This is a genomic window from Clostridia bacterium, from assembly GCA_036654455.1.
Lineage (GTDB): Bacteria > Bacillota > Clostridia > Christensenellales > CAG-314 > JAVVRZ01.
This window is the reverse complement of sequence record JAVVRZ010000002.1, coordinates 173,015-392,725: the sequence shown is the minus strand read 5'-3', so window position 1 is coordinate 392,725 and position 219,711 is coordinate 173,015. Positions and strand designations below refer to the sequence as shown.

General features: G+C 38.2%; 181 protein-coding genes, 7 tRNA genes and 2 riboswitches (1 of these 190 running past the window's edge). Of the genes, 76 read left to right on the top strand and 112 right to left on the bottom strand.

Going from position 1 to position 219,711, the window contains the following annotated elements; all coding sequences use genetic code 11:
* The first annotated feature begins 152 nt into the window (after positions 1-152).
* Positions 153-228, top strand: a tRNA-Ala gene (locus RR062_03845).
* Between the two features lie 277 nt (positions 229-505).
* Here RR062_03845 and RR062_03840 read toward each other — a convergent pair.
* Positions 506-1,336 (bottom strand): DegV family protein, encoded by an 831-nt coding sequence (locus tag RR062_03840; protein MEG2026841.1) that lies wholly within the window; start codon positions 1,334-1,336, stop codon positions 506-508.
* A 570-nt stretch (positions 1,337-1,906) separates the two neighbouring features.
* On the opposite strand from RR062_03840, the gene RR062_03835 reads away from it, so the two are divergent.
* Positions 1,907-2,947: a hypothetical protein gene (locus RR062_03835; protein MEG2026840.1), complete on the top strand. Its 1,041-nt coding sequence runs from the start codon at positions 1,907-1,909 to the stop codon at positions 2,945-2,947.
* Positions 2,948-3,044: 97 nt separating this feature from the next.
* Here RR062_03835 and RR062_03830 read toward each other — a convergent pair whose 3' ends face one another.
* The 7 genes from RR062_03830 to RR062_03800 are packed head-to-tail and all read right to left on the bottom strand — an operon-like array spanning position 3,045 to position 9,896.
* A complete protein-coding gene (locus tag RR062_03830) occupies positions 3,045-4,244 on the bottom strand; it encodes a nitrogenase component 1 (protein MEG2026839.1) in 1,200 nt (399 codons plus the stop codon).
* 12 nt (positions 4,245-4,256) lie between these two features.
* Complete coding sequence (locus tag RR062_03825; GenBank protein ID MEG2026838.1) at positions 4,257-5,342, bottom strand: nitrogenase component 1; 1,086 nt, start codon at positions 5,340-5,342, stop codon at positions 4,257-4,259.
* 1 nt (position 5,343) lies between these two features.
* The gene (locus RR062_03820; GenBank protein MEG2026837.1) at positions 5,344-6,081 is read right to left on the bottom strand and encodes a nitrogenase iron protein NifH; all 738 of its coding nucleotides are present in this window, start codon (positions 6,079-6,081) and stop codon (positions 5,344-5,346) included.
* A gap of 2 nt (positions 6,082-6,083) precedes the next feature.
* Complete coding sequence (locus RR062_03815; protein ID MEG2026836.1) at positions 6,084-6,875, bottom strand: ABC transporter ATP-binding protein; 792 nt, start codon at positions 6,873-6,875, stop codon at positions 6,084-6,086.
* Positions 6,876-6,882: 7 nt separating this feature from the next.
* Positions 6,883-7,899, bottom strand: coding sequence for an iron ABC transporter permease (locus RR062_03810; protein MEG2026835.1), 1,017 nt, complete (start codon positions 7,897-7,899; stop codon positions 6,883-6,885).
* The gene (locus tag RR062_03805) at positions 7,896-8,921 is read right to left on the bottom strand and encodes an iron ABC transporter permease (GenBank protein MEG2026834.1); all 1,026 of its coding nucleotides are present in this window, start codon (positions 8,919-8,921) and stop codon (positions 7,896-7,898) included. Before RR062_03805 ends, RR062_03810 begins: the two co-directional genes overlap by 4 nt.
* Before the next feature lie 36 nt (positions 8,922-8,957).
* The gene (locus tag RR062_03800; GenBank protein ID MEG2026833.1) at positions 8,958-9,896 is read right to left on the bottom strand and encodes an ABC transporter substrate-binding protein; all 939 of its coding nucleotides are present in this window, start codon (positions 9,894-9,896) and stop codon (positions 8,958-8,960) included.
* A gap of 545 nt (positions 9,897-10,441) precedes the next feature.
* Here RR062_03800 and RR062_03795 point away from each other — a divergent pair.
* The 4 genes from RR062_03795 (at position 10,442) to RR062_03780 (ending at position 15,595) form a co-directional block, all read left to right on the top strand.
* Entirely contained in the window at positions 10,442-11,962 is a 1,521-nt protein-coding gene (locus RR062_03795) for a cellulase family glycosylhydrolase (protein ID MEG2026832.1), read from the top strand.
* Positions 11,963-12,182: 220 nt separating this feature from the next.
* Complete coding sequence (locus RR062_03790) at positions 12,183-13,199, top strand: M42 family metallopeptidase (GenBank protein MEG2026831.1); 1,017 nt, start codon at positions 12,183-12,185, stop codon at positions 13,197-13,199.
* 211 nt (positions 13,200-13,410) lie between these two features.
* Positions 13,411-15,153 (top strand): ABC transporter ATP-binding protein, encoded by a 1,743-nt coding sequence (locus tag RR062_03785; GenBank protein MEG2026830.1) that lies wholly within the window; start codon positions 13,411-13,413, stop codon positions 15,151-15,153.
* A 10-nt stretch (positions 15,154-15,163) separates the two neighbouring features.
* The gene (locus RR062_03780; GenBank protein MEG2026829.1) at positions 15,164-15,595 is read left to right on the top strand and encodes a MarR family winged helix-turn-helix transcriptional regulator; all 432 of its coding nucleotides are present in this window, start codon (positions 15,164-15,166) and stop codon (positions 15,593-15,595) included.
* Between the two features lie 111 nt (positions 15,596-15,706).
* Here RR062_03780 and RR062_03775 read toward each other — a convergent pair whose 3' ends face one another.
* The 4 genes from RR062_03775 to RR062_03760 are packed head-to-tail and all read right to left on the bottom strand — an operon-like array spanning position 15,707 to position 19,050.
* On the bottom strand, positions 15,707-16,702 hold the full coding sequence (locus tag RR062_03775; protein ID MEG2026828.1) for an electron transfer flavoprotein subunit alpha/FixB family protein: 996 nt from the start codon (positions 16,700-16,702) through the stop codon (positions 15,707-15,709).
* Positions 16,703-16,710: 8 nt separating this feature from the next.
* Positions 16,711-17,496 carry an electron transfer flavoprotein subunit beta/FixA family protein gene (locus RR062_03770; protein ID MEG2026827.1) on the bottom strand — a complete coding sequence of 262 codons (786 nt, stop codon included), beginning with the start codon at positions 17,494-17,496 and terminating at the stop codon, positions 16,711-16,713.
* 8 nt (positions 17,497-17,504) lie between these two features.
* Positions 17,505-18,635, bottom strand: a complete 1,131-nt coding sequence (locus RR062_03765) for an acyl-CoA dehydrogenase family protein (GenBank protein ID MEG2026826.1) — start codon at positions 18,633-18,635, stop codon at positions 17,505-17,507.
* Between the two features lie 10 nt (positions 18,636-18,645).
* On the bottom strand, positions 18,646-19,050 hold the full coding sequence (locus RR062_03760) for a MaoC family dehydratase (protein ID MEG2026825.1): 405 nt from the start codon (positions 19,048-19,050) through the stop codon (positions 18,646-18,648).
* Positions 19,051-19,239: 189 nt separating this feature from the next.
* Between RR062_03760 and dnaA the strand changes: the two genes are divergently transcribed.
* Positions 19,240-20,601, top strand: coding sequence for a chromosomal replication initiator protein DnaA (gene dnaA / locus RR062_03755; GenBank protein MEG2026824.1), 1,362 nt, complete (start codon positions 19,240-19,242; stop codon positions 20,599-20,601).
* A gap of 168 nt (positions 20,602-20,769) precedes the next feature.
* Here dnaA and RR062_03750 read toward each other — a convergent pair whose 3' ends face one another.
* The 8 genes from RR062_03750 to hutH all read right to left on the bottom strand — a co-directional run bounded on the left by RR062_03750 (position 20,770) and on the right by hutH (position 31,532).
* Positions 20,770-22,146, bottom strand: coding sequence for an MATE family efflux transporter (locus RR062_03750; GenBank protein MEG2026823.1), 1,377 nt, complete (start codon positions 22,144-22,146; stop codon positions 20,770-20,772).
* Between the two features lie 133 nt (positions 22,147-22,279).
* The gene (locus RR062_03745; protein MEG2026822.1) at positions 22,280-23,284 is read right to left on the bottom strand and encodes a VTT domain-containing protein; all 1,005 of its coding nucleotides are present in this window, start codon (positions 23,282-23,284) and stop codon (positions 22,280-22,282) included.
* Positions 23,284-24,567 (bottom strand): hypothetical protein, encoded by a 1,284-nt coding sequence (locus RR062_03740; protein MEG2026821.1) that lies wholly within the window; start codon positions 24,565-24,567, stop codon positions 23,284-23,286. Before RR062_03740 ends, RR062_03745 begins: the two co-directional genes overlap by 1 nt.
* A gap of 191 nt (positions 24,568-24,758) precedes the next feature.
* A complete protein-coding gene (locus RR062_03735) occupies positions 24,759-25,379 on the bottom strand; it encodes a cyclodeaminase/cyclohydrolase family protein (protein ID MEG2026820.1) in 621 nt (206 codons plus the stop codon).
* A gap of 107 nt (positions 25,380-25,486) precedes the next feature.
* Positions 25,487-26,731 (bottom strand): imidazolonepropionase, encoded by a 1,245-nt coding sequence (gene hutI, locus RR062_03730; protein ID MEG2026819.1) that lies wholly within the window; start codon positions 26,729-26,731, stop codon positions 25,487-25,489.
* 2 nt (positions 26,732-26,733) lie between these two features.
* Positions 26,734-27,630: a glutamate formimidoyltransferase gene (gene ftcD, locus RR062_03725; protein ID MEG2026818.1), complete on the bottom strand. Its 897-nt coding sequence runs from the start codon at positions 27,628-27,630 to the stop codon at positions 26,734-26,736.
* Positions 27,631-27,852: 222 nt separating this feature from the next.
* Entirely contained in the window at positions 27,853-29,889 is a 2,037-nt protein-coding gene (locus tag RR062_03720; protein ID MEG2026817.1) for a urocanate hydratase, read from the bottom strand.
* A gap of 116 nt (positions 29,890-30,005) precedes the next feature.
* On the bottom strand, positions 30,006-31,532 hold the full coding sequence (gene hutH, locus RR062_03715; protein MEG2026816.1) for a histidine ammonia-lyase: 1,527 nt from the start codon (positions 31,530-31,532) through the stop codon (positions 30,006-30,008).
* 197 nt (positions 31,533-31,729) lie between these two features.
* Between hutH and RR062_03710 the strand changes: the two genes are divergently transcribed.
* The gene (locus RR062_03710) at positions 31,730-33,394 is read left to right on the top strand and encodes a formate--tetrahydrofolate ligase (protein ID MEG2026815.1); all 1,665 of its coding nucleotides are present in this window, start codon (positions 31,730-31,732) and stop codon (positions 33,392-33,394) included.
* A gap of 149 nt (positions 33,395-33,543) precedes the next feature.
* Positions 33,544-34,386 (top strand): bifunctional 5,10-methylenetetrahydrofolate dehydrogenase/5,10-methenyltetrahydrofolate cyclohydrolase, encoded by an 843-nt coding sequence (locus RR062_03705; protein ID MEG2026814.1) that lies wholly within the window; start codon positions 33,544-33,546, stop codon positions 34,384-34,386.
* Positions 34,387-34,486: 100 nt separating this feature from the next.
* Here the strand turns inward: RR062_03705 and RR062_03700 are convergent, their stop codons facing one another.
* Together RR062_03700 and RR062_03695 are read right to left on the bottom strand one after the other, a co-directional pair.
* Entirely contained in the window at positions 34,487-35,392 is a 906-nt protein-coding gene (locus tag RR062_03700; protein ID MEG2026813.1) for an ATP-binding protein, read from the bottom strand.
* A gap of 1 nt (position 35,393) precedes the next feature.
* Positions 35,394-36,833, bottom strand: coding sequence for a DnaD domain protein (locus RR062_03695; GenBank protein MEG2026812.1), 1,440 nt, complete (start codon positions 36,831-36,833; stop codon positions 35,394-35,396).
* Positions 36,834-37,039: 206 nt separating this feature from the next.
* On the opposite strand from RR062_03695, the gene RR062_03690 reads away from it, so the two are divergent.
* Together RR062_03690 and RR062_03685 are read left to right on the top strand one after the other, a co-directional pair.
* The gene (locus tag RR062_03690; GenBank protein ID MEG2026811.1) at positions 37,040-40,228 is read left to right on the top strand and encodes a hypothetical protein; all 3,189 of its coding nucleotides are present in this window, start codon (positions 37,040-37,042) and stop codon (positions 40,226-40,228) included.
* On the top strand, positions 40,218-40,646 hold the full coding sequence (locus RR062_03685) for a GatB/YqeY domain-containing protein (protein MEG2026810.1): 429 nt from the start codon (positions 40,218-40,220) through the stop codon (positions 40,644-40,646). Before RR062_03690 ends, RR062_03685 begins: the two co-directional genes overlap by 11 nt.
* 157 nt (positions 40,647-40,803) lie before the next feature.
* Here the strand turns inward: RR062_03685 and RR062_03680 are convergent, their stop codons facing one another.
* The 5 genes from RR062_03680 to RR062_03660 form a co-directional block, all read right to left on the bottom strand.
* Complete coding sequence (locus RR062_03680) at positions 40,804-41,718, bottom strand: FAD-dependent oxidoreductase (GenBank protein ID MEG2026809.1); 915 nt, start codon at positions 41,716-41,718, stop codon at positions 40,804-40,806.
* Entirely contained in the window at positions 41,715-44,096 is a 2,382-nt protein-coding gene (locus tag RR062_03675) for a ribonucleoside triphosphate reductase (protein ID MEG2026808.1), read from the bottom strand. The genes RR062_03680 and RR062_03675 overlap by 4 nt, the downstream gene beginning before the upstream one ends.
* A 227-nt stretch (positions 44,097-44,323) precedes the next feature.
* Entirely contained in the window at positions 44,324-45,487 is a 1,164-nt protein-coding gene (locus RR062_03670) for a Ger(x)C family spore germination C-terminal domain-containing protein (protein MEG2026807.1), read from the bottom strand.
* 98 nt (positions 45,488-45,585) lie between these two features.
* Positions 45,586-46,755, bottom strand: a complete 1,170-nt coding sequence (locus tag RR062_03665; GenBank protein ID MEG2026806.1) for a GerAB/ArcD/ProY family transporter — start codon at positions 46,753-46,755, stop codon at positions 45,586-45,588.
* Positions 46,756-46,894: 139 nt separating this feature from the next.
* Complete coding sequence (locus tag RR062_03660) at positions 46,895-48,310, bottom strand: spore germination protein (protein MEG2026805.1); 1,416 nt, start codon at positions 48,308-48,310, stop codon at positions 46,895-46,897.
* 104 nt (positions 48,311-48,414) lie between these two features.
* Between RR062_03660 and RR062_03655 the strand changes: the two genes are divergently transcribed.
* From RR062_03655 to lepB, 6 genes are read left to right on the top strand one after another with little or no spacing between them, the layout of a single operon-like run.
* Complete coding sequence (locus RR062_03655) at positions 48,415-49,176, top strand: MBL fold metallo-hydrolase (GenBank protein MEG2026804.1); 762 nt, start codon at positions 48,415-48,417, stop codon at positions 49,174-49,176.
* Positions 49,170-50,246: a type II CAAX endopeptidase family protein gene (locus tag RR062_03650; GenBank protein ID MEG2026803.1), complete on the top strand. Its 1,077-nt coding sequence runs from the start codon at positions 49,170-49,172 to the stop codon at positions 50,244-50,246. The genes RR062_03655 and RR062_03650 overlap by 7 nt, the downstream gene beginning before the upstream one ends.
* A complete protein-coding gene (locus RR062_03645; GenBank protein MEG2026802.1) occupies positions 50,222-50,698 on the top strand; it encodes a 23S rRNA (pseudouridine(1915)-N(3))-methyltransferase RlmH in 477 nt (158 codons plus the stop codon). Before RR062_03650 ends, RR062_03645 begins: the two co-directional genes overlap by 25 nt.
* A gap of 52 nt (positions 50,699-50,750) precedes the next feature.
* Positions 50,751-52,397 carry a hypothetical protein gene (locus RR062_03640; protein MEG2026801.1) on the top strand — a complete coding sequence of 549 codons (1,647 nt, stop codon included), beginning with the start codon at positions 50,751-50,753 and terminating at the stop codon, positions 52,395-52,397.
* 3 nt (positions 52,398-52,400) lie between these two features.
* Positions 52,401-52,583, top strand: coding sequence for a DUF951 domain-containing protein (locus tag RR062_03635; GenBank protein ID MEG2026800.1), 183 nt, complete (start codon positions 52,401-52,403; stop codon positions 52,581-52,583).
* The gene (gene lepB / locus RR062_03630) at positions 52,567-53,127 is read left to right on the top strand and encodes a signal peptidase I (protein MEG2026799.1); all 561 of its coding nucleotides are present in this window, start codon (positions 52,567-52,569) and stop codon (positions 53,125-53,127) included. The genes RR062_03635 and lepB overlap by 17 nt, the downstream gene beginning before the upstream one ends.
* Before the next feature lie 27 nt (positions 53,128-53,154).
* On the opposite strand, the gene RR062_03625 is transcribed toward lepB, so the two are convergent.
* Positions 53,155-53,769 (bottom strand): PRC-barrel domain-containing protein, encoded by a 615-nt coding sequence (locus tag RR062_03625; GenBank protein ID MEG2026798.1) that lies wholly within the window; start codon positions 53,767-53,769, stop codon positions 53,155-53,157.
* Between the two features lie 150 nt (positions 53,770-53,919).
* On the opposite strand from RR062_03625, the gene RR062_03620 reads away from it, so the two are divergent.
* Both RR062_03620 and RR062_03615 read left to right on the top strand, forming a co-directional pair.
* Positions 53,920-54,954 carry an SPFH domain-containing protein gene (locus RR062_03620; GenBank protein MEG2026797.1) on the top strand — a complete coding sequence of 345 codons (1,035 nt, stop codon included), beginning with the start codon at positions 53,920-53,922 and terminating at the stop codon, positions 54,952-54,954.
* A gap of 19 nt (positions 54,955-54,973) precedes the next feature.
* Positions 54,974-55,165, top strand: a complete 192-nt coding sequence (locus tag RR062_03615) for a DUF1858 domain-containing protein (GenBank protein ID MEG2026796.1) — start codon at positions 54,974-54,976, stop codon at positions 55,163-55,165.
* Between the two features lie 84 nt (positions 55,166-55,249).
* Here the strand turns inward: RR062_03615 and RR062_03610 are convergent, their stop codons facing one another.
* Together RR062_03610 and RR062_03605 are read right to left on the bottom strand one after the other, a co-directional pair.
* On the bottom strand, positions 55,250-55,717 hold the full coding sequence (locus RR062_03610; GenBank protein ID MEG2026795.1) for a deoxyuridine 5'-triphosphate nucleotidohydrolase: 468 nt from the start codon (positions 55,715-55,717) through the stop codon (positions 55,250-55,252).
* On the bottom strand, positions 55,714-57,453 hold the full coding sequence (locus tag RR062_03605; GenBank protein MEG2026794.1) for a phosphoenolpyruvate carboxykinase (GTP): 1,740 nt from the start codon (positions 57,451-57,453) through the stop codon (positions 55,714-55,716). The genes RR062_03610 and RR062_03605 overlap by 4 nt, the downstream gene beginning before the upstream one ends.
* A gap of 186 nt (positions 57,454-57,639) precedes the next feature.
* Between RR062_03605 and RR062_03600 the strand changes: the two genes are divergently transcribed.
* Positions 57,640-58,488, top strand: coding sequence for a M14 family zinc carboxypeptidase (locus RR062_03600; GenBank protein ID MEG2026793.1), 849 nt, complete (start codon positions 57,640-57,642; stop codon positions 58,486-58,488).
* Positions 58,489-58,643: 155 nt separating this feature from the next.
* Here RR062_03600 and RR062_03595 read toward each other — a convergent pair whose 3' ends face one another.
* The 14 genes from RR062_03595 to RR062_03530 all read right to left on the bottom strand — a co-directional run bounded on the left by RR062_03595 (position 58,644) and on the right by RR062_03530 (position 72,405).
* Positions 58,644-60,719: a hypothetical protein gene (locus RR062_03595; GenBank protein ID MEG2026792.1), complete on the bottom strand. Its 2,076-nt coding sequence runs from the start codon at positions 60,717-60,719 to the stop codon at positions 58,644-58,646.
* A 9-nt stretch (positions 60,720-60,728) separates the two neighbouring features.
* Positions 60,729-62,294, bottom strand: a complete 1,566-nt coding sequence (locus tag RR062_03590; protein ID MEG2026791.1) for a hypothetical protein — start codon at positions 62,292-62,294, stop codon at positions 60,729-60,731.
* Positions 62,287-63,039, bottom strand: a complete 753-nt coding sequence (locus RR062_03585) for an ABC transporter ATP-binding protein (protein ID MEG2026790.1) — start codon at positions 63,037-63,039, stop codon at positions 62,287-62,289. Before RR062_03585 ends, RR062_03590 begins: the two co-directional genes overlap by 8 nt.
* 7 nt (positions 63,040-63,046) lie before the next feature.
* On the bottom strand, positions 63,047-64,726 hold the full coding sequence (locus RR062_03580; protein MEG2026789.1) for a GspE/PulE family protein: 1,680 nt from the start codon (positions 64,724-64,726) through the stop codon (positions 63,047-63,049).
* Between the two features lie 190 nt (positions 64,727-64,916).
* Positions 64,917-66,158, bottom strand: a complete 1,242-nt coding sequence (locus tag RR062_03575; protein ID MEG2026788.1) for a type II secretion system F family protein — start codon at positions 66,156-66,158, stop codon at positions 64,917-64,919.
* 57 nt (positions 66,159-66,215) lie between these two features.
* Positions 66,216-66,986 (bottom strand): prepilin peptidase, encoded by a 771-nt coding sequence (locus RR062_03570; protein ID MEG2026787.1) that lies wholly within the window; start codon positions 66,984-66,986, stop codon positions 66,216-66,218.
* 3 nt (positions 66,987-66,989) lie between these two features.
* On the bottom strand, positions 66,990-67,346 hold the full coding sequence (locus RR062_03565) for a hypothetical protein (GenBank protein MEG2026786.1): 357 nt from the start codon (positions 67,344-67,346) through the stop codon (positions 66,990-66,992).
* Positions 67,346-67,777, bottom strand: coding sequence for a type II secretion system protein (locus RR062_03560; protein ID MEG2026785.1), 432 nt, complete (start codon positions 67,775-67,777; stop codon positions 67,346-67,348). Before RR062_03560 ends, RR062_03565 begins: the two co-directional genes overlap by 1 nt.
* Positions 67,777-68,763, bottom strand: a complete 987-nt coding sequence (locus RR062_03555) for a hypothetical protein (GenBank protein ID MEG2026784.1) — start codon at positions 68,761-68,763, stop codon at positions 67,777-67,779. The genes RR062_03560 and RR062_03555 overlap by 1 nt, the downstream gene beginning before the upstream one ends.
* A gap of 17 nt (positions 68,764-68,780) precedes the next feature.
* Complete coding sequence (locus RR062_03550) at positions 68,781-69,221, bottom strand: hypothetical protein (GenBank protein ID MEG2026783.1); 441 nt, start codon at positions 69,219-69,221, stop codon at positions 68,781-68,783.
* A gap of 65 nt (positions 69,222-69,286) precedes the next feature.
* On the bottom strand, positions 69,287-69,751 hold the full coding sequence (locus RR062_03545; GenBank protein ID MEG2026782.1) for a prepilin-type N-terminal cleavage/methylation domain-containing protein: 465 nt from the start codon (positions 69,749-69,751) through the stop codon (positions 69,287-69,289).
* Positions 69,752-69,854: 103 nt separating this feature from the next.
* A complete protein-coding gene (locus RR062_03540; protein ID MEG2026781.1) occupies positions 69,855-70,331 on the bottom strand; it encodes a prepilin-type N-terminal cleavage/methylation domain-containing protein in 477 nt (158 codons plus the stop codon).
* A gap of 258 nt (positions 70,332-70,589) precedes the next feature.
* Complete coding sequence (locus RR062_03535) at positions 70,590-71,063, bottom strand: hypothetical protein (protein ID MEG2026780.1); 474 nt, start codon at positions 71,061-71,063, stop codon at positions 70,590-70,592.
* Between the two features lie 325 nt (positions 71,064-71,388).
* Positions 71,389-72,405 carry a zinc-binding dehydrogenase gene (locus RR062_03530; GenBank protein ID MEG2026779.1) on the bottom strand — a complete coding sequence of 339 codons (1,017 nt, stop codon included), beginning with the start codon at positions 72,403-72,405 and terminating at the stop codon, positions 71,389-71,391.
* 415 nt (positions 72,406-72,820) lie between these two features.
* Between RR062_03530 and RR062_03525 the strand changes: the two genes are divergently transcribed.
* The 4 genes from RR062_03525 (at position 72,821) to RR062_03510 (ending at position 73,193) form a co-directional block, all read left to right on the top strand.
* Positions 72,821-72,895, top strand: a tRNA-Met gene (locus tag RR062_03525).
* Between the two features lie 29 nt (positions 72,896-72,924).
* A tRNA-Met gene (locus RR062_03520) sits at positions 72,925-73,001 on the top strand.
* A 4-nt stretch (positions 73,002-73,005) separates the two neighbouring features.
* Positions 73,006-73,081, top strand: a tRNA-Glu gene (locus RR062_03515).
* A 36-nt stretch (positions 73,082-73,117) separates the two neighbouring features.
* Positions 73,118-73,193, top strand: a tRNA-Val gene (locus RR062_03510).
* A gap of 172 nt (positions 73,194-73,365) precedes the next feature.
* Here the strand turns inward: RR062_03510 and RR062_03505 are convergent.
* From RR062_03505 to murC, 4 genes are read right to left on the bottom strand one after another with little or no spacing between them, the layout of a single operon-like run.
* Entirely contained in the window at positions 73,366-73,980 is a 615-nt protein-coding gene (locus RR062_03505) for a GtrA family protein (protein MEG2026778.1), read from the bottom strand.
* Positions 73,967-74,893, bottom strand: a complete 927-nt coding sequence (locus tag RR062_03500; protein ID MEG2026777.1) for a pseudouridine-5'-phosphate glycosidase — start codon at positions 74,891-74,893, stop codon at positions 73,967-73,969. Before RR062_03500 ends, RR062_03505 begins: the two co-directional genes overlap by 14 nt.
* 56 nt (positions 74,894-74,949) lie before the next feature.
* Positions 74,950-75,852, bottom strand: coding sequence for a carbohydrate kinase family protein (locus RR062_03495; GenBank protein MEG2026776.1), 903 nt, complete (start codon positions 75,850-75,852; stop codon positions 74,950-74,952).
* 50 nt (positions 75,853-75,902) lie between these two features.
* Positions 75,903-77,255 (bottom strand): UDP-N-acetylmuramate--L-alanine ligase, encoded by a 1,353-nt coding sequence (gene murC / locus RR062_03490; protein MEG2026775.1) that lies wholly within the window; start codon positions 77,253-77,255, stop codon positions 75,903-75,905.
* A gap of 182 nt (positions 77,256-77,437) precedes the next feature.
* Between murC and spoVG the strand changes: the two genes are divergently transcribed.
* Complete coding sequence (gene spoVG / locus RR062_03485; GenBank protein ID MEG2026774.1) at positions 77,438-77,701, top strand: septation regulator SpoVG; 264 nt, start codon at positions 77,438-77,440, stop codon at positions 77,699-77,701.
* A 106-nt stretch (positions 77,702-77,807) separates the two neighbouring features.
* Here spoVG and RR062_03480 read toward each other — a convergent pair whose 3' ends face one another.
* From RR062_03480 to RR062_03425, 12 genes are all read right to left on the bottom strand, one after another.
* A complete protein-coding gene (locus tag RR062_03480) occupies positions 77,808-79,301 on the bottom strand; it encodes a carboxypeptidase M32 (GenBank protein MEG2026773.1) in 1,494 nt (497 codons plus the stop codon).
* On the bottom strand, positions 79,288-81,633 hold the full coding sequence (locus RR062_03475) for an HAD-IC family P-type ATPase (protein MEG2026772.1): 2,346 nt from the start codon (positions 81,631-81,633) through the stop codon (positions 79,288-79,290). Before RR062_03475 ends, RR062_03480 begins: the two co-directional genes overlap by 14 nt.
* A 78-nt stretch (positions 81,634-81,711) precedes the next feature.
* On the bottom strand, positions 81,712-82,311 hold the full coding sequence (locus RR062_03470; GenBank protein ID MEG2026771.1) for an ECF transporter S component: 600 nt from the start codon (positions 82,309-82,311) through the stop codon (positions 81,712-81,714).
* Positions 82,312-82,365: 54 nt separating this feature from the next.
* Positions 82,366-83,415 (bottom strand): tRNA (adenosine(37)-N6)-threonylcarbamoyltransferase complex transferase subunit TsaD, encoded by a 1,050-nt coding sequence (gene tsaD, locus RR062_03465; protein ID MEG2026770.1) that lies wholly within the window; start codon positions 83,413-83,415, stop codon positions 82,366-82,368.
* Between the two features lie 33 nt (positions 83,416-83,448).
* A protein-coding gene (gene prfB / locus RR062_03460) for a peptide chain release factor 2 (GenBank protein ID MEG2026769.1) occupies positions 83,449-84,535 on the bottom strand; the annotation gives its coding sequence in 2 pieces (ribosomal slippage) (positions 83,449-84,465 and positions 84,467-84,535; 1,086 coding nt in all).
* Positions 84,536-84,700: 165 nt separating this feature from the next.
* Positions 84,701-87,391 carry a preprotein translocase subunit SecA gene (gene secA / locus RR062_03455; protein MEG2026768.1) on the bottom strand — a complete coding sequence of 897 codons (2,691 nt, stop codon included), beginning with the start codon at positions 87,389-87,391 and terminating at the stop codon, positions 84,701-84,703.
* A gap of 5 nt (positions 87,392-87,396) precedes the next feature.
* Positions 87,397-88,125 (bottom strand): ComF family protein, encoded by a 729-nt coding sequence (locus RR062_03450; protein ID MEG2026767.1) that lies wholly within the window; start codon positions 88,123-88,125, stop codon positions 87,397-87,399.
* Positions 88,109-90,343, bottom strand: coding sequence for an ATP-dependent RecD-like DNA helicase (locus RR062_03445; GenBank protein ID MEG2026766.1), 2,235 nt, complete (start codon positions 90,341-90,343; stop codon positions 88,109-88,111). The genes RR062_03450 and RR062_03445 overlap by 17 nt, the downstream gene beginning before the upstream one ends.
* Positions 90,344-90,346: 3 nt before the next feature.
* Positions 90,347-91,480 (bottom strand): methionine adenosyltransferase, encoded by a 1,134-nt coding sequence (gene metK, locus RR062_03440; GenBank protein ID MEG2026765.1) that lies wholly within the window; start codon positions 91,478-91,480, stop codon positions 90,347-90,349.
* Positions 91,481-91,545: 65 nt separating this feature from the next.
* Positions 91,546-91,646: riboswitch (SAM riboswitch) on the bottom strand.
* 110 nt (positions 91,647-91,756) lie between these two features.
* Positions 91,757-92,296: a hypoxanthine phosphoribosyltransferase gene (hpt, locus tag RR062_03435; GenBank protein ID MEG2026764.1), complete on the bottom strand. Its 540-nt coding sequence runs from the start codon at positions 92,294-92,296 to the stop codon at positions 91,757-91,759.
* A 12-nt stretch (positions 92,297-92,308) separates the two neighbouring features.
* Positions 92,309-93,589, bottom strand: coding sequence for a tRNA lysidine(34) synthetase TilS (gene tilS, locus RR062_03430; protein MEG2026763.1), 1,281 nt, complete (start codon positions 93,587-93,589; stop codon positions 92,309-92,311).
* A gap of 54 nt (positions 93,590-93,643) precedes the next feature.
* A complete protein-coding gene (locus RR062_03425) occupies positions 93,644-93,790 on the bottom strand; it encodes a hypothetical protein (protein ID MEG2026762.1) in 147 nt (48 codons plus the stop codon).
* Positions 93,791-93,931: 141 nt separating this feature from the next.
* On the opposite strand from RR062_03425, the gene RR062_03420 reads away from it, so the two are divergent.
* Positions 93,932-94,927, top strand: coding sequence for a hypothetical protein (locus tag RR062_03420; GenBank protein ID MEG2026761.1), 996 nt, complete (start codon positions 93,932-93,934; stop codon positions 94,925-94,927).
* Positions 94,927-96,057, top strand: a complete 1,131-nt coding sequence (locus RR062_03415; GenBank protein MEG2026760.1) for an InlB B-repeat-containing protein — start codon at positions 94,927-94,929, stop codon at positions 96,055-96,057. Before RR062_03420 ends, RR062_03415 begins: the two co-directional genes overlap by 1 nt.
* A 168-nt stretch (positions 96,058-96,225) precedes the next feature.
* Here the strand turns inward: RR062_03415 and RR062_03410 are convergent, their stop codons facing one another.
* A complete protein-coding gene (locus RR062_03410; protein MEG2026759.1) occupies positions 96,226-96,978 on the bottom strand; it encodes an undecaprenyl-diphosphate phosphatase in 753 nt (250 codons plus the stop codon).
* Positions 96,979-97,081: 103 nt separating this feature from the next.
* Here RR062_03410 and ychF point away from each other — a divergent pair, with 103 nt between their 5' ends.
* Both ychF and RR062_03400 read left to right on the top strand, forming a co-directional pair.
* On the top strand, positions 97,082-98,164 hold the full coding sequence (gene ychF, locus RR062_03405; GenBank protein ID MEG2026758.1) for a redox-regulated ATPase YchF: 1,083 nt from the start codon (positions 97,082-97,084) through the stop codon (positions 98,162-98,164).
* A 217-nt stretch (positions 98,165-98,381) separates the two neighbouring features.
* Positions 98,382-100,046, top strand: a complete 1,665-nt coding sequence (locus RR062_03400; GenBank protein ID MEG2026757.1) for an MFS transporter — start codon at positions 98,382-98,384, stop codon at positions 100,044-100,046.
* A 228-nt stretch (positions 100,047-100,274) separates the two neighbouring features.
* Here RR062_03400 and RR062_03395 read toward each other — a convergent pair whose 3' ends face one another.
* The 7 genes from RR062_03395 to gyrB form a co-directional block, all read right to left on the bottom strand.
* Positions 100,275-102,194 carry an MFS transporter gene (locus tag RR062_03395; protein ID MEG2026756.1) on the bottom strand — a complete coding sequence of 640 codons (1,920 nt, stop codon included), beginning with the start codon at positions 102,192-102,194 and terminating at the stop codon, positions 100,275-100,277.
* An 80-nt stretch (positions 102,195-102,274) separates the two neighbouring features.
* Positions 102,275-103,096 carry a 16S rRNA (adenine(1518)-N(6)/adenine(1519)-N(6))-dimethyltransferase RsmA gene (gene rsmA, locus RR062_03390; protein MEG2026755.1) on the bottom strand — a complete coding sequence of 274 codons (822 nt, stop codon included), beginning with the start codon at positions 103,094-103,096 and terminating at the stop codon, positions 102,275-102,277.
* A 102-nt stretch (positions 103,097-103,198) separates the two neighbouring features.
* Positions 103,199-105,001, bottom strand: a complete 1,803-nt coding sequence (locus tag RR062_03385) for an ABC transporter ATP-binding protein (protein ID MEG2026754.1) — start codon at positions 104,999-105,001, stop codon at positions 103,199-103,201.
* The gene (locus RR062_03380; GenBank protein ID MEG2026753.1) at positions 104,994-106,712 is read right to left on the bottom strand and encodes an ABC transporter ATP-binding protein; all 1,719 of its coding nucleotides are present in this window, start codon (positions 106,710-106,712) and stop codon (positions 104,994-104,996) included. The genes RR062_03385 and RR062_03380 overlap by 8 nt, the downstream gene beginning before the upstream one ends.
* 83 nt (positions 106,713-106,795) lie before the next feature.
* The gene (argS, locus tag RR062_03375; protein ID MEG2026752.1) at positions 106,796-108,487 is read right to left on the bottom strand and encodes an arginine--tRNA ligase; all 1,692 of its coding nucleotides are present in this window, start codon (positions 108,485-108,487) and stop codon (positions 106,796-106,798) included.
* 241 nt (positions 108,488-108,728) lie between these two features.
* On the bottom strand, positions 108,729-111,218 hold the full coding sequence (gyrA, locus tag RR062_03370; protein MEG2026751.1) for a DNA gyrase subunit A: 2,490 nt from the start codon (positions 111,216-111,218) through the stop codon (positions 108,729-108,731).
* Between the two features lie 10 nt (positions 111,219-111,228).
* Entirely contained in the window at positions 111,229-113,127 is a 1,899-nt protein-coding gene (gene gyrB / locus RR062_03365) for a DNA topoisomerase (ATP-hydrolyzing) subunit B (GenBank protein ID MEG2026750.1), read from the bottom strand.
* 472 nt (positions 113,128-113,599) lie between these two features.
* Here gyrB and recF point away from each other — a divergent pair, with 472 nt between their 5' ends.
* Positions 113,600-114,697 (top strand): DNA replication/repair protein RecF, encoded by a 1,098-nt coding sequence (gene recF / locus RR062_03360; protein MEG2026749.1) that lies wholly within the window; start codon positions 113,600-113,602, stop codon positions 114,695-114,697.
* Positions 114,698-114,880: 183 nt separating this feature from the next.
* On the opposite strand, the gene RR062_03355 is transcribed toward recF, so the two are convergent.
* Together RR062_03355 and RR062_03350 are read right to left on the bottom strand one after the other, a co-directional pair.
* The gene (locus RR062_03355) at positions 114,881-115,798 is read right to left on the bottom strand and encodes a transketolase C-terminal domain-containing protein (GenBank protein MEG2026748.1); all 918 of its coding nucleotides are present in this window, start codon (positions 115,796-115,798) and stop codon (positions 114,881-114,883) included.
* Positions 115,799-115,811: 13 nt separating this feature from the next.
* Positions 115,812-116,615: a transketolase gene (locus RR062_03350; GenBank protein ID MEG2026747.1), complete on the bottom strand. Its 804-nt coding sequence runs from the start codon at positions 116,613-116,615 to the stop codon at positions 115,812-115,814.
* Between the two features lie 184 nt (positions 116,616-116,799).
* Between RR062_03350 and RR062_03345 the strand changes: the two genes are divergently transcribed.
* On the top strand, positions 116,800-117,990 hold the full coding sequence (locus RR062_03345; GenBank protein MEG2026746.1) for an FAD-dependent oxidoreductase: 1,191 nt from the start codon (positions 116,800-116,802) through the stop codon (positions 117,988-117,990).
* Positions 117,991-118,110: 120 nt separating this feature from the next.
* Here RR062_03345 and RR062_03340 read toward each other — a convergent pair whose 3' ends face one another.
* The 4 genes from RR062_03340 to RR062_03325 form a co-directional block, all read right to left on the bottom strand.
* Complete coding sequence (locus RR062_03340) at positions 118,111-118,848, bottom strand: hypothetical protein (protein MEG2026745.1); 738 nt, start codon at positions 118,846-118,848, stop codon at positions 118,111-118,113.
* A 158-nt stretch (positions 118,849-119,006) separates the two neighbouring features.
* Entirely contained in the window at positions 119,007-120,077 is a 1,071-nt protein-coding gene (locus tag RR062_03335) for a DUF2804 domain-containing protein (protein MEG2026744.1), read from the bottom strand.
* Positions 120,077-123,853 carry a UvrD-helicase domain-containing protein gene (locus RR062_03330; protein MEG2026743.1) on the bottom strand — a complete coding sequence of 1,259 codons (3,777 nt, stop codon included), beginning with the start codon at positions 123,851-123,853 and terminating at the stop codon, positions 120,077-120,079. Before RR062_03330 ends, RR062_03335 begins: the two co-directional genes overlap by 1 nt.
* A complete protein-coding gene (locus RR062_03325) occupies positions 123,853-127,053 on the bottom strand; it encodes a PD-(D/E)XK nuclease family protein (protein ID MEG2026742.1) in 3,201 nt (1,066 codons plus the stop codon). The genes RR062_03330 and RR062_03325 overlap by 1 nt, the downstream gene beginning before the upstream one ends.
* A 196-nt stretch (positions 127,054-127,249) precedes the next feature.
* Between RR062_03325 and RR062_03320 the strand changes: the two genes are divergently transcribed.
* A complete protein-coding gene (locus tag RR062_03320; GenBank protein ID MEG2026741.1) occupies positions 127,250-128,296 on the top strand; it encodes a hypothetical protein in 1,047 nt (348 codons plus the stop codon).
* 219 nt (positions 128,297-128,515) lie between these two features.
* Here the strand turns inward: RR062_03320 and RR062_03315 are convergent, their stop codons facing one another.
* The 18 genes from RR062_03315 to rpmH all read right to left on the bottom strand — a co-directional run bounded on the left by RR062_03315 (position 128,516) and on the right by rpmH (position 147,267).
* Complete coding sequence (locus RR062_03315; GenBank protein ID MEG2026740.1) at positions 128,516-129,484, bottom strand: EFR1 family ferrodoxin; 969 nt, start codon at positions 129,482-129,484, stop codon at positions 128,516-128,518.
* A 163-nt stretch (positions 129,485-129,647) separates the two neighbouring features.
* On the bottom strand, positions 129,648-130,157 hold the full coding sequence (tadA, locus tag RR062_03310) for a tRNA adenosine(34) deaminase TadA (protein ID MEG2026739.1): 510 nt from the start codon (positions 130,155-130,157) through the stop codon (positions 129,648-129,650).
* A complete protein-coding gene (locus RR062_03305) occupies positions 130,135-131,838 on the bottom strand; it encodes a glycoside hydrolase family 2 TIM barrel-domain containing protein (protein ID MEG2026738.1) in 1,704 nt (567 codons plus the stop codon). The genes tadA and RR062_03305 overlap by 23 nt, the downstream gene beginning before the upstream one ends.
* A gap of 58 nt (positions 131,839-131,896) precedes the next feature.
* Positions 131,897-132,874 (bottom strand): hypothetical protein, encoded by a 978-nt coding sequence (locus RR062_03300; protein ID MEG2026737.1) that lies wholly within the window; start codon positions 132,872-132,874, stop codon positions 131,897-131,899.
* Positions 132,875-133,028: 154 nt separating this feature from the next.
* The gene (ftsH, locus tag RR062_03295; protein MEG2026736.1) at positions 133,029-135,044 is read right to left on the bottom strand and encodes an ATP-dependent zinc metalloprotease FtsH; all 2,016 of its coding nucleotides are present in this window, start codon (positions 135,042-135,044) and stop codon (positions 133,029-133,031) included.
* 115 nt (positions 135,045-135,159) lie between these two features.
* Positions 135,160-135,675, bottom strand: a complete 516-nt coding sequence (gene yyaC / locus RR062_03290) for a spore protease YyaC (protein ID MEG2026735.1) — start codon at positions 135,673-135,675, stop codon at positions 135,160-135,162.
* 1,504 nt (positions 135,676-137,179) lie between these two features.
* Positions 137,180-137,785, bottom strand: a complete 606-nt coding sequence (locus tag RR062_03285) for a CvpA family protein (GenBank protein ID MEG2026734.1) — start codon at positions 137,783-137,785, stop codon at positions 137,180-137,182.
* Between the two features lie 220 nt (positions 137,786-138,005).
* Positions 138,006-138,596: a CvpA family protein gene (locus tag RR062_03280; GenBank protein ID MEG2026733.1), complete on the bottom strand. Its 591-nt coding sequence runs from the start codon at positions 138,594-138,596 to the stop codon at positions 138,006-138,008.
* Positions 138,597-138,682: 86 nt separating this feature from the next.
* A complete protein-coding gene (locus RR062_03275) occupies positions 138,683-139,582 on the bottom strand; it encodes a ParB/RepB/Spo0J family partition protein (protein ID MEG2026732.1) in 900 nt (299 codons plus the stop codon).
* A complete protein-coding gene (locus tag RR062_03270; protein ID MEG2026731.1) occupies positions 139,583-140,350 on the bottom strand; it encodes an AAA family ATPase in 768 nt (255 codons plus the stop codon).
* 251 nt (positions 140,351-140,601) lie between these two features.
* Complete coding sequence (gene rsmG / locus RR062_03265) at positions 140,602-141,261, bottom strand: 16S rRNA (guanine(527)-N(7))-methyltransferase RsmG (GenBank protein ID MEG2026730.1); 660 nt, start codon at positions 141,259-141,261, stop codon at positions 140,602-140,604.
* Positions 141,258-143,135, bottom strand: a complete 1,878-nt coding sequence (gene mnmG / locus RR062_03260) for a tRNA uridine-5-carboxymethylaminomethyl(34) synthesis enzyme MnmG (GenBank protein MEG2026729.1) — start codon at positions 143,133-143,135, stop codon at positions 141,258-141,260. The genes rsmG and mnmG overlap by 4 nt, the downstream gene beginning before the upstream one ends.
* A gap of 132 nt (positions 143,136-143,267) precedes the next feature.
* On the bottom strand, positions 143,268-144,557 hold the full coding sequence (gene mnmE, locus RR062_03255) for a tRNA uridine-5-carboxymethylaminomethyl(34) synthesis GTPase MnmE (GenBank protein ID MEG2026728.1): 1,290 nt from the start codon (positions 144,555-144,557) through the stop codon (positions 143,268-143,270).
* 101 nt (positions 144,558-144,658) lie between these two features.
* Positions 144,659-145,348, bottom strand: coding sequence for an RNA-binding cell elongation regulator Jag/EloR (jag, locus tag RR062_03250; GenBank protein MEG2026727.1), 690 nt, complete (start codon positions 145,346-145,348; stop codon positions 144,659-144,661).
* A gap of 16 nt (positions 145,349-145,364) precedes the next feature.
* The gene (locus tag RR062_03245) at positions 145,365-146,543 is read right to left on the bottom strand and encodes a YidC/Oxa1 family membrane protein insertase (GenBank protein MEG2026726.1); all 1,179 of its coding nucleotides are present in this window, start codon (positions 146,541-146,543) and stop codon (positions 145,365-145,367) included.
* Positions 146,531-146,776: a membrane protein insertion efficiency factor YidD gene (gene yidD, locus RR062_03240; protein ID MEG2026725.1), complete on the bottom strand. Its 246-nt coding sequence runs from the start codon at positions 146,774-146,776 to the stop codon at positions 146,531-146,533. The genes RR062_03245 and yidD overlap by 13 nt, the downstream gene beginning before the upstream one ends.
* On the bottom strand, positions 146,773-147,108 hold the full coding sequence (gene rnpA / locus RR062_03235; GenBank protein MEG2026724.1) for a ribonuclease P protein component: 336 nt from the start codon (positions 147,106-147,108) through the stop codon (positions 146,773-146,775). Before rnpA ends, yidD begins: the two co-directional genes overlap by 4 nt.
* A 24-nt stretch (positions 147,109-147,132) precedes the next feature.
* Positions 147,133-147,267, bottom strand: coding sequence for a 50S ribosomal protein L34 (gene rpmH / locus RR062_03230; GenBank protein MEG2026723.1), 135 nt, complete (start codon positions 147,265-147,267; stop codon positions 147,133-147,135).
* 210 nt (positions 147,268-147,477) lie between these two features.
* Between rpmH and deoD the strand changes: the two genes are divergently transcribed.
* The gene (deoD, locus tag RR062_03225; protein ID MEG2026722.1) at positions 147,478-148,185 is read left to right on the top strand and encodes a purine-nucleoside phosphorylase; all 708 of its coding nucleotides are present in this window, start codon (positions 147,478-147,480) and stop codon (positions 148,183-148,185) included.
* Positions 148,186-148,443: 258 nt separating this feature from the next.
* On the opposite strand, the gene RR062_03220 is transcribed toward deoD, so the two are convergent.
* On the bottom strand, positions 148,444-149,787 hold the full coding sequence (locus RR062_03220) for a Sapep family Mn(2+)-dependent dipeptidase (GenBank protein ID MEG2026721.1): 1,344 nt from the start codon (positions 149,785-149,787) through the stop codon (positions 148,444-148,446).
* Between the two features lie 114 nt (positions 149,788-149,901).
* Between RR062_03220 and gltX the strand changes: the two genes are divergently transcribed.
* Positions 149,902-151,338, top strand: a complete 1,437-nt coding sequence (gltX, locus tag RR062_03215) for a glutamate--tRNA ligase (GenBank protein MEG2026720.1) — start codon at positions 149,902-149,904, stop codon at positions 151,336-151,338.
* 229 nt (positions 151,339-151,567) lie between these two features.
* Here gltX and dnaN read toward each other — a convergent pair whose 3' ends face one another.
* Positions 151,568-152,671, bottom strand: coding sequence for a DNA polymerase III subunit beta (gene dnaN / locus RR062_03210; protein ID MEG2026719.1), 1,104 nt, complete (start codon positions 152,669-152,671; stop codon positions 151,568-151,570).
* 253 nt (positions 152,672-152,924) lie between these two features.
* On the opposite strand from dnaN, the gene uvrC reads away from it, so the two are divergent.
* From uvrC to RR062_03165, 9 genes are all read left to right on the top strand, one after another.
* Positions 152,925-154,727, top strand: coding sequence for an excinuclease ABC subunit UvrC (gene uvrC / locus RR062_03205; protein MEG2026718.1), 1,803 nt, complete (start codon positions 152,925-152,927; stop codon positions 154,725-154,727).
* A 3-nt stretch (positions 154,728-154,730) separates the two neighbouring features.
* A complete protein-coding gene (locus RR062_03200; protein MEG2026717.1) occupies positions 154,731-155,543 on the top strand; it encodes a Cof-type HAD-IIB family hydrolase in 813 nt (270 codons plus the stop codon).
* 82 nt (positions 155,544-155,625) lie between these two features.
* Positions 155,626-155,829 carry a 50S ribosomal protein L31 gene (gene rpmE / locus RR062_03195; protein MEG2026716.1) on the top strand — a complete coding sequence of 68 codons (204 nt, stop codon included), beginning with the start codon at positions 155,626-155,628 and terminating at the stop codon, positions 155,827-155,829.
* Between the two features lie 139 nt (positions 155,830-155,968).
* The gene (prmC, locus tag RR062_03190) at positions 155,969-157,732 is read left to right on the top strand and encodes a peptide chain release factor N(5)-glutamine methyltransferase (protein ID MEG2026715.1); all 1,764 of its coding nucleotides are present in this window, start codon (positions 155,969-155,971) and stop codon (positions 157,730-157,732) included.
* A 77-nt stretch (positions 157,733-157,809) separates the two neighbouring features.
* Positions 157,810-158,877 carry a peptide chain release factor 1 gene (gene prfA / locus RR062_03185; protein ID MEG2026714.1) on the top strand — a complete coding sequence of 356 codons (1,068 nt, stop codon included), beginning with the start codon at positions 157,810-157,812 and terminating at the stop codon, positions 158,875-158,877.
* A gap of 267 nt (positions 158,878-159,144) precedes the next feature.
* The gene (locus RR062_03180) at positions 159,145-159,552 is read left to right on the top strand and encodes a hypothetical protein (GenBank protein ID MEG2026713.1); all 408 of its coding nucleotides are present in this window, start codon (positions 159,145-159,147) and stop codon (positions 159,550-159,552) included.
* 126 nt (positions 159,553-159,678) lie between these two features.
* On the top strand, positions 159,679-160,674 hold the full coding sequence (gene trpS, locus RR062_03175; GenBank protein MEG2026712.1) for a tryptophan--tRNA ligase: 996 nt from the start codon (positions 159,679-159,681) through the stop codon (positions 160,672-160,674).
* A 2-nt stretch (positions 160,675-160,676) separates the two neighbouring features.
* A complete protein-coding gene (locus RR062_03170) occupies positions 160,677-161,585 on the top strand; it encodes a DUF5685 family protein (protein MEG2026711.1) in 909 nt (302 codons plus the stop codon).
* Entirely contained in the window at positions 161,586-162,188 is a 603-nt protein-coding gene (locus RR062_03165; GenBank protein ID MEG2026710.1) for a hypothetical protein, read from the top strand.
* Positions 162,189-162,396: 208 nt separating this feature from the next.
* Here RR062_03165 and RR062_03160 read toward each other — a convergent pair whose 3' ends face one another.
* The 3 genes from RR062_03160 to RR062_03150 all read right to left on the bottom strand — a co-directional run bounded on the left by RR062_03160 (position 162,397) and on the right by RR062_03150 (position 166,333).
* Positions 162,397-162,897, bottom strand: coding sequence for a hypothetical protein (locus tag RR062_03160; protein ID MEG2026709.1), 501 nt, complete (start codon positions 162,895-162,897; stop codon positions 162,397-162,399).
* Between the two features lie 76 nt (positions 162,898-162,973).
* Positions 162,974-165,877, bottom strand: a complete 2,904-nt coding sequence (locus RR062_03155) for an EAL domain-containing protein (protein ID MEG2026708.1) — start codon at positions 165,875-165,877, stop codon at positions 162,974-162,976.
* 132 nt (positions 165,878-166,009) lie between these two features.
* Positions 166,010-166,333 (bottom strand): metalloregulator ArsR/SmtB family transcription factor, encoded by a 324-nt coding sequence (locus RR062_03150; protein MEG2026707.1) that lies wholly within the window; start codon positions 166,331-166,333, stop codon positions 166,010-166,012.
* A 107-nt stretch (positions 166,334-166,440) separates the two neighbouring features.
* On the opposite strand from RR062_03150, the gene RR062_03145 reads away from it, so the two are divergent.
* The 3 genes from RR062_03145 (at position 166,441) to RR062_03135 (ending at position 169,543) form a co-directional block, all read left to right on the top strand.
* Complete coding sequence (locus RR062_03145; protein ID MEG2026706.1) at positions 166,441-166,641, top strand: hypothetical protein; 201 nt, start codon at positions 166,441-166,443, stop codon at positions 166,639-166,641.
* A 108-nt stretch (positions 166,642-166,749) separates the two neighbouring features.
* Positions 166,750-167,016 carry a zinc-ribbon domain containing protein gene (locus RR062_03140; protein ID MEG2026705.1) on the top strand — a complete coding sequence of 89 codons (267 nt, stop codon included), beginning with the start codon at positions 166,750-166,752 and terminating at the stop codon, positions 167,014-167,016.
* Positions 167,017-167,488: 472 nt separating this feature from the next.
* Positions 167,489-169,543: an FAD-dependent oxidoreductase gene (locus RR062_03135; protein ID MEG2026704.1), complete on the top strand. Its 2,055-nt coding sequence runs from the start codon at positions 167,489-167,491 to the stop codon at positions 169,541-169,543.
* A 281-nt stretch (positions 169,544-169,824) separates the two neighbouring features.
* Here RR062_03135 and RR062_03130 read toward each other — a convergent pair whose 3' ends face one another.
* The 5 genes from RR062_03130 to RR062_03110 all read right to left on the bottom strand — a co-directional run bounded on the left by RR062_03130 (position 169,825) and on the right by RR062_03110 (position 174,481).
* Positions 169,825-170,649: a metal ABC transporter permease gene (locus RR062_03130; protein ID MEG2026703.1), complete on the bottom strand. Its 825-nt coding sequence runs from the start codon at positions 170,647-170,649 to the stop codon at positions 169,825-169,827.
* Positions 170,642-171,481, bottom strand: coding sequence for an ABC transporter ATP-binding protein (locus RR062_03125; GenBank protein ID MEG2026702.1), 840 nt, complete (start codon positions 171,479-171,481; stop codon positions 170,642-170,644). The genes RR062_03130 and RR062_03125 overlap by 8 nt, the downstream gene beginning before the upstream one ends.
* Complete coding sequence (locus tag RR062_03120; GenBank protein MEG2026701.1) at positions 171,478-172,314, bottom strand: zinc ABC transporter substrate-binding protein; 837 nt, start codon at positions 172,312-172,314, stop codon at positions 171,478-171,480. The genes RR062_03125 and RR062_03120 overlap by 4 nt, the downstream gene beginning before the upstream one ends.
* A gap of 154 nt (positions 172,315-172,468) precedes the next feature.
* Positions 172,469-173,122, bottom strand: coding sequence for a TrkA family potassium uptake protein (locus RR062_03115; GenBank protein MEG2026700.1), 654 nt, complete (start codon positions 173,120-173,122; stop codon positions 172,469-172,471).
* 15 nt (positions 173,123-173,137) lie between these two features.
* Positions 173,138-174,481 (bottom strand): potassium transporter TrkG, encoded by a 1,344-nt coding sequence (locus tag RR062_03110; protein ID MEG2026699.1) that lies wholly within the window; start codon positions 174,479-174,481, stop codon positions 173,138-173,140.
* 111 nt (positions 174,482-174,592) lie between these two features.
* On the opposite strand from RR062_03110, the gene RR062_03105 reads away from it, so the two are divergent.
* From RR062_03105 to RR062_03095, 3 genes are all read left to right on the top strand, one after another.
* Positions 174,593-174,802: a hypothetical protein gene (locus RR062_03105; protein MEG2026698.1), complete on the top strand. Its 210-nt coding sequence runs from the start codon at positions 174,593-174,595 to the stop codon at positions 174,800-174,802.
* Between the two features lie 121 nt (positions 174,803-174,923).
* The gene (locus tag RR062_03100; GenBank protein MEG2026697.1) at positions 174,924-177,170 is read left to right on the top strand and encodes a SpoIIE family protein phosphatase; all 2,247 of its coding nucleotides are present in this window, start codon (positions 174,924-174,926) and stop codon (positions 177,168-177,170) included.
* A 294-nt stretch (positions 177,171-177,464) separates the two neighbouring features.
* A complete protein-coding gene (locus RR062_03095; GenBank protein MEG2026696.1) occupies positions 177,465-178,070 on the top strand; it encodes a DapH/DapD/GlmU-related protein in 606 nt (201 codons plus the stop codon).
* A gap of 131 nt (positions 178,071-178,201) precedes the next feature.
* Here RR062_03095 and RR062_03090 read toward each other — a convergent pair whose 3' ends face one another.
* Entirely contained in the window at positions 178,202-178,381 is a 180-nt protein-coding gene (locus RR062_03090; protein MEG2026695.1) for a DUF1294 domain-containing protein, read from the bottom strand.
* A gap of 149 nt (positions 178,382-178,530) precedes the next feature.
* On the opposite strand from RR062_03090, the gene leuS reads away from it, so the two are divergent.
* On the top strand, positions 178,531-180,960 hold the full coding sequence (gene leuS, locus RR062_03085) for a leucine--tRNA ligase (protein ID MEG2026694.1): 2,430 nt from the start codon (positions 178,531-178,533) through the stop codon (positions 180,958-180,960).
* Between the two features lie 159 nt (positions 180,961-181,119).
* Here leuS and RR062_03080 read toward each other — a convergent pair whose 3' ends face one another.
* On the bottom strand, positions 181,120-183,807 hold the full coding sequence (locus RR062_03080) for an MMPL family transporter (protein ID MEG2026693.1): 2,688 nt from the start codon (positions 183,805-183,807) through the stop codon (positions 181,120-181,122).
* A 1-nt stretch (position 183,808) separates the two neighbouring features.
* A complete protein-coding gene (locus RR062_03075; GenBank protein ID MEG2026692.1) occupies positions 183,809-184,234 on the bottom strand; it encodes a winged helix DNA-binding protein in 426 nt (141 codons plus the stop codon).
* A 486-nt stretch (positions 184,235-184,720) separates the two neighbouring features.
* Here RR062_03075 and RR062_03070 point away from each other — a divergent pair, with 486 nt between their 5' ends.
* From RR062_03070 to RR062_03055, 4 genes are all read left to right on the top strand, one after another.
* Positions 184,721-185,866 carry a BMP family ABC transporter substrate-binding protein gene (locus RR062_03070; protein ID MEG2026691.1) on the top strand — a complete coding sequence of 382 codons (1,146 nt, stop codon included), beginning with the start codon at positions 184,721-184,723 and terminating at the stop codon, positions 185,864-185,866.
* 137 nt (positions 185,867-186,003) lie between these two features.
* The gene (locus RR062_03065) at positions 186,004-187,542 is read left to right on the top strand and encodes an ABC transporter ATP-binding protein (GenBank protein MEG2026690.1); all 1,539 of its coding nucleotides are present in this window, start codon (positions 186,004-186,006) and stop codon (positions 187,540-187,542) included.
* A complete protein-coding gene (locus tag RR062_03060) occupies positions 187,542-189,032 on the top strand; it encodes an ABC transporter permease (GenBank protein MEG2026689.1) in 1,491 nt (496 codons plus the stop codon). Before RR062_03065 ends, RR062_03060 begins: the two co-directional genes overlap by 1 nt.
* Before the next feature lie 2 nt (positions 189,033-189,034).
* Positions 189,035-190,003 carry an ABC transporter permease gene (locus tag RR062_03055; GenBank protein MEG2026688.1) on the top strand — a complete coding sequence of 323 codons (969 nt, stop codon included), beginning with the start codon at positions 189,035-189,037 and terminating at the stop codon, positions 190,001-190,003.
* 246 nt (positions 190,004-190,249) lie between these two features.
* Here the strand turns inward: RR062_03055 and RR062_03050 are convergent, their stop codons facing one another.
* Complete coding sequence (locus tag RR062_03050; protein MEG2026687.1) at positions 190,250-191,047, bottom strand: AraC family transcriptional regulator; 798 nt, start codon at positions 191,045-191,047, stop codon at positions 190,250-190,252.
* Between the two features lie 247 nt (positions 191,048-191,294).
* Here RR062_03050 and RR062_03045 point away from each other — a divergent pair, with 247 nt between their 5' ends.
* From RR062_03045 to iadA, 9 genes are all read left to right on the top strand, one after another.
* Positions 191,295-192,119 carry a cyanophycinase gene (locus RR062_03045; protein ID MEG2026686.1) on the top strand — a complete coding sequence of 275 codons (825 nt, stop codon included), beginning with the start codon at positions 191,295-191,297 and terminating at the stop codon, positions 192,117-192,119.
* Between the two features lie 149 nt (positions 192,120-192,268).
* Positions 192,269-194,218 (top strand): ABC transporter substrate-binding protein, encoded by a 1,950-nt coding sequence (locus tag RR062_03040; GenBank protein ID MEG2026685.1) that lies wholly within the window; start codon positions 192,269-192,271, stop codon positions 194,216-194,218.
* A gap of 84 nt (positions 194,219-194,302) precedes the next feature.
* The gene (locus RR062_03035; GenBank protein ID MEG2026684.1) at positions 194,303-195,205 is read left to right on the top strand and encodes an ABC transporter permease; all 903 of its coding nucleotides are present in this window, start codon (positions 194,303-194,305) and stop codon (positions 195,203-195,205) included.
* Positions 195,202-196,143, top strand: coding sequence for an ABC transporter permease (locus RR062_03030; GenBank protein MEG2026683.1), 942 nt, complete (start codon positions 195,202-195,204; stop codon positions 196,141-196,143). The genes RR062_03035 and RR062_03030 overlap by 4 nt, the downstream gene beginning before the upstream one ends.
* 12 nt (positions 196,144-196,155) lie before the next feature.
* A complete protein-coding gene (locus RR062_03025) occupies positions 196,156-198,435 on the top strand; it encodes a dipeptide ABC transporter ATP-binding protein (protein MEG2026682.1) in 2,280 nt (759 codons plus the stop codon).
* 63 nt (positions 198,436-198,498) lie between these two features.
* Positions 198,499-200,583: a hypothetical protein gene (locus tag RR062_03020; GenBank protein ID MEG2026681.1), complete on the top strand. Its 2,085-nt coding sequence runs from the start codon at positions 198,499-198,501 to the stop codon at positions 200,581-200,583.
* A 224-nt stretch (positions 200,584-200,807) separates the two neighbouring features.
* Entirely contained in the window at positions 200,808-202,985 is a 2,178-nt protein-coding gene (locus RR062_03015) for a hypothetical protein (GenBank protein ID MEG2026680.1), read from the top strand.
* 25 nt (positions 202,986-203,010) lie between these two features.
* Positions 203,011-203,829: a cyanophycinase gene (locus tag RR062_03010; GenBank protein ID MEG2026679.1), complete on the top strand. Its 819-nt coding sequence runs from the start codon at positions 203,011-203,013 to the stop codon at positions 203,827-203,829.
* Positions 203,823-204,950: a beta-aspartyl-peptidase gene (gene iadA, locus RR062_03005; GenBank protein MEG2026678.1), complete on the top strand. Its 1,128-nt coding sequence runs from the start codon at positions 203,823-203,825 to the stop codon at positions 204,948-204,950. The genes RR062_03010 and iadA overlap by 7 nt, the downstream gene beginning before the upstream one ends.
* A 187-nt stretch (positions 204,951-205,137) precedes the next feature.
* Here the strand turns inward: iadA and RR062_03000 are convergent, their stop codons facing one another.
* A complete protein-coding gene (locus RR062_03000) occupies positions 205,138-205,467 on the bottom strand; it encodes a hypothetical protein (GenBank protein ID MEG2026677.1) in 330 nt (109 codons plus the stop codon).
* A 50-nt stretch (positions 205,468-205,517) separates the two neighbouring features.
* A tRNA-Arg gene (locus RR062_02995) sits at positions 205,518-205,592 on the bottom strand.
* Positions 205,593-205,943: 351 nt separating this feature from the next.
* On the opposite strand from RR062_02995, the gene RR062_02990 reads away from it, so the two are divergent.
* From RR062_02990 to rpsR, 9 genes are all read left to right on the top strand, one after another.
* Positions 205,944-206,033: transfer RNA gene (locus tag RR062_02990), tRNA-Ser, on the top strand.
* Positions 206,034-206,814: 781 nt separating this feature from the next.
* Positions 206,815-207,699 (top strand): PhzF family phenazine biosynthesis protein, encoded by an 885-nt coding sequence (locus RR062_02985; GenBank protein MEG2026676.1) that lies wholly within the window; start codon positions 206,815-206,817, stop codon positions 207,697-207,699.
* Between the two features lie 318 nt (positions 207,700-208,017).
* Positions 208,018-209,025, top strand: a complete 1,008-nt coding sequence (locus RR062_02980; GenBank protein MEG2026675.1) for an asparaginase — start codon at positions 208,018-208,020, stop codon at positions 209,023-209,025.
* Between the two features lie 240 nt (positions 209,026-209,265).
* Positions 209,266-209,676 carry a hypothetical protein gene (locus tag RR062_02975; GenBank protein MEG2026674.1) on the top strand — a complete coding sequence of 137 codons (411 nt, stop codon included), beginning with the start codon at positions 209,266-209,268 and terminating at the stop codon, positions 209,674-209,676.
* 5 nt (positions 209,677-209,681) lie between these two features.
* Positions 209,682-210,338, top strand: a complete 657-nt coding sequence (ung, locus tag RR062_02970; protein ID MEG2026673.1) for a uracil-DNA glycosylase — start codon at positions 209,682-209,684, stop codon at positions 210,336-210,338.
* Positions 210,339-211,085, top strand: a complete 747-nt coding sequence (locus RR062_02965; protein ID MEG2026672.1) for an alpha/beta hydrolase — start codon at positions 210,339-210,341, stop codon at positions 211,083-211,085.
* 131 nt (positions 211,086-211,216) lie between these two features.
* Positions 211,217-211,501: a 30S ribosomal protein S6 gene (gene rpsF / locus RR062_02960; protein MEG2026671.1), complete on the top strand. Its 285-nt coding sequence runs from the start codon at positions 211,217-211,219 to the stop codon at positions 211,499-211,501.
* A gap of 19 nt (positions 211,502-211,520) precedes the next feature.
* Positions 211,521-211,922: a single-stranded DNA-binding protein gene (locus RR062_02955; GenBank protein MEG2026670.1), complete on the top strand. Its 402-nt coding sequence runs from the start codon at positions 211,521-211,523 to the stop codon at positions 211,920-211,922.
* Positions 211,923-211,948: 26 nt separating this feature from the next.
* Positions 211,949-212,197, top strand: coding sequence for a 30S ribosomal protein S18 (rpsR, locus tag RR062_02950; protein MEG2026669.1), 249 nt, complete (start codon positions 211,949-211,951; stop codon positions 212,195-212,197).
* A 150-nt stretch (positions 212,198-212,347) separates the two neighbouring features.
* On the opposite strand, the gene RR062_02945 is transcribed toward rpsR, so the two are convergent.
* Positions 212,348-212,923, bottom strand: a complete 576-nt coding sequence (locus RR062_02945; GenBank protein MEG2026668.1) for a hypothetical protein — start codon at positions 212,921-212,923, stop codon at positions 212,348-212,350.
* A gap of 6 nt (positions 212,924-212,929) precedes the next feature.
* Positions 212,930-213,382: a hypothetical protein gene (locus tag RR062_02940; GenBank protein ID MEG2026667.1), complete on the bottom strand. Its 453-nt coding sequence runs from the start codon at positions 213,380-213,382 to the stop codon at positions 212,930-212,932.
* 111 nt (positions 213,383-213,493) lie between these two features.
* Positions 213,494-213,688, bottom strand: a riboswitch (cobalamin riboswitch).
* 129 nt (positions 213,689-213,817) lie between these two features.
* On the opposite strand from RR062_02940, the gene RR062_02935 reads away from it, so the two are divergent.
* On the top strand, positions 213,818-215,161 hold the full coding sequence (locus RR062_02935) for an MFS transporter (GenBank protein MEG2026666.1): 1,344 nt from the start codon (positions 213,818-213,820) through the stop codon (positions 215,159-215,161).
* Positions 215,162-215,408: 247 nt separating this feature from the next.
* On the opposite strand, the gene RR062_02930 is transcribed toward RR062_02935, so the two are convergent.
* Together RR062_02930 and metG are read right to left on the bottom strand one after the other, a co-directional pair.
* Positions 215,409-216,173 (bottom strand): TatD family hydrolase, encoded by a 765-nt coding sequence (locus RR062_02930; GenBank protein MEG2026665.1) that lies wholly within the window; start codon positions 216,171-216,173, stop codon positions 215,409-215,411.
* A 3-nt stretch (positions 216,174-216,176) separates the two neighbouring features.
* Entirely contained in the window at positions 216,177-217,742 is a 1,566-nt protein-coding gene (metG, locus tag RR062_02925; protein ID MEG2026664.1) for a methionine--tRNA ligase, read from the bottom strand.
* Positions 217,743-217,824: 82 nt separating this feature from the next.
* Here metG and RR062_02920 point away from each other — a divergent pair, with 82 nt between their 5' ends.
* The 3 genes from RR062_02920 to RR062_02910 form a co-directional block, all read left to right on the top strand.
* Complete coding sequence (locus tag RR062_02920; protein ID MEG2026663.1) at positions 217,825-218,505, top strand: nucleoside recognition domain-containing protein; 681 nt, start codon at positions 217,825-217,827, stop codon at positions 218,503-218,505.
* A complete protein-coding gene (locus RR062_02915; protein MEG2026662.1) occupies positions 218,498-219,004 on the top strand; it encodes a spore maturation protein in 507 nt (168 codons plus the stop codon). The genes RR062_02920 and RR062_02915 overlap by 8 nt, the downstream gene beginning before the upstream one ends.
* 220 nt (positions 219,005-219,224) lie before the next feature.
* A protein-coding gene (locus tag RR062_02910) for a pyruvate carboxylase subunit B (protein ID MEG2026661.1) crosses the window boundary here: on the top strand, positions 219,225-219,711 show its 5' end (the start). The gene runs 902 nt beyond the window's last position; only the first 487 of its 1,389 coding nucleotides appear in the window; the start codon lies at positions 219,225-219,227; the stop codon falls past the right edge of the window.

The following is a 219,711-nucleotide window of genomic DNA, read 5'->3' as shown; positions in this document are numbered from 1 at the left end:
GCGACGCGTTAAGACAAATTGCCCTTTGGCAATTTGTTAGCCAAAGCGGGGAGCAATTTGTAATTGCGACCCGGAAGAGCTTGCTCTACCAACGGCAAAGAAAAGATTGCTGGTAGTCAAGTAGCATATTATAAAAAAATTAAATAAATTATGGGGGCGTGGCTCAGTTGGTAGAGCGATGCGTTCGCAACGCATAGGTCAGGGGTTCGACTCCCCTCGTCTCCACCAAAAGCGCATAAACCGAACCTTACTGTTGCAAAGAGATTTGTTGCGTTAGTTATCGGGTTATAAAAATAGAGCAAGGACTTTTGTCCTTGCTCTATTTTTATAAAGTAAAAGTAAATATTATCTTTCTTATTTCTAACTTTCTTATTTCTACCCTACTGCCCTTAAAAAATTATTAGCAAACTGTAAGCTCTATTTAATTGTTATCAGCCTAGGCATAACGCTTAATTTTATTCTTCTAAATGACAAACTCTTTGCGATTTGCTTATGCGCTAGATGGCTATAATGTGTAGTTGTTGAGGTAAATTACGCCGATTGTACCCATGCCGATGTGAGAGCCTAGCACCGGGCTAACAGCGAAAGCTTCTAATTTCTTTAAAGAAAACCGCTCGGTCAATTTTTCAAGTAGTATTGGCAAATTCTCCTTTGAGTGAATATAACAAGCTGTTATGCGTTTAAATGTCTGCGGAACAAGACCAACTGCGCTAGCAATCGCCATTTTGATGCCAATCGCTTTTTTGGGAACGGAAACTTTGCCGTAGTGAAAACAGAATATAGGTTTGATACTTAACACGGTAGCTACAACCGAGGCAAGTAGCCCTACTCGTCCGCCACGCTTTAAATATTCCATTGTCTTTGGAATGAAATATATATAAACATTCTTTAAAATGGTGGGGATAGCCTTGACAGTTTCTTCAAATGTTTTGTCCTTAGAGTAGTTAACAATTTCTTCAAAAGCGACACGGGCGCTAACCGAAGTTGTGCCGGAGTCAAAAATAACAATATCTTTATAATTTTTGCACGCAAGTTTTGCCGAGTTAATAGTACCGCTAAGCGTTTCGGAAATGGTAAGCACCACTATCTTAGAAGTTGGGTCTTCAAGCCTAATAGACTCGATTGCGTTGATGTAGTCTTGTGGGTTAGGCTGACTTGTGGTAGGAAAACTTTTGCTCTTTTCAAATGCCTCAAAAAAAGTATCCCACTCTTGCTCCGTACCTTCCTCATAGACCTTTTCGTCTAGGTTAAGCCTAAGATTTACAATTTTTACGTTGTTTTTTTCAGCGTATATTTTTTCAATTCCAAATGTAGAATCAACAATAAACCAAATCATATTTCTCCTTTTTGTCGCTAAGATTATTTTTGCTCAACTACGGTTAATCTAAACCTAGTTAAGATTAATATAATAAATATATCTAAAAATATTACAAATTAAACATAGGCGATATACAAATTTTCGTGCCTTTTCTAAAAGTAGATATTTTAAAAATTTATGTAAAAATATCATTTCTGTTTATTTAATTAGAATTACAACGTAGTAATTAAATAAAATAGTATAAAAACGCTTAAAAATCGCCTCTATATTATCTTGAAGACATTAAGCATATTGTAGCATTAAAAGATAAAGAATACAAGTCTATTTTTGTGAAATTTTCTTGAAACTATTCACGATTGATATATTTTTAATATTTTGTACAAAATATTATTAGCTTGCATTTAACTTCTACATTATTAAATAACTTGCATATTATTGTTAAAATTTTTTCTAATAAATTGCTTTTTAATCTTCTTTGAGCATTACTGGCGAGCTAAGATAACGTAAAGAATATTGACATCAACAGAATACTAAGATATAATTAAATTAGTTAAACAACTAGTTTCTAGTATTTAAAAAGGGGCGACATTGAACACAGATTACAAAGATAAACAGTATTATGACGACTATTACGCTAAGTTAGACTGCGCCGACAAAAGTCAACAGTTGTATCGGCAAGGAGTAATCGCCTACAAAAATAAGCAAGACGACCTTGCCTATGATTTGTTTGACAAATCTAGCCAACTTGGGCATAGAGGCGCTTGGTTCTATCTAGGTATTATGACGCTTGCTGGTAACGCTTGCAAAAAAGACCTTGCTTGCGGTATAAGCTATATTCGTCATTCGGCTAAACAATTTTTTCCCAACGCTTGTTTAGAAATTGTCAATCTATTTGATAACGGATATGTCGAAATAACTAATCAGGAAGCCGAGCAGTACTGCAAAATTGCCTCGCAAACTACAAGCGACGAAGAAATTGGCGGTCAAGTAGTTCTGCTTGCCGAAAAAAGACTCCTCGACGGCTTTACCTATACGCCTTATCAAATAGCAAAGCAGGAGCTAGAACGTGGTAACATCGACGCGCTATTTACTCTCTACCAACTATATTCTAACGACCAAAAAGAAGATATTGCTTGCGAATATTTTAAAAAAGCCATTGCAAAACAACAAAAAGACGCTATATTGCTACTTGCAAAATTACCCACAAACACTAACGGGCAAACGCAAGTAACTCAAAAAAGACTTAGAAAAGCCGTAAACGACGGTTCTGGCGAAGCCGCCTACATTTTAGGCGAAATAACTTACGAAAAAATTAAGCAAGAGGCAGACTTTTCAAATGATATTTTTGGAAAAGCTAGCAATATGCGATTTAAGTGGAGAATAAAGGCTTCTTGTCTAAACTATACGCCGTCCATTGTTCTAGTTGCCGACGAATATATGCAAAGGGCAAATTTAAGAGAAGAAGACAGGGTTAGTAACCAACAAAAAGCTTTCTACTGGTATCAAAAGGGATATGATAATGGAAATGCGCATTGCTTAGATTGCTTAATCGACTGTTACAAAAATGGCGTAGGCGTAGAAAAAGACCTAAAAAAAGCTCACGAACTAGAAAGCTTAAAAGAAAACTAAGCTAAAACTAAAATTTAATTTTAATATAATTGATAGAAGCGTCCTACAACTTAGTAGGACGCTTCTATCAATAAAAAAGGGAGGTATACCTTTTTAATTAAAATCTATCGCCGATTAGTTCGGCAGAAATAAGTTGGCAAATGTGACAAGCCCCCGAAAAGGATACTAGGGGCAACGAATACGGGCTAAGCATTTTATAAGCGTAGACAGGGTTGTCAACTTGCAAACGCCTATCTTTGCCTAATAATTTTAAGACTTGGTCGTTAGTAAATATTATGCCCGAATAATCTTTGTGAGTAACTATATATTCGTCGTAACTACAATACGCCGTAGTATTCTCTTTGTCGGTCAATTTCTCAACTTTTGCGCAAAGTTCTTCTTCTAAAAATTTAGAAATGCCGTAAGCTATGTCGTACTTAGCGTATACGCTGATTTCCTTGCCCACAAATTTAATAATATTTTTAATTTGTTCATAAATATTAAAATATTTATTTTTTTCTCGCCTTAAAAAGTCGTGATTTATTTGTAAAGAGAACTTTTCCGCTACTTCTTGCAAACTCTTTATGGTATTATCAAAGCCATAAGGCCTAAAATAAATGTAAGGCATATTAAATTTGGTTTGCAAATATTCGGCGGTAGGAATAGCCTCTCTACTTGTTACGATATTAAATTCGGCAGAAGTTATATTTGAAAAGTTTTCAATAGTATTTTCGCCGTTATATACAAAATTTGGTTCAAGAAATAATGCGTTATGTAACAAGTCGACTATTTCCCTTGTATCGGCTTCGTAGTTAAATTCGTTGACAAAACCGCCTAACAAATTGTAATAATTTTTCTTCTTATCACAAGAAGGCTTGGAGAATTGTTCGATTAGTTTTAAACTAGCTACTTGGTTGCCTTGATAATAGTCAAGGCTTAAACCTACGTCAAAGGATATAATAATCTTATTAAATTTAGCCGATAAATCTCTTGCAACGCCTGCAAGGTCAAACCCGATTACGCTTGCAATCGCCGAAGGCATAATAAATATAGCGTCGAAATTATAGTTTTTTGTTAACTCGTCAATAGCGGAATAAAGTTTTTTTGTGCTACCTAAAATAATATCGGTTTCGCTAATATGCGTCATAAACGCTTTAATGCTAGCGCAACTGCTTGTAAGTCTGGGGATATAGCCATAGTTATACAGTCCGTGTCCCATTGTGCTATAATCGACTACGGCGCAGTTGACAAGATTAATTAAGTTTTCATACACCGCCATACGAGCGGTTATTGGTGAAATATATTTTTCAACTGGCATTATTCTCTCCTTTTAAAGCGTTTCTAGCGCAAATTCGCAAAGCGAACTTGTCAATTCGCAACCGTATTTATTGAAAAGTTCTTCTTCGACCTTAGTAAAGTCAAGCTCTGCGTCATATTCGCAATTCTTGATTTGCTCAAATTTAACGCTATAATCTTTTACTATCATAATGTCATTATCGTAACTGCTAATTTTTTCATAATTTGAAACGTTGAAGTCGTCAACAATAAGCAAAGTAGTTTTAATGCCGAAATTTGCAAGATATTTAGCAATTTCTACGCCGTGACGAGCCTTAATAGCTACTTTTTTAGGTTTAAGTTTAATTTGTTCTTCAAGTTGACGAGCCTTTGCGCTAACATCTTTAACGCCTAATTCCTTATAATAGGTTGAGTATACATCGGCGACTTCTAACCCTACAAAATTGTATAAAGGTAAGTTATATTTGTCGCAGTAATCTTTAACCCCTCTTAAATAACGCCTTTCAAAGACTATGTGGCGTTGACATTCCAGTAATTCGCCCAGCCTAGCTATCGTAGTTTGACCAACGATATGTTCTTGTTTAAATTTACATACTATTGATTTGTTTTCGCCCCAAACAGCAACGGCATCTCTGGTACTTGTTCTAACTTGTCTTGATAGCAAAAGACTATACAAGTCAAGTATGCTGTCAAATGGCGAAAAACCCTTGAAATGCGGAGTTGCTAGAATATAAATTCGCTTATCTTGATTAAGCTCCCTAATATAGCCTTCTATGTCAAGGTTGGCTATGTTGGGAATACAAGTTACAAGAATAAGCAAGTCGTTACTGGTATTTGCAAGCATCTCGGTTACGCATTGCTTAATTTGCTTCTCGCAACCAAAAACTAGGTCGTTGTCGGCAAGCCGATAACTCCAATGTTGTTGCCCGTATTCGCTAGTAATTAGCTTAGAATAGAATGCGCATTCGCCTATGCCTACTATTAAAGTATCAAGCATATCAAAATTAAGCGCTTCTTCAAGCACGTAGTCCATAGGACAGTGACACCCTACGTCCATAGCGTTTGAGGACAAAATTGCCTCTTTTTTAAGTTTTTTTGAATTATAAGTAATTATATCCATATTAAATAAGTTTCTTTGCAAGACCTATATATGTATTATACATCTCGCTATCCGGGAAAGCTTCAATTACGGTTTTATGTTGATTCTCGGCGCTTTGCACTGCGCTACTTCTAGGGACGGTGTAAACTATCGTAGTCTCCATCTCGTCGCAAGCCTTCTTGGTAAGCTCATATTCGTCCTCGACATTTTTGCAATTTAAAATTACGCCTTTAAGCATAGCGTAACCATATTTGCCAAAGTTCTTTACTGCGTTTGCAATATTATTTGCTGCGTAAAGCGACATCATTTCGCCCGAAGTTACTATATAAACTTCGTCGGCAAAGCCGTTTCGTATTGGCATTGCAAAACCACCGCAAACTACGTCGCCCAAAACGTCGTATAATATAAAGTCGGGCTTGTAGACTTCGTAAGCGGATAAGGCTTGAAGTTGCTCAAAAGCTGCAATTATACCTCTGCCTGCGCAACCCGTACCGGGAACAGGCCCGCCTGCCTCGACGCAAATTACCCCGTTGTCGGCGACTTTTACAATGTTTTCAAGTAGAACGGTATCGCTATCCCTCATTGCGTCAAGCACAGTAGGGATACGTTGTCCGTTGTTATGGTTGACGGTTGAGTCTGATTTAGGGTCACAACCTATTTGCATTACTCTATAACCTAGTTTGGTTAGAGCAACTGCGATATTTGATACTGTGGTAGATTTACCTATGCCACCTTTTCCATAAAATGCTATCTTTTTCATATTTACTCTCTATCTAATAAATTGTAAGTTACGCAGGTATACTTACCGGTGCTTTTTTCCAACATTATTGTAGCGTCGATGTTAAAACACTCTTTAAGTATTTCATTTGTCATAACTTCTTCGGGCGTGCCGTATTTAACTACGTGACCGCTCTTCATTGCCAATAAATAATTCGAAAATCTTGAAGCTAAGTTAAGGTCGTGCAAAACCATTACGATTGTGCAATTATGTTTAACGTTAAGGTCTACTAAGAGGTCAAGAACTTCAAGTTGGTGAGCAAGGTCAAGGTAAGTAGTTGGTTCGTCTAATAAAATTGTGCCTGTTTGCTGAGCAAGAGCCATAGCAATCCAAACTTTCTGTCTTTGTCCGCCCGAAAGACTGCCTATTTCTCGGTTGGCAAATTCGGTAAGTCTAGTCGCTTGCATTGCCCAATTAATTATCTCTTTATCTTGCGGGCTTAGTTTGCCAAAGCCCTTTTGATAGGGAAATCTTCCGTAAGCCACAAGCTCCTCGCAAGTTAATCCGCTAGGGGCAACCGGCGTTTGAGGAAGTATTGCAAGTAACTTTGCAATTTCCTTAGTTGGCATAGTCTTCATATCGGTGTCGTTGATTAAGACTGTACCCGACTTAGGTTTAAGCAATCTACTAATAGCTTTAAGTACAGTCGACTTGCCACAACCGTTTGGTCCAATAATCGAAGTTATTTTGCCTTTCTCTAATGTTATATCTAACTTAGGTACTATAATTGTATCTTGATAACCTATTTTTAGGTTTTGTGTGCTAATACTATTCATATCTCTCCTATGCTTTACTTAATAAATACAAGAAATAGGGTATGCTAATTACTGTTATTACAATTCCTGCCGGCACGCCGATTAAGAAGCCGATGTTTCTTGCGAGCATATCGCCGACTAAAACAATTAGCGAGGCGACTAACGCTGAGGCAGGCATTAAAATCTTATTGTTACTGCCTATTATTTTTCTCGCTATATGCGGACTAATTAAACCTAGAAAGAAGAAGTTTCCGCCAAAGGCTACCGTTGCGGACGCCGTAGCTACTGCGCATAAGGCAAGTATTATAAATTGCTTGTTAAGATTAACGCCTAGACCGGTTGCAATGTCGTAACCTAAGTTGATGGTGTTAAGCGTTGTTGCCTTATAATACGCCCAGCCAACAAAGATAAGTAACCAAACAGCAAGAATAATTACATACTTCCATTCTGTGCCCCATAAATCGCCGGCTTGCCACTTCTGCACAAAGTCTATCTTGGTTTCTTCTAGCGTAAGCGTTAGGAGTAGTTGCGCAGAGCCATACGCTCCGCTTATTGCAACGCCGGTTAAAATTAATTTTGTTGGGCTAATAGGAACGCCTTTCTTTCGGCTAAACAAGAATATTAACCCGGCCGATGTAATTCCGCCCATAAGCGCAAGCACAGGTAACATAAAGTCGCTGTATTCGTCGCCAAAGAACAAGATTACATAGAGTATCATAAACAAGCCCGAACCCGAGCTAATACCTAGCGTACCCGGACTTGCCATATCATTTCTTAGCAAGCTCTGCATAATTGCGCCCGATACGCCCATACCTATGCCAACAAGTATTGAGAGCATGAGTCTTGGCATACGATAGGTAAACACTATTAAATTCTCTTTTGGCGAACCAAAGCCAAATAACGTAGCTATGATTCTACCAAAGGGTAGACCGGTTGGTCCAAAACACATACTAAGTAAAGTGGTAAGTATTACTGCAATGCCTAAGGCTAATATTACTAAACCGCCCTTTTTAGTACTTGACATTCTTACTAATTCTTTTCTCATTGTCCAAATTCCCTCCTCTGTTTACGGGAAATATAGATAAAGAAAGGCACGCCGATAAGTGATAGCAATATTCCAATGGGCATTTCAAAAGGACTCATAATAATCTTGCCGATGAAGTCCACTATCACTACAAATATTGCGCCCAGCAGAGCCGAAGTCGGTAGCACTAAGCGATAGTCAGTACCGACTAGGTGACGAGCGATGTGCGGTACCATAAGACCGATATAAGATACCGGCCCTATGATAATAACCGCCATTGCGGTAAGCAACAGAACTACAAGAGTATTGATTGTCTTAATTAATTTAACATTAAGACCTAGTCCCGTCGCCACGTCGTCGCCTAAATTCATTACCGTAAGGGAACGCGAGATACACAAGCTGACAGTTACGCCAATAATAAATACTGGGGCGCACAACTGCACGTCGAGCCAGTTGACAGTCGAGGTCGTACCCGCCATATAAAAAGCTAATTCTCTTGTCATATTAAATTTAAGTATTAAAGCGCTACTTAACGAAGAGAATAGCATTGAAATAGACATACCGGAAAGAACAAGCCTTTCGGGCGTCATTCCCTTCCTGCTGGCTGCGGCTATAAAGTAAGTCATGAATGTAGCAAGCGCCGCCCCACAGCAAGAAAGTCCTATCATGCCGAGCTTAGACATACCCGGAAAGAATACTAACATAATAGTCATAGCAAATACTGCGCCACCGCTGATGCCCATAAGACCGCTATCTGCCATAGGGTTTTTTGTACTGCCCTGCATAATAGCGCCAGTCAATGCAAGCGCGCTGCCTACCATAATGTTTGCAATCAATCTAGGTAGTCTAAGCCCGATAATTATGATGTGGTCTGTGTTTGTGTTGTCATAGCTAAAAAAGGCATTCCAGATGTCCATAAAGTTAATGTTCTTTGCGCCAAAGATTACGAAAAGAATGCCAACGATAAGTAGCGCCACAGAACCAACAATCATAATCAATATAAAGTTTTGTAAATTGTTCTTTTTAATATGTAATTGTTGCATATCTCGCTCTTTTTATTTAATAGTAGTAAGCGTTAATTACGCTTTAACTCCAAACGCCGCTTCTAACAAATCAAGTATTACGTCATATTGTTTTTCTACGTAAAGGGCGTCTTTCTGTAAGTAAAGTTCCATATCAAGATATCCTACTGCGCCAGCTTTTACAGGTTTAAGCGCCTTCCAAATAGGTAGCTCGGTTAAATCTGAGGGGAGAGGATCCATAAGCGTAAAGATGTAGTCGCCTATGTAGTCGCCCATAAGTTCGCTAGAAATTGCAAACATTCCGTCGTGTCCAAATATTTCGTCTTCGACTTTTTGAGGAGCGCGCATTTTAAATGTTTTGTAAATAATGCTATTAAACGCAAACATATCGCTTACGATAATTTCTAGTCCGCTAAAATAGTTAAATACGGTAACTGTTTTTCCCTCAACGTTAAGGGTCTTAAATCTTGCGATGGCTTTGCTGATAACAGTGTCAACGTGGCCAATAACTTCAATTGCCTTATCTTGTAGGTTGAACAATTCGCCAATATAGGCTAGTCTTACGCTACAATCAAGACTGTTTGACTTAATTGGAACAACCGGAGCGATTGCTTCGAGCGTAGCTATATTCTCTATCGACATATCTTGATAAACAATAATTAAGTCGGGGGTATAAGACAATATTTCCTCTGCGTCGAAGGGTTGAGTGTTTTTGAGTACGGCTACTCCGCTTGCGGAAAAACCGAGGTTCTCATTGATAAATTGGTTTGCGCCTGCAACTGGGGTAATACCCATAGCTAGTAAATCGCCAACGTTAGTTAAAGCGACTATTCTTTGCGGACTAACGGGTATTTCAATTTGTTTGCCATTTAGCGTAGTAATAGTCTTGGTCTCTCCTATTTCACCTGTTCCGTTACAGCTAGAAAAACCGCATAGCGTGCAAGACAAAGCGATTACCAACACTAATATCAACACTGATAGTTTGTTCTTTCTCATTTTTGTTCCTCCTAATATTAATATGGCAATTTATAAGCATAAAAAAACATACTTATAAATTGAACTTACAAAGATGTCGTGAAGAATACAAGTACATAGAATAAAGTTGGCGAGTCGAATATCAAACTACCAAAATATGTAATTAAAAAGTAAGTAGTAAAAATAAATTAAAAAAAAGAACCCAAACCTAAAATAAATAATGATAGTCAAATATCAAACTACCAAAAATATACTTTTAAAAAATAATGATGAAAGAAATAGTAAACATCGAAGTAGTCAATATCAAACTACCTTGTTTGAATGAAGTGTAACAAAGCAAAAACACTTTGTCAATAGGTTTTTTAAAAAAAAATTACTTAAAAGATGACTAATTATTGTCATTTTATCTTTATAAAACTAAAATGTAGCCGTAATTAACAAAAATTAACACTTAATCTGTTATTATGTCTAGGCTTAAATGCTTTTATATTTTTTATAAGTATTGTATATTTTAATTTATTGTGTTAAAATAAAATTAACTATTTTATTAGCATTGAGGTGACAATATGAAAGAAGAATTGACTGAAAAACAACTTGCTTGCCGAAAAACAACCAAAAAAACTTTTAAGATTATTGGTTTAGTTTGCTTGTGTCTTGTAGGCGTTTTAATTTGTTATTCGTTATTTGCGTTAATTTATCACGTAAGTTACACCGTCAAATTTGAATCGACAATTAATAACGACACCGACTACGTAGTTTCTAGCGGTAAATCTTTGTACGATAAAGACGGCAAAGCCCTATTGCTACGTGGCACAAACGCAGGGAATTGGCTAATTTGGGAAGGCTGGCTTGGCGCAACTTCGCTAGGTTACGAGCAAAAGGACGGCAAAATTGCATACAACGAAACGCCTATGGCATTTGTGCTTGATGCGTTAAATAACAACAAAAATTTAAACGAAAGCGATAAAGACATAATTCTTTTGCGCAGTATATGCAAGTCTAACCCTAGTAAATACTGGTGGTACGAAGAAGATTGTTCTACCGTCGACTTACTACTTGACTGGTATTACTCAAATTGGTGGCAAGACGTAGACTTTGAAAATATCGCAAAGTTAGGACTAAATTGCGTGCGTTTGCCTTTCTATTACCGTACGGTTATGGAGGGCGACAACTATCATTTAACTATGAAGGACGATGCGTTTAAATGGCTTGACTGGTTTATCGAAGGGTGCAAAGATAACGGCCTATATGTAATATTAGACTGTCACGGCGTAGTTGGCTCGCAAAACAAATACGAACATAGCGGCGACAACACCCAAAACAGCTTTTGGGACAATCAAACTTATATTGACCAAACTATCGCTATGTGGAAAGCTATCGCAGACCACTATATAAATATAGAAACCGAACTCGGTAAATCAATCGTTGCCTACGACATTATGAACGAACCAACAGGTTCGGGCGCAAATGGCACGTTTACAGGCAAAAAACAATGGGAAGTATTTGACCAAATAATTAAAGGCATAAGAGAAGTTGACGAATATCACTGCATTTCTGTCGAAGGCTGTTGGGGATATAGCAATTTGCCTAACCCTAGTCAATACGGTTGGACAAACGTACTATATCAATATCACTGGTATAATTGGATACACGATACCGTTCCGTATAGTTTATTCTACTATTATCAAGATTATCTACTACCCTTTAACAATCACGATACGGCGAAATTGCTTGGCGAATTTAACTTCTTTGATAGCAAAGAAGATTGGAATACGGGGCTGAGCCTACTGGAAAAGAGAAATCATAGTTGGACGACGTGGACATACAAAGCTGTCGTAGTAGGATACTGGAACACTTCGTGGAGTTTATACACTTTTAAACTAAATAGCGACGAACAAACCGACTGCAAGGTAAACGTAGCTACGGCAACGGCAGAACAACTTATTACAACTTGGGGCGGTCTATCTACGCAAACTCCGGGTTATAACGCCGAATGGTTTACGGCAAAAGGTATAGAAAAACTTCCATATACGGTAGAAACTAGCAATGTTTATGGTTTTATCAAAGATTTCCTAGCCGGCAAATAAAACAAGGTTTTTAACATTAAAAAGTTAATAGTTATTTTTAAAAAATTAAATTGACATTTTTAAAATAACGTTAATTTTCTTATCACGGTTTTAAAAAAACGCTTCCGCTATAATAACCGCCTAAATTTAGGCGGTTATACTTTTTAAATATCTTATAGCTGTTGATTAAGTCGTCAAGAAATGATATAATTAAGCGGAGAAATAAAGGAGAAAAGAATATATGGATTGCATTACTGAATTTAAAAAACTCACAAGTATTCCTAGCCCTAGCGGTTTTACAAACAAAGTTGCCGAATATACTAAGGGCGAATTTGAAAAATTAGGCTTTTGCGCTACTCTAACCAAAAAAGGTTGCGTATGCGTGGAGCTAGGCGGAGAAGGTAACCCCCTTGTGTTGTCGGCTCATATCGATACGCTTGGCGGTATGGTGTGCGAAATTAAAGGTAACGGCAGACTGCGTATAAGCCGTATCGGCGGACTTCAACCGCAAAATATCGAGGGCGAGAATTGTCAAATATTTACTCGCACAGGCAAAACTTATACGGGTTGTATGCAACTCGACAACGCTTCTTCTCACGTTAACGGCAATTACGCCACAAAAGAACGCACTTTTGACACTATGGAAGTGGTAATCGACCAAAAAACATCAAGCAAGTTACAAACCGAACAACTAGGAATTTCTTGTGGCGACTACGTTTGCTTTGACCCTCGCACAGTTCTTACCGACAGCGGATATTTAAAAAGTCGCTTTATTGACGATAAACTAAGTGTAGCTATACTACTTAATTACGCAAACTATATTGCCGAAAATAATATCGTTCTTCCTCGCAAAGTCTATGTTTATATTACGGTATTTGAAGAAGTCGGGCATGGTTGCGCCTCTTTCCCCTATCCTTACGACGACATACTTTGCGTCGATATGGGTTGCGTAGGCGACGGGCTTACTTGCGACGAACACGCAGTTAGCATTTGCGCAAAAGATAGCTCAGGACCTTATAACTATGACCTTACTACAAAATTAATCGAGTGCGCTAAGGCAAACAACCTAAATTATGCAGTAGACGTTTATCCCCATTACGGCTCGGACGCTTCGGCGGCTCTAAGCGCAGGTTACGACGTAAGACACGCTCTAATCGGTTCGGGCGTCTACGCTTCGCACGGCTACGAAAGAACTCACCTTGACGGAATAGCAAATACCCTGTCGTTAATTAAACACTTTATCTCAAACCAAAAATAATTTGTAGTTTTGCAACTTAAAATTAATAATTTAAATAGCGATAGTAACTATATACTATCGCTATTTGTTTAACAATATTTAGCGTAAATAAAGTTTAAATTAAATAAAAAATTTTTTATTTTTGTATAAAAAGTTGTTGCATACGCAACAAACTTGTGATATTATAATAATGATGTTGCGTACGCAACAACTATTTACTCAGGAGAAAATGATGTTTAAACGTTTTATCGCATACTACAAGCCTCACAAGAAATTATTTGCGTTAGATATGTTCGCTTCGCTATTAGTATCGCTACTTGGACTTGTCTACCCGATTATTACTAGGTCAATGCTTAACGACTTAATTCCCAACAAAAAATATCAATTAATTGTAATCTTTGGCTGTTCCTTACTGGTAATCTATCTAATACGAATGCTTTTAAGATATTTTGTACAATATTATGGACATATAGTAGGCACTAGAATGCAACACGATATGCGTGAAGATATGTTTGCGAAACTACAAATGTTGCCTTACGACTTCTACGACAATCACCAAACAGGCAAAATTATGTCACGAATGACTAACGACCTTAACGACGTATGCGAATTAGCTCATCACGGACCAGAAAATATATTTATATCGGGCATTATGATAATAGGTTCTTTTATTTATCTAATGACAATTAACGTTTATCTAACATTAATAGTATTTGCAAGCGTCCCTGCGCTTGTAATAATAACCCTAGTGTTGCGTAAAAAAATGAATCAAGCGTTTACCGAATCAAGAGTAAAAATGGCGGTAATTAACGCTTCGCTTGAAAGCAGTATATCGGGCATAAGGGTAACAAAAGCCTACACAAACTCGCAAAAAGAAATTGAGAAATTCGAAATCGGTAATGGTCAATTTGTAAAAGCTCGTGGAAAAGCCTTTTTATATATGGCAAAGTTCTTTGCTTCGACCAACTTTGTAACCGATATCTTTAACGTTATTATCTTAATAGCCGGCGGACTATTTCTTTACAACGGACTTATTCTCGTAGGCGACTACCCAACTTTCATAGTATCGGTCAACTTATTTATAGGTCCGGTTACAAGTATAATTAACTTTGTAGAACAGTATCAAGACGGCGTAAGCGGTTTCAAAAGATTTGTTGAAATACTCGACCAGCCCGCAGAACAAGATAGTCCTAGCGCCACCGAATTGACTAACGTAAAGGGCGAGATTTCTTTCGAAAACGTGAGTTTTACCTACAAAGAAGGCAAAGAAGTCTTACATAACATTAGCTTTAAAGTGGTAGCGGGCGAAAAACTCGCTCTTGTAGGCCCTAGCGGAGGCGGAAAAACCACCATTTGTCACCTTTTGCCTGCTTTTTACTCTAATCAAGAAGGAACAATTAGAATAGACGACGTAGATATTAAAACAGTCACCAAGCAATCTTTGCGAAAAAATATCGGCATAGTTCAGCAAGACGTATTTCTTTTTAACGGCTCAATCAAGGAAAATATTCTTTACGGTAGGCTTGACGCAACCGAAGAAGAAGTAATAGAAGCCGCAAAAAAGGCAAATATACACGAATATGTAATGACGCTTGAAAACGGCTATGATACGCAAATCGGCGAAAGAGGCGTAAGGCTATCGGGTGGGCAAAAGCAAAGACTCTCTATTGCAAGAGTGTTTCTTAAAGACCCCTCTATACTTATACTTGACGAAGCTACAAGCTCGCTAGATAATACTACCGAACTAATAATTCAAAAAGAGCTTGACGAACTATGCGTAGGCAGAACAACAATCGTAGTCGCTCACAGATTATCGACAATTCGTAACGCCGACCAAATAATGGTAATAGGTCAAGGCAACGTTATCGAGCAAGGTTCGCACGAAAGTTTACTTGAAACTAACGGCGTATATAAGCAACTATACGAGCTACAATTTAGAAACAGTTCTAATACTTACCTTAGCTTTGAGCTATAAAGGAGATACTATGCAAGACTTACATAGGTGGAATACTGTGCTACATAGATATGCGACAAAGTTTCTTGACAAGGAGCTTGAAACACTTGGGTTAAACTATTCTTACGCTCAATATATTCTACATATCTGCATAATTGAGGGCATAGAACAAGAGAAACTTACCTCTCACCTCAATGTACACCGCAGTAGCGTGACAAGAGCCATAAGCTACTTAATAGAAAATGGCTTTGTGATTAAAAAAAATTGTCTTGCCGACAAGCGTACTAACCAACTCTTTCCCACTAAAAAAGCGCAAGACGCCTACATTTGTATTCAACAAGCCAAAGAAAAATGGAATAATATAATTTCGTCAAACTTTACCCAAGAAGAAATAACTCAGTTTTTTACCTTACTACAAAAGGCTAAAAACAACGCTTACGAATATCTATATCCGTCAAAATAATCTCTAAAAAATTAAAACATTACAATACGTAAATTTATTAAATATTAAAAAAATAAATGCCCAACTTACAAAAGTTGGGCATTTGTGTTGACTAAAAATTAATTAATACTTTTACAGTAAACGCTTTATAGCTTTTCTAACCTTTAATTCGTTCTTAACACAATTAATAATAGCGTTAGCGTCGCCTACTATACTTAGGTGAGCTACGTTAAAGATATTAGCGTCTTTGTCTTTGTTAATTGCTATTATAAATTCGCTGTCGCTCATACCAGCTAAGTGTTGAACTGCGCCTGAAATACCTAACGCTAAGTATAAGTTGGGGCGTACGGTTTTGCCTGTTTGACCAACTTGTCTTGCAACGGGAAGTATTCCTTGGTCGACTACGGCTCTTGAACAAGATAGAGTTGCGCCAAGTAGTTCGGCAAGTTCGGTTGCCGAATCGATTGACTTTTCCATACCTCTGCCAACCGATACAAGAATCTTGGCTTCTTCAATCTTCTCTACTACGCTCGTTTCTTTTTGTTCTTCGTTTAGTGTTACAATAAACTTAGACTTGTCAAAAGGAACGGTTACCTTGATAACTTCGCCTTTGCGAGTCGTATCTTGCTCTATTCTTTGCATAACGCCGGGACGAACAGTCGACATTTGAGGACGAACGTCGGGACAAATAATTGTGGCGAATAGGTTACCGCCAAATGCCGGACGAGTCATAAACAAATTGCCGTCTTGGTCGCATTCTAGCTTGGTGCAGTCGGCAGTAAGACCAGTGCGCAATCTTGCCGAAAGTCTTGGGGCAAGGTCACGACCTATGCTTGTAGCCGGGAAAAGTACTATGTTAGGCGAATATGTCTTGATTATGTGGGTTACCGCTTGGGCGTATTGCTCGGTTAAGTAATAGGCTAACTCGCTAGAAGAAACTACATATACAGCGTCTGCGCCATAAGAAATTAACTTCTCAGCGTTTTTATCTACGTCACTACCTAGTAACATTGCGCAAACTTGTTGATTGCTTACGCTTGCAAGCTCTCTTGCTACTCCTAGCAACTCGTAACTTACATTTTGGATAACTCCATCTCTTTGCTCACAATATACAAATATTTTTTTCATAATGTACCTCAAATTAAGTGCTTATCGCTAAGCTGTTTAATAATAATTGACGCCGCTTCTTCGGGTGTTGTTTCGACAAGCTGTTTGTCATTATTAAACTGTTTTGCAAACGACGTTTTTACCTTAGTGGGACTGCCTGCAAGACCTATGCGTTCAAGCGGACAATCAAGGTCGGCAAATGTCAACAAGTTGATTGTTTGGTCGTCCTGAGCGATAATGTCGGCTACGTTCATATATCTAGGTTTAACTGCTGAGCCGAGTACGGTAAATAAGGCTTTTCCGCTAACTTCTAGCCATTGATACCTATCTTCAAATTGTCTTTTTACTCTAAACTTGTCGTTTGCTTGGTCATAAGAAAAGTCAGCGCAATAAGTAATTTGAGGAATATTTAAGTGTTCAGCCATTTGTGGTCCAACTTGGGCGGTATCTCCGTCGATTGCCTGTCTGCCTGCGATAATATAGTCAAAACCTATCTTTTCGATTGCTTTGGCTATAATCGTAGATGTTGCTAACGTGTCGCTACCTGCAAAAGCTCGGTCGCTGATTAAATAAGCTTGGTCAGCGCCCATTGCAAGTCCTTCTCTTAGGGCAACTTCGGCTTGCGGAGGCCCCATTGATACAAGAACAACGCTTGCGCCCGTTTGGTCTTTAAGACTTAGCGCTACTTCGATAGCCGCTCTGTCGTCGGGGTTGATTATACTTGGAACACCGTCACGATTTAAGGTATTTGTAATCGGGTCTATTGTAATTTCAGTTGTGTTTGGTACTTGTTTTACGCATACTAATATTTTCATAATTTACCTCATTTAAGCAAAGCGCCGGAAATAACCATTCTCTGCACTTCGCTTGTACCTTCGTATATCTCGGTTATCTTTGCGTCTCTCATCATTCTTTCTACGGGATATTCTCTTGTATATCCGTAACCACCGTGGAATTGAACAGCTTTTGTCGTAACTTCCATAGCCATTTCTGCGCAGAATAGTTTAGCCATAGCCGCATCTACCGAAATAGTAGGCGTTTTATCTTGTTTGCTTGCAACCGCGCGAAGCAATAAACCTCTGCCGGCTTCTATCTTAGTCTTTAAATCGGCAAGTACAAATTGTGTATTTTGGAACGCCGAAATACTGCGTTTAAATTGTTTTCTTTCTTTGGTGTAAGTAATAGTTTCTTGCATTGCGCCTTCTGCAATACCAAGAGCTTGCGCAGCAATACCAATACGCCCGCCGTCAAGCGCCTTCATAGCAATCTTAAAGCCTGCGCCAACCTTGCCTAAAACGTTAGAAACGGGAACAGAGCAGTTGTCGAATATTAATTCGCAAGTACTGCTACCACGAATACCCATCTTTAATTCTTTCTTACCAAAAGTAAAGCCGGGTGTGCCTTTTTCTACAATAAACGCAGTTAGCTCTACGCCCTTAGGAGTGCGACCGGTTACGGCTATTACTAAGTAAATACCCGCTACGCCTGCGTTTGTGATAAATATTTTACTGCCGTTTAATACATAGTGGTCGCCTTGAAGAACGGCGGTTGTTGTTTGGTTGTTTGCGTCTGTGCCTGCGTTAGGTTCGGTCAAACCAAAAGCGCCGATACATTTACCGCTAGCAAGTAAAGGCAAATATTTAGCTTTTTGTTCGGGAGTACCATTTTCAAGTATGGGCGCAACGCACAAAGAAGTATGAGCGGAGAGTATAACGCCTGTTGTAGCGCAATACTTGCTTAATTCTTCTACCGCCTTGATATACATAGGATAGTCTCCGCCTGCTCCGCCAAATTCCTTAGGAACAATTATGCCAAACATACCTATTTTTGCCATTTTATCTACCGTAACTTGTGGAAATTCTTCGTGTTCGTCGGTGTAAGCCGCAAGGGGCTTAACTTCGTTTATTGCAAACTCCTCAATGAGTTTGTTAAATAATGTGTATTTATAAATCATTTTTGCCCTCTTAATTAAATTTTACAGTCGCAAAACCGCTAACTACCACTTTGCCATCTTGATTTGTGCAAGTTGTAGCGAGTTTAACTATGTGTTTGTCCTCTCTAAGTTCGCTTACTTCTACTTCGGCTGTTATAGTATCGTTAAGATAAACAGGCGCAGTAAATCTCACCTCTTGTCCTAAGTAAATCGTGCCTGCGCCGGGTAATTTATTAGCAAGCACAGCCGAGATTAGCCCGCATACGCAAATACCGTGTACTATGCGTTTTCCAAAAACGGTTGTTTTAGCAAACTCCTCGTCTAAATGCAACGGGTTTGTGTCAAGACTTACTTCGGCAAACTTTCTCACGTCGGCATCGGTAAAAGTCTTAGTTAGGCTGTCTTTAAGCCCTAGCTTTAAATCTACAAATTTCATTGTCTTCCTCCATATTTTTATTTAGCCATTTCATTATATAGTAAGAAGTAAAATAAGTAAACCGCTTTTAGCTTGGAGAAATGTTAAAACTAGGTGAAGTTACAAATGTGCAAATTAGCTGTAAAATAACTTGTAAAAAAGACAAGTTTAAGTTATAATTTAATGTACCATCAAATTCAAGGAGAAAAAATGATAAGCGTAAAACAAGTTTGGGAGCAAATACTTAAAGAAATTGAGAAGAAGATGTCGGCGTTGCCATTCGACTTATTTATTTCTACGCTAGAACCTATATGTATATACAAAGAAAAGACTTTGGTTTTATTAGTTTCGACAGAGGCTAACCTTAATATTATTCAAAAAAGACACGCAACGGCTATCAAAGAAGCTACAAAAAAAGCCTATCCCTCAATCAATGACGTTCAATATATATTAAACGACGAAGTTTCTATGTATGAAAAATTTCGTGACGCTATGCAAGAAGCGCCAACTTTTTTTGACGAACAAAATCAAGACTGCGTTAATTTCTATCGAGCCTACACCTTTGACAATTATGTAGTCGGCAAAAGCAACGAATACGCCTCTGCGGTAGCAAGAGCGGTTGCCGAAAAACCGGGTAGCAAATATAACCCGTTGTTTATCTATGGCGGAGTAGGTCTTGGCAAAACTCACTTAATGCACGCTATCGGCAATTACTATACTCAAAACAACAAAAATCTTAAAGTCGCCTATGTTTCGGCTGAAAAATTTACTAACGACCTAATCGAAAGTTTTAGAGATAAGTGCGACATAGACGCAAAAAAAGACTTCCGCAATAAATACCGCAATCTTGATTGTTTAATGATTGACGATATTCAATTTATTGCCAAGACAAACAGCACGCAAGAAGAAATTTTTCACACTTTTAACGACTTATACCTTGCAGGCAAACAAATAATAATTAGCTCCGACCGACCGCCAAAAGAAATAGCCTTGCTCGAAGAACGCTTGCGCACAAGATTCGAAAGCGGAGTGCTTGCCGACATAGCTCAACCCGACTTAGAAATGCGTATCGCTATTCTACAAAGAATGTGCGCTACCGAGAATGTAAATATAAATAACGAAGTTCTTCAAATAATAGCCGAAAGAGTGACTAACAACGTAAGAGACCTTAAAGGGCTACTTACCAAAGTACTTAGCTATGCCCCGCTAATCGGTAGAGATTATAACGACACCGAAGTAGTGCTCTCAGCGCTAAAAGATTACTCTAACGACAAAAACGAAGTAATTACGCTAGAAAGAATAATCGAAGAAATATGCAATTATTACGGCGTAAAAGAAGCCGAACTTGTTGGCAAAAAGAAAAATAAAGAGATAGTTATGCCTCGCCAAGTTGCAATTTATCTTGTAACCGAATTTCTTACAATGCCACTTACGGCAATAGGCGAATACTTTGGCGGTAGAGACCACACTACGATAATGTACGCTCGTGACAAAATATCTTCTTCAATTAAAGAAAACGCCTCGATAGAAAAACAAGTTAAAGACGTTAAAGATTTAATATTAAAAAGATAACCATTTAACCTTAAAACAACGCCTAGCTAAAAATATTATATATAGGACGCAATACATATAAATAATCTATTACCCATCTTAAACATAAAAGAACGCCTAAATTTAAGCGTTCTTTTTTAATATAGATTAATATTATAAAATTAACTTTGACCTATCCTGTATATTTTACTAAGTTGTTTTCAACTTTACCCACTTGTCAAATTTTCTTGTGCGTAAAAAGAAAGTTATAACTTTCAATAATTCGGCTAACATAATAAAAATATGCAATATATAGATATTTAGTCCAAATACAAGTCCGCCTACCATTACAAGCGGAACGGCGATTGCCCAAACTATTATTGTTTCGGCAACCATACAGTAAGTAGTATCTCCGCCCGAACGCAAGATACCTACCACGAGCATAAAGCTAAGCGAACGCTGACTTGCCGTAAACGCATAAATCATAAGTAAAATTTTTGCCACTCTTTGAGCTTGCGGAGAAACGTTGATAAAGAACGACGGGGTAAAAAATGCGCTTGCAAAAGTCATTGCTCCTGCGATTAAGCCGATAAAAAAGCCAAATTGCACGCTATACTTAGTATATCTTTGCAATTTTTGTTCGTCTTGCTCGCCGATAGCGTTGCTTATTAACACAGCCGCCGCCGTACCTACGCCAAACACCGCAACCGAAAGTATGCGGTCTACGCACGAAGCTATATTTACGCCTGCAAGCACAACTTGACTGTCGGGAAGCTTGTCATAAACATATAAGAAAACCGTAGTTGAAAGCACCCAAAAAAGTTCGTTACAAACTATTGGGAAGAACATTTTAAAATACTGCTTGTTAAAGACTTTGTCGATATAAAACATCTTTTTTGGCGAAGCAATAACGGGATACTTAAATATCAACAATCCGCCAAAGATTAAGGCAAATTCTATCAGTCGGGAAATAACCGTTCCCCACGCAGCGCCTACGAGTCCTTGTTCGGCGCAACCTAGTTTGCCAAACATCAAAATATAGTTAAAGAATATATTAGATAACACGCCAACAAGCATAGCTATAAGCGGAACATTGAGCCTTTTTATAGACCTTAGCACAAAGCCAAAGGTAATTGACAACCCCATTGGAACAAAACTAAGCGAAACAACCTTCAAAAACTCTGCGGCGTAACCTGCGTAGTTTGCATTGGGATTAAACATCGAAACTACGGTTTGAGGAGCAAAATAACAAAGCAAAGTCATAGCTATGCAAAACCCTAAGTTGATTGATAGAACCACGCCTACCCTGTGCGGTATTAAATCGTCTTTGCCGTTTTGAGTATATTGGGCTAAAAATATGTTTACGGTATTGCATACTGCAAACATAATAATTTGAAACATAAATATAATTTGGTTGACTAAAAGCACGGCGGAAAGACAATAGTCGGCGATTGCCGGGTCAAGCCAACCAACCATTAATTGGTCAAAAATATTTAAAATTGCCGTAAACAAGTTTTGTAACGCTATTGGAATTGACAATGCAAAAATTTGTTTGAGATACACTTTGTCTTTAAAAAAAGTAAACATATAAAAAACCGCCTTAGTGCGTATCATATCACGATATATTTTTTTTGACAACAAAAAAAGATAGCTAAATTCTTAGTTATCTTTATAATCTCGGCGTGACAATCTAAATTGTCGTTTAGTAGCATTTGGCTAATCATTTTTTTGACTTAGCTTTTGCATCCTTTGCAATATTTTTAGCCGTCTTAACTTGGCTAAGAGCGTCTTTGACAGGCTCTTGTTGCGTTACAATCTCGGGTTGAGCTATTTTATCTTGTTCCATTCTATCTTGCTCTATTTGACTAACGTTGACTATTTGTTCTACGTTATCTTGCTCTTGCAAATTTACGCCGACGGCTAGCTCGGTATTACTGTCGGTTAAGGCTTCTATCTGCTGTAAACCATCTTGCCCCTCGCTACCTGCCTCGTTTGGAGTAGCGACAACTTTTTTATGTTTAAATACAAGGTCAAAAATCTTATCTTTAAATATAATTGAAGTGGTAATCAATATTACAAGTCCAACAAGCAAAGCTATGCTTAGCGCAGGCGAAGAAGAGTTTACAACGTTGTTGCCGATAAGCAAGGTAACTATTATATCGGGAATTGGTCCAAAAGTGGTAATTATTGTATATTTCCACCATTTAAGTCCGCTTGCGGCGGCAATAGTAGCTATTAATAAGAAAGGTATTCCGGGCGCAGCGTAAGCAAGAATTAAAACTACAAATATACTGTATTTGCTGTTAGCTATCCGTTCTTCCATATCTAAACGCTTTGCGGTTTGTTTAGGCGTGCTAAATGTCTTGATATTGCGATTAAATAGAAATACTAATTGACAGCCTATGGCTATTGCAGCGCCAACAAGTAAGGTAGCAAAGGGCATACCATACCCGATAATTGCTGCTATTTGAAATGGAATAGAGGTGAAAAAAGGTATAAAAAAACAAAACATAACCAGCAAAAATATTGCTGATATGCCCTTAATACCTAGCCCGACGATAAACTCTTTAACAATTTCAACGCCGTTAAGCATGTGGTCAAAGAGGTCTTTAACCTCTTTCCAAAAAATAAGAGTTAATATCACAACGGTTATTACAATAGATATTGTAACAACAAGTATAGCTATATCGCTCTTTTTAAGTTGTAATTTATGTTTTTGTACCATTATTTATTTAATCTATATGCGTTGTTGCTAGCCTCAGCCCATTTACTATCTATTTTATTGTGCAGTTCTTCGCAACAAAGCATCCACTTAACAACTTGATTTTTGTTTTGCTTAGGTTCAAAACAATAAAAATCATCCTTGTATCTAACGTCAAAGTCAACGCCCGGTCCAAACGGAATGGAAGGCAAACGCTCTATATCAAAGAAAAACTCGACTTCTTTGCCGTTACAAGTGCCTAAATAACTTATCCCTTTTGAGTTGAGTTTGACCTTGCCTTCGCCTACCGCCATTAGAGGGTTGTCGTGTAGAACATACTTGTCCGCAGTTTTAAGAATACAATCGGTCTCTAACATAAAATCGTCTTGCTCTATTTGTTGGCAAACAAGCGCCCTCTGCCACTTATACCAACTGTCAATATTATCGGGCGTTACCGAATCGTTTACGCCCACAAGGTCATAATACTCATTGACAACTATGTCGTTACCGCATTTGTCACATATTATATGTTCGCCAGAAATTTTTAAGTTAAACTCGCTCTTGCATTTGGGGCAACAATATAAAATTTTGTCAATACCGCTTGCGTTAGGAACTTTGCCTATAAATTTAATGCGCTTCTCTTTATTGTACTCAAATTCGTTATAAGAGAATTTCTCTAAAATAACCTTGTAAATATCGTCTTCGGTCATTTGCATAATTTGTTGACTAGAAAGAAGTTCTTCGATTACATAAGTAATTTCGCCTATGCGTGGTTCGGCTGAAAAGCGTGGTCTTGTTAAATATGCGCCATACCCTTTTACAAGTACTATTGGTATACATAATTTTTTAAGAAGTTTTGTCGTCGCCGGATTAATTGGGTGGGTGCTACCGCTTGTAGACTGTATTCCCTCCGGATAGAGGCAAATACTGCGATTTGCTTTTACCGCCCTCATAATACATTTTACGGCTGATAAGTCGGGCTGATAAAGCTGTTTGCCGATTACGTCAAGATACATCATCATTTTAAATCTTGCCTTATGTATTATGTTGTTATATCCGCAAACTAAACAAGGATAGTATTTCTTCAACTCGGCGCAAACAAACATATAGTCAATTAAACTAGTGTGATTACATAAAAACATAATCGGTTTGCCGTTATATTTTTTTAAGTCTACCTTATATACGCTCTTATAATTATATTTTTTAACAAGTTTAGAAAAAACTGCGCCTACGATAGAGCCTATAAATTTTCTTGGTTTGCCTACCTTCTTGCGATATACCTTTTCCTCTAATGATAATTTCTGCATAGTAATCCTTTAATTATAATCTATATAGACTTATTTATCTGTCCGTAAGTAAATAAATTGGTTCATCTTGGTTTGCTAGACACATAGTGTACCTTAAAATGTATAAAATATCAATACCCTACCATTAATAATATAAGTATTTAGTAAAATTTTGTCAATTATACCCAAGACTATCTGCAAAGTAACGTATTTTAAAGATTAACAATTTGCAAAATTTCTTTTTCGCTAGTTACGGCAATTTGTTCTAATCTCTTAACTTCTTCTTCTATTTCGCTCTTATATTGACTTTCGGGTAACCCCGCAAGGTTAATCTTAACATTGTAAAGAGCGCCTAAGGTCGAAGTCCGCAGTAACATTGTTGCGACAGCTATATCGCTTATTGCGTTGCGATTGCCTTGACTAGCCACAAACTTGCAACTAGGAAAAAGCTTTACAATACGTCTTGCGACCGAAAGAGGAACTTCGGTTGCGTACTTAGTGGCTTGCTCGATTTCGCCAGCTCTAAACGCTTGTTCTTCGGGCGTTACTTTGGGTAATTTAAGGGCAAACATTACCTTGTCAAACGCTTGACTGTCTAAGTCAATATCTTGCAAAAATTCTTGCTCGGCTTGTTGCATCTCTTGCCCTATCTTCTCCATCTCTTGCCAAGATTGCTCGTACTTCTTTTTGCCGATTGTAAGCGCAGTCACCATTTGAGCAAGCGCTCCGCCTAAGCTTGCGCATAACGCCGAAACCGAACCTCCGCCGGGAACGGGAGAGTTGCTTGCTGTTTGGGCGATAAAGTCTTTAATATTTAAGTCTTGTAATAACATAGTTGTTCTCCTATTAATAATGTATAGTTAAATTTATATTCTAAATTACCTTTATGCAATTTAAAGTATGTTATATTTGCTTTTAAATGTTTGCGTTGATTATATTTTTAAATTTTTTGCCTTGTGTAGACAACTTTACCTTTCTTAACTACCATTTCGACTTGATTGACGGCAAAATTGTAACTTAAAAATTTAACCGAAGGAACTGAGTGTATAGCTATATCGGCAAATTTACCTACTTCAAGCGTGCCGACGCTAGTTGAGCGACAAATTGCGCAAGCTGCGTTAAGCGTTATGGCGCAAATTGTTTCTTCAATACTCATACCCATATACATTGTAGAAAGGGCTATTAATAACGGCAAACTATTTGTATAACAACTGCCCGGATTGAGGTCGCTTGCTACCGCAACGGCGCAACCGCTGTCAATCATATCTCTTGCAGGGGCATAATTGCCTTTAAGAGAAAATGCCGTTGCCGGCAAAAGAACGCCGACAACTTGGCTGCTTGCAAGTTTGTCTATATTTTGTTTAGATATTTTTAGAAGATGTTCTGCGCTTGTTGCGCCAAGTTCGGTTGCAAGGGCGCTACCGCCTAACTCTACAACTTCTTCGGCGTGAATTTTTAGCTTAAAACCTAATTCTTTGGCTCTACTTAAAATTTTTCTACATTCTTCTACGCTAAAAACGTTGTCCTCGCAAAAACAATCGCAAAATTCGGCAGAAGAATTTTTCTTGATTATTGGTAAAGCCGAATTTATAATATAGTCGACATATTCGCCTTTTGACATCTCCTTAGGCGTTGCGTGCGCCCCCATATAGGTTTGAACTATGTCGATAGGCTGGTCAAGCGCAAGTTGTTCCATTACGTTAAGCTGTTTGAGCTCGCAATCAACGTCAAGCCCGTAACCGCTCTTGCCTTCTAACGTAGTAACGCCGTAAGCAAGATATTGTTTAAGTCTACTAAGCCCTTCGATATAAAGCTCGTCATAACTAGCCTGTCTTGTTGCATTGACGGTGTTGACTATGCCTCCGCCACGTTTCATAATATCCATATAAGAAACGCCTTGAAGTCTATCGCAAAATTCTTGTTCACGATATCCGCCAAAAACAAAATGCGTGTGACAATCGATAAAACCTGCCGTAATGGTTTTTCCGGTACAGTCGATAATTTTACAATTACTTGTGTCAAACTTATCAATGTCGCTTAAAGCAAATACCGACTTGATACGCTCGCCCTCAGTTACAAGACAGCCATTCTTTATTGTAAGCATATCCGCCATTTCTTTGCCGTGTTTTGCCTCGCTACCTACAAAAGTAACAAGTTCACTAGCGTTTATAAAAAGGTAGTTCATATTTACAAATTACTTTCTAGTACTTGGCTAGATTTAAATTCTTCAATTTGAAGATAATATTCGGCGCAATCAATTAACGCTTGCATTGGCACAAGCCCTATTACCTCGCTACCTATTACGTTTACTCCGTAACGCTTAGCTTCAACTTTGACCATTTCGGTTGCCATATAAATTGGCGTTTGGGTATAGTCGGTTAAATTCATAGAAACTTGCGTGATGTGCCTGTCGGCGATTGCAACGCCCATAGCCTTAACATAACGTAGTCCACCGCCGATAAATCTAACTTTTTTGGCAATTTTAGTAGCTATTTCTAAGTTATCGGTATCCAAATTAATATTGTACGCTACAAGAGGCATACGCATACCTACCGCCGTAACGCCTGCTGTCGGGTGGGGTTTGCGTTCGCCAAAGTCTGGCGCCCATTGCGGAAGTTTCATTTTTTCAGTCATACCTTCAAACTGTCCCTTACGGATATTGGCAAGGTTCTCTCTGTCGGGAGAGGTTGCCGACTTTTCATATAAGAATATTGGAATACCATATAATTTGTTTATTTGCTCGGCAACATAAAGGCTTAAATCTTTGGCTTCTTGTTGCGAAACATTTTTAATTGGAATAAAAGGAATTACGTCGGTTGCGCCCATACGAGGGTGTTGACCGCTGTGCTTAGTTAGGTCGATTACGTCTTTGGCTACGCCAACTGCCTTAATAATTGCTTCGGCTAGCTGTTGTGGCTCGCCTATTACGGTAACAACCGTACGATTGTGGTCGGCGTCCGAACTATAATCTAATAGTTTAACGCCCTCTAAACATCTAAAACACTCTATTATGCGGTCGATATTCTCTTTCTGTCTACCTTCGGAAAAGTTTGGAACGCACTCGATAATTTTATCAAAAGCCATAATTTTTCTCCTTAACTATATTGTAATTTTAACCGCATTTGCGGAAGTTGTTGTCTTTGGTTTTAACTTATTTTTTAATATTTGTCTTTAGTTTTGTCAAACCTCGCTATTTTTGTCCTTGTGATAAACGCTGTCTTTTATTTTTCAAAGTTTTTTTGCAAATTTACACTTTTGCGAAAATAAATATTCTTTGATATTTGTAAAAACACTTATATTTACGCTTTATTTACCGCAATATTTATTATATTCTTTGGCTACAAGTTGCTTAACCTTGTCTTCGTCGGCTAAATAAGGTATGGTTAAATGATTGTTTTGTCCGTGAGTTGAGTTGTACTCTACGCTTGTTTCTAATGCGTGAGGATTTCTTGCCCAACTACGCCTTGTAACCCCTGCCATTACGTCCCAAAGTATAGCCGACTTGATAATTTCGTCCTTCTCGTAACTACCGTCAAGCACAAGGGCAAAACCGCCGTTAATGGCTCGACCTATGCCTGTGCCTCCGCCGTTATGAAGGGCGACTAAGCTCATACCCCTTGCGGAGTTGCCTGCATATACAAGCGTTGCCATATCAGCCATAATATTGCTACCGTCTTTAATATTGCTTGTTTCTCTAAATGGAGCGTCCGTTCCGCCTGTGTCGTGGTGGTCTCGACCTAGCATAACCGGCCCTATCTCGCCGTCACGAACCATTTGATTAAATTTAAGCGCAATAGTCATTCTACCGACTGCGTCTTGATAAAGTATTCTTGCCTGAGTGCCAACTACTAATTTGTTTTTTTCTGCGTCCCTTATCCAAACATAGTTGTCGTTATCTTGAAACCTTCTATTGCGGTCGATTGCTTGCATGGCTGCGTTGTCGGTCTTGTGAAGGTCTTCGCTCTTGCCGGACAAACACACCCAGCGGAAAGGTCCGTATCCGTAGTCGAAACAAATTGGCCCTAAAATATCTTCGACATAACTTGGGAAGATAAAACCGTCAAGTTCATTTACGCCGTTAGCGCAAATCTCGGCTACGCCTGCGTCATAGACAGACTTCATAAAGCTGTTGCCATAGTCAAAGAAATACGAGCCTGCTTGGTGTAATTTGACAATAGCGTTAAAGTGGGCTTGTAAAGTCTTGTTGACAAGTTGCCTAAACTTAGGCTCGTCGTCACGAAGCAAACGGGTGCGTTCTTGATAAGTAACGCCTTGCGGACAATAACCGCCGTCGTAGACTGCGTGACAGCTTGTTTGGTCTGACAACAAATCTATATGTTGGTTGGTTGCGATAGCGTATTCTAGTAAATCTACGATATTGCCACAAAAAGCAATCGCTTTGCCTACTTTTTGTTGTTGACATTGTTTGGCAAGCTCAAAGGCTTCTTGCGGAGTATAAGTAATTGCCGAAACCCAACCCTGCGAATATCTTGTATTAATTCTAGAAATATCTACTTCGGCGATAATACCTACGCCGTTTAAAATTTCTACCGCCTTACCCTGAGCGCCCGACATACCGCCTAAACCGCTAGAAACAAATAAGATACCTGATAAGTCTGCTTGGTCGCCGATACCTAATTTAAGCCTTGCCGCATTGAGAATAGTGTTATATGTGCCGTGAACTATGCCTTGCGGGCCTATATACATCCAGCCACCAGCCGTCATTTGACCATAGTTTGCAACGCCAAGCGCTGCGCCTCTATGCCAACTTTCTTGATTGTCAAACATACCTATCATAAGTCCGTTAGTAAGGGTGACCCTTGGACAATGTTTGTCGCTTGCAAATAGACCCATAGGGTGACCGCTTGCGACTACTAAGGTTTGCTCGTCGGTAAGTTGTTCAAGATACTTTTTAAGTAGACAATACTGCATCCAGTTTTGACAAACTTGCCCTGTTTCGCCGTAGGTAACAAGCTCGTAAGGATAAAGAGCTACTTCAAAGTCTAAGTTGTTGTCAATCATTACTTGAAAAGCCTTGCCTTCAATGCAGTTGCCTTTGTATTGGTCGATAGGTTTGCCATAAATTCGACCGCTAGGTCTAAAACGATAACCATAAATTCGCCCCATAGTGTACAATTCTTGCAAAAATTCCTCTGCAAGCTCCTCGTGCCATTCTTCGGGAACATAGCGGAGAGCATTTCTAAGGGCTAGTTCGGTGTCGGCTTGGGAAAGCCTAAATTCTCTTTTTGGAGCACGCCTTATTCCCTCTACAAAATTTTTTTTGCTTGGTAAAACGTCAAGTTTAATTGTCATAGCTTGGCTTATGTCGTAATTTGTAACCATAATTCACCTCTGTTTTGCAGTATAGATTTACCGCAGTTTTTGCGTATTATAATTTATTTTATTTGCTATTTAGTTATAGTTATTATAAATTTTATAGTCTTTATTATATTTAAGTTTTATAGTTCGCCTACGGCTTTTTCTACCGCTTCAAGAAGCTTTCCGCTTGTTATTAGTTCGGCGCATTTTTCAATATCGGTATATATTATTCTATCTTTATTCATAAAAGAAACGACTTCTCTAACCGCTTTATAAGCTACGGAAGTACCTTTGCCTAACGCCTTAGACGCATCGCCAAAGTCAATAGCTTGGCTTGCGGTAAGTAATTCGATTGCAAGCACGTTAGTAACGTTTTCAACTATTACCTTAGTTTTTCTTGCCGCAGTCATACCCATACTTACGTGGTCTTCTTGATTAGCCGAAGACGATATGCTATCTACGCAAGCGGGGTGAGCGTAAATTTTATTCTCGCCGACAAGCGAAGCGGCGACATATTGAGGTATCATAAAACCACTGTTAAGTCCGCCCTTCTTTACCAAAAAAGCAGGCAAGCCCGACAGTTGAGGATTAACTAAGCGTTCAATTCTTCTTTCGGAAACGTTAGCAAGTTCGGCAAGAGAAATGCCTAAAAAGTCTAGCGTCATAGCTAGATACTGACCGTGAAAGTTACCGCCCGAATAAGCTTCGGCTGTTTCGGGGAAAATAATAGGATTGTCGGTTACGGCGTTGACTTCGTTGCCAACTATACGCAAACAGTACTTTAAGGCGTCCTTGCTTGCGCCGTGTATTTGCGGAACGCACCTTAGGGTATAGGCGTCTTGAACTCTAATTTGTCCTTGTCGAGTTGTGCGTTGACTACCTTTTAACAATCGTAGAATATTCTTAGCAGTTTCGATTTGACCGTCTTGGTTGCGTAACTTTTGTATACGACTATCAAATGCGTCGGTAATACCACGCTCGGCTTCGATAGTTAAACTTGCCACAATGTCGGCAATTTTGTTAAGTCGAATTGCTTGATACAAACAAATACAAGAATAGGAACACATAGCTTGCGTGCCGTTAATCAACGCAAGACCTTCTTTCGAAGTCAGCTCAATGGGTTGAAGTTTAGCAAGTTTGAGAGCCTTGCTTGCTAATATTTTTTTGCCTTGATAATACGCATAGCCTTCGCCTAATAATGTCAATGTCATGTGAGCTAGCGGAACTAGGTCGCCAGAAGCCCCTAACGAACCCTTAGACGGCACAAACGGCGTTACCTCACTATTGAGCAGGGCGACAAGAGCGTCTATGGTAGGACGGGATATGCCCGAATTTCCCACAGATAAAGCGTTAATTCTAAGCAACATCATAGCCCTTACATAAGCCTTTTCGATGGGTTCGCCAACACCGCAAGCGTGACTCATAATAAGATTTTTTTGCAATTTCTTACTATCTTGCTCGCTAATACTTACGTCGGAGAACTTGCCAAAACCCGTAGTAATGCCATAGACTACTCGATGATTTTTTACGCAGTCTTCTACGACGGCTCGGCTCTGCGCCATTCTCTCGTAACTGTTAATTGCAAGGCTAACTTCGGCTCTGCCATAAGCAACGTCGACTACGTCGTCAATAGTTAAATCGCTTCCGTTTAATTCAATTTTTCTCATATTCTCATCCTCTAATAGATAGTTTATCTGTCCAAATAACCAATGTATATTGTTACACACTTTGCAAATTTTTTCAACCCCTAAGGCTACAAATTAAATATTTTTTTATAAAATATACAAAGCAAATATGTATTGACAAACAACCTAATATCTTCTAAAATTAACCTTAAAGTATTATTTATAAAAAGGAGTAGCCTATGTATTTAAGCGATATAGAAATTGCGCAAAGCGTAACCCCTCAACCCATACAACAAATAGCCGACAAATTGCATGTAGACAATTCTTTAATAGAACCTTTTGGCAAGTACAAGGCTAAACTTAACTTAACAAGTTACGACCCAAAGGGAAACCTTGTGCTTGTTACCGCCATTAATCCAACTAGCGCAGGCGAAGGAAAAACCACCATTTCTATTGGTCTTGCAGACGGACTGTCGCTACTAGGTAAGTCAACCTGTCTTGCGTTAAGAGAGCCTTCGTTAGGTCCGGTGTTTGGCGTAAAAGGCGGAGCAACCGGCGGTGGAAAAGCCCAAGTAATACCAATGGAAGATATCAACTTACATTTTACCGGCGATTTACACGCTATTACTTCGGCAAATAACTTGCTTTCGGCATTGCTTGATAATAGCTTGCAACAAGGCAACCCTTTAAATATCAACCCTAAAAAAATAGTGTGGAATAGGTGCGTCGACCTCAACGACAGAGCGCTTCGTAGCGTTACGGTAGGACAAGGCGCAGTAGCAGACGGAGTAATGCGTCAAGATAGTTTCAACATCACTGCGGCAAGCGAAATAATGGCAATCTTCTGCCTAAGCAACAGCCTTGCCGAACTTAAACAAAAACTTTCTAAAATTACCCTTGCCTATACTTATGACAATTTACCTATAACAGCGGGCGATTTACACGCCCAAGACGCTCTTACTATTCTACTTAAAGACGCTCTTAAACCTAACCTTGTTCAAACGCTCGAACATACCCCTACGTTAATACACGGCGGACCTTTTGCAAATATAGCCCACGGTTGTAATAGCATAATAGCTACAAAAACAGCCTTGACTTACGCCGATTACTGCGTTACCGAGGCAGGGTTTGGCGCTGACTTAGGCGCTGAAAAATTTCTCGACGTAAAATGTAGACTTGCAAATATTGTTCCTAAATGCGTAGTAATCGTGGCGACTACAAAAGCCTTGAAACTTCACGGAGGAAGTCCTTCAAGCGAGCTTAAACAAGAGAATTTAATTACTCTAAATAAAGGACTTGCTAATTTAGGCAAACACGTAGAAAATATAACCCGTCAATTTAAATTGCCTTCGGTAGTGGCTATTAACCGATTTGTGACCGATACTGCGCAGGAAATTGACTTAATAAAACAATACTGCTTGGGTCTAGGCGTAGAAGCCGTTACGGTAACAGCTTGGGAAGAAGGCGGAAAAGGCGCAATCGAGCTAGCGCAAAAAGTAGTAGACATAATAGAAAATACGACAACACAACAAATCAACTACACTTATAGTCTGGAACAAAAAATTGAACAAAAAATTGAAAATATTGCTAAGCTAATCTATGGAGCAAGCGCAGTAGAATATTCGGCAAAAGCAAAAAAAGATATTCAAACTATTACCGCAAACGGACTAGCTAATTTACCAATAATTATTGCAAAAACGCAGTATTCTTTAACCGACGACGCAAAAAAACTAGGTCGACCGACAAACTTCACGCTTATAGTAAGAGAAGCGCAGTTGCGTTCGGGCGCAGGTTTTATCGTAGCCGTTTGCGGAGACGTTATGCTTATGCCGGGACTACCAAAAATTCCATCGGCAAATAATATGACAATAAGCGACGAAGGCGTAATTCGTGGGCTATTCTAAACTTATTAAAGTTTGGCTGACAAAAAATATAAAGTTATTTGACTTAGAAAAAATAATTGAGATTTTAAAAAATTAATATTCTATTGATAAATAATTCTAGTGTAAAATTTACAAGATAAACCTTATTCTGCAACATTTAGGAGGCAAAAGTGAGCATTATTTTAGACGGAAAAGTAGTCGCAAATTCAATTAAGCAAGACCTAACGACAAGAATTGCAAGGCTTAAAAGTTTGGGAATTATCCCTACGCTTGCAACTATTATGGTGGGAAACGATTATTCTTCAATTAGTTACAACGAAGCAAAACGCAAAGGTTGCGCAAAACTTGGCATAGGATTTAAAGAGATTACCTTAAATGACACCGCTACTACCCAACAATTACTTGACGTTATTCAAGACCTAAATAACGACGACAGCGTGTCGGGAATATTGCTATATCACCCCTTGCCCAGTCAAATTGACGAAAAAAAAGTTACCAACTCAATAAGCGTAAGCAAAGACGTTGACGGAGTTAACACTTCAAGTTTTGGCGCTATGTGTATGCAAATGCCTAGTTTTGCCCCAGCTACGCCAAAAGCCATACTTACAATACTTGACTACTACAATATAGATATACTCGGCAAACACGCCGTAGTAATTGGTAGAAGCGCAATACTTGGCAAACCCGTAGCGATGCTACTGCTTAACCGTTCGGCAACGCTTACAATTTGTCACTCAAAAACAACTAACTTGCCTGAAATTGTTGCTACTGCCGACATACTTGTAGCTTGTATTGGAAAAGCTAAATTAGTAAAACAATCTTGGCTTAAAAAAGACTCGGTGATAATTGACGCAGGCTATAACGATGGTAATGTAGGCGACGTTGACCTAGATAATATCGACGGTAAAGTTTACGCTTATACGCCCGTTCCCGGCGGAGTCGGGGTAGTTACCTCGACAATGGTGCTTCTTCAAACTGTCCAAAGCGCCGAAAACTTAGCTCTAACAAAATAAAAATTGTCAATAAAAATAGAAATTGATAATTGATTAAATATTGATTAAATAAGTAAATTACATCTTACAAATATAAATCGCCTCAACAGTTAGCGTAGGGCTATTTGCTCAATCTCTTATCAGCCCCTACTAACTCGATTAAAAGCGTATTATGTTTATTTGCAAGTCTACTAAACGTTCGTTCGGTATAGCGTGATAAAATGTTAGTAAGCGACAAATTTGTAGAAATTATCGTAGTAAGACGAGCAAAATTGCGTTGATTAATTAAAGCAAAAAAATATTCTAAGGTTACATTTTTAAAAATTTGTTCTGCGCCTAAGTCGTCGATAATCAATACGGGAACGCTCTGTAACGACTCTAACATCTCTAACTTTCTGTCAAGTTCGGCAAGATGAATGGACAAAAATTTATTGTTAAGTTCGTAAGCGGTAAGAAACAATGTTTCTACTTCTTTATCAATAAATTGATTGGCAATAGCGCTACATAAATATGTCTTGCCTACGCCGGACTTACCCATAATAAGCATATTTAGATATTTAGCGCTAGGGTAGCTTAGACAAAATTCTTTACAAGAAGAATAAGCGACAACATTTACTCTATCGCTAGAACTAGCAAATGTAAAATTTTTATTGCCTTGGTTGACATTTTTATATAAAATTTTTCTTATCTCTTGGTCAAGACATTGGCATTTTTTGCCGTCTAAATATCCGTTGTCGTTACAAATTTTGCAAGAATAATTTGGAAAAAGGCAAGTCGGGTTAAGTCCTAAATTTGATACCACATTTAATTGTTTTTGCCTTAACATATTTAATTTATTCTTTTCGACCTTTTCTTTTGCCGTACCAAAACTGCGAGCAACTACAAGAATTTGTTGTTGTATCTCATCGTAATTATCTAAAAACTCTGGTTTGCCTAGCAAATATTGCAAATTTTGTTCGGCGGACGCTTCGGCTGATGCCTTGCGACTTCTTATTGCCGACATAGCCTGTTCTTCAATATTTAACATTTTAGTCCTCTTTAAGCGTGTCAAATAACGCTCGTATTTCTTCTTCGCTGTACTCCCTTTGAGGATAAGTCGCAAACTTAGCGTCGGTTGCGACTACTTTACTTGCTGTATTGCCAAAGTTTGCCTTGCTAAGTTGCTTAGTAGTTAAAATGCCTTGCAAATGGTAGTCGGCAAGAATTTTATTTAAGTAAAGCGTAGGATTATTTGCCGTTTGGCACAACTCGCAAGTAGCTAGAATAAGTTCGTCCTCTATGCCCCACTCGTTAGTCCAGGTCTTGTAAAAATTTCGGTCTGTATTAGAAACGTTGCGCACAAGATTAAGACTATTTAAAATATTCTTTATCTCTATGTCACGAGCAAGTACTTGTTCAATATGTTGATTTATACTTTGACAGGTTAGTAGCCCTAACTTATAAAAGCGTTCGACTACGCTATCCATACCCTGTAAGGTGCGAACATTATTTCTAAAACAATATTTTGCTATAAGTTTAAGCGTTTCTTCGTCATAGCCCTTATTGCTCCACGGAATAATATATTCGGCTACGACGCCGTCAAGCAACTGATAATAAACGCCGATTTGCTTATTAATCTCTATTGCAAGATTAGTGAATTTTTCTTTGCTGATATTGTAATCTTCAATTTCCTTAATTGATAGAAGTTTTTGCTTGTAATATTCTTCGCAAAGGGCGTTTAACTTTACCATACCGCCTTTACAATTTTTTGCAATTTGCATAAGAGTATCCAAGTTAAAGCCATAATCTTTTGTCCAACGTTGGTAATACTCTCGGTCGTAATACTCAATTTTATGAGAAATTTTTAAAGCCTTAAATATTAAAGCTAAATCTTGATTATATTTAGGGTGTTCTTGCAACTTTTCTTCTACCCTTTCACGAGTATTTATTCCGCTTGTAGATAAGTTGCGAGCTACGGTTAAAATATATCCATAAGAAATAGACTTGCCTTTTAAGTCTGCGCAGTAGCGGGTTACCGAGACAAGCGCCGAAGGCTCGAAAAAGGAAGTTTCGAGAAACATAAAATATTCGTTGTATTCGTTAGTGGTAATCATACGTTGGTCAAGCACATTTTGCATTTGCTGGCTAAACTCACGATATTTGCTAGCCTTAATTTTTTTAAGAAGATTTCTATCGGTGCGAATAGGTAAATAGGTAACTTCAATTTCTTCTTCGCCTAAAATATGCACAAGCCCCAATTCTTCCCAATAGGTAAACCCCGCCTTGACGTCTTCTTTGGTCATATTGAGTTTTTCGCACATTGTATCTATTGTATTGTCAACCGTTTGGTTGTTGCAAAGAAACAAACCAAATAAATATAGCTCAACGCAATGCTGCGGAGCGTCGGGCATATACTGCGTGACGAAAATATTGTCTACAACGGTAAAGCCGTTGACTGATAATTCCTTAGAACAAGCGCAAAAAGGCATATCTTCCTCCAAAATTATATTGCTTTCGCGTTTTTTGTAAAAAGCCTTGATATTTTTGCAATTTACCCTTATAATAAAGAGTAGCTAATTTTAGCGATTTTTTGACTGTTTACAAACATTTGCGTGTTAGATAGTTTATCACAATCAATCGTTAATTACAAGAAGTTTAACAAATTAAATCTGTTTTTAGTTTACGGAGGCAAAGTATGAAACTGCTTAAAGTAGTAACCACTAATCCCACCAATAAAGAGGTAATTAATTTTTCTTTCGGCGACGCAACCGCAACCGACAAATTAATCTACACTCGCAACTCTCGACTTGAAAGATTAATCGAGGGCGCTTTTCTTGTCAACAAATTTTTAGAAGAAATTGACATATCAATAGACTTTGCAATCAATCAAACTAAATACAATCTTAAACGCACCGTAAGCGAACAGAAAAATATTCACACTTCACTTAGACTGCTAGGTGACAAAATTAGCGTGGTCGCAAAAGACGGCAAAATTACCGAATATCTTGAAAAAGAATTGGGCGGTAGCCTTAAAGAAGTAATAAGCGATTGTTTCGCTTCGGCTACGGAATTTCGTAATTTTGTGCAAAAGAATGATATTTCTAGCTTCGCCCAAATACAAAAGTTGCTTGACGTATCTAGCGCAATTGAATCAACCTACATAAGCACCAAGCAAAAAGGCGACGTCGCAAGAGAACAAGCCAAAAAACTATATCCGCAATTTAAAGCCGTAGGTCAACAAGAAGTAGAGATGAGCGCTCAACGGCTATTTGACAAACAAAAAACTTTAATCGCATTATTCCAACAGCAAGCTCAACTTAAAGGCAGGCTTAACGACCCCGTTCTTATTAGGGCAAGAGCCGAACTTGATAGTTGTAGGGCAAGTTACGAAACCTTACTCAACGAAAAAGACGCAGTCGAACTTCGCAGACGTCAATTAAGTCAATATAACAGCATTAAACAAATTACCCCAAAACTTAGCCAATACGAACAACTTAACAAAGAAATTAAAGAACATACCGAAAAAAGATTTAGTATTGTTAAAGAAATAGACTGGCACGAAGACCAAGCAAGAGAAATTGAAGAACAACTTTCGCAAAAGCAAAGGCAAGTTGAAAATGCAATATCTTCTCGCACAAAAATTGAACTTGTGCAAGAAGACCTCGAACATATCCGCGCGCTTGAAGACGACAACAACGAATTGACGCAAGCGTTAAGCAAATTGCAAATGCAAGAGGACCGCTATGTTTCTAACCGCCTCGACCACAAAAATTCCTTAGCCAACATCGAAACGGCGATTGAAGAACTTAAAGCCGAAGTTGAAGCTACAAGCCTGCCGGCTCGCCCAATGAGCGAACTTGCCGAATCGCTAAAAATAAGCGTTAAGATTGACGAAATCGAAAATCAAATGGAAAAAATTCGTGGCGAAATCGCAATAAAGCAAGGTATTTCCAACGAACAAGAGCGAGCGCTTACAATACAAACAAAACAACTTAAAAATGTCCTTGCCCTTGACGCAACCGTAGCTCCGCTTAAAGCTCGTGATGTTATCATACAAGTTGTCGACAAAAAAATTAAAAAATTAGATATGATTAATTCTTCGCTTAAACAAAAAGAGATTAACCTTGCAAGAGCGTTAGAAGAAGAAAATTATGACCTATTCCAAATTGAGAATTCTTGCGGAACAATCTCAACCGAAATACATAAATCACGCTACGCAAAGGGCGAAGAATTTAAGCGTGAAGTGTTAATAAACAGCCAAAAACTCTACCAAGACGTCACTTCGGTGTATGCAACCGACGTCAACCTAGAAGACCAAACAATTACGCAACAAGAAGATACTCTTAACAAGCGTATCTACGACAAGGCGGATATTCAATCTACAATAGCTCGAATAGAAGGTAAACTTGAAGAAATTAAACGCTTTATCGACATTAATGACGCCGAAATTGCTAGCCTTAACCAACAAAAAGAAAACATTATCGCAAGATATAATCAATTAATTAGCGAAAATAGTAACGAAAGTGTGTACAACTATCTACGAGCCTTAGAAGCCGATAAAGGCACAAAGTATTTGCTTGACGTTTCGCAAGAAACGGTTAGAGCCGAAACGCAAAATCAAGAACTTAAAAGATATATCGATAGTCTTAAAGCAAAGTTAACCGACTTAGAGGCAAGGCACTCTAACTTGTCTAACACACAAGAGGCATTGCACGGCGAAAGCGCCCTAGACCTATTAATAGGCGCAAACGAACAAACTAAAACCGAGCTAACCGACGCTATAACCCGTCTTAACGCTCTATACGAAAAGCATAAGGCTATTCAACAAAAGATTGACGACGCCGATATTAAATTAATGCAAGTTAAAGAGCTTATGCTTGAAACAACAAAAACAATCAAAATTAATCAAAAAGATATCTCTCAAATAAGAACTAAGGCGCAAGAGCTTGCAGGTGGCGACATCGAAAGCGTTCTAGCCGAAAGCGAATATTTAAAATCTGACCTAGAAGCCGAAGAGAAACTACTTAGCGTAAGTCGAACACAAACTCAAAAAGAATTGTTTGCAAGGCGTGTAGAGATTGTCAAGCTAGAATGGCAAATAGAACAAAAGAAAGTCCAAGCCGAGCAAATTAAAAGCGAGCTTAAAGCAAGTCTAATCGCAAATAGCATTAAACCCGAATTTGCCGAAAGCGTAGTCGCCCTGTCGGGACAAAATATTGACGATATAGCTAAAAGTATTAGCGATTACGACGAAATGCACAAACAACTCAGTTACGCTATCGATAGGTTGAGCAAAATTGTGCTTATCGCTCCTAGCGGAGAAGACGAAAAGCAACTTGCTAAACTTTACGCAACCCAGGAAACACAAATTGAAAGCGTAGCGACAGAAATAACCGAATTACAAAAGCAATACGACATTACCTTGAAAGAATGTTTGGAGTCGGCAAGACAACGCAACGAGTTAGTAACATTAAGCAACCAAATAGGAACTATTTCTTCGCTAGAAAGTTCGCTAGAAAGTTCTAAGGTAATCAATATCATAATTAAAGATAAAATTCGTGGATTTGTTAACGACGCTAATGCTTATCTTGCAGTTATGGACTCAACTCTTTCGCTCAGTTACACAAATCAACTTAGCGTATATGTCAACGAAACCATAACTCAACTTACTAACCTAACGCCTACCCAACAACTATTAGTATTTCTTGCGCTTGAAATTGCCCTACCCACTTCAAGCAACGTAAAGGGCAGTTGGCTGATAGTAGACGAAAAGATTGAATGCGACAAGAACCTATTAAGTCAAGCGTTACTAAAAATTAATAATATCAACTTTGTGTGTGGCTACCAATACAAGAAGCCAAAGGAGAATAAAAATGTTGATTGACGAACTCAAAAAAGCTAATATCGAGGCTTTAAAAAGTCACGACGGCAACGCAAGAGATATACTAAGCGTGCTACTTAATAAAATCAAACTTGCCGAAATCGCAAACCGCTCTACCGATAAAGTTCTAACCGATAACGACGTAGTAGCTATACTGCTCAAAACCGAAAAAGAACTTGCGGAAGAACAAGAAGGTTACGTAAAAGTGGGCAATACCGCTAGAATTGAAATGATTGCCAAGCAAGCCGAAGTAGTTAAACGTTTTCTACCCACCCTACTTACAAGTCAAGAGATAGAAGATATTATTAAAGCCTTACCCGACAAATCAGTGCCTGCGGTTATGAAACACTTTAAAGCTAATTTTTCCGGCAAATGCGATATGAAACTCGTGCAAGAAGCTCTTAAAAAAATAAATATTTAGCCCTTAATATATTTATATTAATGTTATAAAACATAAAAATAGCGTAAGAAATTATTCTTACGCTTTCTTTATATATTTCTAAGACTGTTATAAGTAAATACTTGGTTCTAAATTAAGCTACCTATGCAATAAAAAATTCTATATTCTCTAAGTTAATTTATCTACACTCTAATTCGCCTATGTAACTACTTGCGCCAAGCGCCGAAATAGCCCCGTCTGCGGTTGAAGTAGTAAGCTGTCTAACCGACTTAGTTCTTGTATCCCCAGCTACAAATAACCCCGAAAGACTTGTCTTGCAATCTTCTCCCGCCACAATATAACCTTCTTTATCAAGAGTTACTAAATTTGCAAATATTTTGTTATCGGGAACTTGACCGATTGCCACAAATAGGGCTGGGGTAGACAGAGTATGTTGAACTTTTAGTTTGTCTACGTAGATTACACCGCTAAGTTCTTCTTCGCCGACGTAACCAGTTACGCAAACTTCCTTAACCCAAACAATATTTTGTTTTGCCTTAACTTGCCTAATTAAAGCTTCGTCGCCAAAAAATCTATCAAAGAGGGTAAGTAGCGTTACCTTAGGACAATAGTTAGACAGTAGCAAAGCGTATTGAAGCGCTGTGTTAGCGTCGCCTACAAGAGCGACTTCTTGACCCTTATAGAATGCTCCGTCGCATACTGCGCAGTAAGACACGCCTTGACCGTTAAATTTGTCAGCGTCTTTAATTGGAAGGCGCTTATGTTTTACTCCGTTTGCAATTATAACCGACTTTGCCTCGTAGGTATTATAATTAGTAACTACAATAAAGGTATCGCCAACCTTAGTTAAACTCTTTACGTCTTCTAACTCAAAGTCTGCGCCTTGATCCATTACTTGATTAAATAAGTTGTCGGCAAGTTCTGTGCCGGAAATTTGTTTAATCGAAGGAAAATTCTCTATCTTGGGGGAAGATGCAATTTGCCCGCCAAAATTCTCTTTTTCAAGCAACAGCACGCTTCTACCGCTTCTTAAAGCATATAGGGCTGCCGTTAGCCCGGCTGGACCTGCGCCGATTATTATTATATCCCTCATTTATTTGCCTCGATAAACCCTTTAATCTCGCTTGCGTTAGAATATCTATCATAACCCTCAGCCGAAGGAACAAGTAGCGTAGGCGCTTTCTTCACGCCATAATCTAGCGTAGTTTGTTTATTCTCTTCTGCGTCGATTGCCGTATAAACAATATTTGCCTTGTCTAACATCATTTTAGCCATCTTGCAATTAGGGCAAGTCGCCGAAGTAAATAGTAACAGTTCTTTGCCGACTTGAACATTGTTTTGACAAAAACCTTGACAAGCCGTTTCTTGATAAATTCTACTGCCTACGTCGTGAGTTAATACAGAATTATCTATATCATAAACTTTTCTTTGTCTAAATTCTTCTCTCTTGCCATCATTCCAGTTCTTAACAGGACGATAGTAACCTGTAATTCGGCTGTAAACCTCAGTTTCTCTACCGCAAATTGGGCATTTATATTTTTCACCTTCGATATAACCGTGATCGCAACAAACCGAATAAGTAGGAGAAAGCGTGTAGTAAGGCAACTTATAGTTTTCGGCAATCTTTTTTACTAAGTTAGCGGCAGACTTCCAGTCGCTAAGTTTCTGTCCTAAAAATGCGTGGAAAACCGTACCCGAAGTGTATAGCGTTTGCAATTCGTCTTGAATATCTAACGCAGAAAAAATGTCTTCGGTATAGCCTACGGGTAAATTAGAACTGTTAGTATAGTAAGGGGTATTGCCCTCGCTTGCAGTTACAATGTCGGGGAAATATTTTTTGTCGTGCTTAGCTAGGCGGTAAGAGGTCGACTCGGCGGGAGTTGCTTCAAGATTGAACAAATCGCCGTATTTTTCTTGATAATCGCTTAGTTTTGTACGCATAAACGTCAAGGTCTTTTTGGTAAATTCTTGCGATGCCTTATTAGTTAAATCTTTTTTAATCCAGTTAGCGTTTAAGCAAGCCTCGTTCATACCCAGTAACCCAATAGTTGAGAAGTGGTTTGCAAACGTGCCTAAATAACGTTTGGTGTAAGGGTACAAGCCCTCGTTGAGAAGTTTGGTAATAATTTTTCTCTTAGTGTCAAGCGAACGAGCCGAGATATCCATCATTTTGGTAAGGCGAGCAAAATATTCGTCTTCATTTTTAGATAAATAGGCAATTCTGGGCATATTGATTGTAACTACGCCGACCGAACCCGTGCTTTCGCCACTACCGAAGAAGCCACCGCCCTTCTTTCTTAGTTCTCTTAGGTCAAGGCGAAGTCTGCAACACATACTTCTTACGTCGCTAGGCTCCATATCGCTGTTGATGTAGTTAGAAAAGTACGGCGTACCATATTTTGCCGTCATTTCAAATAACATTTTATTATTCTCAGTTTCAGCCCAGTCAAAGTCCTTAGTAATTGAGTAAGTTGGAATTGGATATTGGAAACCTCTGCCGTTAGTGTCGCCTTCTATCATAATATCTATAAATGCTTTGTTGACCATAGCCATTTCTTTAACGCAATCTTTATATTTAAAATCTACTTCTTTGCCTCCAACAATAGCGTTAAGTTCGGCAAGGTCGCTAGGCACTACCCAGTCGAAAGTTACGTTGGTAAATGGCGCTTGCGTACCCCAACGGCTAGGAGTATTGACGCCGTATATAAAAGATTGAATACACTGTTTAACTTCTTTGTAACTAAGATTGTCGGCCTTGACAAACGGGGCAAGATAGGTGTCGAAAGACGAGAAGGCTTGCGCCCCAGCCCATTCGTTTTGCATAATGCCCAAGAAGTTGACCATTTGATTGCATAATGTGGATAGGTGGCTTGCGGGCGAAGAAGTAATTTTTCCGGGAACTCCGCCTAGCCCTTCTTTGATTAATTGTTTAAGCGACCAACCTGCGCAATAGCCTGTAAGCATTGACAAATCGTGAATATGTATGTCGGCGTTACGGTGAGCTTGCTCGACTTCGTCGTCGTAAATTTCGGACAACCAGTAGTTAGCCGTAATAGCTCCGCTGTTGTTGAGTATAAGTCCGCCTACCGAATACGTTACGGTAGAATTCTCCTTAACTCGCCAGTCGGTTACGTTGACATAACTATTGACGGTATCTTTGTAGTCAAGTATGGTTGACTTAATATTTCTTAATTTTTCTCTTTGCTTTCTGTAAAGAATATATGCCTTTGCAACTGCGTCATAGCCGGCTTGAATTAGCACAACTTCTACGCTGTCTTGAATATCCTCTACGCTAATCTTTTTGTCAACAATCTTTGGTTGAAATTGCGCAGTAACCCTTAGACTTAACATATCAAGAGTATCTTGCGTGTATTCGATTGATTTAGCCTCAAAGGCTTTTTTGATGGCTTGGGTAATTTTGCCGATGTTGAAATCCGCTACCTTACCATCTCTTTTGATTACTTGGTACATTTTACTTTTCCCCTTTTTACTTTCAATTTGCGTTACAATATTAACACGCCATTTGGGCTTTGTCAATACTTTCTTACACAATATATAGTGTATTTTTTTATTTATACCACAATATATTGTGTTTTGCAAAAAAATAAATTTATATTTTTTATTGAATGTATAATTATTTATAACACTATCTTTTTATAAATATTAGTAAATTTTGCCACGACTTTTTCTTTTAAGCCCTACTTTAAATTAATATCGAAATTGATAGTTATTGGCTCATAAACAGCGTTTTTATGCTCGTTGAGAAACTTAGTAGCTAGACTGCCATATTTTTGGTATAAGCTGTTTGCAATTTCTAAGTAGTCGCATTCTAACTTGGCTTGCGCAGAGAAAGCGTCGAGAATTCTTTGTTTAATTTGTTCTTCAACTTGCTTTTTCATCTCGTCGTTTACGTATTGATTATTTAGTGGCATTATGCCAAACAAGCGACCGGTGTTATCGGTTGAAGTTCTGGTTAATTTAATCTTACATTTATAGTCGGCAATAATCTTGTTGTCGATAATAGAATAATCAATTTTTGCTTGTTTTGTGCTTGTGCCAAGTAGGGCCTTATCGGGCAAAAGTTCAAATTCTTTGTCTTTATTCTCGACTAAATAGGTGTTATAGGACTTAGGTTTGTACAACAAATTATAGCCTTCTTGTTGATTTTTTGTTAATATGCCCTTATATAAATAATCTTTAAATACTACGCTACTGGATACCTTTAAATTGCCTTCTTTTTGTTGCCCTAACATATTGCCATTGGGAATAAATTTAATGTAACTTAAAAAATAACTTCTTGAAGGGTTGTTGAATTGCTTGCTCATAAAACGGCTTAACGGGGCGTTTGGGGTAGAGCCGGTGTCGGCTTCGTCTTGAATAATCTCGCTTAATGCAAACCCTACGCTAAGCGTAAGCGGACAAGCGTAGCTAAACAAATCTTTTGCTCGCCCGTCAAAACAAGCTACGCTAGTGCCGTCTTTAAAAGCGTCCGAAAAGACAAAATAATCAAGTATTTGGTTTAGTCGTTTCTTCTCAAACAATTCTTTACCAAACACAATTATACCGCATTGACCTAGCGAAGGCAGTTGCCCGGTAAGCTTGTGAATGTCGTCGATTGCAATCGAAATAGTTTGCCCTACACCGCTAACTACCTTAGTTATTTTTTTAGGCGTCGCTCCCTCGCCCGAGCCTTGTGGAGAAAGAACTTCGCAAGTTACGCAATATTGTTGGTCAATCCAGTCTACGCCTAACCCTATTATTACCGCGCGTTGTGTAATTGGGGTTACGGCGATAGAATTAGATAAAAGCATAAAGACTACGCCTATTGCAAATAACAATGCTATTCTTTTTATAGCGCTCAAATTCTTACTCCTTTTTGCCGTCGATTTAGTTTATCTTATAAATTAAGCGGTAAAAACGGCATTTATCGCCTCTAAATTATTGACTTAGCGCGCTTAGCCTAACTTAAACCTATTATTTTTGTAGTATATTTTCTCTTTTGCAAAGTCGTAGATTTGCTTAAATTACATCTCTTTTGTTTTTTATTGCTAATGTATGTTAACAGAGGCAAAAATAACGGTAGTATATATTGTACAAACCAAAAGAAGTATTTACCTGCGCCTATACAAAATATGGCGTAAACTTCTTCTTTAATATCAATAAATATAGGCGCTATTATTATTGGAATTAAGGTTATTATGGTAGAGAACCAATTAAATTTTAATTCGTTTGCGCCAAAAACAAAGTTTACGCACCTATATGCGCAAAAAATTAGAATGATTGACTTGATATAAATTGATGTTAACCATATTACAAGACCTAACCAGTCAAGTCTACCTAAACTAGAAAGAGGTATGGTAAATTGCGAAACCTTACTCATAGCAAGTCCGTTGTAAGGCGAAAGGGTGTCAAATAAAGCTACAAACAAAATGTCAAGCCCTATGCAAATTACCGCTCCCACAAAAAACGCTAGGTAAAACGGCGCAACTTTAACCTTCTTATCGGGCAAAAAGTCCATAAAGAATAATATAAATATAGCGTCCGAAAACCAAAACGAATAATTAAACGATGTTTTGATAACCTTGCCTAAACCTTGTTCTAACATAGGTTTAAGATTATTTAAATCGGCTTGCTTGAAAGAAAATACAACAATAGCAAGTAGCGCTAGCAATATAAATATAAATAATATTTCAGCTAGCCTTGCAAAAGAATTTACGCCTTTACGCATACAAAATATAATTACTGCGCAAATTGGCAAAATATAGCCTAGCCAGTTAGTTTTTACCGAAAAAGTACTGCTAAACATATCAACGCAGTTGACAAGCAAAACGCTAGTTCGACAAATAAACAATACGGCAAAGATTAAAAATATCGCCTTAGCTACGACCTTTGAAAGCGTTTGACTAAGTATTTGGTAGACATTTAACCTGTTTGTGTTAGCTCTTACGGCTAATAAAATTACGGTGAGTAATACTAAATCTAGTAGAAAAAGAAATATAAAAGCAAAATAACTATCTCTACCTAATTCCCTAGCTACTATTGCCGGTAACGACAAATATTTGCCCCCGGGAATAATTAATATTAACATCAACATTAACTGTCTTGCAGTTACCTTAGAAGTGCTTATCACTTTTTTAACCTCTCGCTTGTAGAATTTTAGTTGTTTTAGTTAGCGTTTTTTATATTTTTTTAATTTTTTACGTACTTAAAAAGTTGTATATTGCCTATATTTTTGTAATTTACATTTTTATAATTTTGCTTTAATTTAGCTATCTTTGTCTTGTCTTGTTCTTAGATTTGAGTACTGCGGGACGATTTTTTAGCCTTGTTATTGGCAGTTTAATTAGTCCGTCTTGCTTATCCCTATCTATGCTTGGAGCGTACGGAGCGGTATAAGGAACGTCAAATGCCGACAAAGATACGATGTGCGCAAGCAGAACTATTGACACGAGTATTATACCCAGTAACCCCATTAAACCGCCCACAACGGTAACTGCCAGCCTTAGAATTGATAATAATAAGGTATTGTCCGGCATAGTGTAAAGTCCTATGCCCGAAAGCGCTCCAATCATAACGCCGGGAGCGCTAAGCAGTCCCGCCCTTACGGCGGCGTCGCCAAGCACGACAGCGCCTATAATCGACAGCGAAAGTCCTGCCATTGAGGGCATACGAGAATTAGCTTCACGTAAAATATCAAACAGCACAAGAATTACTAGCATCTCGCTTAAAGGGTTAAATGGTATTGTGCTTGTAGAATTAATTATAGAAATTAAAAATTTCGCAGGCAAAATTTGATAATTGTAAAGTTGAAGCGAAACGTATAGCGAGGGCAAAATTACGCATACAAACGCCGACACCGCCCTTAAAATACGATTTACGGAGGCAATTTCTGGAACGTCGTAATAGTCCTCAGGACCCTGCAAATCTTCGACAAACATATACGGAACAGTTAGGACTATGGGCGAGCCGTCAACTACTATTGCAATTCTACCTTCTAATAGCTTGCCCGTTACTACGTCGGGTTTTTCTGCGCTACCTACGAGTTTGAACAAAAAACTTTTGCCCGAATCTAAAAATCTTGAAACATAGCTACTATCTATAATACCGTCTATTGAAATCTCTTTTATTCTTTGTTTAATTTTATTTACCGTAATTTTACTGGCTATGTTTTCAATATAGCAAACTGCAATCGCCGTATTTGTGTATTTGCCAACCGACAAGTAATCGCATTTAAATTCTTGGGTTTTTAGTCGCTTTCTCAGCAAGGTGATATTTGCCTTGATGCCTTCGATAAAACCTTCTCTTGGACCTTTGGTTACGTTGTTTGTCGGGGGTTGAGTAATGGCTCTACCTAGTTCGGTACGAGTGTCAAAACATAGACAACGTTCTTCTTCTTGACAAAATAGTAAGGTGTAACCATTGTATAAATTCTCTTTCATTAGGTCTAGATTTGCAAGAATATCACATTTAATCGCAAACACTATCTTTGTTTGCAATTCTTCAAGACTTTTTGCTTTCTTACCTTCTTCAACTATGGCGTTAATTACTTGGTGGCTTACCTTTTGGTCGTCGCTCATACCATCAAGATTAACTACGGTTATTTTGCTAGCTAGGTCTAACGTCCTTTTCCTCAAATCTTGACTATCAATCTCTAATATATTTTGTTTTGCTGTTTTATTTAACATAGACTTAGTTTGTTCGAATATTGGTTATAATATTTAAGAGTTACAAATTTTAATTGATAAAACAACATTTGCAATTTTATTCTTTTTGTTATATAATAAATAGTATGAAAATATGCACGCTTTTTTCGGGTAGTCGTGGTAACGCTACCTTGATACAATGCAACAATACCAACATATTAGTAGACTGTGGAGTTAACTATCGCTATATTTGCAAATCGCTTGAAAAATTAAATTTAAAGCCTGCATCTATTGACGCTATATTTGTCACGCACTCGCATAGCGACCACATAGCAGGCATTTTTCAATTTGTAATGTACAACCCAACGGTAGATATATTTGTCCACGCTAACGGAGCCGAAGAATTTTACGGCAAAACACGATTTCAAGCCCACACTTTTAACGGCAGACTGCAATACAAAAATATTGCCGTAGACATTTATCAATGTATGCACGACGTCACTTGGTGTACGGGTTACAAGTTTACCTATCAAGATAGCGTAGCTTGTATTGTAACCGACACCGGCTCGGTAGACGACCAACTTGTAGACTTTCTAAGAGGTTGCAAAGCTCTTGTAATCGAAAGCAACCACGATATAAATATGCTTAAATGCGGTAACTATCCGCCTTTTCTCAAACAAAGAATAGCTTCTTGCGAGGGACACTTGTCTAACGACCAAACCGCAGGACTACTAGAAAGAATATTAGGTTACGGCACGCAAAACATAATTCTTGCCCATTTATCCGAACAAAACAATACTCCAACGCTTGCAAAAGATAAGGCTATAAGCGTAGCGAGCAAATTACATACTGCGGTCAACATCTACGTTGGCGAGCAAAATCAAATTAGCGAGGTAATCGAATGTTAAAGCGAACTTATTTAACTCCAAACGACTCTTATATATGTTTTGCGGTATCATTATTTGCTTTTTTATCGGTCAGCTTCTTTGGCGGAATTTGCATAATGGTATTTGCGTCGGCTAAAAATTCTATATTGCTTATATTTACTATGCTGTCGACTTTGGCGCTTGCAGTAGCCCCGTCGCTATACTTTAACGTTTATAGGGTTGATATAGTCAAAGCTACCCGCTTAAAAGATAAGCCCAAGCTGTTGCCGACCCTAGCTGGAATTATCACTGTTATAGGACTTGTCGCAGTAATGATGCCAATCGTAATATTCTTTAACAAATTGCTAGTTGGCGCAGGCGCAAGCGAGCCTAGCGTAGAATTGCCCATAAATTTAGACACCATTTGGGGGATATTGCTTGCCGTGCTTGCCGTATGTATATTGCCTGCGATTTGCGAAGAGTTTCTGCTTAGAGGCGTTGTGGCAAGAGGATTATCAAGGTTTGGGATTGTTTGGGCGAGTATAATTTCCGGAGTGTTATTTATGCTTATGCACATGAACGTTGCGCAAACGCTATATCAATTCGCCTTTGGAGCAATACTCGGTTACATTGCGCTTTCGGGCGGAGGCATTTGGTTGTGCGTTATATTGCACTTCTTCAACAACTTTTTAGCCTTGTTACTAGACATATTGATGCCACTAGCCGTTCAAGAAACAGTATTCGTTACTTGCTGGTATATAACTATACCCGTTGGGCTTGTTATTATGGCGCTAGGAATATTATTCTACCTAAAAACTAACGTCTATTCTTTTGACAAAAACGAAGAACTTAACGCCTTGCAATCTAACATAGACAATGTCGAAGCGTTGAAACAAGCTCAAAATACAGCTCAACCTTCTCGACTCATTATTAATACAAAAACCGAAATATATCCCGACTTAATTAACGCCGAGCCACAAAACAATCTAGACAGAACGACTTTTTATCTTCAAAAACCCGAACTATCCAAACCAAGTTTAGGCGCAAAAATATTTTTTGGCTTATCGGTAATTATTTGCGTTGTTATGTGGATAAGCACGCTATTTATTTAATAATGTTAAAGATTAACGTATTAAGCGTAGGCAAAATTAAAGAAGATTATTACAATCAAGCTATTGCCGAATACGCAAAGCGACTTGGGCGATTTTGCAATATTTCTCAAACTATTATCGAAGAATTGCCACAAGGTCAAGATAAACTTAAAAAAGAAAGCCAACTAATATTACCAAAACTCTCAAATTTTACCGTTATACTTGACAAAGAAGGTCAAGCGCTTACCAGTTTGCAACTAGCTAGCAAACTACAACTTTGGCAAAATAGTAATAGCGACATTACGATATTAATTGGTAGTAGCGACGGACTTGACCAGACAATTAAACAAATTGCAAACTATTCGATGTCATTTTCTTGTCTAACGCTACCCCATTCGCTTGCAAAAGTAATTCTTTTTGAACAACTTTACCGAGCCTTTATGATAAATTCAAACGGTAAATATCATAAGTAAAAAGATAATTTTAACGTAGCGATTAATTAAATATAGAATAAATAGGACATTTATGAAACAATTTACTCCGCCAACTTTATTTGAAGACGTAGATTTCGACTACGAGTTTGAGCCAACTATTATTAAGCAACAAACAGTCGACAACACTACTATTCAGCATTTTTACATCAATGGACGCCGTTGTGGCGACGCCATTACTCGCATATACGGAGTTTTGGCTTACCAAACTGCGTCTGCGCCTGTAATTATAGTAGTTGGCGAAGTTGGTAAAGCTATTGATATATCTTTGCTAGAATATTGGGCGACAAATGGGTTTGTAGCTGTTTCTATCGACTACGCCGGCGATATTGGCATAGGGTTTCACACGGTCTATCCTCTGGCTACGCAATACGCTAATCTTAATAAGGCAGGTCGACATCTCAAATACGTAGACACTACCGCCCGTGATACAAGTTGGTACGAATACGATTTCTCGACACGTCGAATTATTCAATATATGTTAAATAATTACTGCCAGAATAATTTGATTGGTATATGTAGTTTGGGCGGAATTGCCGACAAAATAGCTATACATACGTTGGCTACTTGCAAAGAATTACTTTGCGGAGCGATAATATTCGGTAGCCTTTGGGACAAGGTCGAAGAAATATCTCCCGACCTAAATATAGACAAGCTAACTAACACTATCGAGGCGCTTGACCAAAAAGAACGTTGGCTAAGCGGAATTTGTTCCCAAAGTTATCTTCAATATGTTTCTCAACCGATATACCTTCTAACCGGCGTAAACAGCACTAAGACTAATATTCTAGACAACAACCAAGGACTTTACCGCTGTAAAAATATTTGTTCGCAAGCCTTGTATATAAATGGCTTAATCGATATTATTACGCCAAACGTGCTTGAAAATATTAAAAACTGGTTTTTAACAAATTTCTCTAACCAACAATCTACGCTTAAAAAACCAAAAGTTAGCTTTAATACTCGCAAAGGACAACTTTACGCTAAGGTTAGTAATTTTAAAGACGTTACAATTTCTTATACAGTCAGCGATATTTCAGGCTCTGCCCTTAGTTGGCGGAGGGCAAACATAGTACAAGAAGGTAGTAACACCTTAGGCTTTATTGACGTATTCGACATAAATTCTACAATTACCGTACTTGCGACTGTAAATTGTAACGGAGTATTTGTAAGTAGCGACCCGCATACAATTTTGGCTAATAAATATAAAATACGAGTAAAGAACAAATCACGAATATTCTATCAAAACGCAAGCGGACTTGGCAATTTCTTGCCTCTTGTTTATGACCAAAACAGCGCTTACACTTCGTTTGAACCGCTCTCTGTTGGAATTGGGGCTTATGGAATTAGCGGTATTTGCGGTAAACACTTCGGCACGTTTGAAATATTAGAATACGCCTTTAACGAACGAGATAGTTATATAATGTTGGATATTTATTCGGCGATTGCAAGCCAAGTTACGCTGTGTATAATCACTAACTGGGCAAGCGCTAATCAATGCGCATATTCTAAATCACTTCAATTATGTGGCGGACGGCTCTGGCAAAAGACAAAAATTGACTTAACCGACCTTAAAAGTCCGCAAGGCAAACCGTTTGATATTGCCGACATTCATAAAATTTCTCTACTTCTTATAGATGCCGACCAACAAATTATACTAAATAATATTCTTTTTGGGTAAACTATGATTGATGTACAAATAGGCGACAAAGTAATTACAAAAAAACCTCACCCTTGCAAAAATGATTGTTTTGAAGTGTTGCGTACCGGCGCAGACTACAAGTTAAAATGCCTTAAATGCGGTAAAATAGTAATGCTTTCTTACCAAGAATTTAATAAAGCGGTAAAAAATGTTAAGACAACTTAATGACAAATCAAGTAAAATAACCAATGTTATAATGGTAACGGCTGTAATTATTATTATCTTTACAGTCGCCATTAAATCTTTGTTTATAGCTAACTTTGCCACTTCGGGGGCGTCTATGGCGCCGACTTATATAGACAGACAAATAGTATGGGTTAACAAATTAGCCAAATTTTCTCGTGGCGACATCGTTGTTGCCTACAAGGCGGAAAGCGAAATATACATTATCAAACGCATAGTAGGGCTAAGTGGCGACCGTATAAACGCAGTTAGAGATGTCGACGGAAGTTACTACCTTACAATTACTACTCCGGACGGACAAACTTTTAGAGAAAAATATATTAAAGCAATAATACCGAATATATTAAAAGAAAATTTAGACTTACTTGAAAACGAATATGTCGTAAGCGAAGGTTGCGTTTTTCTTATAGGCGATAACCGAAACAATTCGTTAGACAGCCGTGTAAACGGCGAATATAGCCAAGACTGCATCGTCGGCGTAGTATTTGCGCCACGAGCTAATTCTACAAAAATAATCGCATATTAAATTTGTATTTATAATTAATAGGAAATTCTACTTCTTTCTTTCGCATTTTAACGATAATTCTACTAACTTACCGCAAGAACGCACTCGCTTGATTGTCTCACGAGTAACTTTTTGCCCACGAAAAGCTATTATCTCGCCGGACAAATTAAATATATCGCTTGTTAAGACGCTATTTAACAAAAAACTAAAATCTCCGCTATACGTCTTGACCGACTCAATTTCTTGGGTCGCAAGACTGCACACCGCCGTACTAATAGGTTTAATCGGTTGAGTTTTAATTAAAATTACATCGCCGACGTAATAAATTGACCGAGGCGAGAACCTCTTTTCACCGCAAAAGACGTACTTGGTAGCAAATTTATTGCTTATTTCTATGTCGGTACACTGCCCGAGTCGTTCGCCTTTTGTAGTATACATTATTTTTTGTAGAGGATTAAACGCCGACCTTGCGACAAAATTTTCTTTTCTGCAACTAACAACGTCTTTAATAGAATAAACTTGATTTATATCAATTTGCTTTTGTTCAACAGCCAAACTGCTAACCTTACTTAACTGTAAATCAAACATAATTTGTGTAATTTTGCCTAAATTTTCAGCTTCAAGCGTAATTACCTCTTTACCAATAATATCGCAAATATTCATATTGTTTAACTCCCGAACAATTCTACTTTTTACTAATCTATTAGAAATAAAATATATATATGCCCTACGGCGACCATAAATAAAAAGTGTTTGATATATTATAAAATATATGTTATAATAAATAATATTAAATTAGTGAGGATAATCTATATGTCAATTAAAAATCAAATGTGGCAAGTGATTGAGTGGAAAGATAATACCGACGATACTATTGTCTACCGCTATCCGCATCAAGGCAAAGAAATAATCTCGGGTTCGTCGTTGACCGTACGTGAATCACAAACTGCAATCTTTGTGCATTTAGGCAAAATAGCAGATATCTTTTCTCCGGGTAAATATAAGCTTGACACTAAGAATTTACCGATATTGACCGGGCTAGGTAGCCTATTCTATCAAGGTAGAGAGTCTCGCTTTAAAGCCGAAGTTTATTTTATAAACACAAAGCAATTTGTCAATCAAAAGTGGGGTACTTCCCGTCCTCTAATTATCAAAGACGCCGATTTTGGCGTAGTTAGAATTGGCGCTTTTGGAACATATAGTTTTAGAGTAAACGACGCAACTACTTTTATGCGTGAGCTTTTTGGCACAAATAACAGCTATGTTGTCGACGATATAAACGATTATCTTAGAAGTATGCTTGTTTCGACAGTTACCGATACCGTAACCGAATCTAAGGTGTCGGCGCTAGAAATATACGCAAACTTAAACGAATTTGGCGCTATGTGCGCAACTAACGTTCGTGAAAAGTTTATTTCGCTAGGTCTTGATATATCTAACTTTGTAATAGAAAACATTTCTTTCCCCGAGTCGGTCGAAAAGGCAATGGACGAAAGGGCAAGTCTAGGAATACTAAGCGACAAAATGGGTACTTATACTCAAAAGCGTGCCGCCGATGCGCTCGGCGATGCGGCAAGAAATACCGGCACTGTTGGCACTTTTATGGGAATTGGCGTAGGGCAACAAGCAGGCTCGGTAATGAGCAACGCTTTTGCAACTAACGATACTCCTAAGGAAACATCAAACAAAAAAGTCTGCCCGGACTGCAAAAAAGATATCAACGCTTCGGCTAAATTTTGCCCGGACTGCGGACACAAATTTGATGTTTTGGGATTTTGTCCCGAATGTGGCGCAAGCGTAGCCCCGACGCAAAAGTTTTGTCCCGAATGTGGTAAAAAATTAAAATAATATTTAAGGAGTATAAATTATGTTCACCAAAACAATGAAGATTATCGAAGTTTTACAAACTAATCCCCTAACGGCTAACGTATTTGCCGACTTTAATATGGGTTGCGTAGGCTGTCTTGCGGCAAGAGGCGAAACAGTCGAACAGGCCGCTAGCGTACACGGCATTGACGCCGACGAATTGATAAACGCTCTAAACAAAATTTGCGACTAGCTTAAACAAACAAAATGGACGGAAATTCTTCCGTCCATTTTTTTTAAATTAAAAATTATTTAACATTTTTACTTTTAGAATTATTTAGCTCTTTTGAGTGCTACCGAAACCGCCTTTTCGCTTGGTCTTGACGTTACTTTCTTGCGCTTTATAATATCGAACAATTACCCCTTGAACAAAGGCTTGACCCTGTTTAATAGTAAGTTCCTGCTCTCCGTTACACAACGCTACAATAATATGACCTTGGTTGTCGGCGTTAAAATAATCTGCGTCGATTAAACCTACCGTATTAGCAAGTTTTAGGTCAAATTTCGCCCCTAGCCCGCTCTTTGGGAGGAGTAACAACATATAATTAGATTTAAGCTTAACTCTTATACCGCTTGGAACAAAAACTTTTTGATTTTTTCCCAAAACTATGTCGCAGGACGCAAAAAAGTCGTATCCTGCCGAATTAGTAGTAGCTCGACGAGGAATAATTAAATTATCATAATTTTTTCCGCCGTCTTTGCTAAACTGCAAACGGCTAACTAAGCTAAACTTTGCTACGCTCATACTAATAATTTTTTAAGAGTGGTAAGTTCTTCTTGTAACGCTTGTGGCACTCTCTCGCCAATAAATGCGTAGAATTCTTCAATTTGCGATAGCTCTACCGCCCATTTCTCTTTGTCGATTGTAAGTAAATATTCTACGTCTTGTAGCGTTGTATCAATGCCGTTAACGTTGATGTCTTTTGCATAGGGCAACATACCAATAGGCGTTTCTTTTGCGTCGACCTTGTTACAGCAACGGTCTAATATCCAATCAAGCACACGAATATTCTCGCCAAAGCCAGCCCAAACAAATTTGCCGTCACGCTTGCCAAACCAGTTGACGTTAAATATTTGCGGAGGATTAGCAATACTATGTAATATTTTTAACCAATGCGCAAAGTAGTCGCCTACGTGATAGCCAAAGAAGGGTAGCATTGCAAACGGGTCACGACGAAGTACGCCAACCTTGCCGGTTGCCGCCGAAGTAGTTTGACTTGCCATAGTGCTTGCCTTAAACACGCCTTGTTCGATAGACTTAGCTTGACAAACAAGAGGAATGGTGTCGTCACGCCTTCCGCCAAATACAAAGGCGGAAATTTTTACGCCCTTATTAGAGTAATATTCGCTAGATAAACACGGACAGTTGTCAATAGGAGCTGTAAAACGGCTGTTTGGGTGCGCCGCATACGGCATAGTGGCTGGGTCAAAAACATCGCCTTGCCAATCAAGTAAATGTTCGGGTCTTTCGCCTAGCCCTTCCCACCAAACGGTGTTATCGTCAGTATTTAATGCAACGTTAGTAAATAACGCATCTTTTTTGCAAGAATGCAAAGCGTTAGGGTTAGTTTTTATACTTGTGCCGGGCGCAACGCCAAAGAAACCGTGTTCGGGGTTAATCGCATATAAGCAACCGTCTTCGCCCGGTCTAATCCAAGCGATGTCGTCGCCGATTGTTTCAACCTTATAGCCTAATTTTTCATAATATTCGGGCGGAACAAGCATAGCTAAGTTGGTTTTGCCACACGCCGATGGGAAAGCGGCAGCTATATATTTAGTTTCTTCGTTTGGTCTAGTTATGCCTACGATAAGCATGTGTTCGGCGAGCCAGCCTTCGTTTTTAGCCAAATTAGAGGCAATACGAAGCGCAAAACACTTTTTGCCGAGTAATACGTTACCGCCGTAACCGCTGTTTACCGACCAAATTGTGTTGTCTTGTGGGAAGTGACAAATATACCGTTTCTCACTACTAAGTTCTGCCTTAGTGTGCAGTCCTCTTATGAAGTCATCGGTAATCTTGCTTAAAACATCGTTGCCAACTCGTGTCATAATGCTCATAGAAATAACTACATATATACTATCGGTTACTTCGATACCGATTTTTGCAAATGGAGAAGAAACATCGCCCATAGAGTAAGGAATAACGTACATAGTACGCCCTTTCATAGCTCCAAAGGAAATATTCTCTAATATTTTGTAAGCGTCGTCAGGTTTCATCCAGTGGTTAGTAGGTCCTGCGTCAATTTCTCTATCGCAACATATAAATGTGCGACCTTCAACACGAGCAACGTCATTACGGGCGCTACGATGTAAGTAACAATTAGGGTGCTTTTCTTGGTTTAATCTAATAAATTCCCCAGTATTACACGCTTCTTCACGCAAATTGCAGTACTGCTGTTCGTCGCCGGTAATCCATACGACTTCGTCAGGTTGCATAAGCTCAGTACAGTAGTTAACAAACTTTTCTACACTCTTTAACATATCCTCACCTCAAATTTAGTGGTTATATATTTTAACCCTGATATGATTATAGCACAAATAATCACACTTACAAGGGGATAAAGCATATTGTATAGTAATTTTTGTGAAAAAACGGCGGTTTAAGTAAGATTAGCAAATAATCATTAATCAATAGCAATTTATTGAAGAATTGGGAGGCAAATAAAAATGTTTGGATACGAAGATTTACTCAAAGAGGTAGATATATTTAATTCGATTGGGGTAGAAACAGGGGTAGTCGGCGATTCGTATTTAAAAAACCGCATACCCTATATTTATATAGGCAATGATAAAAAAAATTGCATCATCGTACAAGGCGCAATTCACGCAAGAGAACATATTACGGCATTGCTTGTGCTTGATATGGCTAAACATTTGCTTGCCCGCAAAGATTTAATTTTAAACGGCGGTATATATTTTATACCTATGGTAAACGTAGACGGCGTTATGCTTGCGCAACAAGGCGATACGGTAATTAAAGACAAGCAACTGCGTAAAAAATTGCTACAAATTAACGGTCACAGCGACTTTTCACTGTGGAAAGCTAACGCAAGAGGAGTAGATTTAAATGTTAATTTTGACGCAAATTTCGGTTCGGGCGAACAAAATGTCTTTTATCCGTCTAGCCAAAACTATGTGGGTGAATATGCAAACAGCGAACCCGAAACAATGGCTTTAATTAATTTTACAACAGCTTTGCGCCCTAAGGCGACCCTTTCTTATCACACAAAAGGCGAGGTGATATATTGGCGGTTTGGTCAAACCAGAACAAAACTGTGGGAACATTACCGATTAGCTAAGGGAATTGCTCAAAATACCTCTTACGCTCTTGCCGAAAATAGTAGAAGCGCAGGCGGTTATAAAGATTGGTGCATACAAAAATTAGATATTCCCGCATTTACGATTGAAGTTGGAAAAGATAGCTACTCTCACCCCTACCCTTACGCCGACTACGAGAATTTATTGATGATAAACAAAGATATTCCTCGAAAACTTGTAAATACGTTAAATAGATAAAAAGTATATTATTACTTATTTTTTCAACATAAGATACTAAACACATTGTTAGAAAAAACTAAGCAACTCATACTGATTTAAAAAAGCTCTAAACAAAAATATTTAGAGCTTAGTTTGGTATTATTTAAATAATCTATTTGTTTGAGCAATTAGCGTCAACTAACTTGCTTGTATCCTTTTTGAGTAGGTATTGAGTCTATTACTATATCAGTCACGGCGCTGTTATAGATTAAAAATCTAAATTTTTCTCTGCCTGCCGCAGCTATAAAATGCTCGGCGTAATTGCCTAAGCTCTCTTTAATTTCTTCTAGCCCCATTGCTAAGTAGAACATACCGCCCCTTGCGCTATCAACGTTACCTTCAAAAGTTATGGTAGAGTCGTTTCTTCCACCGCCAAAAAATGCAATACCGCCGTGGACATAGTCTTTTCCGTCCTGTACTTTAAAGACATTTTTAGCTTCGACTGGAAACTTACTCTTGAACATTTTAAATATTTCATTAAGCTGAATAGCGTTTTCGCCTGCGCCTGTAATTAATGTGCTACTGTCAAGGCTATCAATAGCTTTCCAATCGAAAAACTTAGTGTCGCCCTTAATAGTCACTATGGTTGGCGAACTTGTAGCGCCTAGACCTATTGCCTCAGGAAATCTTCCGCCCATACCGTCGCAAATATAACTACCGCTAAAATGCGCATCTATTGCTATGCAAAACATACCGGACTTATAAAACTGCGTATCGCAAATTATTACCGAACTGTCGCTAGGGTTACCAGTGGGATACAAATTTGACATAGTCGACCTAACTAGACTGTTGCTACCGACTTTTAATATAAACTCCCTTGCGTATTGAAGTAAACAGTTATCTATTGTAAAATTATCGTTGCTAAAACTTCTTATTACCGTTCTTCCGTTGCTTACGGTCGAATTAGTCAACTTGCAATTATCGCCTATTATTTCTAAAACTGTGCCGACGTAGTCAAGGTGAGTTAAATCGCTAACGTTAGAACAATTCTTTAACGAAACGTTGTCAATTAAAATTCCGTCGCCCTTGACCAAAAAACCGATATTATCTTGTCCGTAAACTTTCATATTAGCAGCGCCAACAAATGCAAGGGGCGACTTAAATAAATCACTACCACTAGGCAAGGGTTTCTTATTAGTGTCTTTACCGCTAGGAAAAGCCAGCTCGTGAGCGTTAAGCGTGAAGCCGTTGCCGTATAAATTTTGTTTAAAAGTAATGCCTACTATTACTTCGGGTTGAGATAAACCTTGATTTTCATAAAATTTCCAATCGTAAGTAGTGGGAAGGTTTGTATGTTCGCAAGTAACAATTTCTCCGTTTGAACTATTTTTTGACAATTCGCCAAATAAAGCGTAATTTTTTAATTCGCTATTATTTACTTCGGCTAAACTGCCTAAATTCTTTCTCAATACGATAGCTTCGCCACTTGCAGACTTATTTGTGCAAAAAAGTAAATCTTGATAATTAAATACGTTAACTGCGTCTAGAATATCTAAGTGATAATCAAAAGTAATATTTTTATCAACTTGGCTTACAATTCTTATCCCAAACTTACCATCTACTTTTACAGTAATTGATAAATTGTCTTTGTCAAAAGTCGCAACCGACTCTTGCTCGCTGATTTCTTCGCCCGCTGAATTAATATAGATAAAGTCAAATTCTTTGGAAGAATTTTTTGGAATTACTCCTAATTTAAAATTACTTTCGACGCTTAATTGTTTTTCGCCATTTATTAAATTATATTTGCCAACTACAAAGTGTTGAGAATTTGCGTCGCTTTTACTTAAAAATATCTTCTGTAAAGTGGTTTCTTTGCCTATGCCAAACATTTCGAAACTTTGCTTAAATCGTCCGCCTGAAAGTTCGACAGAAACACAAACTCGACCAGTAATAAAATTGCCGGAGCTATCTTTATTGAAGACTAGGTAACTATCTTGTCCTTTAACTACAATCTCGGCTATGGTTTCGCCGGTATCTAAGTCGGGACTTACCGACCAAATAAGTTTTGCATTTGCCGCATAGGTCGGGTAAATGTTAGCGTGAAGTTTGTAAGGACTCTCTGCGCCCGTCTCCTCATAAGCGTCGTAATTAGTTGTAAGACTCTCTACTTCGATATTAAAAGGCAAAGAAATAATATTGCCTACGCCATAAGCAAAAAACATAAGTAAGAAGGGCAAAACCATAATTAATAAAATAAAATTCTTCTTCATATATTTCTCCTACAAACCAATCTTTTCAATAAGTCTGTTAGCTTTGTAGCACAATAAGCCATAACTCAAAATGGCGACTAAACCAACTAGACCGATTAACAACAAGTAGACCAGTTTGACCTGCATAAAGGCGGAAAATATCGCAAGCCCTAACACTACTAAACTGCCTAGAAAACTAAGTAACATAACTCCGTTAGACGCAGTGTTTCTTCCGTCTAGGCTCGGCGAAGAAATGTCCTTTTCGACTTGGGCTACCGAAACTATAATGTAATATAATATTACTACGCCAGACTGCGAAATCGCAAGTAAAAAGCTAAAATTATTAAATATCATAAGTCCAAAAGTTGTTATAATAATAGCTATAACATTTGGAATTGCGCTCACTAATAATTTAATGTTAATTTGTTTGATATAGCTTATCGGCATTGTTTTAAGATTTTGTATAGCCTTCTTCTCCCTTGACAAACAACTACCTGCGCTTGAACTTGCAAGCGTAATATAAAGCAAAAATATCGCAAGGGTAAAATATGGCGCAAACAAACTGCCAAACAGCGTGCTAATAATTGTATTGATAACTTTTGCCGTAGAACAAATTAGTATAGGCAAAGAAAAAACATTTATAATATAGCTTGTACTTCCATTTGAGCTAAATATAGCGCCGAGTTCTTTCTTCATTAAAGTTAAAGTTACCGACTTGTTTGCTGGAACGGTAACATTGAGGTTCTCTTTGGTTTGAGCCGTCGTCTGCGTGGTTAAAAGCGTCTTAGAATATATTTTATATACATAGTATCCGCCTAAAAAAGTTAACGCAGGTATGGCTAAAAGCGCAAACAAAGATAAAAGTTTTTGCCCGAGTATAATGTTTACAAGCAAATTAAAGGGAATAAAAAATTTAGACAAGGTTGTAAGAAGTTGTCCATTTTCATAAGTAAACAAATATTTAAGTCCGCTGTCTAGCAAAATATCGTTAAATAAATACAATATTTTGACGTAGACGAAAAATAACGCTCCTAGGCAAATTAAAGTCGAGGCGATATATAATATTCGATGTTTCGCAAAGAAAAGTCTAATCTTAATAAATAATCTAGACAGTAGCATATCTACGCTTAACGTAAACAAAGAAAAAAACACTATAAGTAAAATTATGCCGAAGTAAAACAAGGTATTTGCCGAAGTAATTACGCCGTAACTAATACAAAGCGGTAAAAGAATAACGGTGTTTGCTAAGCATTGATTGACAAATAAAACTATAAATTTGCTAATTACCACTTGTTTATTAGAAATAGGTAGCGCCATACAAATATTGTTGTCTGCGCTTAAAAATAAAACGCTTGAAACTTTTGGAAGTCCTAACGCAATTTGAATTAAACCTATACAAGTAACGCCCACCGTAAGCAGTTGATAGGACAACCCCATTTTTGTAAAACCGCCCACAATACCGCTAAACACATAGGTAAATACGCTTATAATTAACGCAAGGCATAAAAAAGAAATTAGCTTGTCTACAAAACCCGACTTGCCGTCTAATTTGTTAAAATATAATTTAAATTCTTTCTTGATAAGTAGTTTAAGCATTGTCTTCCTCGACACTATTAGCAAACTTTTCTTCTAAAAACAAATAATAATCTTCTAGCGACCTATTACTTGCATTAAATTCTGCAATATCGATTGTTTCTGCTATCTGCCCGTTAATAATTATAATCGCTCTATCGCTAATTCTTTGCACTACGTCCATATTGTGAGAAGAAAAGAATACGCAACTGCCGAGTTGTTTAGCTTCTTGCATTGATTGCTTAATTTCCCTAGTCATTTTAACGTCAAGCCCGGTAAAAGGCTCGTCAAGTATCCATAGTTTTGGACTATGCACAAGGGAGGCTAAAATAGCTATCTTTTGCTGAGTGCCGTGCGAATAAGTGCTAATTTTTCGGTTTAAATACTTGGTCAAACCATAGGCTTGACTAAGATGCTCGATTATGGCTTTCTTGCGCTCGTAGTCAACTTTAAAAACACCGGCGATAAAGTCAAGATACTGCATACCCGTCATAAATTCGTATACGGCTTGATTGTCGGCGACATAACCGACCTCACGCTTGCAGTCTAGCGGAAATTCGTCCATACTCTTGCCGTTAATAAATATTTCGCCGTCTTCGTAAGGAATGATACCGCTAATACATTTGATTGTAGTAGATTTACCTACGCCGTTTGCGCCTACAAAACTGAGTATTTCACCTGCGTAACCTTCAAAAGAGATACTTTTTAGTACAGGCGCTTTGTTATATGATTTGACTAAATTTTTAACTTGTAAAACTGTTTGCTTCATCTTCCACCTATTCGACCGTTAGCGACATTAATTCTTGTATGCTGGTGTTTCCTCTAAGTACTTGCTCTTTGCAAGAATCCCACAAATTGATTAGTCCCTCGCTCTTACAAATGCCTCTAAGCTCTTCAAGCGGAAGTTTGTCGGCAATCGCCGATTTAACACGCTCGCTTGCGTACATTATTTCGTGTATCGCCATTCTGCCACGATACCCTGTGTTATTGCAAAATTGACAACCGTCCGGTCTATAAATTGTGGTTGGTTCGTCAAGCTTCAAAATTTCTGTTTCACGTTGATTGCTTTTTACCTTTTTGCGACAAACCGGACAAAGTTTTTTTACTAGTCTTTGGCTAATTACGCCTACTAGCGCATCGGCAAGCAAATATGGCTCTATCCCCATATCGCTTAATCTAATAGCCGAGCTTGGCGCATCGTTGGTGTGCAAAGTAGAGAAAACTAAGTGACCAGTAATTGCCGCTCTAACGGCAATTTGAGCCGTTTCTTCGTCACGCATTTCACCGACCATTATTACGTTGGGGTCTTGACGCAAAATACTTCTCAGCGCCGTACCAAAAGTTAGGTCGGCTTTTGGGTTGACTTGAACTTGGTTAATACCCGGTAACATATATTCGATAGGGTCTTCGACTGTAATTATATTGACGTTAGGTTTATTAATTTCTTTTAAAAAGGAGTAAACTGTCGTAGATTTACCGCAACCCGTAGGTCCTACGGTTAAAACTATACCATAGGGACGAGATATCATTGCGGTGACTAGCTCATTCTCTTTTTCGGTAAAGTTAAGTAGCTCACGAGAGGTAAACATAAACGAAGATTTGTCTAAAATACGCAAAACGAACTTTTCGCCAAAAACTGTTGGCATTGTAGAAACACGAAAGTCCCATTCTGTGCCGTTTGCCGATAGATTAAACCTGCCGTCTTGCGGAATACGCCGTTCGGCTATATTTATGCCCGACATAATCTTAATTCTTGCGTTGATTGCCGGGTAAGAATCTATATCAAATCTTGCTCTTTCAATTAATTCGCCGTCTATTCTATATCTAACTCGCACAAAAGTTTCAAATGGCTCTAAGTGAATATCCGACGCTCTTAGAGGCAAAGCTTCTTTAATAATTGACTCAACTAGCCTTACCGCAGGCGCATTTACAACTAAGTCGTTGACTTCTTCTTGGTCGTCTTGCCCTTTATTCTCGCTTTTGCGTTGTTGCTCTAAGTCTTGTAGCGCAATTGTAGTTGTCTTGGTGGCAATTTGCGACTCTAAATATTTATCAATTTGCGACTTCAATACTAAGATAAATTCGGGCGGAGCTATGCTAAACAGCATAAGTTGGGAAAGCGCATAACCGTCTACCACATCGCCTATTGCATATAAAACACTGCCACTAGCTAATTTTTTAACGGGAACGATTGAAAACCGCTTTAAAAAAAGATAGGAAACGGAGTTAAATAAATCTTGGTCTATCGTAAGCATTTCTAGGTCAACGCAAGCTAAATTATAAAATTGCGCTTCGACGTTGAGTATTTGCATATCGGTAAGTAATGCCCTAGCTTTTAGTAGCGTTAACAAGGGTTGGTTAGTCTGCTCTGCTTGGTTTAGCGTTTCACGTAGCACAGACTTCCTTAAATATTTCTTCGATGCGATAATAATTGCTCTTTGTTGATTAAATAACATAATTATCCCTTTAATTTCAATTATTTAAGTTTGTATTATTTTCTTAAACAATTTTTGCTTAATTGTTTTTGCTTAATTGTTTTTAATAGCTTTTAATATTAACAATTATTTGTCAATAAATTATTGTAACTTTCTTAATTGCTCTTTAAATTGCTTAGCTTAATTAAACAAGCAATTTATAGTAATCACGCTAGGGCGTAGGTATATCCGGCGTTGTCGTACCGTCTAGCGACTCCATAATACTAAGCATTGGGGTATATACGGCAAGCACTACTATGCAAACGATTACGCCCATAAAAATAAGCATTGCAGGCTCGATTATTGAAGTTATGCGTTGCATTGTTTCGGCAAGGCGTTCGTCAAAGTAGCCGGTTGTGCGTAAAAGTATCTCGTCCATTGCGCCGGTACTTTCGCCGACCGAAATCATCTGTATAAGTATGCCGGGAAATATATTCTTACCTTCTAGCGCAATAGAAATCGGCACGCCTCGCTTGACTTCGAATACTGCCTCGTCGTAAAGTTGTTCGGCGTACTTGTTGCCAAGAAGTTTGCCCATAAGTTCCATTGCGTCTACAATCGACATACCGCTAGACAAGAGTATTCCAAAACCACCTGCAAATTTAGAGGCGATTGAGGCACGTGAAACGGCGCTAAACAAAGGTAATTTCATCTTTAATTTATCAAAGAAAAGTCTGCCTTTTTTTGAAGCGCCGACCATAATCAATAGAGCGACTAAACAAAGTAGAACAATTAGCAAATACATACCGTTATTCTGCAAGAAGTCGTTGATTGCAAATAGCGTTCTTGTAAGCGCAGGCAGTTCGACGCCCATTTTTTCAAGAGATTCCTTAAACATCGGTAAAACAAAGGTAAATAAGATTATAACTACGGCAATAATCATAAAGAACAGCATAGTCGGGTAAGCTGTCGCCGTACGAACCTTATTTCTTATTTTTTCATTATTTTCATAATACGAGGCAAGTTTGTTTAAAATTTGGTCAAGCTTACCGCTAACTTCGCCTACCGAAATCATACTTACAAAAAAGGTCGGGAAAACTTTCTTGTGCTTAGCAAAGGCTTGCGACAAGAGTACGCCCGACAATATATCTTCGTAAACAATATTTAAAACTTTTTTAAATAGAGATGAGTAACTCTGCTCTTTAAGCGTTTCGATACACTTAACAATAGGTACAGCGGAATTTATCATAATTGAGAATTGCCTACTAAAATTTGTAATCTCCGCAGGCTTAACTCTACTTGAAATGGCAAAGAAGTCGCTGGTGGGCGACTTGTTAGATAGTGAAACAGCCTTAACTAAATATAATTTTTGACGAGCCAACTGCTGTTGTAAGTCGTCCTCGTTTTCCGCAAGGAAAAGTCCTCGATATTTCTTTCTATTGACATCAATAGCCAAATATTTAAATTTCTGCAACTTATTCCTCCTTAGTTTCTTAAAAATGATTTAACTAATATTATACGTTATTTGCGGTCAAATTGCAAATAATCCAAAATACCATTTAACTATTATGTCGCCGAAAAACATACAAATGGCAAAGGCTAAGGTCAAAAAGGGCGCAAATCCAAAGGGTTTGTCTATGCTTTGTTTTTTTACTATCTTGATAAATAACAAGTATATTCCGGCAAATACGCTAGCCATAAATATAGCTAGTAGCCCCGCCTTGTAGCCGACAAGAAGTCCGCAAACGGCGACTAACTTAACGTCGCCAAAACCTAAGGCGTCCTTCTTAGCAATCTTGCTTGTCAATAGACCTATTAAAAACAATATCAGTCCGCAACCTGCAAAGCCAACAAGTCTTTCCCACCAAACAACATTGCTAAAAAACATTGAGGCAATACCGCAAACAAGTAGGGCGATTACTAAGCTATCGGGAATAATTTGATGCTCCCAGTCTATAAAAAATATAGCAAGCATAGTCACAAGGGCAAGACAAACTATAATCGTATAGTAATTAATGCCAAACCACATAAGCGCAAGACAAAATAATATTGCCGTTAGCAGCTCGACTATCATATAACGAGGGCTAAACTTAGCCTTGCAATATCGACATCTACCACGCAAAATTATGTAAGAAATTATTGGCAAGTTGTCGTACCAACTAATTGGGTGGTTGCAACTTACGCAGTGCGAATCAGGGCTAACTATCGACATATTGTTAGGCAACCTATATATAAGAACATTAGCAAAGCTACCAAAACAAGCTCCTGTAATGCCCACTAAAATGTAAATTAAAACGTCCATTAGCTACCCCTTGCTGTAAACAGTCAACGTTAATATATTACCTGACACAACATAGTCAAATACCACAATTACTCCGTTTGCTACATAGGTAATCTTTTTTGTACCGATATCTATACCGCCTAACTTACCTTGAACAAAAGTAGTTAAATTTGTGTCGTCTACATAAGTATAATGCTCGCAATCAAACTCAAATTGCATAATCTTGCAATCAGTTGCAACCTTAGCCAGCAAAATTTTCTCTTGCGCTTTATTATAAGTAAAGTAATTGCTAACTACGCCTACAAGAGTCATACAGATTGCAAAACACAAAATCATTACTATAATAGTATAAGCTAAAATAAAACCTTCATTCTTTTTCATTACTTCGCCTCGCTAGAAAGAACAAATAAGACTTGATTGTTAAAGTCTGTTATGGTAATAGTAATAGCGTCTATCTTTAACTGGTTAACATCTACAATTCTTACAACCCTTACCGTATATTTAACTTCTTCGGGCGCTGCATTAGTAATGTTCTGCCAATTAGCGTCAAAATAAATGGTGGATTCTTTCTTTGCAATGTCACTCACGCTAAAAGGATAAACAGAGATTAGAGAAGTTAGAGTGTTGTCGCTTACAAAAACTTCCCAAATATTGTTAGAAACAAGTATACAGTTCTGCTTTACGTCAGTCTTACGACGTAAATTAATAGTCATAATCGAAGTAGACGCTATGGCTACAATTACTATGCCTAGCACAACTGCCGAAATTACAACTTCAACTATGGTAAATCCTCTCTTGCTAAATAATTTCATTATAAATTTATGTTGGCTACAAAAGGCTTAGTCAGCAAAGCGCCGTATAACTCAAAGTGAGTGTCGAAGTTAGGTAGCTCAATTTGCTCGGTATTAAGCGATAAATCTACTTTGAGGTCGTCGAATTCGTTAGCGTAGCCCTTAGGCAAAATAAATTCTATTTGCGTATCTAATCCGTAAACTTCAAGCAGTTTTACCAAATAGCGTGATAAATATCTAAGGTTGTCGGTGTTGACAAATGTCTCGGTAGCCGTGGTTTGTTCGGGCGTTTCTTCAACCTCAATAGCCTTGCCTTTGCGTTCGGCTTCCTTAATTATCGTAAGAGTTTCTGGCGAAGGCGCAAAACAACGCTTAACGCCGATATTTAAGTTGAGATAGCTGACAAATTCGCCAGCCTTACATACGCCTAGTACGCTCTGTCCGTCAAGACACCTAGCAAAGATAAAGGTTTGTTTGGCTAGTTTGGGGCGTTCCTTTAAAATTGCTTGGGCAATATTTACGCAATCAAAATTAATTGACCTAACTTGCAAACCAAAAGAAGTAAATTCTTTGAGCATAGACTCAATTAAGTCCCGCTTGCAAAGTTGAACAATAAATTCCCGAGAAGTCTTGCTGACCGTAGTGTTAGTAACGTTGACTAAAATATCCTTGTAATTGCGATAAGTTTGTTTGAGTTGAACTTTAATTGACTCGTTTGTGCGATTTCGATTGAGAGAAGGCACGACTAATTTGTCTATTGCCATCATTTGACTTGGCAAAGATAAGTTGATGTCGACTTGTTGAGGTCTTAACCCCAGCGACGTAATTTTGGGTATGACAAAGCGTTCGATTAAAGAAAATATGGACAATTTGTCGTTTGACAAAATATTGTCCTCAAATGTAAATTCTTCTACAAGACATTGCTTAATGCTCTTGCCCGTTAGTTCAGGGCATACTAACATAAACAATTTCTTACTTTCAACGTCTAAACTTAATGATATTTGCATATTGATACCCCGCTTATTTAAGGTTGACCGGCTAGTACGGCTATTATTATATTGTATCTTGTATTGTCATTAAATACAAGTAGACAATTCAATCTTTTATCACTTAAAGAAAAATTAATTGATTTAATAGACAAGGAGAGCTGTTTGGTTGTTTGGCCGGGGGTGCCAAGGGTCTTAATATCTAATTTGCCGTTGGCATAAGTAATGCTTGCCGTTACTATACCGTCAGTTTTATTTTTAATTACTATTCCGTTGCTTTGACCTTCTACCACAGTACTAGGAATTATTTCAACAACGTACTCTAAGCTGTCGTACTTATCTACAAAGCTATTAAGTTCGGTCTGTAACACCAGTAGTTGGTCACGCTTGTTGCCTTCGCTAGTAGCCGAACCGCTTAGACCGTTAAGAGTTGCAAAAACGCCAATAATGGCGGCAGCTATTATGCCAGTAAGACACATAGCTACCACCAATTCGGCTAAGGTAAACCCTAATTTTGTTTTTTTGTTCCTATTAAACAATTAAATTAAGCTTTATAAGTTTTAACAACTACAATCGCACCTGTTGATTGGGTGTAAATTGCGGTATAGTCGCCATTTTGATATACAAAACCTAATATTTCTGCCTTAGTTGTGGCTTCGTTTGTAGTAGTTGTAATATATCCACTAGGCATCATTTCATTTGCAACAGTAGGTGCAGTTTTGAAGAACATAAGTTTTGCGTCTGCTGGTAGTTTGTCGCCTGAAAGTTTCTCCATAAGAACTTTATCGTCACCTATTGTAAAAGTAGCCGGGTAAGTTGTTGTGTCCGCCATAAAGACAGAATTAAACATTGTTTTAATATTTGTAGCCTCTTGAAGAACGGTTGACTTGTGCGCTCTGTCGATTACTCCGCTAAATGTAGGAATAAGCACGCCTGCTAGGATTGCAATGATTACAATTACTACGATAAGCTCTACTAGGGTAAAGCCCTTGTTGTTTCTCTTTTTCATTTTTTGTTTTCCCTCCAAAAAAATATGTTATTTAATTATTGTACTTAATTTGATTACTTTTTAATCTACGCCGATATTTAACCGGCATAAGTTAAACTAAATACTAAGTTTTTTGTGTTTTTACTACTAAAAGTATGCCTGTTGATTGGGTGTAAATTGCGGTATAGTCGCCATTTTCATATACAAAACCTAATACTTCTGCCTTAGTTGCAGCTGCGTTTGTGTTAGCATTTGTTGTATAGAATGCTTCAAAAGTGCCAGAAGTGATAACGTCGTTTGCAACGGTAGGAGCAACCTTAAAGAAAGCTATCTTGCCGGCAATAGTATTGCCAAGTTCTTTTTCGATAATTGCCTTATCCTTATCTCCCGAAACATCGGTAGTTGTAGCGTATAACTCGCTTGTAAAGATTGTAGCGAATACTGTCTTAATACTTTCAGCCTCTTGAAGAACGGTTGACTTGTGCGCTCTATCGATTACTCCGCTAAATGTAGGGATAAGCACGCCTGCTAGGATTGCAATGATTACAATTACTACGATAAGCTCTACTAGGGTAAAGCCCTTGTTGTTTCTCTTTTTCATTTTTTGTTTTCCCTCCAAAAAAATATGTTATTTAATTTACTTGCGATATTACCTAGTCTGTAATACTAAGATGGGTTTGTCTTGCTATAACAAGATAAACAGCATAGTAATATACAACTAAATAGCTAAAATAAATAGCTATAAACTCTTTATATATTAGTTTAAGCTAGACTAAAATTTGCGTACAAAATAGTAAGCGTATGTAACGCCAAAAGCAAACTTTTATTTACTTAAAAATGTTTGAAAATGATTAAAGATTTATTGGTTAAAACGACTAAATTGAAGATGAAGTCTTCTTGAATTTACCTTGCGAGAAATAAACTTAACTTTAATAATAGCTATATTTGCTAATAAACGAGTTACTAAAAAATTAAAAAAGTAAAATATCTTAATGCCGTAAACTATAAAGGACATGCTAAGCACAACCATTAGTTGCGAGGTAATAGCGTTAAATACTACGACTGCGCCACCGCCACTAGATATATTGCCTATGATATCTCTAACGAAGATAATTTGTTCTTCGCTAAGTAATGATTTGACAAAACGAGAGATGTCTACGTAATTAATCGACAGCAAAAGAGAACCGACCGCAACCAAACAACACACGCCAAAGAAATTGCCGATTTGTTTGTCGGTAGGTAGTGAAAGATACCGCCTAATTAACCACCAAGCGAGGTCTATGCAAGGAAGAATTAGCAGTAATATTGCTAGTAGAGAAAGGGTAGACGTCATTAAATATTATTATCCTTATTAAGCAACTATTTTTGCGTTTTTGCCGTAATATAGTAATTTTTTGCGCTACTTTTCAATTTGTGCTACTATTTTACAACATCTACGAAATAATTGCAATACTTTTTTAAAAATTTAGGTATTTTTTATGAATATTTTAACCCATTTGAGGACTTTATGTAAATAAAAGCAATTTTATACTTCATTTCTACTTATTATTAATTATATTGTCGATATAGCCAAAGACTAACCACGATAAAAGCGTTTGAAACAAAATCAATTTGAAACAAAATCAAAAAAAGTCTTGCTTATATCTAATTGTCTAGAACTATAAGTCCATTTCTACAATCATACACTTGGTATTGAGCTGTTCTTTGGTAATAAGTGGCATTGCAGTAGCTAGCGACGACATCTTGATAGTGTCACCTATTAAGTAGCCGATACTAATTTGTTTAGTAGCCAGCAAGTTAATGGCAGTTGGGAAATTACCTAAGCTGTTGTTAAGCCCAACAAGGGTAATATTCTTGTTGACTATTTCGGCGGTGTTAAATATTTCTTTTTCTCGGTTGCACATACATAGACAAATCGAACTGTACGGAGCGCAAAGATTGGTAATATTTTTAATAGGATATCTACACTCTCTAACATAAATCATTTTTTCGCACATGCGACCGCCCGTAAGCGTAAATATATTTTTATCTACTTCGCTAGTGCTTTTATAATTAAATGCGTAGAAAATGCCCATTTGTTTTGCAAGATTGATTATTTGTTCGTCTTGTTGAACAAGAATAGGAATAGCGCCATAATATAATACAAGTTGAGCTATAAGTAACCCTAGCTTAGTGTCGCACATAATGGCTACGTGTTCGCCTTTTTTTATTTTAATAGCGTCAAGAGTATTTAAACCTAGCGAAATAAATTCGATAAATAGTCCGTCGGTAAAACTAACGCTATCGGGTAGTTGATAAAGGCAATCTAGCGGAAGGTCGGCAAAATTTTGATAAATGCCGTTATAATCTCGGCTGAGATATTTAAGGTCGATACAACACTCTTTATTGTTAGATTTGCAGTTGTAACAATCGTTGCAATAAAGGGTAGAAGAAATGGCTACTCTCGAACTCTTGGCTAAATAAGACTGGCTTGTAGCTAGCTCGGCAACAGAGCCGACAGCATATCTACCCAAAGAAAAGTCGCTAGTTTGTTCGCTTGCAAGCGCTTCGCAATCGCCATAAGAAATTAATGCCTTCTCAATTCTTACCTTGGCAATACTAGGCTCAACGACCTTAGCGTAGGGTATGGTTACTTGTGTAAGTTCGCCTTTTTTTGTGTGTTTATAGGCTATCATATTGCAGTATCTCCTTAAAACAAGAGTAAATGCTAGTTTATATAAGTAAGTTAAATAATTAGCGTAAGACTGTTTAAATATAGCAAAAATTACTAAGCGTTCTTAGTATATTAACATATTTGCTTAGATTTGGCAATATCTTTTATTTAAATCACGCAAAAGCAAATATAAACTAACGGCAAAAATTTATTGACCGATAACAGACGTGACTAAAAGGTCAAACTGTGTACTATTGACAAATTAAATTAAAAAAGTATTTGAAGAATAATTAGAAACGTCAAATATTAATCAATAAAAATTATTGGGAAAAAAGTTAAAATTGTTATTGAAGGCAAAATAAATAAAATTTTGTTGCAAATACTTGACAAAAAATATGTGTAATGTTACCATAGTTAGGCGTCGTGTGGCGAAATAACGCGGGGTAGAGCAGCGGCAGCTCGTCGGGCTCATAACCCGGAGGTCGAAGGTTCAAATCCTTCCCCCGCAACCAACACAAGTACCAGCGACTAAGACAAATATGGCGGCGTAGCTTAGTTGGCTATAGCGGCCGGTTCATACCCGGCAGGTCACTGGTTCGAGTCCAGTCGCCGCTACCAATACGGCCCCTTGGTCAAGCGGTCTAAGACATCGCCCTTTCACGGCGGTAACACGAGTTCGAGTCTCGTAGGGGTCACCATTATTCCCTCGTAAGTTTCCACCCAGAACAGTTTTTGGGAGCATAGCTCAGTTGGGAGAGCACCTGCCTTACAAGCAGGGGGTCACAGGTTCGAGCCCTGTTGCTCCCACCACAAAATAGACTTCTATATTAGAAGCCTATTTTTTTATCTTAATTGCCTATTTATATACTTGTTTTTTAATTGATAGTTTATTTTTACTTAATAAATTTACATTTGATAATTTTTTGTTCTTACGCTTGTATCTTAATAACTTGCGGTAATCTTTAAAATATTATAAAAATAGCTAAATTATTGGTATTTCCTTGTCGGGCAAAGCGTAACGCTTCTTTAAATACTTAAAAATAAAGAATTGACAGTAGAAGTAATCTAGAATTGCGTTTAAGGCAATCTTAATCATTTTGCAATAGATTAAATCTATTCCGTAACTACGATGTAGCCAAAGAATAAGTAAACTAAATAGCGGAGTTGTAACTACATAGTAACCTATATAAAGCCATATACCGGCTTTGCGAGCTAAACGGTCGCTAAAAGTAAATTTACTGTTGATTAAAAAAGATAGAATTGAGGTAAATATAACCGAAACACACTCGGCTAAAACAATAGTCCAGTCTGTAATTGCAAAATCTAATAATTGGCATAGTTGTATTAACAAGGTAAAATTTGCAAGACCAAATATGCCTACAAATAAACCGACAATGGAGAACTTAGCAAGTCTTTTTATAGGTTTTAAATTACGCTCTTTAACCCCGACTTTTACCTTTGGCAAAACGTTATCGAGAGCGGTGTCTAGCGAGGTAGGCGCTTCGTCGTTTGCGACAACTTCTATTTTAGTTGCGACAACTTCTTTTTGAGAGCTTTCCTCGCCCTTATTGGCGTTGTTAAATTTATCTTTGCTCATTTTTAATTAGTTTTGCGTATTCGACGGCAATTTGCGCAGCTACGCCTGCGTTATTTTTTATTAAGTGTATATTTGTCGCTAGGCTTGCTCCCTCGGTCGCCTTGCTTATCGCCGACAATAAATACGGGGTAATGTCTTTGCCTACTATGTTTAGTTTGTGTTGATTGTCAATAGCGTTAGAAATTGCTTGGTCGATTACCGCCCTATCCATCTCGTAACTTGGCGGAACGGGAACGCCTACGACTATGCCCGAATTTAAATTTAATTGTTGGTTGGTATTGAGAATATCTGCGCCGAGCCTTGCGTCAATATTGTAATCGACCTTGTAACCGCTAACGGAATTGTAAAAAGCGGGAAAGTCAAACGTATTATATCCGCATACGCAAACGCCCATTGTTTCGAGATATTCTCGGGTGCGACCTATGTCAAGGATACTTTTGACCCCGCTACACACCACCATTACGGGCGTACGGGACAATTCTTGTAAGTCGGCTGATATATCAAGGGAGAGTTCCCCTCCCCTATGAACTCCGCCTATACCCCCAGTTGCAAAGATATTTATGCCGGCTTTGCGAGCTATTATCATTGTGGCCGATACGGTTGTAGCTCCGTCGAGTTTGCTTGCGACTACTGCGGAAATATCTCTACGGCTAACCTTGGTAACTTCCGTACCGCATTTGCCTAGATAAATCAATTCTTGCTTGCTTAGCCCGACCTTAATTACGCCCTTAATAATAGCGATAGTAGCCGGAGTAGCGCCATAGGAACGAATGATATCTTCTACCTCGCAAGCCGTTTCAACGTTATTTGGATAAGGCATACCGTGTGAGATTATTGTAGATTCTAGCGCAACAACCGGGCTAGACGAATTTATAGCGTTAGAAACTTCCTCGCTGATACTTATGTTATACATATTTTCCTCTTATTAATAAATTGCTTGTAATTGTTTTTAAAAATTATGCGACTAAATTATTTAAGTAATGTTGTTAAATAATCGCTTGAAAGTAGTTCGCTTACGGGTTTGTCGCTTTGCAAAGTAAGTATGCTAGCTAAACTTCCCGCCCTAAGACAATAATCAACGTCTTTACCCTGTTGGTAACCCCAAACTACGCCTGCAAGAAAACTGTCGCCTGCGCCGGTAGTGTTGCCCGAAATAACGCTTATGCCTTGATTGTGTCCAAATTTGCCGTTATAATAATAGTAACTGCCCTCTTTTCCACAAGTAATAATTGGAAGGACAGCCCCTTGTTTGTTCAATTTAAGTAAAGCTTCGTGACAACTTGTTTGGTCGGTAATACTTACGCCGGTTATAACTTCGGCTTCGTAGCTATTTGCTTTAATGCTAAACGGCAACCGACGAGATATAAGTTTTTTTGCCTTAGCGCAAGAAACCGTTTCGATAAAAATAGGCTGTGTTACGTTAGAAATTAAATAATCTAAAACTTCAACATTTAAATTTGTGTCAATCACTATGGCGGTAGCGTTGTTAAAAAGCGTAAGCAAGCTAGACAATAAGTCCACGCTTATGTTACTAAGTATGTCCATATCGCTAGCGCCTAAAAACATATCTTTGGAAATGTCGTTGACGCAAATATACGTTGAGGTGTTGCCATTAAAAGTCGAACTTGAAGAAATATCCATACCTAGTCTAAGACAATCTTGTTTGAGTAGGTCTGCAAAATTATCTTGACCAAAAGCCGTAACAAAATGAGTGTTTACTTGTAGCCTTGTTAAATTCTCGGCAATGTTACGAGCTACTCCGCCGTAAGCGTAGTGAATGCGAGAAGGGTTAGAGTCACGCAAAACTAATTGAGAGTATGGGGATACAAATATATCAATATTTGCTCCGCCTATTACACAAACGTATTTCATACCAAAAAGTATAACACAGAAAAATTAAAAGCTCAATGATTTTTACAAAACTAAAATGCTTGTAGTAAGGAACTCAATTTAAATATGTCGCCAGCGCCCACTACCAGCACAAGGTCTTCCTTACTAGCTAGCGTTGCGATTAATCGCCCGGCGGACTCAAAGTCTTGACAATAAATTGCGTTTGTAAGCCCGGTATCGGCAATAGTATCGGCAAGATGTTTGCTTGTAACGCCCACGATGGGTTGCTCTCGGGCGGGATAAATTGGTAACATTATCAAGTAGTCCACGCCCACAAAACAAGAAACAAAGTCTAAAAACAATTTGCTTGTTCTTGTGTAGGTATGCGGTTGAAAAGCAAGAATAATTTTATCGTAACCTAGTTGTAGCGCCGTTTCAACAAGAGAACGCACTTCGCTAGGGTGATGGGCGTAATCTTCAACAATATTTGTAAAACTGTTGGTAATTATTTGCCAACGACGTTGCGCCCCCAAAAACGACTCGATGCCTTTGACCGTACAAACCTTGTCTAGTCCTAAGCTATCGCAAACGCAAAGCGTTGCAAGGGCGTTATAAATATTATGTCTGCCACGCAAAAGCAAATTAATATGGGCGTAAAAGTCGCCGTTTTTATAGCAATCAAAAGAATACTTAGCATTTTTTTGAGTGATGTTTGTTGCAAAAAAATTATTATTTTTATTAAAACCGTAGGTGATATTCTTTGCCAAACAATTATTAGTAATGTAATAAGGCACAGCGTCGCCGTTAGTTACGACAACTCCGCCTTGGCAAGTCTTACAGGCAAATTTATTAAAGGCTCGCTCGATATCTTTAAGTTCCTTGTAGTAGTCTAAATGTTCGAGGTCAACGTTGAGAATTACCGAAATAGTAGAAGAAAGCGTTAAAAAACTACCCTTATATTCGCAAGCTTCGGCTATACAATAATCGGGTTTGCCCATAATAAAATTGCCCAGCCCAGAGATTTCTCCGCCTATAAAAGCCGTAGGCGAAACAAGGTTTGCCGACAAAGCTTGATATAATAAACCGCAAGTAGTAGTCTTACCGTGCGCCCCCGAAACGGCTATTCGATTGGTAAAGGTTCTAAATATTCGACCCAGAAGTTTCTCACGGGAAATTATCTTAATCCCTAGCTCTTTGGCATAAATTAGTTCTGGGTCTGCCGGGTCAATGGCTTGGGTATAAACTAAGTAATCTGCCGACGTATCAAGGTTATCTTTATTGTTACCTGTTACTACTTTTACACCCAAACTTTGCAAGCGTTTGGTTTGAGCGTTGCTAACTAGGTCGCTACCCGAAACATTATGACCGCAACAAAATAGGTAGTTTGCAAGCGCCGACATACCTATTCCGCCTATTCCTAAAAAATAAAAGGTGTACTTTTTCATATTAAATTGTATGATTAAGCAACCGCTATGTATGTATAAAAGATATATTTTATTTAAATTCTTCAAAAATCGACTAAATATGAAAAAACTTTACAAATAAATGAAAAACTTTTACAAAAAGTATTGCAATATCACAAAAACTTTCTTATAATGTACTAACAGTAAAAGTATAGGAGATAAAAATGAAAATTACAGATGTTAGAGTACGCATAGTAGACAAAGAGGATACTAAGCTAAGAGCTGTTGCATCTATTACCATTGAAGACTACTTTGTAATACATGATATAAAGGTAATCGAAGGCAAAGAGAATTTATTTGTCGCTATGCCGAGTAGAAAGGCAAAGGACGGCGAATACAAAGACATAGCGCACCCAATTACGGTTGATGCACGCAAGGGATTATCCGAAATAATTATTTCAGCGTACAAACAAGAATTGGCTAAATAATCAAACGTAACTTTTAAAAATTAGCTGTCTAAAAAATAGAGCTTATATTAAACTAAGCTCTATTTTTTTTATTAAACATACTAAATATAATTTATATTTCTTTAATTTAAATATTATAAATTTTACTATACTTCTCAATTAAATAATCTATAAAGTACGTAGGGTTAAATTTTTCTTCGGTTGCATAAAGCAAAATTTCTTCGGTATTTCTTGACTTACCAAATTTATGTACTTTATCGGCTAAATAAGCGTTAATTACGGCAAGATTGCCCGAAGCGATAGCTTGGTCTACGTCTATTTCTTGCCTCATTTTATGATAAAGTTGAGCCGATATTGCCGAACCCAAAGCGTAGGTTGGGAAATAGCCAACCGAACCCGATGGCCAGTGAACGTCTTGAAGAAGGCCTTCTTTATCGCTTGTTACCTCAATGCCTAAGTATTCTTTTACCAGACTATTCCACATTTTAGGTAATTCGTCTACTGTAAGTTCGCCATTTATCAAGAGCTTTTCTAAGTCGTAACGCAACATTATATGTAAGCAATAGGTTAGCTCGTCCGCCTCAGTTCTTATCAAACTTGCGCTAGCTATATTTACACCCCTAAACATATCTTGCGCCGTAACGTTTGCAAGTTGAGTTGGAAAAAGTTCCTTCAACTTTGGAAAATGCGTTTGCCAAAAAATTTCGCTACGCCCGATAATATTCTCGTAAAATCTACTTTGCGACTCGTGGACGCCCATTGAAGAACCTCCGCTAAGCAAAGTGTCAATCAAACTAGGGTCAACCTGCCTTTCATAAGTTGCGTGTCCCATCTCGTGAATTGCCGAAAAAATTGAAGACACAAAGTTATTCTCATAGTAGTGAATGGTTACTCTTACGTCGTCGCTATCTACTCCGCTTGTAAAAGGGTGTTCGCTTTCTTTTATTACGCTGTGATTAGGGTCGTAACACATAACCTTGCGAATATATTCGACAAACTCCCTTTGTTTATCTATTGGGTAAGATTTGTATAAAAATTCGGTGTTAGCGTCAATTTTTTTGGCGAGAACTTTTTTGACAAAAGGAATAAGTCTTGTCTTTAAAGCGTTAAAGAAACCATCATATTCTTTTTGAGTTAGCCCTTCTTCATAGTCGTTAAGCAAAACGTCGTAACCGTTAAGTTTATCGGTAGCTAAGTACTTGCAATACTTTTTTTGCCAATCAAAAATTTGAGCTAGGTAAGGCGCAAAGGTCAAATAGTCGTTTGCCGTCTTACACTCGAAATATTTGCTCTGTATTACGCTTAAAGATTGAACGTATTGAATATACTCGTCTTTGGGCAATTTTTGCATATTTATTATATTTTTGGCTACTAATTTAACTTCACGCTTAGTGTTGTCGTCAAGTTCGTCACAAGTTGACAAGTAAGTTACGCAGTCAACATATTCCGGGTCTACGCTTAAAGAATAAAGCATATCGGTAAGTATGCCAATATACTTAGAGCGTTGCTCGAAGCAACCCTTAGGCGCTTCGGTTTGAGCGTCCCAACCTTCAAGAAAACTATAAAATTCTAACGCTTTAATTTTTGCTACTTGTTGTCTAAAAAATTTAAGTTGTTCCATGTATCATACCTCTTCTTTTTAATTTTTTGGTTACTATATTGCCTACTACAATTATTACCGCCGAAACTAATACGCTACATACTACATAAAAAAGCATAGTTTCGTCAAAGCCCTTGATAAAATTCTCAAATACATAGTCAAACGCTAAAAAGTAAAATGTCATTGCAACTAGACTAATTACCGCAACGGCAAGATTGACTAAGTTAAACGGACGGCATAAAGCAAACAACCCTATCGCTCCCGAATAAGACATAGCTAGCATAGCCGTCGTAGTTATTGAATCGTGGTCAAAGTTAAATATAAAGTTAAAAGCATATACGCCTATTACGCTTAGCCCCAAAGCTATTCCCTTTGGAAGAGTAGAATACAGCGTATTTGTTAAAAATTTGCCCCGAATAAGGTTCTTATTCGGTCTTAGCGCTAGGAAAAATGCAGGAATACCTATAACGCAAAAGTCTACTACGTATAGGTGCATTGGTTCAAACGGATAATTGATACCCAAAACAAGGGTAAATAACGTAACGATTAGCGTCATTACGGTCTTCATTAAAAATAACGCCGAACTATTTTGAATATTATTAACTACTTGCCTACCCTCGCTGACAATTTTTGGCAAAGAGGAAAATTTATTGTCCATTAAAATTATATGGGCAACGCTATGCGAAGCTTCGCTACCGCTTGCTACTGAAATTGCGCAATCGGCTTGTTTCATAGCCAAAATATCGTTAACGCCGTCACCTGTCATTGCGACGGTCAATCCAAATTTTTTAAGAGTTGAGATTAGCAAAGCTTTTTGGTGAGGCTTAACTCTACCAAAAACAGTATATTTTGTCGCCATATCACAAACTTCCGCATCGGTCAACCCGTCAAGAGAAATATACTTTTCCGCCCCTACTACGCCGACCTTGCCGGCTATTATAGAAACAGTTTGAGCGTTGTCGCCCGAAATAATCTTAACGTCTACCGAATTGTCGTAAAACCACTGTATAATTTCTTGGGCGTCGGGACGAATATTGTCCAAAAGAGTAATTATCCCTTGAACTGCAACTTCACTAGAATTATCTTGCTTGATTGCAACGACAAGGACTCGCAACCCTAGCGAAGTAAAACTAGCAAGTTGAGACGAGAGTTCGTCGCTAATATCTTGTAAAATAAACTCGGGAGCGCCTAACAACACTTGACCTACGCCTTCAATCGTAACGGAAGAATATTTGCGGTCGCTTGAAAAAGGCATTGCCGAAGTAAAGGGCAAAGCCGTATCGTTAAAATGTCTACGTAGAGCCTTTGCGGTATCGTTAGAGTCCATTGTAGCCGAAAGCAAGGTAGAAACATAGCTAAATAAACTTGGGTTATCTACAAGAGGAATAAATTGTTCGACGCTCATTGTTCCGTCGGTAATTGTGCCGGTCTTATCTAGACACAAACAATTTACCCTAGCAAGCGTTTCTATACTGTATAGGTCTTTAACCCACGCCTTCTTTCTCGCCATTTTTATAACCGAAACGGCAAGCGTAACCGAAGTTAGCAATACCATGCCGGCAGGAATCATACCAATTACCGAACCGCTAGCTACTGCAATAGCGTCTTGCCAAGCATTGCCAAATTTAATATAAGATACTAAAAAAGTGCCTATTCCAAAAAGCGGAGTTAGAATAGCTATTACTTTAATAATTCTTGATATCGAAACCATTAGTTCGCTTTTAGTTTTTTTAAATTTCTTTGCCTGACTAGCAAGTTGTTCGACATAATTATGTTTGCCAACGTGTTCGACCCTTGCGTGACAAACGCCTGCCATAATGAAACTGCCCGACATTAAAGAGTCGTCTATACTTTTGCTAATAGGTAGCGATTCGCCCGTAAGCATAGCTTCGTTAACCTCGACGCTACCCGAAATTACAACGCAGTCGGCTGGTATTTGCTTGCCCGACGACAAAACAATAACGTCGTCAAGCACAAGAGAAGACAAGGAAATTAATTGTTCTTGCCCGTTTCTTACCACTGTAATAGTAGGCGAAACAAGCAAAGACAACTTATTTACCGCAAGTTTTGCCTTAATTTCTTGACCTACGCCGATTAAAGTATTAGCGAGAATTATTACATAGAAAAAGGCGTTACCCCAATTCTTAGAAATAATCATAAGAATAAAAACTATAAGCCCTATTAGATTAAAAATTGTTAAGATATTGTCAACAATTATTGCCCAGTAAGATTTGCCGACAGTCCGCTTAACTACGTTTGTTTCGCCTGCGCTTACTCTTTGCGCAACTTGACTGTCGGTTAACCCTTGAACGCTACTTGCCTTAATACATTCGATATTTGAGATTTGTCTCATTAGCCGTCCTTTTTAGCGTTGCTTGTATTTTAGTAAAATATATTGATTTATTTAGTTATTTAAATAATTGCCTAAATATTATAAGTTTTGCTCTTGGGGTTGAGCCGGGCTAAATAAAAGCTTAGCTCTTTTTAACGGATAGACTAACATAGTAGCTACTAGTCCGCCTATTAAAGCCGTAAATAGTTGCGTTACGCCAAAGGCTACCGAAACAGCCTTCAACATCTTATCAGCCATAAATAACGGGAAAATTAGCTTTACGCAAACAAAGTACATAAATAAGAATTTTAGCGTTGCGCCCAAAACAATAGCCAAAGCTACGATTGCAATCTGCCAACCTATTTCACGAGATTCGACCTTTAATAATTTGCATACAAGAGCAAATGTCGCCGTCATAATTCCGTTAGCAAGCGCAATAAAAGGCACAAGCAAGATGTTGGGGTTAAGACCAAATGCAAGCGCAATAAAAGGCGTAACTACGCCAACGCATAAACCTCCAACTAAGCCTGTAAGCATTACAGAAAGAAATAAAAATAAGTTGACGAAACTGCCCGTAAGTAATTGAATCTTGGCAAAGCCTGTGACAAATTGCATAAGTACGGTTAGCGCCATCATAATTGCAATGCGCACGATTATTTCCGTCTTGCCCTTAGCGTTACCAAATAAAAATGTTTTCATAAGTATAACTCCTTAAAATATATTTTAATTATTTTGTTTTAATGCAAAAAGAGCTTACTTGGAGATTTTATTACGCTGTATCTTTTTGCTTATCTCGCCCCTTAACTTTAATGTCGGCTCGGCGTTTAAAGTAAGCTCGGCTGTTTGACCGCCTGCGACATATTGAAAGTAGGCTCTTGACGCTATCATTGCGCCGTTATCGGTACAATATTTTAATTCGGGTAGATAGATTAAATAGCCTTGTTTAGCTAGCTCTTGCGCCCGACTTCTTAAATAACTATTTGCCGAAACACCGCCCGAAAAAGCGATTTTGTTTAAATTATAAAGTTTTGCAAAGTGGGTTACCGCAGTAATTAGCCCGTCAATTGCGTTAAAAGTAAAACTGGCGCAAATGTCTTGGCTAGAAGGCTCTAAGCCCCTTGACAAGGAATTATTTATATAGTTAGCTACGGCAGTCTTGATACCGCTGTAAGAAAAGTTAAAGTTACTAAGTAAAATACTTGGAAAAGGTAGAACATTTGAACCTAGCTTAGCAAGCCTATCTATCTCCGGCCCGCCCGGATAAGGCAACCCTAGTAGCCTTGCGACCTTGTCAAACGCTTCGCCTATTGCGTCGTCTACGGTTGAACTAAGCGTTGTATAAGTTAAATAATCTTCAACAAGACTTATCGCCGTATGTCCGCCCGAAACCATTAGACTAATAAAAGGCGGAGTAAGCTCGCTATGCGTAATGTAATTTGCGCAACAATGCCCTTCGATATGATTAACTGCAATTAATGGAATATTGCTTGCTTGCGACAAACTCTTAGCGTAAGAAACGCCGACAAGCAAAGCGCCTACTAAGCCTGCGCCATAAGTCACGCCTATTAGGTCTATGTCTTGTAGAGTTAGATTTGCCTCTTTAAGAGCAAGTTTAACCACTCGGTCGATTGCTTCTACGTGATTTCTACTAGCTACTTCGGGTACGACTCCGCCAAAAATGCGGTGAATATTAATTTGCGACTCAATTACGCAAGAAAGTACTTTTCTGCCGTTTACGACTACCGAAGCCGAAGTTTCGTCGCAAGAAGTCTCTATGCCTAAAACTGTTAAATCTTTATTCATTAAAATGTCCTTAGCAAATTGCCCCTAAAAGGTCTAGTACGCCTTATATAAATAATCTTCGATAAAGCCTTGAATATCCCCGTCCATCACTTGGTTGATATTAGTATTCTCGTATCCTGTGCGATGGTCCTTAACTAAGGTGTAGGGCATAAAGACATAAGAGCGAATTTGACTGCCCCACTCAATACGCTTAACTTCGCCTTTAATCGAGCTAAGTTGCTGTTCTCTAAGCCGTTCTTTAAGTTCGATTAATTTTCCTTTAAGCATTTCCATTGCTTTTTCTCTATTTTGCACCTGCGAACGCTCGTTTTGGCAAGCCACAACAATATTTGTGGGTATATGGGTAATTCTTATTGCCGAATCTGTCTTGTTAACGTGTTGTCCGCCCGCTCCGCTACTGCGGTAAGTATCAATGCGAAGTTCTTTTTCGTCTATTTGAAATTCTTGTTCGTCGTTAATTTTAGGAATAACTTCAAGCGAGGCAAACGAAGTATGCCTGCGACTATTGCTATCGAAAGGCGAAATTCTAACTAATCTATGCACGCCTTTTTCGGCTTTAAGGTAGCCGTAAGCGTAAGGACCTTGCACTTGGAAAGTTATGCTCTTTATGCCGGCTTCTTCGCCGTCAAGCCTATCTAATACAACCATACTAAACTCGCTTCGTTCGACGTAACGGCTGTACATACGAAATAACATCTCAACCCAGTCTTGCGCTTCCGTACCGCCTGCGCCTGCGTGTAAGGTACAAATTGCGTCGTTTGCGTCATACTCACCGCTTAAAAGAGTCTGCACTTCTAAGTGTTGAACCGAATTATAACACTGGTCAAGTTCGGCGGATAATTCTTGTAGCGTAGCCTGGTCGTCTACAAGAGTAAGCAATTCGGCGATTGATTGCAAGTGTTTGAGCAAATTTGTAAAAGTTAATAATTGCTCTTGTATTTGTTTAGCTTGTTGAGAAATTGCAGTAGCTTTATCTACGTCGTCCCAAAAAGTTGGCGATTGCTGAGAAAGTTTAAGTTCTTCGAGTTGCTTATGTTTATTTGGCAAGTCAAAGTGAATCACCTACGCCGTTAAGTTTTTTAAGTAAATCTTTGCAAAATTTTTTAATATCTTCAATGATAAACACTTATCGTCACCCCTTTTGTTTAAAAATTTAAATGATTTGTTTGCCTTACTAATATTTGGCAGAGTTGTCGCTAAATAAACCGCTACTGGGTAATTAGCCTATTAGTAAAATATATTGCTTGCTACCTACTTTCTATCTTTAAAGTAAGGGTCGCTTTGATTATTCCTTATGTTTAGACTTGCGCCATTCCTGCTTAGCTTTTTGCGCTTCGGCTAAACCACAACAATTTTTATATTTTAAACCACTACCGCAAGGACATAAATCGTTGAAATTTGGCTTTTCGCCTTCGGCAAGTTCCTTTTTAGCTTTTTGAAGAACGGACTTAGGCCGTTGTAACCTATCGACTTGGGCAAATAACAAATATCTTACAGTAGAGAATTGTATGTCGTCCATTAAATCTTCAAACAGCTTGAAACCTTGTTCTTTGTAAACTGCAAAGGGGTCGTGACTGCCTATTGATTGTAGCCCTACGCCCTGCATAAGGTCGTCCATTGCGTCTAAGTGGTCCATCCACTTCTCGTCGGTTACACGTAGTAAAATGTAACGTTCTAGGTCGAAAAAGTTAATCTCTTGCTCTTTTAATATCTCGGCTCGTTGCTCTAACATATCGGCGGTAAGTTTGGTTAACTTATCTAATATTTCACGAGCGGAATAGCCGTAAATCATATCGGCGTCGACAAAATCTTGGTCGACTGGAAAATATTTAGTTTTTAAAATATCGTTTACTTGACTTGCGTTCCACGTGCGAACTTTTTCGTTGCCGTCGCAAGCGTCTTCTAAGGCTTTTCTTGCGTAACTGCGAGTCATTTTAAGAATTTCGGCGTGAATATCAAGATTGTTTAACACTTTATTACGTTCTTGATAGATTGTGTTACGTTGAACGTTATTTACGTCGTCAAAACGCAAAACTGTCTTTCTTGAAGAAAAGTGTATGCCCTCGATACGCCTTTGAGCCGCTTCTATTTGTTTAGACAATGCCTTAGCCTCTATTGGTTGATCTTCTTCTACACGCATAAATTGAAGAATTGCTTTAAGTTTTTCGCCTCCAAAGATACGCATCATATCGTCTTCGGCTGAAATGTAAAATACTGACGAACCTACGTCGCCTTGTCTGCCTGCACGGCCACGCAACTGGTTGTCGATACGTCTGCTGTCGTGGCGTTCTGTGCCGATTATGTGTAAACCGCCGACTTCGATAACCTTAGACTTCTCAATATCTGTTTCGACTTTAAATTTAGCGTATAAATCTCTATATATAGCCTTAACTTCTTGGGCGTGTTCGTCGCCGTCAGCGTAGCTTGTAGCTATTTCAATATCTTCTTCGGGGTGTCCTAGCCGAGCCATTTCTTGACGAGCCAAAAATTCGGCATTACCGCCTAGCAATATATCCGTGCCTCTGCCTGCCATATTTGTAGCTATTGTAACCGAACCGAATCTACCGGCTTGGGCGACAATTTCAGCCTCACGAGCGTGATTCTTTGCGTTTAAGACATTATGTTTAACGCCTCGTTTAGAAAGCATAGACGAAAGCTCTTCGCTCTTTTCTACCGTAATAGTACCTATTAGCAATGGTTGCCCTTTTTGGTGACGAGCGTATATTTCTTCTACGCAACTCTTTAATTTGCCTTGTCTAGTAGAATAAATTTGGTCGTTGAAGTCTTTGCGCGCATTGGGAAGATTAGTAGGTATTACAATAACGTCCAAATTATATATCGAATTAAATTCGCCTTCTTCGGTCTTGGCTGTTCCTGTCATACCCGACAAAGTGCGATATAGTCTAAAATAGTTCTGGAAGGTAATCGTTGCAAGCGTGCGGTCTTCGTCTTTAATTGCGACGTTCTCTTTGGCTTCGATTGCTTGGTGTAGCCCTGCCGAATAGCGACGACCTATCATTTTGCGACCGGTAAATTCGTCGACAATTATAACTTTTCCGCCCTCGACAATATAGTTGTTGTCACGCTTCATTATAGCGTGAGCCTTTAAGGCTTTGTTGATAAAGTGGTTAATCTCGGTGTTGTCTATATTGGATAAGTTAGAAACTTCAAAGAACTTTTCGGCTTTGGCTATGCCTTCGTCGGTAAGTTGAGCTTCCTTATCTTTTTCGTCTATCTCATAGTCGACGCCTTTTTGTAGTGTCTTGACAAAACGATTTGCCTTAACATACATATCCGACGATTTATTAGCACGCCCCGAAATAATTAAAGGGGTACGAGCTTCGTCGATTAGAATTGAGTCAACTTCGTCGACAATTACAAAGTTGAGGGGGCGTTGAACACGTTGGGCAAGCGAAGTTGCCATATTGTCTCTTAAATAGTCAAAACCAAACTCGTTGTTTGTGCCGTAGGTAATGTCGCAATTATATGCTTTAATTTTTTCTTCGTGGCGTTGATTAGAGTAAATTACCCCGACGGTAAGACCTAAAAACTTATAAACTTTGCCCATCCACTCGGCGTCACGCTTAGCTAAGTAATCGTTGACAGTTACAATATGCACGCCCTTGCCCGAAAGAGCGTTAAGATAAGCAGGTAGAGTCGCAACTAGCGTCTTGCCCTCGCCTGTTGCCATTTGACAAATTCGACCTTGATGTAGCGCTATTCCGCCGGCTAATTGAACGTCAAAGTGACGCATATTAAGCACCCTTGCGCTTGCTTCTTTGCAAACGGCAAATGCGTCGACTAGAATAGAGTCTTCGGTTTCTCCCTTGCTTAAACGTTGCTTTAACGCTTGGGTTTGGTTAGAAAGCTCTAAGTCGCTCATAGCCTTGTATTTGTCTGCTAGCTCGACAATTTTTTTAACTTGCTTGAATAAAAGTTTAAGTTGTTTCTTATTTGCTCCGCCTAATTCGTTCATTTTATTTACTCCGTTTTTATAGTTTCCTTGCGACTTGCAAGGGTTAATACATAGGTAGTTGCGTTGGCTTTGCTAAAAATTCGAGAGCATTCGTTTGCAGTAGCGCCCGTTGTCAACACGTCGTCTATAAGCAAAATATTCTTATCTTTAATTATATTTTTGTCAATTAGTTGAAATGCGTTGTTGAGGTTTCGCATACGCTCTACATAATTGAGCTTTTCTTGCGGTTGAGTTTGTTTAATTTTTTCAAGAGTTTGAACATATTTCAAGCCTAGTATATCACAAAAACTACTCGCAAGTAAATAAGATTGATTATATCCACGCTCTTTTTTATCAATTTCGTGCATCGGCACAGATGTAACTAGGTCGATATCTAGATTAAGGCAAGCAAAATAGTCTGCTAACAGTTTGGCAAAAGGGAGAGCGTAACTTGAACGACCGCCAAACTTAAAAGAGTGCATAAGGCGTTGAACTTCGCCTTCAAAGATAAGCGGAGAATACGCTCGCTTAAAATAACATTCTCTTTTTCCGCATTTGCTACAATAATTGCTTATTCCATAAATCGCCGTACCGCAATTGTCGCAAGTTTTGCCATTATTATAACTGAGAAGTTTCAAACAATCTTTACATAGATATAAGCCGTCAAAAATATCTCGCCTGCAACCAATACAACAAAAATCATAGTTTCCTAGCGTTTGAGCTATTTGTTGTTTAATCTTAAACGATACCTTCATATCTCTTAAAGTCCTCGTTTAAAAATTTATCTAGTAGGGTCGTACGCTCGCTTATATAATTGTTGTGCACAACCATTGACAAAATCTTTTTGTTGCAAACTAATACTACCACTTTTTTTGCCCTGGTAACTGCGGTATAAAGCAAGTTTTTGTTGAGAATTGTAGGAGGCCCGGATACTAAGGGTATAACTACGCAATCGAACTCGCTACCTTGACTCTTATGAATTGTCATAGCGTAAGCTAGGCTTAAATTGTATAAGTCAACGTTATTATATTGAGCCGTCCGTCCGTCGTCAAAAAGAATTTCTAGGGTGTTACTCGATTTATTTACCGAATTAATTACGCCGATATCGCCGTTAAATACGCCTTGCCCATACTCTATCGAACCGAAAATTCCACTTTTATACCAATCAAGCGAGTAGTCGTTGACAGTTTGCATAACTCGGTCGCCAACTCTAAACGTAGTATCGCCTAATTTAATCTCTTGTTTGCTTGTAGAAGCGGGGTTAAGCAAACGTTGCAATGATTTATTGCTATTGTCAACTCCGGCGACTCCGCTCTTTAATGCGCCCAAAAGCTGAATTTCTCCGCCTTCTACGCCCTTATAAGTCGGCAAACGCTTTGAAATAAGTTGCATACATTCTTCAAAAACTTCGTCTTGACTATTTTTAGATATTATAAAGAAGTCTTTACTGGCGTTGTTGCAAATTGGCATTTTACAATTATTGATTAAATGAGCGTTGCTAATAATCAAACTGTCTTGTTCCTGCCTATAAATATGAGTTAGATATTTGACGTCTATTACACCGCTAGAAATAATATTGGAAAGCACGTTACCTGCGCCAACTGAGGGAAGTTGGTCTTTGTCGCCTACAAGTATAAGCCGTGTAGAGGAATCTAGCGCCTTAAACAAGCTGTAAGCGATAGAAACATCAACCATTGACACCTCGTCTACGATTACTACGTCGGCTTGAAGCGGATTGTATTGGTCGTAAAGAAAGCCCATCTTGCCATTAGAGTAACCTGCGCCCAACAAGCGGTGAATGGTCTTAGCCTCTTTGCCCGTTGAAAGCGCAAGCCGTTTGCTGGCTCTGCCCGTTGGACTAGTGAGCTCTATTTTTTTGCCAAAAGTCGAATAAATATGCGTTATGCACTTAATAATTGTGGTTTTGCCCGTTCCCGGTCCGCCTGTAATTACAGTTACGCCATTAGTAAGCGAGCTAATTATGGCTTCTTTTTGACTATTGTGCAATTTAATATTATTAATACGCTCAAATTCGGCAATTAAAGAAGAAAAATCGCCTTGAACGTCTATTGATTGATTCTTAATTTGAATTAATTTTGCCGAGATAGCTTTTTCCATATTGTAATACTTAGAGAGCGACACGCAACTTGTCAAACCTATGTCAAATACTCTAATCGTAACGTCAAGCGTAAGCCTGCCTATAATCTCGTCATAGACCGAAGCGTATTTATCTAACAAATCAAGTTCAAGCAAATTAGAAACCTTGCTTGTTAAGTCGTCTTTTGATATAAAAGTATTGCCGAGTTTTTCGGCGCTTTCTTTAAGGCAATAGATTATTCCCGCACGCAAACGAAAGGGCGAATCATAGTCTATGCCCATATTGTGGGCTATTCTATCGGCAGAAATAAAACCGATACCGTCAATATCGTCGATTAATTTATAAGGATTTTGACTGACTACGCTTTTAGTTGCGTCTTGATAAACGTTATAAATTTTTACCGCCGTATTTATAGTAATGTTGTATTGTTGCAAAAACATTATTTGCTGTTGCATAGTTACAATACTCTTGTAACTGCTTGCGATATCATTTGCTTTATTTACGCTAATGCCTTTGATATTAGCAAGTAAAGCTGGCTCTTTTTCTATTATTTCCAAAGTATTTACGCCAAAAGCGTCGTAAATTTTTTTCGCAGTAGCTTCGCCTATGCCTTTAATTAATCCGCTTGACAAATATTTAATAATGCCCTCTTGACTTTGCGGAGCCCTTATAGTAAAGTTTTGCACGACAAATTGCTCGCCATATTGCGAGTGCGTAGTTAGGTAACCGCTTAAAACAAGTTGCTCTCCCTTAGATATAACCGGGAGATTGCCTACGCAAGTATATTCTTTGTCGCTTGCTTTAACCGAAATTACCGAATAGCCGTTTTGCTGATTATAAAAAATAATGTCGCTGACTACGCCTTGAATTTCCATTAATTACCTTAAATATTTGCTTAATTTTTGAGCCATATCGGTTTGCTCCCACGAACAATCTTCTCTGCCAAATGCGCCGTAAGTAGCCGTCTTTTTATAAATAGGCCTACGTAAATCAAGTTTATTAATTATGCCTTGCGGTGTTAAGTCAAATTCTTTGCGGACAATGTCGGTTAATTCTTGTTTGCTTAGTTTGGAAGTTCCAAAAGTTTCAACGTCGATAGAAACAGGTTCGGCTACGCCGATACAGTAACATACTTGTAGTTGAACCTTGCTAGCTAATTTAGAGGCTACTAAATTTTTGCAAATATAGCGAGCCATATAGGTTGCCGAACGGTCAACCTTACTAGGGTCTTTACCTGAAAAAGAACCGCCACCGTGAGGGCAACTACTGCCGTAAGTGTCGACAATGATCTTTCTACCCGTAAGTCCGGAGTCTCCGCTTGGCCCGCCTACGACAAATTTGCCGGTTGGGTTTACAAAAAACTTGGTGTCTTTGTCGAGAAGATTACTGGGAATTACAACCTTAATTACATTCTCGATAATGTCTTGACGAATACGAGCTTGGCTTACGTCGGGGGCGTGTTGAGCCGAAACAACTACGGCGTCGACTCTAATTGGAGTGTCGCCGTCATATTCTACCGTAACTTGACATTTGCCGTCCGGTCTTAAATAACTTAAAATACCTTCTTTGCGTACGGTCGCAAGTCTACGAGCAATCTTATGCGACAGCATAATAGGCATAGGCATAAGTTCGGGCGTTTCGTTACACGCATAACCAAACATCATACCTTGGTCGCCTGCGCCTAGACGGTCAACGCCTAAGGCAATATCGGGCGATTGTTCGGTAATGCTTGTAAGCACGGCGCAAGTAGAAGCGTCGAAACCAAACTTAGCCCTAGTGTAGCCGATGTCGGCGATAGTTTGACGAGCTATCGATTGAATGTCTACATAGCAATTAGTAGTAATTTCACCCATAATAAAAGTTGTGCCACAACAAACGACGGTTTCGCAAGCTACTCTTGCCGAACTGTCTTTTTCTAAAATTGCGTCTAAAATAGCGTCGCTAATTTGGTCGCAAATTTTGTCGGGGTGTCCTTCGGTGACGCTTTCGCTGGTAAATAATTTTTTATCCATTTTATCCTCACAAAAAAAGTTGTCTAGCCCAAAAAGGAAAAGACAACAATAAAGTTAAATTTGTTGCCCTATCTTTCAGGTTTCCCTGCGGAATTTAGCACCTTAAACATAAGTAAGGTTGCTGTGTATTCAACGGGTCCGTTCCCTCCAACACTCGTGATAGGTTGTTAATAAAATTATATTATATAGTAAACAATTTGTCAACACCTTTTTTAGCAAGCCAAAAAGCTATTAAAAATATACTTTTTAGCTATTTAAAAAATATGTAATTATCGTTTATTTATAGCAATTCTCGTGCAAAATACCTATAAAGTCAAGCCCTCTGTACTTTTCGGCATAGTCAAGTCCGTAACCAATTACAAATTCGTCGGGAATGTCAAAACCAAGATAATCAATGGTAATATCAATTTTTCTACGAGAGGGTTTGCTGAGCAAGCTTGCTATACGCACGCTATTTGCGCCCCTTGTCTTTAACAAATTGACTATAAAATTCATAGTTACGCCGGTATCGATTATATCTTCGACCATTATAATATCTTTGCCGTCGACGGAGTTGTCAAAGTCCTTGTTAAATCTTACTTCGCCACTACTGCGAGTGCTAGAACCATAAGTGCTTATGTCGATAAAGTCAACCGTACAACCTAGTTCTATTTTACGAATTAAATCTGCAAAGAATATCCAACTGCCTTTAAGTACGCCAACAATTAAGGGGTCTTTGCCTTTGTAATCTTTGGTAATCATTGCGCCTAACTCGGTTACTCTTTGCTCTAACTGTTCTTTTGTAATAAGTACCTCTTTAACATCTTTACATTGCATTTGTTATTTCTCCTATTTGTAATTAATGTAATATACGTTGGAATCGTCGTCGACTTTAATGGTACGACTGATTTCTACGCCAACTATTGCCAGTATATCTTGCCCGTTTGCAAGAACAACAAGCTTATCCCTGTCTTTAAGCGGAATTTTAATATCCGTAAGATAGTCGCTTAAACTTACCGTACCGCCCCCAAACTTGGCAAATTTGTCGCCTTGACGCCTTGTTCTAAAAACTGCGGTTGGCGGAACTTTGTTTAAGTCTATTTTATTGCCCGACACAACCTTGCTTACGGTTACTACACGATTTGCAATCGTAGTATCGCCAACGCTAAACGGGCAACTTTGTATAACTTCTTGGGCATTGCTAGAAAGACCTACGCTAGAAATATTTATACTATTGTAATCCCTATACGCTATAAAGTCAAAGGGTAAATTTAAACTTTTACCAACAATTTTGTCGCTTAGGCTACAAATATCTTTAATATGAACTTGTTCGATATCAACATTTACCCCTAATTTGCTAAAAATTATAAAAATGGCTCGGCTGACAAGAGGCAAAGGACACTCAAAAAGTTGTAGCGGTATAATGGCAGTTTTGTTGTCGACTTCGACCGAATAAATATTCAGCAATTCGTTCGCTTGCCGTATAAGATAAACTTGGTCGGCGGAAATTAACTTAGAAAAATTTATTATATTGTCAAGATAATTTGCGTTAACTTTTTTGCAATCGGGCAAAATAACCTTGCGAACAAAGTTGCGAGTGTAAGTTATATCGTCGTTAGTGTGGTCTATTACGTAAGAAACGGAGTTCTCTTTTGCGTATTGTTCGATTTGTTGTCTTGAACAATCAATTAAGGGTCTAAAAAGACGAGGCGTGTCTATAATACCCAAAGCGCCTTTTGCTCCGCTACCCCTAAGTAAGTGCATAAGTATAGTTTCGGCGTTGTCATTTTTGTTATGAGCAAGACAAATTATTTTTCCGTCGGCAAATTTTTCTAAAACATCGTGCCTAAGTAGCCTTGCCGAAGTTTCTTGCGAAAGGTGGTTTTTTTGTTGATGGCTAGGTACGTCGACGCAAAGAATATTACATTCTACGCTATAACGCTTGCAAAAGTCGGCGACAAACAAGCAATCTTGTTTGGCTGTTTGGCGAATATTGTGATTTACCGTTGCAACGCAAAAGTCGCCCTTGTAATGCTTGATAAAGATGTCAAGCATTACCATAGAGTCTATTCCGCCCGAAACGGCAAGGACAACGGGTTGATTGTTAAGTAATTTAAGCTTTTCTAACATAAAAATATTATATCAAAAAAAGTCATATTTAGCAATAACTACGTTCAAAATATACTAATTGAAATATTTATATTCTCCCTTACATTTGCTACACGTATAGCCGTCTTTTTGATAACAGTCCATACAAACTACTTGCCTACAATTAGGACATATTACAGCCTTGTTTGTTTCAATAGGTTTTTTACAGCGTTTACACTTCATACTTAGTACCTCCTAATTTAATTATTGACAAAAAGCAATCAAATAATAATTAAGTTGGAAGAACTTGATTAAAAATATTGACAGTAAGCTTTATAATATATAGACAAGAATATATCTTACCTTTTGAAAAAGGAGAAGAAAATGGCAATAGTTAACTACTACCTACGGTTTACAGAAAACCGTGAATTAGTCGCTCTAAGCAAAATGTACATAAGCGAAGGCGACAATCTTACTACAAGGTTAAAGGTAATTGTGCCTGCCACACTTGCAAACTACAATTACAATTTAGAATTTTTTAATGGCAAAAGTAGATTTGTAAGTCCGCAATTACTTAGTATCGCCGACGCTCAATACACTTCGGTGCTTTATTACGACCTTGAAAATTGTATTGCAAGGAGGGGAAACGTCTATATTCAACTTGTAGCTAGGGAGGCTACAAACTCAAAAATTGTACTTAAAAGCGATTTAACTTGTTCGCTTGAAGTAAAAGAATCGGTCTCAGCAAACTTGAACACTACGGTAAATAACGACATTATCGCAAAAATGTTCTTGCAAATTGCAGATACCCAAACCGCTATCAAAAATTGTAACGACACCGCAACTCAACTTATAGCAGATAAAGCTACGGGAATGTATACCGGAGCAAAGGGCGAGAAAGGTGACAAAGGTGACAGAGGAATACAAGGCATACAGGGCGAAAAGGGTATACAGGGTATACAAGGAATACAAGGCGAAAAGGGCGACAGAGGAATACAAGGTATACAAGGCATACAAGGCGTTCGGGGTGAAAAGGGCGACAGAGGCGACAGCGGAATACAAGGCGCACAAGGGGTTCAGGGTATACAGGGGGTTCAGGGTATACAGGGCGAAAAAGGTAATGTCGGCGTAACCATAAAACAAGTCAGGGTCAGCCTTACCGGGACGGCAAGCCCTTACCTAGCTAGCGTTAGCGACAATCTAATTACCGCAAACGCTTATGTAAAAATATATCCTTCTAACAAAGAAACTCTAACTGCGCTTACTAACTTAGTAAGCAAAATTCCTACCGTATATGTTGGAAGTTTTGTCTTAGAGCTTACAAGTAACGTTGCGCCTACGCTTGACTTGACATACGAAATATTGGAGATTACAGCATAATGTTTACAAATTTACAATTATTTGCCTATCCGCAATCCGGAGAAATCAATGCTTATGAAAGACTTATAATTAGCTACTTTACAAACAATATTCCAAAAACGCATATAATTACCACTCGGTCAACTATTCGTTCTGCTGAATCAATAACTATGCAGGAGAATTGGTTTTTCGCTATGGATATGACGGAAGCTACATGTAATCAGTGTAAACCTGTATTAGACGAAATGTTAGCCTTTCTTAGTGCTTTCACTCCTGCGCCAGATTTTTCATTTGATGCGTCTTTTAATTCTACATTTAATGATTATATTACCAGATACTTTAAAATAATAGGACTTAATATAACGAGGACGGGACTTAACAAACAAACTTTTACCGATAGTTCCGGCAAGGCCGTAGCAATACTTAAAAATGTATTTTTAGGCGGTGGTTATATGGTAGTAGCCGAACTTAACGGCGGTACTTATACAAATGGCGATAAAGGTAACATTGACACTACCGATAATTATAATCTTAACCTACCTTCGCAACCGCCAACTAAGCCCGGCTATACTTTTGCCGGTTGGTATGCCGATAGCGCATTTACAACCCCAGTTGCAAACGGCGAACCATTAATACCATTAGGAAATTCTAACGACCAAGTTATAATTAATGCAAAATGGACGGCAATTCCTAGCGGATACTCAGTAGACTACAATTCTAACGGCGGTAGCGCCGTAACAAGTTTAACAGGAGTAACCGCTCTACCTAACCCTTTGCCAACTCCTACTAAGCAAGGCTTTGCTTTTGCCGGTTGGTATACCGAACCCGCTACTGCTAATTTAGCAGTTGCAGGTTCGGCAATTACAGCTAACGTCACAATTTACGCAAAATGGAACATAATAACTTACGCAATTACCTACCACCTAGACGGCGGACAACACGACGGTCTTAATCCGCCTAATTACACCGTCGCTACGCCTACAATAAATCTATTTACCGCAAGTAAGTTTGGCTATACTTTCGGCGGTTGGTTTACCGACTCGGGCTACCTTGTTCAAGCAACCCCGATAACTCTCGGCAGTACGGGCGAAAGAGAATTCTTCGCTCTATTTAGTAGAACTATGGCAAAAGGCGGATACGTAGATATATAACAAGAACAAAAAATGTTCTCTTTGTTAAATAAAAATTATTGTTAAAAATTATATTTATTTTTTGATATATTTATTGTTAGTTATATTTATTGTTAGTTACGCAAAACTTAATTCTTTAACTAAAAAAGGGCTTAAAACTAATTTTAAGCCCTTTAACTTATTTAAAAATTACAGCAATATTAAACTTGTAATAAGCGGTAGAACTAAATAAATTGCAAAATATACAAGTTTCTTAGTAGAAGCAAGCTTACTTACTACCCTTATAGACAGGCAACCTACAAGAAAAGCGACTACAATACCGATTACAACGCAATACCAACTGACGTCAACCGGAGTCTTAATAGCTTCGTACCCTTCGACAAGCGCAGAACCGCAAATAATTGGAATAGACATTAAAAAACTAAAATCTACGGCTTGAACCCTATTTACCCCAAACAACGAAAGCGTGGCTATGGTGCTACCGCTACGAGATAGACCGGGCAAAACGGCTATTCCCTGCACAACGCCGGTAATAATTGGAGGCAAAAATCTACTCTCTAACGGTAAATCGCCCTTAGAAAAAAAGTGGTTTGCCAGCAAAACAAATATGGTAAGCGCAAAGCCTATCGGCAGTAGAGAGTCTAAAATTTCTTCGGGTACGAATATCTTTACAAGCAAAGCTATGGCAACAGTAGGAATAGTGGCTAAAACCAACATAAGAAAGACCTTTCTATACGCCTTAGTAAACAATAAAAAAATCTTCTTGCGTAAAATAATAACTACCGAAAGCAAAGTCCCCACGTGCAAAAAAACGTTAAAAAATAAATCATTTGGAATATTAAATAATTGTCCGGCAAGTATTAAATGTCCGCTAGAAGAAATTGGCAAAAATTCGGTTAACCCTTGTAAAGCGCCTAAAAATACGCTCTCCCAAATATTCATTATTTTTCACCCCTTTATATTTACAAACCTAGAAATCTACTGTATAATTATAACACAAAAGCAATTTTTTTAGAACAATATTTATTAATTGGAGAACGTAAAAATGAAATTAGGGGTTGTTGGGCTACCTAACGTAGGTAAAAGCACACTATTTAACGCCATAACTAAGGCGGGGGCAGAATGCGCAAACTATCCATTCTGCACAATCGAGGCAAACGTAGGCGTAGTCGCCGTCCCCGACGAAAGACTAGATAAATTAGCAAACCTTTACGCAAGTAAAAAAATTACGCCCGCTACGGTTAAATTTGTAGATATAGCCGGGCTAGTCAAGGGCGCAAGCAAGGGCGAAGGGCTAGGCAACAAATTCTTGTCCCATATTAGAGAAGTCGACGCTATCGTTCACGTAGTAAGATGTTTTAACGACCCTAACGTAGTTCACGTTGACGCCGTCGTCAACCCTAGTAGCGATGTAGAAACAATCAACCTCGAACTAATATTTGCCGACATCGACACGCTAAATTCTAGGTTAGACAAAGCCAAAGTAATGGCAAAGTCGGGCGAAAAGAAATATCAACAAATGATAGAAACCTACCAGAAGTTGCTCGACCACTTAACGCAAGGCAAACTTGCTCGTACTCTTGACCTTGACGAACAAGAAAAAGAAATATCGCAAGATTTGTTACTTCTTACTGCAAAGCCGGTAATATATGTCGCAAATATAGGCGAAGACGACTTAGGACAAGATTGTCCGCTAGTAGACCAACTTAAAGCAAGCGTAGACGGCGAAGAAGTTATAACGCTATGCGCAAAAGTTGAAGAAGAATTGCAACACCTTAGCAAGGAAGAACGAGAAATGTTTCTTGAAAGTTATGGCATAACTAAGGGGGGTCTTGAAAGGCTAATCGAAAAGTCATATAAATTGCTTGGGCTAATATCTTACCTTACGGCAGGCGAAAAAGAAACAAGAGCGTGGACTATCGAAGAAGGTACGAAAGCTCCGCAAGCCGCAGGCAAAATTCACACCGACTTTGAAAAAGGCTTTATTCGAGCTGAAATTGTCCCGTATCAAACCTTGCTAGATTGTGGCAATTACAATAACGCAAGGGAGCAAGGCAAAGTTCGTAGCGAGGGCAAGGACTACGTGATAAAAGATGGCGACGTCGTCTTATTTAGGTTTAACGTATAAGCGTATATTCGTCCTAAGCTAATAGTCAAAGGTGTTACTTAGGACTTTTTCTTATTAATCAAAACAACTTAAAGCTTATTTGCCTAAAATTACGCTAGCGAAAAACGCCTACACATTAATCAACAAGATAAAATTATCAATATAACACTTATAATTGTTCGCTGACAAAAAATATCAATCGTTAAAAATATTATATTTGCGTCAACAAGGAGAAAAAATGGGGCAATCTCAAACTGCAAAGGTATCTCTTGGTCAAAAACTTGCGTTTGCTTCCGCCGATATATTTGGCGGAGGAAGTTTCAACATAATAAATTTCTTATTTTTCCCCTTTCTTACCCTCGTAGTAGGCATCAACCCCTTATTTGTAAGCCCTATATTGTTTATTTCAAAATTTTGGGACGGGTTGATTGACCCCTTTATCGGCAAAATAACCGACGCAAGAAACTCAAATAGCAAATTTGGAAAAAGACGCTTCTTTATGCTAATATCCGCCCCTATAATGTTTGTAGCCTTTGTACTGCTCTTTTTCCCCTGGAATATGCTGTTTACAAGTCAACTGGTAAAAATTATATTTGTCATTGTTGTATATATGCTATACTCTACGGCTCAATCATTTATTCTTATACCATATTTTTCGCTTGGTAGCGAAATGACCGACGATTACAACCAACGCAACAAGGTAAATGCGGTTAGAATAGCCTTTTCTATACTTAGTTCGCTAATTTGCGTAGCCGTCCCTAGTATGATAGCTTCGCCTAGCAAGGCGGACAATGGTCTTGGCTATATCTATATGGCTATAATTTTTGGCGCAATCTTTGCCGTATCGGTAATTGTAACGGCTTTATTTGCCAAAGAACAAGTCCGCACTTTGCCCGTTAAACAAAAATTAAGCTTAAAAGAATTTTTTAAACCTCTAAAATTAAAGACTTACCGTCAATATTTGGGTATGCAAATGTGTACGAGTATGGCTATGGCGGTAATGAGTAGTTTCTTCTTTGTGTTTTGCGACTTCTATTTAAGAAAATATACTTATTATGCAATTACTTCGCAAACGCTTGGCGCATTAGATACGGCAAGTAGATTCCCTATCGCAACAATTTCGGCGGTTATAATGTTTCTATCGCAAATAATCGCTTTACCCGTTAACCTTATGTTAATTAAGAGATTTGGCAAGAGAACGACTTATATAGTTGGTGCGATTATTTGGGCGACCTTTACGTTGTCGCTACTATTACTGCCTACTGAAAGTCTTGCCCCTACGGTTACGCAAACAATAAACAATAGCGGTGGCATTAATTACCACTTTACCAGCGTGTCGGGCGCAAGCGACTTAGTCATTATGATACTTGCATTTTGCATTGGTTATGGGCTGGGCGCTTGCGTATTTGTGCCTCATTCTTCTTTCGGCGACGTGTGCAACGTAGGCGAATTATGTTTTGGTAAGCGCACCGAGGGGAGTTTCTCGGGGCTTACAAACTTTCTCAATACCGTTGCGCAGGCGCTTGGGCTAGCTCTACCGCCTATTGCGCTTGGACTATGTAAATATACGCCGACGCAATACGTAACGCTTGCAGAGTACAATAGCTACCTTACAAACGACCTTCTTGCGGTAGAAAAACTAGGTATGGCGCTTGACAATTTCCGTGTGATAATTTCTGGCGGAAACGTACAGCTTAGCCCCTTGATTCAACAACATTCGGCGCAAGTTGCTCTACTACTTACCATTGTAATAATTCCGCTAATTATAATTATCTTTGGAATAATTATAGCTAGCAAATTTAAACTCAACCGAGAAAAACAACAAAAAATAGTAGAATTATTGTCAAATAAAGATAGCCCCGACTATGAACGACAAAGGGAAGAAATACTTAAATCATTATAAATAAAGTTGATTAGTTCTATTGTGTTAAAATAATAAATTTGTAAAGTAGGTCTTGCTTAGATAAAATATACATTAAAAAGTTGGCTAAGAGGCGTAAGGTTTAAGCAAAAATAAACCACATCAAAACTAACCTATACGACAATATAAACAAGGCGTTATAAAAAAAATTAGCGGAGAAACTTAAAAATTTCTCCGCTAAAAATTAATGTAGATTTAAATAAATATTATTTATTCCTTAGGATTAGGTTGTTCTTCTACTACTTCTTGGTTTGCGACTTCTTGTTCGCTTGAAGTAAGTTCTGCTTGTCTTCTATTAATTTCAACTAACATCTTGTCATAATAAGGTTCGTCGATTATAAATTTCTTGCTCTGTATTATCCAAGCTATAAGTAAGAAAAGTACGGGAACTATGCTTACAAACAAACGCAAAACTATTCGTGTAGTCAAACTGCCCTTGTCTTTAAAGTGAATGTCGGCTGTGCCTTCCATTATTAACACATTGTCCTTCATATAATCGCCAACGCTAAGTTCGTAGACAAAATAATTGTCGCCTGTTGGGCGTTCTTCGAGCTGTTCGTCGGTTAAATCTTTAAGCCTGCCTAACGCTACTAAATTGTTGTCGCCTTTAAGCTCCTCGCCCTTTACATTATAAGTATGTCTAATTATAATTGCGTCGCCTACGACATTGATATAGTTAGCGTCAAGTTGAGTCGTGCTCATAAGTTTGTCGGCAAGAATTCTCTCGTTTATGGTAATAACCATATTATTATATTCGGTTGAACCTTCTTCGAGAGCTTTCAAGTCGTCGAGATAATCTTGCGTAATCTCAATATATTTGGTTTGATTAATTAAGTCCATCTTGCCAAACATATTCTTCTGCGTTTCAACCATTGAGATTGATTGAGAAAGAATAAATATACCGCTAATAATTAAGGCAAGCGTGGTAATACCAAATTGTAAAGCGCTTGCAAATTTAGCCATAAATGGACGCAAAGTCGACACTACGGCTTCGTTGCGTTCGCCCGAAATGTAGTCGTTATACTCTACGCAGTTAGTCATATTAATTATGCTTGACATGTAAAATAACGATTGACCGGCTGAAATTAACACGCAAATTGCGCCTAACGCAATTATGTTAAACGAACCGCCCCAGCCCATACAACCTATTGCGATATAACCGATTATGGCTACCATTATACTTAAAAATTGTATCTTCTTTCTGCCTATTCGGTTAGCGAGCAAAGGATAGATAATGTTGATTACTACGCTTGTTACGCCATAAACTGCTACTATTATAAAATAGTTTGCACCTGCGTAACCAACCTCTAAATAAAGAAGGTTGAGCGCAAGCGCTACAAGTAGAGCCGAACCGATGTTGTAGAACAACATTGACAGCGTCATCCAAAGAATTTGGTCGTTCTTCTTGATAACTTGCCACATCTTTTTGAGAGAAACTTTTTCTTGTTTAAGCCCCTCGGGACGAGGTTGTTCTTTTACGCCAAACGCCGTCATAATTTGAAAACCTATAAAGGCGACGGCGACTACTATCGACAATACGCCGTAAGCTTTAAGTACGTTGCCGGTTGCAAGCGTAGGTATAAGCCCTTGCGCTATGATTGCGCCCAAACCTGCAAAAAGTACGGTAAGAGTAGTTACGTTGTTACGTTCCTTGTTGACGCTAGATAAGCTAGGTAGCATTGCCCAGTAGCCTATGTCGTTCATTGTAAAAGTAGACTCCCACAATAAATACGCAAATATCATAAAGGCTACAAAACTCCACCCGGTAAGCGATTGAACGTTAAACATTAAAATAATAACTAAACCGCAAGATACTGCGCCGATTAATATCCAAGGCTTAAACTTACCCCATTTCATGTGCGTGCCTTCGATAATTGCGCCCATCATCGGGTCGTTGATTGCGTCCCAAACTCTACCGCCAACGCCTATTGCAAGGCTAATTGTGGTAAATTGCGCAAGCGTTAAAGGAATACCAAACTGTATGTATGCAAGCAAAAAGCTCGCAATTAAAGTATAGGCCATATCTCTGCCGATACCACCGATTGAAAACAACCATTTGTTTCGGTTAAAGGTTTTTCGACGAGTGACTTCAATTTCGCCTAAGTCTTGTTCTAGTACTGCTTCGCTCATATTTTTACCTCCGTATATATTAATGTTTAATTTAATTATAGCAAACTATTAGACTAATTAATAGTAGTTTGCATAAATATTTATAGTTTAAATATCAAATTGGATAATTCTACAAGCTGAGCTATGCTCAACACCTCGCCCCTCACCAAAGGATTTAGCCCTAACTTGACAAATAACTGTTGGCAAATGTCTTTGCTAAGTTTAAAGCTTAACGCAAGATTATTTTCAAGCGTCTTTCTTCTCATTGCAAAAGCCGACTTGTAGACCTTTTTAAACAACTGTAAATCGAGTATACTAAATTTATCTCTATTAATTGTAATGTTGACTACTGCGCTATCTACGTTAGGCGAAGGAAAAAACATATTGCGTGAAACTCGTCTAGTTAAACTTACGTCGGCTACCGACTGAACGCACACCGTTAAAGCGCCGTATTGTTTAGTATCGTTTATAGCCGTTAATCTATCGGCGACTTCTTGTTGAACCATTACGGTAAGCGACTTAGCGAGCTTAGATTGTTCGATAAAACTTGTAATTAGCGGACTTGTTAGATAATATGGCAAGTTGGCAACTACCCTATACGGGCAACCTATCTTCTGGTCGAGCGCCGAAATTGGTTGTTTCATAATATCTAAAAACTCAAACTCAACATTTGGGCAAGTCACCGTTTCAAGCAATATCGGCTTTAAATTTCTGTCAATTTCGTAAGAAATAACCCTCTTGCATTTGCCTGCAAGTACGTTAGTGAGCGTGCCTGCGCCTGCGCCTATTTCTAAACAAGTGTCGTCGCAACTTAACTTAGCGTCGCAAGCGATAGCGTCAAGCAAATTAGTGTCGGTTATGAAATTCTGCCCGAACTGTTTGTTAAACTTAAAATTATGGTTATTTAATACTTCTTTAATCATTTATACCTCGTATTGATTAGTTTACCACAAAAAAGATAAAAAATAAAGACGAATTTAAAAATTAATAAATTCGTCTTAACAATTTATAAAATTACAAAATAGTTACTTCAACAAATCATATTGGCTGTTGTAAATCTCGCTATAAAAGCCATTCTTTTCCATTAGTTCGTCGTGCGTGCCTGTTTCTACAATTTGCCCGTTGTTGACTACTAAAATAATGTCGGCGTCAACAATCGTGCTTAGACGGTGCGCTATTACAAAACTTGTCTTTCCATTACTGAGATTGTCCATAGTTTGTTGAATAAGTAGTTCTGTGCGTGTGTCGACGTTGCTTGTAGCTTCGTCAAGAATTAACATCTTGCGGTCGGCAAGATATGCCCTAGCTATTGTAAGCAGTTGCTTTTGCCCCGAAGAAATATTTGTGCTTTCTTCATTTATCAATGTGTCGTAACCTTGCGGAAGCGTATCGATAAAGTGGTCTATGTGGGCGCAACCGGCAGCCTTAATTACTTCTTCACGAGTAGCTTTTGTATTAGCGTAAGCGATGTTGTCATAAATTGTACCGCTGTATAACCAGGTATCTTGTAGCACCATTGCAAAAAGTTGGCGAACTTGTTCCCTACTAATTGTTCGAGTATCTACCCCGTCAATTAATATTTGACCGCTGTCGCAATCATAGAAACGCATTAACAAATTGACTATTGTAGTTTTTCCTCCGCCGGTAGGCCCTACTATGGCTACTTTTTGTCCGGGCTTAACCGACAAATTAAGGTTAGTTAAAAGTGGCTTAGTTTTGTCGTAAGAAAAACATACGTTTTTAAATTCTACTGCGCCCTTTCCGCTAGGTACGGCTTGGCTAGTTGGAGCGTCCATTTCGGTTCGGTCAAGTAGGTCGTAGACACGCCTTGCCGAGGCAAACGACTGTTGTAGCATATTTACGCTCTGCGCTAAACTTTCTAGGGGAGAAGCGAATAATTTAGCGTAAGCGATTATAGCGACCACTTCGCCGACTGATATTTGTTTGTTAATCGCAAGATATCCGCCTAAAACGCAAATGATTACAAAGGCGATGTTATTAGTAAAGCCTATTATCGGTTGAACTCTTGAAGAAATAATATTTGCAGTCTTCATATCGTCACGCATAATATTACAATTTGTAGACAACTTGTTAAACTGACTTTCCTCTAAGTTGTACGCTTTAATTGTGTCAAAGCCCGTATAATCTTCTTCGATAAATGCGTGGAGTTTGCCCCACGTCTTTCTTACTTTACCATACATCTTTTCGCTACGGTTGACAAGAATTGAAGAAATTACAAGCGATATCGGTACGATTGCCATAACTACAAGCGCTAAAATATAGTTAATGCTAAACATCATTATAGCTATGCCGACTATTTGAATAACGCCTTGAATTACTAGATTGATTACGGCGTGAACCGTGCTACCCATGTGGCTTACGTCGCTTGTTAGACGAGAAAGTATCTCGCCGTTAGGGGTTTGGTCGATATAACTAATAGGCAAACGCTTAATCTTAGCCGATATCTCTATTCTTATTCCGCAAGTATAAAAACGGCTAACTACGTTGTTCATAATAAACATATTGGCAACGCCTGCTAAGTTACTAAAAATATATACCGTAGCTAAATATAGACAATTTGCCGTCATAGCTTGCCAGTTAAAAGGAACTTGGTCTGCCCAAAACGAGAATATTTGGTCGGTAATATTTCTTGTAAACAACGGCGCAATTATGCCTAGTGTAACTGAAATTATCGAAATTAAACCAGAACAAAGCAACCACCCTAAAATTGGTTTAGCGTGACGCATCATACGGAGTAGCAACTTGCTACGTTTCTCTTTAAATATATCTTTTGTAGTATCTTTTACATTTTCGGTAGTATTACTCATTTTTCCCTCCTAATTGAGATTTGTAAATCTCTTTATAAATCTCGCAGTCTTTGAGTAAAGCTTTATGATTGCCACAACCTACCATCACGCCTTGGTCAAGCACAATTATCTTGTCGCAACGCATAGCCGTCGCCGCACGTTGAGTTATGATAATTTGAGTTTTGCCATCTAAATATTTGTTTAGACTTTTTCTTAGTTTGCTCTCGGTTAGAAAGTCAAGCGCCGAAAAACTGTCGTCAAAAACATAAACCGAAGCTTGTTTCAAAATTGAACGAGCTATGCTTATACGCTGTTTCTGTCCGCCCGAAAGGTTAGAACCGGCTTGGGTTAAAGTATAGTCTAGTCCGCCTTCTTTAATAGAAATAATCTCGTTCATTTGCGCAATGGAGCAAATTTGTTGTACTAATTCGTCGCTTGAAGAAGCGTTGCCCATACGAACGTTCTCGGCGATTGTGCCTTGAAAAATCATAGCTTTTTGTAGCGCTATTGAAATATTGTCCCTTACGGTAGCACGGCTAAGTTCCTTCATATTCTTTTGCCCAAGATAAACTTCGCCTTTTTGAGGGGTATAGAAATTGAGAAGTAATTTCATTAGCGTAGTTTTTCCGCTACCCGTACCGCCGATAATGCCGACTATCTCGCCTTCGGCTATGTCAAAACTTATATTGCTTAGCGATGCGACTTGGCTGTCGGGGTAGTAGAAATCAACGTCGTTAAATTTAATAGAGCCTTTAAGAACTTCCTTACTGCTTTCGCCCATCTCAATACCTTTCAAATTAAAGACTTCTTGAACACGTTTTGCCGAAACAAGTACCGAAGGCAAAAACATAATCGTAAAGCTTACGGCAAGCAAACCAAAAATTACAACCGATACGTATTGGATAGTAGCTATTACATTGCCAGCCGTCAAGCTAGCGTCTGTTTCCATATTCATAGCCCCTACAAACAAAATACATACGGTAACTATGTTAAATAACACTTGGGTGACGGGGTTGATTAGGCTTGACAAAATATTGCTCTTAATAATGTTGCGTGACATCTCACGAGTTGCGCCGGCTACTCTTTGATGTTCGTTCTCTTCCTTGTCAAAAGAACGAATAACTCTTATGCCGTTAAGCCTCTCACGCATAACTTTACTTTGCATATCCATGCTTTCGTCTGCCTTGTCCCACAGCTTGGTCATCTTGCGACCTATTAAAACTACTACGGTTAGTATAATCGGGGTAATTGCAAGTAAAATTAAAGCCAGTTCGACGTTGCTCAAAAAGCTCATAACCACACCGCCGATAAACATCATTGGAGCGACTACAATAGCGTAAACCATATTTGTCGAGGCTTCTTGAAGCATCCAAATATCTTCGGTTGAACGAGTAAGCAAAGTGGCAGTTCCCTTAGAAGCAAATTCTTCCGCAGACAGCGAATTGACCTTCTTAAAAACGTCTTTGCGTAAATTTGCGGTAAAATATGCGCCTATATGAGCGTTTAGCTTGGCGTTAATTAAAGCCGAGACAACGGCTAAAAGCGATACTATAAGCATTGCTATGCCTTGTTGATAGATATAAGGCATATCCATCTTTGCGATGCCGTTATCTACAATCTTTGACATCAAAAAAGGCAGTATTAACGATACGGCGGTGATTACCGCATAGAGTAGGGAGGTAAAGAACAACCTCCACTTAAAAGGTTTCAAATAATTAAAAATTAATTTCATATATGTATGTTATCAAAAAAATGGTTGTTATGCAAGCAATTAATAATTGCTTGTTGCTTAATTTGTTGCATTTAGCTTATTGGCTACATTTTAGTCGGGCAAGCTATGCCTAGTAGAGTCAAGCCCTTGTTAAGCGTAATTTGAACGCTCTTAGCTAGGTCAAGTCTTGCGTTCTGTTTGCCTAAGTCTTCGCAAAGCATCTTTTGCGAAAGATAATATTTGTTAAAACTTTTAGCTAAGTCAATTAAATAGCACGAAAGAATTGACGGTTCGTATCTTTGTCCTACTTCGACTAAAACTTGGGGGAATTTATTAATAAGTTTGGCTAGTTCCACGCTTTCGACATTGTCGTAAACCGAATGGTCGTGAGCGCATCTTGCGTAATAAGACATACCGGCTTTCTCAAATATCGAGCAACATCTTGCGTGAGTGTATTGTAGATAAGGGGCGGTTTCGCCCTCAAAGGAAAGTACACGGTCGAAGCTAAATGTTATGTCTTTAATACGGCTGTTGCAAAGAGCCGAAAAAATTACCGCTCCCACGCCGACTTGTTCGGCTATCTCAGCCTTGTTAGGCAATTCGGGGTTCTTGTCTTCTATAATGCTTCTTGCCTTGTCAACAGCTCTATTAAGCACGTCTTCAAGCCAAACCGTGTTGCCCTTACGAGTAGACATTGAACCTTCTTCAAGCGAAACCATACCATAAGCAACGTGAACAAGGCTGTCTGCGTATGGCAAACCTGCAAGTTCGATTACCTTAAACACTTGCTTGAAGTGCAAATTCTGTTGATAGGCTACTACGTATAAACATTTGTAGAAGTCGTAAGTCGCCTTGCGATACATTATAGCGGTAATATCCCTAGTAGCGTATAACGACGCTCCGTCGCTTTTAACAAGTAGACACGGGGGCATATTATAGGCTGACAAATCTACCACCCTTGCTCCGTCGCTAGTTGTTACTATATTTTTTTCTTCTAAAAACTTAATGGCATCGGGCATTAAGTTGTTGTAAAAACTCTCGCCATTCCAACTGTCAAAGGTAACGTTAAGTCGTTGATACAACTTCTTAACTTCGCAAAGCGTAATATCTTTGAAAAAATTGAATAGTTCGTTAGCCGACTTGTCGCCTTGCTCTATTCGAGCAAACCACTCACGAGCTTGGTCGTTTAAGCTATCGTCTTTTTCAGCCTCGACGTGAAACCGAACATAAATATCTTGCAAAGCCCTAAGCCCGCCCTTTAAGATGGTTTCTTTGTCGCTCCACTTGTTGTAGGCTACGATTAATTTGCCAAATTGCGTACCCCAATCGCCTAAGTGATTGATGCCCACTACATTGTAGCCTAACGCCTTGTAGACCTTATAAAGACAACTGCCTATCGCCGTTGTGCCTAAGTGACCGATATGAAAAGGTTTAGCTATATTTATTGAAGAATAGTCAATACAAATTGTCTTGCCCTGCCCGAGCGAACTGTTGCCATAATCGCTTTGACACACTACTTGACTTACAATTTGCGTAGTTACATATTGCTTATTCAAATAAAAATTACAATATCCGCCAACCGAACAAACTTTATCAATTAAAACATTGGGTTGAATACTACTTGCAATTTGTTGAGCGATTATGTTAGGGCTAAGACGCTGTTGCTTTGCAAACTTAAAACAAGGCAAAGCGTAGTCGCCTAACGAATTATCTTCAATGTCGCTAAGTAAGCCTTCGACTTCTTCTACCGGGTAGCCTGTAACCAGACTAGCTAGTTGTTGCTTAATATTAATCATTTTTAACAATGTTCTCCTTGATGTTCTTTTATTTGCGTCGACTTAAAAATACCGTGTTTGATACTTTTTCTAAGTCTTGAAAAAGTATTTAAAAACGCTTAAATTTTGCCATTTAATACTCTTGAAACAATAACCACAGTGTCGCATCAAATTTATGCTTACCGCTTAAATAATTCTATCTTGAAATAGAACTTTTATTATTAAAGCCGAATTTGATACTTTTTGTTTGGCTATTGATTGATTATTCCATTTCTTCTATATCGTCGGCTTCGCAAGGGGTGCTTGACACAGATACCACTTTGCTATTGAAATCTTTAACCTTCATAATGCGTACGCCCAGAGTATCTCTGCCGATTTTACTAACTTCACGAGCCTTAACTCTTAAAACTGTGCCGTTGTCGGCTATAAGCATAATATCGTCTTCGGGGTCAATTAAAATTAAGTTAACAAGGTTGCCGGTCTTATCGTTAAATACGCCTGCCTTAATGCCCTTGCCTGCCCGAGATTGCAAACGATAATCTACAATATCGCTACGCTTGCCGTAACCATTCTCCGAAACAGTTAAAATTTCATAGCCGTATTTAAGCACAGCCATAGCCACAATATAGTCGCCTTCTTCAAGTTTAATTGAACGCACGCCCTGGGCCTCTCTGCCCATTGGACGAACTTCTTCTTCGGTAAATCTAATACACTTGCCAAACCTTGACGCCATAATAATCTCGTCATATCCAGACGACATAGCTACGTTGACCAGTTCGTCGTCGACAAGAGTAATTGCAAGTTTGCCGACCTTGCGAATACTTGTAAATTCGGCTAAGTCGGTCTTCTTGATAATACCGCTACGGGTTGCCATTACAAGATTGCCGGTCATATCTTCTTTGCGTGGAATAACTGCGGTTACGTGTTCGTCGCCGTCAAGTTGAAGTAGGTTGACAATAGCTCTACCCCTAGCAGTCTTAGCCGCCTCGGGCACTTCGTACGCCTTAATGCAGTAAACCTTGCCTTTGTTTGTAAAGAATAACAAGTCGTCGTGAGTGTTAGTAATAAACATAGTCTCAACAAAGTCTTCTTCTCTTGGCTTATGCGATTTAACGCCCTTACCGCCCTTGCGTTGCACACGATATTCGGTTGTGGGCAAGCGCTTGATATATCCAAAGTGAGTCATTGAAATAACTACGTCTTGTTTCTCAATCAAGTCGGCGATATCTATTTCGCCCATATCCATACTAATCTCGGTCTTACGCTCGGTATTATATGTTTCTTTAATTTGTAAAATTTCGGTCTTGATAATGCTGGCTATTCTTGCCGGGCTTGCTAGAATTGCCCTTAAATCAAGTATTGTTTGTTGTAAAGATGCTAATTCGTTTTGCAAAGCCTCAACTTCTAGGTTAGTCAACCGTTGTAGACGCATTTCAAGAATTGCGTTAGCTTGACGCTCGGTTAGTTGAAAATAATTTATTAATTTCTCGGCGGCGTCTTGCTTATCCATTGACTTTTTAATTATGCTTATAACTTTATCAATATTTGCTTGCGCCTTGACTAACCCTTCGACAATGTGACAGCGTTCTTCGGCTTTTTCAAGGTCAAATTTCGTTCTACGTGTAATAACTTCCTTTTGGTGAGCTATATAATACGATAAAATTTCTTTAAGGTTGAGAATTTTTGGTTGCCCGTCGGCAAGCGCTAGCAAAGTTATGCCATTGCTTACTTGTAGAGAAGTATGTTTGTAGAGCGCATTAAGCACAACTTGGGCGGAAGCGTCTTTCTTACAATCAATAGCTATACGCATACCTTGTCTTCCCGACTCGTCCCTTACGTCTGCGATACCTTCAATCTTTTTGTCACGCACAAGGTTAGCGATTGCGATTACTAATTTTTCTTTATTTACTTGATAAGGTAGTTCGGTTACCACAATGCGACTACGACCGTTAGAGTGTTCCTCAATCTCGGTCTTTGCTCTTATTATTACTCCGCCGTGCCCGGTTAAATAGGCTTGCCTTACCGTGCCACGTGACATTAAAATACCGCCCGTTGGGTAATCGGGACAAGGAATATAACGCATTAATTGGTCTATTGTAATATCGGGGTTGTCTATTTGCGCTACTACGCCATCGATTACTTCGCCTAAGTTGTGAGGGGGAATATTTGTAGCCATACCGACAGCTATGCCGTCTGAGCCGTTGACAAGTAGGTTAGGAAACCTACTGGGTAAAACTTCGGGTTGTTGCAAAGTTTCGTCAAAGTTGGGGTAATAATTGACAGTTTGCTTCTCAATATCTCTAAGCATCTCGCTAGAAATTTTAGATAATTTAGCCTCGGTATACCTTTGCGCCGCCGGCGGGTCTCCGTCGATTGAGCCGAAATTGCCTTGCCCGTCTACAAGAGGGCATCTAATTGAGAAGTCTTGCGCTAGTCTTACTAGGGCTTCGTAAACGGCGGTATCTCCGTGCGGATGATACTTGCCCAAAACGTCGCCGACAATTCTTGCGCACTTTCTATAAGGTTTGTCGTAAGCTAAGTTAAGTTCGCCCATAGCGTAAAGTATTCTTCTATGAACGGGTTTGAGTCCGTCCCTTACGTCGGGAATTGCTCTTGAAACGTTTACCGCCATTGCATAAGCGATAAAAGATTTCTTCATCTCGCCTTCAAGATTGACTTCTTTAACATTAGAGTTTTTTAGCGCTGCAATATATGCGTCTCTATCTAAATTTACTACTATCTTTTTAGCCATATTAACCCCCTTATATATCTAGTTCGCCGACTAGCTTAGCATTGTCAACAATAAATTGTCTTCTAAGTTCGGGATTTTCACCCATTAGCACCGAGAAGATTTGGTCGGCTTCGTAAGCGTCTTCCATCGTTACCCTCAGCATAACTCTACTTTCGGGATTCATAGTCGTGTGCCATAGTTGGTCGTCGTTCATTTCGCCTAAGCCCTTATACCTAGAAACGTCTACGCCCTTACGCCCCAACTGATTGAGTTTAGCGTTAAGTTCGTCGTCGGTAAAAGCGTAATAATCAACTTTACTGCGAGTAATGCGGTAAAGCGGAGGTTGAGCGATATACACGTGACCTTGTTCAAGCAAAGGTCGCATAAAGCGAAAGAAGAAAGTAAGTAGGAGTATCCTTATATGCGAGCCGTCTACGTCGGCATCTGTCATACAAATAATCTTATCATATCTTAATTTGGTAATATCAAAATCTTCTTGTATGCCACAGCCAAATGCGGTTATCATTGAACGAATTTCGTCATTTTCTAAAATTCTGCCTAGGCGAGCTTTTTCTACGTTTAAAATTTTGCCTCTTAGAGGAAGAATAGCTTGGAAACGACGGTCTCTGCCTGCCTTTGCCGTTCCGCCTGCGCTGTCGCCCTCGACGAGATATATTTCGCAGTGGATTGGGTCACGCTCCGAACAGTCTTGCAATTTGCCCGGTAAACTTAGCCCGCCGAGAACGCTTTTGCGAGCCATATCACGAGCCTTTCTTGCTGCGTTACGAGCATTTTGAGCCGACAAACATTTAGCGACAAGCTCTTTTGCTTGCTTAGGATTCTCTTCTAAAAAAGCGCTAAGTTCTTCGGTCACCACTCTATTTACAGCTACACGCATTGAAGTGTTGCCTAGCTTAGTCTTAGTTTGACCTTCAAATTGCGGGTCTTCGAGCTTGACAGAAATAACAGCCGTAATACCCTCTCTAATATCTTCGCCCGAAAGACGTTCGTCGTCTTTGAGCATACCTACTTTTTTGCCATAATCGTTAATAGTCTTTTGCAAAGCGTTTTTAAAGCCGTCTAAGTGCGCTCCGCCTTCTTCGGTGTTAATGTTATTTGCATAAGCGTGAATAACTTCTACATAAGTGTCGTTAAATTGTAGAGCAATTTCTACCTCGCCCTCTTTTACAGATTTATCAATATAGAGCGTTTCTTCAAACAAGGTTTCTTTGGCTCTATTTAAATACTCAACAAACTCTTTAACTCCGCCTTCAAACAAGAATGACTCTTGACGCTCTCTACTATCACGTGAGTCTTTAAGGTCAATTTTAATGCCCTTGTTAAGATACGCTAATTCTCTAAGGCGAACCTTTAATCTATCGTACTCAAAATCAAGAGTTTCAAAAATAAGCTCGTCGGGCATAAAGGTAATAGTCGTACCGGTTATATTCGAATCGGCTATGGCTTTAAGCGGAGCAAGCGGAATACCACGTTCGTACTTTTGATAGAACTTCTTGCCTTCTTGGTCGACCTCGACTACTAACCACTTAGACAAAGCGTTGACTACCGACAAACCTACGCCGTGAAGACCGCCGGAAATTTTGTAACCTCCGCCGCCAAATTTACCGCCTGCGTGAAGTTTGGTCAAACAAACTTGCACAGCCGAAACTTTCTCAGTCTTGTGCATACCGGTAGGAATACCTCTACCGTTGTCGACTACGGTTAGCGAACCGTCGGCATTGATTGTAATCGTAATGTGGTTACAATACCCTGCAAGCGCTTCGTCGATTGAGTTGTCAACTATCTCGGTTACAAGGTGATGTAGCCCCTTGATGTCGGTTGAACCTATATACATACCCGGTCTTTTGCGGACGGGGTCTAGCCCTTCAAGAACTTGAATTTCACTCTCGCCATAATCAATTTTACCCATATTTTGTCGCTCCTTTTTGCTGAATTTATACTTGTTTATTATACCACGAAATTGTAGCTTTTGCACTTAAATTTACCACAATTTTTAAGATATTTGTTTAATTATGCCTATTTAAGCCGTTTATTTGCCCCACACGCCGAGTTTTATTCTACACGAGTAAATCTACGCTAAAAGTACTTAGGGTTTAAGGGCAAAGTTTCTACTCTTGTAAACGCAGTTTTTTAATTTTTGTAAGTTAGCTAATTACTTAATTTTTGTTATTTTCTTTACCTATAAACTGTTAATTTATTGCATTTTGTTATTTAATCACCTTTAAATCTAGCATTTTTTGCATATATTTATAAACAAAAATTTCTAAATTTTTAACAAAATTGTAACAACTATTTATTTTATAGAACGTTTATAATATTAAGAGAATTATTAAAACGCTATAAATATTGACTTTGCAAACATAATAATGTATAATTCTTAAATGGAAATTAACAACTTATATGTTAATAATTTTAGAAATTTGGCTAGTCAAACGCTTGAACTTAGTCAAGGTCTAAACATATTTTACGGCGATAATGCGCAGGGCAAGACAAATTTACTTGAAAGCGCCTACCTTTGCTGTTTGGGAAAAAGCGTTAGAACCGAGCGTGACAAAGACTTAATTCGTATTGGTTGCGACAGTTGTTACGTCAAACTAGGCTACGCAAGCATCAGCGGAACACGAGATATATCAATAGCGATTAGTAAAGATAAGAAGGTCGCAAGTATAAATACTCTGCCCCTTGCTCGCATTGGCGAATTGCTTGGTTATCTCAACTGCATATATTTTTCTCCCGACGAGATAAGCGTCATTACCCTCTCGCCCAGCCAACGCAGACGATTTCTTGACATTGACTTGTGTCAGCTCAACAAGCAGTACTATCACGCCCTTGTTAGGTTTAACCGAATATTAGTTCAACGTAATAATTTACTCAAAAAATCTAATAATATTACAACTCTTAAAGATTCCTTATCAATTTGGGACGCTCAACTTGCCAAAGAGGGCGGTTTGCTCACCTACCAAAGAAAACTATTCTGTACTAGGCTTGCCGAGATTGTCTTAGACACTCACAAATTTCTCACCCAAAAAGAAAAACTAAATATGACCTATATCCCTAGCGTAGACGGAGATACGGTAGAAGAAATAACCGCTAACTATCTTGCAAAGTTAACCGCTTCGGTAGAAAAAGATTTTGCCCAAAGATTTACCACAACAGGTTGCCAAAGGGACGATATAAAGTTTTGCGTAGACGACGCAGACATAAGAGTTTTTGGTAGTCAAGGTCAACAGCGAACAACAGCCCTTTCTCTTAAACTTGCCGAACTACAACTATTCTATGATATTACCAAAGACTACCCTATACTACTGCTTGACGACGTGTTGAGCGAGTTAGATAGAACAAGACAGAAAGCCTTGCTAAGTTATAACGACAAAGTTCAAATAATTTTAACCGGCACAAAGGTTGACAAAATGCTTACTAAACATATTAATTCGTCGAGGTTTGTAATCAAAAATGGGCTAGCGACCAAACTAGACTAAATAATTTAACTATAATCAATATATTAAATTAACTTTATTTAACTAACTTATTAAGTTAATACACAAAAAGACGGTAGAAATTTTCTACCGTCTTAATTAATTTAAATACAAAATTATTACGCCAAGCAAGCTATAATTTATTACGCTAAACAAGGCTAGCTTCTACAACCTCTATTACAATATTTATAATAAACTTTTTGCCTTGTCGAAAATATCTTGCTCGGTTAAGCCATAATCTTTTCTAAGTTCGTCAAGCTGTCCTACTTGCCCGATACGGTCAAGAATTGCAATTTGAGCGCACTTAGTCGGGTAGGCAAGAGATAGTGTTTCGGCAACTGCGCCAAAAAGTCCGCCATACATTGAAGCATTCTCAACTACCAAAACTCTATTAGTCTTTTTTGCCGAATTAATAATTGTCTGTTGGTCAAGAGGTTTAATTGTATGAACGTTGATTAAATCTACGCTTATGCCTTGACTAGACAACTTGTCGGCGACAGTTATACAATCTTTGGTTAAAAAGCCCGAAACTACTATGGTTAAATCTTTGCCTTCTCTTAACCTATCGGCAGTATATAAGTCGAATTTATAATCTTGCGGAAAAATATTATAATCTTCTTTACGCATTAGCCTTAGATAGCTAGGAGCTTTGCGTTCAATTATTTGAGGCAAGGCTTGTTCAAGTTGAGCGTTGTCGCAAGGCTCGAATATAAGCATATTGGGTACGCTACGTAATGCCGAAATATCTTCAAAACACATGTGAGTTCCGCCATTTAAGGTAGCGCATACCCCGGGGTCTGTGCCGACTATTACTACTGGCATTTGTCCGTAACCGCAACCTACGGCTATTTGGTCAAACGCTCTACGGGCTACAAAGGGCGCAAAACTATGCACAAAAGGAATATATCCGTAGTGCGCAAGTCCAACTGCGATTGAAACCATATTTGCTTCGGCTATGCCTATGTCTACGCAACGATTTGGAAATTGCTTGTAAAGCGCATTTGTTCCGCAGGCTTTTGCAAGGTCGGCATCTAAAATAACTATCTTGTCGTTCTTCTCCATTAATTTAGCTAAGGTAGAAGTGTAAACTTTTCTCATTTCCATAATTGTCGCCCCCCTACTCTAATTCGGCAAGCGCTTTTGCTAACTGCTCGTCGCTGACCGAAGTGCTGTGGTTAGAAATTCCCATAGCCTCATAAAAACTAACGCCCTTGCCTTTAATTGTGTCGGCAATAATTGCGGTTGGAACATTTTTAGTATTTTTAGCCAGAATAATTGCGTCGTCTATTTGTTTGTGATTGTGACCGTCAATACGAATAGCCTTAAAACCAAACGAGCTCCACTTTGCGACTAAATCTTCGACCTTGTTTACTTTGTCGGTTACGTCGTCAATTTGCATACCGTTATTGTCTACAAATACGGTTAAGTTATCTAACTTGTGATTGCCTGCAAACATTGCGGCTTCCCACACTTGGCCTTCTTGACATTCGCCGTCGCCTACAATGGCGTAAATTCTTGCGTCGTCGTTAGACATCTTGCTTGCAAGCGCTAGCCCAACTCCACCGCTAATACCTTGACCTAAACTGCCGGCGGTCATATCAACGCCCTTAGTTAAGTTGCTGTTACAATGGCTAGGTAAACTTGTGCCTAGTCTATTAAGAGTTAGAAGTTCGTCTTGACCAAAAAAACCAAATGCGCAAAGGGTGGCGTATAGCGCTGGACCTGCGTGTCCTTTTGATAACACTATGCGGTCCCTACCTTCCATAAGCGGTTCTTTGGGGTTGACTCTTATGTGATTTGTATAGAGAACGGCAAGAATATCTGCGATTGATAAACAACCGCCTACGTGACCGCTACCTATGCTGTTAATGCACCTAAGCAAAAGCTCTCTAATCTGCTTGGCACGTGAAAGGCTATCCATATTATTCCTCCTAAAATTTATAATACGACAAACTTAATTTATCAACTAAATATTACCACAACGCAACCAACATTGCAACCCCAAAATGCTTACAATACTATTATTTTATCTTTTTTATTCTTGCGGTAACATAAATATTAAATACAAACAAATACTAATCACAAAAGATTAGGAGAATATAAATATGCAAATAGTTATGGGAAACCCTTATTTTAGTTTATGTAAATCTAAAATAAAACCTTACAAATATCTTGATAAAAATATTAGTTGCGACATCTTAATTGTGGGAGGAGGAATTGACGGCGCTATTGCAAATTACTACTTGTCGCAAAAATATGACACTGCGCTTGTCGACAAATCTTTATTTGGAAAAAATTGTACTTCGTGCGCAACCGCTCTACTAGAATATCAATTAGACGACTTTGCAAGCGAGCTAAACGGCGAACTTAACGAGCAAGAAATTTGCAAAATTTATTCTTTTGGATTAGACGCTCTTAAAAAACTTGATAGCTTGGTATCAAAACTTGGCAACTCTTGTTTGTACTCAAAACGCCCTTCCTTATTATACTCAACTAGATTAATTGATACGGCAAAGATTAAAAAGGAATACGACTTTCGTATTTCTAATGGTTTTTCAGCCGAATATATCGACAAAGCTAGCAATACATTCCCTTTCAAACTAACTAGCGGATTATATTGCAGTGACGGCGGAGCAGAACTTAACCCTTATCTATTTACTAAACTTATGCTAGATAATTCGCATAACCAAAACAAGATATTCCAAAACACCGAGATTGTTTGCGTCGAACATAAAGACACGCTTGTAGCTCACACTAGCTACGGACAAAAAATTACCTGCAAAAATATTATCTATGCGACAGGCTTCAACTGGCAAAGTTTTACAAAAAAAGACTTGTGTAAACGCTATATCAGCTACACTATTACTACCCAAAAAATTAGTAATCTAGCTTGGAGAGATAGCGCCCTTGTGCAAGATTGCCTTGACCCCTACCATTATTTAAGAATACTGCCCGATAATAAGCTTATTTTCGGCGGTGAAGACACCCTTTACTATGACAAATTCGACGTTAAAAAGGCGGAACAAAAATATCAAAAGTTAGAAAACACACTTAGAAAAATGCTACCCGACTATGACAAGCAAATTAAGGTCGATTGCAAGTTTTGCGGGCTATTTGGCTCGACTAAAAATAATCTTGGTTTAATCGGCAAGGCGCAGGAAAACGAGTATTATCTACTCAGCTCGGGCGCAAACGGAATAGTCAATGCGATTGGCGGAATTGAAATAATCGAAGACGATTTATTGGGAAAAGCCCACAGTCTAGCTAGCGTGTTTAGCCCAAAAAGACTAGATTAATAGGAAACGAGAGTTAAAAAAAGTAAAAACGCTATACGCTAATAAATATAAATGGCGTAGCGTTAGTAACCGGTAACGAAAAAACCGCTTAGTAAGATTACTAAGCGGTTTAAAAAAATCTTAGTTAAGTTGTTTGTCTTGCTTAGATACGTAGCAAAGCAGACTATTTAAGGCGCAGTTTAGTTTGCGTTGACTTGCAACGGTGCGGTCGCTAACAAGGTCTTGTTGCAAAACTTGGGAAATTTTATCGGCTATTTGTTCCGGCACGCCCCTATCGATTAGAAATTTAATTTTTTCGGTAATATGGTTAAGTTGAACTTTATCTTCTTTTAAAGCGTCTTTATCTAAAATTAAGTCCATTTTAATAAGCAGAGTTTGCAGTTCTGTATTGGTCTTGCCTTCGTAGACTAAGTGGCGTCTAGCTAACGACTGCGCAAACACAATTAGCGTTAGAGCTAAACAAACCGACGACAACATATTTGGCATCGCATCTTTGACGCAATATACCGAAAGAACGGCGTAAATCATACAAACTAGGGTCGAAATAGTAGGCAAAAGAGCGAACAGCGTACGCTTTTTGTGAGTGACAAAAACAATGGCTTGACTCGCCTTAACCTTGCTATGCAAAAAATATTGCAGTTGATATTGATAAACTAAGGGTAGCGTTACGGCAAAAGTATTAAAATCTTCTTGCTTGCCCAAAACCTTATCGGCCTTTTTAAGTTTAATTAGGTCTTGCCTATATGCGTTAAAAATGCGGTTGACCACTAAAAAAATTAGACACAAACAAAAACTAAACAAGTACATAAATATCTTGTAATTTGTTAAAAATTGAAAAACTAATTCTACATATTTCATAAAAATAACCTCGTTTGTTAAGTCTTGCCTTGTTCGAGGTTAATTAAACTTATAAAAATATTATTTGTTTGTTTTAAGACAAACTTAAACTATTTTGCCACAAGTTTTCGTTTGACTTATTCAGCCTTAAAGCAACTTAAATACCTTAACTAGCTAATTTACCAACGATTGTTTGCGTGTTCGCAAAAACCTAAAACATTATTGAGTTGAACGACTAAACCGTCTACTACAATTCGCCCGAAGTAATGTCCAAAAACTTGGTGGCATCTATTGTGAACTACAAGCAAATTTGTTTGGGTTGCGTTGTCAAAAAAAGGTTTAAATATAAGCGAAACCGAGTCGTCGTAACTTGTAATTTGCCAGTCTTTATTATAATCAAGCTCGTGAGTAATGGTAATACCGCCTAATTTGTGAGCAACTCCGTCAACAAATAACATATTCTCGTTAGTTTGACCTAAGTCGCTATTGCCGTAACCTATATTAAGCCCTATTGTCTGTTCGCCACTCTTACCGCTTGCCATACCCCACAACCATTCGTGACGATAAGGCCAACAACCTCTACCGCTATCTACTAAGGCGATAGCTTGACTAAAATCAATATCTTTGCCCTCTAAACTAACTTTTATTGACTTAATATCAAAAAGACGCTTATAGTTATAATAAAATAATTTTTTCTTAAACGGAATACAGTAACACATAGCGTCGCCAGAATTATTAAGAACAAATTCGGCTGTTGCGTTCGAACTGTCGCTACAAGTAATCGAACGACTATCTTTTGCATTAGAGATAAATAAACTAAGTTTTTTATTGTAAAATTGTAAATTATGAATATGACCGCTTGTAGTAGGTAGCGCCATACCACGAGAACAAAATAGTCTAAACACGCTTGTTACGTGTCGAATGCCGGTTTGTAGGTCGATTAGCGTAAAACAAGCGTTGCCTGCGTAAGTTACGTGACCGTAGGTAACTTGTAGACAATATTTTTGGTTAAAAACTTGGTAAAACTCCCACTCTTTAAGTTTGCTCTTATGCTTGATATATTGACGGTTATAAATAAAAAGGTCGCTTGTAGCAAACGAAGGGCAAGTAAGCTCTCCCGAAGAATTAAGTAGGGGCGTAGCTTTGTTACTCTTAACTTGGTTAGGAGTAAGATTACTTAAAACTTCCCTACCGTCTAATTCGGGCAAAGGCTGATTTGTTAAGCTGTTAAAATTGTAATTGATGTTCATTAGTTCACCTTAATAATTAAATTATCCTTTATTGACATAATATAGCTAGAAACGTTGTCGCTTGCAAATATTTGTTTTACCGCTAGCGTATAGGCTGTCATTTGCGCTAAATAGCGCTCTCTTAGCTTGTCTCTTCTACTTGCGTATTTGAAATCTATTATGTTAATTTGTCGACCGTTTATAATAAGCAAGTCAATAATACCTTGCAAAGTAACGTTGTCAGTAATATCGCTTGTTGGAAATATTTTAGAATACGGCAAGCTAGCTAAAAAGGGCGCTTCGTGATATATTTGCCCTAAACATAAAGTTTTCAACTGCGGGTTTGAGCTACATTTTGCAATTTGAGCTTGGTCGAGAATATCTCCAACTTGTTGTAAAATTACATTCTCGCTAATCAATGTTTGAACTACTTGATTTACTTGTTGAATAGAGCTGTCAAGTTGCAAACGTTCAAAAACCTTGTGGTAAGCCGTACCTAGTAGACTTGCCGAAACCGTATCGAGTTCTTCTAATTGCGGTTGCTTTTGAGCCGTATTGCCGTTTAAAATTGTAGCGTTACTCAACGTCGTATTGTCAATAGGCGTAAAACTACTTATATGGTCGGCATTTGTTACTGCTAAATTACCCGAACTTACTCTAAGACCGAGTTGCTCTAACTCAAAATACGTCTTATTAGTAGACGCTATGATGTCGTTTAAAGATTGTTCCTTGACTTCTTCGCCGTTTGACAAGTCAAATGTATACGGAATTGTTTCGTCCTCGTCCCACTTAATACCGCTTGCCGTTACTTTAAGTGGCATTGACAAATTCTTTTTAAAAGGGTAAACATAATTTATGTCGGCTAGAAATTGTTGTTCGTTAGTATTTTGCGTAGGCAAATCTTGGCAATAGACACCTTTACTTAAATTATTTAGATTAGAAACGATTGGAATGTTAGCTTTTTTTGCGCCGTAAAGAACAAAATCTTTAATACTAGTCGCAAGACGAGCGTTGACTATTTGCCTATCTTTTTTTACGTTTACTACAAGAATAAGTTGGTTCTTTGCCCTTGTCATAAGCACGTAAAGAAGTCTAAGTTCTTCTTCTTTACTTGTAAAACTTGCAAACATTCTTGTCGCAAACATAGTTAGAGAGGGCGAAGAAGTCATATTCTCAAAGTCGTAATTCTCCATAGCAAAGCCTAAGCGTTTGTCTACGCTTACCTTAGACTTGTCGTTTATAAATTCGCCAGAAATATTCGCTCCTATTACAATGGGAAATTCTAGCCCCTTGCTCTTATGAATTGTGGTCATAAAGACGCCTTGACTAGCCGTTACGTCGCCACTAGACTCTTGTTCGTCGTACAAATCTATGTATTGTAAATATTTGCTAACGCTTTGCGAATAACTCTTGCCGTAAATTTCTTGAAGAAAATTTTGAAAGTTAACAAGTCTTGACTGCCCGTTAGGTAGCGACAACACGTGAAGATTGTAGTAGAATTGTAGAGTTAGCCGTTGAAGTAAAGCGTCTACCGAAAGGGTATAGCTTGCAAGTAAGTAATCGTTAATCAGACCTAAAAAACAACAAACCTTGTCGGTTAAACGCTCTTTGTCTGCCTTGCCTAATTCCTCTATTTGTATTGACTGTTGATTAATATTTTGCGTAACTTGCGTAGTATCGCTAACTGCTTGGTTTGACAAGATGTCGTCTATGTCAATTTGATTGATTTCTTGAAATACCTTTGTTTGCTCAAAATTATCTTTGTTTGTCGTTTGAACTTGTCCTAGCAAAAAGTTAAATTTCTCGGTGTCTTTACCGCCAAAAGCTACAAAAGCGTCAAACCAACTGCGACAAGGGACGCTATGTTTAATCAAACTTAAATCGTCCTGCGTAAAACCGCCAAAACAAGATAACGCTACGCCCGCAAAATAGATATCGTTATAGGGGTTGTCTAACATTCTTAAAAAATTAATTAGGTCGGCGCACTCTTTGCCGGAATACTTGTCGGCTAGCGTGGTGACTACGGGAATATTCTCTTGTTTAAGCGCAAGATAAATTGATTTGCTTTGATGTTTGCCTGTTCTGCATAAAATAGTAATGTCGTTATATGTTACGGCTCGACGAATTCTATTGCCGTCTTCTTCAAACTCTCTAATCGAACCTACAAGGCTCTTAACTAGGGAAACGATGGTCTTAGCCTCGTTGTTGTCTTCGCCCTCGACATAATTTGATATATCGGTAATATCGTAGGGGGCGACAACTTCGGGTTTGTCGTCGTCTTCTTCGACCCTAACGATAGAAAAGGGCGTTGAAGGGTTAAATAATAATTTCTCGCTATGCAAATTTGCCGTATTTAAATAGTCTACCTTGCCAAAGTTTGCCGTCATACAATAATTAAAAACTTTGTTGACTTCTTCTAAAATACGGTTGTCGGCTCTAAAATTATCGTTAAGTTCAACTACGCTTGAAGAAGCTTGGTTTACAAAACTTTGCTTCTTATCTAAGAAAATATTGGGGTCGCATTGACGAAAACCATAGATAGATTGTTTAACGTCGCCAACCATAAATAAGCTAGAACATTGACTTAAACGAGAAATAATCTCCTCTTGAACGCTATTGATATCTTGATATTCGTCAACATAGACTTGCTTGTACCTTGCCGAAAGTTCGGCTCTTGCTTGGTCGTTATCAAGCACGTTAAGCGTTAGATGTTCTAGGTCGGCAAAGTCAAGTAGCGCCCTTTCTTTCTTGTACACGTAGTATGCGTCGTTAAAAGAAGTGATATAACTGGCAAGTTGTCTAAGAATTGGCAAAGACTGCGACGCAGTTTTGAGTTGCTCGCTGGGCTTTAAACCGTCTAATTTAGTATATTTTTCAATAATATTCTTTTTTGCGCTATCGAGCGTATCTTTAATAATTTCAACAAATTCTTCAAATTCCCCTTGACTAATATGAAAAGCCGTATCGTACTGTTTGCAACTTGCCGAAAAAGTTTGCATCTTCTCCCTTTGGAAAAAGTTTGTAAGCAATATGTCAAAACTTTGGCTTGGGGCGACTGCAAAATAGCTAGATAGGTATTCGCAGTGGCTTGCAAGTTTAGTTGCGCCTAAATGCTTGGCTTTGATTGCAAAATCATAAAAAGTACGGCTATAATCTTGACTTGTTGTGACAAAATCGTCGTGAAGAACTTGTAAGAATTGACTGTTTGCCGACTCGTAATTTTTCAAAGTATCTTCAAACCACTTATTGAAGTCGGGCAAGCACCTTGAAAACTCATATAATTTGTAAATTTCCTCTTTAAACGCCTTGTTGCCACGAGAAAGATTGTAAATTTGACATAATCTATAAAAGTCTTCGTTATGAGCCTTATTATACTCTTTAAGCACTTCGTCAAAAACCTTATCTTTATAGGAATTTGCAAGCATGGGGTCGACTAAATTAAAGTTGGGGTCTATATCTACAACATAGAAATACGTTCGCAACGTTTCTAGACAAAAACTATGCAAGGTAGAAATACTAGATAAATCTATCTTTTCGCATTGAGCCTTAATATAGTCTTGACTTGCATAATTTGCAAGCGCCTTATTTAACCGTTGTTTCATTTCGCAGGAAGCAAGGTTGGTAAAAGTTACAACAAGTATTTGTTCAACCGTAACCGCTCTTGAAAGAATTTGTTGAACTAGCCTTTCAATCATTACGCTTGTCTTGCCTGTGCCTGCCGAAGCCGAAACAAGTAGCCTAAAAGAAGGGTTCTCTATTGCCTCTTTTTGATTTCCCTTTGGGGTAAATGGCGTCATTATTGTTCCCCCTTTTGCATAATTTTTTCAATATCGGCGGGCTTGATTGACGTGTAATCTTTACGCATACAATTATTTGCAAGGTCGCTTGCTTTGCAAATATCAACAAAATCACAACCCTTGCAATCTTGCTCTCTGCTTGTAATTGGGGCTTGCTTGATATATCCGCATTTGAGCAGTCGTTCGGCTTGCTTGATACAGTATATTGCGTAAGACATTTGACTGTTTAATTGATTGGTTGTGATTAAACTACTTGAATTAGGCGACTTGGTCAGCTCGTTATTTTTTAGTCCAACCGATAACAATTTTGATTTGCCGTTAAGTAGCCTAGTATCTAGGTTGGTTAAGCCGTCAAAGTCGTCAATACTTCTACCAACAAAGGAAAACTCTCTTTCCTTCTTGTCTTGACTAGTAAATCGGTCGCTTAAAGGTAGATAATAAAAGCCTAGCGGAATCATTGTCATATCGGGATAAAGCTTATCTTTGACTGCGATAAGATATATAAGTAGTTGAAGTTTTCGCCCCATATAGAGCAAGCTCTCTTTATAATTTGCGCTAGCAAAACTGCTCTTGTAGTCGATACACACAAAATAATTCTTGTAAACGTCAATTCTATCCACAACGCCTTTAAGTTTAATATCTGTCCCTTCGACTTTTAAGGCTTCAAAAATACCGTTCTTAACGCCAAAACCAACCTCTGCGCCATAATTGACAAAGTTGCTATTTAAAAAATATCCTTTAATTTGTAGCGCAAGATTACAACACTCTTTCTGCAACAGTCTAATCGTTGCGGAGTTGACGCTATCCTGCGTAATACTGGAATAAAAGTCTTGCGACATTATGCTTTTAAAGATGTTATTTGTCTTGGCTATTGTTTGTTGCTCGCTCTCTGCCCTATCAAACTTGCTTACATACTGCTCTAACACAGCGTGAAGAATAATACCAAACAATCTTGGGTCAAGTTCGGCCACCTCACGTGGGGCAAGTCTAAGTCCGTATCTTAAATAGTGTTTGTAAGGACATTCGTAGAAACACTCAATTTTACTAATGCTTGTTGCGTCGCCTTCTAATAGAAGACTGCTAGAAGAAATATTGTCGGCGTCTTGCTTATACTCAAATTGTTTTACAACGTCGCCGAAAAACTTATTTAAAAGGTCGCAATTTACGCTTGTAACTTTTACTTTATCCTTAATTTTTCTTGCGTTAGTAATGACGGCGGATTTGGCTAAATTAACCGTATATATGCGCTCGTCTAAGGCGTAGTAAACCGGGTATTCGTCGCAATCTTTGGTAAACAATTTTGTTAAATAGCCGATAAAATTTGAGGGCAACGCAACGCTTTCTACTGCTACGCTAGATTGTTTAAGGCTGTAAGAAACATATAAATGTTTAGGTTCTTGCAGTAGTTGATAAAGGCTTATCTTCTCACGCTTATTTTCAAGATACATACTATATTGCAAATCAACGCCGTAAGTTTTTAACAACTCAATGCTCTTATCGTTGAGCAGTTTAGTGTCCTTTTTAACTATCGGCATAGCGTTTTGATTTGCCCCTAGCAAGGCTAAAATATTGATGTCGTGTTTGCGAGCTCTTGCCATATTAGTAAATACTACGCAATCATTTGTTAGCGGTAGTACGCTAATGCTCTTGCTAACTAAGCCCGTTGACAACACCTTAATAAATTCTTCTAATTTAAATATAATTTCGCCTACGCTAGAAGTTAGTTCGTCTAATACTTGATTAAGCTTGTTTGAAGCTTGTTTGCTTGACGCAACATAACGAGTTAGCCCCTTAGATAAGCATAGTTGGTCAAATTGTTGACTAGCCGGAATAATCTCGCTTGCAATTTGTTTAAGGGCAATGCAATAATTTGTAGCCGTATCTATGGGTTTAATTGCAATTTCTGTAAGTTGGGCAAGCCTATTACTAACGGCAATAGCCGAATTATAGTCTACCATCTTGTCAAGTTTGCCTAAGGTTAAATTAAAAAAGTTGTAAGAAACATTATATTTAAGGCAATAATTCTCAAATAAAGCTACTTGCCTAGTCATACCAAAAAGACAATTTTTAACAAAATTAAAAACATTGTCTTGTTTAAAATTATTTTTAAACATAACTAAATAATCAACTAAGTATTGACAAATTGGGTGATTATAAAGGCAATCTTTGTAATCCATAAAGAAAGGAATGTCATATTCCTTAAATACTTGTTGAACGCTTAACCGATATTTTTCTACGTCGCTAAGAACGCAATAATAATCTTTGTAACGTCCGCCTTGACGAACGTGACTTGAAATATGTTGAGCTAGGGCGACTACCTCGTCGTTTACCGTTGGCAAAGCGTAGATCGTAAGTTGGTCTGGCGAAACTTTCAATTTATCTACTTGGTCGTAGCAATAAACCTTGCTCATTTGCCTAGAAAAATCACTGTCGAAAGATTGCTCGGTTTGCACGTATTTATCTACGCCGAGCTGTTCGGCAAGTTCGACCAACTGCGAAAAACAGTCGTTAGGAAATAAATGTTTAGTAGACTTATCTTGCGAATACAGTACGGCGGTAGTAATGTTTAACGAATATTTAGCAAGTTCGCCGATTATTGCTTGTTCTTGTACCGACAAACTCTCAAAATCGCATAAATAAAAGTAGGACGAGGCGATGAACTGACTTGTAGAAATAGCCTCTATAAGCATTTCGAGTTTGCTAGCCGAATCTATGTATCCGCTTGACAAATACTTTTCGTATTCGCTATAAATTAATACAATATCTTGTAATTTTGACTTGATTGAAGGCGGAAGAAGGTCAACTTTGATTTTTTCGGGAGGAATACGGCTATACTTTAATTGGCAGATAATTTCATAGATGTTTTCGGCAAAGCCAGCCGAAGAATATCCTAGCTTGTAACAACAAAAATTATCTTTTTGCCTATTGATAATTGCGCTAAGCGCCATTAAAGCCGACTGCTTATTTAAGTAATTGCACTGCGGTAATATTCTTGTGGCAAATCGGCGAATTGTAAGTACTTCGATATTAAAACTACCGCCTAACTTGTCAAGAATAAGTTGTTCAAACGACATACTTGCTCGGTCTGGCACTAATACGATATGTTTATGCGCAAGACTAAGGGGGTTTACCTTTGATAATAAACCTAAGATGTAACTACTTGCATTTTTATAGGAATTTGCGCCGTAAATATTTAGCATATCTTCCTTACATTAATTTTTGCAGTACTTTAATTATAAGCTAAATAGTAAGTTTATTCAAGTTAAATTGCAAAATTTACTTGTATAGAATATAAAACTGTGTAAATTTGGTTAACTTTTTATAAATTGATTATTTATAATTGAAGTTTGCGCTGTTATATGATATAATCAAAGAATATTTATTGAGAGGTCAAAAATGAAAAAAATTAGTTTTATTAGCATTCTTTTAGTTTTAGCGCTACTTGTTACGGGTTGTTCTAAGCCCACAATTACGCAAACTCAGCGTTGGAACGTAGATATCGAACCCGAAACGCATACTTATGATATAAGAGTAATCGACTCGTTAAATACGCTTGTCGCAGGCAAGGTCGTAAGCGCAGACAGACCGACTTTGCACGAAAATACCGACCAAGTAAAACCGCTTAGCGCCGTCGGCAAATATGTTACAAAGATTGAGAATATTAGCGTTGAGGACAAAAAGCAAAAATACTCAACCGACCTTTCGCTAGTTGAAACATATAGCGTCAATGGGCTTAGCCAAGCATTTATAAATCAAGTAATAGAGGCTGGGATTGCTACTCTTAGCAAAGACGGCTTAGAACTTAGCATTACCACTACGATTGCGTCGTATACCGAGTATAATTCCGGCAACTGGCAACCAATAAGTTCTTCTAGGTCGGTACAGGGCGTTTACGTAGGCAAAGCAAGGCAAGTCTACAATCATTACAACATATTCTGCAACTACGACTACACGGGCAAGAAATATATTTGCAAATCAACGTTTAGCAACTATTTAGATACGCCTACCAAAGTAGAGAAGGAGATTACATTTACCGGCAAAGTTTACGATAACAATATGCTATTTCTTATTATGAGAACATTTAGTCCGGCTCAACTCAATGCAGGTACGCCTCTGCCTATACTTGAACCATTACAAAATGATAAAGTTATGTCTCTTCAATTAAAGTCCGCCGAGACCGACCGAGTTACCCTCACGGGTAGCGTGGGCGAGGGCGATAACAAAGTTGAAGGCATTAGCAACGAATTTGCCTTATTTGCATTAGCCACGCAGGGAATGAGTATGGGTATGTGGTGCGAAAAGAACCAAACAAAGATATTTATGCTTAACCCCGTAAATACCTATGTTCCGGTTAAAATTCAATATGGCTATCTTGTACTTACCCTTAACGCTAGCGGACTAGCGGAATTAGGCGTAGTAAATAAGCCCGAAGTTAAACCATAAACGTTTAATTACGCTAAATTAACAACCTTACAATTTAATTAATTGTTAAAACAAAATACCACCTTAGTAATAAGATGGTATTTTTTGTATAGATTAAATTTTGTTTTTAATTTTTGTGTCCTTATCGTTTATAATAGCGTTTACGCTTTAAGTGTGTTAAGTATTATAACTACTTACTCTTTTGACTTGTTACCGCCTTAAATACAGTTTACTAACTACCTATGCGTCGTCGCCTTTATCTTGGATATTTTCGGTTTGACTAGCTACCGCATCAATATCTTGTTTAACGCTTTCGGTTTGACTAGCTACCGTTTGAAATTCTTCTTTTAAGGAATTCTTTTTATAATATTTTAAAAAGGTCTTAAAATAGCCTTTTGTTTGGCTTGTAATGTATTCGCCGGGGATAGAGTCGTCGCTTGCAAGTTTTTCAAAATCATAATTGCCGTTTACTTTAAATCGGTTGACTATGCCTGCTTTTACGGCATTTTGCGGACAAGCCATAGCGCAAGCCATACACATAGTACACTTATGACCAAACTTAGCTACGCCATTGACAAGCGAAATGTTGTTCATTGGGCAAATCTTTACGCACTTGCCACAGCCTACGCATTTATCCGTAGCTTTAATAAGTCTGCCGTTAAGTTTAGTTCCCAACCACTCTACTCTAAATGACATACTCCACATAATAGCCGGCAAACTATAATGAATTTTATCGCTTTTGCCCGATAAAACCTTGTCTACAATTTGTTTTGCCATTGACTTAGTATGTAGGTACATTTGTTTTGCCAGCGAATCGGGGTAACGAAACAAAATATTGTAAGGCATTAGTAAGTGAGTGTCGGTCAAGACGTGGTAGCCCTTCTTACTTAAAATGCGGTAAAGAGAATAAGAAGAAGCGTTGTTGAGCTTAAACGGCTCTCCGCTAGTCTTAAATATAAAAGTTGGAACGTTGTCGACATCTGGCAACAACTTAGCGTACTTTAAAACAATTTGAGGGGTATTAAAAGCGTGAACAGGGTACCCAAAACCAACTACGTCATAGGCTTGGCTTGGCGGAGGTAAAAAGGGGTAGGTAATTTTGACCTGCCGTACTTCGTATCCTCGCTTGGTAAGTTGCTCGGCTATAAAGTTTGTAGCTATACCGGTGTTGCCCGTACCGCTAAAATTGTAAATTAATGCATTTGCCATTAATAGACGCCTTTTTTTTAAAATATTTTGCTTTGGTAAAATTATACTTAGCTATAAATTACATTTGGTTACTTTCTTTATATTTATTAAATTTTAAATTTACTTTAAAATAAATTTTATCTAAATATATAACAGTAATTTTAATCTTAAACTTCGTAATAGTTTAAATCTTTTTATTAATTTTTTTGTCTAAACTTTTAGCCTTCTTTCTCTTATTTGCAAAGTATAGGCTAATTAATTTCGAACATTCTTCTTGCATAATTCCGCTAGTTACGGTTACGGTATGGTTAAGTTTAAAGGTCTTTGTTAGGTCGATTACGCTACCGCAACAACCTGCGTTTAAGTCGTAAGCGCCAAAAATAATGCGTCTAATACGAGCGTTTACTGCAACCCCTACGCACATAGCGCAAGGTTCGAGCGTGACGTATAAATCGCAATCTTGTAGACGCCAGTCACGCAACCTTCGACTTGCTTTTTTTAGCGCAATTACTTCGGCGTGTCCTAAGATATCCCCTTTACGCCTCTTGTTTGTGGCGTGGGCAATAATTCTACCGTCTAGCACAACAATAGCCCCTATTGGAACTTCGTCGTGACGGCTTGCCTTTTGAGCCTCTAAAAGAGCCAAACGCATATAATCTAGGTCGGTCAAATTAGTCGATTTTAATTCTTTCATTAAATTCTTTTATCCTGTCAATATCAAATTTGCATACTAAGCGGTCGTAAGTGATTAAGCCGTTAACTTCGTCCTCTACGTCGGTTAGCTGAGTATAAATCGCTACGCTTAGCCCCTTGCTAATATATGGAATAACTTGACTAGAATATAGTTTAACGTAGGCGTTAAACAACTTGTCTTTGTCTTTAAATTTCTTGTAGCCAAAAGTCTTGCCGACGTTAAAAATATGGTCGGGTACAGCGTAGGAGTATCCGCCAAATTCGGTCAAAGCAATAGCTCTATTGTCTTTAATTATTGGTACTTTTTTAAAGTAAATATGTTGAGAGGCAAAGTCGCCTGCGCCTTGGTCGTGCCAACCGCTAGCCGAATCGACTAGCCTAGTAGGGTCGACTTGTTTGGTGTACGCCGTAACCTCAACGCTGTCGAATTGTCCCCAACCCTCGTTGAACGGCGTCCAAACACACAAACTCACGACATTTTGAAGATAAGTAAGCATTTCTTTATATTCTTTATAGAATTGAGTTCGACTTGCATCGTCGCTTCTTCCAAAGCGTTTATATTGATTATCTTTAATTTTAATATTAAAAAAAGGTAAATACATTGTGGTAGATTTGCTATACTTACTACCGCCGTTTATCATATCTTGCCATACTAACATACCTAATAAATCGCAATAATAGTACCACTTTAACGGCTCTATTTTAATATGTTTTCTAAGCATATTAAAGCCCATTTTTTTAGCCGTAAGAATGTCTTGTTGCATTAATTCTTGGTTTGGCGGAGTAAGCAACCCGAGTTGATTGTAGCCTTGGTCGAGCAACCCGTTTAAAAAAACAACTTTGTTGTTGAGAAAGAAACGTTTATAGCCATACTTATCTTTTTCTATTGAGAATTTACGCATACCAAAGTAGCTTGTTACTGCGTCGGTATCGCATATTACAAGTAGGTCGTATAGGTCGGGACAGGTTGTATCCCAAGCGTGAAAGTTATCTAATTGTATTGTGGCGGTGTCGCCCTCAAACTCGCATACTGCGACTTCTTCGCCCTCAAAAGAAACAAGGGCGTTAAGATTAGTCAATTTGCCTACGCTCTCGACTGTTATTACCACCTTAGAATTGTCATAATCGGGTACGACTTTTAAAGAAGATATGTAATTTCTTTCTACGCTTTCTATCCACACGGTTTGCCAAATACCGCTTTGCATAGAATACCAAATACCGCCACGCTTTATTCTTTGTTTGCCTCGTGTATGATAGCTTGTATCGGTATAATCTTTAACTATTAATTTAATGTTGTTTTGCCCGGCTGCTACAAATTCGGTGATGTCATAACTAAACGGAGTATAACCGCCAACGTGATTGCCTACAAAGTTTCCGTTGATAAAACAATCGCAAATGCTGTCTACTGCTCCAAAGTGCAAAAGAATTCGCCCCTTGTTAAAGCCCCGCTTAATTTCAAAGTCTAAGTTATAATGTAAATAGTCTTGTGGCATAACAACTTTTTCTACCCCAGACAACTTTGCCTCGGGTGAAAATGGAACAATAATTTGTCCGTCGTAATTTGTAGGGAAATCTTTACTATTTGTAATAGAATACTGCCACAAACCGTCTAGGCTTAGAAAACTTTGTCTTACAAGCTGAGGACGAGGATATCCGCCCTCTATTTTATCTAAATTTTTCATTTTTACTCTCGCTATAAAAAACAAGAATATTGTTGATATTCTTGTCTTTAATTTTTAGTTATGTTTTGTCATTGTCGTTATCGTCTTGGTCGGTCAACTTATATTCGACATTTTCAATGCGGTGCGTTAGGCTATTTAAATCTTCTTGCCTACGTAAATTTTGTTCTTCTTGACTAACTACTTCGACTTCGTCGGCGTAAATAGTTGTTTTGTCTTGTGGCTTAGTCTCGGTTGCAACGTCTTTTTTGCCCTTTTTGCCCTTGCCTTTATGCTGACTTATCGGTAGCTCGGGTTGCGACTTAGGTTGCTCGCCGTCTACGCTTTGGTCTTTTTGCTCGGGTTGACTGCCCTCTTGACTTGGGTCTTCTTCTTTAATACTTTGAGCTATCTCTTGGTCTTTAATCTCTTGGTCTTTTTCCTTCTTTTCTTCGGCGCTTTCGAAGATGGTCGTCATTGATTTCTTTTTGTATTGTTGCGAGCATTGGCGTTGACCTTGAAGTTTAACCGCTTCGGCACGAGCTAACGCCTCGTCGGCTACATATTTGGGCTTTAATCTCTTAATATTGAAATCAATAATATCAAAACGAATACCCAAAACCTTAATAAAGGTATCAGCTATAAAGCAGCGCAAAGTATCTACGGTTTCTTCTACCTCTGCGCCTATTACCGACAAAGTTATGGTTAGCTTAATGCCTGCTTCGTTTTGCGAAACTTTGACTTTTTTAATACTTGCCCCTCCTACTCGTCTTGCCGAGTCGGCAACTAAAATTCTTATAACTTTAATGGTTGTTTTTGTTGTAGAGGCGTCGTCTGCAAACAGCACAAGCGACTTAACGTTTCCGCCCGAACTAAATATTGACCACAGCAAATAAACAGCGTCGATTAGAAACAGCGTCGCAAGAATAATGAAGATTACCATACGAGTTACTCCGTCGATAGTGAGAGTAAACACCGTAAGTACTACTTCAAGCGACATAGATATTACACCTAAAATAATTAAGGCTACGAGCGCAACCTTATCTGCTGATTTTCTCATAAAAATTTCTCCTTATACTATTATGTGTAATGATACCACTTTTTACCTTAATTTTCAATACAAATTTACTAAATGTTTAAAAGATATAAAAAAACACAAGCTCGTTGATAACAAAGAACTTGCGTTTTTTAAATACGACTTGTATTATTATTTATTAATCTTTTGAGGTAGGTTCTTCAACCTTAGTCGGTTCAACCTTGGTCGGTTCGGCAACTTCTTCGCTAACTACCGAGTTTGCCTTAGCTATAAGCTTACTAGCGTCCTCTTCCATTGATTTAATCACTTCTTCCGCCGATGTTCCGTTAATCAACATTTCAACTTGTTTGCTATGAATTGTTTCCATTTCGAGCAATACTTTTGCCATATTGTGCATAACGTCAAGTTTTTCGTTAAGAAGTTTTGTCGCCCTTTCGTGACAGTCGTTGACAATTTTATTTACTTCGCTATCGATTAGCCCTGCCATTTCTTCGCTGTAACCCTTAGTTGTTTGATAATTTCTACCTACAAATATTTCGTCGTCTGTGCCATAATAAAGCGGTCCTAATTTATCGCTCATACCCCACTCGGTAACCATCTTGTGAGCCCGTTGAGTAACGCCTTTGATATCTTGACTTGCGCCAGAAGTAATATTTTGAATTACAAGTTCTTCTGCAACTCGTCCGCCTAGACTCATTGTGATGTCGTCAAGAAGTCTTGCCTTAGTCATGTGCATATTATCGTTCTCGGGACGCATTAAGGTGTAGCCTGCCGCTTGTCCACGAGGAATAATCGTAACTTCTTGCACGGGGTCGCAATACTTTAAAATTGACCCTAATATTGCGTGTCCGGACTCGTGGTACGCCGTTATACGTTTGTCGGGCTCGGTTACAAGGCGAGATTTCTTTTGTGGCCCCATAATAACCTTATTAACGCCTTCGGTAATATCGTGCATAATAATTACTTTGCGTTTTGCTCTTACGGCAAATATTGCCGCTTCGTTAAGTAAATTCTCAATATCCGCTCCGGTAAAACCTTGTGTTATGCGTGCTATTGTTTTGAAGTCAACGTCTACGCCTAAGGGCTTATTACGAGCGTGTATCTTCAAGATTGCCTCTCTACCACGTACGTCGGGATATTGAACATAAATTTGTCGGTCAAATCTGCCCGGACGAAGCAATGCTGGGTCAAGAATGTCTGCACGGTTTGTCGCCGCCATTACTATAACTCCGCTATTTGTTTCAAAACCGTCCATTTCGACAAGTAATTGATTAAGCGTTTGCTCTCTTTCGTCGTTGCCACCGCCTAAGCCTGCGCCTCTTTGTCTGCCGACAGCATCTATTTCGTCGATAAATATAATACAAGGTAAATTTTTCTTTGCCGTGTCAAATAAATCTCTTACTCTGCTTGCGCCAACGCCTACGAACATTTCTACAAAGTCCGAACCGGAAATTGAGAAGAACGGAACGCCTGCCTCGCCTGCGACAGCCTTAGCAAACAGTGTTTTGCCTGTGCCGGGAGGGCCTACAAGAAGTACGCCACGAGGAATTTTTGCGCCTAGTTCGGTAAACCGTTTGGGCGATTTTAAAAACTCGATAATTTCGGCAAGCTCCTCTTTTTCTTCTTCTGCGCCGGCTACGTCGGTAAAGCGTGTCTTAACATTTTGCGTTACCCTTGCTTTGCTCTTACCAAATGTCATATTTTGGCTATTTTGTTGCTTTAACATCTTAAATAAGAACACGCCCATTATTACAACTGAGGCGACTAGCAGTAACGGATAAATTATATCCCACACACTTAATGTTTCGGGGTTGCTATAATTGACAAATACCGTTGAGTGTCCTTCCCCTAGTATTTTTGTGACGTCTTGCGCAAAAGTCGTACGACTAGGCGCATAGAAAGCACGGTCAAAGTATTTTGACATTTTAATGTCGGCTATTTTTTTGTCGCCATTATTTACATCGTTTATGATATTTTGGTACTCGCTACTATTACGATAAATGACTTTAACGGTATATAGCCCATCATAATATACGGCAAATACATTGTCTTTTTTAAGTTCGTTTAAAAATTCGTTGTAGGTAGTATTCTTGTTAGCATTACCGCCCAACATAAATATAAACACAACGACCATAACAATTGCCAAGATAACTAATATCAGGGTGCTTATGGCGCTTCTTTTATTTGTATTCAAATAAATTCTCCTTGTTTCTTAATGTAGCTTATTTTAGCACAATAAGCGCCGAGTGTCAAACTCAACATACAAATTTAAACTTTTTTCACCAATCTTTCATAAGTTTGTGCATTTTTTAATTTGTTACTTCTACGCTAGGGCAATTTTGGCATATAGCTTGACTTATTATTTGCGCAAGGCTATCTACTAAGGTTTGTTTATCAACCGATTTTTTATAAAAGTCCTTTAAACCCCTTTCGGCAACTACGCCCATAATCGAATAATCGCCCAAGCTAGGCAAGTTTTTGTTTGTCGCAGCGCCGGGACAAAGCGGAGCGTCGTTGAAGATAATTTTTCCTATTTCTTCGGTATCGCCAACGGCAGAGTCGACTACTACGATTTTTTTATCGGGGTGAAGTAATTTAATAAACCTATACGCCGACAAGAGGTTTATTGCAGTGATGTTATTATTTGCAATTCCGTATACAAATATAGGCTTGTTCATATTTTCTTGCAAATAACTTCCTACACGTGGACCTAGACTGTCTGCTAAGACGCTGTCTGTGCCTATACACATATAGACTACGTCTTCTTTTGGCAGAACCTTTGCTAGCTCGTTTTTAGCTTCTTGATTATAACCGCTGATTTCCATAATTTTTACTCCTTGTTTATTTATCGAGTAAATTATTGACAAGCTAGTTAGTTATTAATCTTTCTTTTGTGTCGCAACCGAGCAAAACTTGACTTTTTTTGTAGTTTATTTAATTTGAACATTTGCTACTTAATTATCCTTTGCATAAATATTTCGTTACCGCTTGCTAATCGCCATACTTTGCCTTATTAATACGCTTTGCCTAGCCTCTACATAAATATTTCGTTACCGCTTGCTAATCGCCATACTTTGCCTTATTAATACGCTTTGCCCTAGCCTCTACTTAATTGCTAAATTATTTATTTGTAACTTAGATTTGGTTACATTAGTTTACGTAAACGGACTCTTATCTATTACGACATATTGATACTTAACGGAATGTGGATATGTGGATAAATAATGAACATTGTTCATTATACAATATTTTGTTTTATAGGTTTAGTTAGGTAGACTTTGCACGATATTCTTTAATATTTTGGCTAAATAGACTTTGTGCAATATTTATTTTAATATTTTGATAACTTAGGTTTTGTAGGGAATTATTCTTTATTTTTTCGATAGAATAGGTTCGTACGATAGCTTGCCTTACATTGATAGCCCTTATATCTATCTTGAATAATAAGTATGGCGTTTAAGACAAGGGTTGGAGCGTTGCAAGTAGCGTTGTTGTTGTGACAAGCCTTGCTGTTTAAATGTTTCTACATCATTAGTATATTTTCTTAACTAAGTAAGAAAAATTTCACATAAACAACTACAAATTATAAGCAAGGAAAATTTATATGCGATTAAGAATTCTTCGACGTTATCTCCTATAATGTTCCACGTGAAACTATTAATTTACAAAATATTTAATTAGCACGGTTTGAAACAACTAATATTTCACGCCCCTATTACAATTATAATATATTAAGCTAAGTTTTGTTTTTAATTGTTTCACGTGAAACAATTAAATTTTAAGTAAGTGTATAGCAAAACCTGTTTCACGTGAAACAAAGCAACAACGCTAACGCTAAACAATTACTGCGTAATTATAAAGTTTCAAGTATAGTTAACACAAATCAATAAAAGATAAAGACTTGTATTAAAATTAAATAAAACTAAATAATTTGGGATAAATTATAGGTAAAAACTAACTCAACCTATACAAATACAAAAAATACCAGCGTTTAACGCCTCTATTTGACCCACAAGCCAAAATTAGCGTATAGGCTATAAATGTATAGGGGCGTAAGTAGCCCGCTACGATAAGGCATAATTATAGGAAAATTGCAAAACCGTATAGGGAAATTACAATTAAGCGTAAATACAAAAATATATGGCGTAAATGAAAATGTTTAACAAAATAATAAACATTCTTGTAATACAGTACAAATATTAGACAAAACACAATAAACTATAAGTAATTGCTATTGTATCAATATAAAATTAAAATACGGCGGTCAAACCGCCGTATTAATATTTAAAATTACATTGTTAAATTAAATTATAAATTACATAAGATATATTAGGTTGCCGAAAACAAAGACAAAACCCACTTGCCAATAAAGTTTGCATTTTCGTTAGCAATATATTTAATGAAAGCGCCACCGTTAATTTGCGTATCAATAAATTCTAATGCCTTGTATAAAAAAGAACTTTCTTCGGGCGAAGGTATAAGCGTAAGTAGGGCAAAAAGAACGCAAAGTATAACATACCATTTGGCAAGGGCTAAAACTACGCCTAATAAACGGTTGATAGCGCCGGCTTTTTTGCTTTGCTTGCCTACAATAAGTTTTTCAAGAATAAATACAACTATTGACACTGCTATCCAAATTGCTAAAAACCCTACCACCCACCAAACATACTGAGCGATTGTTTCTCCAATTTTTTCGGCTACGATAGGAACAAGCTTGCCGATAGCTCCGCCAACTTGTTTGAAAAACATACAGCCAAGAGCAATTCCACCGCCAAGACTGATTAATTTGAAGATTTGACCGGTAAGTCCTTTGGTTGCGCCTTTAAATATAGCGAGAAGTAAAATAACGCCTACAACAACTTCTAAATATGTAAACGGTCCAAGTTTACCTGCGGTTGAAGTAGAAACTTCTTCAAAAAGTAACAATGAGTTCAAAACTATCCTCCTAATAATGAACAATTAATATATTTTTCATTTTACAGTCATTTAGCCTATAATGCCAACGGTTGCGATTATACTAATTAGTAATATTTTTAAGTTTGTTAAATCGAATTTTTGCTGTTATGTTTAAGTTTTACTAATTCAAGCTTTACATAAATGATATTTATGTATACTTAATTTAATCTTTTTTGCCTAACCTAACTTTGCCAGTCAATTACTTTGCAAAGAAGCTTAGTACAAATTCGCCTAAGGGGTTATTGCCAACAATAATGCCGGGTAATATTTTGCCCCCGATAAATTGCTGTTTAACTATGTCATAGTAAACAAGAATTTGTTCGGGTAGTTGTATTAAAACGTCTACTTCAACAATCAATCTGCCTATTACAGCTACGAAACAGTAGCATACGCCCAAACTCAACGCAATACCAAGCACTTTATCGAGTCTACCTGTAATTTTAGGTCTAACAATTTTCTTTGCAAGCTTTCTTAAAAGCATAAAGATAATGGCTATTATAAAGTATACAAGAAGACCGCAAATTGCGTACCAAGTTATTGTTCCCAGTCCTATTGAATTTAAAACAGGGGTATTTGCTACGGCTGAGTTAATGGCTATTGAAAGGGAGGGAATTAGTTTATCGGCGTAGGCAACCATAGGTTGAAGTAAAAAAACGCAAAACGCTATATATGCCGCAAGCTCGATAAATCCTAGTAGCTGGTTCATAAACCCCTTTGCCATACCTACAAAGAAGAAAATTAACGCAATCACCCCTATTCCAATTTCTACATAAGTAAAACCAGCAATCATATTGTAATCCTCATTTTATAATATCCATAAATAAACTATATGTCCATTTTGCAAAGTATGCAAACATAATTTACAAATATTTATGGCTAGTTAGTCTTTTGTTTGTTTAACCAATCTTTTATAAGTAGACAAATTCTATCTAAATCGTCTTTTGTATAGTAATCTATATGAATACGCCCTTTGTCGTCGCTACCTATCGCCGAAACTTTGGTTGCAAAGGCTCGTTGCATATTATCGACAAGGTCTTTAAGCTCTAAACTTATGCTAGCGACTTCTTTTGTCGGCTTTGGATTATTTAGCTCCCTTACGGCTTTTTCAGTTTGTCTAACGTTCATTTTATTGTCGCAAGCAAGTTCGGCAAGTTTGATTTGGTCGGCAGGTCTTGCTACTACGACTAAGGCTCTGCCGTGCCCCGCCGAAAGTCTACCTTCTTCAATAAATTTAAGCACTTTTGCGTCAAGTGAAAGCAATCTCAATGTATTTGCAATTGCCGGTCTACTTTTACCTAGACGGTCGGCTACGGACTCTTGCGTTAGATTGTAAGAATCAATCAACTCTTTTATGGCACGAGCGGCTTCGATGGGGTTTAGGTCGTCACGTTGAAGGTTCTCAACTAAGCTAACCTCTCTTATTTGTTGTGGCGTGTAGTGACGCACAATAGCAGGTATTGTGTTAAAACCGGCGAGCTTACTTGCCCTAAATCGTCTTTCACCGGCGATTATCATAAATCTTGCGCCGACTTTGGTAAGAATAATTGGTTGAATCACGCCGTGTTGCTTAATGCTGTCGGCTAATTCTCTCAAACTTTCTTCGTTAAAAACTTTACGTGGTTGCTCGTAGTTTGGGTCAATTTCGTTTAACTCTATTTCGGTAGGCTGTTCGCCTAACTCGGTAACTTTTTTTGGAGCAATTTTTTCATCTAGGTCAACGTCGTTCATACCTAGTAGCGACGCATACCCCCTACCTAGACCCTTGTTATTTGCCATTTACTTTTCCTCCCTTGCGATAAATTGTTTGGCTAGCAGTTCGTACGCTACCGCTCCCGAACTATGCGGAGCGTGTTGCGAGATAGGCACGCCAAAACTTGGCGCTTCAACTAGCTTAATATTGCGAGGCACGGGAACATCGTAAACTTTTTGACCAAAATATTTCTGTATTTCGCTAGTGACTTGTTTGCTTATTATAGAACGGTTGTCGTACATAGTAAGTATAACTCCGTTAACTTTTAACGTTGGATTAAGGCGCTGCTTGACAATTTTGATAGTATTCATTAGTTGGCTTAAACCTTCAAGGGCAAAAAACTCGCTCTGTATTGGTATTACTACGCTGTCGGCAGAAACAAGGGCGTTTAGCGTAAGCAAACCGAGAGAAGGCGGACAATCTATAAATATGTAATCGTATATGTGCTTAACTTGGTCAAGACACTTTTTAAGCGCATATTCTCGGTTAGAGAGGTTGACAAGGTCGACTTCGGCGGCGGCTAAATCAATATTGCTCGGCGCTATGTACAAATTGTCAAGGCTAGTTTTTGTAATAATTTTTTCTAGCGGAGCGTCTCCCATTAAACAATCGTAAATACAATTTTTTAGCGTATTTTTTTCAATGCCAAAGGCGCTTGTAGTGTTGCCTTGCGGGTCAAAGTCTACAATTAAAACTTTGCGTTCAAGGTTAGAAACATAGTTTGCAAGATTAATTGCCGTTGTAGTCTTGCCAACTCCGCCTTTTTGATTAGAAAATGCTATAATTTTACCCATATTTACCTCGTTTGTAATGATTAATATACCATATAACTAACAATATTTCAAGTGTTTTATAAAAAATAGAATATTTGTAGCTTTTTGTTTGTAAGAAATATTATTAGCGAATAATTAAATCAACCTTTCCTTTTTATACGCCGTATACTTCAATTTATAAGTTTGAGTTGCTATATATAGTTCGTTTTTATGTGCGTAATATTTTACAATTTTGTATGCGTAATATTTTACAATTTTGTATGCGTAATATTTTACAAGGGGAATTTTTTGGGTTTACCATTTTTTCTTGGGTAAGCCGACGGCGTTTTCGCAATTTTTTCAAAAACTAAGATATTTCTTTCGCCATAGTTTTCGGGCAGTTGAAAATTATAAGTCGCTAAGTGTTTAAGGTTTAGCGTTTTTTCTGCGTTTTGGTAAGGCTCGATACTTGATTTATAAAGCATTATTTGCCCGTTTACAGTCACAAGCTTTGCAAGATATTCTAGTAGCGTTGCGGTGTTTGCAACCGCTCTTGCAGTCGCTACGTCATAACTTTCTTGTAAATTAAGTTCTTCGACTCTTGAAAGGGTAAATTTACAATCTATTTTAAGTTCTTGACATAAAAATTTCAAAAAGTCTATTTTTTTATGATTGCTATCAAGCAGGGTTACGTCAAGGTCGGCTCTAAGAATTTTTAGCGCAACTCCGGGAAAACCAGCTCCGCTACCGCAATCAAGAAGTTTTGCATTTGGTTTAATTAAATTTGCTCCGCAAGCCGAATCGTAGAAATGCTTTATCCATATTTGTTTTGGCTCGGTTAATGCCGTTAAATTGACGTTTTTGTTATACTCAACCAAGATTTGTTGATATTTATTTAGTTTTGCTATTTGTTCGTCGGTTAAATTGATATTAAGTTGAGAAAAACTTATCATTTTGCGCCCCTTACCAATGTGACTATAAGTATAGCTATGTCTGCGGGGGAAACTCCGCTAACCCTACTTGCTTGTCCTAAGCTAAGCGGTCTAATCGCTTTGAGCTTTTGCCTCGCTTCGATACGCAGTCCAAGCGCAGTGTCGTAGTTGAAGTCGGGCGGAATAAGCTTGCTTTCTAGTTTTTCAAATTGCTCTATTTGTAATTTTTCTTTATCTATATACCCTTTATATTTAACGGCTATTTCTACTTGCTCGATTATTTCTTGTTCGACATTTGCAAACATACCTAAATAGTCAAATAATTCTCTCGCAGTAACGTTTGTGCGCTTGATACAATCTTCAATAGAAACGCCCGACTTTACTTGGGCTTCGTCTTTGTCTTGTAAGAAGGCGTTTATTTGGGCGGGTTTAATTATTGTTTTTAAACTGTCTTCGACTAATTCTATTTTAGCTTTTTTGTCAAGATACTTTTGATATCTAAGGTCGCTAACTAAGCCGATATCTCGCCCTATTTGAGTCAATCGCAAGTCTGCGTTATCTTGCCTAAGAGTTAAGCGGTATTCGGCACGACTGGTCATCATTCTATAAGGTTCGTTACTTTGTTTGGTAGTAATATCGTCTATAAGTACGCCTATATAGCTAGTTTGTCTGCCTAAAACTACGTAGTCAAGATTATTTATATGTCTATAAGCGTTTATGCCTGCTATTATACCTTGCGCAGCGGCTTCTTCGTATCCGCTTGTGCCGTTTACCTGCCCGGCGAAGAATAGACCATTAATATTCTTGGACATCAAGTAAGGGTATAACGTAGTTGCGTCAATACAGTCGTATTCGATAGCGTAAGCGTCACGCATAATTTCAACGTTTTCTAGTCCTTTAATAGTAGTGTAAATTTTGTATTGAACTTCCGCCGGCATACTGCTAGATACGCCTTGAACATAATATTCGTTGGTACAAGCGCCTTCGGGTTCGAGAAAAATTTGGTGTTGCTCTTTGTCGGCAAACCGAATAATTTTGTCCTCAATCGAAGGGCAGTATCTTGGACCTACGCCTTTAATCGAACCGCTATATAGCGGAGCTTTGTCAATATTATCAAGTATAACTTGCTTAGTGTCTTGGGTCGAATACGTCAAATAGCAACTGACATTGTCAGCGCAAGTAGAATTGAGGAAAGAGAAAGATTGCATTTTCTCGCCCTCTTGCTTTTGCATTTTATCAAAGTCCACGCTGTTTTTATTTATTCTTGCTGGCGTACCCGTCTTAAATCTCTTTATGGCAAAACCTAACTTTTCCAAACTTGCGCTAAGTTTGTTTGCCGAAGCAAAACCATTAGGCCCTACTTCTTTTATGCACTCGCCGATTATTATTCGACTCTTTAAATATACCCCCGTACACACGACAACTACCTTAGATTTGTAGGTTATGTCAACTGCCGTTGTAACTGCAAATTTATAGTCATTTTCTTCAACTTGCTCGATATCAGTAGCTTCACCCTGTCTAAGCGTAAGGTTGGGCGTGTTTTCAAGCGTTAATTTCATATTTAGGTGATATTTATATTTATCTACTTGGGCTCGTGGCGAATAGACGGCTCTGCCCTTGCCCTTATTTAACATTCTAAGTTGTAGCAAACTCGAATCGGCGCAAAGTCCCATTTGTCCGCCTAAGGCATCTATTTCCCTAACCATTTGCCCCTTTGCCGTACCGCCTATGCTCGGGTTACAAGCGCAATAGGCTACGGTATCTAAGTTTGTTGCAAGTAGAAGAACCTTGCTACCTAGTCTTGCAAGAGCAAGCCCTGCTTCGCAACCTGCGTGTCCTGCGCCGATTACAATAGCGTCATAATATGTGTTAAGAGTTTTTGCCGAATTTGTCATATTTTCCTTATTTATATTGGTGTTATTTATTAATTTAGATAGTTTTGTTTGCGATAATTTTTAGTTATATTTGCTTAGACTTTTTTTGCTTGTTAGATTAATTATGCTTAGCTAAATTTATCTTTTTTTAGTTTATTTACCTAGACAAAATTTTTGATATATTCGGTCGATTATGTCTTGATTTGCAGTAGTTCCTGTAATTTCGCCAAGCGTCGACCAGGCAATTTTTATATCCTCTACAATACAATCGAGAGTTAAGTTTGTAGCTTCAATGGCGCAATTTATGGCGTGGCTAGCTCGGGCTAAGACATCAACGTGTCTTGCGTTAGTTAGTATTAATTGATTTTGGTCGATTGTTCCTAGTCTAAACATATCAAAGATTTGTTGTTTAAGTTGTTCGATATTAATATTATTTAAAGCGCTTACATATAGTAACTTGTCGTTGTCTTGACGAGGTAGTAAGTCGCATTTATTGCATACGTAGATTGTGGGTTTATTGTATAGTGGTAAATTTGCGTTGGGCTTGTCGGTGACGTAAATTATAACGTCACATTGGTCAAGAGCTATGTTTGTTCGCTTAATGCCTTCGCTTTCGAGCGTTCGAGTCGTTGTTCTAAGCCCGGCGGTGTCTATGAAGTTAATTTTAGCGTCCTTATAGATGATGCTTTCGGTTATTGTATCTCGGGTAGTGCCTGCGATATTAGATACAATAGCTCTGCTTTGCCCCAGTAGAGCGTTAAGTAGGCTTGACTTTCCCACGTTTGTTTTGCCGGCTATAACGGCGTTAATTCCATACTTTATGGCCTTTCCAACCTGTGTTGTGTCAAGCAAAACTTGTAATTTTTGTTTAATTTCGCTAAGAACTACGCTAACGTTTTGGCTTGCGCCTTCTTCGAGATTTTCTTCCGGATAGTCTAACGTAGCCTCGCAAGTCGCAATCAAGTCGGTTAATTTGTCTTGTAAATTTATTATGGTTTTGCCTAGTTTGTCGCTAGTTAAATTAGCCCCGGCTTTAAGTTGCATAACGCTTTCTGCGTCGATAATTTCAATTATTCCTTCGGCGGAAGATAAGTTTTGTTTGCCCATAATAAAGGCTCGTTTGCTAAATTCGCCGTTATAAGCAAGCCTGCAACCTAGTTCGATACACCTTGCAATGGTTAAGTTTGCTACCATCGCTCCGCCGTGAACGTGAAATTCAACCATATCTTGCCCCGTATAAGAATGAGGCGAAAGGAAGTAGACGCACATAGCTTTGTCGGTAAAATTAGGCAAGACTAAGTTTCCCACCTTTAAAACATTGGGCTTAGTTGGTAGCAAATCAAATATTTGTCTTGCTATTTGTAGGCAGTTGTCACCGCTTAATCTAATAACGGCGATTGCCGACCTACCTATTGGAGTTGATAGAGCAATTATAGTATCCATTGTTTGCCTCGATTGCAATTTTGCTTTATTTTAATAAAACTAAATATTAAAGGAAATTTTAACGGGGACAAATAATTGTCCCCGTTAAAAGTTTTAAAGACCTATCTCTTTCTTTTTTTGTCGCTTCTATAAGCAAATGTCAATTTCTTGCGAGAAGGCGAAGTTAGTTCTTCGTCTTTGACAAAGCCGTTATCGCCCTTAGGGGATATTATTACGTGTCTGTTAGGTTCTTCGCCCGAACTAGAAGTTTCTACAAACTGGCTGTCTTGCAACGTTGCGTGTATAATTCTTCGTTCAAAGGGGTTCATTGGTTCAAGTTTAACTGCGTGGCGTGTTCTTATTACTTTCTTTTCAAGGTTGCTTGCTAATTTTGCAAGTATATCTTCTCTTTTGCCACGATAGTTTTCGGCGTCGACTACTACTCGAATATACTTTTTACGCCCTTGATTTACCATTAAACTTGTAAGATATTGCAAGCTGTCTAGCACTTCGCCACGATATCCTATTACGCTTCCGCCATCTTTACCTATTAAGTTAAGTTTGATTTCTTCTTCGTTTTCTACTAAATCTACAATAAAATCAAAGTTAATTTTTGCTAGTAATTCTTCAAGAAATAGTTGGGCATTTTCGCCCTCGCTTAATTTTTTAGTCAATTTAACTTTTGCGGGTTTGAGAAATCCTCCTTGACTAAGTATTTCTATATCAACTTGTTCTTGTTCTAGTTTCAATAATTTTAAGCCGTTTTCAATAGCTGTCGCTACGTTTTTACCTGTCGACTCGGCTGTTTTCATTATATATTCTCCTTTATTATCTCTTATAGCTTTCCTTAACGCCTTCGCCTTTTTTGACCGCTTTCCTTTCGACCATTATTTCAATAGGTCGGTCAAGCGCAATGGTGGTAATTAAGGTAATTAGCGAGTTGCAAACTAGGTAAATTGCAAATGCCGCCGTATACATAAAACCGAATACGCCCATCATCAAGGGCATTATTATCATCATTGTTTTGCCCGTTTGCGCCGATGGGTCAACCGAAGTCGTTCCTTTCTTTTTTTGTAATGCTTGCGTTACCCACGATGACAAAAAGGCTAAGCCCATTGCTGCGATAGGTAATATTAGCAAGCCGTTCCAACCGCTTTTTAGCTCGCCAGAACTGTTCTTCTCCATATTGCCTTGCTCGTCAAAGCTGGCAAAGTAACCGGGGTTTGCTTTAATTACTGCATTGCGGACGGACACGTAGATATCTCTTACAAATGGGTCGCCAATAGCCTCGTCGGGAAGTTTGGGAATACCCATACTGCCTTTTTCAAAGCCTTCGGCGTTGACAAGTAATTTTTCCCACGTGTCGGGACGCCAAATATTTTTAATCCATAAGAAATCTTCTTGCACTTCGTCTTTAAACACAACGTTGACCTTTACGTCGGCTTTTTCTTTGGCGTAAGCCTTAATTTGGTCTTCGGTCATGCCAACCGCCCACTCGCCCGTTGGACTATCTATTAGATATTTGTTATATTCTTCAATATAGGCTTTTTCAAGTATTACATAGCTGTTTACGTTGATAAATGCCGAATAGCTGTTTAATCCTGAAAAGACAATAATAAATATCGCCATTGTGGCTAGCATTGGTAGGCAGGAGCTTAGAGCGTTGTAACCGTTCTTTTTGTATAATTTTTGTTTTTCTTCGTTTTGTCTTTTTTTGTCGTTAGCAAATTGTTTGTCAATTTTTTCGATTGTTTTTTCAAGCGATTTCATTTTAACGCTACTTTTTTTCATCGAATACTTTTGCCAAATGTCTAGTGGCATTGTGATAATTTTAAGTATGACCGTAAGTATAATTATAGCTACGCCATAATTGCCGATAAGCCCGTGAAACCATTGCATTAATCTCGCAACGGCGTTTGGCTCGGGAATAAACTTTGTCCAGTCATTTTGTGGCAGAGTTTGTATTACCGACCATACTCCGCTAAAAATTGAGCTTATAAACTCCATTTAATTTCTCCTTTAAGGTTAAGAGGCACTAAATCTATACCCCGCCTTTTTGACCACGGCGCGCAACTAAACACTCTTTTTGCCGTAAGGTAAGTACCGACAAAAAAGCCGTGTTGCTTATACGCTTCCATACCATACACCGAACAAGTCGGCGTATAAATACAACTTTTACCAAAAATTTTAGATAAAGTCGCTTTATAGAACATTAATAAGCCTATGCAAATCCATTTCATAGTTGTTCGCCAAGCAAGCCAACGCTTGCTAATTGTTTTTCAACAGCAATACACAACTCGGCATAGTCGGTAGTTAGACCATATCGAGCTACAAAGATGTAGTTATATTGTTGTTTAATGCGTGGCAACAGCTTGCTCACACATTCTTTAAGTTGCCTTTTTGCGTGGTTACGCTTTACGGCGTTTCCAAATTTCTTACTGATAGAAAAGCCGAAGTGGCAACTATTTGAAGCGCAATACACAATAATTAAATATTTGCCGTTTATCCATTTGCCTTTCTTGTAAATGCTGGCAAATGCCGACCTCTTTTTTAATCTATATTTAGCTTTAATTGTAATGCACCCCTTTTTTGGTTATTATGCTGATAACTTGGCTCTACCCTTATTGCGTCTGCTTTGAAGAACTCTTCTTCCGCCTTGTGTCTTCATTCTTGTACGGAAACCGTGAACTTTACTTCTGTGTTTCTTCTTAGGTTGGTACGTCCTCTTCATAACAATGTCCTCCTTTTTATATATATAGCCTTTTAATTATAAGGAATTGTTATTGACTTGTCAACTAATCAACGACAATAGGTTGTTTGACAAGTGTGAAATTATTGCCTAATTAAGTAATTTTTGACAAGAATGATATTAATATTGACTTAATAACAATTATTTGTTACTATTTAGATAAGAAAAATAATTATTAAGGAGAATTTCAATATGAATACACCAACTCCGCATATCAACGCAAAGTTAGGCGATTTTGCAAAAACCGTACTTATGCCCGGCGACCCGCTTAGAGCTAAATTTATAGCCGACAATTTGCTTACCAACCCCGTTCTTGTCAACAATGTTAGAGGCGTACAAGGCTATACCGGCACATATAAGGGCAAGCGTGTTTCGGTTATGGCAAGCGGTATGGGCATACCTAGCATAGGCATATATAGTTACGAATTATACAATTTCTATGACGTTACAAATATTATTAGAATTGGTAGCGCCGGCGCTATGCGTGAAGATATTAAAGTTAGAGATATTGTAATAGGTCAAGGCGCTTGTACAAACAGCAACTTCCTTTCGCAATACGGTCTTTGCGGGACGTTTGCCCCTATTAGTTCCTATAAATTGCTTGAAAAGGCAGTACAAATTGCCAAAGAGAAGTCTTTGCCTTACAAGGTCGGCAACCTTTATTCTTCGGACACTTTTTACGACGCTAGCGCTAGCACGCTTGCTTGGGCTAAGATGGGCGCTCTTGCCGTTGAGATGGAAGCAGCCGGACTTTACGCAACCGCCGCTTACTGCAACAAACACGCTCTTGCAATTTGCACAATTTCGGACAATTTAGTAACGGGCGAAGCGCTTAGCTCGGCAGATAGACAGAATACTTTCTTACAGATGATGGAGCTTGCCTTAGAGCTTGCCGAATAATTAAATTTATTGTGTTTTACTCTTAATTTTAATAAATTATAATCTATATATCATATATGATTGTTTATTTTTAAATTTATTACAAAACAGTATTTTAAAAACCGCTAGAAAAATTTTTCTAGCGGTTTTTATTATATTGATAATTTTATTAAGTTCCTTGTTGCTAATAAGCATTGTTAAATTTTATGTTTATGCTTACTTTAATTTTTAATCTATATTAGATTGAGTTTTTCTAAGTAACCTAGATTTGTTACCCTTTTACGGTTCGCAACAAATTTCTTTGATAGCTTCCATATAAATTCTTGTCATTTCCATAATTCTATCAATACTTATGCACTCGTTAGGTTGGTGGATTACTGCGGTTTCTCCCGGAAATTCTGGTCCAAAGGCTACGCAATTTGGGAAGTGACGAGAATACGTTCCACCGCCGATTGCTATTGTATAGCCTTCTTTTCCCGTAGCTTTTTTGTAAGAACTTAGTAGTTTTTGAACAAGATAAGATTTTTCGTCAACGTAGAGCGGTTCGCTTGCGCCTAACAAAGTAATTTTGAAGCCTAAGTCGTTCTTCATAAATAATTCGGTCACTTGCTTATTTGTATAGGTTATGGGGTGACGAACGTTGACGGTTATTTTCAGTTCGCCGTCGTATCTAACTATGCCGATATTTGCCGTTAGCGCTCCGCTTAGCTCGTCGCTTAGGTCTACGCCCCACTTCTTGCCGGTGTAGTCGCATAGGTGTTGACTAACAATGCTTAGTTTAGGTTCGTTAAACCAATTAGCAAGCGTAGCGAACATTTTCCAGGACGCATTCTCGCCCTCTTGCGGGCTTGCGCCGTGAGCCGACACGCCTTTTGTAGTTAGTATGTAACAATCGTTCTTTTCTTCAATTTCTACTACCGGGGGGAATTGTAAGGTCATAGGCATCTTGGATATATCTATTTTTTTAATTTTTGCCACGCATTTATCCATTACAACGTTGCTTCTTGCGCCACCAACAATACTAATTATATCGTCGTTTAATTTTCCGCAATTTACTTCAAAGGTCATTATTCCTTTTTCTCGATTAATAACCGGGAAGTCGCCGTCTGGCGAGATAGCAAGCGTAGGCGGAGCAACTTTGGTTAAATAGTACTTCATACATTCCATACCGCTTTCTTCGTCGCAACCAAATATCAGCCTTGCTCTCTTGTTAAAGTTGTAGCCGGCTTCTTGTAGACAAAGTATAGCGTAAAGGCAAGAAAGTATGGGCGTTTTGTCGTCAAGAGCGCCTCTTGCGTAAATTTTACCATTAATTATATTCGCCGAAAATGGCGAACTTATCCAATTATCTTCATCGGCAGGCACTACGTCAAGGTGACCTAACATACCAAATATTTCTTCGCCACAACCAAAGTCTGCGTGACCGCAATAGTTGTCGAAGTTTTGTGTTCTTCCGCCTTTTTCGGCGCAAAGTTTAAGCATAAAGTCTAGGCAATCGGCGAGGTTTTGTCCAAAAGGAGCAGTTAGCGTTTTAGGTTGTTTTACGGTGTTATAGCGTAAAAGTTGTTGCGCAACCTTGACAATTTCTTCTCTTTTTGCTTCGAGTATTTCAATTTCTCTCATAACTACATCTCCTAATTAATTTTATTTAGCAAATACATTATACACTATTTGATAAAATATTGCTAGTAATTATTATTTATGTTATACTATTTGAAATATATTAGAGGTGTAACCATGAAGATAAGAACAAGATTTGCTCCTAGCCCAACGGGTTTTTTACACGTAGGCGGTCTTAGAACGGCGCTTTACGCTTATTTATACGCTAAGAAAAATAACGGCGACTTTATTTTACGAATTGAAGATACCGACCAAGCTCGCTATGTTGAGGGCGCAGTTGAACTAATTTATTCTACTTTGCGTGACGCAGGGTTAATTTATAGCGAAGGTCCGGACATCGGCGGACAATATGGTCCTTATATACAAAGTCTTCGCAAGCTTGACTATCTTAAATACGCTAAGATATTAGTAGAGCAAGGCGACGCCTATTATTGTTTTTGTAGTAAAGAGCGTCTTGAAGAACTTAAAGAACAAGGCGCTACTAAGTACGACAAACATTGCCTTTCTTTAAGCGCTGTTGAGGTCGAGCAAAAGCTTGCAAGTGGCGTTCCATACGTAATTAGACAAAATATTAAAAAAGGCGTGTCTACTTATACCGACTTAGTGTTTGGCGAAATTACCATAGATAACGACGAGCTTGAAGATAATATTTTAATTAAAGCAGACGGTCTACCTACTTACAACTTTGCAAACGTAGTTGACGACCATTTAATGAACATCACTTGCGTTATGCGTGGTAACGAATATCTTTCTTCTACTCCTAAGTATAACTTACTTTATGACGCTTTTGGTTGGGAAAGACCTATATATATCCATTTACCGCAAATAATGAAGGACGCTCAACACAAACTTTCTAAGCGTTTTGGCTCGGTTAGCTACGCCGACTTTATCAATCAAGGGTTTATCAACAAGGCTATACTTAATTATGTCGCATTACTTGGTTGGTCGCCAAAAAATAATCAAGAAAAAATGAGCTTAGAAGAAATGGTCGAACTATTTTCAGTTGAAGGCATAAGTCGTTCTAACGCAATATTTGACCTTGATAAAATGCGTTGGTTAAATAGCTTGTATATTAAGGAACTTCCTTTTGACGAATTTTTGCGTTCGGCAACAACTTGGCTAGATAAATCTTGCGCTTACAACAAGTATAATTACGCTTTGCTTGCAAAATTAATACAAGGTAGAATAGAAACTTATGAGGATATTATAGAAAAAGTCGCTTTTTTAGACGAATTTACCGAATACGATTTAGCTCTTTTTACAAATATTAAGCAAAAGACTTCAATCGAACTTGCTAGACAAATTCTACCCCAAGTATTAGAAGTTATTATAAATTTAGAAGAAACCGAATTTGTAAACGACGCTTTATATTCTTCTTTGAGTGCGCTTGCCGAACAAGTTGGAATTAAGAAAGGACAACTTTTTTGGGTAACTAGGGTTGCTTTAACTGGTCGTGAGTCTACGCCCGGAGGCGCTACCGAACTTGCCGAATTACTTGGTAAGACTTCCTCTATTGCAAGAATTAAATTTTCGATTGACTTGCTAAATAAATAATTTTTAAAAAAAATTGGAAATATAAATAGGCGTAGTTTTCTACGCCTATTATTTTTATTTATTATATTTTTAAGTTGGCTATTATTTATTAAATATCGTTTTGGTTTTTGAAAAATATTTATTTATAAATATTTTTTGGCAATCGGTTATGTCTTTTCCATTTTTTATTACCGTTAATTATTACTTTTTGTATTTTAATATCTATTAAAATACATATTATTAATATTTATTAGTTCATTCTAATAGGTAATATTAGATATAAATATTCGTCGGTTTCGCAGGGCGTAACTATGCAGGGCGTAACCGAAGTATTAAATTGAATTTTAATAAATTCGTTGGGAATAACTTTCAAACAATCGCTTAGATAGTGTGTGGTTAAAGATATTATTATGTCTTTGCCCCATAGACTAATTGTAATCGACTCTTTAATGTTGCCTACCTCGCTATTTGCCGTAAGCACAAGTAAATTTTCTTTAATTTCTAGTGTGACAAAGTTCCTTTTTTCATTTCTGGAAATAATACTTGCACGGTCTAATGCGTTGATAAATTGCTCCCTATTTGCAGTAATCGAAGTTACAAATTGTTGTGGTAATATTTGCTTATAATTGATATATTCTCCGCTTAACAAACTTGTAGATATTTTTGTATGCGATAAGTCAACATACATCATATTTTTGTCAAGGTAAATCGTGGCTATATTGTCGCCGTCTTCTAGTAATTTTGCAATTTCGGCAAGAATTCTTGCAGGCACAACAGCCGACATCTTTTCGCTTTGCTTTATTAAGGGTTTTTTACATTGAGCAAGTCTATAACCGTCTAAGCAAACCGCCGTTAGGGTATAATCGTCTACTTCGAATAGCACGCCTTTAAGTATTGGTCTAGAATCTTCCGTAGCCGCAGAAAAAATAACTTTGTTGATTATATCTTTAAGTTCTTCTTCGCCAACTAAAAAGCCTTTTTCTTTATTTGGTTTGTTAAAGTTGGGATATTCGGCGTTATCTAGACATTGAAATACGCTTTGGCTATCGGTATATTTAAGAATAATTTGCTTTTCTTCATTTACAAGAATTTCAATTTGTTGTTCGCTTGCAAGCTTGCGTGTAAATTCGGTAAACAATCTACCGGGAATTATTAATTCGCCGGGCGTAATTACCGTAGCGGGAATTGTCTTTTCGATAGAAAAATTTAGGTCGGTTGCAAATAGCGTTAAAGTTTCGTCTTTGGCTACAAGTTTTAGTCCGTCAAGTACGGGATTACTTGTTTTTTGCGGTAGAGCCTTACTTACCTTTAATACCGCATCGGCAAGAGTTAGTCCGTCACAAATTATTCTCATATTCTTCCCCTTTTTTGTTTGCAAGTTATTAATTAACATTCTATTAGTAGTAGCCGTAGTAGAGTGTGTTAGTTTGTGGATAACAACTTACAAAAACCTTATTTGTCCTATTTATTATAAGTTACATTGACTAAAAAATCAAGTAGTAAGGCAAGTTTATTTTTTTTGATTATATTCTTTTGGGGATAATATCTTAATATCCTGTGTATAAAAAGTGTTTTTATTTTTTATTTGTTTATGGTATACTATTAATATGATTAAAGAGCAACTAAACAATCTTCCCGAAAGTAGCGGAATATATATTTATAGAGATAGTTTTGACAATATTCTTTATGTTGGCAAGGCAAAGTGTCTAAAAAATCGCATAAAACAATATTTTATGAGCGGTGTTACTAATTCTAAGGTGCTTGCCCTTGTCGAACGCATAGCAAAATTAGAGTTTATAGTTACCCCTAGCGAAAGCGACGCCCTTTCTCTTGAAAACACATTGATAAAAAAATATAAACCGCCTTATAATATATTGCTTAAAGACGACAAACAATATTGTTACATTAAAATTAACGTAAAGCAAGATTTTCCACGACTTATTTTTACAAGAAAAATTATAAAAGATAATTTTACCTATTACGGGCCGTTTACTTCGGGCGGAAGAATGTTGGTTGATTGTATTATTACAGCTTTTCCCCTAGCTACTTGCAAATTTAATTTTGATAAACTAAGTAAAAATTTCCGTCCTTGCTTAAATTATCATATCGCAACTTGCCCTGCGCCCTGCGTAAACAACATTACAAGAGAAGAATATTCTAAGACAATTAAACAAATACAAGACCTACTCGGCGGTAAGACCGAACTTGCAAGTCAAATTTTAACTTGCAAGATGAACAACGCTTCTAATTTAATGCAATACGAACAAGCGCAAATCTACAAACAATATTTGTCGCTGTTACATTGTTTTAGAGGGGGTAGCGTTGTTGTTCAAAATAAACTTGTCGATTACGATATTTTTTCGATTACTACAAACGGACAGAATACGGCTTGCAACCGTCTTTTAGTTAGAGGCGGTAAGGTTTACGATTCTTGTAACTATCTTGTAGTCGACGCAGGAATAGAGCTTGAACAAACTCTTACAAGTTTTATTATGTCGTATTATAATCTAGCTCAACCCTCAAAAACTATTATTACAAACATTCCGCTTGCCGACCAAACAGTCCTTGAAGAATTGCTTAGTAAGAAGCAGAATAAGAAAATTAGCGTTGTTTGTCCTATAAAAAAGGGGGCAAAAAAGAGCCTTGTCGATATGAGTAAGGCAAATGCCGAAGAATTTTTACAAAAAAATCAATCCAAAGAAGAAAAGAAATATTTAGCCAGTCAAGGCGCAGTCGAGCAACTTAAACTTCTACTTAATTTGACAAAATATCCAACAAGAATTGAGTGTTACGACATCAGCAATATTAGCGGTGTAGATAAGGTAGCTAGTCAAGTTGTGTTTACAAGGGGTATGGCCGATACAAAACAATATAGACGGTTTAAAATTCGCACGGTAGAAGGGGCAGACGACTTTGCAAGTATGTACGAGGTCGTTTCACGTAGACTAGCTCACCTCAACGCAAACGACGTCGAGTTTGGCTCTGCGCCCGACTTGATAGTAGTCGACGGCGGACTGGGTCAATTAAGTAGCGCAAATAAGGCTTTACAAGACGCTAATCAATCAATCGAACTTATTTCGCTAGCCGAAAGGGAAGAAATCGTCTATACTTTAACCAACAAACAAGGCATTAAACTTCCCCGCAGTAGCTACGCATTTAAATTGCTTGTAAATATTAGGGACGAAGCGCACCGCTACGCCATCACATATTTTAGGCAACTTCACAACAAGAACGGTTTGCGTTCTAGCCTTGAAAATATTGCAGGCGTAGGCAAAATAAGGCAAATCGAATTGATTAAGAAATTTGGTAGCGTTGACAATATCAGCAAAGCCAGTCTTGAAGAACTTAGCTCGACACCTCGCATAACTAAACCCTTAGCGCAAAAAATCTTTGACTACTTTAATAGGTGAAATATGAAATATAAATTAATCGCAACCGATTACGACTACACGCTAGCCTCAATTAATCACAAGGCAAGTTCTTATACCAAAGAGGTTATCAATCAATATATCAAGCAAGGCGGACTGTTTACAATCGCTACCGGACGTATGACAAACGGGCTACTCGCTAACCTTGACGGCGTCAACGTAAACGCCCCTGTAATTACTTACCAAGGGGCAAAAGTCGTCGATGCGGTGTCTTGCAAGGTCTTAAAACACTATGGAATATCGCCAGCGCTTGCTAGCGAGTTTATTTCTCGTCTTGCGCGATACGATTGTCCAATTAATGTATATATCAATGATACTCTCTATGTAGAAAAATATTATCAGGGAATTGAACGCTATATTCAGGCAAATAAAATTAATTATAACATTGCGCCTAACGGACTAGCCGACCTAATAATCAAGACCAACCAGCCGTGTAGTAAAATTTTAGCGTTACTTGAAGAAGACTTAGCGCTTAAACTCGAACAGCAACTCGGGCAAGAGTACAAGGGTAAACTTAATATAACTCGTTCTGCGCCGACATTTTTAGAAACGAATGATATTTTAGCAAGCAAGGGTCGAGGGGTAGAATTTATAGCCGACTTATATAACATCAAGCGTGAGAACATTATGTGTTTTGGCGACTCGACAAACGACATTTCTATGCTTAAATTTGCAGGTTTAGGGGTAGCGGTAGGCAACGCTATGCCCGAAGTTCTTGAAACTGCCGATATTATATGCGAAAATTACGACCAAGACGGGCTTGCCCACACGATAGAAAAATATTGCTTAACTAAATAACAAAATAGTAGGCAAAAATGTTGACAAATATAACTACAAGATATACAATAACTAGGCGAATTTAAATAGGTAGGTAATAACAATGAAAGAAAAAATCCATCCAGAATATCACCAAGTAAGCGTTACTTGCGCTTGTGGCGAAACATTTATGACAGGTAGCACCAAAAAGACAGATACTATAAGAGTAGAAATTTGCAATAAATGTCACCCTTTCTTTACCGGTAAGCAAAAATTAGTTGACGCCGGCGGTAGAGTTGACAAATTTAAAAAGAGATACGGTATATAGTAAACTTTTAACTTTGGGGCGCGGAATTTTTTCTGCGTCCTTTTTATTTATAAATAAACAAAAACTTTGACTATTTTATTGCTTTGAGCGACAAAAATAGTGTATAATTATTAAAAGAATTAAAAAGAAGGGGAAAATTTTGGGAAAAAATGATAAAGTCCAAATCGCAGGTCAAGCCGTAATCGAAGGCGTAATGATGCGTGGTAAGACAGCTATGGCGGTTGCGGTAAGGGACGAGTTTGGCAATATTCGTATCGACAGTTCTAGAACAAAACCTAAGGGAAAAATAAGTAAAATTCCAATTATTAGAGGCGTCGTCAACTTAGTTACTTCGCTTGTTATGGGTACGAAAATTTTACTTAAATCTGCCGAAGTAGCAGTCGAAGACTTAGATACTTCTAACAGCGGAACAATGGGCATATTGTCTTTGCTATCAACTCTACTTGGCATAGTTTTAGCTTTGGGATTATTTGTATTTTTGCCAACAGGTATTGTTCAATGGTTTAATATTTCTAACGGGTTTATCAAATTGCTAGTCGAAGGAATTTTAAAGACAATTATTATGATTGGTTATTTCTTTGCAGTTTCTTGTATAGGCGACGTTAAGAAAGTATTTATGTATCACGGCGCAGAACACAAGACAATAGCTTGCTACGAAGCAAACCTCGAACTAACGCCCGAGAACGCTATGAAATGTAGCAAACATCACGATAGATGCGGTACAAGCTTTGTCGTATTTGTAATTATAATAAGCATTATTGTGTCAATGTTATTTGGAATGTTTGCTCAGCTTGTTGGGTTTAAAGCATTTTTTGACTATGGTTGGGTAAGAGCTTTGGTAAAAATAGGGCTTCTTCCTTTTGTTGCAGGCATTTGTTTTGAACTTTTAATGGTATTTGCAAGAAGTAACTTTATTTTGTTTCGTCCGTTTAAATGGTTAGGCAAACAGATGCAGAAGATTACCACCAAAGAACCTACGCTAGAAATGCTCGAAGTTGCGATTGCCGCCCATAAGGAGGTTGAGGCTATGGATAACGACTTGTCAAGAGAAGAACAACATTTTCCTTTGCCGATTACGCTTGCCGAGTTTAAAGAAGAAGTTAAGCCTTTGTTAGAATATAAGACGATTGAAAGTGACACGCTAGATTGGATACTTTGTTCTATCTTAAAGGTCAAGCGAGATAAATTGAAGGACGAGCTAAAAATTCCCGTTGGATTTAGCATAAAGGCTAAAAAAATGCTTGAAGAATGCGCTTCGGGCAAACCTTTACAATATGTTCTTGGCAACACCGAATTTTATGGCTATGTTTTTGCCGTAAATAAGGACTGCTTAATTCCACGTATGGAAACCGAGCTTGTTTGCGAGCAGGCGCTCAAACTGCTTGAAGGCAAACGCAAGAAAGTTCTAGATTTGTGTTGCGGTAGCGGTTGTATCGGGCTTACCATAGCGTTAAAGACTAAAAATTATGTGACTTGTAGCGATATAAGCAAGAAGGCGCTTGTAGTAGCTAGTAAGAACGCTAAGACCTATCAAGCAAATGTAAATATTGTTTGCGGAGATATGTTTAAACCTTTTACGGCTAGATTTGACTTAATCGTTTGCAATCCTCCGTATATTGCAACTGCGGTTATACCCACGCTTGAAACTACGGTTAAAGACTACGAGCCTACGCTAGCCCTAGACGGCGGGGCAGACGGACTTGACTATTATCGTACGCTTGCCGTAGAGTCGCCCTACTACCTATATAAAGACGGCAAACTGGTGTTAGAGATAGGTTACGACCAAGCCGAACAAGTAGTCGAGTTACTTAAAGAGAACTTTACAATCGACCAAGTCAAGAAAGATTACGGCGGACAAGACCGCATAATAGTAGCCACGGTTAAGACTATCAAATATAAGTAGCTAGACTTTTGCTTTGTAACAAATAGAGCAATTCGGTAAATTAAATAGCTATTAACTAAATTAATAAAGGGAAACTTATGTTTGAAAAATTAAAATCAATTAAACAAAAATATGATACGCTTACCACAAAATTAGCTGACCCAAATATAATTTCTAACGTTAGCGAATGGACAAAACTTGTAAAAGAGCATAGTTCGATAGAAGAAATTGTTCAAGAATATAACGAGTGGGTAAACATTTCTAATCAGTTAGTAAGTTCGGAAGAACTTGCCAAAGAAGAAAACGACCAAGATATGCGTGAGCTTCTCTATCAAGAGATAGGCGAGCTTATGGAAAAAAAGGATAAACAAGAACAGAGGCTTAAAGTTTTGCTTTTACCAACCGACCCTAACGACAGCAAAAACGTTATTATTGAGATTCGTTGCGGAGCAGGCGGAGAAGAATCGGCGTTATTTGCCGAAGAAGTTCGCCGAATGTACTATATGTACGCCGAAAACAACAAATTAAAGATTGAGGAACTTGATATCAACCAAACCGAGTTAGGCGGTCTTAAAGAAGCAAGTTTTATTGTTAAAGGGCATAACGCTTATGCTAAATTTAAATATGAGAGCGGAGTTCACCGTGTGCAAAGAGTACCCGAAACTGAGAGTCAAGGGCGAATTCATACAAGCACAATTACCGTAGCCGTGCTACCCGAAGTTAAAGACGTTCAAATTACTATCGAAGAAAAAGACCTTAAAGTCGATACTTACCGCAGTAGCGGAGCAGGCGGACAGCACGTAAACAAGACCGATTCGGCAATTCGTCTAACGCACCTACCCACTAATACCGTAGTAGCTTGTCAAAATGAGCGGTCGCAAATTCAAAATAGAGAAAAAGCTATGGAGATGTTGAAAAACAAATTGTATGACCTCTATCAAAGTCAAGCCGACGAAGAATATGCCAAACGTCGTAGAACGCAGGTCGGCACAGGCGACCGTAGCGAACGAATACGGACATATAACTATCCGCAGGGTAGGGTAACCGACCACCGCATAGGCTTTACGGTATACAACTTGACCGAATATTTAAACGGCGATATCGACAAAATGATTGAGGCGTTAACGCTGGCCGACCAAACGGCAAAGCTTGAAAGTCAAGAATAAAGGCTACAATAATAGTTATAATCAAAGGCAAACGCAAATGTATGACAATACCAGCTGTAACGGCTAATTTGTAGTTAGTCAACAACATATAAGCATCTTGGCAATATCGATATTAAAAGTAAAATAAATATGGCAGTTACCATATTTATATAAAAGAAATACAGAAGGGCAGAAGTGAAATTATCACGAAAATTATACAAAAAGCCAACATTACTATTGTATTTATACTATAAAGTGATATAATAGAATAAAAATTAGGAGAAAAAAATGATAAATATTATTTACGGCGGAGAAGGTAGCGGTAAGACGGCAAAGTTAATTAGTCTTGCAAACGAAGCTGTTGACAGCGCAAAAGGTATACTTGTCTATATAGATAAAAACAATTCAAAAATGCACGTGTTAGACCACACAATCAAATTACTTGACCTTGTCGAACTTGGAATTTGCAACGTCGAGCAGTTTATAGCCTTTATTAAGGGTATGGTTTCGGGTAATTACGATATTCAAACCGTATACGTAGATAATTTAGAGAAGATTACAGGCAAAACTGCAAACGAATTTGAAACATTATTTAATCAATTAGAAACCTTAGTCAATGTTTTGAGAGTTAATTTTGTAATAACAATAGGTTGTAACGAAACGACTTTGCCCGAATATATTAAAAAGTATATTTAGCTAGCAAACATCAACCGACAGTAAAAAGTCGGTTTTTTGTTAAAGTTTTAATAAAACTATTGTTTTTCAATAGAATAGTTCTTGTCAAAGAAGTAAATTTTGTGTTAAACTAATTGCGAGGAAAAAATGAAACAAGTAATTTTTAGCGGAATACAACCTACGGGCAAATTAACGCTTGGCAATTATCTTGGGGCGCTTAAAAATATGGCGTTGCTACAAGACGAATACGATTGCGTTTATTGCGTTGTAGATATGCACTCAATCACAGTCAAGCAAATTTCTAGCGAATTACGCAACAAGACAATGGAGCTACTTGCGCTTTATCTTGCGTGCGGACTTGACCCGACTAAGAGCGTAATTTTTGTGCAATCGCACGTTTCTGCCCACGCCGAGCTTACTTGGGTACTCAATACCTTAACATATATTGGCGAAATCAATCGTATGACGCAATTTAAGGAGAAGTCTAAGACCAACGCCGAGAATATCAACGTCGGGCTACTAGATTATCCTGTTCTTATGGCGAGCGACATTTTACTGTACAATACGGCTGTCGTTCCAATAGGGCAAGACCAAAAACAGCACTTAGAGCTTGCTCGCACGCTTGCCGAACGCTTTAACGCAAGGTATTCCCCTACTTTTACCGTTCCCGAACCCTATATAGCTAAGGTAGGCGGTAAGATTATGAGTTTGCAAGAGCCTACAAAGAAAATGAGCAAAAGCGACGCAAATGAGAATGCTAGTATATATTTAACCGATGACGCCGACACAATCACGCGAAAAATTCGTCGAGCCGTAACCGACAGTAGCGAATCAATCAAATTTTCGACGGGCAAACCCGGCATTTCTAATTTGCTTACAATTTATTCGCTGTGCAGTAATTGTTCCATAAGCGAGGCGGAGAGTCGTTTTGCGTCGTCTAGTTACGCCGAGTTTAAGCAAGAAGTAGCTAATTCAATTATATCTACCCTTGCGCCTATTCAGGCAAGACAAAAAGAATTATTAGAAGATAAGCAAGCCCTAGACGAGATACTTTCGCAGGGAGCGCAAAAGGCTCAAACGCTAGCTAACAAAATGCTTTGTAAAGTCTATCGCAAGGTCGGCTTTGTGCCACGTAAATTTTAAATATGTTTGGATATGTTAGCCTATATAAGGACAAACTTAATAAACAGCAAATTGCCTTCTATCAAACTTTTATGTGTGGGCTGTGTATGTCTACCAAGCGAATTTATGGCAATTTTATGCGAAACTTTGTAAATTACGATATCAACTTTTTAAATATTCTTTTCCACTCGGTGGTTGAAAAGTCCGTAGATATCAATATGGCAAGGTGTATTTCTAACCCGTTTGTCAAGCGTTCGATAATAGCTAACGACGAGTTGACCGATAAACTATCAACGGCAAATGTTCTATTAACTTACTACAATGTTTTAGACGACTGCATAGACGGTAAGTCAATCAAAAAGAAGATGTTGCTAAGAAGTATTCGCAAGCATTACCTTGTAGCTAAGAATATTTCTAGTAGTTTAGATAATATTATATCCACTAATTATCTCAATCTTCGCAAGCTCGAACAAGCAAATTGCGCTATTTTAGACCAAGTTTGCGACTGTTTTGCTTTGTTAAGTAGGCAAGTTGCCGACAATATTACAGGCGGTAACAACTCATATTTAAGCAATCTATGTTACAATGTGGGTAAGTGGATATATTTAATTGATGCCCTCGAAGACCTCGAAAAAGACTTCTCACGAGGCAACTACAACCCGTTAATTGCAAGTTTTGGCAAATTTACAACTCAACGGCAATTTATAGACGACAACAAAACCGACTTAAATTATATATTTTATACCACGCTTAACAAAATTGCCGAATGTTTTAATGACCTTAATCCGGCGCACTATACTTGCTTGCTCAAAGATATTCTATATTATTCTTTGCGTAATCAAACGGCAAAGTTATTAGGCGGACAAGAAACCACAGATATTTCGCTTTGCGACAATGCAGAGTGTAATTTAAGAAGCAATAAGGAGGAATAAATGTACAACCCTTTTGAGATATTAGGACTAACAAGCTCGGCTACAAGAGAAGAGGTCGACGCTTCTTACCGTTCTATAAGAGAAACCTTGCGTAACCTTCGTTTTGAAAGCGGTAGCGTAGGCGAAGAAGCCAGCGAGAAATTGCAACAGCTTGAACAAGCGTATAGCGACTGTCTAAACGAGCTTCGCAGTAACCAGAATACCACTACCGGACAAGAGCTGTACGACGACGTTAAAGACGCCATTAAGGCTAGCAATTTTGAGTTAGCCCAGCAACTTCTTGACGGTATAAATACTCGTGACGCCGAATGGCACTATATTCAATCTACAATTTTTTTCAACAAGAACTGGTTTGTCGAGGCAAAAAAGCAACTCGAATACGCCATTTCTCTTGAACCAAACAACACTAAGTATACCGAGTCGCTTGACAAGCTTACACGCTATCTTGCGTCAAATAACGTTTCACCCGACCAATTACGCACCACCGCTAAACCTGCGGGGTCAAGCGGAGCGGTAAATAACGGCACTTGCACCGGCAGTTGTTGTGGCGACGTGTGTTTAGCTAACCTTTGCACAAATTGTTTGTGTGGCGGTTGCAATTAATAATAACTATTTAATCTAAATTGTCAACCGATAAGTTGCCAGAAATTTTACAACTTATAATAGTAATAAGTGTGTAAATAGTAAGAAAAACCTAAGCAATTTATATAATAAGTAAGATATATAATTAAATAAGAAATACGCTACATTTTGTGTAGCGTATTTTTAGTTTAATGGCATATAGAAGTTTTCGCTTGCAAAAAGAGCCAATCTATTTAGTTTTAGGCGCTATTAAAGCGACAGGAGATTGCGTCTGGCAAGACTCTTTTGACTTAAATATATCCGCAATAAATATATGCGCTTTTTTGGCGCTTATTCTTCTTGCATTAAAGATAAGTAAGCCGTTACCTCCAACGTACTCAATAGTTAGCTCTAAGCACCTTGTAGCTATATATATAGCGATAAAGATTACCGAAATAACAAGAATACCGTATAAGTAATTAAGTTTAAGCAATGTTGCCAGCAATACGCTAGCAACTGCAACTATTAGAGCAATAACTATTAGGGCGGGCTTGCTTGACGTTGAGTAAGTCACAGCGTTAATTGCGTCTAGGTTGATTATATTATGAACGTGCTTCGACACCACTTTGCCTTGGCTAGACTTAACTTTTACCAAACCATCGCAATAGAATCTTTGGTCGGTAAGGGTTATTTTAGTTTGTAGCCCGGTAATAGAGCCCACGACATTTTCGCTACTTTTAACAAACGGCATACTTACCCCTCACATAATCTTATAATTAATACTAATTTATCACAAAATGTAGTAAATTGCAATAGTTTTTATAAAATTAATTGCCCTCGTCAAACTTTTCTAAAAAAGCCATAGAGGCGGAGTAGAAGGAAAATTGATTTTTACCACGTTGTTTTGCATTATACATAGCGCTGTCAGCCCTTGCGACAAGCCCCGAATAGTCAATGTTGTCGTTTCTATAAAGGGCTATGCCGATGCTACACCCTTGTTTAACTAAGCCAATTCCGGTCACGGTAAAGCGTTCGGTCAAGCTAAGGATACGTTGCGCTATTACCTTAGCGTCGGCGGTCTTACAATTTTTGGCAAATATTAAAAATTCGTCTCCGCCTAACCTAGCAATCAAGTCTTCGTCCCTTACGCTTCTTGCAAGAATATCGGCAAATTTCTTAATTATTTCGTCTGTGCGGATATGTCCGTATTTAGCGTTTGACTCACGAAGATTGTCAATATCTACCATAAAGCAAGCGTGGCTAGTTTCGCTTGTAGTTTGCGATAGCACTTGCGAAACCATACTCATCATTACATCTCGATTGTAAAACTTAGTTAACGGGTCTTTGCTAACTTGCTCGGCAAGCTCTAAGTAAGCGATTTTTTCTTTATTGATATTTTGACCTTTGCCGATAATTTCAATAACGTTACCACGTTGGTCGCAAATAGGTATGTAAGACAGTCTGCACCATCTATATTCGTTTTGAAATAGTTTAGCTAGACAGTCTATCGAACCACGCTTGCCACCGATTGTATTTATGCACTCTTTAATTACCGAGACCCATTCGTCTACGTAGTCGGGGTGAACAAAGGTATAAGTCAGTTCTCTGCTATGTAAATTTTTAATATAATTTTTAACCACGCTTACGCCTAGCGAATTATTCTCGGGGAATAACGCTATATCGTTTACGGTATCAATGCTAATAATTACGCTGTTTTCGTCGTTTGCGATTGCCCGATAACGACCTTCGGAAATTTTTAAGGCGTTATATTGAGCAACTTCGTTTGTAACGTCTTTAAGTAGAGCTAGCGTATAAGGGCGATTGTCGTTGCCCATACCAAAAGAGACAAGTTCAAATTCGACATATATTACCCTGCCGTCTTTGTGATAAAAGCGTAGGTCTTTTTTTGTTGGACCGCCGGTAATGATAAATTCGGTGTAGAATTCTTTAAGTAGGTCCTTGTCGTCGATATGCACAAGGCTAAACCAAGATTGCGATTTAAGTTCTTCTTCGTCGTACCCTAGTAGGTCTAGCGTAGCTTGATTTAAGTCAAGCAATTTATTTTGTTTAATATCCCAAATAGACAGCCCAATAGGCACAAATTTAAATACCGCTTTACTTAGTTGGTCGGAAAAGTCTACCGAATCGTGTTGAGCTAAGTCAAGTTGCGACGAGTGAGTAAGCAGTATTTCTTCAAACGTCATAGCAGGTTTCTTCTTGCCAGCTATTTTTTCTTTAAAGGTTAGTAGGTCGGCGAAATTAAGCGGTTTAGAGAAATAGTAGCCTTGTATAACGTCGCAACCGCAAGCCCTTAGAAATTCTAGCTGTTCTTTGGTTTCTACGCCCTCGGCAACGGTTTTAATGTTAAGTTTTTTAGTCATTTGAACTATGCTTTCTACTACAATTCTATCTTTTTGCCCAAGCAACATAGCGCTGAAAAATGCTTTGTCAAGTTTTACATAATCAAATGGAAAGTTTCTTATCATATTAAGCGAAGAATATCCCGAGCCAAAGTCGTCAAGTGAAACGGTAAAGCCTGCTGCGTGCAATTTATAAAGGCAATTTTCAATTTTTAGCTGTTCAAGCACAAATATTTGTTCGGTAAATTCTATGCCTATTAGACGTGGCGACACGTTGTATTTTTGAGTTAACGCAAGAATAGACTCAACAAAGTTGTTTTTGTATAAGTTAAGTTTTGAGAAATTTACCGAGATAGGCCGACTTTCTTCGGGCGATATCTTTAAGATATTTGCGCTAAGAATTTTGCAAGCTTCCTCGCACATTAAAAAGTCTAGCTGAGTAATTAGCCCAGATTTTTCAAGAGCGTTTATAAATTTTGAAGGCGGAATGATTGTGCCGTCGGGTTTTTTCCACCTAGCTAGCAATTCTACGCCGACTACTTGCTCGGTCTTAGTGTCAACTTGCGGTTGGAAATACGGAATAAATTCTTTATTAAGCAAGGCATATTCTATTTCGCTAGTAAGTTGATTTTCTTCTAATTGATTTTTGTGATATTCGGGATTATACACGCCGTACAAGGTGTCACGCTTGCCCTTAACTGTCTTTTTGGCAATTAACGCCCTATCTCTTATTACAGATGGCGGTAAAGTCTTGTCGTCAACCTTATATATGCCAAAAGAAGGCACGATTGAATAGTCGATAGAGAATAATTTAAGTTGTTCGTTTGCCGATTTAAGACCGGTGTAAAGGTTGCGAGTATCGTTGTCTTTGCGGATAAAGCACATAACAAAGTGGTCACCGCTTATTCTTGTGGCAAATTCGCAATCGGTTAGATAATCTCTAATTAAGTTAGCCAGTCTTATAATAAGACGGTTGCCTACTTCGTAACCAAAAGCGTAGTTAAAGTGTTCGAAATTGTTTATGTCAAAGTCGACGACGTAGAAGTCGTTATTAGAGTATTGCTTAAATCTTTTTTTAAGTAGTTGGTCAAACCCCGCTTCGCTATACAGCCCTGTTAGTTGGTCGAAGTAGTAAGACCTACGCATAATTCTATTGTTTATAAAAGATATAGCTATAAATACAATTAAAAGAGCCGACACCACGCTAATAGCGATTAAAACGCTACTTAAAACTTTTTCAGCGTCGGGCGCAGTCATTCCAAAAAGAAAATTAAGGCGAAAATCAAAGTGAACAAAATCTATTGTATGAGAGATAGTCTCGTGCAAAAATAAATTAAGCGTATTAAGGGTAGTTTGAAAGTAATGTAACATAATTACTTATATTATACCAAACTTGTTTGGTCTATGCAATAGGCAAAACAGCATTAATTACAAAATATTCGCTTATTTATTTAAATTTTAAGGTAATTTTAGTGCAAAAGAGAAAATTTTAATATAAAATCATTAATATCCCAGATATTCTACGCCAAATAGCAATACTTCATTTATCTTTGTGTTTGACAAAGAATAAAATATAGTTTTACCTTGTCTATCGCTACGCACAATTTGCATTTGTTTTAACAGTTTAAGTTGGTGCGAAACTGTGGTTTGATTCATACCCAGCATTTGAGAAATGTCGTTTACGCACATATTGCATAGCGCAAGTAGCGATATAAGGCGTAGTCTACTGCTGTCGGCAAATAGCGAGAAGAAGGTTGCAAGTTTGCTTGTTGCGTTGACGTCGGGCAAATAATAGGCTATATCCTTGCGGTCTTTTTCAGTAATCATAATATTCTCCTTATAATTAATAATATTATTATAGGACAAGCACATTCTTTGTGTTCGGCGCATATTGTATAAAAAAAGAAATTATTGTTATAAATGAGGAGAACCCGATGAATATTTCACAAGAACTGCTGTATCTTCTGTTACTCTACGCCGTGCTTGCCGACGGAAAATTAAATGTAACAACGGCATTACTTATCGCCTTTGGCATAATTTTGCTTGCGCCGTGTCTACAACAGCTGTGTTGTCGAGGTAACGATACAAGGAGTTGTCCGGGTAGCGCAAATTTTGCAAGCCTAAACAATATATAAATTGCGAAACCACGCAAAAACATTTGACAATAATGTTGACTTAATCTATAATGCTATTAGGTGTATATATAGTATATGCCAAGTTTAAATAAAGAGGTTTAGGAACTAATGTACAAGGACAAGAAATTAACCTGCAAAGACTGCGGAAGTGAATTTACATTTACTGCTTCAGAACAAGAATTTTATGCAGAGAAGGGATTTGAGAACGAACCACAAAGATGTAAAGTTTGCCGTGACAAGAAGAAGTCAGAACGCAGACAGACCAGAAAGATGTTTACAGCAACCTGCGCTAACTGCGGTAAAGAGTGCCAAGTGCCCTTCGAACCCAGAGAAGACAGACCAGTATATTGTAGCGAATGTTTTTCAAAGAAATAGACCCTAGTAGGTTTATTTAACAAGGCACGCCGATTAGATTTAATTTAGTCGGCGTGTTTTTTGTTTAGCAAGGGTTATTTTTATAGTCAAGCTAATAGTTCTATAAACGTTAAATTAAAGAAAAGTTTTTCTCAATAATTATTAATTAAATATATTTTTTCTAAGTCAAGGTTTAATTTTAATAAGCATTAACTTATATAATCAATGCAAATTGAGCTAGATTTATTGCGTCCTTTTGTTTTATCGCAAAGTGTTTTTTTGCTAAGGTTTGCTAGGTAGCTAGCTGAAAACCCTAGTTGAAGGTTGGTTAATTGATAGTTAAAGCGTTGTTGTGTGAAAGTTTAGTGTATTTTTGCGTTCGAGTTAAAATAGTAATTGACACCAGTTTAGCTTGCTGTATAATGTAAACAAGGTATATTAATTGCGATATTATTTATAATAAATTTACAATTATATACCAAAAGGAGTATGTATGAAGAAGGAGTACGAAAGTTTATTTACCCCGTGGAAGATTAAGAATGTGGAGATAAAGAACCGTATTGTTCTAACCTCAATGGGCGGAACTTCAATTTTCGGTTGGATGGAACCACATCACTTTGACAAAGAGGCGGCAAATTTTTTGCTTGAAAGGGCGAAGAATAACGTTGGATTGATTCTACCGGGTATTGCGCCTATACGAAACGTTATGGGCGGAGGTTGGTTATATAAGAGCAAAAAATCGTTTAAAAAATTAAAAGGCTTTATGGAAGAAATTCACAAGACCGGCGCAAAATTGTTTGTTCAATTAACCGCAGGCTTTGGCCGTTCTTTCGCAGTCAATCATTTAATGGAAAAAATGGTTGAGAACAAATTTTTAGGTTTTATTGCAAAACCATTGTTTAACGTAGATAGACTTACGGCAAGCGCAAGCCCAAACCCCAATCGTTGGTCAACCAAAACTCCGTCAAGAGCGCTTACAGTTGACGAAATTCAAGAAATGATTGTCGCTTTTGGCAAAACGGCAAAAATGTGCAAAGAGGCAGGCGTTGACGGCGTAGAAATTCACGCTGTTCACGAGGGCTATTTACTCGACCAATTTACTTTGAAATACACTAATCAACGTGAAGATAACTACGGCGGTAGCTTTGAGAATAGGTATCGTTTCCCGGCAGAAATTGTTAAAGAAGTTAAGAAAGTTTGCGGTCAAGACTATCCCGTTTCGCTTAGATATTCGGTTGTTTCTAAGACTAAGGGTTTTTGTCAAGGCGCTATGCCCGGCGAAGAATTTACCGAAGTAGGTCGTGATTTAACCGAGAGCGAACAAGCCGCAAAGTATCTTCAAGATGCAGGTTACGATATGCTTAACGCCGATAACGGCACTTATGATGCTTGGTACTGGTCGCATCCGCCAATGTATATGCCTCAAAACTGCAACCTAAGCGATTGCGAACATATTAAGCAATTTGTAGATATTCCCGTAGTGTGCGCAGGTAGAATGGAACCCTCGGTTGCCGCTAAGGCTATTGCCGAAGGCAAACTTGACGGTTTAGGCGTGGCTCGTCAATTCCTTGCCGACCCTGCTTGGGTTACCAAACTTATGGAAGAAAAAGAAAGCGACATTTTGCCTTGCATTTGCTGTCATAATGGTTGCTTTAATATGGCGCACTATAAAGGCGTAGCTAACGACCAAGAATTAAGCGACTCTATGCACATGGCTCGTTGCGCAATCAACCCCGAAACTATGCATACCGATAAGTACAAGATTATTCCTGCTAAAAAGGTTAAAAACATTGCGGTAATAGGCGGAGGCATAGGCGGAATGTGCGTCGCTCGTGTAGCGACACTAAGAGGTCACAAGGTTACAATTTACGAAAAGACCGATAAATTAGGCGGAGTATTCGTAGCCGCTTCTAGTTTTTCTTTTAAAGAAAAAGACAGAGCTTTACTTGACTGGTACGCAAGGGAAATGAAGCGTCTTAATATCACAATTAAATTTAATGCCGAAGTTAAAGATATCGCCACGCTAAAAGCCGACGAAGTGGTAGTTGCAACTGGCGCAAAGCCGATTAAACTAGGCGTAGCTGGCATAACTAAGACAATTCAAGCCGTTGACTATTTGTCGGGCAAAAAGCAAGTTGGCGAGAATGTAATTATTGTTGGCGGTGGACTAACCGGTTGTGAAATTGCCTATGATTTATTCTTAAAGGGCGCAAAACCTGTAATAGTTGAAATGAAGAACGACTTAATGGCAGTTGCCGGCATTTGTCTAGCTAATACTTCCTATTTAAGAGATTTCTTTAAGCTAAACAATGTTCCTGTCTATCTTGAAACAAAACTTGCCGAAGTAACCGATAAAGGCATAGTAGCTGTTGGAAAAGATGGTAGAAAGTTTAATATCGATGGCGACAATGTAATTATGTCGGTAGGCTATAAGCCTTCGCCTATTGTAGGCGACTTAGGCAAAGCCCATCTTGTTGGCGACTGTAATGCAGTTGGCAACCTAAGGACGGTTATCTGGGGCGCTTGGGACGTAGCTATGTCGCTGTAATTTCTCAATTACAATACGCCGTAATACTTTTCTATTGCAAAATAGTAATCAAACGCTAAGCCGTTAGATAAGCGTAAGTTAATTGCAGTTAAGCGTATTTTTAGCAATCTAGTATTTTTAGTTTAAAAGAGGGACGAATTTTTCGTCCCTCTTTACTATTAATATGTTTTATATATGTATTAATTTAGACTTGTTGGCGTAACAAACTATTCTTGTAGAAGGGTCTGCTTTTCTATAAGTTTTTAATTTTTCTTTATAGATTTGTCTTAACGGTTAGTTATTTAAACTTTTGATTTCTTTTTACCTTTAATCAAACTTGTTATCGCTAGCGTAACGCCATAGACTACTACCGAGAGAATTACAATTATTGCGCCTGAGGCGATATTTACAAAGTATGACACAGTAAGACCGACTAGGCAGAAACATATCCCGAGAATTGAAGCTATAAGCATACGAGAGCCTAACTTGTTGCTAAGTAGCCCTGCTGTTGCGGCAGGGGCGGTGAGTAAGGCAAGCATAAGGATAATACCTGCAACTCTAATAAGAACTACTATTGTAAGGGCAATCAATATAAGTAGAGCGTATTCCATTAAGGTAACGGGTAGCCCGTTTATCTTTGCGTATTCTTGGTCAAATAAGAATGACTTCCAGCTTTGGAAGAATATAAATACAACTATGCAAACTACAATTGTAAGCGCAAGCATAAAGTAGATGTCAAGTCTTGTTACCGTCAATATATCGCCAAATAAGTAAGAATTCATATCGGGCGGATACCCCTTCATTAGCCCGATAAAGAGTATGCCTAGCGCCATTCCAAGCGACCAAAGTAGGGCGATTACAATGTCGCTACCGCCCTTTTTATTTTTAAGTAGCCCTACGCCGACTGCGGAAATAACCGAGAATATCACTGCGCCGATTATAGGCTCAAAACCTAGTAAGTAGCCTAGACCGACTCCGCCGTAAGCCGTATGCGCAATTCCGCCACTCATCATAATTAACTTTTTTTCTATTACAAGAGCGCCTACTATTCCGCATACTATGCTAGCAAGCAGACTTGCAAATATAGCGTTTTGTAGAAATTGATATTTAAGAATAGCTTCAAACATTTGTTACCTCGCCGTTTGGTTTATCTTGATTTTGTTCGCAACTGCCGTGTTCGCAACCGCAACTGCTGTGTTGGTGACCGCAACTGCCGTGTTGATGTTCGTCAAGCACTCTATGCGGTACGCCGTGGGCAATTAAATCTACCGGGCAACCATACAATTTGTTGACTGTCGGTTGGTCAAGTTCGGGCGTTCCGTGATATACCAAAGTTTGATTTAAGCAAGCGATAGTTTTAACTTTTGAAGATATGGCTAACATATCGTGAGTGACAAGCACAATAGATATTGTCTTATTAAGGTCGGCTAGTATTTCATAAATTTTGTCGCAACTAGCCGTATCGCAACTAGCCGTAGGCTCGTCAAGCAGTAACAATTTTGGTTTGCTTACAAGCGCCCTTGCTACAAGCATTCGTTGAAATTCTCCGCCCGAAAGCTCGGTTATTTGTCGGTTTGCAAGATGCAATATGCCTAGCCGTTCTAATTGTTGGTTTGCTTCAAGTTTTTCTTGTTTTGTGTAATTGTAGAAAGGTCTAAGGCGTTTCATAAATCCAGTAAGCGCAACTTCTACTACCGAGATTGGAAAAGCTCGGTCAATAGGCGCAATTTGCGGAACATAGCCAACGCCCGAAACACCGCCTACCTTGCCAAGAATTTCTACGCTACCGCTAGTAACTTTTACAAGCCCGAGCATAGCTTTAAGTAGGGTCGACTTGCCTCCGCCATTAGGTCCCATAATGCCCAAGTAGGCTTTTTCCGGCACGGTCAAGCAGATGTTGTCAAGCGCCTTATTAGCGTTATAATATACGGTAAGATTTTTTACTTCGATTACGTTCATTTTGTTGCGTCCTCAATAGCCTCAGCCAGTTTTACCATATTTGCAAGGTAATCTTCGGCAAGGGGCGATAATTTTATAGCCCTACCGCCGATTTCGTCGGCGAAGGTTTGCGCCTGCGAACTGTCTATTTCTTCTTGATAGAATATTACTTTAATGTTTAATTTTTTTGCGTTGTCGACTTTTTGCGTCAATTTTTCTAAGGTTGCAGGTTTGCCGTCTTCTTCTAGCGCAAGCATAGTTAAGCCGTAGTCGTCAGCTAAGTAGGCAAACGCAGGGTGATAGACTATAAAAGTTTTTTCAATCAAATTGTCAAGTAGGCTATGCAAACGTTTATCAACTTCGTCTAATTTTGTCAAATATTCCTTAGCGTTTTGCTGGTAGAAGTCCGTGTTTATAGGTAGAAGCTTGCACATTTGCAGGCAAATTGTATCAACCATAACTTTTGCTCGCTTAATTGATAGCCAAATATGAGGGTCACGCTGGTCGCCCAACATTAAATCGGGATATTTTGCATCTACCGCCTCTTCTAAATGAACAATATTGTCAAGGTTAAGTCGAGGTAGAATATTTGCGACTTCGGTAGGCACGCCTATTGCGAAATAAATTAAGCTGTCTTCCGCCTTTGCAATAGTTTGAGGCTTAGGCGAATAATTTTCCGGGCTTGCGCCTGATGGAATAAGGGTAATTATTTCTACCGTGTCGCCACAAATATTTCTAACAAAGTTTGCAAGGGGCAGTATGCTAACTGCAACTACGGGTTTGTCGCTACCCACGCAAGAAGTAAGGCAAGGCAAGCAAAGTATAACGCATATAACTAACAATAATTTCTTCATATTTTTCACCTTTATAAATTGAATAATACATCTACAAATATACTTAGTCAACAAATTTAACAAATAAATACTTTTATATACTATATTTTGTTATAAATAAGAATTAGCGCATATTTCTTGCGCTAATTTAAGTAGTTTAATTATTAAGAGGCATTTAACCTAATTTGCTATCTAGTTTTAGTACGTTTTGCTGTTTGCCAAGCACGATAATATGGTCGTGAGATTTAAAAATATAAGAGGGAAGGGGCGAAGGTATGACGTTGTCGCCTTGTTTAATTGCAAGGATATTTATGCCGTAGATTTTACGAACGTCAACTATTTGTATTGTTTTTCCCACCCAAAGTTCATTAATAGGCAATTCGTAAATACTGTGGTCACCGCTTAAATGTATACAGTCGTAGATGTTGTTTGCCGAATATCTTACCGCCATACGTTCTGCGATATCTTTATCGGGAAATACTACTTCGGTTGCGCCGTTTCGTTTAAGAAATTTTTCTTGCGTGCCACGGCTTGCCTTGCTTACTACGCATTTAGCGCCCATTTCGCTGAGTAGCGAAGTAATTTCTAGCGAGGACTGGAAGTTTTCGTCAATAGCTACGAAACACACGTCAAACGAGGGTATATCAAGTGTTTCAAGCACTTCTGGCTTAGTGCAGTCGCCTATTTGCGCATTTGGAAATTTAGATGCAAGTTCCTCAATAATAAGCGGATTGTTGTCGATTACCAAGATATCATTATTAAGCTCTTGTAATTTTGTAGCTAGGTAAGTGCCAAATTTGCCCATACCAATAACCAATATAGATTTCATTTTTACTCCTTAGATTTAGCCGATTATGATTTTTTCGGTAGGTCGTTCTAGTTGCAGAGGCGCAATTTTACCGCTAAATATCATAGCTAGCGACAGTACGCCAATTCTACCGATAAACATTAGAATTATTATAACAATTTTTGAAAAGATTGTCAACGACGAGGTAATTCCCACTGTTAGTCCAACTGTGCCAATAGCCGAAAAGACTTCAAACGCTACTTGCGACATACTAAATGGCTCTACCGCAAGTATAGCTAAGGTAGATACTAGTATTAAAGATAGGTAAATGCCCATTATAGCTATTGTTTGAGGAAGCACCGACGCTTCGACTTTTCTTCTGCCGATTGTAATATCGGCTCTACGGCGAATATTTGCTATTACCGCAAATACTACAATAAGGAAAGTCGTAGTTTTTACACCGCCTGCCGTCGAACCCGGGCTACCGCCGACAAACATTAAAAACATAGTTAGTAGCCGTCCCGCTTCGGACAGCGACGCCATATCTACGGTGTTAAAGCCCGCTGTTCTAGGCGTAACCGAGCCAAATAACGAGGCTAGTAGTTTTACCCAAAAGTTGTAATCTTTAAGCGAGTGATTATATTCAAATAGCATAAACAGCCCTGCTCCGCTAACGATAAGTACGGCTGTAAAGCTAAGCACCATTTTGGTGTGCAAGCTATATTTGCTCCATTTGAAACGATTGCGTAGGCAGTCGCCCCAAACAAGAAAACCTAGTCCGCCCATAATGATTAAAAACATTATTGTAAAGTTGACTATAACGTCGCCGGTATAAGCCGTAAGCGAGTTAAATTCGCCTAAAAAACCTAAAATGTCAAAGCCGGCGTTACAAAAAGCGGCGACAGAAAGGAATATTGATATCCATAGTCCTTCGCCAAAGCCAAAGTCAACGCAAAATCTAGTCGACAGCATAACTACGCCAAACAGCTCAAATATCAACGTGCCTTTAACAATGTTGCTAATTAATTTGCCTGTGTCGCTTAAATTTTTACCGCCTGCTGTTTGAAGAAAGAGTTTTCTTTCGGAGAGTGAGAGTTTACCGCTTATAAACATTATAAAGATAGTCACAAGCGTCATAAACCCTAGTCCGCCGATTTGTATCATAAGTAGAATAACTATTTGACCAAATACCGTCCAGTGTAGGTAAGTGTCGTAAACTATTAGTCCGGTAACGCAAGTTGCGCTTGTTGCGGTAAATAAGCAATCGATAAAGGGGGTCACTTGCCCGTCTTTTGAAGATATCGGTAGCAGTAGTAACAGCGAACCAACAAGTATAACCGCCATATATGTTAGGGCAATTAGTTGGTAACTAGATATTTTTTTAGTCGCTAAATTTTTCATATTTTTGTAAGGTATGGTCTAGTCTACACCGATTTATAATTTTTGTCAAATATCTTTTTGTAATGTTGGCGTAAGAGGTACTTATTTAACCATATTTACATACAATAAATTATGAATATTAATAATTTAACAGTTAAAGAAGTCCTTTCTAATAGTAAAGCGGTTCAACTTATCAACAAATACTTTCCAAACTTATTGTCTAGCCCATTTATAGAATATGTAAATGACTATAAAATTAGTCAATTACAAGACTATGTCCCCGAAGAATATTTTCCTAGATGGAAAGAGCTTCTTGTCGAGCTAGGCAAGGTCTTGTTATAAATTAGTCTAAGCCTACTTTTGATTACTTTGCGACAGCATACCTCATAATTAAACAAAAAGAAGTAAGTCGCTTTAACAATTAATACATATAATCTAATTAAAAATTACTGTGCAGGATTATATGAAAAAAGTTAAACTTATTTTAATCCAAGTTTTATTATTAGGTTGTTCTATACTTGTTAGACGGGCAAGTCCAACTTACGCTTACGGCATATTTGTAGCCAACGCATACTGCATTAATATATGGTTGTCCTGCGTTGTCTTTTTGCTGTCGAGCGTCTTTTATGGATTAAATCAAATTATAATCACAGCTACGCAAGCTGTGGTTATTGTCGTAGCGTTACTTATACATAATAGGATAGGGCGAGCTGTCAACAAGTGGTTGATGTGCCTATATATGTTGCTTTCCCTTATTTTTTATTTTGTCTATTCTAGCGATGTAGGCGTTGTCGAACGGTTAATATATTGCGGTAGCTCGATTATATTTTCTTACGTATGTATGTATGTGTTTAGAGCGGTGTTTGTTAGAGGGCTAAGATACCGACTAGGAACAGACGAACTTATCTTTTTAGCTACGGTTTGCGTAGCTATTTCTCAATCGTTTGCCGATATTAAAGTAGGCAACGTTGCCATTATCGATATAGTTGCGCCATTTGGAATTTTATTTCTATTATTTACATATTCCCCTCTTTCTTCTTTTTGTTTTGCTTCTTCGCTAGGACTAGGCGTTGCGTTAAATAGCGGACAGATAAGTTCTATTGCAATTTACTGTGTCTTTGCTCTTGTGTCGGTAGGATTCTATAAATTAAGCAAATATTTGTCGGCTCTTGCGCTATTGCTTAGTTTGCTTGTACTAGTGTTTTTCTTTGATGTTTATGGTTCAACGCACTATTTAGTGCTTTTGCCAACGTTTTTAGGTTGCGTTGTCTTTTGCGTATTTCCAAACAGTTTGCTCAATAAAGCAAAAGATTGTTTTGGCAAGTGCGCCGAACATTATAGTCCCGAACCGATTATCAACAGACTTAGAAATAACATCTCACGCAGACTTTACGAGCTTGCCGATGTATTTTATGAAATGCAGTTGACTTACAAATCGCTGACTAAGCGAGCGCTTTCGCCCGAAAAAGCAACTGTTGCAATTAGCAAAGACGTTAGCGAGGGCATTTGCAAGGACTGTCCCGAGCGAAGTCGTTGTTGGCGAAACAATATAGACAAGACCGAGCAAGCCTTTTGCGAATTAGTTACGGCTGGGCTTGACAAAGGCAAAGCTACCTTGCTAGATATTCCAAATTTGCTTGCGTCTAATTGTATGCGACTCAACACTCTACTTTCTGCAATCAATAAGGAAGTTCTTGTATATAAGGAATATTACCAAACCGAGCAAAATAACGCTAACAGCAAGTTGCTTTTAGGCGAGCAACTAGGCGGAGTATCCACTATTCTCAAAGATTTGTCGCAAAGTTGCCGTAAAAACTTGCAATTTGACCGAGAAAAAGAGAAGCTAGCTATGCAGGAGTTGACTTTTTGTCATTGCTTAGTTAAAGAGGCGGTTGTTTGGGAAGAAGACGGAAAACTGCTTGTAACGCTTACGATAGCTCGTCAAGACGCTAAAAAAGATATTATAACTACAATTATTACCAAACTTGCTAGTCGCAAGATGTTTATCGAGCATATCGAGAGTATGCCAAATTCTAATTGGGATATATTGTTTTTGAAAGAAAGTCCTAAGTACAACGTTACTTTTGGGTTTTCCTTTGTAACCAAACAAGGTAGCGATATTTCCGGCGACACGCACAGCTTTATAAGGTTAAATAACGATAAGTTCTTACTTGCCCTTAGCGACGGTATGGGTAGCGGTAAAGAGGCTCAAAATACTAGCAACATAGCTATAAGTTTGGTCGAGAATTTTTATAAGGCAAATTTCGATAGCGATTGTATTCTAACTTGCGTCAATCATTTGCTCGCTTCGGCTAACGAAGAAACTTTTACCGCCCTAGATATTTGCGTAATTGACTTAACTAGCGGTTTTACCGACTTTATCAAACTAGGCTCTCCCAATTCTGTCACTCGTTGTGGCGAAGAAGTTCAATTTATAGTTGGCGGTTCGCTTCCGCTAGGCGTGCTAAGCCAGATTAAGCCTGCCTGCACCAAGAAGGTTTTAAAGTGCGGTGACTTAATTTTAATTTATAGCGACGGTTTTGCCGATAGCTTTGCCGATAAGAATGAAATTGCCTACTTGCTTCAACAGTCAAATGTCACTAACCCTCAAATAATCGCCGACGAACTGCTTAATAAGGCAATTTATTACAATTCTAACCAACCAAAAGACGATATTACGGTAATTGTTGCAAGATTAGTCGCTTGTTAAATTAGCAAAGGCTTAATTTTAATCTAACCTTAGTTTAAGTAATGTAGTTGTATTAATAGAGTTATATTTTGTGACTTAGTAAGGTCGCTTGTTAAATTAATTTGTTTTGTATTTGGTTAATTTAACGGCTATTTTGCTGCGAGCTTTTATAGTAAAAATGTAAATTTTGTATAGTTAGGTTTTAGCTATCTTTAATAGTAGTAGTTTATTTTATTTTTTGACAAGTCTTAGTTCACACATCTTTCGCTTGCGCATACAATAATGTATTATTATTTGTAGTAGGGGGCGAACAGCTTGACAACTTATATAGATAGTAGCGTTATAATAGGGCAAAATTGCACAATAGAACCCGAATGCGTAATTAAGGGTAACTCTGTGCTTGAAGATGGTTGCGTTATAGAGAGTTTTAGCTATATTGTCAACGGTCACATTGGCAAGTCCGCCGTAATTCGTTCTAGCCGGATAATCGACTCCTACGTAGGCGAAGGCACAACGGTAGGTCCAAATGCGCATTTGCGTGAGAATAGCAGAGTGGGCAATTTTGCTCGAATAGGTAATTTTGTCGAATTAAAGAATTCTACATTGGGCGATTACACTAAGGCGGCGCATCTTGCATACGTTGGCGACGCTACCGTAGGGGTAAATTGCAATATTGGTTGCGGAGTAATCTTTGTAAACTACGACGGTAGGGAGAAACATAGAACAAGCGTGGGCGACAACTGCTTTATAGGCAGTAACAGTAATCTTATAGCGCCTTTAACAATAGCGTCTAATTGTTTTATCGCTTGCGGAACAACTTTAACGCAAGACCTTGCAAATTATGACTTTGCGATAGGTCGTCCTTATGTTATGATTAAACCAAATAGGGCGGGCAAATATCTTAAAATTCCGCCCAGTTAAATTTAATAGTCTAAATTAATAGTAATATTTAAAAAAAAGTTAGGCAAGGCTCGATTAGTCTTGTCTAACTTTGTTAATAATGTAATTAAATTTTTTGTAATTAAATTCTTTGCATCTATTTACTAAATGTTTTAAGTAATAAATTTAATGCCGAAGTAAAAGCTTAACGCAAATTGTATGCCTAGCCCGATTATGTTGACAATAATAAAGTAAACTTTTTTGGTTTTGTGTCTAAATAGATACATCGCAAGCGTGCCACCTAACGCTCCGCCAAGTAGCGTTATACAGCCCATATATATGTAATATGTCATTTTGCCCCCCTCCTTGACTAAATTTATTATACACACAAAATTTAATATTGTAAAGTAACAAAGTAATATTGTATAGATTAGGTTTGACATTTTTGACATTTTTGTATTATAATTAAAATAATATTTCAAAAAAAAGAAGGGCAAAACTTATGGATGTTACTCGCATTGAGAAGAAGTGGAATGATAAGTGGAAAGAAACTAAGATTTATAGTTTCGACAAGAGCAAGATTGACAACAAACACTACGTGTTAGAGATGTTTTCATATCCGTCGGCTTCTAAATTACACTTAGGGCATTGGTATAATTATGGTTTAAGCGATGTCTACGCAAGGTTTATGCGTTCTAACGGTCACAATGTGTTTGAGCCTATGGGCTTTGACGCATTTGGTTTGCCTGCTGAAAATTACGCTATCAAGACTAACATTCACCCCGAGCAATCAACTCTTGCAAACATTGCTAAGATGCAACGCCAACTTGCCGATATGGGCGCTATGTTTGACTGGGATTACGAATTGGCTACTTGTATGCCCGACTACTACAAGTGGACTCAATGGATGTTCTTACAACTCTATAAGCACAACTTAGCTTATCGCAGAAATGCCCCCGTCAACTGGTGTCCTTCTTGCAATACCGTGCTTGCTAACGAGCAAGTAGTAGACGGTAAGTGCGACCGATGCGACTCGGTAGTAAGCAAGAAAAATTTGACTCAGTGGTTCTTTAAAATTACCGACTACGCCGAAGAATTGCTTAACGGTCTAGACAACCTAGATTGGCCCGAAAAGACTAAATTAATGCAAAAGAATTGGATAGGTAAGAGTAACGGCGCAGAGCTTACGTTTGCGCTTCAAGACGGCAAACACGAGTTTAAAGTGTTCACTACACGAGCTGATACTTTGTTTGGCTGTACTTATTGCGTGCTTGCTCCCGAACACCCCTTAGTTGACGTTATCACTTCTAAGGAATGTAAACAAGCCGTAGAAGATTACATTCTTCAAGCGAGCAAAACTACCGAGATAGAGCGTTTAAGCACGGCAAAAGAGAAGACAGGCGTATTTACCGGAGCATACGCAGTCAATCCAATCAACAATCAACTTGCGCAAGTTTGGGTAGGCGATTACGTTCTAGGTAGCTACGGAACAGGGGCTATTATGGGTGTTCCCGCTCACGACGCAAGGGACTATATATTTGCCAAAAAGCATAATATCGAAATAAAGCGAGTTATCAATTCGCCCGACGGAACAAATAACGACCTACCTTATTGCGAACACGGAATAATGTGTAATAGCGGTGAGTTTGACGGTTTGAGTACGGCAGAAGGCTGTTTGAGAGTTCCAACTAAGCTACAAACGCTTAATTTAGGCAAACTCGTTACAAACTATCGCTTGCGTGACTGGCTTGTTAGCCGTCAACGTTACTGGGGAGCGCCTATTCCTATAATCTATTGCGACCACTGCGGAACAGTGCCTGTGCCGGAAAAAGACTTGCCCGTTCTACTACCCCACAATGTAAACTTTACGCCCGATGGCACAAGCCCGCTTACAAGGTGCGCCGAATTTACCTCAACCGTTTGCCCGATTTGCGGTAGACCTTCTACAAGAGAAGTTGACACCCTAGACACATTTGTGTGCAGTAGTTGGTACTTCTTGCGTTTCCCCGACAACAAGAATACAACTATGCCTTTTGATAAAAAATTAATTAATAAAATGCTACCCGTTGACAAATATATAGGCGGACCCGAACACGCTTGTATGCACCTACTCTACGCAAGATTTTTCACTAAGGCTTTGCGTGATATGGGTTACCTCAACTTTGACGAACCTTTTACTTCGCTAGTCCATCAAGGCATTATTCTCGGGCCAGACGGCAATCGTATGAGCAAGTCGCACGGCAATGTTGTTTCTCCCGACGAATATATAGAGAAGTACGGTAGCGATACATTTAGAGTTTATATGGGTTTTGCCTTTAAATATATTGAGGGCGGTCCGTGGAACGACGAAGGGATTAAGGCGGTCGCTAAGTGGTTAGAAAAAGTCGAACGCTTAGTGCTATCGGCGTATGATACAAGAGGGGTCGTTTCGACCTGTCAACAAGACCAAGAGCTTAAATTTGTTAGGGCAAATACTATCAAACAAGTTAGCCAAGATATCCCCGAGTTTAGCTTCAATACCGCAATCGCAAGAATGATGGAGTTAACTAACGCTATGTCGTCCTATGTTTCTAGTTGCCAGAATGTAAATGGCAAACTTCTCTTTGACACCGCTTGCGACCTAGTTTTAATGCTTTCTTCGATTGCTCCTCATATATGCGAAGAACTATGGGAACAAATAGGCAAGCCTTATTCGGTGACAACTCAACCTTATCCTACCTATAACGAACTTGATTTGATTAAACCCGTTGTCGAACTTGCCGTACAAATAAATTCTAAGTTAAAGACAAGAATAACGCTTGACAGCAGTCTTACGGTAAAAGAAGTCGAACTTGCAGTCTTAAACGACGAAAATGTAAGAAAATATATTTTAGGGCAAGTCGTTAAGGTAATTGTCATTCCAAATAGACTTATAAATATTATAGTTAAGTAATTTTTATCAATTAAAAGAACTCTCTAAAACATATTAGAGAGTTCTTTTGTTTAGTTTATGAGTTGGTTATTACAACTTATTTATTGCGTTTTGTTTAACTTGTAATTTAGCTTAACTTAATTATAAATATTTTATAATTAAGTCTAACAAGACTTTTGGTTATTTATCGCTTGCGTCGTCCTTGTCTTTTTCGTCTTGTATTTTTTCTTCACGGTCAACATCTTTTTCGTCTTGTATTTTTTCTTCAACGTCAACCGCTTCTTGTTTAACTAAATCTTGGTCTTGCAATTCTTCTTTCAATGCCTTATATTTAAGTTTTTTCTTGGTGTGTTTGTCAACTAGCGTTGTAGTAACTTCGCCTTCGAGCATATCTTGGTTAGGTTGAGGGGTAGTGTCTTCGTATTTTTTAACCGGATTATTGATAATGTGTTTGTCTATCGCTCTAATGCTGGCTTCTTCTTCGCTTACCTTTAAGGGTTTTAAGAATTTCATTTTTAGCGACAACATCGGTATATATCTATCAAACAATCTAACAAGCGGAGGCAAGAATACAAGAACAAGAACTCCGCTGATTAGAGCGCCTCGCCCTATCATAAAGCCTATCTCGCTTACGCCCTGTACGCTTGAAGCAAACCCGATTGAGAAACCCGCTACGCATAGTATTAGCGCCGAAGTAAGCACGCTTGTAATAGATAGCCTTGTCGCTTCTAACGTAGCTATGTTGCGGTCGTGAATTTTTCTACTGTCGACATAGTTTTGCATATACAGTATTGCATAGTCGATAGTCGCTCCTAGTTGTATCAGCGAAACTATCAAGTAGCCCAAGAAGGCTATTTTTGTGCCTTGCAAGGCGGAAATTGCCATATTTATAAATATGCCCATTTCAATAGTCGATACAAGCAGTATCGGTACGGATATAGATTTAAAGGTAAACATTATTATTAAGAATATCGCAGCTATTCCCAGTAAATTTACAAAGGTGTAATCTCGTTCGCCAAGAAGAACGTCCTTATTGCCTTCGAGCATAGTTCTCATTTCGCTTGCGGCAACCGTACTGCCGACTACATACCATTCTGTTACTGCGTTACGAGTAAGAATAGTTTTTAGTTCGTCGTAAGCTGCGAAAGCGTCGGGAGATTCGCTCGAAGCGTTAAGATTAATGACTATACGAGTGTAATTTTCGCTATCGAAGTTTGCCACAAGTTGAGCGGGAATCATACTCTCCATACCGGGTTTACAAATAGAACGGTAGGACATTATGCTAGCTACCATACGCTTTTTATTATTTTTCGTTTGTACGGTAAGGTTGCGCAACTCGTCTATCAACTTCATTTCTCGGTCTTTTTCGTTTAATTTGCCCTCGCTATCCGGTGGGTCTCTATACGACTTAGGTATCATAATTACAATCGGGTTATATAGTCCAAATGCTTCGGTTATAGTCTTACTATCCTCGTAAGTTTGTGTGCCGACCGAGGCTGATATTGCCGATTCGCCGTACATAAATTGAAGATTATCTTGCAACATAAAGCTACCGCCGGCAAGTAACACAACCACAAGAATTATCGGTATTGCAAATTTAATGCAAAACTTGGTAAGTTTTTTACCTGTGGGCATTAAAGGTTTGTGTTCGGTCTTAGTAAGCAATTTATCAAATATTTTAAGGAAGAACGGCATACATAGTAGCGAAACAATAAAGCTAATAATTACGCCCTTTGCAAATACGAAACCGATGTCTTTGCCTATTCCAAAGTCCATAAATGTCATAGCTACAAAGCCCGCAACAGTTGTAAGACAGCTTGACGCCGTAGGCAATATCGACTCTCTCATACACGCTTTAAGCGCATCTTTCTTTTCTAGTCCGTTTGTCCTTGCGTTTCGATATTTGTGCAAGACGAATATAGCGTAGTCCATAGTAATCGCCATTTGTAGCGCTGTCGCCATACTATTTGTTATGAAACTTATACCGTCAAGCCACCCAAACAAATCTAAGAATAGGTTTGTCCCCATATTAAATAGCACTGACATAGCGATAGTAAGTAGCAGTAGCAGAGGTTCGATATATGCGTTAGTAGTTAGCATTAATATGCCTATTGCAAGCGGAACGACAAGGACGGTAACTATTAGCACTTCGCTACTTGTAGTTTCTCTTGCTGCCTTAGTAGAGATAGCCGTTCCTTCGTAGGCAACGTCAAGCCCTGAGCATTTCATTTTTATTTGGTCAATTGCGGTATTTGTAAGCATACTATAATCGTTTTCGGTAAAGTAGACTTCGATTAGAGCGTTCTTATCCAAGACGTTATAATAGTTAGTTAGACTAATTGCGCCGTCGAAATAGTAGTTGGTAATTAGGTCGACTGCGTCAAGTAGTATTGGGTTTTGTTCAAGAAAGTCTAGTGTCGACGCCATATCGGTGTCATCTTTAATCTTTTTGATTAGTTCTTCTAACTTTTCTTTTGTGCCTTGTGGCAGTACCGAGATTATTTGGTCGATTACGTCTTTGTTTTCGTCAATTTGTGTTTCGAGGGCGTCAAGAGCCATTTTTACCATATCGTCAATCCACAACGAATACTTTATGCCTTCAATTTTTGAAAAACTCTCTTTGACGGTTCGAGCGGCGTTGATATTTATATCTTTAATCATTACCCTTGCGTAAGAAGTACTGCCGAACTCTTTGTTTACCATATTAAAACCTTTAAGAGTAGCCGAGTCTTCCGGCAAGTAGTCGATTAATGTGTAATTAATTCTTGTATTTAATATGCCAAATACCGAGCCGACGCAAAGCAATAGAAGTACTACTCCTACTACAATCCTTACTATAACCTCTTTTGCCACTGTCTTTTTATTCATACTAAGCCTCATTCCTTTTGGTAATATCTACTATTAGTTTTAGTAAATCTATCAATTTTATTGCATTTTCTTGTCCCAAATTAGTTACAACAAGCCCTATGTAGTTTTCGGCTTGTTTAAGTTTCTCTATAATATAGTCTGTGCCTTCTTTGGTTAGACTAATTACAAGGCATCTACGGTCGCTAGGCAATATTTCCATATTAATGTAGCCTTTGCGCCTAAGCGAGGTTAGCGTAGCGGTTGTTCTGCTACGAGATACGTTTAGCGTGCTAGATATGTTTGACGGCAGAGTTTTTACGTTTCTGTTGGTCAAAAGGTAATTTAGCGTTCGCATTTCGCCTTGACAGAATTCCATAAGTGGCGAGAACGCCTCCATATCATACATCTGTCTAATAGTTTCAATCATTTGATTGTTTATCGTTTGCATTTTTCCCCTCTATGCGCTTTTGTCAAAGCGGTTTATCCTTATAATGTTGTCTTAACTATTATTTAGATTATTCTTGTTAAAATATTCTTGCCTAAATACGATAGACAGTTTAATTAAATTGAAAAACTAATTAACGTATAAAACTAATAGTTAACACTGTTAATTATACACCGCATTAATCAATTACACAAGAATTTTTTTGTTAAAGTTTGGTGAAATCTAGCGGTTAAATTATATTTTAGATAAAGCTTAATTTTAAATAGTATACAATAGGTTTTTCTAGCAATACTTTACTTAAAAATACTTGTCAATGCGGATAAAAGAATAAATTGTAAAATTATAGTGATACTATATTTCGAGCGTAATTTTTAAGGTAATTAGGCAAAAAAAATAATAACAAAACAAGAAAAAGTGTTGAAAAAATATAGATAGTGTGCTAAAATAAATTGAACACAAAGTTATTGTGTAATTTATGGAGGTAAAAAAATGAAAAAACTATTTAGCCTACTTTTAGTAGTTGCAATGCTTGCGACAAGCGTATCTGTTTTTGTAGCTTGTGGCGAACAAGGCACTGGTAAAATCTGTTTAATCACAGACGTAGGAACTATCGACGACAAATCTTTTAACCAAGGCGCTTGGGAAGGCGTAAAAGCATACGCTAAGGCTAACAAACTCGCAGAAAGCGACATTAAGTATATTAAACCTTACGCTGCTTCGGATGCTGACTATCTTGATGCTATCGACCTAGCAGTTGCTTGGGGCGCTCGCACAATCGTTACACCCGGTTTCTTGTTCGAAGTTCCAATTTTTGAAGCTCAAACCAGATATCCTGACGTTAAGTTTATTCTTCTTGATGGTGCTCCTCATACCTTAGATTACAGCACATTTAGAACAGACAAGAACGTAGCTTCTGTTACTTATGCCGAAGAAGAAGTTGGTTATCTTGCAGGTTACGCTGCTGTTAAAGATGGCTTTACCGACCTTGGTTTCTTAGGCGGAATGTCAGTTCCAGCCGTTGTTGCGTTTGGTTATGGCTACCTTAAAGGAGCAGACGACGCAGCTAAGGAATTAAACATTACTGTTGACATTCAACACAGTTATTTAGGCAACTTTGGTAGCGAAGCTGTTAAGAACGCTGCCGCTGCAACAACAATGTTCCAAAATGCTGACGTTATCTTTGCTTGCGCTGGCGGAGCTGGTATGCAAGTTATGGACGTAGCTGGCAAACTTACTGATAAATGGGTTATCGGCGTTGACGTTGACCAATACAACACTGGCGCTGGCAAGACCTGCATCACATCTGCAACCAAGGGACTTGCTAAATCTGTACAAGACATTCTCACATCTATTAGAGATGGCAAATTTGATATTTATGGCGGAAAGACCACAGTATTCAACGCAAAAGTTGATGGTATCGGTTTACCTATCGCAGACCTTAATGCTGACACCGCAAAAGTTGGTCAATTTAAGACATTTACAGTTGGCGATTACAAAGCAATTTATGCTAAATTAGTTGCTGGCACAGTAAAAGACCTTGCAAGAACAGTTAAATCTGCTGCTGATCTACCCACAGCCGAAGAAATTAAGACAGGTCTTAAACTAACTAACGTTATCTTAACAGTTGTTAAATAAATAACGCTTTTGTAGCTACTGTTTCTTATTTTAATCTTTTAGATGACTAATGTTATGGTTGCTACTATTAACTTGGTTTAATTTAATAAGGGGCAAATATTTGCCCCTTATTTTATAACTTTTTTTGGGGTATACAAATGGACAATGTAATTGAGATGAGACATATCACCAAACGTTTTCCGGGTATTATTGCAAATGACGATATTACCCTAGAATTGGCACGTGGTGAGATTCACGCATTGCTAGGCGAGAACGGCGCAGGCAAATCTACTCTTATGAGCATTTTGTTTGGGCTTTATGTAGCCGAAGAAGGCGAAATTTTAAAAGATGGACAAGTTGTGTCTATTAAAGACCCTAACGATGCTAACGACCTTGGCATCGGTATGGTTCACCAACACTTTAAATTAGTCGAGTGTTTTTCAGCTCTTGACAATATTATTTTAGGCGCAGAGCCTATGAAACGTGGTTTGATTGACAAAAAATACGCTCGAAATCAAATTGTCGAATTGTCGGAGAAATATAAATTGAAAGTTGACCCAGATGCGTTGATTGAGGATATTCCCGTAGGTCAACAGCAAAAGGTAGAAATATTAAAGATGCTGTATCGCAAGAATGAGATACTTATTTTTGACGAACCAACAGCCGTGCTTACGCCACAAGAGATTGACGAACTTATGCGTATTATGAAGGGGCTTGCCGCCGAAGGTAAGTCAATACTATTTATTACTCACAAGTTAAATGAAATTATGGCGGTAGCAGATAGGTGTACTATTCTACGCAAGGGCAAGTGTATTGGCACGGTCAATATTGCCGATACCGACACTCACAAGCTGTCAAAAATGATGGTTGGCAGAGACGTTGACTTTGTGGTAGATAAGAGTCAAGCCTGCGCAGGGGAAAACGTTCTTGAAATTTGCGACCTAGTGGTTAAGAGTCAGTTTAGCAAGAAGAACGCCGTAGACAATGTTTCCTTTAAGGTTAATAAGGGTGAGATTGTTTGCATTGCAGGCATTGAGGGCAACGGACAATCTTCGCTTGTGTACGCTTTAACCGGACTTGAAAAATTATCAAGCGGTAAAATAATACTTGACGGCGTAGACGTTTCTAAGAAGAGTATTCGTTATCGCAACAAACTAGGGCTAGCCCATATACCTGAGGATAGACATAAATTCGGTCTAATACTTGACTATTCTTTGGAAGATAATATTGTCTTAAAACAGTACTTTACTCCAAAGTTTAGCAATAAATTAGGCTTTTTAAATCGTCACGCAATAGACGAATACGCAACAAATCTTACTCAAAAGTTTGACGTAAGAAGTAGTTTGGGCATAAAGAGTAGCGCTCGCAGTATGTCGGGTGGCAATCAACAAAAAGCTATTCTCGCAAGGGAAATCTCCCTTAGCCCCAAACTTTTAATCGCCGTACAACCTACTCGTGGACTTGACGTTGGGGCGATTGAGTTTATACACAAGCAAATAGTTTCGGCTAGGGATAGTGGTAGCGCAGTGCTACTTATTTCTTTTGAACTTGACGAAGTTATGAATTTGTCCGACCGTATTCTTGTTATGTACGAAGGCGAGATTGTTGGCGAATTTAATCCTAAGACTACAAACGTACAAGAATTAGGGCTGTATATGGCGGGAAGCAAGAGAAATGACAAGGAGACTAACGAGTAATGAATAAATTTAAACAATTTTTTGTTTCCGTTGGCAGATGGATTAAGAAGGCTACGTTTGCAACCGGTAGATGGATTAAAAAGTCAACATTCGCAACTGGTAGATGGATTAAGAAAGCAACATTTGCTATTGGTAGATGGATTAAGAAAGCAACATTTGCTATTGGTAGATGGTTTAAAAAAACCGCCCTTTCTATCGCTAACTTTTTTGTTCAACTTTTCACTCACCCTAAGCCAATGTTTAAACGCTTACTTAATAGTTCGACGTTTAGTAGTTTTTCTTCTTCTGCAATAGCCGTAGTAATAGGCTTGTTATTTGGTCTAATTCTTATGCTTGTAACTAAGCCACAAGACGCTTTTGAGGGTTTTTGGCGAATATTACTTGGAGGATTTAATAATCCTGACATTATGAGAGGCATAGGCGATATGCTCTATGTCGCAACTCCTTTGCTTTTAACCGGTCTTTCGGTAGGTTTTGCCTTTAAGACAGGACTATTTAATATAGGCGCAAGCGGACAATATACTATGGGTATGTATTTTGCCCTTGTCGCTGCATTTACCCTTGAAGGTAATTGGGTGGTTTGTTTGCTTGCCGGCATTATTGGCGGAGCGCTTTGGGGCTTTATTCCGGGATTATTTAAAGCGGTATTTAATGTCAACGAAGTTATCACCTCAATTATGACCAACTACATCGGCGTATATTTTGTGGATATGATGATTAAGAATGATACAACGATGTTTATGTCTATCGAACAACGCACTTACCCTGTTCCCCTTAATGCGGCTATGCCGACTTTTGGGCTAGACAAATTATTTAATGGTTCACGTGTAGCTTTGGGACTTATACTTGCTATATCAACTGCGATTATTCTTTATTACGTGCTTAACAAGACTAAGTTTGGGTTTGAGCTAAGGGCGTGCGGACTTAACAAGAATGCCGCAAGATATGCCGGCGTAAACGAGAAACGCAGTATTATTCTATCAATGGTAATAGCCGGCGCTCTTGCAGGGCTTGCAGGCGCAATCAATATACAAACCGGCGGAAATCCATATTCTCCCAAAAACGTAATCGCCCCTATGGGCTTTAACGGCATACCCGTAGCTTTGCTCGGCGTAAGTCACCCAATAGGCATAATTTTCTCGGCGTTATTTATTGCGCACTTACAGCGAGGCGGTTTCTTCTTGCAACTGCTTGACTTTAAGCCCGAGATTATAGACATTATCGTAGGTATAATTATTTATTTCAGCGCCGCCGCTCTAATTATCAAGTCGTATTTGCCTAAATTAATAGCTAAGTTTAGAAAGAAAAAAGTGACAGAACCTGCCGTTGAGAATGAGCAAGATAATAATGTAGATATAAGTCAAGAGGTCGTTGACCCGGCTAGCCAAGAAATAATCGATACGGCTAGTCAAGAAGTCGTTGACTCGGCTAGTCAAGTTGCCAAAAATTCGGCAAGTCAAAATGAGTCAAATACTGACGAGGAGAAATAAATATGGAAATTTTTTACGAAGTATTTAGATATGCTTTTTTAATAGCAATGCCACTTATGGTAGTTGCGTTAGGCGGTATGTTTAGCGAACGAAGCGGAACTATCAACATCGCCCTTGACGGTATTATGATTATAGGCACATTTTGCGGATATATGTTTATCTATTTAATGCAAAAGGCAGGGGTCGTAATGAACCCTCAATTACTACTGATTTTTGCCATTTTAATTGCAGGCATAGCAGGCACAATTTATTCGCTCTTGCTAGGCGTGTCGGCAATCAATTTTAAGGCAGACCAAACCATAGGCGGTACGGCGCTTAACATTATTTCTGTTGCGCTTGTTGTTTTCCTTGCTCGTATGACAATAGGAACGCAAAATATTCAAATTGATACCGTCGGGTTATTCTATATTAAAGATGGCGGTTTTTTAGGCAGTATCCCAGTAATAGGCGATATGTTCTTTAAAGACACCTATATTACCACTTTTATAGGCTTACTTATTCTTTTAGTGTCTACCTTTTTGCTCAACAAAACACGCTTTGGGCTTAGATTGCGTTCTTGTGGCGAACACCCGCAGGCAGCCGACTCCGTAGGCATCAACGTGCCTAGAATGCGTTATTGGGGCGTTGCAATAAGCGGTCTACTTGGCGGTATCGGCGGTATGTTATTTATGGTGCCACTAATAAGCGAATTTAGCGGTACAGTTTTTGGTTACGGCTTTTTAGCCTTAGCGGTTTTAATCTTTGGTCAGTGGAAACCTTCAAAGATATTCTTAGGCGCTCTATTCTTCGCCTTTATGATGTCGTTATCTTCTTTACACGGCAAGATACCTTTCCTAGATAATTTAGGTATTCCTAGCGCAATTTACGATATGGTGCCTTATTTTGCAACCCTAGTCGTGCTTGCCTTTACATCTAAAAAATCTCGCGCGCCAAAAGCCGAAGGCATACCTTACGACAAAGCGTTAAGGTAATTTAATATAAAGTATTTTTAATTGACTTAAAATTTAATATTGTACTATTTAGGTGACAAAAATGGTATAAAAGAAGGCTTTTGAAAGCGGATAAACAATTTTCAAAAGCCTTCTTTATTTTATAGAAATACAAAAGATATTACCAGAATAGCCGTAGTAGACTAGTCTTGCCACAGTTATTAGTCAACTTAATTATGTAAGTTTATAGCTAAGTTTTAAGTTATAGGGCAAATTAAGCTGTTAGTTCTAGGTAAACCTAACCGACTTTTGGTAAGCCATTGGCGACATACCCATTTCTTGCTTGAAACGTAGACCGAAGTAGTTTGCCGAAGAAAAACCGCATTCGGTTGCAATTTGTTCCATACTTTGTTTAGTATTTCGCAGTAGATTGATAGCTAGGGCAATTTTTTTGCTAATGATAAAGTCAGAAATATTTATTTCAAACATTTTTTTAAATTCTCGACTAAGGTGAGAAGTGGACACATAGAAAGTTTTGCTCAAACTTGCAAGCGTGCAAGAGGCAAAATTGTTATTAATATAATTTCTAATATCTTCCATCAAACAAGTAGAGTTGCTGAGTTGTAGCGTCAAACTATCGTTTTCAAGGGCGTATCTATTGATGCGTAACACTAGTTCGCTAACAAGCAGTTTAAGCAGTAAATTGTCTTGCTTAATGTTCATATTGTATTCTTTTTCAATCTCTTTTACCATATTTACAAGATTAATACCGCATTGTTGAGCCATATCTAAATGTATAATTCTGTTGTTAAAACAATGGTGCAGTATTACTTCGTCAATTATATCTAGGTAGAATACGTCAAAAGAAATATGCAGTTGCGCCCCCGAGAAGTTTTTGTAGCTGTATTTCGTGCTAGGCGGTATAAGAACAAAGGAATTTGCCTTAGCTAAACATAGCTTGTTTTCAATCGTGTATTCCTTTTCGCCATTACCTATATAAACTATTTGGTAAAAAGTGTTTGTAAAAGTGTTGTTTCCGTCATAATTTGCAAAACGGTCAAATTTGTCGATCTCTATAAATGCCATATTGTATCCTCCGTATCAAAATATATGTAATATTGATAAATATGCCACAGTAATTGGTGCTTTGCTCAAATTAGTATGGTTTTTCCGCTTGCATATTAGCATAAAACAATGCGTTTGTGACAAAAAAACTGTAAAGCATCAATTTGTATGTAATAAAAACCGAAATAGAGCATAATTTCGCATTTTATAATGTCAACCATAGTGATATCATTTAGTGCAAATAATACATCAAACTAGGAGTTATGTTATGAATAAAGAGGGTTATTTAGTCGTAGCTGGCGGTAACGTAGGCAGGAGTAAAGAGGAGATTTACGGAGAATTTCTTAGACTTGCCGGCGGAGAGAATGCAAAAATATGCGTAGTTGTTGTTTCTTCGGCAATTCCGCTAGAATCGTTTAGCTGTACTCAAACTACCTTAGTTAAATTGGGAGCAAAACCATCAAATATTAATTGTCTACCTCTTTCCCTAATACCTAATTTAATATCTCAGGGCTGGTCAAGCGATGGCGACGACCCTGCGTTACTACCTTACCTCAAAGATTTGACAGGCGTGTGGTTTGTTGGTGGAGATCAAATGAAAACTGTAAAGGCGTTACTGCGTAATTACGAAAAAGACACCGCTTCCCTCAAATTAATAAGAGAAGTATATGAAAACGGCGGAGTAGTCGGCGGAACTTCGGCAGGAGCGTCGATTATGGGCAAGTTTATGATTGGCGCAGGTAGCGACCTAGCATCTTTAACCTTACCAATAGAAACCGACGCCGCTAAATATGAAGGTAGCGTAAACGAAACAGACGGACAAGTTCTTTTGACAAGAGGGTTTAATTTATTTAGTAGCGGTTTGATTGACCAACACTTTAACACTCGCCCCCGCCTAACTCGATTAATAGCTTCAATGGACCTATTTAATATAAGTAAATCTTTTGGGATATGCGAAGACACCGCTTTTGTCTATGACCGAGAGCAAAACCAAATTGAAGTGCTAGGTAGCGCCTATGTTTGTTTCATTAAAGGTAACCCTCGTTACAAACGAATAACCAAACATTATAAAAATGAAATTATAAAACTTTAATAAAGACATAAGAGCAATATGTTTGTCAACGCAGTGACAAATCGCAAAACTTTAATACTTAAATAAGCAGTAAAATTATAACCAAACAACGCTAACTAATACTTTTTGAAAAAGTAATCAAACTATAAACAATAACATGGAGGCATAAAATGAAAAAAATAGTTTCTTTAACACTTGCAATATTGATGACTATAACTTGCGTGTTCGCTTTGTCTGCCTGCGGAGAAGAAAATAAAGGCAAGACTTACTACGCTAGTTACGCTATCGACCTAAACTTAATCTCTCCTTTTAACCTTCCCGATACAACGGGTAAGAAGATAATCGCTAACACTATGGAAGGATTGATTATTAACGACCGCTTTGGCAGATATGTTGGCGCAAGCGCAGAAACTTGGGAAAGCAACGCTGACAAGTCTGTGTGGACATTCCACCTAAGAGATAACATTTTCTGGTTTGACTGTAAGGGCGAGAAAGTTAGAGAAGTTCTTGCAACCGACTGGGCAGACGCTATGAAATATTACTCCGACCACAAGAATACTAAGGCGGACATAAGTATGATCAAGACCGTTATTTCCGGACTTGAAACTTATTATGAGAATATTCGTATTAAGGACGACACTTCTATCCCTGATTATAAGAAACCTGCTAACATTAAGAATTCGACTCGTCAGGAACTTGTCGACCAATTTGACACCATTGTAGGCGTAAAAGCTGACAACGCTACTAAGACTGTTACCTATACGCTCACCCAATCTATTCCTTATTTTGAGTCATTCTTAGTAACCGAATTGTTTTTGCCCCTTAATATCGAATTTGCGCTAAATTGCAAAGAGATGTTTGGCGCAGATTGCGACAAATTACTATACAACGGACCTTACTTCTTAAAGACCTGGCGTACTGGCGTAGAATTTGTTCTAAGTAAAAACCCCGCTCACTATGACGCTGTAAATATGAAGGTTGACACAATAAAACTTCAAAAAGTTTCTAACACAAATACAACAATCGAGATGTTTTTGCGTGGCGAACTTACTAGCGCAAACATTCCGGGCGACGAAGTTGCAAATTATCTAGGCAACGCTAAATACAAGGATTATGTAAATTTCAAAGATAAATCAACTGTAACATTCTGGTTTTATCAAAACTTCCAATCGCTTAACAAAGAGTTTGACACTTTTATCCACAACGATAATTTTAGAAAAGCTCTTCGTCACGGCGTGAACCGTACTGCAATGGCTCGTATTTACAACAACATCAACCCCGAAGCAATGCTCACTAACACAATAATTCCCGAAGGAGTATGCTTTGACGAAAATGGCGTTGATTACACCGATTACCCCGAATTAAAGGCTATTAAAGACCTTAAAGACACCATCTATAATGAAGAGGAAGCTAAGAGATATTTCGCTCTTGCTCTTGCCGAACTTGTCGAAGCTGACGGAAAGACAATTAAAGGCGTAACGCCCGGCACGGTAAGTATGCGTAACTCGATTACTTTTGAGATGGACGGTAAACTTCCTATTGACTTAGTATTTACACACGGACCAGACTCTAACGATATTCAAGTTGCCCAAGTATTTAAAGCGGCTATCGAAGGCTTGTTTGCGGATAAAGATGGTAATAAATTAATCAACGTAAGAATGTTCCAAACTGGCGACGACAAATATGTTTCTTGCAATCAATATATGGGCTTTGACATAAGTTGCGACAGTTACAGCTTTAAGTATGGCGACCCATTAGCTCAATTAGGAAGATTAACCTCGCAAGGCGAAGTTAACGACGGTAAATTTGTAATAGAAGGTTACGACGAATTAGTCAAACAAGCTGCGGCTTGCACGGTATTATCGCAAAGATATAAGATATTTAGCGAACTAGAAGCTATGTTAATTAACGGCGGTTACCTCATTCCTTGGGAGAACGGCGGAGGCGTATTTGAAATGACTCGTGCTATTCCTTTCCTTGCTCCACGTGGAGGTTTTGGTTTAAGTCGTTTCTCTTATAGATGGATGGATACGCAAGAAGAACCTTTAACTACCGAAGAATACAAAAAATATGAAAAAGAATTTAACGATGCGCTCGCTGCGTTAAACGGCGCTAATTAATAACGGTTTAATATGTTTAAATACACAATAAAAAGGCTGTTACAGTCTTTAATATCAATCATAATAATAATTTTTGTAGTATTTATGCTACTTAGATTGATGCCAACCGACGGTTACTTTACAAGGGACGACTTGTTTAATATGACCGAGTTTGAGAGAGAACAATATTTAATAGATATAGGCGTAAAAGGCAATCCCTTTGTTCTCTTTGGCAAATTCTTTGTCAATTTATTTCAAGGCGACTTAGGCGAAGTATTGCGTGTTGACAAAATTCACAAGCCTATTGTCGATTTACTCGCCGAAAGAGTGCCATATTCCTTAGCTTTCGGCGGAGTAAGTATGGTTATTTCTATGGCGCTGGGCTTCTTTATGGGCATATCTATGGCAAAAAATAAAGACAAACTGCCAGACTTACTTGGTACGGGTTATGTAGTAGCGGTAAGAGCAATACCTAGTTTGATTTATCTATTCTTTATTCAAGTATATTTCACTAGATGGTTTGGAATACCTATGACATTTAGCGATAGCAACCCTGCGACTTGGGTACTGCCTGTTATATCGTTATCGCTGTCTAGCATAGCTTGGTATGCGGTATGGCTAAGGCGATTTATGGTAGACGAGGAAAATAGAGATTACGTTAAATTTGCTAGGGCAAAAGGGTTGAGCGAACGAAAAATTATGAACAGCCACATTTTGCGTAACGCCCTTGTTCCGCTAGTACAGTATTTTCCAACTCAACTACTACTAACTATATCAGGCTCTCTTGTAATCGAGAGTTTGTATAGCATACCCGGCATGGGCGGACTATTAGTCAAGGCTATACAAGAAATGGATAACAACGTAGTACAAATATTAGTTCTACTATTCTCAATACTAGGCATTGTCGGCGTATTTTTGGGCGATATAGCTATGGCCATAATTGACCCTCGCATACAGCTTACTTCAAGCAGTAAAAGAAAGGCAAAAAAGGAGGTTAAAGCGTTATGATGAATCTCCAAGTTAAGTTAACCGAATCTATGTTTGAAAAAGCCGGGTTTAACGAAAAAGAAGCTGACAATATAGGCTATTCCAATTATTCTTACTGGCGGTCTACAATAAGAACGTTCTTTAAAAGCCCTATTTCTAAAACATTAGTAATTTTAGCCGGATTGTTTGTGCTTATGGCGTTCTTTTACCCGATGTTTACTTCGGTAGACCCCATAGCGCCTACAATCATTAATAATCCCGAGCTAGCTAACAACGCGCCTAGCGCAGAACATATCTTTGGAACTGACAACTTAGGGCGAGATATGTGGACACGTACTTGGTACGGCACAAGAACTTCGCTTTTGCTAGGTTTTGTAGTAGCGTTTTTTGACATCACCATCGGCGTAATTATGGGCGCTCTTTGGGGATACGTTGAAAAAATGGATAGAATAATGACCGAAATTTACAACGTTTTAGTCAATATACCACAGACAATATATCTAGTTTTATTTACCTATATATTTACTCCGGGTTTTTGGACGATAGTTCTAGCTATGTGCGTGACGGGTTGGCTGTCGGTTGCAATGTTTATTCGCAACAAGGTCGTTGCTATAAGGCGAAGCGAGTATAACATCGCAAGTCGTTGTTTAGGCACTCCGCTAGGACGCATTTTATCTAAGAATATTCTTCCTAATCTAGTTAGCTTGATTATTATGCAAACTGCGTTAACTATACCTATGACCATTGGTTCGGAAGTTTTCTTAGGTTATATCGGTTTAGGTTTACCGGGTACTTCGGTAGTGTCGCTAGGCGACTTAATAAGCACGGGTAGAGCGGTATTCCGTTTCCACTCCTATCAATTATGGTTTCCCACTTTGATTTTGTCGATTATAACAATTTCATTCTATGTTTTGGGCAATCGTTTCGCAGATGCGTCCGACCCCAAAAATCACGTGTAAGAGGTGAATATTATGAACATAGAAGAACAACAAACAAAACAAAATCAAGACGAAGTTAAAGCCAAAACAGAGCAAAATCAAGACGAAGAACAAATCGAAATAGAGCAAAGTCAAGGCGAACAACAAACCGAAACAGAGCAAAGTCAAGACGAAGAACAAATCGAAATAGAACAAGATTCCTGCGACAAAGACGTCATTTTGGAAATTAAAGACTTGGTAGTTCAATTTAATCTAAGAGGCAGGACGCTTACCGCAGTAAGAGGTTCAAGCTTAAAATTATATCGTAGCGAAACCTTAGCCATAGTTGGCGAAAGCGGTAGCGGTAAATCTGTGCTAACTAAGACTTTTGTTGGTATGACCGATAAAAATGGCTGGGTCGAGAGCGGTAACATTCTTTTTGACGGACAAGACTTAGCCGAGTGGTCAACAAGGCGACCTGACTACAATCAACGCCGAATCAATAAAAAGAATTGGTTGAAGATTAGAGGCAAACGCATAGCTATGGTTTTTCAAGACCCTATGACTGCTCTTAATCCTCTTAAACGCATTGGCGAACAAATCAAAGAAGTTTTGGTGCTTCACAGTAAATTAAATAAAGAAGATGCGAAGAAAGAGGCGATGTCGCTTATGGAAAAAGTCGGTATCCCCGACGTTGCCACAAGATATTATCAATATCCGCACGAATTTAGCGGTGGTATGCGTCAACGTATAGTAATAGCTACGGCTATTGCTTGCCACCCCGACATTCTTATTTGCGACGAACCAACAACTGCGCTAGACGTAACTTTACAAACTCAAATATTAAAATTATTAAAAGATATTCAAGCCGAACTCGACTTAACCGTAGTCTTTATTACTCACGACTTAGGCGTAGTAGCTAACGTTGCCGACCGAGTCGCAGTAATGTACGCAGGCGAAATAGTCGAGATTGGGTCAAGCGACGAACTATTCTCGCTGCCGGTTCACCCTTATACAAGGGCGCTTATGAAATCGTTACCTCAGCTAGGGGTTAAAGGCGAAGACTTATACGCAATTAAGGGTACGCCCCCAAACCTATATAAAGAGATTAAGGGCGACGCATTCGCTTATCGTAACCCCGACGCTTTAAAGATTGACTTCGAGCAAGAACCGCCGTTTTTTGAGGTATCTCCAACGCATAAAGCTAAGACTTGGACGCTACACAAATACGCTATTGACAAATACGGCGACCCAAAAAATTATATTGGTTCGGCGTCGTCTGCTCGGTCGCACTTTGCCAAAGCAGTAGTAGATAGAAACAAACTTGACGAACTTAATAAAAAGGAAGTTATACTGTCGGTGGAAAATCTTTGCGTAGATTTCGGCGCAGGCAAAAAGAAATTCCGTGCAGTAGATAACGCAAGTTTTCAAATTCATAAAGGCGAAACATTTGCCTTAGTCGGCGAGAGCGGGAGCGGAAAAACTACCATAGGTCGTTCGATTATGAAGATAACTCCTAACAGTAGCGGACAAATAGTTTTCAACGGCGAACGCATAGACGAGAAATTAAACTACGAACAAATGAAGCAATTTCGTCAAAGCGTGCAAATGATTTTCCAAGACCCAATGGCATCTTTAAACGAAAGAGCTAAGGTAGACTATATCATAAGCGAAGGTCTTTACAACTTCAAATTATTTAAAAACGAAGAGGAGCGAAAGGAAAAAGTAGCTAAGGCAATGATTGACGTAGGACTATCGCCGGAGTTTGCAAGTCGCTTTCCGCACGAGTTTTCAGGCGGTCAAAGACAGCGTTTGGGCATTGCAAGGGCGCTTATTATGCAACCCCAACTAATTATAGCAGACGAACCTATCTCGGCGCTAGACGTCTCTATACGGGCTCAAATCATTAACCTACTTAACTATTTGAAAAAAGCTCGTGATTTGACCTATCTATTTATCGCTCACGACTTATCCGTTGTTAGATTTATAAGCGACCGAATAGCCGTAATTCATAAGGGCAAAATTGTCGAACTTGCCGAGGCGGAAGAACTATTTCTCAACCCTATGCACCCTTACACTAAGGCGTTGCTTTCGGCAATACCCATGCCCGACCCCGAATACGAAAGGAACAAGATTGTAACTAATTATGACCCAAAAGTTTCTCACGATTACTCTGTTCAACAGCCAAGTTGGCAGAAACTTAAAGAGGGGCATTTCATATTAGCTAACGATAAAGAGATGGAAATTTATATTAAAAATTTGCAACCCGACGTTCCCAAGGTAGTCAAAACCGCAAAAAAGACAGCTCCAAAGAAGTCTAAAAAAACTGTTTAAAAATTTATAGCCCGATACAATTAATTAGAGGGGTTTAAATAAAGTATTAAAGGAGAAGAAACAATGAAAAAATTATCACTATTTCTAGCTGTGTTACTAGCTGTTTCTTGCTTGTTTTCGTTATCTGCTTGTAAGGGCGATAAGGAAACTTGGCTTACTGAAATTACAGCCGATCACCTAGCAACAATAGCAAGCGCTAATGATTATGGCGTAAAGGTAAAGAAAGGCGCTGACTTTGATGATAAGCAAGCAAAGAGCCTATTTATCGGTTATTCCTCAGCTGACCTTGCAACCGTAAAGACAGCCTTAGAAGGCTTGAAGAAAGCTGACTTTGACGCAATGTATCCTACTACGGGTACGATTTATCTAAGAGAAAGAGAACTTTCCTATGTTGGAGGCGAATCAATGGCGCTATCTAAGGGTTCGTTCGACTTTATCAACAAGACCGTAGATATGATGGCTACTCCCGGCACTTATTACATCTATGTAATAGTAGTTGGCGACAATGGTTTGCTTTGGGTTGGTAGACTCGAAGAAGCAATAGTAAGAACAGACGCTTCTACCGGAGACCAAAATTGGGACGAAACTTTTGCAATTCCTAACATTAAGTTAGTAGAGTGCGACCCCTTTGATTTTAGCCTAACAGGCGCAAAACAATTTAGAATGCACGCTGACGTTTACTTAGAAAAACTTGCCGAAGGACAAACACAAAGCGAACTTTACAACAAACTAGACTCAGTTTTAATGTTATATTCGGTTAAGACTCTTGCAGAAATACAAGCTTATATTAAAGAGAATATTAAGACCGGCGTTGACATTGAAGCTCTTGATACGGCTAACCGTGTTAGATTACTCAATAAAGGCAAAAGACTAGAATATTTAGCTACCGACAATCCTGCTAGCACAGGTTTTTATGGCGTAGCGGTAGACTTTGTTACTCTTAATTCTATCGAGCAAACACCCGGCGTTTACCACTTCTATATGGCGTCTGTTGCAAACGGACAAATTAAGTGGGTAGGCGAAGCTCAAAAGACAGTTGAAATTACGCCCGATACTATCGACGTAAGAAATGCTTTAATAGACTTTGTATATTCAACCGTTCTCGAAAGCGATAACAAAGATGCGGCTAACTGGGCTCCCGAAGTTAAGGCCGAAGCTATTAAAAAGAGCATTGTAGCTGAAATTGGAACAAACATTACGGGTTTGACCGTAACGCCTACTTTCAAATCAGGCAATATCTTTACAGTAACAATTTCTAAGGGCGCTGTTAGCGCTTCAAGAGAAATTGACGTTATCTTTGGACCGCCAGCCGACCCAACTGCTTGGCTAACAGAAATTACAGCAGACCACTTACCCGAAATTAAGACTGTAAATGACTTTGGCATTAAGGTTAAGAAAGGCTTTGCTTTTGACAAAACCTTAGCTAAGAGCCTATTTATCGGTTATTCCTCAGCCGACCTTGCAACTGTTAAAGCTGCCTTAGCAGGTTTAACAAGAGCTGACTTTGACGCAATGTATCCTGTCGAAGGCAAAATCTATATGAGACAAAGAGGCCTTTCTTATGTTGATGATGGTGGCACAATGGCTCCTTCGGAAGGTTCGTTTGACTTTATTAACAAAGACGTTGATATGATGGTTACTCCCGGCACTTATTACCTCTATGTAGTAGTTGTTGGCGACGACGGTATGCTTTGGGTTGGTAGACTTGAACAAGCAATCGTAAGAGTTGACCCAACGGCTTGGCTTGCAAATATCACAGCCGACCACTTAGACCCTCTTACAAGCGTAAATGACCTAGGCGTTAAGATAGTCGCTGGTCCTGCATTTGACGCTACTCTTGCTAAGAGCATATTTATCGGTTATTCCTCAGCTGACCTTGCAACTGTTAAAGCTGCCCTAGCAGGCTTAACAAGAGCCGACTTTGACGCAATGTATCCTGTTGAAGGCGCAATTTATCTAAGAGAAAGAAAACTTTCTTATGTTACCGATGGCAAGACAATGGCTCTATCTAAGGGTTCGTTCGACTTTATCAACAAGACCGTAGATATGATGGCTACTCCCGGCACTTATTACATCTATGTAATAGTAGTTGGCGACAATGGTTTGCTTTGGGTTGGTAGACTCGAACAAGCTATCGTTCGTTCATAATTAAACAATAGCGCATTTAACAGCGTTATAGTTTGCTAGCGATAGTTTTACACACTCTGTCTTACACTTGCTAGCGTATCTTACAATCAGTCGGTTTTTTCCCACAAATGCTTTATTGCGTTTGTGGGAAAATACCAAATAAACTTAAATTTGAATATAACCAAACGCTCTATGTAAGTGTTTGAATATATAAATATACTAATAAATGTTAGGAGATAAATAATATGAAAAAGCGTATCCTTGCTATTATCTTTGTATTACTGCTGGTTATTCCAATGTTTGTATTAACCGGTTGCGCTTGCGAACATAAATGGGTTGACGGCGTATGCTCTATTTGCGGAGAAAAATGCGAACATAAATGGGTTGATAGCGTATGCTCTATTTGCGGAAAAAAGTGCGCGCATCAATATGAAAACGGCGTATGCGTAATATGCCAACATCAAGATGAGAATTATTTAGCTAAGACTGAATTCTCTTTGCAAGAGGTTACATTATATGGCAACGGTGGCGTTACACCTGAAAAATATAAGATTTCTTTTACAAAGAGCCAGAATATGACCGGCGTAGAGGCGTACGGAATATGCTACTCCACTTCAAGCCCAAAACAAGTTAAAGATTATTTGTCAAAAATTAATAAGGAACAAATTCTTGCCTTAGAGGGCGATAATTCGGTGTATATTATGACAGATTTGTCTTATGCTGACGGTGTTGGCAATACCTATAACACTAATCAAAAGGATATTATTAGTGGTAAAGTAATGACCGACCCGGGCGAATATAGATTTTTCTGCTTTACTTTGGGTAAAGATGGTATGCTTGCGCTATCTATTGCGGACCGCACAATTATTAAGCAAGCTTATGCAACCGACCTAGACTTTACTAAAAATGGCAACAGTTTAAACTTAACGTTTAGGAGTTTTGAAGATATTGTTAGCAATATAGTGTTTTACAGTATGACAAATATTGCCGACGTTGAAATGCGTGTTAAGTTACTTAGCGCAAACGAAATTAAAACATTAATCAGCGATAAGAAGGTTGTTGAAGTTGCTAACGCTGTCGACTCGACTGCGAGTATAGATTTAAACAGTCAAAAAGATATTTATGGCAAAGCGTACAATGCCGAGAACATATATTATGTCTATGTCGCAAGCCTTAACAAGGAAGGTAGAGTTACGGGAATTTACAAGTCGTTTAGATTACTTACGCCTACGACCTTACCTACCGTACTAGCTACAATCGGTTATGGGGCTGGAAACGGCACGATATTCCCTAACGGCGGAGCTTGCACCACAACAGTGCTTGCTTCGAGCGAATTAACCAAACTTAAAGCGGCAATCGGCGGACGCCCACGTGTAGCAATTATCGGCGCTGCTTCGGGTAGCGAAGCTGACAATTTTACCGAATTTGGAGTACAGAAGCAACTTTTCAAACAAGTTGGTATGGACGCTGTTTATATTCCGCTTAACCCCGAAAATTATAAAGTAATCGGCAACGACGACTATTTTTCAGCCTTAATAGGCAGTTGTCACGGCGTACACTTTATCGGCGGAGACCAATCAAAGATTAGTAGATGTATTTATAACGACGACAATACTTTAAATAAATGCGGACAAGCTATCTACGACATTGTAGGAAAGGGCGGTTTTGCAACAGGCACAAGCGCAGGCGCAAACATTATGAGCAATCCTACTTATTTAAACGGCACGTCAACTAGCACAATCAATGCAAATTCTTCTACAAACTGTAATATCGGCGATTGCGACAGCGGAGCTCCCAACACGGACGTAGCTATTTCTACGCAAGGACTTAGTTGGTCTAGCGACTTAACAGGTTATGTTACTCTACTTGACAGCCACTTTGACGCTCGTAGTCGTTTAGGCAGAATGTTAGTAGCTATGCGTGACAACAACATTAAGTTAGGTATGGGCTTTGACGAAGGCACAGGCATTTGTATTTGTAGGGGCGTAGGCACTGTATACGGACCTAACGGCGTATTTATTGTAGACGCAAGAAAGGCTACTTTTGGCAGTAAGAATGACGCAAGTTTTACTTGCGATAATATAGTAATACATTATTTAACAGCAGGCGACAGTATTAAATTTGACACAATGACAGTCATTCCTTTTCAAAAATCACTTGTAACCGAGCCGATAACCACAACTTATACTACTAAGGATATTTTTGGTTCAAACTACTCAACAACCCAAGCCTTAGTGACGTTTGCGTTTAGTCAACTAGCAACTTCAAGCTATGGAATTGCATCTCAAACCACTAAGCTTATACTAACCAGAGTAGAATCGACCCAAGTTTATGCTTCTTCTAGCGTAGCTATGACAATTACGGGGTTGAAAGATTACAAAAAGTGTACTATAATAAACCTAGTACTATCAATTAAGAAGTAAATAATAGCTAATAAGGGGCATCATTATGGAAAAAAAGGGTAAACTCGTCATTTGTGGCGGTAATATATCGGTGTCGGCAAAAAAGATTTTTACAAGATTTGCGCAGTATGCGACACTTGATAGAACAAAAATAGTAGTTGTTGTTTCTGCAAGCGACGAACCAATAGAAAGTTTTGACGCAACAAAAGATAAATTGATTAGCGTAGGCGTTCCAAAAGAAGATATATTTATGCTACCATTATTTGATAAAGAAGTAGCTACTCAGTTAGGACTAGCAAACGCAAGACATCAGGAACTTTTAGATATTCTCAGCAACGCTACCGGCGTTTGGTTTACCGGTGGCAGTCAACTACGCACAACTGCGCTTTTCCTCAACGAAGACTTTACCGATACGATTTATCTTAAATCGATTCGTCAAGTTCTTGTTCGTGGCGGAGTAATCGGCGGTAGTTCGGCGGGCGCTGCAATTATGAGCAAGGTTATGATAGGCAACGGCACAGACGAGGGTTGCCTTGCTTATCCTCCAATTACTTGTGTAAAAGAATATTTTAGCGACAAATCTAACGAAGAACACGAAAAACTGCTAATAACCAAAGGTTTAGGTTTTTTTGACGGCGGTATTATCGACCAACACTTTAATACTCGGGCTCGTCAGCGTAGATTAATTACCACAATGAAATATACTTCCACTCCCTACGGCTACGGCATAAGCGAAGATACGGGCTTAATTTACAATATAGCCAGTGGCGCTATTGAGGTATTAGGTAGCGCATACGTATACAAGATAGTTTTAGCCGACAACGAAACAACAATAGAACGCATTACGGAGAACGCAAAATGTTAACTCTTATTAAAAATGTTACCGTCTATTCGCCTTCGCCTTTGGGAATTTGCGATATTTTAATTGCAAATGATAGAATTGAACAAATTTCTCAAAACATTTCTTTAACGCTTGATAACGTCGTAATAGTCGATGGTCAAGGGCTTACGGCTATTCCCGGTTTAATCGACAACCACGTTCATATTTTAGGAGGCGGTGGCGAAGCGTCGTATGCGTCTCAAACTCCGCCCATTGAGGCAGGCGAACTTATCGCCTCGGGCGTAACTACCGTAGTAGGCGTACTTGGTACTGACGGCGTTTCTCGCACAATGGCAAATTTAGTCGCAAAGGTTAGGGGGCTAAGGGAACAAGGTGTTTCTGCATACTGTATGGCAGGCAACTATCGCATACCTCAGCTAACGGCAACGGGGGATATCTTTAAAGATATGCTTTTTGTAGATTGTATTATTGGTAGCGGAGAACTTGCAATTAACGACCATCGCTCTTCTCAACCGACCCAACAAGACTTCAACAGCGTAGTAGCCGACACCTATGTAGCCGGTATGCTTTCTGGCAAAGCCGGCGTAAGTAACGTTCATTTAGGCAGTGGCAAGAGCGGACTTAAACTTTTGACAACTTTACTTACCGAAACGGAAATTCCTTCGCAAAAAATTCTACCCACACATATTAATAGAAGCCAAGATATTTTTAGTCAAGGCATAGCTTATTCGATTAAATTTAATGCGACAATAGACTTTACTACAAGTAGAGATAATATTACGCCGATTAACGACCCTTTAAATGCGCATAATTGTTTTATTTCTTCGCTTGCTTCGGGCGTAAATATAAGCAACATTACATTTAGCTCGGACGGACAAGGCAGTATGCCAATTTATGACATAGATAAGCGAATTATCGGTTCGGGCGTAGGCAAGGTAGCAAGCGTTTGGGAGACAATTTCTGCCCTAGTTTCGCAAGGAATTGACCTTAGTCAAGCCCTGCTTCCGGCAACGACAAATCCTGCTCGCATACTAAGTCTAGCTAGTAAGGGCAATTTAAAAGTAGGCGCAGACGCCGACATAGTTCTTGTAAGGGGCGACAAAATAGTGTCGGTCTTTGCGTGTGGAAAACATTATCAAGTCTAGCGCCGTGACAAACAAACGGTAACTTAATTATTCCGTCCATACAACACAAATTTATATATCTTTTTATTTTAGTCGACTTAACTATTCTTTTTTATCTTAATTTTTTACATTTTTACGTCACAAAGAAAACGCTTAGAGAGTTATCTAAGCGTTTTGTCGTAATAAAATAATTAAGTTAAATACAATGCTAAGTTTGGTCTTTTTTGCTTTCTTCTGCCTTGCTTTCTATAAATTTGTAGAAATTATTGAGATTGATAAAATTAAGTACGAAGAAGACAATGCCAAATACAGCTAGCCCAATGTTAGCGTAAAGATTTAGAGACAACACTTCTAGCCCGTTAAAGATAAATTTGCACAAATCAACAAGTTCCCATATAGCAAAACCGCAAAAAAATAGCGAACTTATTAAAGTTGCTATTCGCATAGCCTTTTTGTGCTTTGTGTTTTGGGCATACGCCGTTCGCACAGCCTTTTTCTCTTGGTCGTCAAGCGCTTTATAAATTTCTTTTCCGTTCATATTTACTCCTTACTAAAAAAGCCACGCTCTTTTCGTGGCTAAGTATATTTTGGCGTTTCTGCCGGGAATCGAACCCGAAACTAGGCCTTAGGAGGGCCTTGTAATATCCGTTTTACTACAGAAACATAATTAATGCGGGGGTAGAGCCACGGGTAAAATTTTACATTATTACCCTACGGCAATAGAAAAGATTGACCGCATATCTAAGCTATTTAAGTATAGCAAATTTACGCTATATGTCAAGGTTAATAAAATAAATAATAACAGTAATTTAATTTTAATCGGCAAAGTTTAACTTTTTAAAAAAATATAGCAACAATTTTTTTTGCTTTACAACCGTGCTTTTGTAAAATTTTGCTAACTAACCTCAGCTACTTTTTAAATGCCCGATACATTTGACAAAATATTTTCTAGGCATAAAAATTGCGTAAGCGGTTGCAAATAATAGGCAAATAGTATATACTATTTATGGCTTTGGAGAGATGTCAGAGTGGCCGAATGAGCACGATTGGAAATCGTGTGTTGTAGGAATGCAACCGTGGGTTCAAATCCCACTCTCTCCGCCACCGCAACCACCCAAGCAGGCGTTCGCCTTTTGGGTGGTTTTGTATTGCTACGAGCTAGGTCTACGAACAGTAACGCATTTTGCCATTCGCCAAAATGCTATCCCGTCGCTTAAACTAACAAACTCGAATAAATTAAGTTTGTTATAATTTGTCTTAACAAGACCTTTTTCATATATCTTTCGCTCCTTACAAATCCCACTCTCTCCGCCACCGCAACCACCCAAATAGGCTATTGCCTTTTGGGTGGTTTTGTATTGCTACGAGCTAGGTCTACGAACAGTAACGCATTTTGCCATTCGCCAAAATGCTATCCCGTCGCTACAATTAACTTAACAAAATATATATTTGTTTTGTCAATCGTATTGACAAATTATAATAGCTAGGTTTGTAAGTTTGCTCAAAGTACTATTAATAAAACTGCCATACGCTTATTAACGTTAAATTAAAATAGTTCTAAGTTGAAAGAATTGTGTTAATGTGCTATAATACAAGTAGAAAAATAATATTTAAAATACAAAACAATATTTAAATTACAGTGATAAAAGGCAAAGACAAGCAATAAATGATTTTACAGTATTTTTCGGTTAGATTAATTGCAAAGGTTAAAAGTTGTCTACTTGTTTGCTAAAATTTTTATAATTGTTAAAAATAGCAACGACCGAGTTAGATTTGTGCAAAAAGTAATTAGTAATAGCGTAAATATAATGCTGTTAAATTTAAGTTTGTCTATATGCAAAAACTATTATGCGATATAAATTGCGAAGGGCGTAAAGGAGAGAATATGGTCGAAGCGTATGTAGTCAGCGCATTTAGCAAACACGGTAAAGGCGGAAATAACGCCGGAGTTGTGTTTGACTATACAAATTTGACGACTTTACAAAAAAGGTGGATAGCCAGCCGACTAGGTTATGCCGAAACAGTCTTTGTTTCTAATTCCGCCATTGCAGATTACAGGTTGCAATACTTTACTCCAACTAGCGAAGTTAGCTTATGCGGTCACGCTACGATTGCGACCTTTGTATTGCTTAAACTATTAAATATTCAAGAAAGTAATAATTATTTAATATCTAGTAAGCAAAAGGTCGATTATACAATAGAAACCAAATCGGGAATTTTAAAAATCAGCATTAAAAATAATTTAATATTTATGCAACAAAATAGTCCAACATTTCTAGATATTCTTAGTCCTAGCTTGTTTACAAACTGTATAAATAGCGAGTTTATCGATAAGTCTTTGCCCATTCAAATTGTTTCAACAGGGTTAAAAGACATTATTCTACCTATTGACTCAATGCAAAATTTAACTAACTTACAACCAAATTTTAAAAACATAATCAGTTTAAGCCAACAAAAAGATGTTGTTGGAATACACGCTTTTGTCTTAAACAAAAATAAAGATAACATTGCAACGTGCCGTAATTTTGCGCCGTTATATGGTATTGACGAAGAATCAGCAACCGGCACGGCTAGTTGCGCTTTGGCTTGCTATCTATTTAAGTACTTCTCTAAGCAACCGCAGTACGTGTTTGAGCAAGGTTATAGTCTAGGACAAGTTTCGCAAATAATTGTAAATTTAACTTATCAAGACGATATAATCGATGCAGTCTATGTCGGCGGAAGCGGTTATTTAGTTTGTAAAAAGTCTTTGTCTGTTCCTAATATTTAATATATTTTACTTAATTTTAGTAATTTAGTCGTCCAAATCTTGTCGGCAAAATATGCTTTTTTATTTCTTATATATGTCAAAACATATAATGCTAAAAACAATTAAATTTTTTAATATAACAATAATTTAGCTTAAAGGAGCAAATTAATATTTGTTTTGCTATTTACAAATTGCAATATGTGGTGTACAATATTATTGCTTAAAATATTTGAAATCGAAGTTTTAAAATAATATTAAAAGCAACAAATGAGTACAAGTCAAAGGTCAATAAGCGTACGATTGCAATGATGAAATATTTTAAAGGAGCAAAAACATAAAATGGTTTTAACTAAGGAATATCGTGGAAGCGTGCTAGAAAACGACCATCACGGCAGAATTTGTATTATGGACTATTCGGGTAAAATTATATATAGTCTAGGCAACGTCGGCGCGCTTACCTATTACCGTTCTACTTCTAAGCCGATACAAATTTTACCCACGCTTTGTTATGGGCTAGACCAAAGATATCACCTAGAAGGACAAGAAATTGCCGTTATGGCGTCTTCTCACGCAGGGGAAGATATCCACTTAAAGGCGTTACTTTCAATTATGGATAAAATAGGCGTTACCGAACAAGAATTGATAATGTTACCCACGTATCCTGCAAAAGAAGTTGACAAAAATCGTATGATAGAGCAACATTTGCCCCCTCGCAAGGTTCTGCATAATTGCTCGGGCAAACACTTATCGCTTATGATGCTCGCCCGTCACATAGGCAATTACGCCCCCTGCGCCCACAAAAACTACTGGCAAATAGATTGTCCGGCGCAAAAAGAAGTTAGACAAATCGTTTCTCAAATGTCGTCTTATCCCTATAACAAAATTCGTATCGGCGTAGATGGTTGCGGTGTGCCGGTATTTGCCGTGCCAATGCCCAATATGTGTCTGTCTTACTTGCGTCTTGCTTGTCCCGAACTTGTTGAAGATAGCTCGGTAAGAAAGCAAGTTGAAAAGATTACGCATTTATTTAATATGTATCCCGACTACACTTCCGGCACAAACGACTTAACAAGCGTGTTAAACGCAGACTTTAACATTATGGCAAAAAACGGAGCGCAAGGGGTATATTGTTTCGCCCTCAAAAAAGAAAAAATTTCCGTGGCTATTAAAATGGAAGATAGTCTTGCTCGTTCTTGGACCTTTGTCGTGGCAGAAATTTTGCGTCAACTTAACTATTCCAACAAGCAAACTATACAAAATATCGACAACCTTGCTTCGCCTATAATTTATAACGACAATCAAATAGAAGTTGGAATAACTAAGACTTGTTTTAACATCAACAAATAGTTTTGCTTACATAACGTATTTACCAAATATATTTTTAAAAACAATTAGTCCCTTATTAAAAAAGTAGGGGGCTAATTTTTTAGGATAACTTACAACTTGCTGAAAAATTGTTCGACATATTTAAGATAGAATTAGACTGTTTTTTGCTAAGTTGCAAAGACAAATTTACTAAAAATGTAGTTTTTTTAAAAATTTAGTGGTATAATTATAGCAAGATTTTAATGCTTGGAGGAAATATAAATGTATTGCATAACACAAGGCGGTTTGCTGTGGATTATTGTGCTTGCCCTAGTCCTTTTGAGTTCGGTATTAATTACAATTTTAATTGCGAAGTTTAAGAAGAAGCCCGACCCTCGTAAAAATATTGAAGAAACTAAACCCGACTTTGCAACGCCGTCGCTAAACGCTAACAACGAATTATACGTCACGCTTGCAAGAAATGTCACCTTGACGGCAGGCTCAGGCGAGCATAACGAGATTAAACCGGGTAAATATATTATGCGTTTAGCCGTTGAAGAAGCCGACGCTACCTTTAACGTACGCTTTAACGGACTTGTGCAAGAATTTAAGAACAATCAAAAGATTACGCTCGGCGAAGGCGACAGTCTTTGTTGCGTATCAAGCACGCTTATTTTAGTAGCCGATTTATAATATTTATGAGAGATTACAACGGTTGGGACGACATATTTATTTCGCAGTTTTCCCAGCCTTATTTTATTAAGTTAAAGGAATTTTTGTTAAAGGAATACGCTACTAAGCAAATTTTTCCGCCTCAAAAAGATTTGTTTAAGGCATTTGACCTTACTTCTTATAGCGAGTGCAACGTGGTAATTTTGGGACAAGACCCTTATTGCAACGCCGGACAAGCTATGGGTTTATCTTTTTCGGTGTCTGCTAATACGCCTATTCCGCCTAGTTTATATAACATTAAGAAAGAAATTGAGGCAGATTTAGGTTATAAAAGTAAAATTAGCAATGGTGACCTTACTTATTGGGCTAAACAAGGCGTACTACTGCTAAACACAGTCTTAACCGTCGAATCGGGCAAACCTAATTCTCACAAAGGGCAGGGCTGGGAACAATTTACCGATAGCGTGATTGTCGCTCTTAACAAACGCAAACGCCCGATTGTGTTTATGCTTTGGGGAAATAACGCTCAAACTAAGAAATACCTAATTACAAATAAGGCGCACCTAGTGCTTATGTGCGCTCACCCTTCGCCCTTATCAAGCTATCACGGGTTTTTTGGGTGTAAACATTTTTCTAAGGCTAACGAATTTTTATCTAATTTTTACAAGGAGATTGATTGGTAAATGCGCGCCTTGCTTACAATTCATGGTTTTTTAACCGACAAAACCGATTTTGACGGCGCAATCGACGTTATTTCGCCTACCTATGACCATATCGAACACTATACGATACCCGGTCATACAACTCCACGTGATTATACAAAGTTTTCTTTTACTCAAACGCTTGCAGGATTGCTCGACACTTATGATGGTTTAAGCAAATATTATGACCAGATTGATTGTCTTGGTTTTTCTTTGGGCGGAGCTTTGGCAACCTATCTTGCAAACACTCGCAAACTCAACAAATTAATTTTGCTTTCGCCCGCAAATAAATATTTAAATTTCGGCACGACTTTTCGTTGGCTTGCTTTTTACGCAGGCAAAACTTTTCAAATGCTAGGCGAAAACAAAGGCAAACTTACAAATATAAATATTTTTGACGATTCTTCAATCGCCCCATATATAGAAGACAACAAAAAAGCTATAAATATAGCGATTAAAGAATTGATACCAAATTATAACGTCCGCAACTTATTTACCTTTAATCGTTTGGTCAAACATTGCAATAGTTTTTTACAAGAAAACGATTGTCCTACCCTTATTCTTTACGGCAAACTTGACGAGATGGTGCCGTACGGCTCGATTACTATGCTTGAAAATTATTTTAGGCAAGCAAAAGTTCATATTTTTGACGACGTCGGTCACATGATGTTGCGCAGTTCACGAGCTAACGCAATAGCCGAAGTTATCAAAGAATTTATAAATAATTAAAATATTGCCTAAATTACATACATTTCCCTTGCAAAAATAACTTATTTTTGCTATAATTACAAAGCTAATAAAAAGCATACCTTGCTCTTAGCAAATGACTAAGGGCCATTTTTTAGACCAGGAGGTAAAATATGAACAATTACGAATTATTGTTTATTATCAACAGCGCTCTCGAAGACGAGGCAAGAGAAGCCGTAATATCTAAGTTTACCGCTATCGTTACTGATAACGGCGGAACAATAGATACAGTTGACAAATGGGGCGTACGTAAGTTAGCCTACACTATCAACCACAAAAACGACGGCTTTTATGTCTTAATTAATTTTTCTGCCGCTCCCACAGTTCCAGCAGAAATCGAGAGAGTTTTGAATATAACAGACACCGTTATTCGTTTCTTGTTAATTAACAAGAACTAACTAAAAGGACGCTAATACTATGAATAAAGTTATCTTAATTGGCAGATTAACAGCCGACCCCGAACTAAGCAATACCCCTTCGGGCATAGCAGTATGCCGTTTTACGCTCGCCGTAAACCGTACTTTTAAGACGGCGGACGGGCAGACAGCCGACTTTATCAACATTATCGCTTGGAGAACACAAGCCGAGAATACTTGCAAGTATCTCAAAAAAGGCGACCCTTGCGCTATTGTTGGGGCAATCCAAACTCGCACCTATGAAAAGGACGGGCAGAAGAGATATAGCACCGAAGTAGTAGCAGACAGCGTCGAATTTCTACCTCGCAATAACAATAACGGTAGCTCGGGCGGTAGTTATGAGAAGAAGTCGATTGAAGACCTCGAACCCATTGATACCGACGATTCGTCGCTACCATTCTAAATTTAATCAACAAGGAGATAATTATTATGGAAGAAAAGACTGCAACCAAACGCCCAGCTAAACGCCCTATTCGCAGAAAGGTGTGTAGCTTTTGCGTTGATAAAGTAACAAATATTGATTACAAAGATATCGCTAAACTAAGAAAATATATTACCGAAAAAGGCAAGATTATTCCTCGCAGAATGAGCGGTGTTTGCTGTAAACACCAACGTGAGCTTACAATAGCGATTAAACGAGCAAGACAAATGGCGCTTCTACCTTATGTAGCCGACTAATTGTAGCTTATTAATTAAAAACATTATTAAAAAACAACTCAAAATATATTTTGAGTTGTTTTTTGTTGGTTAATAAATGCTAATAAATTTGTTGGTTAATTTAAACTTTTTATATAAAATTTATTTTTGTTTAGGTAAAAATAAATAAGCCTAATCGTTTGCAAGTTGAGCTTGCGACATATTCTTTACATAAGTAAGGGCTTTGCAAAGGGGTTTATATAGTATTAACACGCCGGCAAGACTAGACGCAAGGTGAAATGCGTAAAACCATAGTCCTCTTACATAATAAAGAGCAAACATCTTAAAAAACGAGTCTGCCGTATTTGTTCCAAGCGAGTATATACAGGCGTCGAAAAGGCTAGATAAAATTCCAAATGCTAGCGTACAGCTTAACGAATAGATTAACGCTACACAAATTTTCCTTTTTTTAAGCGCATACGATGCGCCAAACGCAAGCAAGGGCCAATAGATAAAGTATAGCAGTACCCAGCTACCAAAAGGGTAGAGGATAGCCTCCATAATGCAGAATATTATTGTGGCAGGCACGCTATATTTTGCGCCAAAGACCGTAGAATAACACAATATTAGTATTGTAACAATCTCAACGTTTGGTATAATAGCAAGCGCAAGTTTTCCGCCAACAAGCGTAGCGGCAAATACTGCAATATAGGCTATCGCAATAGTTTTTCCGCTCGGGCTAATTAAATTGTCTTTAAGTAGTTTCAATTATGTTTAGTAAGTTGCTAGAATAATATAATAAGTTGCGCCTTCAACTATTGGCAGTAGAGCAAATCCAACGTTAGACGAAAAGTATGTTTTTCCGTTTACTAGCGTGGTAATAGGTTGCCAGGTTATTGAGTCAAGTAACTTTAAAGAAGCGTCGTCAATATCGTGATATAATGCGATAAAAGTTCTACTTTGGGAAGAACTTTCTAGCTTGCATAGCTTAGTTACAAATGGCGAGAAAGTTGTACCGGTAAATTCGTAAGTTGTAATAATTTTGTTTTCTTTTAGTTCGAGCAAGGCTTCGTGCAATGTCCGTGTCTTAGTTTCTACCGCAAAGGTTTCTTCCCCAATAATAATGGTACATTTTACTGCTTCTTGGTTAAGACCTCCGCAACTTGCAAGGGCAAAGACTAGACAGAATAGAAGGACAATACTAAGCGCTTTTGTAATTTTTTTCATAAATAAACTCCTCTTTTTGTTAATATTTTGAGCTAAGAGGAGTTTAGTAAGTAGTTTTAGTTAAATTGTGGACAACTAAAAAAGACCGCCCTTGCTCCCTCCGAGCAACAACTTCGTAATTGATTTTTCGGCAGGTCTCCTGACTAATTGTCGCTTCAAACCAGTTTTTCTTGCCTTCTCGTAAAAAATTACAATGGCGTAACTAGAAAAATTGTATCGACATTACAGTAGCGGGGGCTGTTAAGGACTCTAACCTTATTCCCTATTATCGTTGGTGTTTCAACGACCGAAAAACATATTCAACTTTAATTATAGTAGCACTTTTAAAGGTCCTTGTCAACGTTTATTAGTCTTGCATAATCAATATTTATGCTCGATTTTACTTTACAATAATTGTTGATTAAGCTATTCTTAACTTAGATGTATAACTATAATATGAACAAAATTCCACGTATGTGGAACTTAAATTTTAACATCGTAGTAGTGGGCAGTTTTATCTCTATGATGGGGCATACTTGCGCAACGTTTGCGATTAGCTTGCTTACTTTTGACGCTACGGGTAGCGTTATGTTATTTGCTTTAATGCAGGTAGCTTCAATTTTACCTCGTATAATTGCGCCTATGATTGCCGGCACTTTTTTCGACCGTCATTCTCGACGCAAAGCAATACCTATGCTTGACTATTGTTATACTATAATTTTTGCAACCGTAACTTTGTTGCTTTACTTCAATAGCTTTGTTTATTGGATGTATATCGTCGTAGCTTTACTGCTAGGCAGTATCGACGGCACGTATATGGTAGCTTTTGACAGTCTTTTTCCGTTATTTGTAACTAATAATACGGCTCGCAAAGCGTATAGCATTAACAGTATGCTTATGCCGATAGCGTCGGTTATCACTTCGCCTTTAACCTTACTAGGTTACGACAGTATTGGGGCGACAAATATCTTTTTAGGGGCGACTATTCTTTTTGCGTTGACAGCTACGAGCGAATTATTTATTAGAGTAAGAGAACCTCACTTAATGTTAATTCGTCCGGCGGAACAAGCAAAGTTACCGCCCTCGCCTAAGGAGATTGAACTTTTTCAGCAAGGCGTAAATATTGTCGATACGTTGGAACGACATCAAAAACGCAACTTTTTCGCAGACTTTAAAGAGGGTATTAAATATATTTTTGGCGAGAAAGGTTTGCTTGCAATTACCATTTACTTTTTTGTAATCAGTCTTTGCGGGGCAGTGCAAAGCACGCTAATTTTACCATATTTTCGCAGTAATTACGAACTGATTATTAACGGAATCACCTTTAACGGCATGTGGGCGTACCTAATAATTTTCGGTTGTTCTACCATAGGGCGTATAGTTGGCGCAACCGTACAATATAAGGTTAAGTTTAATGAGGGCAAGAAGTTTAACGTTGCCGTATTTGTTTATATTTGCACAAACTGCATTTCAATAATAGTCTTTCATTTACCGCTTTATTTAATGGCGCTAACTATGTTTTTTGAAGGAGCGCTTGCCGTTACAAGCTACAATATCCGCATAAGTAGCACGCAAATTTATGTTCCCGACCAGAAACGCGGGCGATTTAATGGCGCATTTCTATTCTTTAATATGTTGGGTAGTATCTTAGGGCAGTTACTTGCCGGTTCGATAGGCGACCTCGGTTGGAGCGTTCCAATAATAATTAGCTGTGTGTTTGCCGTCAACCTGCTAAGCGTGTTTATAATAATTATTCCCGCAAGGAAACATATCAAACCAATTTATAATATTAACATTTAGTTGCGCAAGACCAAGTTAGCCCCAACATTTAATATTGCCAGTCGTACCGCCTTGTCAACAAGCGTAGTCAGGCTAGAATTATTTTGTATAAGCGTTTCGTTAATTTTTAACCTAAATATGACGTTCAAACATTCGCTTCGCCATTTACCAAAAAAATATAAATAATTATACTAAAAAAGAGCAAACGATAATTTGCTCTTTTTTGTTATAATCTTTGTCAAAACATTTATTAATTATTTTTCTATGTCTATTTAATTTTTTTAAATAGGATTTTTAGGTTTTGTTCGAGTTGAGTTTCAAGCTGGGAAGAAGTTAGTTGGTAAGCTTGGCTTAGTATAGGCAATACGTAGGAGATGTATTTTGGTTGGTTGAGCTTGCCTCGAAATGGAATTGGGGCAAGGTAAGGGGCGTCGGTTTCGGTTAAAATTTGCGTCAAAGGTATTTGTTTGATAACTTCGGGTTTATGTTTGGCAAAAGTGATTACTCCGCCAAAAGAGAAGTAGTAGCCTAGCTTTACAAGTTGGCTAGCTATTTCTGCGCTACCGCTAAAACAGTGAAACATAACGCCGTTATTTAAGTTGCCTTTGTATTGCGTAAGAATATCTAAGGCGTCCTGGTAAGCCTCTCTAATATGCAGTACTATTGGTAGTTTAAGTTGGTCGGCAAGTAGTATTTGACGAATGAATACTTCTTTTTGCGTAATTTTGTCGCTAAGCTCATAGTAGTAGTCTAACCCGATTTCGCCGATTGCAACAACTTTTGGATTGTTTGCAAGTTCGATAATTTTATTTTCAAAACTTTTGTCATAAGTTTTTGCGTCGTGGGGGTGACAGCCTAAGGCGCAATAAATTTCTTGATATTTTGTCGCAAGGGCAAGGCTTGACAGCGTAGTTTGGTAATCGCTTGCGCAATTTACGCAATAATTTATGTTGTCGGCTTTAAAATTTGCGATAATTTCTTCCCTTATGCCGTCAAATTTATCGTCGTCTAAGTGAACGTGAGCGTCAATCATTGCTTAAACGCCCAGCTTTTCTAGCTCTATCAACTCTTTTGAAATATTTATCCTTTCAAATAAGTTTTCGCCCTTGTTTACTGTCGAACTAGATAGATTGTAAAAGTCATTAAGACTGTCAAAATTGTCGGGAATAAGTCCTTGTCCTAGTTTATCATATATTTTTTGAGCCGTATCGGGAATAAACGGCGCAAGTAATACGGCGACGTATCTAATAGATTGACATAGATTATATAGCACAGTGTCAAGTCTAGGTTTATTTGACGGGTCTTTTGCAAGCGTCCAAGGGGCGGAATTGTCAATATATTTGTTTGCGCAGTTGACAAGTTTAAATATGCAAGCAATAGCTTCGGGTAAATTAGGTTTAGCCACCTGTTGCTCGACTTGCGCATAACAATTTTTAGCCGTAGTTATTAGTTCGTCGTCGAGTTCGTCAGCAAGATTATAGCGAGGAATTACGCCGTTATTGTATTGAGCGACCATAGCGGTTGTTCTTGAAACAAGATTGCCCAAGCTGTTGCATAAGTCGGCGTTAATTGAATTTAAAAATAGTTCGTTAGTAAAGTTGCCGTCGCTACCAAAAGGAATTTCTTTAAGTAGATAGTATCTTAAAGCGTCTACGCCGTATCTACTGCAAAGTACAACGGGGTCGACAACGTTACCTCTGCTTTTGCCCATTTTTGCCGAATTAAATAAAACCCAGCCGTGACCGAAAATTTGTTTGGGTAATGGTAAGTCTAACGCCATAAGTAGCGCAGGCCAAATTATGCAGTGGAACCGTACGATTTCTTTGCCGACAAGTTGAAGGTCGGGCGGAAAATATTTGTCAAATTGACTATGGTCGGGTTGAGAGTAACCAAGAGCCGACATATAGTTTACAAGGGCGTCAATCCAAACATAAACTACGTGTTTTTGGTCAAAGTCAACAGGAACTCCCCACGAAACCGAAGTTCTCGATACGCACAAATCTTTAAGTCCGGGCTTGATAAAGTTATTTACCATTTCGTTTTGTCGCGCAATCGGCGAGATTATATCGGGATTTTTTTGGTACAAGGCAAGTAGTTTGTCGGCATATTTAGACAGTTTAAAGAAGTAACTTTCTTCTTTTTCGAGGTGGACTTCTCTACCGCAGTCCGGGCATTTGCCATCAACTAATTGGCTCGTAGTCCAAAATGACTCGCAAGGGGTGCAGTAATTGCCCTCGTATTCGGCTTTGTAAAGTTCGCCTTTGTCGTAAAGTTGTCTAAACACTTTTTGAACGGTCTTAACGTGGTCGTCGTCGGTTGTGCGAATAATCTTTGTGTAACTAATATTGAGTAATTTCCATAATTCTTTAATTTTAATAAATAGTTCGTCAACAAACTCTTGCGGAGTTACCCCCTTAGAAACCGCCTTTTCCGCCACTTTTTGCCCGTGTTCGTCCGTTCCTGTCAAATAGAAGACGTCATAGCCCTGCATTCGTTTAAATCTTGCGATAGCGTCGCAAATAACAGTAGTGTAACAGTGTCCAATATGCAGTTTACCCGAGCTATAATAGATAGGCGTAGTGATGTAATAGGTAGGTTTCATTTTTTTACCGTCCTTTGCTAAATTTAAACAAATTATATCAATTTTGACAAATAATGTAAAGCAAGTTTTAGTATAATGATGTATGAATATAATTTGGGTAACTGTCATTTCAATTAGTATATTTTTGCTTTTAACCGGGGATATTTCGCTATTTCTTCCTAGCGTAGTCAATGCTTGCAAGGACTCGTTGACTCTTTGCGTTTCGCTTTGCGGAATTTACTGTTTTTGGTTAGGTATTTTTAATATTTTGCAAGAATCTAAGGTAGTTGACTTTATTTCTCGTTTGATTAAACCGTTAATTTGTAAAGTTTACGGTACGGTTAGCGAGGTTGCGTCGCAATATATTGCGCTTAATATTTCGGCAAATCTTTTGGGAGTTTCTAACGCTTCTACTCCGTCGGCGCTATCGGCAATTAAAGAAGTAACCAAAGACCAAGATAATAGTTTGCCGTTAACTTCCCGTTCGCCTTCAAGAGCGGTTGCTATGATATTTATAGTAAATGCAACTTCAATACAGTTATTGCCAAGCACGGTTATTTCTATGCGGTCAAGTTTTTCTAGCCTTTCGCCTGCCGACATAACTCTACCGACCTTAATTGCAACCTTAGTCACCACTTGTATAGGTATATGTCTAACAAGTTTGCTGTATAGAAATAGTACGACCAACCAAAAGTCAAATCAAGGTCAAAAGTCAAATCAAAAATTAAGCAAGCTAAGCAAAACGGCTAGCGACTCTAAAAAAGCGCAGGCAAATAATGGCTAATTACTTTATTCCTGTTTTAATAATTATTGTTTTAGTTATTTGTATTATTAAGAAGGTGTCGGCTTATAACGCTTTTGTAGAGGGCGCAAAACAATCGCTTTCGCTTTCCTTTTCGCTTTATCCTTATTTATCTGCAATATTTATTGCAGTAGCCCTTATGAAGGCGTCCGGACTAGACGTGTTGCTTACCGACTTAACTAGTCCGCTATTTAATCTTCTAGGCATTCCAACCGAGCTTGTCAATCTAATAATTTTGCGTCCTTTTACCGGAAGCGGGTCGTTAGCTCTACTTAGCGATATTTACGCTAAGTATGGGGTGGATAGTTACGTTTCAAGATGCGCTAGTATTATTATGGGCAGTACCGAAACGGTGTTTTACGTGTCGGCTCTTTACTTTGCGACCGCTCGTGTCGGTAGAACGGCAAAAGTTGTGCTTATAGCTCTGTTTTGCTCGTTTATAGGTTGTATTTTGGCTTGTTTGCTATGTAGAATTATGTAATTTCACAATAAAACAGCCTTTTTTAATTTATTTTTATATTTTTTTAAATATTATAATTTCTTTTACTTATACTAATTAAAAACTAAAAAAACATAAGATTTTTTACTTTTGAATGTTTTAAATATAAAAATATAAAGTTTATTTTTAATTTACTAAATAAGTGTTGCATTTGACAAAACACCTTGCTATAATATAGTGGGCAAGAATGGAGGACAAAAATATGAAAGAACAAAAAGTACAATTTACAGAAACTGTTTTGAGAGACGCTAACCAATCTTTGATAGCTACTCGCTTAGCCTTTGATGAATTTGAACCAATTTTGCAAACAATGGACAAGGCTAATTATTATTCTGTCGAATGTTGGGGCGGAGCGGTGTTTGACTGCTGTCTACGTTATCTAAGCGAAGACCCATGGGAGCGTCTTAGAAAGTTGCGTAAGGCTATGCCCAACACCAAATTACAAATGCTTTTGCGTGGGCAAAACCTACTTGGTTACAAGCATTACCCAGACGATGTGGTGCGTAAATTTGTGGCTAAGTCGGTTGACAACGGTATCGACATTATTCGTATATTTGATGCGCTCAACGACCCTCGCAATCTTGAAGTATCTATTAATGAAGCGCTTAAACGTAAAGCAATAGTCTCAGGCGCAATAAGTTACACTACTAGCCCGGTGCATACGCTTGAAAATTTTGCTAAATACGCTA

What these genes read in the sequence shown, in the direction of transcription:
- RR062_03840 (MEG2026841.1), bottom strand. Translation starts at nt 1,336, where the DNA reads ATGATTTGGTTTATTGTTGATTCTACATTTGGAATTGAAAAAATATAC.
- RR062_03830 (MEG2026839.1), bottom strand. Translation starts at nt 4,244, where the DNA reads ATGCCAGTTGAAAAATATATTTCACCAATAACCGCTCGTATGGCGGTG.
- RR062_03825 (MEG2026838.1), bottom strand. Translation starts at nt 5,342, where the DNA reads ATGGATATAATTACTTATAATTCAAAAAAACTTAAAAAAGAGGCAATT.
- RR062_03820 (MEG2026837.1), bottom strand. Translation starts at nt 6,081, where the DNA reads ATGAAAAAGATAGCATTTTATGGAAAAGGTGGCATAGGTAAATCTACC.
- RR062_03815 (MEG2026836.1), bottom strand. Translation starts at nt 6,875, where the DNA reads ATGAATAGTATTAGCACACAAAACCTAAAAATAGGTTATCAAGATACA.
- RR062_03810 (MEG2026835.1), bottom strand. Translation starts at nt 7,899, where the DNA reads ATGAGAAAAGAATTAGTAAGAATGTCAAGTACTAAAAAGGGCGGTTTA.
- RR062_03805 (MEG2026834.1), bottom strand. Translation starts at nt 8,921, where the DNA reads ATGCAACAATTACATATTAAAAAGAACAATTTACAAAACTTTATATTG.
- RR062_03800 (MEG2026833.1), bottom strand. Translation starts at nt 9,896, where the DNA reads ATGAGAAAGAACAAACTATCAGTGTTGATATTAGTGTTGGTAATCGCT.
- RR062_03795 (MEG2026832.1), top strand. Translation starts at nt 10,442, where the DNA reads ATGAAAGAAGAATTGACTGAAAAACAACTTGCTTGCCGAAAAACAACC.
- RR062_03790 (MEG2026831.1), top strand. Translation starts at nt 12,183, where the DNA reads ATGGATTGCATTACTGAATTTAAAAAACTCACAAGTATTCCTAGCCCT.
- RR062_03785 (MEG2026830.1), top strand. Translation starts at nt 13,411, where the DNA reads ATGTTTAAACGTTTTATCGCATACTACAAGCCTCACAAGAAATTATTT.
- RR062_03780 (MEG2026829.1), top strand. Translation starts at nt 15,164, where the DNA reads ATGCAAGACTTACATAGGTGGAATACTGTGCTACATAGATATGCGACA.
- RR062_03775 (MEG2026828.1), bottom strand. Translation starts at nt 16,702, where the DNA reads ATGAAAAAAATATTTGTATATTGTGAGCAAAGAGATGGAGTTATCCAA.
- RR062_03770 (MEG2026827.1), bottom strand. Translation starts at nt 17,496, where the DNA reads ATGAAAATATTAGTATGCGTAAAACAAGTACCAAACACAACTGAAATT.
- RR062_03765 (MEG2026826.1), bottom strand. Translation starts at nt 18,635, where the DNA reads ATGATTTATAAATACACATTATTTAACAAACTCATTGAGGAGTTTGCA.
- RR062_03760 (MEG2026825.1), bottom strand. Translation starts at nt 19,050, where the DNA reads ATGAAATTTGTAGATTTAAAGCTAGGGCTTAAAGACAGCCTAACTAAG.
- dnaA (MEG2026824.1), top strand. Translation starts at nt 19,240, where the DNA reads ATGATAAGCGTAAAACAAGTTTGGGAGCAAATACTTAAAGAAATTGAG.
- RR062_03750 (MEG2026823.1), bottom strand. Translation starts at nt 22,146, where the DNA reads ATGTTTACTTTTTTTAAAGACAAAGTGTATCTCAAACAAATTTTTGCA.
- RR062_03745 (MEG2026822.1), bottom strand. Translation starts at nt 23,284, where the DNA reads ATGGTACAAAAACATAAATTACAACTTAAAAAGAGCGATATAGCTATA.
- RR062_03740 (MEG2026821.1), bottom strand. Translation starts at nt 24,567, where the DNA reads ATGCAGAAATTATCATTAGAGGAAAAGGTATATCGCAAGAAGGTAGGC.
- RR062_03735 (MEG2026820.1), bottom strand. Translation starts at nt 25,379, where the DNA reads ATGTTATTACAAGACTTAAATATTAAAGACTTTATCGCCCAAACAGCA.
- hutI (MEG2026819.1), bottom strand. Translation starts at nt 26,731, where the DNA reads ATGAACTACCTTTTTATAAACGCTAGTGAACTTGTTACTTTTGTAGGT.
- ftcD (MEG2026818.1), bottom strand. Translation starts at nt 27,630, where the DNA reads ATGGCTTTTGATAAAATTATCGAGTGCGTTCCAAACTTTTCCGAAGGT.
- RR062_03720 (MEG2026817.1), bottom strand. Translation starts at nt 29,889, where the DNA reads ATGGTTACAAATTACGACATAAGCCAAGCTATGACAATTAAACTTGAC.
- hutH (MEG2026816.1), bottom strand. Translation starts at nt 31,532, where the DNA reads ATGAGAAAAATTGAATTAAACGGAAGCGATTTAACTATTGACGACGTA.
- RR062_03710 (MEG2026815.1), top strand. Translation starts at nt 31,730, where the DNA reads ATGTATTTAAGCGATATAGAAATTGCGCAAAGCGTAACCCCTCAACCC.
- RR062_03700 (MEG2026813.1), bottom strand. Translation starts at nt 35,392, where the DNA reads ATGTTAAATATTGAAGAACAGGCTATGTCGGCAATAAGAAGTCGCAAG.
- RR062_03695 (MEG2026812.1), bottom strand. Translation starts at nt 36,833, where the DNA reads ATGCCTTTTTGCGCTTGTTCTAAGGAATTATCAGTCAACGGCTTTACC.
- RR062_03690 (MEG2026811.1), top strand. Translation starts at nt 37,040, where the DNA reads ATGAAACTGCTTAAAGTAGTAACCACTAATCCCACCAATAAAGAGGTA.
- RR062_03685 (MEG2026810.1), top strand. Translation starts at nt 40,218, where the DNA reads ATGTTGATTGACGAACTCAAAAAAGCTAATATCGAGGCTTTAAAAAGT.
- RR062_03680 (MEG2026809.1), bottom strand. Translation starts at nt 41,718, where the DNA reads ATGAGGGATATAATAATAATCGGCGCAGGTCCAGCCGGGCTAACGGCA.
- RR062_03675 (MEG2026808.1), bottom strand. Translation starts at nt 44,096, where the DNA reads ATGTACCAAGTAATCAAAAGAGATGGTAAGGTAGCGGATTTCAACATC.
- RR062_03660 (MEG2026805.1), bottom strand. Translation starts at nt 48,310, where the DNA reads ATGTTAAATAAAACAGCAAAACAAAATATATTAGAGATTGATAGTCAA.
- RR062_03655 (MEG2026804.1), top strand. Translation starts at nt 48,415, where the DNA reads ATGAAAATATGCACGCTTTTTTCGGGTAGTCGTGGTAACGCTACCTTG.
- RR062_03650 (MEG2026803.1), top strand. Translation starts at nt 49,170, where the DNA reads ATGTTAAAGCGAACTTATTTAACTCCAAACGACTCTTATATATGTTTT.
- RR062_03640 (MEG2026801.1), top strand. Translation starts at nt 50,751, where the DNA reads ATGAAACAATTTACTCCGCCAACTTTATTTGAAGACGTAGATTTCGAC.
- RR062_03635 (MEG2026800.1), top strand. Translation starts at nt 52,401, where the DNA reads ATGATTGATGTACAAATAGGCGACAAAGTAATTACAAAAAAACCTCAC.
- lepB (MEG2026799.1), top strand. Translation starts at nt 52,567, where the DNA reads ATGTTAAGACAACTTAATGACAAATCAAGTAAAATAACCAATGTTATA.
- RR062_03625 (MEG2026798.1), bottom strand. Translation starts at nt 53,769, where the DNA reads ATGAATATTTGCGATATTATTGGTAAAGAGGTAATTACGCTTGAAGCT.
- RR062_03620 (MEG2026797.1), top strand. Translation starts at nt 53,920, where the DNA reads ATGTCAATTAAAAATCAAATGTGGCAAGTGATTGAGTGGAAAGATAAT.
- RR062_03615 (MEG2026796.1), top strand. Translation starts at nt 54,974, where the DNA reads ATGTTCACCAAAACAATGAAGATTATCGAAGTTTTACAAACTAATCCC.
- RR062_03610 (MEG2026795.1), bottom strand. Translation starts at nt 55,717, where the DNA reads ATGAGCGTAGCAAAGTTTAGCTTAGTTAGCCGTTTGCAGTTTAGCAAA.
- RR062_03605 (MEG2026794.1), bottom strand. Translation starts at nt 57,453, where the DNA reads ATGTTAAAGAGTGTAGAAAAGTTTGTTAACTACTGTACTGAGCTTATG.
- RR062_03600 (MEG2026793.1), top strand. Translation starts at nt 57,640, where the DNA reads ATGTTTGGATACGAAGATTTACTCAAAGAGGTAGATATATTTAATTCG.
- RR062_03595 (MEG2026792.1), bottom strand. Translation starts at nt 60,719, where the DNA reads ATGAAGAAGAATTTTATTTTATTAATTATGGTTTTGCCCTTCTTACTT.
- RR062_03590 (MEG2026791.1), bottom strand. Translation starts at nt 62,294, where the DNA reads ATGCTTAAACTACTTATCAAGAAAGAATTTAAATTATATTTTAACAAA.
- RR062_03585 (MEG2026790.1), bottom strand. Translation starts at nt 63,039, where the DNA reads ATGAAGCAAACAGTTTTACAAGTTAAAAATTTAGTCAAATCATATAAC.
- RR062_03580 (MEG2026789.1), bottom strand. Translation starts at nt 64,726, where the DNA reads ATGTTATTTAATCAACAAAGAGCAATTATTATCGCATCGAAGAAATAT.
- RR062_03570 (MEG2026787.1), bottom strand. Translation starts at nt 66,986, where the DNA reads ATGGACGTTTTAATTTACATTTTAGTGGGCATTACAGGAGCTTGTTTT.
- RR062_03565 (MEG2026786.1), bottom strand. Translation starts at nt 67,346, where the DNA reads ATGAAAAAGAATGAAGGTTTTATTTTAGCTTATACTATTATAGTAATG.
- RR062_03560 (MEG2026785.1), bottom strand. Translation starts at nt 67,777, where the DNA reads ATGAAATTATTTAGCAAGAGAGGATTTACCATAGTTGAAGTTGTAATT.
- RR062_03555 (MEG2026784.1), bottom strand. Translation starts at nt 68,763, where the DNA reads ATGCAAATATCATTAAGTTTAGACGTTGAAAGTAAGAAATTGTTTATG.
- RR062_03550 (MEG2026783.1), bottom strand. Translation starts at nt 69,221, where the DNA reads ATGTGTCTTACTGGCATAATAGCTGCCGCCATTATTGGCGTTTTTGCA.
- RR062_03545 (MEG2026782.1), bottom strand. Translation starts at nt 69,751, where the DNA reads ATGAAAAAGAGAAACAACAAGGGCTTTACCCTAGTAGAGCTTATCGTA.
- RR062_03540 (MEG2026781.1), bottom strand. Translation starts at nt 70,331, where the DNA reads ATGAAAAAGAGAAACAACAAGGGCTTTACCCTAGTAGAGCTTATCGTA.
- RR062_03535 (MEG2026780.1), bottom strand. Translation starts at nt 71,063, where the DNA reads ATGACGTCTACCCTTTCTCTACTAGCAATATTACTGCTAATTCTTCCT.
- RR062_03530 (MEG2026779.1), bottom strand. Translation starts at nt 72,405, where the DNA reads ATGATAGCCTATAAACACACAAAAAAAGGCGAACTTACACAAGTAACC.
- RR062_03505 (MEG2026778.1), bottom strand. Translation starts at nt 73,980, where the DNA reads ATGAGCAAAGATAAATTTAACAACGCCAATAAGGGCGAGGAAAGCTCT.
- RR062_03500 (MEG2026777.1), bottom strand. Translation starts at nt 74,893, where the DNA reads ATGTATAACATAAGTATCAGCGAGGAAGTTTCTAACGCTATAAATTCG.
- RR062_03495 (MEG2026776.1), bottom strand. Translation starts at nt 75,852, where the DNA reads ATGAAATACGTTTGTGTAATAGGCGGAGCAAATATTGATATATTTGTA.
- murC (MEG2026775.1), bottom strand. Translation starts at nt 77,255, where the DNA reads ATGAAAAAGTACACCTTTTATTTTTTAGGAATAGGCGGAATAGGTATG.
- spoVG (MEG2026774.1), top strand. Translation starts at nt 77,438, where the DNA reads ATGAAAATTACAGATGTTAGAGTACGCATAGTAGACAAAGAGGATACT.
- RR062_03480 (MEG2026773.1), bottom strand. Translation starts at nt 79,301, where the DNA reads ATGGAACAACTTAAATTTTTTAGACAACAAGTAGCAAAAATTAAAGCG.
- RR062_03475 (MEG2026772.1), bottom strand. Translation starts at nt 81,633, where the DNA reads ATGAGACAAATCTCAAATATCGAATGTATTAAGGCAAGTAGCGTTCAA.
- RR062_03470 (MEG2026771.1), bottom strand. Translation starts at nt 82,311, where the DNA reads ATGAAAACATTTTTATTTGGTAACGCTAAGGGCAAGACGGAAATAATC.
- tsaD (MEG2026770.1), bottom strand. Translation starts at nt 83,415, where the DNA reads ATGAATAAAGATTTAACAGTTTTAGGCATAGAGACTTCTTGCGACGAA.
- secA (MEG2026768.1), bottom strand. Translation starts at nt 87,391, where the DNA reads ATGAACGAATTAGGCGGAGCAAATAAGAAACAACTTAAACTTTTATTC.
- RR062_03450 (MEG2026767.1), bottom strand. Translation starts at nt 88,125, where the DNA reads ATGAAGGTATCGTTTAAGATTAAACAACAAATAGCTCAAACGCTAGGA.
- RR062_03445 (MEG2026766.1), bottom strand. Translation starts at nt 90,343, where the DNA reads ATGGAAATTCAAGGCGTAGTCAGCGACATTATTTTTTATAATCAGCAA.
- metK (MEG2026765.1), bottom strand. Translation starts at nt 91,480, where the DNA reads ATGGATAAAAAATTATTTACCAGCGAAAGCGTCACCGAAGGACACCCC.
- hpt (MEG2026764.1), bottom strand. Translation starts at nt 92,296, where the DNA reads ATGCAATGTAAAGATGTTAAAGAGGTACTTATTACAAAAGAACAGTTA.
- tilS (MEG2026763.1), bottom strand. Translation starts at nt 93,589, where the DNA reads ATGTTAGAAAAGCTTAAATTACTTAACAATCAACCCGTTGTCCTTGCC.
- RR062_03425 (MEG2026762.1), bottom strand. Translation starts at nt 93,790, where the DNA reads ATGAAGTGTAAACGCTGTAAAAAACCTATTGAAACAAACAAGGCTGTA.
- RR062_03420 (MEG2026761.1), top strand. Translation starts at nt 93,932, where the DNA reads ATGGCAATAGTTAACTACTACCTACGGTTTACAGAAAACCGTGAATTA.
- RR062_03415 (MEG2026760.1), top strand. Translation starts at nt 94,927, where the DNA reads ATGTTTACAAATTTACAATTATTTGCCTATCCGCAATCCGGAGAAATC.
- RR062_03410 (MEG2026759.1), bottom strand. Translation starts at nt 96,978, where the DNA reads ATGAATATTTGGGAGAGCGTATTTTTAGGCGCTTTACAAGGGTTAACC.
- ychF (MEG2026758.1), top strand. Translation starts at nt 97,082, where the DNA reads ATGAAATTAGGGGTTGTTGGGCTACCTAACGTAGGTAAAAGCACACTA.
- RR062_03400 (MEG2026757.1), top strand. Translation starts at nt 98,382, where the DNA reads ATGGGGCAATCTCAAACTGCAAAGGTATCTCTTGGTCAAAAACTTGCG.
- RR062_03395 (MEG2026756.1), bottom strand. Translation starts at nt 102,194, where the DNA reads ATGAGCGAAGCAGTACTAGAACAAGACTTAGGCGAAATTGAAGTCACT.
- rsmA (MEG2026755.1), bottom strand. Translation starts at nt 103,096, where the DNA reads ATGATTAAAGAAGTATTAAATAACCATAATTTTAAGTTTAACAAACAG.
- RR062_03385 (MEG2026754.1), bottom strand. Translation starts at nt 105,001, where the DNA reads ATGAGTAATACTACCGAAAATGTAAAAGATACTACAAAAGATATATTT.
- RR062_03380 (MEG2026753.1), bottom strand. Translation starts at nt 106,712, where the DNA reads ATGAAATTAATTTTTAATTATTTGAAACCTTTTAAGTGGAGGTTGTTC.
- argS (MEG2026752.1), bottom strand. Translation starts at nt 108,487, where the DNA reads ATGATTAATATTAAGCAACAACTAGCTAGTCTGGTTACAGGCTACCCG.
- gyrA (MEG2026751.1), bottom strand. Translation starts at nt 111,218, where the DNA reads ATGGCTAAAAAGATAGTAGTAAATTTAGATAGAGACGCATATATTGCA.
- gyrB (MEG2026750.1), bottom strand. Translation starts at nt 113,127, where the DNA reads ATGGGTAAAATTGATTATGGCGAGAGTGAAATTCAAGTTCTTGAAGGG.
- recF (MEG2026749.1), top strand. Translation starts at nt 113,600, where the DNA reads ATGGAAATTAACAACTTATATGTTAATAATTTTAGAAATTTGGCTAGT.
- RR062_03355 (MEG2026748.1), bottom strand. Translation starts at nt 115,798, where the DNA reads ATGGAAATGAGAAAAGTTTACACTTCTACCTTAGCTAAATTAATGGAG.
- RR062_03350 (MEG2026747.1), bottom strand. Translation starts at nt 116,615, where the DNA reads ATGGATAGCCTTTCACGTGCCAAGCAGATTAGAGAGCTTTTGCTTAGG.
- RR062_03345 (MEG2026746.1), top strand. Translation starts at nt 116,800, where the DNA reads ATGCAAATAGTTATGGGAAACCCTTATTTTAGTTTATGTAAATCTAAA.
- RR062_03340 (MEG2026745.1), bottom strand. Translation starts at nt 118,848, where the DNA reads ATGAAATATGTAGAATTAGTTTTTCAATTTTTAACAAATTACAAGATA.
- RR062_03335 (MEG2026744.1), bottom strand. Translation starts at nt 120,077, where the DNA reads ATGAACATCAATTACAATTTTAACAGCTTAACAAATCAGCCTTTGCCC.
- RR062_03330 (MEG2026743.1), bottom strand. Translation starts at nt 123,853, where the DNA reads ATGACGCCATTTACCCCAAAGGGAAATCAAAAAGAGGCAATAGAGAAC.
- RR062_03325 (MEG2026742.1), bottom strand. Translation starts at nt 127,053, where the DNA reads ATGCTAAATATTTACGGCGCAAATTCCTATAAAAATGCAAGTAGTTAC.
- RR062_03320 (MEG2026741.1), top strand. Translation starts at nt 127,250, where the DNA reads ATGAAAAAAATTAGTTTTATTAGCATTCTTTTAGTTTTAGCGCTACTT.
- RR062_03315 (MEG2026740.1), bottom strand. Translation starts at nt 129,484, where the DNA reads ATGGCAAATGCATTAATTTACAATTTTAGCGGTACGGGCAACACCGGT.
- tadA (MEG2026739.1), bottom strand. Translation starts at nt 130,157, where the DNA reads ATGAAAGAATTAAAATCGACTAATTTGACCGACCTAGATTATATGCGT.
- RR062_03305 (MEG2026738.1), bottom strand. Translation starts at nt 131,838, where the DNA reads ATGAAAAATTTAGATAAAATAGAGGGCGGATATCCTCGTCCTCAGCTT.
- RR062_03300 (MEG2026737.1), bottom strand. Translation starts at nt 132,874, where the DNA reads ATGAGAAAATCAGCAGATAAGGTTGCGCTCGTAGCCTTAATTATTTTA.
- yyaC (MEG2026735.1), bottom strand. Translation starts at nt 135,675, where the DNA reads ATGGAAATCAGCGGTTATAATCAAGAAGCTAAAAACGAGCTAGCAAAG.
- RR062_03280 (MEG2026733.1), bottom strand. Translation starts at nt 138,596, where the DNA reads ATGATTGCTGGTTTTACTTATGTAGAAATTGGAATAGGGGTGATTGCG.
- RR062_03275 (MEG2026732.1), bottom strand. Translation starts at nt 139,582, where the DNA reads ATGGCAAATAACAAGGGTCTAGGTAGGGGGTATGCGTCGCTACTAGGT.
- RR062_03270 (MEG2026731.1), bottom strand. Translation starts at nt 140,350, where the DNA reads ATGGGTAAAATTATAGCATTTTCTAATCAAAAAGGCGGAGTTGGCAAG.
- rsmG (MEG2026730.1), bottom strand. Translation starts at nt 141,261, where the DNA reads ATGATAAGTTTTTCTCAACTTAATATCAATTTAACCGACGAACAAATA.
- mnmG (MEG2026729.1), bottom strand. Translation starts at nt 143,135, where the DNA reads ATGACAAATTCGGCAAAAACTCTTAACACATATTATGACGCTATTGTA.
- mnmE (MEG2026728.1), bottom strand. Translation starts at nt 144,557, where the DNA reads ATGGATACTATAATTGCTCTATCAACTCCAATAGGTAGGTCGGCAATC.
- jag (MEG2026727.1), bottom strand. Translation starts at nt 145,348, where the DNA reads ATGAAAACAGCCGAGTCGACAGGTAAAAACGTAGCGACAGCTATTGAA.
- RR062_03245 (MEG2026726.1), bottom strand. Translation starts at nt 146,543, where the DNA reads ATGGAGTTTATAAGCTCAATTTTTAGCGGAGTATGGTCGGTAATACAA.
- yidD (MEG2026725.1), bottom strand. Translation starts at nt 146,776, where the DNA reads ATGAAATGGATTTGCATAGGCTTATTAATGTTCTATAAAGCGACTTTA.
- rpmH (MEG2026723.1), bottom strand. Translation starts at nt 147,267, where the DNA reads ATGAAGAGGACGTACCAACCTAAGAAGAAACACAGAAGTAAAGTTCAC.
- deoD (MEG2026722.1), top strand. Translation starts at nt 147,478, where the DNA reads ATGAATACACCAACTCCGCATATCAACGCAAAGTTAGGCGATTTTGCA.
- RR062_03220 (MEG2026721.1), bottom strand. Translation starts at nt 149,787, where the DNA reads ATGAGAGAAATTGAAATACTCGAAGCAAAAAGAGAAGAAATTGTCAAG.
- gltX (MEG2026720.1), top strand. Translation starts at nt 149,902, where the DNA reads ATGAAGATAAGAACAAGATTTGCTCCTAGCCCAACGGGTTTTTTACAC.
- dnaN (MEG2026719.1), bottom strand. Translation starts at nt 152,671, where the DNA reads ATGAGAATAATTTGTGACGGACTAACTCTTGCCGATGCGGTATTAAAG.
- uvrC (MEG2026718.1), top strand. Translation starts at nt 152,925, where the DNA reads ATGATTAAAGAGCAACTAAACAATCTTCCCGAAAGTAGCGGAATATAT.
- RR062_03200 (MEG2026717.1), top strand. Translation starts at nt 154,731, where the DNA reads ATGAAATATAAATTAATCGCAACCGATTACGACTACACGCTAGCCTCA.
- rpmE (MEG2026716.1), top strand. Translation starts at nt 155,626, where the DNA reads ATGAAAGAAAAAATCCATCCAGAATATCACCAAGTAAGCGTTACTTGC.
- prfA (MEG2026714.1), top strand. Translation starts at nt 157,810, where the DNA reads ATGTTTGAAAAATTAAAATCAATTAAACAAAAATATGATACGCTTACC.
- RR062_03180 (MEG2026713.1), top strand. Translation starts at nt 159,145, where the DNA reads ATGATAAATATTATTTACGGCGGAGAAGGTAGCGGTAAGACGGCAAAG.
- trpS (MEG2026712.1), top strand. Translation starts at nt 159,679, where the DNA reads ATGAAACAAGTAATTTTTAGCGGAATACAACCTACGGGCAAATTAACG.
- RR062_03170 (MEG2026711.1), top strand. Translation starts at nt 160,677, where the DNA reads ATGTTTGGATATGTTAGCCTATATAAGGACAAACTTAATAAACAGCAA.
- RR062_03165 (MEG2026710.1), top strand. Translation starts at nt 161,586, where the DNA reads ATGTACAACCCTTTTGAGATATTAGGACTAACAAGCTCGGCTACAAGA.
- RR062_03160 (MEG2026709.1), bottom strand. Translation starts at nt 162,897, where the DNA reads ATGCCGTTTGTTAAAAGTAGCGAAAATGTCGTGGGCTCTATTACCGGG.
- RR062_03155 (MEG2026708.1), bottom strand. Translation starts at nt 165,877, where the DNA reads ATGTTACATTACTTTCAAACTACCCTTAATACGCTTAATTTATTTTTG.
- RR062_03150 (MEG2026707.1), bottom strand. Translation starts at nt 166,333, where the DNA reads ATGATTACTGAAAAAGACCGCAAGGATATAGCCTATTATTTGCCCGAC.
- RR062_03145 (MEG2026706.1), top strand. Translation starts at nt 166,441, where the DNA reads ATGAATATTTCACAAGAACTGCTGTATCTTCTGTTACTCTACGCCGTG.
- RR062_03140 (MEG2026705.1), top strand. Translation starts at nt 166,750, where the DNA reads ATGTACAAGGACAAGAAATTAACCTGCAAAGACTGCGGAAGTGAATTT.
- RR062_03135 (MEG2026704.1), top strand. Translation starts at nt 167,489, where the DNA reads ATGAAGAAGGAGTACGAAAGTTTATTTACCCCGTGGAAGATTAAGAAT.
- RR062_03130 (MEG2026703.1), bottom strand. Translation starts at nt 170,649, where the DNA reads ATGTTTGAAGCTATTCTTAAATATCAATTTCTACAAAACGCTATATTT.
- RR062_03125 (MEG2026702.1), bottom strand. Translation starts at nt 171,481, where the DNA reads ATGAACGTAATCGAAGTAAAAAATCTTACCGTATATTATAACGCTAAT.
- RR062_03120 (MEG2026701.1), bottom strand. Translation starts at nt 172,314, where the DNA reads ATGAAGAAATTATTGTTAGTTATATGCGTTATACTTTGCTTGCCTTGC.
- RR062_03115 (MEG2026700.1), bottom strand. Translation starts at nt 173,122, where the DNA reads ATGAAATCTATATTGGTTATTGGTATGGGCAAATTTGGCACTTACCTA.
- RR062_03110 (MEG2026699.1), bottom strand. Translation starts at nt 174,481, where the DNA reads ATGAAAAATTTAGCGACTAAAAAAATATCTAGTTACCAACTAATTGCC.
- RR062_03105 (MEG2026698.1), top strand. Translation starts at nt 174,593, where the DNA reads ATGAATATTAATAATTTAACAGTTAAAGAAGTCCTTTCTAATAGTAAA.
- RR062_03100 (MEG2026697.1), top strand. Translation starts at nt 174,924, where the DNA reads ATGAAAAAAGTTAAACTTATTTTAATCCAAGTTTTATTATTAGGTTGT.
- RR062_03090 (MEG2026695.1), bottom strand. Translation starts at nt 178,381, where the DNA reads ATGACATATTACATATATATGGGCTGTATAACGCTACTTGGCGGAGCG.
- leuS (MEG2026694.1), top strand. Translation starts at nt 178,531, where the DNA reads ATGGATGTTACTCGCATTGAGAAGAAGTGGAATGATAAGTGGAAAGAA.
- RR062_03080 (MEG2026693.1), bottom strand. Translation starts at nt 183,807, where the DNA reads ATGAATAAAAAGACAGTGGCAAAAGAGGTTATAGTAAGGATTGTAGTA.
- RR062_03075 (MEG2026692.1), bottom strand. Translation starts at nt 184,234, where the DNA reads ATGCAAACGATAAACAATCAAATGATTGAAACTATTAGACAGATGTAT.
- RR062_03070 (MEG2026691.1), top strand. Translation starts at nt 184,721, where the DNA reads ATGAAAAAACTATTTAGCCTACTTTTAGTAGTTGCAATGCTTGCGACA.
- RR062_03065 (MEG2026690.1), top strand. Translation starts at nt 186,004, where the DNA reads ATGGACAATGTAATTGAGATGAGACATATCACCAAACGTTTTCCGGGT.
- RR062_03060 (MEG2026689.1), top strand. Translation starts at nt 187,542, where the DNA reads ATGAATAAATTTAAACAATTTTTTGTTTCCGTTGGCAGATGGATTAAG.
- RR062_03055 (MEG2026688.1), top strand. Translation starts at nt 189,035, where the DNA reads ATGGAAATTTTTTACGAAGTATTTAGATATGCTTTTTTAATAGCAATG.
- RR062_03050 (MEG2026687.1), bottom strand. Translation starts at nt 191,047, where the DNA reads ATGGCATTTATAGAGATCGACAAATTTGACCGTTTTGCAAATTATGAC.
- RR062_03045 (MEG2026686.1), top strand. Translation starts at nt 191,295, where the DNA reads ATGAATAAAGAGGGTTATTTAGTCGTAGCTGGCGGTAACGTAGGCAGG.
- RR062_03040 (MEG2026685.1), top strand. Translation starts at nt 192,269, where the DNA reads ATGAAAAAAATAGTTTCTTTAACACTTGCAATATTGATGACTATAACT.
- RR062_03035 (MEG2026684.1), top strand. Translation starts at nt 194,303, where the DNA reads ATGCTACTTAGATTGATGCCAACCGACGGTTACTTTACAAGGGACGAC.
- RR062_03030 (MEG2026683.1), top strand. Translation starts at nt 195,202, where the DNA reads ATGATGAATCTCCAAGTTAAGTTAACCGAATCTATGTTTGAAAAAGCC.
- RR062_03025 (MEG2026682.1), top strand. Translation starts at nt 196,156, where the DNA reads ATGAACATAGAAGAACAACAAACAAAACAAAATCAAGACGAAGTTAAA.
- RR062_03020 (MEG2026681.1), top strand. Translation starts at nt 198,499, where the DNA reads ATGAAAAAATTATCACTATTTCTAGCTGTGTTACTAGCTGTTTCTTGC.
- RR062_03015 (MEG2026680.1), top strand. Translation starts at nt 200,808, where the DNA reads ATGAAAAAGCGTATCCTTGCTATTATCTTTGTATTACTGCTGGTTATT.
- RR062_03010 (MEG2026679.1), top strand. Translation starts at nt 203,011, where the DNA reads ATGGAAAAAAAGGGTAAACTCGTCATTTGTGGCGGTAATATATCGGTG.
- iadA (MEG2026678.1), top strand. Translation starts at nt 203,823, where the DNA reads ATGTTAACTCTTATTAAAAATGTTACCGTCTATTCGCCTTCGCCTTTG.
- RR062_03000 (MEG2026677.1), bottom strand. Translation starts at nt 205,467, where the DNA reads ATGAACGGAAAAGAAATTTATAAAGCGCTTGACGACCAAGAGAAAAAG.
- RR062_02985 (MEG2026676.1), top strand. Translation starts at nt 206,815, where the DNA reads ATGGTCGAAGCGTATGTAGTCAGCGCATTTAGCAAACACGGTAAAGGC.
- RR062_02980 (MEG2026675.1), top strand. Translation starts at nt 208,018, where the DNA reads ATGGTTTTAACTAAGGAATATCGTGGAAGCGTGCTAGAAAACGACCAT.
- RR062_02975 (MEG2026674.1), top strand. Translation starts at nt 209,266, where the DNA reads ATGTATTGCATAACACAAGGCGGTTTGCTGTGGATTATTGTGCTTGCC.
- ung (MEG2026673.1), top strand. Translation starts at nt 209,682, where the DNA reads ATGAGAGATTACAACGGTTGGGACGACATATTTATTTCGCAGTTTTCC.
- RR062_02965 (MEG2026672.1), top strand. Translation starts at nt 210,339, where the DNA reads ATGCGCGCCTTGCTTACAATTCATGGTTTTTTAACCGACAAAACCGAT.
- rpsF (MEG2026671.1), top strand. Translation starts at nt 211,217, where the DNA reads ATGAACAATTACGAATTATTGTTTATTATCAACAGCGCTCTCGAAGAC.
- RR062_02955 (MEG2026670.1), top strand. Translation starts at nt 211,521, where the DNA reads ATGAATAAAGTTATCTTAATTGGCAGATTAACAGCCGACCCCGAACTA.
- rpsR (MEG2026669.1), top strand. Translation starts at nt 211,949, where the DNA reads ATGGAAGAAAAGACTGCAACCAAACGCCCAGCTAAACGCCCTATTCGC.
- RR062_02940 (MEG2026667.1), bottom strand. Translation starts at nt 213,382, where the DNA reads ATGAAAAAAATTACAAAAGCGCTTAGTATTGTCCTTCTATTCTGTCTA.
- RR062_02935 (MEG2026666.1), top strand. Translation starts at nt 213,818, where the DNA reads ATGAACAAAATTCCACGTATGTGGAACTTAAATTTTAACATCGTAGTA.
- RR062_02930 (MEG2026665.1), bottom strand. Translation starts at nt 216,173, where the DNA reads ATGATTGACGCTCACGTTCACTTAGACGACGATAAATTTGACGGCATA.
- metG (MEG2026664.1), bottom strand. Translation starts at nt 217,742, where the DNA reads ATGAAACCTACCTATTACATCACTACGCCTATCTATTATAGCTCGGGT.
- RR062_02920 (MEG2026663.1), top strand. Translation starts at nt 217,825, where the DNA reads ATGAATATAATTTGGGTAACTGTCATTTCAATTAGTATATTTTTGCTT.
- RR062_02915 (MEG2026662.1), top strand. Translation starts at nt 218,498, where the DNA reads ATGGCTAATTACTTTATTCCTGTTTTAATAATTATTGTTTTAGTTATT.